General features: G+C 72.0%; 187 protein-coding genes, 2 tRNA genes, 1 pseudogene and 1 CRISPR repeat array (2 of these 191 only partly in view). Of the genes and pseudogenes, 108 read left to right on the top strand and 82 right to left on the bottom strand.

Annotated features, from left to right (window positions below):
* Positions 1-273: the 3' portion of an anti-sigma factor gene (locus FYW99_RS05905; RefSeq protein ID WP_150250951.1), read on the top strand. It extends 285 nt beyond the left edge of the window; 273 of the gene's 558 nt are visible here — the last part of the coding sequence; the start codon falls outside the window, past its left edge; its stop codon occupies positions 271-273.
* 385 nt (positions 274-658) lie between these two features.
* Here the strand turns inward: FYW99_RS05905 and FYW99_RS05910 are convergent, their stop codons facing one another.
* The gene (locus tag FYW99_RS05910; RefSeq protein WP_223838775.1) at positions 659-1,081 is read right to left on the bottom strand and encodes a hypothetical protein; all 423 of its coding nucleotides are present in this window, start codon (positions 1,079-1,081) and stop codon (positions 659-661) included.
* A 349-nt stretch (positions 1,082-1,430) separates the two neighbouring features.
* Here FYW99_RS05910 and FYW99_RS05915 point away from each other — a divergent pair, with 349 nt between their 5' ends.
* Entirely contained in the window at positions 1,431-2,423 is a 993-nt protein-coding gene (locus tag FYW99_RS05915) for an ACT domain-containing protein (RefSeq protein WP_150250952.1), read from the top strand.
* A 222-nt stretch (positions 2,424-2,645) separates the two neighbouring features.
* Positions 2,646-3,383, top strand: coding sequence for a L,D-transpeptidase family protein (locus tag FYW99_RS05920; protein WP_150250953.1), 738 nt, complete (start codon positions 2,646-2,648; stop codon positions 3,381-3,383).
* Positions 3,384-3,423: 40 nt separating this feature from the next.
* Here FYW99_RS05920 and FYW99_RS05925 read toward each other — a convergent pair whose 3' ends face one another.
* Positions 3,424-4,968, bottom strand: a complete 1,545-nt coding sequence (locus tag FYW99_RS05925) for a stealth family protein (protein WP_150250954.1) — start codon at positions 4,966-4,968, stop codon at positions 3,424-3,426.
* A 412-nt stretch (positions 4,969-5,380) separates the two neighbouring features.
* On the opposite strand from FYW99_RS05925, the gene FYW99_RS05930 reads away from it, so the two are divergent.
* The 3 genes from FYW99_RS05930 to FYW99_RS05940 all read left to right on the top strand — a co-directional run bounded on the left by FYW99_RS05930 (position 5,381) and on the right by FYW99_RS05940 (position 9,049).
* The gene (locus FYW99_RS05930; RefSeq protein WP_150250955.1) at positions 5,381-6,139 is read left to right on the top strand and encodes a protein phosphatase 2C domain-containing protein; all 759 of its coding nucleotides are present in this window, start codon (positions 5,381-5,383) and stop codon (positions 6,137-6,139) included.
* Between the two features lie 426 nt (positions 6,140-6,565).
* Complete coding sequence (locus tag FYW99_RS05935) at positions 6,566-6,979, top strand: hypothetical protein (protein WP_150250956.1); 414 nt, start codon at positions 6,566-6,568, stop codon at positions 6,977-6,979.
* 366 nt (positions 6,980-7,345) lie between these two features.
* Positions 7,346-9,049, top strand: a complete 1,704-nt coding sequence (locus tag FYW99_RS05940; protein ID WP_150250957.1) for a choice-of-anchor I family protein — start codon at positions 7,346-7,348, stop codon at positions 9,047-9,049.
* Positions 9,050-9,096: 47 nt separating this feature from the next.
* Here the strand turns inward: FYW99_RS05940 and FYW99_RS05945 are convergent, their stop codons facing one another.
* The gene (locus tag FYW99_RS05945) at positions 9,097-9,810 is read right to left on the bottom strand and encodes a DUF2306 domain-containing protein (protein ID WP_150250958.1); all 714 of its coding nucleotides are present in this window, start codon (positions 9,808-9,810) and stop codon (positions 9,097-9,099) included.
* A 318-nt stretch (positions 9,811-10,128) separates the two neighbouring features.
* Between FYW99_RS05945 and FYW99_RS05950 the strand changes: the two genes are divergently transcribed.
* Positions 10,129-10,695 carry a dihydrofolate reductase family protein gene (locus tag FYW99_RS05950; RefSeq protein WP_150250959.1) on the top strand — a complete coding sequence of 189 codons (567 nt, stop codon included), beginning with the start codon at positions 10,129-10,131 and terminating at the stop codon, positions 10,693-10,695.
* 40 nt (positions 10,696-10,735) lie between these two features.
* Here FYW99_RS05950 and FYW99_RS05955 read toward each other — a convergent pair whose 3' ends face one another.
* Positions 10,736-11,992: an FAD-binding protein gene (locus tag FYW99_RS05955; protein WP_150250960.1), complete on the bottom strand. Its 1,257-nt coding sequence runs from the start codon at positions 11,990-11,992 to the stop codon at positions 10,736-10,738.
* 697 nt (positions 11,993-12,689) lie between these two features.
* Between FYW99_RS05955 and FYW99_RS05960 the strand changes: the two genes are divergently transcribed.
* The 4 genes from FYW99_RS05960 (at position 12,690) to FYW99_RS32200 (ending at position 14,982) form a co-directional block, all read left to right on the top strand.
* Entirely contained in the window at positions 12,690-13,214 is a 525-nt protein-coding gene (locus FYW99_RS05960; protein ID WP_223838776.1) for a hypothetical protein, read from the top strand.
* Between the two features lie 238 nt (positions 13,215-13,452).
* Positions 13,453-14,025 carry a DUF4232 domain-containing protein gene (locus FYW99_RS05965; protein WP_150250961.1) on the top strand — a complete coding sequence of 191 codons (573 nt, stop codon included), beginning with the start codon at positions 13,453-13,455 and terminating at the stop codon, positions 14,023-14,025.
* Positions 14,026-14,370: 345 nt separating this feature from the next.
* Positions 14,371-14,643, top strand: a complete 273-nt coding sequence (locus FYW99_RS32195) for a carboxylesterase family protein (RefSeq protein WP_150250962.1) — start codon at positions 14,371-14,373, stop codon at positions 14,641-14,643.
* 63 nt (positions 14,644-14,706) lie between these two features.
* A complete protein-coding gene (locus FYW99_RS32200) occupies positions 14,707-14,982 on the top strand; it encodes a hypothetical protein (protein ID WP_223838777.1) in 276 nt (91 codons plus the stop codon).
* Between the two features lie 169 nt (positions 14,983-15,151).
* On the opposite strand, the gene FYW99_RS05980 is transcribed toward FYW99_RS32200, so the two are convergent.
* The 5 genes from FYW99_RS05980 to FYW99_RS06000 all read right to left on the bottom strand — a co-directional run bounded on the left by FYW99_RS05980 (position 15,152) and on the right by FYW99_RS06000 (position 20,559).
* Positions 15,152-15,227, bottom strand: a tRNA-Arg gene (locus FYW99_RS05980).
* Positions 15,228-15,432: 205 nt separating this feature from the next.
* Positions 15,433-16,368 carry a glycoside hydrolase family 16 protein gene (locus FYW99_RS05985; RefSeq protein ID WP_223838778.1) on the bottom strand — a complete coding sequence of 312 codons (936 nt, stop codon included), beginning with the start codon at positions 16,366-16,368 and terminating at the stop codon, positions 15,433-15,435.
* A 91-nt stretch (positions 16,369-16,459) separates the two neighbouring features.
* The gene (locus tag FYW99_RS05990; RefSeq protein ID WP_150250965.1) at positions 16,460-17,641 is read right to left on the bottom strand and encodes a glycoside hydrolase family 64 protein; all 1,182 of its coding nucleotides are present in this window, start codon (positions 17,639-17,641) and stop codon (positions 16,460-16,462) included.
* Between the two features lie 362 nt (positions 17,642-18,003).
* Positions 18,004-19,149: a hypothetical protein gene (locus FYW99_RS05995; protein ID WP_150250966.1), complete on the bottom strand. Its 1,146-nt coding sequence runs from the start codon at positions 19,147-19,149 to the stop codon at positions 18,004-18,006.
* Between the two features lie 153 nt (positions 19,150-19,302).
* A complete protein-coding gene (locus FYW99_RS06000) occupies positions 19,303-20,559 on the bottom strand; it encodes an aspartate aminotransferase family protein (protein WP_150250967.1) in 1,257 nt (418 codons plus the stop codon).
* A gap of 146 nt (positions 20,560-20,705) precedes the next feature.
* Here FYW99_RS06000 and FYW99_RS06005 point away from each other — a divergent pair, with 146 nt between their 5' ends.
* Both FYW99_RS06005 and FYW99_RS31685 read left to right on the top strand, forming a co-directional pair.
* Positions 20,706-22,169: an NAD-dependent succinate-semialdehyde dehydrogenase gene (locus FYW99_RS06005; RefSeq protein ID WP_150250968.1), complete on the top strand. Its 1,464-nt coding sequence runs from the start codon at positions 20,706-20,708 to the stop codon at positions 22,167-22,169.
* Positions 22,170-22,233: 64 nt separating this feature from the next.
* Entirely contained in the window at positions 22,234-22,410 is a 177-nt protein-coding gene (locus FYW99_RS31685; protein ID WP_190394566.1) for an antitoxin VbhA family protein, read from the top strand.
* Between the two features lie 136 nt (positions 22,411-22,546).
* Here FYW99_RS31685 and FYW99_RS06010 read toward each other — a convergent pair whose 3' ends face one another.
* The 4 genes from FYW99_RS06010 to FYW99_RS06025 form a co-directional block, all read right to left on the bottom strand.
* The gene (locus tag FYW99_RS06010) at positions 22,547-23,230 is read right to left on the bottom strand and encodes a GntR family transcriptional regulator (RefSeq protein WP_150250969.1); all 684 of its coding nucleotides are present in this window, start codon (positions 23,228-23,230) and stop codon (positions 22,547-22,549) included.
* A gap of 49 nt (positions 23,231-23,279) precedes the next feature.
* Positions 23,280-24,032 carry a maleate cis-trans isomerase family protein gene (locus FYW99_RS06015; protein WP_150250970.1) on the bottom strand — a complete coding sequence of 251 codons (753 nt, stop codon included), beginning with the start codon at positions 24,030-24,032 and terminating at the stop codon, positions 23,280-23,282.
* 30 nt (positions 24,033-24,062) lie between these two features.
* Complete coding sequence (locus FYW99_RS06020) at positions 24,063-24,863, bottom strand: maleate cis-trans isomerase family protein (RefSeq protein WP_150250971.1); 801 nt, start codon at positions 24,861-24,863, stop codon at positions 24,063-24,065.
* A 116-nt stretch (positions 24,864-24,979) separates the two neighbouring features.
* Entirely contained in the window at positions 24,980-25,462 is a 483-nt protein-coding gene (locus FYW99_RS06025) for a DUF3830 family protein (protein WP_150250972.1), read from the bottom strand.
* Positions 25,463-25,764: 302 nt separating this feature from the next.
* Between FYW99_RS06025 and FYW99_RS06030 the strand changes: the two genes are divergently transcribed.
* The 3 genes from FYW99_RS06030 to FYW99_RS06040 all read left to right on the top strand — a co-directional run bounded on the left by FYW99_RS06030 (position 25,765) and on the right by FYW99_RS06040 (position 29,208).
* Positions 25,765-26,784 carry a D-2-hydroxyacid dehydrogenase gene (locus FYW99_RS06030; protein ID WP_150250973.1) on the top strand — a complete coding sequence of 340 codons (1,020 nt, stop codon included), beginning with the start codon at positions 25,765-25,767 and terminating at the stop codon, positions 26,782-26,784.
* Between the two features lie 29 nt (positions 26,785-26,813).
* On the top strand, positions 26,814-28,328 hold the full coding sequence (locus FYW99_RS06035; protein WP_150250974.1) for an amidase: 1,515 nt from the start codon (positions 26,814-26,816) through the stop codon (positions 28,326-28,328).
* Between the two features lie 208 nt (positions 28,329-28,536).
* On the top strand, positions 28,537-29,208 hold the full coding sequence (locus FYW99_RS06040) for a response regulator (RefSeq protein WP_013155741.1): 672 nt from the start codon (positions 28,537-28,539) through the stop codon (positions 29,206-29,208).
* A 279-nt stretch (positions 29,209-29,487) separates the two neighbouring features.
* Here FYW99_RS06040 and FYW99_RS06045 read toward each other — a convergent pair whose 3' ends face one another.
* Positions 29,488-31,233, bottom strand: a complete 1,746-nt coding sequence (locus FYW99_RS06045) for a sensor histidine kinase (protein ID WP_150250975.1) — start codon at positions 31,231-31,233, stop codon at positions 29,488-29,490.
* A 317-nt stretch (positions 31,234-31,550) separates the two neighbouring features.
* Here FYW99_RS06045 and FYW99_RS06050 point away from each other — a divergent pair, with 317 nt between their 5' ends.
* Both FYW99_RS06050 and FYW99_RS06055 read left to right on the top strand, forming a co-directional pair.
* Complete coding sequence (locus FYW99_RS06050) at positions 31,551-32,576, top strand: hypothetical protein (protein WP_150250976.1); 1,026 nt, start codon at positions 31,551-31,553, stop codon at positions 32,574-32,576.
* Between the two features lie 352 nt (positions 32,577-32,928).
* Entirely contained in the window at positions 32,929-34,236 is a 1,308-nt protein-coding gene (locus tag FYW99_RS06055) for a hypothetical protein (RefSeq protein WP_150250977.1), read from the top strand.
* A 369-nt stretch (positions 34,237-34,605) separates the two neighbouring features.
* On the opposite strand, the gene FYW99_RS06060 is transcribed toward FYW99_RS06055, so the two are convergent.
* The 3 genes from FYW99_RS06060 to FYW99_RS06070 form a co-directional block, all read right to left on the bottom strand.
* Positions 34,606-36,348 (bottom strand): LCP family protein, encoded by a 1,743-nt coding sequence (locus FYW99_RS06060; protein WP_150250978.1) that lies wholly within the window; start codon positions 36,346-36,348, stop codon positions 34,606-34,608.
* Between the two features lie 461 nt (positions 36,349-36,809).
* Positions 36,810-37,478 (bottom strand): hypothetical protein, encoded by a 669-nt coding sequence (locus tag FYW99_RS06065; protein WP_150250979.1) that lies wholly within the window; start codon positions 37,476-37,478, stop codon positions 36,810-36,812.
* 409 nt (positions 37,479-37,887) lie between these two features.
* Complete coding sequence (locus tag FYW99_RS06070) at positions 37,888-39,075, bottom strand: ROK family protein (protein ID WP_150250980.1); 1,188 nt, start codon at positions 39,073-39,075, stop codon at positions 37,888-37,890.
* Positions 39,076-39,285: 210 nt separating this feature from the next.
* Between FYW99_RS06070 and zwf the strand changes: the two genes are divergently transcribed.
* The 8 genes from zwf to FYW99_RS06110 all read left to right on the top strand — a co-directional run bounded on the left by zwf (position 39,286) and on the right by FYW99_RS06110 (position 52,990).
* Positions 39,286-40,764, top strand: a complete 1,479-nt coding sequence (gene zwf / locus FYW99_RS06075; RefSeq protein WP_150250981.1) for a glucose-6-phosphate dehydrogenase — start codon at positions 39,286-39,288, stop codon at positions 40,762-40,764.
* A complete protein-coding gene (gene edd / locus FYW99_RS06080) occupies positions 40,761-42,611 on the top strand; it encodes a phosphogluconate dehydratase (RefSeq protein WP_150250982.1) in 1,851 nt (616 codons plus the stop codon). Before zwf ends, edd begins: the two co-directional genes overlap by 4 nt.
* Before the next feature lie 132 nt (positions 42,612-42,743).
* The gene (gene eda / locus FYW99_RS06085) at positions 42,744-43,376 is read left to right on the top strand and encodes a bifunctional 4-hydroxy-2-oxoglutarate aldolase/2-dehydro-3-deoxy-phosphogluconate aldolase (RefSeq protein ID WP_017562791.1); all 633 of its coding nucleotides are present in this window, start codon (positions 42,744-42,746) and stop codon (positions 43,374-43,376) included.
* A gap of 453 nt (positions 43,377-43,829) precedes the next feature.
* A complete protein-coding gene (locus tag FYW99_RS06090) occupies positions 43,830-44,009 on the top strand; it encodes a hypothetical protein (RefSeq protein ID WP_061082140.1) in 180 nt (59 codons plus the stop codon).
* A 221-nt stretch (positions 44,010-44,230) separates the two neighbouring features.
* Positions 44,231-45,208, top strand: coding sequence for an LLM class flavin-dependent oxidoreductase (locus tag FYW99_RS06095; protein ID WP_223838780.1), 978 nt, complete (start codon positions 44,231-44,233; stop codon positions 45,206-45,208).
* On the top strand, positions 45,205-48,180 hold the full coding sequence (locus FYW99_RS06100) for a lantibiotic dehydratase (RefSeq protein ID WP_150250983.1): 2,976 nt from the start codon (positions 45,205-45,207) through the stop codon (positions 48,178-48,180). The genes FYW99_RS06095 and FYW99_RS06100 overlap by 4 nt, the downstream gene beginning before the upstream one ends.
* Positions 48,177-49,334, top strand: coding sequence for a lanthionine synthetase C family protein (locus FYW99_RS06105; RefSeq protein WP_150250984.1), 1,158 nt, complete (start codon positions 48,177-48,179; stop codon positions 49,332-49,334). Before FYW99_RS06100 ends, FYW99_RS06105 begins: the two co-directional genes overlap by 4 nt.
* On the top strand, positions 49,334-52,990 hold the full coding sequence (locus FYW99_RS06110) for an ABC transporter ATP-binding protein (protein WP_150250985.1): 3,657 nt from the start codon (positions 49,334-49,336) through the stop codon (positions 52,988-52,990). Before FYW99_RS06105 ends, FYW99_RS06110 begins: the two co-directional genes overlap by 1 nt.
* Before the next feature lie 145 nt (positions 52,991-53,135).
* Here the strand turns inward: FYW99_RS06110 and FYW99_RS06115 are convergent, their stop codons facing one another.
* Positions 53,136-53,861: a class I SAM-dependent methyltransferase gene (locus tag FYW99_RS06115; protein ID WP_150250986.1), complete on the bottom strand. Its 726-nt coding sequence runs from the start codon at positions 53,859-53,861 to the stop codon at positions 53,136-53,138.
* A gap of 95 nt (positions 53,862-53,956) precedes the next feature.
* On the bottom strand, positions 53,957-55,132 hold the full coding sequence (locus tag FYW99_RS06120) for a hypothetical protein (RefSeq protein ID WP_223838781.1): 1,176 nt from the start codon (positions 55,130-55,132) through the stop codon (positions 53,957-53,959).
* A gap of 465 nt (positions 55,133-55,597) precedes the next feature.
* Between FYW99_RS06120 and FYW99_RS06125 the strand changes: the two genes are divergently transcribed.
* From FYW99_RS06125 to FYW99_RS06135, 3 genes are all read left to right on the top strand, one after another.
* The gene (locus tag FYW99_RS06125; RefSeq protein ID WP_150250987.1) at positions 55,598-56,539 is read left to right on the top strand and encodes a DUF6895 family protein; all 942 of its coding nucleotides are present in this window, start codon (positions 55,598-55,600) and stop codon (positions 56,537-56,539) included.
* Between the two features lie 31 nt (positions 56,540-56,570).
* Positions 56,571-57,794 carry a cytochrome P450 gene (locus FYW99_RS06130; protein ID WP_150250988.1) on the top strand — a complete coding sequence of 408 codons (1,224 nt, stop codon included), beginning with the start codon at positions 56,571-56,573 and terminating at the stop codon, positions 57,792-57,794.
* Positions 57,795-58,189: 395 nt separating this feature from the next.
* Entirely contained in the window at positions 58,190-58,846 is a 657-nt protein-coding gene (locus tag FYW99_RS06135; protein ID WP_394350333.1) for a LuxR C-terminal-related transcriptional regulator, read from the top strand.
* Positions 58,847-58,942: 96 nt separating this feature from the next.
* On the opposite strand, the gene FYW99_RS06140 is transcribed toward FYW99_RS06135, so the two are convergent.
* The 3 genes from FYW99_RS06140 to FYW99_RS06150 all read right to left on the bottom strand — a co-directional run bounded on the left by FYW99_RS06140 (position 58,943) and on the right by FYW99_RS06150 (position 61,623).
* Complete coding sequence (locus tag FYW99_RS06140) at positions 58,943-59,722, bottom strand: TetR/AcrR family transcriptional regulator (RefSeq protein ID WP_150250989.1); 780 nt, start codon at positions 59,720-59,722, stop codon at positions 58,943-58,945.
* Positions 59,723-59,910: 188 nt separating this feature from the next.
* A complete protein-coding gene (locus FYW99_RS06145; protein WP_150250990.1) occupies positions 59,911-60,735 on the bottom strand; it encodes an SDR family oxidoreductase in 825 nt (274 codons plus the stop codon).
* Between the two features lie 270 nt (positions 60,736-61,005).
* Positions 61,006-61,623: a TetR/AcrR family transcriptional regulator gene (locus FYW99_RS06150; RefSeq protein ID WP_150250991.1), complete on the bottom strand. Its 618-nt coding sequence runs from the start codon at positions 61,621-61,623 to the stop codon at positions 61,006-61,008.
* Between the two features lie 156 nt (positions 61,624-61,779).
* Between FYW99_RS06150 and FYW99_RS06155 the strand changes: the two genes are divergently transcribed.
* Complete coding sequence (locus FYW99_RS06155) at positions 61,780-63,390, top strand: ABC-F family ATP-binding cassette domain-containing protein (protein WP_150250992.1); 1,611 nt, start codon at positions 61,780-61,782, stop codon at positions 63,388-63,390.
* A 111-nt stretch (positions 63,391-63,501) separates the two neighbouring features.
* Here FYW99_RS06155 and FYW99_RS06160 read toward each other — a convergent pair whose 3' ends face one another.
* A complete protein-coding gene (locus FYW99_RS06160; protein WP_150250993.1) occupies positions 63,502-64,065 on the bottom strand; it encodes a DNA-3-methyladenine glycosylase I in 564 nt (187 codons plus the stop codon).
* Here FYW99_RS06160 and FYW99_RS31690 point away from each other — a divergent pair.
* Positions 64,064-64,201 carry a hypothetical protein gene (locus FYW99_RS31690; protein ID WP_190394567.1) on the top strand — a complete coding sequence of 46 codons (138 nt, stop codon included), beginning with the start codon at positions 64,064-64,066 and terminating at the stop codon, positions 64,199-64,201. The genes FYW99_RS06160 and FYW99_RS31690 overlap by 2 nt on opposite strands.
* Before the next feature lies 1 nt (position 64,202).
* The gene (locus FYW99_RS06165; protein WP_150250994.1) at positions 64,203-64,742 is read left to right on the top strand and encodes an HD domain-containing protein; all 540 of its coding nucleotides are present in this window, start codon (positions 64,203-64,205) and stop codon (positions 64,740-64,742) included.
* A gap of 26 nt (positions 64,743-64,768) precedes the next feature.
* Here the strand turns inward: FYW99_RS06165 and FYW99_RS06170 are convergent, their stop codons facing one another.
* Both FYW99_RS06170 and FYW99_RS06175 read right to left on the bottom strand, forming a co-directional pair.
* On the bottom strand, positions 64,769-66,490 hold the full coding sequence (locus FYW99_RS06170; RefSeq protein WP_223838783.1) for an ABC transporter ATP-binding protein: 1,722 nt from the start codon (positions 66,488-66,490) through the stop codon (positions 64,769-64,771).
* Positions 66,491-66,801: 311 nt separating this feature from the next.
* Positions 66,802-68,562 (bottom strand): ABC transporter ATP-binding protein, encoded by a 1,761-nt coding sequence (locus tag FYW99_RS06175; RefSeq protein WP_190394568.1) that lies wholly within the window; start codon positions 68,560-68,562, stop codon positions 66,802-66,804.
* A gap of 323 nt (positions 68,563-68,885) precedes the next feature.
* On the opposite strand from FYW99_RS06175, the gene FYW99_RS06180 reads away from it, so the two are divergent.
* Entirely contained in the window at positions 68,886-70,940 is a 2,055-nt protein-coding gene (locus tag FYW99_RS06180) for a hypothetical protein (protein WP_223838785.1), read from the top strand.
* Positions 70,941-70,968: 28 nt separating this feature from the next.
* Positions 70,969-72,510, top strand: coding sequence for a type 1 periplasmic-binding domain-containing protein (locus tag FYW99_RS06185; RefSeq protein WP_190394569.1), 1,542 nt, complete (start codon positions 70,969-70,971; stop codon positions 72,508-72,510).
* A gap of 215 nt (positions 72,511-72,725) precedes the next feature.
* Positions 72,726-73,121: a CRISPR direct-repeat array (repeat unit 29 nt; unit sequence GTGCTCCCCGCGCACGCGGGGATGGTCCC).
* Positions 73,122-73,192: 71 nt separating this feature from the next.
* Here the strand turns inward: FYW99_RS06185 and FYW99_RS06190 are convergent.
* Positions 73,193-73,384, bottom strand: coding sequence for a DUF397 domain-containing protein (locus FYW99_RS06190; RefSeq protein WP_150250995.1), 192 nt, complete (start codon positions 73,382-73,384; stop codon positions 73,193-73,195).
* A 6-nt stretch (positions 73,385-73,390) separates the two neighbouring features.
* Complete coding sequence (locus FYW99_RS06195; RefSeq protein ID WP_150250996.1) at positions 73,391-74,227, bottom strand: helix-turn-helix domain-containing protein; 837 nt, start codon at positions 74,225-74,227, stop codon at positions 73,391-73,393.
* 182 nt (positions 74,228-74,409) lie between these two features.
* On the opposite strand from FYW99_RS06195, the gene FYW99_RS32205 reads away from it, so the two are divergent.
* The 6 genes from FYW99_RS32205 (at position 74,410) to FYW99_RS06230 (ending at position 78,055) form a co-directional block, all read left to right on the top strand.
* Positions 74,410-74,835 carry a hypothetical protein gene (locus FYW99_RS32205; RefSeq protein WP_223838787.1) on the top strand — a complete coding sequence of 142 codons (426 nt, stop codon included), beginning with the start codon at positions 74,410-74,412 and terminating at the stop codon, positions 74,833-74,835.
* A gap of 163 nt (positions 74,836-74,998) precedes the next feature.
* Positions 74,999-75,250: a hypothetical protein gene (locus tag FYW99_RS06205; protein WP_150250997.1), complete on the top strand. Its 252-nt coding sequence runs from the start codon at positions 74,999-75,001 to the stop codon at positions 75,248-75,250.
* A complete protein-coding gene (locus FYW99_RS06210) occupies positions 75,247-75,543 on the top strand; it encodes a hypothetical protein (protein ID WP_150250998.1) in 297 nt (98 codons plus the stop codon). Before FYW99_RS06205 ends, FYW99_RS06210 begins: the two co-directional genes overlap by 4 nt.
* A 215-nt stretch (positions 75,544-75,758) precedes the next feature.
* Positions 75,759-75,965: a BldC family transcriptional regulator gene (locus FYW99_RS06220; protein WP_150251200.1), complete on the top strand. Its 207-nt coding sequence runs from the start codon at positions 75,759-75,761 to the stop codon at positions 75,963-75,965.
* 147 nt (positions 75,966-76,112) lie between these two features.
* Positions 76,113-77,219, top strand: coding sequence for an ATP-binding cassette domain-containing protein (locus tag FYW99_RS06225; RefSeq protein ID WP_150250999.1), 1,107 nt, complete (start codon positions 76,113-76,115; stop codon positions 77,217-77,219).
* The gene (locus tag FYW99_RS06230; protein ID WP_150251000.1) at positions 77,216-78,055 is read left to right on the top strand and encodes an ABC transporter permease; all 840 of its coding nucleotides are present in this window, start codon (positions 77,216-77,218) and stop codon (positions 78,053-78,055) included. The genes FYW99_RS06225 and FYW99_RS06230 overlap by 4 nt, the downstream gene beginning before the upstream one ends.
* 4 nt (positions 78,056-78,059) lie before the next feature.
* On the opposite strand, the gene FYW99_RS06235 is transcribed toward FYW99_RS06230, so the two are convergent.
* The 4 genes from FYW99_RS06235 to FYW99_RS06250 all read right to left on the bottom strand — a co-directional run bounded on the left by FYW99_RS06235 (position 78,060) and on the right by FYW99_RS06250 (position 82,329).
* Positions 78,060-78,665 carry a hypothetical protein gene (locus FYW99_RS06235; RefSeq protein ID WP_150251001.1) on the bottom strand — a complete coding sequence of 202 codons (606 nt, stop codon included), beginning with the start codon at positions 78,663-78,665 and terminating at the stop codon, positions 78,060-78,062.
* Positions 78,662-79,339 (bottom strand): hypothetical protein, encoded by a 678-nt coding sequence (locus FYW99_RS06240; RefSeq protein ID WP_150251002.1) that lies wholly within the window; start codon positions 79,337-79,339, stop codon positions 78,662-78,664. Before FYW99_RS06240 ends, FYW99_RS06235 begins: the two co-directional genes overlap by 4 nt.
* Before the next feature lie 133 nt (positions 79,340-79,472).
* Positions 79,473-81,641, bottom strand: a complete 2,169-nt coding sequence (locus FYW99_RS06245) for an ATP-binding protein (RefSeq protein WP_150251003.1) — start codon at positions 81,639-81,641, stop codon at positions 79,473-79,475.
* Positions 81,625-82,329 carry a response regulator transcription factor gene (locus tag FYW99_RS06250; RefSeq protein ID WP_061083291.1) on the bottom strand — a complete coding sequence of 235 codons (705 nt, stop codon included), beginning with the start codon at positions 82,327-82,329 and terminating at the stop codon, positions 81,625-81,627. Before FYW99_RS06250 ends, FYW99_RS06245 begins: the two co-directional genes overlap by 17 nt.
* A gap of 220 nt (positions 82,330-82,549) precedes the next feature.
* On the opposite strand from FYW99_RS06250, the gene FYW99_RS06255 reads away from it, so the two are divergent.
* Positions 82,550-83,299, top strand: coding sequence for a L,D-transpeptidase (locus FYW99_RS06255; protein WP_223838789.1), 750 nt, complete (start codon positions 82,550-82,552; stop codon positions 83,297-83,299).
* Positions 83,300-83,366: 67 nt separating this feature from the next.
* Positions 83,367-83,795: a hypothetical protein gene (locus FYW99_RS32210; RefSeq protein WP_223838791.1), complete on the top strand. Its 429-nt coding sequence runs from the start codon at positions 83,367-83,369 to the stop codon at positions 83,793-83,795.
* A 135-nt stretch (positions 83,796-83,930) separates the two neighbouring features.
* Here the strand turns inward: FYW99_RS32210 and FYW99_RS06265 are convergent, their stop codons facing one another.
* Positions 83,931-85,520: an FAD-binding oxidoreductase gene (locus FYW99_RS06265; RefSeq protein WP_150251004.1), complete on the bottom strand. Its 1,590-nt coding sequence runs from the start codon at positions 85,518-85,520 to the stop codon at positions 83,931-83,933.
* A gap of 356 nt (positions 85,521-85,876) precedes the next feature.
* Here FYW99_RS06265 and FYW99_RS06270 point away from each other — a divergent pair, with 356 nt between their 5' ends.
* Positions 85,877-87,133, top strand: a complete 1,257-nt coding sequence (locus tag FYW99_RS06270; RefSeq protein WP_150251005.1) for an FAD-dependent oxidoreductase — start codon at positions 85,877-85,879, stop codon at positions 87,131-87,133.
* A 75-nt stretch (positions 87,134-87,208) separates the two neighbouring features.
* Here the strand turns inward: FYW99_RS06270 and FYW99_RS06275 are convergent, their stop codons facing one another.
* From FYW99_RS06275 to FYW99_RS06285, 3 genes are all read right to left on the bottom strand, one after another.
* The gene (locus tag FYW99_RS06275) at positions 87,209-87,682 is read right to left on the bottom strand and encodes a hypothetical protein (protein ID WP_150251006.1); all 474 of its coding nucleotides are present in this window, start codon (positions 87,680-87,682) and stop codon (positions 87,209-87,211) included.
* Positions 87,679-90,057 (bottom strand): molybdopterin oxidoreductase family protein, encoded by a 2,379-nt coding sequence (locus tag FYW99_RS06280; protein ID WP_223838793.1) that lies wholly within the window; start codon positions 90,055-90,057, stop codon positions 87,679-87,681. Before FYW99_RS06280 ends, FYW99_RS06275 begins: the two co-directional genes overlap by 4 nt.
* 272 nt (positions 90,058-90,329) lie before the next feature.
* A complete protein-coding gene (locus tag FYW99_RS06285) occupies positions 90,330-91,034 on the bottom strand; it encodes an IclR family transcriptional regulator (RefSeq protein ID WP_150251008.1) in 705 nt (234 codons plus the stop codon).
* Between the two features lie 120 nt (positions 91,035-91,154).
* Here FYW99_RS06285 and FYW99_RS06290 point away from each other — a divergent pair, with 120 nt between their 5' ends.
* The 5 genes from FYW99_RS06290 to FYW99_RS06310 all read left to right on the top strand — a co-directional run bounded on the left by FYW99_RS06290 (position 91,155) and on the right by FYW99_RS06310 (position 96,472).
* A complete protein-coding gene (locus tag FYW99_RS06290) occupies positions 91,155-91,568 on the top strand; it encodes a nuclear transport factor 2 family protein (RefSeq protein ID WP_150251009.1) in 414 nt (137 codons plus the stop codon).
* A gap of 127 nt (positions 91,569-91,695) precedes the next feature.
* Positions 91,696-92,529, top strand: a complete 834-nt coding sequence (locus FYW99_RS06295; protein WP_150251010.1) for an SDR family NAD(P)-dependent oxidoreductase — start codon at positions 91,696-91,698, stop codon at positions 92,527-92,529.
* A complete protein-coding gene (locus FYW99_RS06300; RefSeq protein ID WP_150251011.1) occupies positions 92,522-93,979 on the top strand; it encodes an FAD-dependent oxidoreductase in 1,458 nt (485 codons plus the stop codon). Before FYW99_RS06295 ends, FYW99_RS06300 begins: the two co-directional genes overlap by 8 nt.
* Before the next feature lie 332 nt (positions 93,980-94,311).
* Positions 94,312-95,634, top strand: coding sequence for an MFS transporter (locus tag FYW99_RS06305; protein WP_150251012.1), 1,323 nt, complete (start codon positions 94,312-94,314; stop codon positions 95,632-95,634).
* Between the two features lie 13 nt (positions 95,635-95,647).
* On the top strand, positions 95,648-96,472 hold the full coding sequence (locus FYW99_RS06310; RefSeq protein ID WP_150251013.1) for an SDR family NAD(P)-dependent oxidoreductase: 825 nt from the start codon (positions 95,648-95,650) through the stop codon (positions 96,470-96,472).
* Positions 96,473-96,723: 251 nt separating this feature from the next.
* Here the strand turns inward: FYW99_RS06310 and FYW99_RS06315 are convergent, their stop codons facing one another.
* Entirely contained in the window at positions 96,724-97,662 is a 939-nt protein-coding gene (locus tag FYW99_RS06315) for an alpha/beta fold hydrolase (RefSeq protein WP_150251014.1), read from the bottom strand.
* A gap of 358 nt (positions 97,663-98,020) precedes the next feature.
* On the opposite strand from FYW99_RS06315, the gene FYW99_RS06320 reads away from it, so the two are divergent.
* Positions 98,021-99,184, top strand: coding sequence for a sensor histidine kinase (locus tag FYW99_RS06320; protein ID WP_150251015.1), 1,164 nt, complete (start codon positions 98,021-98,023; stop codon positions 99,182-99,184).
* Positions 99,181-99,840 carry a response regulator gene (locus FYW99_RS06325; protein WP_150251016.1) on the top strand — a complete coding sequence of 220 codons (660 nt, stop codon included), beginning with the start codon at positions 99,181-99,183 and terminating at the stop codon, positions 99,838-99,840. Before FYW99_RS06320 ends, FYW99_RS06325 begins: the two co-directional genes overlap by 4 nt.
* A gap of 138 nt (positions 99,841-99,978) precedes the next feature.
* Here the strand turns inward: FYW99_RS06325 and FYW99_RS06330 are convergent, their stop codons facing one another.
* Positions 99,979-101,670 (bottom strand): SLC13 family permease, encoded by a 1,692-nt coding sequence (locus FYW99_RS06330; RefSeq protein WP_150251017.1) that lies wholly within the window; start codon positions 101,668-101,670, stop codon positions 99,979-99,981.
* Positions 101,671-101,949: 279 nt separating this feature from the next.
* Entirely contained in the window at positions 101,950-103,116 is a 1,167-nt protein-coding gene (locus FYW99_RS06335; protein WP_150251018.1) for an enolase C-terminal domain-like protein, read from the bottom strand.
* A 115-nt stretch (positions 103,117-103,231) separates the two neighbouring features.
* Here FYW99_RS06335 and FYW99_RS06340 point away from each other — a divergent pair, with 115 nt between their 5' ends.
* A complete protein-coding gene (locus FYW99_RS06340) occupies positions 103,232-103,933 on the top strand; it encodes a GntR family transcriptional regulator (protein ID WP_150251019.1) in 702 nt (233 codons plus the stop codon).
* A gap of 270 nt (positions 103,934-104,203) precedes the next feature.
* On the opposite strand, the gene FYW99_RS06345 is transcribed toward FYW99_RS06340, so the two are convergent.
* The 3 genes from FYW99_RS06345 to FYW99_RS06355 all read right to left on the bottom strand — a co-directional run bounded on the left by FYW99_RS06345 (position 104,204) and on the right by FYW99_RS06355 (position 105,917).
* A tRNA-Ser gene (locus FYW99_RS06345) sits at positions 104,204-104,292 on the bottom strand.
* Positions 104,293-104,381: 89 nt separating this feature from the next.
* Entirely contained in the window at positions 104,382-105,044 is a 663-nt protein-coding gene (locus FYW99_RS06350; protein ID WP_317846980.1) for a dTDP-4-dehydrorhamnose 3,5-epimerase family protein, read from the bottom strand.
* Positions 105,045-105,062: 18 nt separating this feature from the next.
* A complete protein-coding gene (locus FYW99_RS06355; protein WP_150251020.1) occupies positions 105,063-105,917 on the bottom strand; it encodes an ABC transporter permease in 855 nt (284 codons plus the stop codon).
* Between the two features lie 350 nt (positions 105,918-106,267).
* Here FYW99_RS06355 and FYW99_RS06360 point away from each other — a divergent pair, with 350 nt between their 5' ends.
* Positions 106,268-107,257 carry an ATP-binding cassette domain-containing protein gene (locus tag FYW99_RS06360; protein WP_223838795.1) on the top strand — a complete coding sequence of 330 codons (990 nt, stop codon included), beginning with the start codon at positions 106,268-106,270 and terminating at the stop codon, positions 107,255-107,257.
* 8 nt (positions 107,258-107,265) lie between these two features.
* Here the strand turns inward: FYW99_RS06360 and FYW99_RS32215 are convergent, their stop codons facing one another.
* From FYW99_RS32215 to FYW99_RS06370, 3 genes and pseudogenes are all read right to left on the bottom strand, one after another.
* Positions 107,266-108,792 carry a protein kinase/lanthionine synthetase C family protein gene (locus FYW99_RS32215; protein ID WP_263364046.1) on the bottom strand — a complete coding sequence of 509 codons (1,527 nt, stop codon included), beginning with the start codon at positions 108,790-108,792 and terminating at the stop codon, positions 107,266-107,268.
* A gap of 391 nt (positions 108,793-109,183) precedes the next feature.
* Positions 109,184-109,777: pseudogene (locus FYW99_RS33180) on the bottom strand (class III lanthionine synthetase LanKC N-terminal domain-containing protein); the annotation flags it as partial.
* Positions 109,778-109,791: 14 nt separating this feature from the next.
* On the bottom strand, positions 109,792-110,391 hold the full coding sequence (locus tag FYW99_RS06370) for a GNAT family N-acetyltransferase (RefSeq protein WP_150251021.1): 600 nt from the start codon (positions 110,389-110,391) through the stop codon (positions 109,792-109,794).
* 194 nt (positions 110,392-110,585) lie between these two features.
* On the opposite strand from FYW99_RS06370, the gene FYW99_RS06375 reads away from it, so the two are divergent.
* The 5 genes from FYW99_RS06375 (at position 110,586) to FYW99_RS06395 (ending at position 113,402) form a co-directional block, all read left to right on the top strand.
* Positions 110,586-110,687 carry a SapB/AmfS family lantipeptide gene (locus FYW99_RS06375; RefSeq protein WP_150251022.1) on the top strand — a complete coding sequence of 34 codons (102 nt, stop codon included), beginning with the start codon at positions 110,586-110,588 and terminating at the stop codon, positions 110,685-110,687.
* A 169-nt stretch (positions 110,688-110,856) separates the two neighbouring features.
* Complete coding sequence (locus FYW99_RS06380) at positions 110,857-110,958, top strand: SapB/AmfS family lantipeptide (protein ID WP_150251023.1); 102 nt, start codon at positions 110,857-110,859, stop codon at positions 110,956-110,958.
* Positions 110,959-111,127: 169 nt separating this feature from the next.
* Entirely contained in the window at positions 111,128-111,229 is a 102-nt protein-coding gene (locus FYW99_RS06385; protein WP_150251024.1) for a SapB/AmfS family lantipeptide, read from the top strand.
* A 371-nt stretch (positions 111,230-111,600) separates the two neighbouring features.
* The gene (locus tag FYW99_RS06390) at positions 111,601-112,143 is read left to right on the top strand and encodes an N-acetyltransferase (protein WP_223838797.1); all 543 of its coding nucleotides are present in this window, start codon (positions 111,601-111,603) and stop codon (positions 112,141-112,143) included.
* The gene (locus tag FYW99_RS06395) at positions 112,140-113,402 is read left to right on the top strand and encodes an activator-dependent family glycosyltransferase (RefSeq protein WP_150251026.1); all 1,263 of its coding nucleotides are present in this window, start codon (positions 112,140-112,142) and stop codon (positions 113,400-113,402) included. Before FYW99_RS06390 ends, FYW99_RS06395 begins: the two co-directional genes overlap by 4 nt.
* A 7-nt stretch (positions 113,403-113,409) precedes the next feature.
* Here the strand turns inward: FYW99_RS06395 and FYW99_RS06400 are convergent, their stop codons facing one another.
* A complete protein-coding gene (locus FYW99_RS06400; RefSeq protein ID WP_223838799.1) occupies positions 113,410-114,513 on the bottom strand; it encodes a nucleotide disphospho-sugar-binding domain-containing protein in 1,104 nt (367 codons plus the stop codon).
* 332 nt (positions 114,514-114,845) lie between these two features.
* Here FYW99_RS06400 and FYW99_RS06405 point away from each other — a divergent pair, with 332 nt between their 5' ends.
* The 4 genes from FYW99_RS06405 to FYW99_RS06420 all read left to right on the top strand — a co-directional run bounded on the left by FYW99_RS06405 (position 114,846) and on the right by FYW99_RS06420 (position 119,478).
* Entirely contained in the window at positions 114,846-115,769 is a 924-nt protein-coding gene (locus tag FYW99_RS06405; RefSeq protein ID WP_150251028.1) for a sugar nucleotidyltransferase, read from the top strand.
* Entirely contained in the window at positions 115,766-116,758 is a 993-nt protein-coding gene (gene rfbB / locus FYW99_RS06410) for a dTDP-glucose 4,6-dehydratase (protein WP_150251029.1), read from the top strand. The genes FYW99_RS06405 and rfbB overlap by 4 nt, the downstream gene beginning before the upstream one ends.
* Before the next feature lie 111 nt (positions 116,759-116,869).
* A complete protein-coding gene (locus FYW99_RS06415; protein WP_190394570.1) occupies positions 116,870-117,979 on the top strand; it encodes a class I adenylate-forming enzyme family protein in 1,110 nt (369 codons plus the stop codon).
* Positions 117,976-119,478 (top strand): aromatic amino acid ammonia-lyase, encoded by a 1,503-nt coding sequence (locus FYW99_RS06420; RefSeq protein ID WP_150251030.1) that lies wholly within the window; start codon positions 117,976-117,978, stop codon positions 119,476-119,478. Before FYW99_RS06415 ends, FYW99_RS06420 begins: the two co-directional genes overlap by 4 nt.
* Before the next feature lie 16 nt (positions 119,479-119,494).
* Here the strand turns inward: FYW99_RS06420 and FYW99_RS06425 are convergent, their stop codons facing one another.
* Entirely contained in the window at positions 119,495-120,748 is a 1,254-nt protein-coding gene (locus FYW99_RS06425) for an activator-dependent family glycosyltransferase (protein ID WP_150251031.1), read from the bottom strand.
* 291 nt (positions 120,749-121,039) lie between these two features.
* On the opposite strand from FYW99_RS06425, the gene FYW99_RS06430 reads away from it, so the two are divergent.
* Positions 121,040-122,026: an NAD-dependent epimerase/dehydratase family protein gene (locus FYW99_RS06430; protein ID WP_223838801.1), complete on the top strand. Its 987-nt coding sequence runs from the start codon at positions 121,040-121,042 to the stop codon at positions 122,024-122,026.
* A gap of 54 nt (positions 122,027-122,080) precedes the next feature.
* Positions 122,081-123,307 carry a class I SAM-dependent methyltransferase gene (locus tag FYW99_RS06435; protein WP_150251033.1) on the top strand — a complete coding sequence of 409 codons (1,227 nt, stop codon included), beginning with the start codon at positions 122,081-122,083 and terminating at the stop codon, positions 123,305-123,307.
* A gap of 22 nt (positions 123,308-123,329) precedes the next feature.
* Here the strand turns inward: FYW99_RS06435 and FYW99_RS06440 are convergent, their stop codons facing one another.
* Entirely contained in the window at positions 123,330-124,583 is a 1,254-nt protein-coding gene (locus FYW99_RS06440; RefSeq protein WP_150251034.1) for an activator-dependent family glycosyltransferase, read from the bottom strand.
* 407 nt (positions 124,584-124,990) lie between these two features.
* Here FYW99_RS06440 and FYW99_RS06445 point away from each other — a divergent pair, with 407 nt between their 5' ends.
* The 3 genes from FYW99_RS06445 to FYW99_RS06455 all read left to right on the top strand — a co-directional run bounded on the left by FYW99_RS06445 (position 124,991) and on the right by FYW99_RS06455 (position 128,156).
* On the top strand, positions 124,991-125,548 hold the full coding sequence (locus FYW99_RS06445) for an LmbU family transcriptional regulator (protein ID WP_223838803.1): 558 nt from the start codon (positions 124,991-124,993) through the stop codon (positions 125,546-125,548).
* A 119-nt stretch (positions 125,549-125,667) separates the two neighbouring features.
* Positions 125,668-126,780 carry a DegT/DnrJ/EryC1/StrS family aminotransferase gene (locus tag FYW99_RS06450; protein ID WP_150251035.1) on the top strand — a complete coding sequence of 371 codons (1,113 nt, stop codon included), beginning with the start codon at positions 125,668-125,670 and terminating at the stop codon, positions 126,778-126,780.
* A complete protein-coding gene (locus FYW99_RS06455; protein WP_150251036.1) occupies positions 126,780-128,156 on the top strand; it encodes an NDP-hexose 2,3-dehydratase family protein in 1,377 nt (458 codons plus the stop codon). Before FYW99_RS06450 ends, FYW99_RS06455 begins: the two co-directional genes overlap by 1 nt.
* Before the next feature lie 49 nt (positions 128,157-128,205).
* Here the strand turns inward: FYW99_RS06455 and FYW99_RS06460 are convergent, their stop codons facing one another.
* The 5 genes from FYW99_RS06460 to FYW99_RS06480 all read right to left on the bottom strand — a co-directional run bounded on the left by FYW99_RS06460 (position 128,206) and on the right by FYW99_RS06480 (position 133,623).
* Entirely contained in the window at positions 128,206-128,475 is a 270-nt protein-coding gene (locus tag FYW99_RS06460; protein ID WP_150251037.1) for a hypothetical protein, read from the bottom strand.
* Positions 128,476-128,683: 208 nt separating this feature from the next.
* Complete coding sequence (locus tag FYW99_RS06465; protein WP_150251038.1) at positions 128,684-129,838, bottom strand: ABC transporter permease; 1,155 nt, start codon at positions 129,836-129,838, stop codon at positions 128,684-128,686.
* Complete coding sequence (locus FYW99_RS06470; protein ID WP_150251039.1) at positions 129,835-131,019, bottom strand: ABC transporter permease; 1,185 nt, start codon at positions 131,017-131,019, stop codon at positions 129,835-129,837. The genes FYW99_RS06465 and FYW99_RS06470 overlap by 4 nt, the downstream gene beginning before the upstream one ends.
* Positions 131,020-131,021: 2 nt before the next feature.
* Positions 131,022-131,957 (bottom strand): ABC transporter ATP-binding protein, encoded by a 936-nt coding sequence (locus FYW99_RS06475; protein ID WP_150251040.1) that lies wholly within the window; start codon positions 131,955-131,957, stop codon positions 131,022-131,024.
* A gap of 406 nt (positions 131,958-132,363) precedes the next feature.
* Entirely contained in the window at positions 132,364-133,623 is a 1,260-nt protein-coding gene (locus FYW99_RS06480) for a nucleotide disphospho-sugar-binding domain-containing protein (protein ID WP_150251041.1), read from the bottom strand.
* A gap of 173 nt (positions 133,624-133,796) precedes the next feature.
* On the opposite strand from FYW99_RS06480, the gene FYW99_RS06485 reads away from it, so the two are divergent.
* Positions 133,797-135,038 (top strand): activator-dependent family glycosyltransferase, encoded by a 1,242-nt coding sequence (locus FYW99_RS06485; RefSeq protein WP_150251042.1) that lies wholly within the window; start codon positions 133,797-133,799, stop codon positions 135,036-135,038.
* Between the two features lie 10 nt (positions 135,039-135,048).
* Here FYW99_RS06485 and FYW99_RS06490 read toward each other — a convergent pair whose 3' ends face one another.
* The gene (locus FYW99_RS06490) at positions 135,049-136,119 is read right to left on the bottom strand and encodes a Gfo/Idh/MocA family protein (RefSeq protein ID WP_150251043.1); all 1,071 of its coding nucleotides are present in this window, start codon (positions 136,117-136,119) and stop codon (positions 135,049-135,051) included.
* Positions 136,120-136,222: 103 nt separating this feature from the next.
* Between FYW99_RS06490 and rfbH the strand changes: the two genes are divergently transcribed.
* The gene (gene rfbH / locus FYW99_RS06495) at positions 136,223-137,533 is read left to right on the top strand and encodes a lipopolysaccharide biosynthesis protein RfbH (RefSeq protein WP_150251044.1); all 1,311 of its coding nucleotides are present in this window, start codon (positions 136,223-136,225) and stop codon (positions 137,531-137,533) included.
* 18 nt (positions 137,534-137,551) lie between these two features.
* Here the strand turns inward: rfbH and FYW99_RS06500 are convergent, their stop codons facing one another.
* Entirely contained in the window at positions 137,552-138,790 is a 1,239-nt protein-coding gene (locus tag FYW99_RS06500) for a class I SAM-dependent methyltransferase (RefSeq protein ID WP_150251045.1), read from the bottom strand.
* Positions 138,791-139,108: 318 nt separating this feature from the next.
* Between FYW99_RS06500 and FYW99_RS06505 the strand changes: the two genes are divergently transcribed.
* Positions 139,109-140,029: a putative sugar O-methyltransferase gene (locus FYW99_RS06505; protein ID WP_150251046.1), complete on the top strand. Its 921-nt coding sequence runs from the start codon at positions 139,109-139,111 to the stop codon at positions 140,027-140,029.
* 5 nt (positions 140,030-140,034) lie between these two features.
* Complete coding sequence (locus FYW99_RS06510; protein WP_223838805.1) at positions 140,035-141,039, top strand: NAD-dependent epimerase/dehydratase family protein; 1,005 nt, start codon at positions 140,035-140,037, stop codon at positions 141,037-141,039.
* Positions 141,040-141,120: 81 nt separating this feature from the next.
* Here the strand turns inward: FYW99_RS06510 and FYW99_RS06515 are convergent, their stop codons facing one another.
* Entirely contained in the window at positions 141,121-141,648 is a 528-nt protein-coding gene (locus FYW99_RS06515; protein ID WP_150251047.1) for a SigE family RNA polymerase sigma factor, read from the bottom strand.
* 527 nt (positions 141,649-142,175) lie between these two features.
* On the opposite strand from FYW99_RS06515, the gene FYW99_RS06520 reads away from it, so the two are divergent.
* Together FYW99_RS06520 and FYW99_RS06525 are read left to right on the top strand one after the other, a co-directional pair.
* Entirely contained in the window at positions 142,176-143,147 is a 972-nt protein-coding gene (locus FYW99_RS06520; protein WP_150251048.1) for a hypothetical protein, read from the top strand.
* Between the two features lie 3 nt (positions 143,148-143,150).
* Positions 143,151-144,290, top strand: a complete 1,140-nt coding sequence (locus tag FYW99_RS06525) for a MauE/DoxX family redox-associated membrane protein (protein WP_150251049.1) — start codon at positions 143,151-143,153, stop codon at positions 144,288-144,290.
* Positions 144,291-144,386: 96 nt separating this feature from the next.
* Here FYW99_RS06525 and FYW99_RS06530 read toward each other — a convergent pair whose 3' ends face one another.
* Complete coding sequence (locus tag FYW99_RS06530) at positions 144,387-145,067, bottom strand: hypothetical protein (RefSeq protein WP_150251207.1); 681 nt, start codon at positions 145,065-145,067, stop codon at positions 144,387-144,389.
* A gap of 210 nt (positions 145,068-145,277) precedes the next feature.
* On the opposite strand from FYW99_RS06530, the gene hisC reads away from it, so the two are divergent.
* Positions 145,278-146,360 (top strand): histidinol-phosphate transaminase, encoded by a 1,083-nt coding sequence (gene hisC / locus FYW99_RS06535; RefSeq protein WP_150251050.1) that lies wholly within the window; start codon positions 145,278-145,280, stop codon positions 146,358-146,360.
* A gap of 94 nt (positions 146,361-146,454) precedes the next feature.
* On the top strand, positions 146,455-147,402 hold the full coding sequence (locus FYW99_RS06540) for a DNA-binding protein (protein WP_150251051.1): 948 nt from the start codon (positions 146,455-146,457) through the stop codon (positions 147,400-147,402).
* Between the two features lie 111 nt (positions 147,403-147,513).
* Here FYW99_RS06540 and FYW99_RS06545 read toward each other — a convergent pair whose 3' ends face one another.
* The 8 genes from FYW99_RS06545 to fbaA form a co-directional block, all read right to left on the bottom strand.
* A complete protein-coding gene (locus FYW99_RS06545) occupies positions 147,514-148,107 on the bottom strand; it encodes a hypothetical protein (protein WP_150251052.1) in 594 nt (197 codons plus the stop codon).
* 537 nt (positions 148,108-148,644) lie between these two features.
* Positions 148,645-149,910 carry a hypothetical protein gene (locus FYW99_RS06550; RefSeq protein WP_013155632.1) on the bottom strand — a complete coding sequence of 422 codons (1,266 nt, stop codon included), beginning with the start codon at positions 149,908-149,910 and terminating at the stop codon, positions 148,645-148,647.
* 251 nt (positions 149,911-150,161) lie between these two features.
* A complete protein-coding gene (murA, locus tag FYW99_RS06555) occupies positions 150,162-151,457 on the bottom strand; it encodes a UDP-N-acetylglucosamine 1-carboxyvinyltransferase (protein ID WP_150251208.1) in 1,296 nt (431 codons plus the stop codon).
* 375 nt (positions 151,458-151,832) lie between these two features.
* Positions 151,833-152,738 carry a phosphoribosylaminoimidazolesuccinocarboxamide synthase gene (locus tag FYW99_RS06560; protein ID WP_150251053.1) on the bottom strand — a complete coding sequence of 302 codons (906 nt, stop codon included), beginning with the start codon at positions 152,736-152,738 and terminating at the stop codon, positions 151,833-151,835.
* Between the two features lie 176 nt (positions 152,739-152,914).
* Entirely contained in the window at positions 152,915-154,165 is a 1,251-nt protein-coding gene (gene purD, locus FYW99_RS06565; protein WP_150251054.1) for a phosphoribosylamine--glycine ligase, read from the bottom strand.
* A 40-nt stretch (positions 154,166-154,205) separates the two neighbouring features.
* Complete coding sequence (locus FYW99_RS06570) at positions 154,206-155,489, bottom strand: adenylosuccinate synthase (RefSeq protein ID WP_150251055.1); 1,284 nt, start codon at positions 155,487-155,489, stop codon at positions 154,206-154,208.
* Between the two features lie 248 nt (positions 155,490-155,737).
* Positions 155,738-156,154: a DUF3151 domain-containing protein gene (locus tag FYW99_RS06575; RefSeq protein WP_150251056.1), complete on the bottom strand. Its 417-nt coding sequence runs from the start codon at positions 156,152-156,154 to the stop codon at positions 155,738-155,740.
* A 138-nt stretch (positions 156,155-156,292) separates the two neighbouring features.
* Positions 156,293-157,315: a class II fructose-bisphosphate aldolase gene (gene fbaA, locus FYW99_RS06580; RefSeq protein ID WP_150251057.1), complete on the bottom strand. Its 1,023-nt coding sequence runs from the start codon at positions 157,313-157,315 to the stop codon at positions 156,293-156,295.
* Positions 157,316-157,720: 405 nt separating this feature from the next.
* Here fbaA and FYW99_RS06585 point away from each other — a divergent pair, with 405 nt between their 5' ends.
* Positions 157,721-158,107 carry a RodZ domain-containing protein gene (locus FYW99_RS06585; protein ID WP_150251058.1) on the top strand — a complete coding sequence of 129 codons (387 nt, stop codon included), beginning with the start codon at positions 157,721-157,723 and terminating at the stop codon, positions 158,105-158,107.
* Between the two features lie 80 nt (positions 158,108-158,187).
* Here FYW99_RS06585 and pyrE read toward each other — a convergent pair whose 3' ends face one another.
* Positions 158,188-158,721 (bottom strand): orotate phosphoribosyltransferase, encoded by a 534-nt coding sequence (gene pyrE, locus FYW99_RS06590; protein ID WP_150251059.1) that lies wholly within the window; start codon positions 158,719-158,721, stop codon positions 158,188-158,190.
* Between the two features lie 67 nt (positions 158,722-158,788).
* Between pyrE and cutA the strand changes: the two genes are divergently transcribed.
* From cutA to FYW99_RS06605, 3 genes are all read left to right on the top strand, one after another.
* Positions 158,789-159,130, top strand: a complete 342-nt coding sequence (gene cutA / locus FYW99_RS06595; RefSeq protein ID WP_150251060.1) for a divalent-cation tolerance protein CutA — start codon at positions 158,789-158,791, stop codon at positions 159,128-159,130.
* Positions 159,127-159,720: a hypothetical protein gene (locus FYW99_RS06600; RefSeq protein ID WP_150251061.1), complete on the top strand. Its 594-nt coding sequence runs from the start codon at positions 159,127-159,129 to the stop codon at positions 159,718-159,720. Before cutA ends, FYW99_RS06600 begins: the two co-directional genes overlap by 4 nt.
* A gap of 69 nt (positions 159,721-159,789) precedes the next feature.
* A complete protein-coding gene (locus FYW99_RS06605; protein ID WP_150251062.1) occupies positions 159,790-160,449 on the top strand; it encodes a GNAT family N-acetyltransferase in 660 nt (219 codons plus the stop codon).
* Positions 160,450-160,477: 28 nt separating this feature from the next.
* Here FYW99_RS06605 and FYW99_RS06610 read toward each other — a convergent pair whose 3' ends face one another.
* The 8 genes from FYW99_RS06610 to FYW99_RS06645 form a co-directional block, all read right to left on the bottom strand.
* A complete protein-coding gene (locus FYW99_RS06610) occupies positions 160,478-161,086 on the bottom strand; it encodes a hypothetical protein (RefSeq protein WP_150251063.1) in 609 nt (202 codons plus the stop codon).
* Positions 161,087-161,152: 66 nt separating this feature from the next.
* Positions 161,153-161,605 (bottom strand): hypothetical protein, encoded by a 453-nt coding sequence (locus FYW99_RS06615; RefSeq protein WP_150251064.1) that lies wholly within the window; start codon positions 161,603-161,605, stop codon positions 161,153-161,155.
* Between the two features lie 15 nt (positions 161,606-161,620).
* On the bottom strand, positions 161,621-164,497 hold the full coding sequence (locus FYW99_RS06620; RefSeq protein ID WP_150251065.1) for a DNA/RNA non-specific endonuclease: 2,877 nt from the start codon (positions 164,495-164,497) through the stop codon (positions 161,621-161,623).
* Between the two features lie 296 nt (positions 164,498-164,793).
* The gene (locus tag FYW99_RS06625; RefSeq protein WP_150251066.1) at positions 164,794-165,165 is read right to left on the bottom strand and encodes a DUF6507 family protein; all 372 of its coding nucleotides are present in this window, start codon (positions 165,163-165,165) and stop codon (positions 164,794-164,796) included.
* 105 nt (positions 165,166-165,270) lie between these two features.
* Positions 165,271-166,116, bottom strand: coding sequence for an RDD family protein (locus FYW99_RS06630; protein WP_150251067.1), 846 nt, complete (start codon positions 166,114-166,116; stop codon positions 165,271-165,273).
* 38 nt (positions 166,117-166,154) lie between these two features.
* Positions 166,155-170,153, bottom strand: coding sequence for a type VII secretion protein EccCa (gene eccCa, locus FYW99_RS06635; protein ID WP_150251068.1), 3,999 nt, complete (start codon positions 170,151-170,153; stop codon positions 166,155-166,157).
* A 151-nt stretch (positions 170,154-170,304) separates the two neighbouring features.
* Entirely contained in the window at positions 170,305-171,729 is a 1,425-nt protein-coding gene (locus FYW99_RS06640; RefSeq protein ID WP_150251069.1) for a DUF6177 family protein, read from the bottom strand.
* A 267-nt stretch (positions 171,730-171,996) separates the two neighbouring features.
* Positions 171,997-172,506, bottom strand: a complete 510-nt coding sequence (locus FYW99_RS06645; RefSeq protein WP_150251070.1) for a hypothetical protein — start codon at positions 172,504-172,506, stop codon at positions 171,997-171,999.
* A 633-nt stretch (positions 172,507-173,139) separates the two neighbouring features.
* Between FYW99_RS06645 and FYW99_RS06650 the strand changes: the two genes are divergently transcribed.
* From FYW99_RS06650 to FYW99_RS06675, 6 genes are all read left to right on the top strand, one after another.
* Positions 173,140-173,469: a hypothetical protein gene (locus FYW99_RS06650; RefSeq protein ID WP_017562516.1), complete on the top strand. Its 330-nt coding sequence runs from the start codon at positions 173,140-173,142 to the stop codon at positions 173,467-173,469.
* Between the two features lie 27 nt (positions 173,470-173,496).
* Positions 173,497-173,793, top strand: coding sequence for a pore-forming ESAT-6 family protein (locus FYW99_RS06655; protein WP_150251071.1), 297 nt, complete (start codon positions 173,497-173,499; stop codon positions 173,791-173,793).
* A gap of 47 nt (positions 173,794-173,840) precedes the next feature.
* The gene (locus tag FYW99_RS06660; RefSeq protein ID WP_150251072.1) at positions 173,841-174,818 is read left to right on the top strand and encodes a TNT domain-containing protein; all 978 of its coding nucleotides are present in this window, start codon (positions 173,841-173,843) and stop codon (positions 174,816-174,818) included.
* Between the two features lie 124 nt (positions 174,819-174,942).
* On the top strand, positions 174,943-176,268 hold the full coding sequence (gene eccD / locus FYW99_RS06665) for a type VII secretion integral membrane protein EccD (RefSeq protein ID WP_190394572.1): 1,326 nt from the start codon (positions 174,943-174,945) through the stop codon (positions 176,266-176,268).
* A gap of 11 nt (positions 176,269-176,279) precedes the next feature.
* Positions 176,280-177,200, top strand: coding sequence for an ATPase (locus FYW99_RS06670; RefSeq protein WP_150251073.1), 921 nt, complete (start codon positions 176,280-176,282; stop codon positions 177,198-177,200).
* Positions 177,201-178,696: 1,496 nt separating this feature from the next.
* Positions 178,697-179,608, top strand: coding sequence for a hypothetical protein (locus tag FYW99_RS06675; RefSeq protein WP_150251074.1), 912 nt, complete (start codon positions 178,697-178,699; stop codon positions 179,606-179,608).
* 262 nt (positions 179,609-179,870) lie between these two features.
* On the opposite strand, the gene FYW99_RS06680 is transcribed toward FYW99_RS06675, so the two are convergent.
* The gene (locus FYW99_RS06680; protein ID WP_150251075.1) at positions 179,871-180,614 is read right to left on the bottom strand and encodes a hypothetical protein; all 744 of its coding nucleotides are present in this window, start codon (positions 180,612-180,614) and stop codon (positions 179,871-179,873) included.
* Positions 180,615-180,813: 199 nt separating this feature from the next.
* Between FYW99_RS06680 and FYW99_RS06685 the strand changes: the two genes are divergently transcribed.
* The 5 genes from FYW99_RS06685 to FYW99_RS06705 all read left to right on the top strand — a co-directional run bounded on the left by FYW99_RS06685 (position 180,814) and on the right by FYW99_RS06705 (position 190,870).
* Entirely contained in the window at positions 180,814-183,774 is a 2,961-nt protein-coding gene (locus tag FYW99_RS06685) for a sigma-70 family RNA polymerase sigma factor (protein WP_150251076.1), read from the top strand.
* 197 nt (positions 183,775-183,971) lie between these two features.
* A complete protein-coding gene (locus FYW99_RS06690) occupies positions 183,972-185,708 on the top strand; it encodes an NYN domain-containing protein (RefSeq protein ID WP_150251210.1) in 1,737 nt (578 codons plus the stop codon).
* A gap of 29 nt (positions 185,709-185,737) precedes the next feature.
* Complete coding sequence (locus tag FYW99_RS06695) at positions 185,738-186,310, top strand: hypothetical protein (RefSeq protein WP_150251077.1); 573 nt, start codon at positions 185,738-185,740, stop codon at positions 186,308-186,310.
* Positions 186,311-187,049: 739 nt separating this feature from the next.
* Positions 187,050-189,626, top strand: coding sequence for a ribonucleoside-diphosphate reductase subunit alpha (locus tag FYW99_RS06700; RefSeq protein ID WP_150251078.1), 2,577 nt, complete (start codon positions 187,050-187,052; stop codon positions 189,624-189,626).
* Positions 189,627-189,787: 161 nt separating this feature from the next.
* On the top strand, positions 189,788-190,870 hold the full coding sequence (locus FYW99_RS06705) for a ribonucleotide-diphosphate reductase subunit beta (protein ID WP_082768472.1): 1,083 nt from the start codon (positions 189,788-189,790) through the stop codon (positions 190,868-190,870).
* A 200-nt stretch (positions 190,871-191,070) separates the two neighbouring features.
* Here the strand turns inward: FYW99_RS06705 and FYW99_RS06710 are convergent, their stop codons facing one another.
* On the bottom strand, positions 191,071-191,391 hold the full coding sequence (locus FYW99_RS06710; protein ID WP_150251211.1) for a CU044_2847 family protein: 321 nt from the start codon (positions 191,389-191,391) through the stop codon (positions 191,071-191,073).
* A gap of 146 nt (positions 191,392-191,537) precedes the next feature.
* Between FYW99_RS06710 and FYW99_RS06715 the strand changes: the two genes are divergently transcribed.
* Positions 191,538-191,753: a DUF397 domain-containing protein gene (locus FYW99_RS06715; RefSeq protein ID WP_150251079.1), complete on the top strand. Its 216-nt coding sequence runs from the start codon at positions 191,538-191,540 to the stop codon at positions 191,751-191,753.
* 51 nt (positions 191,754-191,804) lie between these two features.
* Here FYW99_RS06715 and fxsT read toward each other — a convergent pair whose 3' ends face one another.
* Positions 191,805-195,590: an FxSxx-COOH system tetratricopeptide repeat protein gene (gene fxsT / locus FYW99_RS06720; protein ID WP_150251080.1), complete on the bottom strand. Its 3,786-nt coding sequence runs from the start codon at positions 195,588-195,590 to the stop codon at positions 191,805-191,807.
* A 218-nt stretch (positions 195,591-195,808) separates the two neighbouring features.
* Positions 195,809-197,677 carry a trypsin-like peptidase domain-containing protein gene (locus tag FYW99_RS06725; RefSeq protein ID WP_223838806.1) on the bottom strand — a complete coding sequence of 623 codons (1,869 nt, stop codon included), beginning with the start codon at positions 197,675-197,677 and terminating at the stop codon, positions 195,809-195,811.
* A 444-nt stretch (positions 197,678-198,121) separates the two neighbouring features.
* Here FYW99_RS06725 and putP point away from each other — a divergent pair, with 444 nt between their 5' ends.
* The 5 genes from putP (at position 198,122) to FYW99_RS06750 (ending at position 204,353) form a co-directional block, all read left to right on the top strand.
* Positions 198,122-199,690: a sodium/proline symporter PutP gene (gene putP, locus FYW99_RS06730; RefSeq protein WP_150251213.1), complete on the top strand. Its 1,569-nt coding sequence runs from the start codon at positions 198,122-198,124 to the stop codon at positions 199,688-199,690.
* A gap of 124 nt (positions 199,691-199,814) precedes the next feature.
* Positions 199,815-200,399, top strand: a complete 585-nt coding sequence (locus FYW99_RS06735) for a putative glycolipid-binding domain-containing protein (protein ID WP_150251081.1) — start codon at positions 199,815-199,817, stop codon at positions 200,397-200,399.
* Between the two features lie 130 nt (positions 200,400-200,529).
* The gene (nadE, locus tag FYW99_RS06740) at positions 200,530-201,360 is read left to right on the top strand and encodes an ammonia-dependent NAD(+) synthetase (RefSeq protein WP_150251082.1); all 831 of its coding nucleotides are present in this window, start codon (positions 200,530-200,532) and stop codon (positions 201,358-201,360) included.
* A gap of 660 nt (positions 201,361-202,020) precedes the next feature.
* Complete coding sequence (locus FYW99_RS06745; protein WP_150251083.1) at positions 202,021-203,349, top strand: acyltransferase family protein; 1,329 nt, start codon at positions 202,021-202,023, stop codon at positions 203,347-203,349.
* A 143-nt stretch (positions 203,350-203,492) separates the two neighbouring features.
* Positions 203,493-204,353 (top strand): alpha/beta fold hydrolase, encoded by an 861-nt coding sequence (locus FYW99_RS06750; protein ID WP_150251084.1) that lies wholly within the window; start codon positions 203,493-203,495, stop codon positions 204,351-204,353.
* A gap of 122 nt (positions 204,354-204,475) precedes the next feature.
* Here the strand turns inward: FYW99_RS06750 and FYW99_RS06755 are convergent, their stop codons facing one another.
* Entirely contained in the window at positions 204,476-205,348 is an 873-nt protein-coding gene (locus FYW99_RS06755; protein WP_223838807.1) for an SDR family oxidoreductase, read from the bottom strand.
* A 275-nt stretch (positions 205,349-205,623) separates the two neighbouring features.
* On the opposite strand from FYW99_RS06755, the gene FYW99_RS06760 reads away from it, so the two are divergent.
* Together FYW99_RS06760 and FYW99_RS06765 are read left to right on the top strand one after the other, a co-directional pair.
* The gene (locus FYW99_RS06760; RefSeq protein ID WP_150251085.1) at positions 205,624-206,907 is read left to right on the top strand and encodes an AGE family epimerase/isomerase; all 1,284 of its coding nucleotides are present in this window, start codon (positions 205,624-205,626) and stop codon (positions 206,905-206,907) included.
* Positions 206,904-207,950 carry a carbohydrate kinase family protein gene (locus FYW99_RS06765; protein ID WP_150251086.1) on the top strand — a complete coding sequence of 349 codons (1,047 nt, stop codon included), beginning with the start codon at positions 206,904-206,906 and terminating at the stop codon, positions 207,948-207,950. Before FYW99_RS06760 ends, FYW99_RS06765 begins: the two co-directional genes overlap by 4 nt.
* Positions 207,951-208,184: 234 nt before the next feature.
* On the opposite strand, the gene FYW99_RS06770 is transcribed toward FYW99_RS06765, so the two are convergent.
* Positions 208,185-209,357 (bottom strand): carboxylate-amine ligase, encoded by a 1,173-nt coding sequence (locus tag FYW99_RS06770; RefSeq protein ID WP_150251087.1) that lies wholly within the window; start codon positions 209,355-209,357, stop codon positions 208,185-208,187.
* A 385-nt stretch (positions 209,358-209,742) separates the two neighbouring features.
* Between FYW99_RS06770 and FYW99_RS06775 the strand changes: the two genes are divergently transcribed.
* From FYW99_RS06775 to FYW99_RS06805, 7 genes are all read left to right on the top strand, one after another.
* On the top strand, positions 209,743-212,604 hold the full coding sequence (locus FYW99_RS06775) for a helix-turn-helix transcriptional regulator (protein WP_150251216.1): 2,862 nt from the start codon (positions 209,743-209,745) through the stop codon (positions 212,602-212,604).
* 85 nt (positions 212,605-212,689) lie between these two features.
* Complete coding sequence (locus FYW99_RS06780) at positions 212,690-213,580, top strand: ABC transporter ATP-binding protein (protein ID WP_223838810.1); 891 nt, start codon at positions 212,690-212,692, stop codon at positions 213,578-213,580.
* Positions 213,577-214,296, top strand: coding sequence for an ABC transporter ATP-binding protein (locus FYW99_RS06785; protein ID WP_150251088.1), 720 nt, complete (start codon positions 213,577-213,579; stop codon positions 214,294-214,296). The genes FYW99_RS06780 and FYW99_RS06785 overlap by 4 nt, the downstream gene beginning before the upstream one ends.
* 12 nt (positions 214,297-214,308) lie before the next feature.
* Positions 214,309-215,160: a branched-chain amino acid ABC transporter permease gene (locus FYW99_RS06790; protein ID WP_017562488.1), complete on the top strand. Its 852-nt coding sequence runs from the start codon at positions 214,309-214,311 to the stop codon at positions 215,158-215,160.
* A gap of 2 nt (positions 215,161-215,162) precedes the next feature.
* Complete coding sequence (locus FYW99_RS06795; RefSeq protein WP_150251089.1) at positions 215,163-216,257, top strand: branched-chain amino acid ABC transporter permease; 1,095 nt, start codon at positions 215,163-215,165, stop codon at positions 216,255-216,257.
* Positions 216,258-216,379: 122 nt separating this feature from the next.
* Positions 216,380-217,705 (top strand): ABC transporter substrate-binding protein, encoded by a 1,326-nt coding sequence (locus tag FYW99_RS06800; RefSeq protein WP_150251090.1) that lies wholly within the window; start codon positions 216,380-216,382, stop codon positions 217,703-217,705.
* A gap of 703 nt (positions 217,706-218,408) precedes the next feature.
* On the top strand, positions 218,409-219,701 hold the full coding sequence (locus FYW99_RS06805; protein WP_150251217.1) for an HNH endonuclease signature motif containing protein: 1,293 nt from the start codon (positions 218,409-218,411) through the stop codon (positions 219,699-219,701).
* A gap of 723 nt (positions 219,702-220,424) precedes the next feature.
* On the opposite strand, the gene FYW99_RS06810 is transcribed toward FYW99_RS06805, so the two are convergent.
* On the bottom strand, positions 220,425-221,360 hold the full coding sequence (locus tag FYW99_RS06810) for an alpha/beta hydrolase family protein (protein WP_150251091.1): 936 nt from the start codon (positions 221,358-221,360) through the stop codon (positions 220,425-220,427).
* 477 nt (positions 221,361-221,837) lie between these two features.
* Here FYW99_RS06810 and FYW99_RS06815 point away from each other — a divergent pair, with 477 nt between their 5' ends.
* Positions 221,838-222,251: a ChaB family protein gene (locus FYW99_RS06815; protein WP_150251092.1), complete on the top strand. Its 414-nt coding sequence runs from the start codon at positions 221,838-221,840 to the stop codon at positions 222,249-222,251.
* 307 nt (positions 222,252-222,558) lie between these two features.
* Here FYW99_RS06815 and FYW99_RS06820 read toward each other — a convergent pair whose 3' ends face one another.
* On the bottom strand, positions 222,559-223,413 hold the full coding sequence (locus FYW99_RS06820; protein ID WP_150251093.1) for an SDR family oxidoreductase: 855 nt from the start codon (positions 223,411-223,413) through the stop codon (positions 222,559-222,561).
* 284 nt (positions 223,414-223,697) lie between these two features.
* Here FYW99_RS06820 and FYW99_RS06825 point away from each other — a divergent pair, with 284 nt between their 5' ends.
* Entirely contained in the window at positions 223,698-225,806 is a 2,109-nt protein-coding gene (locus FYW99_RS06825; RefSeq protein ID WP_150251094.1) for a catalase, read from the top strand.
* 65 nt (positions 225,807-225,871) lie between these two features.
* A complete protein-coding gene (locus FYW99_RS06830; protein ID WP_150251095.1) occupies positions 225,872-226,837 on the top strand; it encodes a TIGR03557 family F420-dependent LLM class oxidoreductase in 966 nt (321 codons plus the stop codon).
* Between the two features lie 165 nt (positions 226,838-227,002).
* On the opposite strand, the gene FYW99_RS06835 is transcribed toward FYW99_RS06830, so the two are convergent.
* Complete coding sequence (locus FYW99_RS06835; RefSeq protein WP_150251096.1) at positions 227,003-228,346, bottom strand: cytochrome P450 family protein; 1,344 nt, start codon at positions 228,344-228,346, stop codon at positions 227,003-227,005.
* A gap of 389 nt (positions 228,347-228,735) precedes the next feature.
* On the opposite strand from FYW99_RS06835, the gene FYW99_RS06840 reads away from it, so the two are divergent.
* Positions 228,736-229,411: the 5' portion of an SWIM zinc finger family protein gene (locus FYW99_RS06840; RefSeq protein ID WP_150251218.1), read on the top strand. The gene runs 572 nt beyond the window's last position; 676 of the gene's 1,248 nt are visible here — the first part of the coding sequence; its start codon is at positions 228,736-228,738; its stop codon lies off the right edge, out of view.

A 229,411-nucleotide genomic window follows, 5' to 3' on the forward strand; every position in this document is an offset into this window, starting at 1 on the left:
ACCGAGGTCAGGGAGTCGGCCGTGGCGGCCATGCTCCGGACCTCCGTCGAGTCCGTCCCGGGGGTCGTGGTCGGCCGCTGCCGCGTCGAGCAGACCCGCGAGGGCCTCTCCGTCCGGGCCACGGCGCGGGTCGCCGTCGGCTTCCCCATCCCGGACGCCGCCGACGCCGCCCGGCGCGCCATGCGCTCCCTGGCCGAACAGCGGCTGGGCCTGCCCGTCGCCCGCCTGGACATCGATGTCGTCGACCTGGACGACCCGGCCCGGGGCAGGTGAGGGCGGAGCCGTCGGCGCCTCCGTCCACCGGCCCTCGTCCACCGGCCCTGTCCGGCCGTGCGCGCGGACGTCAGTGTGGCCGTTCGGCCGGCCGATCGGCTGATCCGGACGGGCCGCCGCCCTGCCAGCCTGGAGTTCCCGGAACACCGGGAACCCGGCTCAGGGAAGAGAAGAGACGATGGACGCCACCGCCGGGCCGCGGCCCGAGCCCGCGCGCCGGTACCCGCCCTGTGCGCCGGAACCCTGACTGCGGAGCCCGGAACCCGGAGCCGGGCCCGCGCTCTGGCGCCCGGGGCAGCCCGCTCGCGCACGGTCCGGCCCGCTGGTGCCCGTTGCGTGCGGCCGACGCCCGGGTCAGCAGTGACCGCCGCGCCTACTCCTCCGCCTACCTGCGGGGGACGGGCACACCGTCGGCGGGGCGGACGCCGTCGTCGCACAGCGCCAGCCAGTCGCCGCGCGCGGGAACGAGCGTGAGCACGACCATGGTCAGCCCCAGGGACGTGAGCAGCGCGGACGCGAGCATCATCTCGGGGGTCGCCCAGAGCTGGTCGTGGCCGTGGGTGTCGAACCAGAGCGGCGTCCGGTGGTGCAGGGGACTGCCCGCCAGGGTGGTGGTGATCTCGATGGTCGCCAGGAGGGCCGCCAGGGAGGCGACGGCCCCGGTGACCAGGAGGGGCAGCGGGTGCCGGGCGCGCAGTGTGCGCACCGGTACCCCGAAGCCGTCCTGTGTTCGCGGGTGCGGATCGCGGGCCTCGTTCTGCGGTCCGGTCCTGGTCACGTCGCGCTTCATGTGTTCCGTGTGCTCCATGCGTCGTGTGGACGGGAGGCGTCCACCGGGAGGATGTCGTCATGGGAAGGACACACCGGTGTCGTTCCACCTCACGGTAGAAGCGCTGTGCGGCACGGCTCATTCCGTGTGCGCGAAGCCGGACGGTCCGACGTCTCTGCTGGTCGGGTGGGCTCCCTGAGAGCGCCGCGACCACGGGAACGCCGATACGGCAGCCGTTTCCGGGCACGGCCGGGAGCCGTCCGCCTCCGGGCGCTCCCGCCTCGGAGGCGCACGCGCCCCTCCGGAGTGGCCGGAGTCACTCTCCGTCGTTACCGGCCCTTCACGCGGGTGCGAACGGGCGCAACGTCGACCTGGGACTCTCGGTCCCATGGACGTTTCCGAAGGACAGCACGGAACCGACGACCACCGCCACGGCTTCTTCGGCCGCGAGGCACTCGACCTGGGCACCCTGCTCCTCGCCGCCGGCGCGGCGCACCTGGTGGTGCTCTCCCTCGGACACAGCGACGCGGGTGTCCGCGTCCTGATCACCGTGGGGCTGCTGCTGCTCGCGGTCTCCGCGGTCCACCGGTGGCGCCGCCACAAGGCCGCGTCCGCTCCCCGGCCGCCCCGGGACTCCGGAGCGGTGGACGCGGTCGGGAGCGCCTGGCCGCCCACGGGTACCGGTCCGTTCGGGGACGGCGGGCCGGCCGGTGGCGAGGGACCTTTCCGGAACGCACCCTCGGACGGGCGATCCGCCGGGGGCGGGCCCGCGGCGTCGGACGGCTCCCGGGCGGGGAGGGAAGCGGTGCGCACCCCGTCCGACGACCTGCTGTGGAGCGTCCGCGTGACGGTCGCCGACGTGCCCGGCGGCCTGGCCGCGCTCACCGCGCGGTTCGCCGCCCTCGGGATCGACATCCGGCTCATGCAGGTGCATCCGGCGGGGGCGGACGCCGTGGACGAGTTCTTCGTCAGCGCTCCCGCGCACGTGGGCGAGGGCGACCTGTACACCGCCGTGCGGGAGTCGGGCGGACGCGACGCCGCCGTGCGCCGGGCCGACGTCCACGAGCTCAGCGACACCACCAGCCGCACGCTCGCCCTGGTCAGCGCCCTGGTCAGCGGGGCGGCCACGCTGGAGCGCTCGCTGCTGTCCCTGGCCTCGGCCCGGGCCGTGGAGCACACCGCCGAACCGTCCGCCGGGACGGCCCGTGAGGACCTGTCCGGTACGGTCATGACCCTCCCCGCGCCCGACGGCGGTGTCCTGACCGTCCGACGGGAGGACGTCCCCTTCACCGCCGTGGAGTTCGCCCGGTGCCGGGCCCTGGCCCACGTCGCCTCGTCCCTGCACACGCGTTCGCACAGTCCGGGCTCCGGGCGGCGCTGAACCCGGTCGCGCGCCCCTGGCTCCCGTGCGCCGAGCGGCCCGTACCCGGGCGGCCACCGTCAGGGCGTCCCCGCGCGCCCGCCGGCCGCGGCACCTCGCCGCCGCGGCGGCCCGAGGAGCCGCCAGCGCGTTCCCGCACGTCCGCCCGCACACGGAGGCGAGAGTTGTCCACAGGTCCTACGGAGCGGGGAGAACCGCGTGCGGGGTGGGTAAGGAGGACGTATGGCAACCCCCCGATTCCTTCCGACACCGCACCCGAAACACACCCTCCTCCTGGCCGTGGCCGCGGCGTTCGCCCTGCTCCTGGGCACCGCCGTGACGGCTCCGGCCGCGCACGCCGCCCCGACCTCGGTCAGCGCCGGACCGGAGCTGCGCCAGGGCAGCTCCGGGGCCGGTGTGACCGCCGTCCAGGAACGCCTCGCCGAACTGGGCTACTGGATCGACGGCGTGGACGGCCAGTTCGGCTTCCACACCGAGCAGGCCGTCGTGGCGCTCCAGAAGGCCGCCGGGATCGCCCGCGACGGCGTCGTGGGCCCCGACACCCGCGCCGCCCTCGCCGAGGGCGTGCTCCCCGAGGCCCAGAGCACCTCCGGCGACCTGCTGGAGATCGACCTGGACCGGCAGTTGCTGCTGGTGGTCTCCGGCGGCGAGGTGGAGCGCGTCCTCAACACCTCCACCGGATCCGGTCAGCCCTACGAGTCCTCGGACGGCACCGAGCGGATCGCCACCACCCCGACGGGCACCTACACCGTCTTCCGCGAGGTCGACGCCTGGGACCCCGGGCCCTACGGGGCGCTGTACAGACCGAAGTACTTCAACGGCGGCATCGCCGTGCACGGGTACCCGGTCGTCCCGTCCCAGCCCGCCTCCCACGGGTGTGCCCGGGTGAGCCTGGCCGCGATGGACTGGCTCTGGGAGAGCGGCAGCATCGACGTGCACACCACCGTCCTGGTGCGCTGACCCGGAGGGGCGGCCCGGCCGCGACCGGGCCGCCCCGCCCTCACCGCTCGAAACTGCTCCTGAAGGGAAAGTAGTCGCCGAGGAACCCGTCGACGTGCCTCTCGGCGGCCTCGTCCGGTTCCGTCGTGTCGTTCACGCAGAAGGTGTCGAAGTTGCGCTGGGCCAGTAGGGCCTCGGTCCGGTACCGCACCGCGTCCAGGTCGGCCAGGTTGAGGTAGGTGTAGCGCAGACCCCCCATCACCGCCCTGCCCGTGAACAGCGCGTAGTAGTTGTGCAGGGACGACGGCACGGAGTGGTCGTCCGGGTGCCGGAACCGCGACGCCGCCGTCCGCGCGAACACCTCGGGGAACCTTCCCTCCAACTCCTGGACCACCGACCGGCGCTGCGGGATGGGCGTGTGCTTGAACTTGGACACGGGCACCTTGCCGAAGTGCTTCTCCAACAGCGCGCCGTTGCGCTTGGCGGCGGCGTCCACGGGCTGGTCCTCCTCGCTGACCTCGCCCAGGCCGAAGCGGTAGGGGGAGGGGTTCAGCTTCACGAGCCCGTTGGGGTGGAAGAAGAGGGAGGGGGACACGGGCCGACCGAAGAACACGTCGTCGTTGAGGTACAGGTAGTGCTCGGCCAGGCCCTCGATGTGGTGCAGCTGCGACTCGATGGCGTGCGAGTTGAACACCGGAAGGACCGACGGGTCACCGAAGACCTCCGCGTGGTCCACCACCCGTACCCGTGGATGGTCGGTGTTCAGCCACGGCGGCGTCTGGCCGTCGGTGACGACGTAGACGTTGCGTACGAAGGGGGCGAACATCTCCAGCGATCGCAGGGAGTAGAGGAGTTCGTCCCGGCTGGTGTAGCGGGAGTCGGAGGCGGAGTGCGGGTTGGCCGGGGCGTTCTGTCCGAGGTGGGCGTCGCGCTTGGCGCGCCAGGCCTCGTCGGCCCCGTTGACCCAGGTGTAGACGGCGTCGACGGGAAAGGTGATGTCGGTGGCGAGTTCCCAGGTGAAGGCGTCCAGAGTGGGATGGGTCCGGTCGCCGACCCTGACCTCGGCGGTCTGCCGGGCCCTTCCGGGGATCACCTCGCTCACCGGGTTGGGCTGCGGCGCGATGAGTGACTCCCGCAGGACGTGCTCGGGCGCCACGACCCGGAGCTGGCCGAGCCTCTCCTCGTGGTCGGGAGAGGCCAGGAACCGCTCGCCCTCCTGCCAGAACTCCACGGTGAGGCCGTGGGCGGGTCCGGCGACCGCGGGACCCCGGTCGCCGACGACGTGCTCTCCGAGCCGGACCACCGGAGCACGGCGGAGCCTGCGCAACCGGAGCGGGGACAGGGGCCGGTACCCGCCCGGGGTCCTCACGTACGAGCCGTGGAGGCTGTAGCGGGAGGCGAGCACCGAGAGGACCTCGGACCTGTCCTCCTCGGACACGGCGACCGAACGGTGGTACATGCCGTTGGACAGGGAGAGGAAGTAGTCGATCCCCCGCTCACGCAGGAGGTCGGTGAAGCGGTTCGTCTGTCGGTCGACGAAGTCCTCGATGTCGAAGGGGCCGGACCAGCGCCGTGCGAGGACGGGTTCGCGCTGGTAGGTCGACACGGTGAGTTCCGGGTCCCTCCTCCGGTGCCTCCATGAGACGGGAAGGAAGAGGACCTTCCTGACCGGAACCGGAACCATTCTCCTGAGTATTCTCCTGGCTCTCCGGAAGTAGTAGGGAACATTCCACATGGGGGTCCATCCCGTTGGCGTCTTCTGGTTCTTGTTCTGGTCCTTGCGTGTGCGGGTCCCCGCTTTCGTCGCGGGGCGTGCTTCTTCTGCTCGCGCCCTTGCCGGAGCAGGTGCGCGCGATGTCGCTGCTCTCCGGAAACGTACCGAATCGTTCATCTACCCGAAAACTGTGCTTTCCATGGGTGTAAATTTCAGGGGTAGGTAGCGTGCGGTCATCGCGCCTCCGGGGCGGGAGCGCGGTGCCCACGACAAGACGTGCCGTCCGTGAACGGGAGATCCGGGAATGCCCTTCCGCGTCGCCACGGAGCCGGGCGACCCCGGCCGACCCAACGAGGACTTCGCCGCGGCGACCGCGACCAGCGCGGTCCTCCTGGACGGGGCGAGCGCGCCACGGGACGTGGAGACGGGCTGCTCCCACGGGGTGGCCTGGTACACCCGGCGGCTCGGCGCGCTGCTGCTGGCCGGGGCCGACGCGGGGCTCCCCCTGCGCGAGGCCCTGGCCGAGGCGATCGCCGCGGCCTCCGCCCTGCACGCGGACACCTGCGACCTGGGCAACCAGGAGAGCCCGTCCGCCACGGTCGTGGCGGTGCGGGCGGACTCCGACGCACTGGAGTACCTGGTGCTGTCCGACTCCGTGCTGCTGGTGGAGGGCGAGGCCGGAGTGCACGTGCTCACCGACACCCGTCTGGACGACCTCAGGGGCGATCTGGCCCGCCGGGGGAGCCCCTGGGACGCGATCCGCGCGTACCGCAACGTTCCCGAGGGCTTCTGGACGGCGGGCGCCCACCCCCGGGCGGCCGAGGAGGCGCTGACCGGAACCCTGCCCCTCGGGCGCTTCACCGCCATGACCGACGGGGCGAGCCGGGTGGTCGACCTCTTTGGCGACCTGGATTGGGACCAGGCGTTCGCCCTGGTTTCGGACAGAGGGCCGCGTGCCCTGCTGGACCGGGTGCGCGTGCTGGAGGCCGCCGACCCCGACCGGCTTCGTCATCCGCGAGGCAAGGGGAGCGACGACGCCACCGTGCTGGTGTGGACACCGTGACCCTGATTACGGTCAACCTTAAATTGCATATTCGGACAAAACAATCTTGCGGGCCCGGGTCCCTCCCCCTGACGCCCCAGGTGGTCGCGTTTTGGGCACTGCCGTGAGGGAGGACGTTTTGTCCGGTGTTCCAGATGACCTTTGTTGCCCTTTGCGGTAAAAGCGCACAACAGTGGAAGCGGCGGCGGGGGCGTCACACACGGGGGAGACCAACGCCTCTCCGAACCCGTGTCGCCAGGCGCTTTCGCGTTCCGTGTTCATCCGGTAGGTTTCTCCGTAACCGAACAGCCGGAGTTCTCCCCACAACAGCTGGTATCCGGCCTTCGTCGTTCTCTCCGCCCCCCGCGCTCACGTGTACGCCGAACAGGCGCGGCGCGTACGGGAGTACCCCATGACGTCGATTTCGACCGGTGAAAAGGAGAAGGTGTGACCACCACGGGCGTCCTCGAACCCACCGGACCGAACCGGTCCCTCGGTCGCACCAGCTGGCTCGACCGCGTCCTCACGACCCCCAGCTCCGCCGTCGAGCGCCACCCGACCGTCCGCGCCCTGGACGGCTACGAGCATCGGCCCAACCCCCTGGACGCCGGGACCCCCGCGGAGTTCCTGCTGGTCATGCGCCGCTACCTCGTCTGGGCGGGCGACTGGTCCTACCTGGAGCTGGAGTACCTGTGCGGGGCAGCGGTGCGGGCGACCACCTTCCGCGACGTCCTGGAGGGGACCCAGCTGCCCAGGTACGTGTTCCTGATGGCCTTCGTGACCGCCTGCGCCGGTGAGGACGCCGGTGAGCGCCAGCGCTGGACGACCGCCTGGCACAGGCTCCGGTCGGCCGGTTACTGAGGTCCCCCTCCGGCCCCCTTCCCGGATTCGCCTCGTATGCCCGTCGCATCCGGTTCCGCCACGGCCGAATAACCGTCGAACCGGCGGCGCGCCCTTTTCCCGCGCCGTTCGGACACGTGTCGGCAGCGGCCCTTTCGCGAGTCCTGCCGGTTCTCCGGCTCTCCGGTGTGCCGGTGCGCCGGATTTCCCGTTCCGCGCGCGCAATTCCCCCGGCGCGAATAGCATGAAGCACGCCCAGCGGCCGAGACGGCCGCCATCCGCATTCACCCCCGCGTCACCGGGCGTTCTGCTGATCCACGTCCGCCCCTGGTTGGCTTCGGCGCGGGCGTGACCGCGCCCATCCCCCGAAACCACCAGGAAGCACACATGCGCAAGACCACGGCGGCCGCGGTGTCCCTCGCCGTCGCCCTCACCGGTACGGCCGCCCCCGCCCACGCGGAGCGGCAGGAGCCCGGCGGGGGCGGGCGCGACGGCGTCGAACTGTCCGCCCTCGGCAGCTACCACACCGGCTCCTTCGACGAGGCGGCGGCGGAGATCGTCGCCCACGACCCGCGCACCCAGCGCCTGTACGTGGTCAACGCCCTGGCCGCCACCGTGGAGGTGCTCGACGTCTCCGACCCCGCGGCCCCCGCCAAGCTGTTCGACCTGCGTACGCCCGGGGTCGAGGCGGCCGACGGCTCGGTGGTGCCGGAGGGCGCGGTCGCCAACTCCGTGGCGGTCCACGGCGGCACCGTGGCCGTGGCGGTGGAGGCCCCCGACCGCACCGAGAACGGCTGGGTGGTCTTCTACGACACCGACGGCACCGCGCTCAACGCGGTCAGGGTCGGTGCCCTGCCGGACATGGCCACCTTCACGCCCGAGGGCCGGCTGCTGCTGGTGGCCAACGAGGGGGAGCCCGGCGACGACTACTCGGCCGACCCCGAGGGCTCGGTGAGCGTCATCCGCGTGAACCGCAGGCCCGCCGCCGTCACCCAGGACGACGTCCGCACCGCCGACTTCCGGGCCTGGGACGGGGAGCGGGAGCTGCCCTCGGGGGTGCGGGTGTTCGGGCCGGACCTGTCCACCGGCGAACCGGGCACCCCGGGTCGGGTGGCCCGCAACCTGGAACCGGAGTACATCTCCGCGGACACCGCGTACAGCGCCCAGGTGGTGCTCCAGGAGGCCAACGCCGTCGCGCTGCTGGACCTGCGCACCGCCGAGTTCACCGACATCGTGCCCCTCGGCCTCAAGGACCACATGGAGCCCGGCAACGAGCTGGACGTGTCGAACCGGGACGACGGGATCCGCCTCGCCAACTGGCCGGTGTACGGCATGTACCAGCCCGACGGGTTCGACACCTACCGCTGGCGCGGCCAGACCCTGATGGTCACCGCGAACGAGGGCGACACCCGCGACTGGGACGGCTACTCCGAGGAGACCCGTCTCGGCGACCTGGCCGAGGACACCCCGCTGTGTGAGGACTCCCCGCGCCTCCGGGAGTTCCTGGCCGACAACGACCTGGGCGTCGACAGCACCGAGGAGCTGCTCGACGAGGCCAACATGGGCAGGCTGACGGTCACCGCCGCCGAGGGCCTGCGCGAGGACGGCAGCTGCTACGAGGACGTGTACGCGTTCGGCGGGCGCTCGTTCTCGATCTTCACCACCGGGGGCGAGCTGCTCTTCGACTCCGGGTCGGACTTCGAGCGGATCACCGCCGAGGCCGCGCCGGAGTTCTTCAACTCCAACCACGCGGAGAACGCCTTCGACAACCGCAGCGACGACAAGGGCCCCGAGCCCGAGGGGGTCGTGCTCGGCGAGGTGGCGGGCCGCACCTACGCGTTCGTGGGCCTGGAACGGGTGGGCGGAGTGATGGTCTACGACGTCACCGACCCCCGGGAGGCCTCCTTCGTGCAGTACCTCAACAACCGCGACTTCACCGCAGAGCCCGGTACCCGCGAGGCGGGTGACCTCGGCGCGGAGGGCCTGGCCTTCATCAGCGCCTCGGACTCGCCGATCCGGGGCGTCCCGCTGCTGGCCGTGGCCAACGAGGTGTCCGGCTCGACCACCCTGTACCGGGTCGACCCGGCCTGACCGCGCTCCGCCGCCGGGCCGCCCCATCCGCGACCCGGCGGCGGCCGTCACGCGGTCCGGTGGGAGGCGGAGCCCCGGCGGGACCGCCGCAGGCACCACTCGGCGACGAGGAGGTTGGGCACCCAGCACAGCCACGCGATGCCCTGGTAGACCTCGCGGAAGACCGCCTCCTCGTCACCGCCGTGCGCCGGGCCGAGCAGCGGTGTGAGGGCGGGCACCAGCACCGGCACCAGCACGCGCAGCATCACCCCGGCCATCGTCAGTGCGAACAGGCGCAGCATCCACTCCCGGTGGTCGGCGTGGCGGCCCTGCCGGATCGCGCGGTACCCGGCCACGCCGATGGAGAACCACAGCACGGCCAGCAGTGAGAACCCCGCCTGAGCGGCGAAGCCGTAGGTGCTCATCACGCCCACGACCAACCCGGAGAGCGCGCCGGGGAACACCCCGGCGAACAGGTGGATCCGGCCGATCACACGGTGGGTCCCGCCGCGCCGCAGGGCGGGGAACAGCTGGAGGGGAGCCGTGGTGAGCGCGATGACCGAAGCCGCAACGTGGACCAGCAGGAACGGGTAGTGGGGCGGCCAGTCCGGCCGCAGGTCCACCTGGGAAGCGGCGGGGTCCAGGCCCACGTAGGCGGAGGCGGCGAACACGGCGACCAGCGCGCACAGCGTCGTCACGGCGGTGAGTACGGCGGTGCGGCGCCTGCGCCGGGGAGCGGGGCGGGAGGCCGGGGGCGCGAGGGCGCCGGGGGGAGGGGGCATCGTTCTTCCTTCGGTGGGAAGGGACGTGGCTTCCCCTCAAGGCTGGCCGTCGACGGGGGCGCGCGGTATCGGGTTCATCCCGGAAGATCGGTGGACCCGAGGGCGTCCGCGGGGACCGGGCCCCGGAGCCCCCTAGGGAACGCCGCCACCGACTGTTCTCCCGCCCCCGCCCCCGGGTGTCTTCAGGGTGGGACCGCCGAGACGGGCGCCCCCGCCGGCGGCGGGGAGCCGCCGGAAAAAAGATTCGGCCGCCGTGTCGAACACGGCCCGTCCCGTTCGATGTGAGGGTGAGAGCACACCACGAGAGAGGCAACAGCGATGCGCACCCTGATCGTCACCGCGTTCGTGTCCGTCGACGGCGTCATGGAGGCCCCGGGCGGGGAGCCCGGTTACCGCAACTCCGGCTGGACCTTCAAGGACGTCGCGATGGACGAGGCGGCCTACGAGATCAAGGAGCGCGAACAGCGGGAGGCCACCGCCCTGCTTCTCGGCCGCCGCAGCTACGAGGCCTTCGCCCCGGTCTGGCCGACGATGGTGGAGGAGTTCGCCGGGTACAACGCCATGCCCCGGTACGTCGTCTCCACCACGCTCGCCGAGCAGGACCCGCGCTGGCCGGCCACCGTCCTGCGTTCGCTCGACGACGTGGCCGAGCTCAAGAAGACCGAGGGCGGGCCCATCTCCGTGCAGGGCAGCGCCACCCTGGGCCGGGCCCTGGCCGACGCCGGGCTGGTCGACCGCTACCACCTGCTGGTCTTCCCCCTGCTGCTCGGCGCGGGCAAGCGCCTGTTCAGCGACACGGACAAGGACGCCACGAAGCTGCGCCTGGTCGAGCACGAGGCGTACTCGAACGGCGTCCAGAAGCAGGTGTTCGACGTCGTCGGCTGAGCCCTCGGGGTGCGCCGCCGGGCCGGGCCCCGGCCCGGCCTCACCCGCGGGGGAAGAGTCCGTCGGTGAAGGCGTTGCGGAACTTCCCGGCCGGGTCGAGCGCGCGTGTGAGGCTCGCGAAGTCCGCCGCGCGCTCGTACCCGGCGGTGATGTCGGCCGGGGACATCCCGGTGAGCTTGCCCCAGTGGGGGCGGGCGCCCAGCGGCAGGAGGCGCTCCTCCACGGCTGCCAGGACCGGCGCCACGGCCCGCGGGTCCGGGAGCCAGGTGAAGTGGAAGGTGACGCAGTCCCGTCCGTGGGCGGGGCTCAGCCACAGGTCGTCCCCGCGGACCGTGCGCACCTCCGCGACGTACAGCGTCGGGGCCAGCAGGTGCCCGATCCCGCGCAGGGCCGCGAACGCGGCGCCCGCGGCCTCCCGGGGCACGTAGAACTCGGACTGCAACTCCCTGCCCGCGCTCGGCTCCAGCTCGGGACGGAAGTGCGGGAGCCGTTCGTACCAGGGGCCGACGACCCCCATCTGCTCGGTGCTGGGCTCGGGAGGCATCCCCGGGACGGGGTGCACCGGCCCCGGCGCGGGCCGACCGCCGTTCCAGGCGCCCTCGGGGCGGTCGGTGCGGTGCTTGAGCCACACGGCGGCCTCACCGCACCAGTCGGTGAACACGCTGACGCTGTAGGCCGCGCCGAACACGTCGTCGACGCGGTCGGCCACCTCGTCCAGGGCCACCCCGACACGGACCCGCTGGGTCATCGTGAACGCCGGTTCGACCTCCAGGGTGAGCCGGGTGGTGACGCCCAGCGCACCCAGAGCGACCACCGCGCCGGGGAAGACCTCCGGGTCCGCGTCGCGGCTCAGCCAGGTCAGGTCGCCGTCGGGGCCCATGAGCTGTACCGCGCGCACGGCGGCGGACAGGCAGCGCTGGCCGTCCCCGGACCCGTGGGTGCCGGTCGCGCAGGAGCCCGCGACCGAGATGTGCGGCAGCGACGCCAGGTTCGCCAGCGCGAACCCCCGCTCGTGCAGCGCGGTGACCAGTTCGGCGTAGCGCATGCCGGCGGTGACGGTGACGGTCCGGGCCCCGGCGTCGATCTCGGCCTCCGAGGGCAGCCCGTCCAGACGCACCAGGTCGGCGTCGGAGTCGGCGACGAGGTTGAAGGAGTGGCCGCTGCCCAGGGCGCGGATCCGCTCGCTGCCGCGGACGACGCGGCGCAGCTCGTCCAGCGTCCGGGGTCGGTGGACCCGCGGACTGCCGAAGGTCACGTTGCCTGCCCAGTTGGTGGTCTGCGCGTGCGGTGCTGACATGGGGCGCTCCGTGGGTGGGACGAGCGGCGTGGGGCCCCGGCTTCCCGGGTGCCGCCACGGCAGGCGGCTTCCCGGAGGATAGCCGGGCGGCCCTCCGCGAGGTTCGCCCGGGGAGGACGCTTGTGTCCGGTTGACCGCACGGGGGGACCCGTACGCGTTCGGACACCTGGCACGACGTTCCAAACGCCGTAAGGTTCACTCTTTTCCTTTGACGATTGTTGGAAGAAATGGATGCCGCCTGAGGCTGAATGGCTCGGCTGGTTACGGTTTTGTTGTTGTGCTACGCCTCTTCGGGTGCCGGTGCGGCATGAGGATCATTTCTCGACGGCGGAGTGCCACACCTGCCTCCGTCGGGCCCGAACCGCGGCCCCGGACGAAGGCCTCCCCTCCCCACTGGTCGAGGGCTCAGCGCGTCCGCAATCCCCCGTGGCCGGTCCGGGAGACACGGGCCGGATCGATCCGAACGAGGATTCCCTTGACATTCTTTTCCCCCGTTTCCGCACGTCGTGTATTGCAGGGCGGCGTCGCCTTCGCCGCGTTCGGCGCGCTCAGCGTCGCGGCGGCTGTTCCCGCCCACGCCGAGAACGGAGAGATCGGCTTCGCACGGGCGAGTGTTGCCGGTGAAGGCAGGATCATCGGGTTCTACCCGCGAGGCGGAGACGTCGGGGGCTAGGGCGGTCCGCTGTATGACGGAGAGGTGTTCTCCGACTCCCCCAACAGGGTCCGGGTGGACGTGGAGGAGGACGACCTCTACTCAGAGGTGATCTTCAGGGAGCTCCGTACCGAGATCGCTGAGGCCGATATCGAGGCTATGAGGGCAGCGGTCGAGAACGGTGAGTCCCAGGCGGGCCTGGAGAACAGCGAGCCCGGTGCCCCGGAGGATCCCGGTGAGGACGAGGCGCCCGGCGGCGAGGAGCCCGGTGGGGGCGGGGGACCCGGTGACGAGGACGGAGGGTCCGGCGGTGGGGACGGGACCGGTGGGGAGGGCGACGACGGCACCGGGGGCGGGAGCGGCCGGGACGGTGACTCCGGCGACGTCGATGACACGGATGACGCGGACGACCGCGACTCCTCCGAGACGGGGGCCGGAAACGGCTCCGGCGGTCCTCTGGCGCAGACCGGCAGCCCGGTCGCGGGCCTGATCGCCGCCGGTGCCACCGTCTACGTGGCTCGCCGCAGGAAGAACGCCTCCGCGTCCGCCGAGGAGGCGAGCGAGGGCTGACCGAGGACGGTTGTCCGGTCCTGACACGGCGCCCGGGGGCCCGACCCCCGGGCGCCGCTCCGTATGGGGCCTCCCGGTGCCGCCCGTCCCGCCCGTCGGCACCGCATTGGTAAACGTCGTTTAAATCGGCTTCGGGAGAGAACGACACAGAGGAGGTCGGCGTCGCCGCATCAGTGGTCGCGTAGTGGCCGATGTCGGCAGACGGAACACGCAACACGGGATGAGGGGGAAGCTCGCCATGACGAGCGCATTGCGCATTGGTTCGGTCCGAGTCGCGGCCCTGGGAGCGGTGTCGTTGCCCGCGCTCCTGATCGCGTCCGCGCCCGCGGTCGCCGAGAACGCCGACTCCGGTGCGGGCGCCATGAGCGTCCGCGACTGCACGGCGGCGGACTTCGAGGTGACCGAGACGGCGCGCGAGGGTGCGGCCGGTAGCGTCCACATCGAGTTCGAGCTGGTCAAGCAGGAGCCGCTCACCCCCCAGGACGACGTGGCGTGCACCATGTACCCCTCCGTCGAGAACATGTACTGGGGCGACTCCGAGGGCAACCGCGTCGGGGCGGACGCGGAGGTCGAGGGCCAGGACGGCGACGTCTTCGCGCTGTACCCGGGCGACGCGGCCACGGTGACCGTGTCCCGCCCCAACCCGGAGGTCTACGACCCCGAGGAGTGTGGTCCCACCGAGGTGGCCGGGGCCCACCTGTTCCTCCAGAACGACGAGGGCGCCGCCTACGTGCCCACGGGCGGGAACGACCGCGTCTGCGCCAACCCGGACATGGGCGCGTCGACGGTCTCCGAGATCACCCCGGCCTGACCCGGCCCGGCGCGGCTCGGTCCTCCGGGGCCGGGCCGCGCCGGTTTCTCTCCCCGCCGCCCCGCCCCTGTCCCCGAACGAGGACGGCTTCCCCGTGCCCTCGAACGAGGGCGGAGAAGACGGGGCGCCGGAGGAGCCCACCCTCACCGGGTGGCCGAACCCCGATGCCCCGGCCAGTTCCGGAGTGCTGTTGAGGAGCGCTTCGGTTCGGTCGGCGCGTCGGTCCGCCATGCCGCGGAGCAGGTCGTGCCCGCCCCCGACTGACCAGATGACGGCGGCCCCGCCCGGGGCCGCTCCAGACCCTGCCGCGCCGCTCGCTGGCGTGTGATGAGAGACAGTCCTCCGATGGACGCCTTCGAGACGAAGAACGGTTCGGTCCGGGGTTGTCGAACCTCCGCCGAAGTCGTCGTCCTCGGCATCTCCTACGCCGCCCCGCCTTGCGGCGCCAACCGGTTCCGGAAACCCCTCCCGGCACCGGCGCGGACCGGAGCGCGGGACTGCACGGCCACCCCCGTGCGGTCGCCCGACGGGGAGGACGTCCTCACCGTCAACGTGTGGACCCCGGTCCCCGAGGGCGGCCGTCCGCCCGTCCTGGTCTGGACCCACGGCGGCGCCTGAAACTTCGGGTCCCCGGCCCAGCCCGACTTCGACGGCACCGCGCTGGCCCGCGCCGGTCTGGTCGTGGTCACCCTCAACTACCGGCTCGGCTCCGAGGGCTTCGGCCGTGTCCCCGCCTACGTCGTCGGGCTCTGGCGCGGAACTGACACAGCTGTGTGCAACCATGTCCGCCGGGTCGTGGCCCCGGTCCTCTCCGGTGCCGACGAGGCCGCCCGCCACGACGTGACGCTGGCGGCGGCCGCACTCGTGGAGGCCGAGGGCCGGGCGGTGCGCGGGGCGGCGGTGGACCACCTCACCGCCTACACCGTGCAGCGGGCCCAGGACTGGCAACCCTTCTGACGGTGCCTCTCAGACCCCCGCGTGCCCTGACGTCTCTTCGAGACCACGGGGCCCAGGGCACGCGGGCCCCAGACCAGCACTCAGTCGCTCCTCGACCCCCAGGCAGCACAAAAGAAACCGCCGGGCCTGTGTGGTGTGCAGGTCCGGCGGTTTCTCCACTGTCTCAAGGTGGTGCACTCGGGAGGACTCGAACCCCCAACCTTCTGATCCGTAGTCAGATGCTCTATCCATTGAGCTACGAGTGCAGGTTGTTCAGTTGTGTGTCGCCCGGTCTCCCTGGCGACGTCTTTGACTCTATCACGCTGTCGGAGGGCCTCGAACCGTTTTGTGAGTGTGCGACCGGTCATGCCGGTCCCCGCCTCCTGGCCGGTCCAGAGCGGCGGGCGGCGGCCCCGGCATGACGCGGTCACGCCGGGGCCGCCGATCCGGAAGCGGGCCCGGACCACGGTGTCAGCAGGCCCCGCCGAGGACCACCCCGTCGACGCGGGAGACGCCCGCGTTGCGCTGCGCGCCCACGCGCCGGTTGACCTCCTCGGGCGCCACGGCCTCGCCCTGCTGGTGGTACACCCAGTCGACGTCCTGCACGTAGGTGCTCGGGCCGCCGGTGTGGCCGCTCATGTCGACGAACCACTGGTTGAAGTTGATCGACATCGGCGACGACGGGTAGTACTTCCCGCTGTGCTCGGCCACCAGGTGCGTGTCCACGTAGTAGCGGACCACGCCGCCCTCGACCTGGACCACCAGGTCGCGCCATCCGTCGAAGGAGCGGTTCACCACGTCGCTGGTGTTGTCCGCGACCCAGGGGTCGCGCTGGTAGGTGTGGTACGAGGTCAGGTACATGGCCTCCGCGGGGGCGCCCCAGCCCGAGTTGGGCAGGTACTCGAAGTCGAGCTCGCTGTAGGCGGGATCGTTGTCGTAGGCCAGCGGCGTGATCGTGTAGAAGGTCTGGAGCACGGTGTCGCCGTCCTGGCCGGAGACCGGGGCGTCGGCGAACCGGACCTTGGCGGCGTAGGTCCCCTCGTGGAACTTCTCCTCGCCGAAGGTCAGCTCGGCCTGGCTGGTGCCCGCAGGGGTGCCGTCCGTGGTCGAGGTCAGGCGCAGCAGGGAGTCGCCGTCCTCCTCGGCGAAGGACACGTTGTCGGCGTCCCAGGACGCGCCGGGCACGCCGGGGCCGCCGGGCCAGCTGCGGACGTTCCAGCCCTGGTCGCGCAGGGCCGGGTCGGTGTGGCCGCCGTAGTCGAAGTCGTCGAAGAACAGGCCGCACGCCGAGGACGTCTGGTCGGCGACCGTCTCCACCTCGACGGGGGAGTTCGTCGTGCAGGCGGTGAGGGGGAGTGCGACGGCGCAGGCCAGGGCGATGTGGCCGGGGCGGATGCGGGAGGACACGGGGAACACCTCGGATTCTGGGAGGAGTGGCGGGGGAGATCGGGCACCGGGCCGAGGAGCTCGGTTGGCGGAGGTCCCGGCCGGGGAGGTGCTAGAAAGCGGTCAGCGTCACGTCGAGGGACGCCGGCGCGTGGTCCTGGACGTAGGACGCGAAGTCCGACACGTCGTCGAAGGCGAAGCCGTAGGCCTTGCCGTCCACGGTGTTCTCGTGGAAGACCGCCGCGTAGCGGTTGGTGGTCTCGTGGTTGTAGAACGCCGCGGGGTCGGTGACCGGGTGCTCGGCGGTGTCCAGCAGCGTCGAGCGGTTGAACGCCGCGCCCAGGATCGCGGCCACCGGGCCGGTGATGCCGTCGTTGGGGGCCGCCAGGGCGCCGTCGCAGAAGAAGACGTCGCGGGTGGAGGGCTTGGGGATCGGGGCCACGCCGCCGTCGAAGACCAGGTTGCCCGAGCCGTCCACACGGCCGGTGAAGGTCCCGGCGTTGGTGGTGACGCGCAGGTCGGTGGTGCTGTAGCGCTCCCAGACCTGGTCGATGTAGGAGTCGTAGTAGTCGGCCGGGAACAGTCCGGCGTCCAGCCCGTGCCCGGGGGCGATGACGAGTCCTCCCTCGCTCAGCACGAGCGACGAGAAGACGGGGTCGGCGGAGAGCGCGGCGAAGACCGCGTCGCGGCCGCCCGGCTCGAACGTGCCGGTGGTCTGGTCCGCCTCGCCCTGGAGGCGGATGGCCAGCGGCACGCTGAACTGGTCCACCATGCTGGTGTTGCAGTACATGCCGGTCTCGTTGTGGGTGAACTCCACGGTGTCGTGGAGCACCCCGTGGCTGGGGTCGGACTCCACCCAGCCCGCCGGGTACTGGAGCGCGGGCCTGCCGTTGCCGTCGGTGACGACCTTGAACCGGAGCTTGCCGCCGAGGGCGAAGTACACCCGGCCGGACATGAACGGCAGGGTCAGCTCGCCGACCGAGTCCAGCGGGATCGAGTAGTCGGTGAACCCGTCGTCGGTGTTGTCGGACTCCGCGACCGGGTGCGCGACGCCGTCGGCGTCGACCCAGGTCTGCGTGCCCGTGGTCGGGTCGGTGCCCACGATGTAAGCGCGGATCCCGCTGTCGGGGAAGGTTCCGGTCTCGTTGGTGACCCTCACCGGAAGGGCGCCGGCCTGGCCGCCGCCCGAGGTGAGTTCACCGTTGTTCGCCTCACGGGAGCAACCTGTCGTGACGATCAGGGTGCTGACGGTGGCGAGCGATGCGCCGCCGAGGAACAGTCTTCGGTCGATCATGGGGGTCGCCTCACTGGAGGGGCTGGTAAGACGCGCCCAATCTGTCGACCGTCGAAGCGCCGCGTCAACCCGGGGTCACGATCCGCTTGGGACCTCCCCGTGTTCTTACTGGTAACAAAGTCGTCGGGTGGCCCATGTCACACATGAACCGAATCATTTTCGGCTCTGCGAGTGAACGTTTTCGGCGGATGGGCGTCCGCAGGAGTTCTCCCGGTGGTGGAAGTGTCGATGGGGGTTCGTGGGTTCCGGCTCTGTCATGAAAGATGACTAGCTTGTGAACTTTTCCTTTTCCGGGCGCGTGGCGGAAGGCGCCCGGCCGAGCCGCCGACGCGGCCCCGGTCCGCGCCTCCACGGCTCCCGGACTACGCCTTCGCGCCCTCGGCGGACTCGACCGGCTCGGCCACCCCGGCCTCCAGGGAGCGGCCCGCCTCCAGCATCCGGCCGATCAGCTCGTCCCTGGCCTCCCTGACGGCGCGCGCGTTCAGGGCCTCGCCGTGCAGCTGGTCGGCGTTGCCGCCGTCGGAGTCCACCTGGACGAGCAGCAGGTCGAGTTCGCGCTGGCGCTCCTCGACCCTCTGGACCTGCTCCCACTCGGTGTGCGCGGACAGGGCCTCCTCGACGGCGGCGCCGTAGTCCCGGATCGCGTCCACCCGCGCCGCCAGCTCCCAGTACACGGCCTCGTGCCGCTCGTGCTGCTGGTCCAGCACGGCGCGCACCCGGTCGGAGACGGCGTCGAGGGAGTCCGCCACGTACTCCTCCCTGATCCGCTCGTGCCGGTGCAGCAGCGAGGCGATCCGCCACTCCTCGGCGCGCAGGACCGACAGGGGCTGGGCCGCGTCGAAGGAGTCGCCCAGCCGCAGGTCCGCCTCCTCGACGGTCCCGATCGTCCTCTGCACGTCCAGCAGCAGACGGGCGCCGTGCCGACCGAGGTTCGCGGGCACCAGGTAGCGGTCCGCGTGCGCCGCCGCCAGCCGGTCGCCCCGGGGCCACCACCACCCCGCCCACAGGGCGGCGGCCGCGTACACCGCGCCCGGCACGAACCAGTAGAGGTTGAAGGCCCACTCGGGCCCCGCCAGGGCGAGGAACCAGCTGGTCAGGGTCGCGGGCACGAAGGCCAGGGAGAACGCCTGCCAGGACCGGCGCCGCGAGGTCCGGGACAGCCACCGCGGCAGCAGGGACCGGGGGCGCACGCGGGTGACGGCGAGCCCGGCGGCGCCCACGGCCGCGGCCTGCACCAGCAGACCCAGGAAGTACAGGATGACCGACCACACCAGGAGGGGGCCGCTGACGAGCGCCCAGAGGAGGCTCAGCGCGGCCACCGCGGTCCCGCCCGCCGCCATGCGCGTCCGGTTCGGGAACCGGGGCTGCTTGGCCCAGGCCCGCTTCGAGCGCAGGAAGGGCAGGTGCCTTCGGAGCCTTTCGGTGAGGCGGGGAGGCAGTGAGGGGTCCAGGACGGGGCGTGCGCCGTCACGCGTGCTGTCCGCGACCTTCCACCGGCTGTCCGACACTGGTTCGGCTCCTCTCGCGTGCGGTTGCGCCGCGCTCGGCCCCTTCCGTTTTCGGACACGCGTTTCGGACGCGCGGTTTCTCGGGAGGGTCCGCACCGCACGTTACCGCCCCGGCACGGAATCCGTACCGGGGCGGTGGTCACGAATCGCGCCTCAGCCCGCGACGGCCTCCTCCACGGCGGCGGCCCACAGCGACACCGCGCTGTCGACCTGGTCGCCGTCGACGATGAGCGGCGGGATCATCCGCACCACGTTCCCCTCGGGGGCGCAGGTGAGCAGCAGGAGTCCGTGCCTGGCCGCGGCCTGCTGGGCGCGCAGCGCGGTGGCGCCGTCCGGCGTCCCGTCGGCGGCGGTGAACTCGTTGCCGAGCATCAGTCCCCGGCCGCGCACGTCGCCGATGACCGGGTTGGCCTCCGCCACCTTCTCCAGGCCCAGGCGCAGCCGCTCGCCCATGCGCGCGGAGTTCTCCACCAGGCCCTCCTCCTGGATCACGTCCAGGGTGGCCAGGGCGGCGGCGCAGGACACCGCGTTGCCGCCGTAGGTCCCGCCCTGGGAGCCCGGCCAGGCCTTCTCCATGATCGCGGCGGGGGCGGCGATCGCCGACAGGGGGAAGCCGCTGGCCAGGCCCTTGGCGGTGATGACCACGTCCGGCCGGATGCCCGAGGGCTCGTGGCCCCAGAACGTGCCCGTGCGCCCGAATCCGGTCTGCACCTCGTCCGCGACCAGCAGGAACCCGTGCCGGTCGGCGCGCTCGCGCAGCCCCTGGAGGAAGGCCGCGGGCACCGGCACGTACCCGCCCTCGCCCAGCACCGGCTCGATGAACACGGCGGCCGTGTCCCTGGGCGAGGTCACCGTGGAGAAGAGGTAGTCCAGCTCGCGCAGCGCGTACGCGACCGCGTCGGCCTCGGACACGCCCAGCCGGTAGGCGTACGGGAACGGTGAGACCACCACGCCGGGCATCAGCGGGCCGATGCCCGCGCGGATCTTGACCCCGGACGTGGTCAGCGACGCGGCGCCCATGGTGCGTCCGTGGAAGGACCCCTGGAACACGATGGCGTTCTGCCGACCGGTCGCCTGCCGGGCCAGCCGCAGGGCGGCCTCGACGGCCTCGCTGCCCGAGTTCACGTAGAACAGCCGGTCGAGCCCTGCGGGCAGCACCTCGCCCAGCCGCTCGGTGAGCCGCAGCAGGGGTCGGTGCATCACGGTGGTGTACTGGCCGTGGACCAGGGTCCCGACCTGCTCCTGCGCGGCGGCCACGACGCGGGGGTGGCAGTGGCCGGTGCTGGTGACGCCGATGCCGGCGGTGAAGTCGAGATAGCGGCGGTCGTCCTCGTCGTAGATGTAGGCGCCCTCGCCTCGGGCGGCGACGACCGGTGTCGCCTGCTTGAGGATCGGGGAGAGCTCCGCCATGCGTGGCCTCGATTCCGTGTCGCGTGTTCCGTAGGATTGTTGACAATCGACGCTGCTATGGAAACATCCGTGCGGCGACGGTGTCCAGTGGACGCACGTTGGGCAGTTCTGACCACAGGCCGATTCTCGACCGGGGAGTAGCGAACATGTCGGATCAGGAAGCACGGGTCGTCGCGCAGGTGGACAAGAGGCTGTTCATCGGCGGGACGTGGCGCGACGCCGCCTCCGGGGGCTCCTTCGAGGTGGAGGACCCCTCCACGCGCGAGGTGCTCTGCGAGGTCGCGGACGCGGGGAAGGAGGACGCGCTCGACGCCCTGGACGCGGCGCACCGGGCACAGGCCGACTGGATGCGCACGGCGCCCAGGGACCGCGGCGAGATCCTGTACCGGGGCTACGAGCTGCTGATGGAGCGCCGCGAGGACCTGGCGGTCCTGATGACCCTGGAGATGGGTAAACCCCTCGCCGAGGCGAAGGGGGAGATCGCCTACGCCGCCGAGTTCCTGCGCTGGTTCTCCGAGGAGGCCGTGCGCATCGAGGGGAGGTTCTCCACCTCTCCCGACGGCAAGTCCCGCTTCCTGGTCATGCGCCAGGCGGTCGGCCCCTGCATGCTCATCACCCCCTGGAACTTCCCCATGGCGATGGGCACCCGCAAGATCGGCCCCGCCATCGCCGCGGGGTGCACCATGATCCTCAAGCCCGCCCACCAGACACCCCTGTCCGCCCTCGCCCTCGCGGGCATCCTCTCCGAGGCCGGACTCCCCGAGGGCGTCCTCAGCGTCATCCCCACCACGGACCCGGGCTCGGTCACCGAGCCCCTGCTCAGCGACGGGCGCATCCGCAAGGTCTCCTTCACCGGTTCCACCGCCGTGGGCCGCAAACTCCTCGAACAGAGCGCCGGGCAGGTCCTGCGCACCTCCATGGAGCTGGGCGGCAACGCGCCCTTCCTGGTCTTCGACGACGCCGACATGGACGCCGCCGTGGACGGCGCGATGCTCGCCAAGATGCGCAACATCGGCGAGGCCTGCACGGCCGCCAACCGCATCTACGCCCAGGCGGGCGTCGCCGAGGAGTTCGCCGAGCGCCTCAGCCGCCGCATGGGTGCGCTGCGCCTGGGCCGCGGCGTGGACGAGGGCGTCGACGTGGGCCCGCTCATCGACGACAAGGCCCGCGACAAGGTGCAGGGCCTGGTGGACGACGCCGTCGGCAAGGGCGCCCGCGTGCTGGTCGGCGGCGGCCCCGGCGACGGTCCGGGCCACTTCTACCAGCCCACCGTGCTCGCCGACGTGCCCTTCGAGGCCGAGCTGTCCACCACCGAGATCTTCGGTCCGGTGGCCCCGGTGCTGCCCTTCGAGACCGAGGACGAGGTGCTGCGGGCCGCCAACGACACCGAGTACGGCCTGGTCAGCTACGTCTACACCCGCGACCTCAACCGGGCGCTGCGGGTCAGCGAGAACCTGGAGACCGGCATGGTCGGCCTCAACCAGGGCGTGGTCTCCAACCCGGCGGCGCCCTTCGGCGGGGTCAAGCACTCCGGTCTGGGCCGCGAGGGCGGCCGGGTCGGCATCGACGAGTTCCTGGAGACCAAGTACGTCGGCATCGGCGGAATCTGACCGGATACCGGGTAATCCGGGGGTTCGGCTGTGACGCGGACGCGGCACCGCCTACGCTCGCTCCATGGACACTCGGATTCCCGACGACGGCGACACCGCCGCCGCTCTGGCCTCCGTCAGGGCGGCGGGCGGCGAACCGTCGCCGGAGGCACGGGCGGACCTGGAGCGGGTCGCACGCGGTGAGATGAGCTTCGAGGAGGCCAGGGAGCGCATCCTGGCCAGGTACCAGCTGCGGGAGTGAAGGGACGACACGGCGCGCCCCGTCTGCTGACAGTCCTCTTACCGGTGATCTTGCTACCAGTGCCACTGTCGGCGCCGACAGTGGCACTGGTAGCAAGATCACGCGGGGACGGGCGCGTCCGGGTTCCGCGAGCGTTCTAGGCCTCGGGGGCGGACTCTCCGCCCTCGCCGTTGATGCGCTCCACGGTGTCCACCATGTGCGCCTCGATCAGGAGCAGCAGCTCCTGCTCCGCCCCGTCCACGATCGCGTCCAGGATGCGGCGGTGCTCGTCCAGGAGCTCCTCCGGCTCCGGGTACACGTCCTGCATCACCGTGAGGCACATCCGGGTCTCCACCAGCAGCGTCTGCGCCATGCGCTCAAGGCGGCTGTTGCCCGCGCAGCTGACGAGGGTCTGGTGGAAGGCCTGGTCGGCGTCGCTCATGGCGTTGCGGTCGCGGCCCGCCGCCGCGGCGGCGAGCCGCTCCACGGCCGGGGTGAGTCGGGCGACCGCCTCGCCCCGGTTGCCGCGCATGATGAGTTCGCACGCGGTCCGCTCGACGGCGAGCCGGGCCACGTAGACGTCGCGCACGTCCGCCGGGGAGAGCTCGCGCACGAACAGGCCCCTGTGCCGTTCGCTGCGCAGCAGCCCCTCCTGCACCAGGCGCTGCATCGCCTCGCGCAGGGGGCCGCGGCTCACCCCGAGCTGACCGGCCAGCTCGGACTCGCCGAGCTGGTCCCCCGGCGCGAGTGAGCCGTACATGATCGCGGACCGCAGCTGGTCGGCGATCAGCTCGGCGGTGGACCGGCGGGGCACGGGTCTGAGCTGGCCTGGGGCGGGCATGGCCGCCCTCCTCTCGGATCGGGGACGGGACGCGGGCGCGTCGTCGAGGTTAACGGGGCGCCAGGACGCTGTTGACCGCGGCCGAACCCGAACGGAACAGCGTGCCCGGTCCGGAGCCCCGTCCCGCGGTCGCCCCCGCCAGGCGCAGGCCCTCCCACACGCTCACCTGGTTGGCGGTGAGCACGGTCTTGCCCAGCAGCGCCTCCAGGGGGTCGATGAGGTGGGCGCTGTGCAGGGCGGTGTCCGGCACCAGGACGGCCTCGGCGCGCTGGTGGTCGTTGGAGATGACGAAGTCCAGGACGTCGTCCGGGTCCAGGTCGCCGACCTCGGCGGCGGTGGCGATGCCGTGGCTGGCCAGCGACAGCACGGTCACCCCCGCCTCGGTGAGGAACTCCACGAACCGCTGGGCGACGTCGTCGGGGTAGGTGGCGGCGATCGCCACCCGTGAGACGCGCAGCTGGCCCAGCGCGTGCACGAAGGCGAACGAGGTGCTCGACGACGGCGCCCCCGCGTGCTGGCGCACCCCCTCGACCTGCCTGCGGGCGCCCTCCCAGCCGAACACGAAGCTGCCGCTGGTGCAGGCCCACACCGCGGCCTCCACCTCCATCATGGCCAGTTCCTGGGCGCCCTTGGCGAGCACGTCCTCGCCGCCGACGTCGAGCAGGGCGTCCACCCGGTGGGCGTCCTCGCGCATGAGCGTGTGCACCACGGGGAGCTCGACGCCCCCTCCGAGCAGCCCCTCGAAGGCCTTGTAGTCGTCCTCGGCACTGAATCCGGGGTAGAGGAATCCGACGCGGGTCATGTGGGTCTCCTTTGCGTCACGTCCCGCGCATCACGCGGCACTCGGTGCGGCGACGTCGATCAGGCTCTGTCCGTGGGCCACGGCCTGGCGGCCCGCGGCCCTCATCACGGCCCACATGGTCACCTGGTTGGCCGCGATCACCGGTTTGCCCAGCTCGCGTTCCAGGGGCGCGATGATGTCGTAGGTGAGCACGTTGGTGCAGCTGATGAACACGGCCTGGGCGTCGGGGTGGTCCACCGAGTGCACCGCCTCGGACACCTCGGCGTAGGTCACCCGCCAGATGTGGCTGAGCAGGCCCAGCCCCACGCTGGAGGTCACGGCGACGCGGTGCTCGGCGAGGTAGGCCAGGAGCCGGTCGGTCACGCTGTCCACGTAGGGCGTGACGACGGCGATCCGGTCGGCGCCGAGCGCGTCCAGGGCCTGGACCAGCGCCCCGGACGTGGTGACGGCGGCGGGCGCCCCGGCGTCCACCATGGCCTGGTGCAGGCGCCGCTCACCCCGGGCGCCGTGCACGAAGCTGCCCGAGGCGCACGCGTACCCGATGGCCAGGGGCTCGGGGGCGAGCAGCGCGCGGACCGCCGGGTCCACGTGCTCCTCCCGGCACAGGGCGGCGGCCTGGTCGACCGTCACCGGTACGTGTACGTACGGCAACCGCGTGACGTGCAGCGAGACGTCGTCGGGCGTCCAGCGCCAGAGTTCGCGGTCGAGCGCGAAGTCGTAGGGCGCGATGACGCCGACTCCCGCCTGCCACGGCGTCCGCGTGCTCGCGGCCAGTTCGACGACCTGCCGCTGCGCGTCGGTGCCGTTCGTGGGCTCTCCGTCGGTCCGCATCGGTCACTCACCTCCCGGATGTGTGTTGTCGTTGCCGTCCCCGCGGGGACGCGGTCGCTCCGCGTCCGGGGCCCGAGGGCCGACCGTGGACGCGGACGCTGGGGCCTGCGAGCCGGTCAGCGCTCCAGGCGCTCGTACACCAGGCGCTCGCCGACGCTGCCCGAGCGCCAGACGTCGTCGCAGGCCTCGGCCATGGCGGGCAGGTTCTCGACGACGGTGGCGAACACGTTGCCGGGGACCCAGCCGACGTCGCCGTTGAGGAGCAGGTTGTTGCGCCCGTAGAAGAGGGCGAGGTCGATGACGCCGGGCAGGTGGCCGATCCCCTTGTCCTCCTTGAAGGCGCGGTCGAGCATGCCCCCGTCGAAGGAGAAGTAGACGACGTCGCCGGGGATCGGGGTGACGGTGGGGTTCTCCTGGCCGGGCTCGGCCTCGGCGAACCGCGGCACCATCGTGTAGACCTCGTTGCGCGCGTACTTGGCGTGCTGGACCGCGTCGCCCTGCGGCAGGGCGTTCCAGACCGCCTCACAGGTGCGGGGCGCGTCCTTGTCCAGGAGTTCGGCGACGCAGGAGACCCCGCGCCTGGGCAGGGTGATGGTCATGTACCGGGGCAATGGGTAGTCCCTTCGACGTCGGGTGGCGGGACCTGCGGGAACATCCCCGGCGCCGGGGCTGTTGATTGTTGACAATCCTAGGGTCCACAACCCGGATGCGGCAATAACCCCGATGCGAGTGGGTATCCCGGGCAGGTCAGAGGTGGTGTGAGAGGTGCTGGTTTCAGGGGAAACAGTCGATTTGTGGATTGTTGACAATCCTATGTCGGCTCCCTAGCGTTTCCCGTGCAGGGCGATCCGTCCCCGACGACCTCTCTGAACCACCGTCGCCAACCGGAGAGTGCACGCCCGTGAACAGCCTCACCCCGCCCGACCGCCCGAGACTCCTCGTCCTCCACGGCGACGAACTCCCGCCCGGCCGCGAGCGGATGGACGACCATCCCCGGCTCGGGGAGGTCGTCTACGCCACCGCCGACGAACTCCCCGCCAGGCTGCCCGGGACGCACGCGCTCCTGGTGTGGGACCTGTTCACCGAGGCGCTGGCCTCCGCCTGGCCCGGGACCGGCTCCCCTGCCTGGGTGCACGCCGCCACCGCCGGGGTGGACAACCTCATGTTCCCCGGCCTGGTGGAGAGCCCCGCCGTGGTCACCAACTCGCGCGGGGTCTTCGACGAGCCCATCGCCGAGTACGTGCTCGGCCAGGTCGTCGCCTTCGCCAAGGGCTTCCAGCAGACCTGGGAGCACCAGCGCGAGCGCCGCTGGGAGCACCGGGAGACCGAGCGCGTGTCCGGCAGGCGGGTCCTCGTGGTCGGGACCGGGCCGATCGGCCGCCACATCGCCCGCAAGCTGACGGCCGTGGGCATGCGCGTGCGCGCCTCCGGCAGCCGCGCGCGCGGCGGCGACCCCGACTTCGGCACCGTGGTCGAGTCCACCCTGGCCGAACGCGGCGCCGACGGCGCCCCGACCCTGGCCGGCGAACTCCCCGAGGCGGACTACGTGGTGATCGCCGCCCCGCTCACCGACGCCACCCGGGGGCTGGTCGACCGCCGCTTCCTGGGACTGATGAAACCCACCGCGCGGCTGGTCAACGTGGCGCGCGGACCCATCGTGGTCGAGGCCGACCTGGCCGCGGCCCTGGAGCACCGCCTCATCGCGGGCGCCGCACTGGACGTGTTCGAGGACGAGCCCCTCAAGGCGGTCTCCCCGCTGTGGGGGCTGCCCGGGGCGGTGGTCTCACCGCACATGTCCGGCGACGTCGTCGGCTGGCGCGGTGACCTCATGGACCTGTTCCTCGACAACCTCGCCCGTTACCTGGACGGGCGGGAACTGCTCAACGTGGTCGACAAGAGCCGCGGCTACGTGCCCGGCTGACCCCTGATGGCGTGACACGGGAGGCTGAAGTGACGATCCGTTCCGACCGGGCCGGGACCGAGGACGCGAGCGCGGACGTCGGCACGGCCGAGGACGCCCCGGGGGCGACCGCGGTTCCGCAGGCGCGCTCCGGCGGGCCCTCCGTACCGGCCGACCTGTCCGCCGAGCGGCTGCTCGCGGCCTACGCCGCCGGGGAGCTGTCCCCGGTGGAGGCCGTCGACTCCGTCCTGGAGCGCATCGAGCGGGACAACCCGGCGCTCAACGCGTTCTGCCTGGTGCGCCCGGAGGAGGCCCGCGAGGCCGCCCGCGCCTCCGCCGAGCGGTGGCGGCGCGGCGAGCCCTCCGGGGCCCTGGACGGGGTGCCGGTCTCGGTCAAGGACGTCCACCTCACCCGGGGGTGGCCCACCCTCAAGGGGTCGGTCACCAGCTCCCAGGAGGGGCCGTGGGAGGAGGACTCGCCGTCGGTGGCCCGACTGCGGGAGAGCGGCGCGGTGTTCGTCGGCAAGACGACCACGCCCGAGCTGGCGTGGAAGGGCGTCACCGACGGCCCGCTCACCGGCGTCACCCGCAACCCGTGGGACCTGTCCACCACGCCGGGCGGCTCCAGCGGCGGATCCGCGGCGGCCGTCGCGGCCGGGATGGCCCCGCTGTCCACCGGCACCGACGGGGGCGGCTCGATCCGCATCCCGGCCAGCTTCACCGGTGTCTGCGGGATCAAGCCCACGTGGGGCCTGGTGCCGCACTACCCGGCCAGCCCCTTCGGGTCGCTCGCGCACACCGGGCCGCTGGCCCGCACGGTGGGTGACATGGCGCTGATGCTGGAGGTCATGGCCCAGCCCGACGCGCGCGACTGGGCCGCGCTGGCGTCGCCCGCGCCCGGCCTCGGCGACGTGCGCCTGCGCACCGACGCCGAACGCCTGGTGCGGGGCATGCGGATCGCCTACAGCCCCACCCTGGGCGGTCTGGACGTGGACCCGGAGGTGGCCGCGGCGGTCGCCGACGCGGTGGCCGTGTTCGAGGCCCTGGGCGCCCGGGTGGAGGAGGCCGACCCCGGACTGCCCGACTCCCGGGAGGAGTTCCACGTGCTGTGGTACTCCGGTGCGGCCAAGGCCACGGACCGGCTCACGGACCGCCAGCGGGACCTGCTCGACCCCGGCCTGCGGGAGATCGTGGAGGAGGGGCTGACCTACTCGGCGCAGGACTACCTGACCGCGATGGCGCTGCGGATGGAGATGGGCGCCCGGATGGGCGGCTTCCACAGCGCCTACGACCTGCTGCTCACCCCGTCGATGCCGATCGCGGCCTTCGAGGCGGGGCTGGAGTCGCCGCCGCGGCTGGCGGGGGAGCGCTGGACCTCGTGGGCGGGGTTCAGCTACCCGTTCAACATGACCCAGCAGCCCGCGGCGAGCGTGCCGTGCGGGTTCACCGCGGCGGGGCTGCCGGTGGGCCTCCAGGTGGTCGGGCCCAGGCACGCCGACGCCCGCGTGCTGGCGGCCTGCCGCGCGTTCGAGCTCGCCCGGCCCTGGGCGGACCGGAGGCCGTGAATTCTGATGTGTTTCGTGGCTTGTGGGAGCCGCACGCACACCCGCTGCTATCAGGCGCTTTGTTCCACGGATGAGGAGAATTGTCCGTTTGTAGGACCTTCGTCCGAGGAGTTCGGTGCCTAAGGGCCCGCGCGCGGGCCTTCGCACGTATTACCGTCTTCATCGGAGCGGTGTCTGATCGCGGTGACGCAGGGATGAGGATGGGCCGATGCCGGGTGGTGGAGCCGAGGGCGTTCGCAAGCGGATCAGGGTGTTCCTGGTGGACGACCACGAGGTGGTCCGCCGGGGCGTGGCCGCCCTGCTGGAGACCGAGGACGACATGACCGTCGTCGGCGAGGCCGGGACGGCCGAACAGGCGTTGTCGCGGATCCCCGTGGTGCTGCCCGACGTCGCGGTCCTGGACGTGCGGCTGCCGGGCGGGTCGGGCGTGCAGGTGTGCCGGGAGATCCGCTCGGACCACCCCGAGATCGCCTGCCTGATGCTGACCTCGTTCGCCGACGAGGACGCCCTGTACGACGCCGTCATGGCCGGAGCGGCCGGGTACGTGCTCAAGCAGATCCACGGCGCCGACCTGGTCGGGGCGGTGCGCACGGTGGCCTCGGGCGGCTCGCTGCTGGACTCGGGCAGCACCGGCGCGATGCTGGAGCGGCTGCGCGGAGCCCAGGCCGAGCCGGACCCGCTGGCCGAGCTGACCCCGCAGGAGCGGCAGATCCTCGACCTCATCGGCGAGGGGATGACCAACCGGCAGATCGGCGAGCGCCTGTACCTGGCGGAGAAGACCGTCAAGAACTACGTGTCCGCACTGCTGTCCAAGCTGGACCTCAAGCGCCGCACGCAGGCCGCCGTGCTCGTCGCCGAACTGCGCGGCCGCCGCTACTGACCCCGGCTGCCCGGTCCGCCTCAGCGGACGGGCAGCCGGGTCGGCCACGGGGGTCCCGCCAGCCCTGACGGCTCCAGCAGTCCCACGGGCCCCAGCGGCTCCGGTCGCGTCGTCTGTCACCCCTGTCGCGGTGGGTCCTGTCGGTTCCGCGCGGCTCCGATCAGCCCCGCGAGCCCCAGCGGACGCGTGCGGGACCCGCGACTGTCCAGAGGACTCCGGAACCGCACGGAGGCTTCTCCGGGCTCCGGAGAGGTCTCCGGAACCGCGTTCCCAGTCCTCTCAGAAGCTGTCCGGAGGCGGTACGGCGTCGTCGCGCAGGGGCACCCGCCACACCAGCACCGTGCCCCCGTCCTCGCTCCCGCGCGCGGTGAAACCGCCGCCCAGCGCCTGGGCCCGCTGCTCCAGGTTGCGCAGACCGCTGCGCCGCCCCTGCTCGGGCAGGCCCACGCCGTTGTCGGTCACCGTCAGGGCCAGGGTGGTCGGACGCCCGGTGACCGCGGTCTCCTCCACCGCCACCGACACGTGCACCTCCGTCGCGCGCGCGTGCCGCGCCACGTTGGTCAGCCCCTCGCCGAGCACCGCGAGCAGCTGCTCGCCGATGTCGTCGGGCACGGACGCGTCGATCGGCCCGTCCAGGCTCACCCCGGGATGGCACCCCAGGCTGTGCGCGGTGTTCTCGGCCAGCTCCAGGATGCGCCCGCGCAGTGACGTGTCCCTGCGGCTCGGCGGGTTCTGGAGCGCGAAGATCGTCGAGCGGATCTCACGGATGGTGCCGTCGAGCTCGTCGATGGTCCGCTGCACCCGCTCCTCGGCCTCGGGCGAGGTGATCAGCCGCATCGTGCTCATCAGCGTCATCGCCGAGGCGAACAGGCGCTGGATCACCACGTCGTGCAGGTCCTTGGCGATCCGGTCGCGTTCCTCCAGCACCGCCAGGCGCTCGGTGTCGCGCCGCGCCTCGGCCAGTTCGAGGGCCACCGCGGCCTGCACCGAGAACCCGTGCAGCATGCGGCGTACCGCCGCGGTGAACGGGGCACGGTCGGACAGCTTGCCCAGGAGCAGCACCCCGCGCGTGTTCCCCGGGGTGCCCAGGGGCACCACCAGGCCCGAATCGTAGCCGCGGTGGGCGAGCATGGGGCAGTTCGCCCGGCTCAGGTCGGGGACGCTCAGGGCCTCTCCCGACTCGTACACCCACCCGCACGCGGAGTCGTGGATCTCCACCGGCGTCCCCAGGATCTCCTGGGCGATGGGCCCGTCCGCGATCTCCGCGAACAGGTGTCCCCGGGCGCGGGAGTCGGGGAGCATGATCACGGCCGTGTCCGCGCCGCCGATCTCCCGGGCCTGCGCGGCCATGTGGGCGAGCACCTCGGAGGTGTCGGCGCCCGACAGCAGGCGGGTGGTGACCTCGGTGGACGCGGCCAGCCACCGCTCGCGCAGCCGCGCCTCCTCGTACAGGCGCGCGTTCTCGATGGCCACGCCGGCGGCGGTGGCCAGCGCGGTCACCACCGCCTCGTCGTCCTCGTCGAACTCCGCGCCCCTGGCCTTCTCGGTGAGGTAGAGGTTGCCGAAGACCTCGTCGCGCACCTGGATGGGGACGCCGAGGAAACTGCCCATGTGCGGATGGCCCTCGGGGAAGCCCTCGAAGTCGGGGTGCTCGCGCAGGTCGGCCAGGCGCAGCGACGCGCGCTCGTTCAGGGGCACGCCCAGGACGCCCTTGCCGTGGGGGAACCTGCTGATGCGTCGGGCCTGCTCCTCGCTCATGCCCACGGGGATGAACTCGCTGAAGCCCCCGTCCTCGTCCATCACGCCCAGGCCCGCGTACCGGGCGCCGGTCAGCTGCGCCGCCGCCTCGGTCAGTCTGCGCAGCACGGTCGCCAGGTCGAGGTCGCCGCCGATGGCCAGGACGGCCTGGAGCAGCGACTGCACCCGGCCGTGCGCGGACATGCGCGAGTCCAGTGAGTGCACCTCGTTCAGCAGTTCGTCCACGCTGTCGGGGGACAGGGAGGAGCTCTGGGGGATCTCAGTCATGTGTCTGTCAACCTCCGCAGAGCCGGTCGGCGTTGTGGCAATGCGCGTTTCCCTCGGGCGTAATAGTTGAATTGTCGTTGGTTTTTCCCCGGTTTGCCACATCTTGCTGTTCAGGGGCCGGTTCCGGATGGGCGGGAATTCCTGTGGATTCGGGGTTCCGGTCGTCTAATTCATGCTAACGTCGCGATCAGCGGACGCGAGGAGGCCCTTGTGACCTCCCGTCCCACGGCTGGAACGCGCCGCCCAGTGCGGAGCCACCGGCCCCGAACGCCCCCCGCGTGTCGGTCCGCGCCCCACGGTGGAGAGAGGAACCCCCGGTGTCTGGAGTCCACGGTCTCACGAGCGCCCCCGGCGCCCGTTTCGCCGTGCTCCTCGCGCCGATGCGGCGGGCGCTGCTGCTCGCAGCCCTCGTCTCCGGATTCCTGGTCACCGTGTGGCTGACGGCCTCCGACCCCGTGCGGGCGCAGGAGGAGGGGGAGACCGCTCCCCTGACCCACCAGACCGCGTCCGTCGCCGGAGCCGTGCATGCTCCCGCGGCGCAGGCGGTCGCCAACCGGCCGGAGGCGACGAGGGCCGCTCACGGTCACGACGGATCGGGCCAGGACGGTTCGGTTCCGAACGGCTCGGGCCGGAACGGTTCCGGGCAGGCCGACGCCGCGCGGACGGACACGGGCCGCCCCGACTCCGGGGACCGCCCGGACGCCGCGCCCGCGGACGCCGGGACCTCCGTCCCGATGGCCGCCAGGATCAACGACCCGCTGGTCGGCGCCGTGTCCGCGGTCGGGGAGAACACCACGCGGATGGTCTTCGACGGATCCGCCGGGGTCTCCCGCGGCAACGTGCCCGAGGCCCCCGAGGTGGCCCGCCAGATCCGCGACACCGTGCACGGGGTGACCGAGCCCGTCGAGGAGTACCTCGACGAGGACGACGCCTCCGACGCGGAGCCGCGGGCAGAGGACCCGTCCCGGGCCCCGGCCGACACGGACGGGCGGACCGGAGCCGAGAGCGGTGCCGCGGTGCCGTCCGCCCCGGCCGACACCGTCACGCACTTCGTCCCGACCGCCGCTGAGGTCAGCGCGGGCGCCGTTCAGCGCCACGCCGACCCGGACGCGGAGAACTCCCCCGCGCGGCTGGTCTCCGACCCCGTCGCCACGCCCTCCGGGCTGAACGGATCCAGTTCGGGTTCCGCCCAGGGCGCCCCCGGCGGCGTCCCCGCCGTCGCGGGCTACCTGACCACCACCGGCGCCCCGGCGTCGGCACCCGGCCAGCTCCAGGCCGCCCGGCACGTCCTGCTCGCGGTTCCCGCCGAGTCCGCGGACGAGCCGACCTTCTCGCCCGACTAGGGGCCTTCCTCCCTCCGGTCGCCCAGCGACCCTTCCTGGCACGCCCCTTCCCAGACCCGGAACGCCCGCGGACGATCACGTTCGGTGAGGAACCGGACTCCTCTGGGGATTGACGTGAGCCGCGCACCCCGACGGCGAGGTTCACGTCAGTCAGTGGCCAGCCAGATCCACGACTGATGACCGGTAGAGCCGCACCGCTCCCTCCAGGCGCGGCGGGCTCTCCCACCGGAAAGCCCGGACCCGAACGGCACCCTCCTCCCGGCCAGGGGAGCGGAGCCGTCGGACGGCGGGAAGCGCACCCGAACGCCGTCCACGCGAGAGCCAGAGACCACACTCCGGAAGGACACACGACATGTTCAACACCGCCCGCACCTCTGCCAAGACCCTGCTGGTGGCCGCCAGCACCGCGGGTTTCGTCGCCCTCGGCGCCGGGATCGCCGGGGCTGACGCCCTCGGCGGCGCCACGGACGGGCTCGCGCTGAACGACCTGGGCAGCCAGGTCCCGGCACCGCTCACGGAGGGCGTCTCCACGCCCCTGGGCGAGCTGGTCAAGGTCGAGCCCGGCCAGATCTCCGCCCAGCCCGACGTGCGGCGCCAGTCCGCCCCGGAGCAGCCCCTCGGCCCGGTCGCCGGGAACGCCGTCTCCACCGACACCCCGATCCGGACGGGGGAGGAGAACGCCACCAACGTCGGACCGCTGGACCTGAACACCGTCAGCGAGACGCTGCCCCTGTCGGGTACCGCGAGCCCGGTGTCGGGCGACCCGCTGTCCGGTCTGCTGGGCGGTTCGGGCATCCTGGGCGGTCTGCTCGGCGGCACGGGTGGCGGCGCGGGCGGTGGCACGCTGCCGCTGAGCCACGCCTCCACGGAGCCGCTGGCCTCGGCCCCGGTGTCGGGTGACCCGCTGTCCACCCTGCTCGGCGGGACCAACCTGCTCGAAGGCGTGGGCCTGGACACCGGCGGCAGCACGCTGCCGTTGTCGCACGCCTCCGCGGAGCCGCTGGCCTCGGGGCCGGTGTCGGGTGACCCGCTGTCCGGTCTGCTGGGCGGTTCGGGCATCCTGGGTGGCCTGCTCGGCGGCACGGGTGGCGGCGCGGGCGGTGGCACCCTGCCGCTGTCGCACCCGGAGTCGTCCCTGTCCCTCCAGGACACCAGGGAGACGGTCGGCACCGGCATCAACCAGCTGGGCTCGTCGGTCGAGCGGGGCACGCACGAGGTCGGCGGCGACCTGAACGGCCTCGACGCCACCCTGCCCGCGTCCGGGGACACCCTGCCCCTGGCCGCCGCGGACACCCCCACCGGCCCCATCAACGGCCAGAACACCGACCTGACCGGCGGCACCGCCGACCTGGTCTCCGACCTGGTGCTGTCCGACGACGTGACGCTGCCCATGTCCGCGAGCGCCTCCTCGCTGCCCGAGACCGTCTCCGACGCCTCGGCCGACCTGCTGCCCGTGCCCGAGGGCACCCTGCCCATGGCCGCCGCTCCCGAGGTCTCGGACGTCACCGATCTCGCCGTCGACGCCGTCCGCACGACGCAGCTCGACCCCTCCGGTGACTTCGTGGGCAACGACCTGGTGGGCGTGGACGGTATGCCCGACCTGGGCCAGCCCGCGGTGGACACCAGCCAGCTGAACCTGCTGCCCGACAGCATCGCCTGACCTCCCTGGAACGTGCGCCCGCCGGTCGTGGCGGACGCACGAGCCTCGGGCGGTGAGCGGGACCACCTCCGCTGAGGGGCGCCGAACGGAACTGTGGGGGTTCCAGGCGCGTACCGGCGGGGGGAGGAGTCTCCGCCGCCCGAGGCCCGACCGCGGTTCCGGACCGGGGGGACCGGAACCGCGGTTCCTCGTGCCCGGAGTGCCCGGGAACACGGAAGGGGCCCCGGGGCCGGTACGGAGAGGTCGTACCGGCCCCGGGGCCCCTCGGTGTTCCGGAAGGCACGAGAAGATCCCAGAAAGCCACAGAGGGCCCAGGAAGCCCCGGAAACCCCAGAAGGCTTCAGGGGTCTCGGGGGCTTCCTCGGGGCCCTACTCCATCTCGTCCCCGGTGCCGTAGCCCAGGCCGTCGGAGCACGGGTTGGAGGTGGCGTCGCGTCCCACGCCCGGACGGGCCGGGTCGTCCTCCGGGGAGGCGTCCGCGACGTCCTCGTCCACCGGCGAGGGCGAGGCGCCGGGCGGGTCCTGGGGAGCGGCGGCCTCGTCGGCCATCGTGAGGGGCAGGGGCCGGTCCTCGCGCACTGCGGTGAACAGCTCCTCGGCCTGGTCCTCGTACCACAGGACCCGGTTGGGGTTGGAGGGCGCCTGGTACCAGGGCACGGTGTGGAACTCGATGTCGGTCAGCTCCACGTCCGCCAGGGTCACGGCGATCGACAGCATCCGGTCGAACGTGAGGGCGCTGTCGGTGGCGCTGTGCTCGGCCACCGCGCGCAGGACGGCGTTGAGCCTGCCCGGGTCGGTGATCACGTCGTTGCTGGTCACCTGCTCGGCCAGAGCCGCGAGGAACATCTGCTGGCGGTCGATGCGGCCGATGTCGCCGCCGTCGCCGATCTCGTAGCGGGCCCGGACGAACGACAGGGCCTCGTCGCCGTCGAGGGTCTGCTGGCCCGCGTCGAGGTCGAGCTTGGAGCGGCTGTCCTCCATCGGCTCGGGGATGCACATGTCCACGCCGCCGATGGCGTCCACCACGTCCCGGAAGCTCATGAAGCTGAGGTGCACGAAGTGGTCGATGCGGACGTCGCTGAGCGACTCGATGGTGCGGACCACGCAGGGCGGGCCGCCGTGGTACATCGCGGCGTTGATCATGCCGAAGTAGCCGGACGTGCCCTCGGTGTCGCCGTAGGGGTCGCACTCGGGCAGGGCCACCAGGGAGTCGCGGGGGAAGCTGATCACCGACACCCGGTTCTCAGGCGAGATGTGCGCCAGCATGACCGAGTCCGAACGCTCGCCCTCGAACTCGGTCGAGTAGGCGGTGCTGCCCTCCTCGTAGCCGTCGGTGCCCATGAAGAGGATGTTGACGGAGTCGTTGATCCTCTCGGGCCGGTCCTCCTCCTTGAGCAGCTCGTCGATGTCGTACTGGACCATGTCCGAGCGCAGCGAGCGGTAGTAGCCGTAGGCGGTGCCGACCCCGGCGGCCAGGACGAGGACCAGGCTCGCGGCGACCCACACCAGGATCCTGCCGGTCCGGCGCCGCTTCGTGCGGACGGGAGGATCGGCGGCGGCCGCGGTGTCCGCGCCCGGGGCGGCTCCGGCGGTCCCGGCGGCCTCGACAGTCCCCGTGGACGCGGCGGTGGAATCGGCTCCGGCGGTCTCTTCGGGCTCCGCGGTCCCGGCGGTCTCTGCTGAGGCATGGGCCCCAGCGGCCTTCTCGCCCCCAGCGGCCTCCTCGACCTCGGAGGCCCCTTGGGCGCTGGTGAGCTTTTGAGCGTCACCAGCCTCGGCGGCCTCGTCGGCACCGCCAGGCTCTTCGGCCTCCTGGGTGTCACCGGTGTCGGAGGTCACACCGGTTTCGGCGGCCTCTTCGACCTTTCCGGTCTCCTCCGCCTCCTCAGCCCTTCCGGCCCCCTCCGTCTCTTCGGTCTCCTCAGTTTCGTCGGTCTCGTCCGGCTCGTGTGCCCGGTCGGTCCCGTCAGCACCGGTTCCGGGCGTGGCGGTGTCCCCGCCGGCCGCGTCGTCGCCGGTGTTCGCGGACCCGGAGCGGGGCGTTGGGTCGGCCTCGGTGTCGTCTGGTGTGTGGTCCTTGCCGGAGGCAGAGGGCTTCTCGTCAGCGGGCATCGTGCAATCTCGGTGAGTTCGGACGGCGGGACGTGCCAACGGTCGGACGCCGGGCCGGAGGGACACGCGTCCGCGTTCGGGGGAGGGCGGGGAGCGCGCGGAACGTCAGCGGCGGGCGGTCACCGGGTCCGGGGCCTCCTGGGGATTCGGGGACGGCCCACGGGGCACAGGCAGCACCGGGAAGCGGGTGCGGCCAACGGCACGGAAAACGCGTGCGTGGCTGAGATCCTAGGTCAAGTTCTTCCCGTCCGCGCGCGCGGGTTGTCTCTGGGCGGGAGGCCCGACCGCAATTGCGCCGCACGATTCCTCAGCCCCCGTGGTCGTCTCCTGGAGTCCGTCCGCCCGGCTTTCCCCGGCGTGTCCGCTTGAAACGCCTCTGTCCGGCCCCGAAGGGGGCGGACGCGGACCGCCCGCGCCCCCGGACGGGGACAGCGGGCGGTCGGCGGGGCTGCGGGTTCAGGTCAGTCGTCCCAGAAGGCGCTCTCCTTGGCGGGCTCCTCCGTGGACGCGGAGGAGGAGCGCCCGCCCTTCGCCGCGGGCTTGGCGGGGGTCTTGGCCGCGCTCTTGGCGGGCTTGCGGGCCGGGGCCGCGGGCTTGGCGCCGGTGTGCCGGGGGCGCGGGGTGACCGCGCTCTTGGCGATGGGCTCGGCGGGGCGCGGCGTCTCGCCGGAGTGGATGCTCAGCGCCTCCTCCTCCACGGACAGCATCTTGCGGACCGGGGCGGGCACCTCGGGCAGCTTCTCGGAACGCAGGTGCGCGCCGAGCACCTCCAGGGCGTGGTCGCACAGCAGCTGGCGGGACCGCTCGGACCTGACCCCGCTGAGCTCCTCGACCTCCGGCAGGGACCGTTCGCGCAGCAGGCGGATGACGTCGCGCAGCCGGTCCCGCGTCTTGCGGTCGGTCATGGACATGACGGTCAGCTCCGCCTCTGCGAGGAAGCTCTCGCCGCCGTCGACCGAGTCGCGTTCGGCGATGAAGGCGCTGGTGAGGGTGCGCGCGGAGGCGCGGGAGGAGATGCGGATTCCGTCGCGCCTGACCAGGCGGGCCTGGACGGCGGTGACGACGACGCTGGTGACCAGGCTGATTCCGGCACCCAACAGGATCAGTACGAGGGGGTTCTCTAGGAGCACGGCGGGGACCTTTCCGGGCGGGGGTCCGCACGGGCGCGGCCACGGGGGTGACGGAGGTGTGCGGGGCGGGGGCGGTGCTCGGTGACTATTCGACACACCGAGTGCGGTTGTCAAGTGCGGGTGCGGGGCACGTGCGCGCCGACGAACGCGTCGTCGCAGGTGGGTCGGGTGAGCGCGGGGCACGGCTCGGTCGGGGGCGGAGCGGTCGTCGGAAGGGGCCGAAGTCCCTCCCGTGCGAGGATGCCCGGTCAGACGAAGAGGTAACTTCCCCGCCCGCGGTCTGTGGACGGGGAAGGGGTGACCGACCCCGCTCCCTCCGTCGGCAGGTCAGAACCCTTGCGCCACACCAGCGACTTTTCCGTCCAGCCCACAGGTCGGCGTCGGGCCTTCCGGGCCCGCAGCGAACCCCTCAGCCCGCCAGGAGCTTGTTCACCGCTTCCGGCGACAGGATCTCCTCGGTCACCATGGCCGCGCAGCCGCGCACGCCCGCGTCGTCCCACAGGGAGCTGGCCACGACGCGCAGCTGCCGGGTGGCCAGGGCGGTGCACTGCTGGAACACCACCTCGCGCACGCCGGCCACCAGGTGGTCGTAGGCCTCGGCCAGGTCGCCGCCCAGCACGATCACCTCGGGGTTGAGCAGGTTCACCGCCCCAGCGAGCGCCTCACCCAGTTTCCGCCCGGCCTCCCGGACCAGGGTGACAGCCACCGGGTCGCCCCCCGAGGCCAGCGCCACCAGGTCCTTGAGCGTCTGCGCCTCGCGCCCCTGCTCGGCGGCGCTCTCCAGCAGCCGCCGACCCCCGGCGACCGCCTCCAGGCAGTCGGTGTTGCCGCAGCGGCACGGGAGCCCCCCCGCGCCGCGCACCGGGATGTGCCCGATCTCCCCGGCGGCGCCCAGCGAACCGCGCAGCAGCCGTCCGCCGGACAGCAGGCCCGCGCCGATCCCGGTGGAGGCCTTCACGAACACCATGTCGTCGGGGTGCCCGTGCCCGCCCGCGATGTGCTCGCCGAGCGCCATCACGTTCACGTCGTTGTCGACCAACACCGGTACCGGGAAGCGCTCGGCGACCAGCGGGGCCAGCGCCACGCCCGCCCACTTGCCGAGGAAGGGGCGGTCGTCGGCGCGGCCCGCGTGGAACTCGACGGTGCCGGGCAGGCCGATGCCCACGCCGCGCACGTCACCGGGGTCGCGGCCGAGCGCGGCGATCTGTTCCGACCAGGTGTCCAGCAGCCAGGGCAGGGTGGCGTCGGGGCCCTGCTCCATCGCGGGCGAGCCCGGTGTCCGCACGAGGACCTCGCCGTCGAGGTCGCACACGGCGGCCTGGCTGCGGACCATGCCCAGGGCGCTGGTGAGGATGAGGCCGCTGGCGGCGTTGAACTCCAGCAGGGTGGGCGGCCGCCCACCGCTGGAGACAGCGCCCGAGCCCTCGGTGACGAGCCCGCCGCCGATCAGTTCGGTGACCCGCAGGGCGACGGAGGGACGGGACAGGCCCGTGACCCGGCCGATCTCGGACCGGCTGGTCGCGGTTCCGGAGCGGATGAGGTCCAGGATGTGGCCGCTGGTGGCAGCAGAGGACAGGCGTCCGGGGGTTCTGGCCATAGCTCATTCAACCACGAGGTTACGACTGCAAGGCTGGGAGGTTATGTAAATAATTGTTCTCAAGTGTGCTTGGTTTTTTACCATAGTCGGGCTTAGGCTCAAAGAGCCGGACGACCCGCGCGTCCGCGCCGTCTCCCCGCACCCCCCGCCTGCGCCACACTCCGCCCCCCGCTCCCCATCCCCTTCCCTCTCCGCTGGAGCAGACCGAAGATGCCGCAGCAGCCCGCGTCCCGTGCCACCGACCTGGTGGTCTTCGGGGGTACCGGCGACCTGTCCATGCGCAAACTCCTCCCCTCCCTGTACCTGCTGGACCGCGACGGCCACCTGGACGGGGGGACCCGCGTCGTCGCCGTCTCGCGCGACGGCCTCACCGACGCCGACCTCAGGGACAAGGCCGCCTCCGCGGTCCGCGGCCACCACGCCGTCCAGGTCGCCGAGCCCGACGTGCTCCACCGGTTCCTGGAACGCCTCTCCCACGTCACCGTGGACGTCGGCGGCGACCCCTCGGGCTGGGACGCCCTCACCGCCGCCCTCGCCCCCGACCGCGACCGCGTCTTCTACCTCGCCGTCCCGCCGATGATCTCCGGCGCGATCTGCCGCGGCCTGAGCGGCGCCGGGCTCGTCACCCCCGACTCCCGCGTGGTCATGGAGAAGCCCCTGGGCCGCGACCTGGTCTCCTCCCGCGCCGTCAACGACGCGGTGGGGTCGGTCTTCGACGAGTCGCGGATCTACCGCATCGACCACTACCTGGGCAAGGAGACGGTGCAGAACCTGCTGGTGCTGCGGTTCGCCAACGTCTTCCTCGAACCCCTCTGGAACTCCCGCTGGATCGACCACGTCCAGATCACCGCCGCCGAGACCGTCGGCGTCGGCGGGCGCCGGGGCTACTACGACACCTCCGGCGCCATGCGCGACATGGTCCAGAACCACCTGCTCCAGCTGCTGTGCCTGACCGCCATGGAGCCCCCGTCCAGCTACGACCGCGACTCCGTCCGCGACGAGAAGCTCAAGGTCCTCCAGTCGCTGCGCCCCCTCACCGGGGACCGCGTCGCCGAGGACACCGTGCGCGGCCAGTACGGGCGCGGCTCCGTCCAGGGATCGGAGGTACTCGGCTACCTCGACGAGCCCGGCGGGCCCGCCCTCAGCGACACCGAGACCTTCGTGGCCCTGCGCGCCGAGGTCGCCAACTGGCGCTGGGCGGGGGTGCCCTTCTACCTGCGCACCGGCAAGCGCATGTCGCACGACCGCTCGGAGATCGTCATCCGTTTCCGCGAGGTGCCGCACACGATCTTCCCGGGCACCAACCTCCCCGGAGCGGGCAGCCTCGTCATCCGGCTCCAGCCGGACGAGGGCATACACCTGACCATGCTGGCCAAGACGCCCGGCGCCGGAGCGCTGCGGCTGCGGCCCGCCCCCCTGGAGCTCAGCTTCGCCGACACCTTCGCCACCCGCTCGCCCGAGGCCTACGAGCGGTTGCTGACGGACGTCCTGGCCGGTGACTCCACCCTCTTCATGCGCCGCGACGAGGTCGAGGCCGCCTGGCGCTGGGTGGACCCCGTCATCGAGGCCTGGAACGGCCTGAGCACCACCCCCGAGACCTATCCAGCCGGAAGCGCCGGCCCCGCGGGCGCGCACCGGCTCATCGGCCGAACAGGCCGTACGTGGTACGAAGAGGAGCGACCCCGATGACCGCGCACACGAACGACGACGCCGACACCACAGGGCACGGACCCGCCGTCCACCCCGTCGTCGCAGACGTCACCCGGCGCCTCGCCGAGCGCAGCGCCGACACCCGGTCCGCCTACCTGGCGCGGATCGACGAGGCGGCGGCCGAGGGCCCCGCCCGCTCCGCCCTGGGCTGCGCCAACCTCGCCCACGGGTTCGCGGCCTGCGGCGTCTCGGACAAGCTCAAGCTGTCCGGCGACGTCACGCCCAACCTGGCGATCGTCTCCGCCTACAACGACATGCTCTCCGCGCACCAGCCGCTGGAGTCCTACCCGGCCGTGATCAAGGCCGCCGTGGCCGAGGCGGGCGGCGTCGCCCAGTTCGCCGGGGGCGTGCCCGCCATGTGCGACGGCATCACGCAGGGCCGCGCGGGCATGGAGCTGTCCCTGTTCAGCCGGGACGTCATCGCGATGGCCACCGCCGTGGCCCTCTCCCACGACATGTTCGACGGCGCGCTGATGCTCGGCGTGTGCGACAAGATCGTGCCGGGCCTGCTGATCGGCGCCCTGTCCTTCGGCCACCTGCCGGTGGCCTTCGTGCCCGCCGGGCCCATGCCCTCGGGCCTGCCCAACAAGGACAAGGCCCGCGTGCGCCAGCGCTTCGCCGAGGGCCAGGTGGGCCGCCGCGAGCTGCTCCAGGCCGAGTCCGCCGCCTACCACTCGCCCGGCACCTGCACCTTCTACGGCACCGCCAACTCCAACCAGATGCTCATGGAGGTCATGGGCCTGCACCTGGCCGGGGCCAGCTTCGAGCAGCCGGGCACCCCGCTGCGCGAGGCCCTGACCGCCGAGGCCGGGCGCAGCGTGCTCGCCCGCACCGCCCTGGGCGACTCCTACAACCCCGTCGGCCGCCAGATCGACGAGCGGGCCCTCGTCAACGCCGTGGTCGCCCTGCTGGCCACCGGCGGCTCCAGCAACCACACCCTGCACCTGGTGGCCATCGCCCGCGCCGCCGGTATCGAACTGACCTGGGACGACTTCGCCGACCTGTCCGAGGTGGTGCCGCTGCTCACCCGCATGTACCCCAACGGCGCCGCCGACGTGAACCAGTTCCACGAGGCGGGCGGCATGGCCCACCTGATCGGCTCCCTGCTGGACGCCGGGCTGCTCCACGAGGACGTGCGCACCCTGATGGGCGAGGGCCTGGGCCGCTACCGCCAGGTCCCGAACCTGGACGGGGGCGAGCTGACCTGGGTCGACGGTCCCAAGGAGAGCGGCGACACCTCCGTCCTGCGCGGCGCGGACGACCCCTTCGCCCCCGACGGCGGCCTGCGCATGCTCTCGGGCAACCTGGGCCGCGCCGTCATCAAGGTCTCCGCGGTCGCGCCGGAGCGGCACGTGGTGGAGGCCCCCGCCCGCGTCTTCGGCGACCAGGCCGAGCTCCAACAGGCGTTCGCCGCCGGGGAGCTGACCGGCGACTTCGTCGCGGTGGTCCGCTTCCAGGGGCCGCGCGCCAACGGCATGCCCGAGCTGCACAAGCTCACGCCGCCGCTGGCGGTGCTCCAGGACCGGGGCCAGAAGGTGGCGCTGGTGACCGACGGCCGCATGTCCGGCGCCTCGGGCAAGGTGCCCGCCGCCATCCACGTGTCCCCCGAGGCCGAGGCGGGCGGCGCGCTGGCCTACGTCCGCGACGGCGACACCATCCGCCTCGACGCCACCACGGGCACACTGGAGGTGCTGGCCGACCTGACCGGCCGCGAGCCCGCCCGTCCCAGCGCGGACTCCGCCACCGGCACCGGCCGCGAGCTCTTCGCCGCCCTGCGCGGCGCGGTCGGCCCCGCAGAGAAGGGCGCCGGGGTCTTCGGATCCTGACCCGTTGACCCGCTGACCCGGGCGCGCCGGGGGACCGGCCCCGGGGCGTGTGCGGCGGACATCCGCCCCACGCGCCCCCGCGGCCGCGGCGCGCCCACCCAGACCTTCGACCGACCCTGGAGAGAACACGACATGACGACGAACCCCCGTTCGGGCGCCGACATCCTCGACCTGGCCCCGGTGATGCCGGTGGTGGTCGTCTCGGAGGCCGAGTCCGCCGTGCCGCTGGCCCGCGCGCTGGTGGCGGGCGGCCTGCCGGGCATCGAGGTGACCCTGCGGACCCCGGCCGCGCTGGAGGCCATCGCGCGGATCGCCGCCGAGGTGCCCGAGGCCGTGGTCGGCGCGGGCACCGTGGTCACCCCCGACCAGGCGGCCGCGGCCGCCAGGGCGGGAGCGCGCTTCCTGGTCAGTCCGGGGTGCACCGACGGGCTGGCGTCGGCCATGGCCGACACGGGCCTGCCCTTCCTGCCCGGCGTGGGCACCGTCTCCGAGGCCCTGGCGCTGCTGGAGCGGGGGGTGTCGGAGATGAAGTTCTTCCCGGCCGAGGCCTCGGGCGGCGCGGCGTTCCTGAAGTCGCTGGCCGGCCCCCTGCCCCAGGTGAGGTTCTGCCCGACCGGCGGCATCACCGTCGCGTCGGCCCCCGCCTACCTCGCCCTGCCGAACGTGGGCTGTGTGGGCGGCAGCTGGCTGACCCCGGCCGACCTGGTGGCGGCGGGCGAATGGGAGCGGATCACCGGGCTGGCCCGGGAGGCCGCGGCTTTCTAGGGCTTTTCTCCCCTGCCCCGGCCGCCGTCTCGGCGGCCGGGGTTCTTCCTTTTCCGGGGTGTTTTCCCGTATTTCTGCTGTTATTCGGGGCTTCCGACTCGGGTCGAGGCGTCTCCTCCCCGGGGCGGAGGCACGGAGCGGACCGGCCCTGGTCACGGGTGACCGCGCCGCGGTCACCTTGTCGTGCGGGACAGGAGGAAACGCAGGTGGAAGCGGGCCCGTTTCCCGGATCGCGGGTATTCTCCGCCCTCCTTCGGACGGGCTCCTCCTTTGTGCGACCCCCACCCCCCGGGTGCGGGGACCCTCCTCATGGGAGGGCGCGGATCGGTCCATAAGGAGGAGGGGAAAATGGTCCGCGTGAATGAAGACCTCGGCGCGGTCGGAGCCTAATGTGTATTTCACAACAGGCGTTACCGACAAAACGGTCGCCGTGTTTCGAGAAAGGCATTCCCCATGGCCGTTTCCGCCAGCAACCGCCCCGAGATCAACCTCGACGTCGACGCCGAGACCTTCGAGACCCCGGGCTCGGGCCAGTCCGTGGAGAACAGCGGCGCCGAGGTCCCCGGCCCGATCACCTTCGGCACCACCTGCTGGGGCACCCCCTGCCCGAGCGCCAACACCATCTCCTGCTAGGGGATCGGACCCGTAGTCCCCACAGAGGCCGTGGGCGGCACCCGGCCGCCCGTAACGGTGGAACCCCGTCCCTGATCCACCGCGGCCCGGCACGACCAGACCCGGGGCGGCGGTCGCTCGGCGGCCGCCGCCCCGCGGCGCACCCGCGGGTGTTTTCCGTACCCTTCCCCTTCCGCGAGCGCGGTGTCGCGGGCGCGGACCCGGCCGAGGAGGCAGCCCCCATGCACGACGACACAGCGCAGGACCGCGAGGAGACGCCGCTGGACGCCGCGCCACCGCTGGGCCTGCTGGAGTACCTCGACCTGACCGAGGGCCGTCCCGTCCGGGACAAACGCGACACCGCCTTCGCCTCGGCCCTGCTCGCCGAGCGGTTGGGCTACAGCCGCGTCTGGCTGCCCGAGCACCACGCCTCCGGCGTGCCCAGCACCAACCCGCTGCTGCTGGCCGCCGTCCTGGGCAGCCACACCCGGCGCGTGCGCGTGGGCACCGCCGTCACGCTGTCCAGGATCCGCGACCCCCACCTGACCGCCGAGGACGTCGCCGCCGCCGCGCACTTTTGCCCCGACCGCCTCGACGTCGGGTTCGGCCGCGGCGACGTGAGCGGGGGAGCGGCCGACGACCTCGCCCACCTTCGAGAACGCGGTGAGGACGTCGGCGCCGTCATCGACACGACCGTCGCCCTCCTGCGCGGGAGCGCGGAGTGGGTCGACCCGGTGGACACCGGGTTCCAGCTCTGGTCGCACGGCGCCGGGAACCGCTCCGCCGAGATCGCGGCCAGGACCGGCACCCACTACTGCCACGCCCTGTTCTTCAACACCGACGTGGACGCCTGCGTCAGCACGCTCAGGGCCTACCGCGCGGCGCACCCCGGCGGGCGCACGGCCGTGGCACTGGCCCTGGTCGCCAACGACGACGCCGCCACGGCGCGCGCCGACAGCCTGCGCCAGGGCGTGCGGGTCAACTGCGCGGGTACGGCCGACCAGTGCGCCGACGCCGTGCACCGCGTCCTGGCCATCACCGGTGCCGACGAGGCGGTCGTCACCGAGCTGTCCAGCGACCCCGAGGACCACCTGCGCGCCGTGGAGGAGGTCTTCGCCGCCGTGCGCCGCCGCGCCGCCTCCCCCGTCGAAGCCACGGCCTCCCCCGGTGGCGCCGTCCCCGCCGGGACCGCCGCCGCCACGGTGAGCGGTGCCCGGTGAGCGGCACAGACTTCGGGCTGGTCCGCGTTCCGCTGCTCAGCGTCGAGGAGTCCGCCCGCATGGTCGCCGCGGGCGACGTCCACGACCCCGTCGCCGCCATGGCCGTCGACCTGGCCGCCGACCCCCACCTGCGCGCCGCGTCCGCGTCCGAGGAGCGCGCCCGCGCCACCCTGCTGCGCTACCTCGCGCGCATGGGCGGTCGGGCCACCCCCTACGGGCTGTTCGCCGGAACCGCGCCCCTGTCCGTCGGGGACCGCCGCGACCTGGAGGTCGACCGGCGCGACCGGCACCGCGTACGGGTGCGCGTGGACGTGCGCGCCCTGGAGGAGACGGTCGCCGACGCCCTCGCCGCCGCCGACCCCGACCACGTCCCCCTGCGGCTCAACCCCCTGGCCAGCGTCGGACCCTCCGCCGTGCGCTTCGCCGCTCCGGGCGACGCCACCGCGGCGGTGGTGAGCGTCCGGCGCACCGAGGCCATCGACACCGCCGTGGAGGTCCTCGGCGGCGCCGAGATGAGCGCCGCCGACCTCGCCGACGCGCTCGCCGAGCGGCTGCCCGGAGTGGAACCCGACCGCCTGCGCGCCTTCGTGCGCGGACTGCGCGACAGGGGCCTGCTCCAGCCCTCCGACGGACTGATCGCCCCCGGAGCCGAGCCCGCCGACCGGGCCGTGCACCTCCTGGACGCCGTCGGCGACCGCGACCGGGCCGCCGCCGTGCGCGTCCTGCTGTCCGACGCCGCCGGGGAGCGCCCCTTCGAACCGGGGCTGCGCGACCGGCTCGACACCGCCTGGGACCGCGCCGCCGACCACGCGCCCGCCCTGGCCCCGACCAGGTACGCCGAACGCTTCGACCTGCACCCCGAACTCGCCATGCGCGCCGCGCACCTGGACCGGCGCACCGTCGCCGACCTGCGCGCCGCCGTGCGCCGCCTCGCCGCCCTCGCCTCCCCCGGCGGCGGACCCGGCTTCGACATGGCGGCCTTCCGCGCCGCCTTCGCCCAGCGCTTCGAGGACGCCGAGGTGCCGCTGCTGAGCGCGCTGGACCTGGAGTCGGGCGTGCTCCGGCCCGCCCAGCGCGGCGCCTCCGCGCTCGCGGCCAAGGCGGGCCTGCGCACCGGTTCCCGCCCCGACGAACCCACCGCCAACCCCCAGCTGCTCGACCTGCTCGGGCGCTGGACCGCCGACGGCGGCCACCTCGACGGCGGCTCCGTGGACATCGCCCACCTGCCCGAGGCCGACACCGACGGCTCCCGCGCGCTGCTGGCCGTCCTGCTCGGCGACGCCGACCCCGCCTCCCACGACGGACCGCACAGCATGCTCGTCGGCGGGGTGGGCCGCGCACCCCACGCCCTGGCGGCCCGGTTCGGCCTCCACCGCCCCGCCGTCGCCGACCGCGTCCGGGAGCAGGTCGACCGCGCCCGCGAGCGGTACCGCACAACGGACCCGGAGGGGGACCCGCTGGAGGACCCCCTCCACGCCGAACTCGTCTACCACCCGGGCGGACGCATCGGCAACGTCCTGGTGCGCCCCCGCGTGCTGGACGAGACCATCGCCCTGACCGGCGCCCACGCGGGCACCCTGCACCTGGACCGCCTGCTCCTGCGGCTGCGCCCGGACGGCTTCCGGCTGCGCGACGCCCGCACCGGCCGCCCCGTCCTCGTGGAGCTCAACACCGCCCACAACGTCGACTTCCACGGCCTGGACCCGGTCTACGCGGTGCTGGGCCACCTGGCCACCTCCGGGGGAGCGGGCTGGTCGTGGGGGCCGCTGGCCCGTCTGCCCCACCTGCCGCGCGTCACCTGCGGCCGGGTCGTGGTCACCCCCGAGCGCTGGCTGCTGCGCCCCGGGGACGTCGCCGCGGTCCTGTCCGCGCCCTCCCCGGCCGCCGAACTGCGCGACCGCCTGCCCGGCCTGGGCGGGCGCACCTGGGTGGGCACCGGCGAGTACGACCACGTGCTCCCCGTGGACCTGCGCGAGGACGCCTCGGTGCGCGCCGCCCTGGCGCGCGCCGGTGGCCGCGACACCGCCTTCGTGGAGATGCCCCAGGCCGAGGCGCCCGCAGTGCGCGGCCCCGGCGGGGGCCACGTCGCCGAGGTGGTCGTGCCCACCGGACCCGTCCTGCGCGAGCCGCCCGGCCCCGGCGCGGGGACGGCCGCCCTGGACCGCGGCCACGGCCGGGCCTGGGTGTACGCCCGCCTGTACTGCGGGCACGCCGCCGCCGACCAGGTGGTGTCGCGCGCCCACCGGCTGGCCTCGGACCTGCGCGCCGCGGGCGAGGCCGACCAGTGGTTCTTCCTCCGCTACCAGGACGGGGACGGCTACCACGTGCGGGTGCGCGTCCGCCCGGCCGAACCCGCCGCGCGGCCCGGCGTGCTGACCGCCGTGGACGCCCTCGGAGCCCGGCTGGCCGCCGGGGGCCTGGTCAGCAGGGTCGTCCTGGACGAGTACGTGCCCGAGGTGGCGCGCTACGGCGGCACCGAGGGCCTGCGGGCGGCCGAGGGGCTGTTCACCGCCTCCAGCGACCGCGTCGCCGCCGCGCTGCCGGACCTGGCCGACGAGTCCGACCGCCTCTACCAGGCGGTCGCCGACGTCACCCACTGGTGCACCGAGCTGTTCGACGCCTTCGACGAACGCGAGGAGTTCCTGCGCGCTTGCCAGGGCGGCCTGGACGTGGCCCCCACCCGCGAGGGCAACCGCCTCGGCAAGTTCGTCCGCGCGCACGAGGCCGCCCTGCGCGCCCACCTGGAGGGGGCCCGCCCCGACGAGGACGTGGCCAAGGCCCTGGGCGCGCTGGCCGCCGCGCTGGCTCCCGGAACCGGAACCCGCGGCCGGTGGTCGGTGTTCGGGTCGGCGCTGCACCTGCACCTGAACCGGACCTTCGCCTTCGACGCGGTGCGCATGGAGTACCTGGCGCACGAACTCGCCCGGCGCCACCTGCGCCGCCTGTACGCACTGGAGGGCAGGAAGCGATGAACGACGCTGACACGCTGGACCTGGCGCGGCGGTTCCTGGCCGACATGGACGACCAGGTGCGCGAGGCCCCCACCTTCCCGCTGCTGCTGGACCAGGCCGTGGCCCGGATGGAGTTCGCCCGCGCCCTCGGCGAGGACCACGGCGCGGAGGACGCCTTCCACGAGGCGATGGGCCTGCTGCGCTCCGGCGGCGGCACCGGCCCCTGGCTCTACCGGGGCGCCGCCCAGGCCGGGTGGACCGCGCTCCGGCTCGCCCGGGCGCGCGGCACCGAACCGTCCGGGCTCGGCGCCGTGGACGACGCCGTCCTGCGGTGGATCGCCGACTACCCCGCCGAGGGCGAGGTCGACCTGCCCATGGGCGTGCTGGGCCTGGGCGCGTACGCCCTGGCCCACCCCGACGCCGGGTTCCGCGACAAGGCCACCTCCGGCGTCCTGGACGTGGTCGAGGACCGCGTCGAACGCGACGGCGACGGCCTCTTCCTGCGCCTGGGCGACTCCCCGGCGCGCCGCGCCGACCAGTCCGCGCGCTGCCGGGTGCTCGGCGCCGCCCACGGCACCGCGGGCCTGGTGTCCTACCTCGCCTCGGCCTCCGGGACGGCCGCCGCCCCGCGCGCACGCCCGCTGCTCGACGGCTCCGTGCGCTGGCTGCGGGCCCAGCGCGGCGACTTCTCCCACGCCGTCTTCCCGCACCGCGTCGAGACGCGCTACACGCCCGCCCGCGCCACCTGGTGCTCGGGGGACCCGGGCATCGCCCTGGCCCTGACCGCGGCCGCCGGGGTCACCGGCGACCCGCGCGACGCCGCCCTGGCCCGCGCCACCGCCCTGGCGGTCGCCACCCGGCCCGAGCGGGACTGCGGGATCACGGACGGGTGCGTCTGCCACGGCGCCGCCGGACTGGTCTGGTTCGGCCGACGCGCCCACGACGACCACGGCCTGCCCGAGGGGCTGGAGTGCGTCCGGCGCTGGACCGGCTGGCTCGCCGAGCGGCGCGGCGAGGGACCGCTGACCTACTTCAACCCCGCCGGGATGATCCGCGACGCCTCCTTCCTCGAAGGGGACGCGGGCGTGGCCCTGGCACTGCTGTACGCGGCCACCGGGACGCGGCCCGCGTGGGAGCAGCTCGTCCTGGCGCGCCCCGTCACACCGGAGGTCTGATGCCCGGCTCCCCGCCGACCGAAGCGCCCGCCGCCCGGGGCCGCCACTGGGTCCTGCGACTGCTGTCCGCCTGCCGCCGCCACCCGGCGCTGGCCGCGGGGGTGGCCGCGGCGGCCGTCCTGGGGACCGGGCTGGCCGCGCTGGCGCCGCTGGCCGCCCAGATCGCCGTGGACGACGCCGTCCAGGGGCGCACGGACCGGATCGGCGTGCTCGCCCTCACCCTGCTGGGGGCCGCCGCGCTCCAGTTCGCCGGGGCGTTCGCCCGCCAGTTCCTGTCCGGCAAACTCGCCCTGGGCGTCCAGCACGACCTGCGAACAGCCGTGTTCGACTCGGTCCAGCGGCTCGACGGCGGCAAACAGGACACCCTGCGCACCGGCCAGGTCATGTCGCGCGCCAACATCGACCTGCAACTGGTCCAGGGACTGCTGGCCACCGCGCCGCAGGCCCTGGGCGGCCTCGTGCTCATCGTGTTCGCCTTCTCCGCGATGCTGTGGCTCTCCCCCGTGCTCACCGTCGTGGCCGCGGCCGTCGTGGTCTCCTTCGTCGTGGTGACGGCGCGCGTCAGCGGGCGCATGCCGCCCGCGACCATGGCCGTGCAGCGTCGCGCCGCCGAGATCGCCCAACACGTCGAGGAGACCGTGACCGGCGTCCGCGTCGTCAAGGCCTTCGGACAGGAGGAACGCGAGACCAGGCGCCTGGCCGACCTCGCCGCCCGCCTGTTCGGCGAGCGCATGCGCGTGGCCCGCATGCAGGCGGCCCCCAGCGCCACCCTCGGCGTGCTGCCCTACCTCGGCCAGGCCGCCGTGCTGGTGGTGGGCGCGTGGCTGGTCGCGCGCGGGGAGGTGTCCCTGGGCGCCCTCGTCGCCTTCTCCGGGTACATGGTCACCCTCACCGCGCCGTCGGCGTCCCTGTCCAACCTGGTCATGAGCGCCCAGCTGGTGCGACCCGCGGCCCTGCGCGTGTTCGACCTCGCCGACTCCCGCCCCGACGTCACCGACGCGCCCGACGCCGCCGACGTGCCCGAGGGGCCGGTCGGCGTGGAGCTGGACGGCGTGCGGTTCGGCTACACCCGCGACTCCACCGTGCTCGACGGGCTGTCCCTGCGGGTGCGCCCCGGCGAGACCCTGGCGCTGGTCGGCCCCTCCGGTTCGGGCAAGTCCACGGTCTCGCTGCTGCTGCCGCGCTTCTACGACACCACCGGCGGCGCCGTGCGGATCGGTCCTCCCGGCGGCGCGGTGGACGTGCGCTCGCTGCGCCTGCGCTCGCTGCGCTCCACGGTCGGCGTGGCCTTCGAGGAGCCGTTCCTGTTCTCCGGCTCGGTCGCCGACAACATCGCGTACGGGCGCCCGCACGCCACCCGCGAGCAGGTCCGCGCGGCGGCCCGCGCCGCCGGGGCCGACGGCTTCGTCCGCGCGCTCCCCGACGGCTACGACACCCCGGTGGGCGAGCGCGGCCTGACCCTGTCCGGCGGCCAGCGCCAGCGCGTGGCCCTGGCCCGCACGCTCCTGGGGGACCCCCGCGTCCTGGTGCTGGACGACGCCACCTCGGCCGTGGACGCCGCCACCGAGGCCGCCATGGTCACCACGCTCGCCGACGTCACCGCCGACCGCACCGTCCTGCTCGTGGCCCACCACAGGTCCACCCTCGCCCTCGCCGACCGCGTCGCCGTGCTCGACGGCGGCCGGGTGGTGGACGTGGGCACCGAGGCGGAACTCGCCCGGCGCTGCCCGCTCTTCGTGGAACTGTGCGCCGGGGACGGGGGCGACGTCGAGGAACCGGCCGCGGTCTCCGACGCCGGCGGTTCCTCCCTGTGGCCCGAGCCGGTGCCGGAGGCGACCGACCCCGACGAGGCCGCGCTGCCCGCCGCCGACGACCGCCCCGCCGAGCGCCTGGACCGCGCGCCGCCGGAGGAATCCGGAGCGCGCTTCGGCGTCCGCCGGGTGCTGGCGCCCGTCCGGGCCCTGCTGGCGCTCGCCGTCCTGCTGGTCCTGGCCGACGCCCTGGCCACCACCGCCCTGCCCGTCGTGCTGCGCTGGGGCCTGGACCACGGAGTCGCACCCGGCGACGCGGGCGTGGTCGCGGCCGTGGGCGCGGCGGCCCTGGCGCTGGTGGCGGTCAACTGGTGGGTCCTGGCCCTCCAGCCCCGCGTGGTCACCCGGACCGGGGAGAGCGCCCTGTACGCCCTGCGCCTGCGCGTCTTCCGGCACCTGCACCGGCTCGGCGTGGACTTCCACGAGCGCGAGCGCGGCGGCGGAACCATGACCCGCATGACCACCGACGTCACCGCGCTGTCCACGTTCGTGGAGAGCGGGCTGACCATCGTCGTGGTCAACGGCGCCACCGTGCTGGGGATGGTCGTGGCGATGCTGGTGCTGGACCCGGGGCTGGCCCTGGTCGCCCTGGCGGTCCTGCCGGTGCTGCTCGCCGCGACCCTGTACTTCCGCCGGTGCGTGTCGCTGGCCTACCACCTGTCCCGGGAACGGATCGGGGAGGTCAACGCCGACCTCCAGGAACAGGTGGCGGGGGCCCGCGAGTCCCAGGCGGCCGGGGCCGAGGACGGCGCGAGCGAGCGCTTCGCCGCCCTGTCGGACCGCTACCGCAGGACCCGGCTGACCGCCCAGCGCCACATCGCGCTGTACTTCCCGTTCGTCACCCTGCTCGGGGACGTGTCCACCGCCGCCGTCCTCGGAGCGGGCGCCTACCGGGTGGCGGAGGGGACCCTGTCGGTCGGCGTCCTGACCGCGTTCCTGCTGTACCTGGGGATGTTCTACGCCCCCTTCCAACAGCTGTCGGTGGTCTTCGACAGCTACCAGCAGGCGCGCGTGGGCGTGGACCGCATCGGCGGCCTGCTGAACACGCCGCCCGCCGCCGCGGCCTCCCGGCGCGCGGTCCCCGAACCGGTCCGGCGGGGCGGCGGCCGGGTGCGCCTGGAGGGGGTCGGCTTCACCTACCCCGGCGCGGGCGGGCCCGCCCTGGCCGACGTCACCCTGTCCGCCGACCCGGGCGAGACCGTGGCGCTGGTCGGCGAGACCGGCGCCGGGAAGTCCACCGTGGTCAGGCTCATCGCCCGCTTCCACGACCCCGACCGGGGCGCGGTCCTGGTGGACGGGACGGACGTGCGCGACCTCGACCCGGCCGAGCACCGGCGCAGGCTCGGCGTGGTCCCGCAGGAACCCCACCTGTTCACCGGGACCGTCGCCGACAACGTGCGCTACGGACGTCCCGGAGCCAGCGACCGCGAGGTGGAGGAGGCCGTGCGCGCGGTCGGCGCCCTCGACGCCGTGGCCGCCCTGCCCCGGGGGATGCGCCATCCGGTCGGCGAGCGCGGGCGGGGCCTGTCCACCGGGCAGCGCCAGCTCGTCGCGCTGGCGCGGGCGCAGCTGGTGGCCCCCGACGTCCTGCTGCTGGACGAGCCCTCCGCGGGCCTGGACCCGGGCACCGAGCGCGCCGTGCTGACGGCGATGGACCGCCTGTCCCGGGGGAGGACGACCTTCGTGGTCACCCACAGCCTGGTGACGGCCGCCCGCGCGGACCGGATCGCGGTGCTCGACGGCGGACGGGTGGTGGAGACGGGCACGCACGGGGAGCTGTCGGCCTCGGGGGGCGCCTACGCCCGCCTGTGGCGGATCAGCGGGGCGGGGCCGGTGCCGGTCTGAGACCGGGCGGTCCCGACCGGCGCGGGCGTTTCGCCACCCCGGGGCGCCGTGCGCGCGGTCCGGCGTCGGGCCCGGCGCGGGCGTCCCGCCGCTCCGTGGTGTCACCGGTGGGCGCGGCCGCGCGGCCCCGACCGGCGCGGGCGCCTCAGCTCCCGGTCCGAGCGTCCCGGTGCTCCGGCATCCGGAAGTAGATCATCGGGTTGTCGGTGCTGGTGCGCACCGGCTCGCCCAGCCCCAGGTCCTCCCGCAGCTCCAGGAGGGCGGTGTGGGGCGCGGGTGCCTTCTTGCGGGAGGGGGTGAAGAAGTCCGTGCCGTTCTCGCGCAGCCACGCCAGCACCGCGGCGCCCTCGGTGAAGGGCAGGGCCCGCTTGCCGTGGAAGACGTCGTGGACGCTGACCGGCGTCCCCGGGGCCACGCGTGGGAACAGCGCCTCCAGGTACCACCTGGCGAACCGGCCGTTGTGCGCGGCGTCCACGAACAGGTACCCGATGCCCTCGGGGACCTGGGACATGTTCTCGCGGACGTCGCCCTTGTGGAACTCCCACCGGCCCAGGGACAGCTCGGAGGGCACGTTCGCCACCACGTTGTCCACGATGTCGAAGGAGTGCAGCGTCCCCCCGCCGTTGTCGCGCAGCGCCGACAGGATCCACGTGGTGGACCAGCCGTGGAAGGTCCCCAGCTCCATCACCGTGTCCGGCCGCGTCTCGCGCAGCAGCAGGTAGGTGATCTCCGCCTCCAGGTCGTCCAGCTGCGGCGTCATCCGACCGCGCGTGCGCCGGAGGAACTCGCGCTGCGCGTCCCGGACCTTCGCCAGGGGGTCCCGGTACCTGCGGTACAGGTCCCCGATCAGCGCCAGGTCGATGTCTCCCATACCGTCCTCACTCCAGTGTCGCTCGATGGTCGCTCTGTGTGAACGCGGGCTCCAACTTACCGTTCCTGAACAGTGATCAGAAGTGACCGCGGGGGTCACGCTGGCACTGCACCCATCCCGAACGGTTCTGGATGGGCTGGGTCGCCGCGTTCCTGCCGCGTGTGGCGCCGACGGATCTCGTCCGTGGTCCGGGGCTCGCGGGGGCGGTTTCCCTCATGCCCGTGACTGCCTGGTGCGGCCTGGGCGGTCCGATGCCCCGCACCATCACCCTGGTGGTGTGGGGGCGGTGCCGTCCGTCGCCGGACCGGGTGGCCTTGGGCGCGCCTGCCGACCGCGATGCTGGCCGCATCGTGCCGGGAGACCTTCCTACGTTTGGTGGTGAGGGGTTTTTGCCAGTGCTGGGCACCCCACCGGGAGGTGTACGCGGGGTCCACGGCGATGACCGCCACCCCCAGGGTGTGGGCCATCGAGGTCAGCCGGGCCCGGAGCCATGTGGTGGGGAAACCACTGATCAACTGCCGGAGGCGTTTCCGTCGTCCGTGTTTCTCCCGAGACTTCTCGCTGGCGAAGTCCAGGTCCTCGACCGCGATGGCCTTCACGCCGCTTGCGGTGGCCCAGCGCAGCAGCCGGGACAGGGCGTGGCGCACTTGCGCATCCCGATGCTGGGAGTTCCCGGACAGGTCGAAGGCGAACCGGCGCGGGTTCCCGACCGGGTTGCCGTGGGTGTCGAGCCGCCAGGCGGCAAGGTGGCCGGCGTTGGCGTCCACCCCGACCACCCCGCGGGCCAGCGCCGTCTCCCACGGCACCTGTGGGACAGGAGTGGGCGTCCAGGACGCGGTCACATACCAGCGTCCCTGGCCAGGGCCTCGGCCGGTATCCAGGTGGATGCGGTAGGCCACCGCCCTGTCGGCCTCGACCCGGTCGGCCCACTCGGTGCCCCGGTGGGCGAAGGCCATCCGGTAGGAGAGCACGTACCGACCGTGCGCGGCGTTGGCCAGGTGCGCCAGTGGGGCGGGCAGCCTGATCGAGACCTGACCGTCGGGGGTGATACGGATCGTCTCGTTGCCGTACCGTTTGCCGGACTCACCATCAGCTTGGAGGAAGGAGCGTGCGGCCTCCCACCGGGCCCGCCACGCGGTCTCGCTCAGCTGTGCCCGGTCCAGGTGGTGGCGGGTGTTGAGCAACCGCTTGCCGCCACGCACCACATGGACCCGACCCGCCTCCCAGTCAGCCACCGCCGCCGCGTGCCGGTACCTGCCATCTCTTCCCACCTCCCGATCCTGCCGGTTTCGTCGCTGTGTTCGAGATGACCGTAGCCAGAACCGGGGGCGCCTGTCCGGAGAATCAGCGAACTTCTCGGGCGGGTTTTCTCCGACGGTTCATTCACAGGGCTAGGGGCACACAGCTACACACCGCTTTCCGACAGCAGCACAGGATCACTCCTGTGCCCTCGTGTGCGTTTGAGTGGCTTCCCGATCCAACAGCTAACAACCCCACCCGGGGCCTCACACCGCTTCGCGACGCCCTTCCCAGCGCGATTCCCGGACATTCTCGCGCATCCTCCTCCTCAAGGAGGAGGCTCCACCGCCGGGACCGCCCGGGCCGGTCCGCAGGAGGGGCGCGTATTTCCTCCTCCGGGCCGAAGCGCCGTGAGGAGGGCCGACCTAGGGTCGGGAGCGTCGGCAGGGAAGAGGAAGCCGCCGGGGCCCGCCCGGCACACGACGGGGGGAGGACCGATGGCCGCCACCGGCGGGACGGGCACGACGGCCCGGACGGACGGGAGCACCGCCTCCGGCGTCCTGGACGCGGCCCTCGCCTGGCTCACCGACCACGCGGAGTGGTTCGGACCGCGCTGGGACGACCACTTCCCGCCGCGCGACTTCGCCGGGGCCACCGTCATGGAACTGCTCATGCTCTGCCGCCTCCTGCGCAGGTCGGAACAGGTCCCGTCCGGAGCCGCCGGGCTGGAGCGCGCCGCCGCGGAGCTGGCCCGGGACGCGGTCGCCGCGACCGGTCCCGGCGGGGACGCCGAGAACCCGCCCTACCGGCTGTGGACGGCGGCCCTGCTCGCCGACCTGGGCCATCCGGCCGACGGGCCCCTCGCCGACGCGCGCGCCCGGGCCGAGCGGCGCCCCCCGAGGCCCCCCGGCGCGGGGACCTCGCCGGTCCTCGCCCTGGAACTGCGCCACGTCCTCGACCTGGCCGGGCTCGCCGCCCCCGCGGACCTGCCCGGCACCGCGCCGCTCTACGACGCCTGCGTGGCCGAGCACGCGGGCGGCACCGGCGAGTACGACGCCTACGGGGTCACCCACGCCGTCCTGTACGCCACCGACTTCGGTGCCCGGCCGCTGCCGGGGGACACCGCGCGCATGGGGCGCGTGCTCGACGGCCTGCTGCGCGCCTACCTGGACGAGGGCCACCTGGACCTGGCCGCCGAACTGCTCCTGTGCGCGCGCATCGTCGGCGGGGGGCCTCCCGCGCTGGAACGGCTGGCCTGGGACCGGCTGGCCGCGGCCCAGCGGCCCGACGGCTCCCTGCCCGGGCCGCCCTTCGACGCCGCGGTCCTGGCCGGGCGCACGGGGGAGCGGGCCACCGCCTACGTCTTCCGCACCTGCTACCACACCACCCTGGTCACCGCGATGGCCGCCGCCCACGCCGGGGCGTCCGCGCGTCCGTGAGCGCGAGCCCCGCGACGAGAGGAGCACGTCCATGGCCGACGCCCCGACACCGTCGGCGTGCCCCGTGAGCCTGCCCACCGCACGTGAGCACGCCCTGGACCCGCCGCCCCGTTTCGCCGAACTGCGGGAGAGGTCGCCGATCACCCGGCTGGCCCTGCCCGACGGGACGGAGGGATGGCTCGTGACCGACTACGAGCTGGCCTGCGACGTCCTGGTGGACCCGCGGTTCAGCGCGCGCCAGGACATCCGGGTCCCGCCGCGGGGGCAGGCTCCGGCGCCTCCCGCGGCGCCCGGCTTCTTCGTGCGGATGGACGCGCCCGAGCACACCCGTTACCGCAGGCGCCTGGCCGGGCAGTTCACCCGGCGGCGCATGCTCCTGCTGGAGTCGCGCGTCGGGGAGATCGCCGAGGAGCACGTGGAGCGCATGCTCTCGGAGGGCGCGCCCGCCGACCTGGTGGCCGACTACGCCCTGCCCCTGCCGTCGCTGGTCATCTGCGAGCTGCTCGGCGTGCCCTACGGGGAGCGCGGGCGGTTCCAGCGCGACACGGCGGTCGCCTTCGACGTGGGCCAGCCCCGGGAACGGGTCTCGGCGGCGCTCGCCGACCTCAACGCCTTCCTGGCCGACCTGGTGCGCCGCAAGCGCCGCGAACCTGGGGAGGACCTGCTCAGCGGGTTGCTGGACGCCCCGGACCTGACGGACGAGGAGGTCGCCGCGATGGCCTTCCTGCTGCTGGTCGCCGGGCACGAGACGACGGCGAGCATGCTCGCCCTGGGCGCGTTCGCGCTGCTCACCCACCCCGGACCGTGGCGCGGGGCGCTCACCGACCCCGACCCGCGGCGGATGACGCGGCTGGTGGACGAGCTGCTGCGCTACCTGACGATCATGCAGTTCGGGGCGATGCGGGTGGCCCGCGAGGACCTGGAGGTGCGCGGGGAGCGCGTCCGCGCAGGGGAGGCGGTCGTGGTCTCCCTGTCCGCCGCCAACCGCGACCCGCGGGCCTTCCCCGGGCCCGACGTGCTCGACCCGGGGCGGGAGCGCCCCATGCACCTGGCCTTCGGCCTGGGCGCGCACCACTGCCTGGGCCACCAGTTGGCCCGGACGGAGCTGCGGCTGGGGTACGGCACGCTGTTCCGGCGGATACCGGACCTGCGCCTGGCCGTCCCGCCGCACAGCGTTCGTATGCGCGACACCTCCGCGGTCTACGGAGTGCACTCCCTTCCCGTCACCTGGGGGCGCGAAGGGACCGGCCTTTAGGGACGGGGTCCCCAAAAGAGGGAAATCCCCTGGCCGATACCCAGGGCGATCTCTTATGGAAAAGGGAATGGTTCCGGAGTGAAGCCGCCGGGTGCGGTGCGACCTGCTCGGACGCGATTGTCGGCGGGGCAGGGAAATGAAGCTTCGTCCGGGATGCTCAAACCTCTACGTTTCGCGAACACGAGCAGTGACCGTTTTTTTCGGATTTATTCCTCGGTGGCCACATGCGGCCACGGGCGAAGGGTTTGTCCGTAGGGGATCGGGGATTTAAGGACGGCTGGCTTCTTTCCACAGGACAACCCCGGGCCTCCCTCCCCCACGCCCCGGAGGTTTCGCACGAAAAGGGGACAGGTCCACTGATTACCCGCGTACTGATTATCGGTGACCAAGACGTAGTGAGGCTGGGACTGTGCACGGCCTTCGAAGCGACGGATGACATCAAGGTGGTCGGAACGACCGGCGACCTGCGAGGGGCGGTGGTCAGGGCGCGACAGCTCCGTCCCGACGTGGCCGTCGTCGACATGGTGGCGCTCGGGGAGAGGGGGAACGAGGTGGTCCGCGAGCTCGCCGAGCTGGAGGACCCCCGCGTCCGCGTCCTCGCCCTGGCGGTGCCCAACGAGAGGGACAACCTCGTCAACTGCCTGCGGGCCGGCGCCTGCGGCTACATCCTCACCGGCAGCGACATGTCCGTCATCACCGACGCCGTGCGCTCGCTGAGGGAGGGGCACACCGTGCTCGACCCGGCCGTGGTCGGCACGGTCGTGGAGGAGTTCGTCCGCTACGAGGCTGCGGTGTGCGTCGGGACGGGCGACGACCCGGACTCGTGCTGGAAGGAGCAGTTCACCGACCGGGAGAAGGACGTGGTCGGGCTGGTCGCCACCGGCGCCAGCAACGCCGAGATCGCCGGAGTCCTCGGCCTGTCCGAGACGACCATCAAGTCACACGTGTCCAGCGTCCTGGCCAAACGGGGGCTGCGCAACCGCGTCCAGCTGGTGGTCTGGGCCTTCCGGAGCGGGCTCGTCCCCGTCCGGAGCAGGGACGCGGTGCTCTAGACGCGACCGGCGCCCGTCGCCGGAGCGTCGGCCGACGAGAAGCGCGGTGCCGGTGGAGGGCCACCGCGTGATCCCCCTGCCCCGGGGCTCCGGCCCTCAGGACTCCTCGACGCCCCGGTCGGAGCGGGAGTCCACCAGGACCCGGACGCCGTCCAGGACGCGTTCGAGGCCGAACGCGAACTCGTGGTCGGACGAGTAGACCGTCCTGTGCTCCCTGCCCACCGTGCTGCCCACCCGGGAGGCGAGCGGGTAGTCGCTGTCCCGTGTGAACGCCGCGAGCAGCGGTCCGTGTGTGCTCCACCACTGGCCGTCCGTCATCCCCGTGGCCTGTTCGGTCTCGCTGACCGCCGCGGCCTGGCTGGCGGCGCCCTCCGCGTAGCTGTTGACCAGGCTGACCGTGGAGTCCATCTCGACGTCGGACAGGCCCAGGCCGTCCACGGCGGACAGCTCGTACTCGTACTTGGCGATGAGGTGGGGGCCCAGCAGGCGGCCCCGCGGGGTCTGGAGCATCCACGGGTGGCGCAGGAGCAGCCGCCAGTTCGCGTACGCGACCGCGCTCAGCCGCTCGCGCCAGTGCCCGGGACGCTCGCCGTCCGCGTACATGTCGGCGTAGGCGGCGTCGAGCATGAGGTCGACCAGCTCGCCCTTGCCGGGAACGTAGGTGTACAGGGACATGGTCCCCACGCCCAGGCGTTCGGCGACCTTGCGCATGGACAGCGCGGCGAGCCCGTCGGTGTCGGCCATCTCCGAGGCCACGGCCACGATCCGGTCCACGCTCAGGTCCGGTTTGTTCCGGCGGCTGACGGGCTCCTGGGTCCGCCACAGCAGCGCGAGGCTGCGTGCGGGGTCGCCGCTCTTGGTGTACTGCGTGGGCATCGGCCGTCCTGCTCTCGGTCCGGTGTCCGGCCAGTCTAGGGCGTGTTCCACGGGCACACGCCCCGCTGTACCGCGTCGTCGGGGCATCGGGAGACCGGGAGGCGGAGAGGCCGGGACGCGGGGACGTCGGGAGACCGGGACGCGTCCGGCCGGAGGGAGCGCCCCGGCAGGACGCCTCGGTCCGCGGGTCAGGTCCGCGGGCGGAAGGCGTCCGCGTTCTCCCCGACCCACCCGGCGAAGGTGCGCGCGGGCCTGCCGGTGACCCTCTCGACGGTGTCCTGGACCCGGGTGCCGACCTCGGGCGGGTCGGTGACCAGCTGGAGACCGAAGCCCACGTACTCCTCGTCGTGGCCCAGGGCGCGCAGCCGCTCGGCCTCCTCCTCCAGGGTGAGGCGGACCAGTCCGACCTCACGGCCGATCCCGCGCGAGAGCGCGGCCACCCGCTCCGCCGGGGTCAGCGCCTCGGGACCGGTGAGGGGGTAGGTGCGGCCGCCGTGGCCGTCCTCGGTGAGGGCGGTGACCGCGACGGAGGCGATGTCGGCCTCGTGGACCAGGGCGCTGGGCGCGGTGCGCGCCTCGCGGACCACGCCCTCCGCACGCACGGAGTCGGCCCAGTCCAGGGTGTTGGCCATGAACTCGACCGGGTGGAGCAGGGTCCAGACCAGGCCGCTCGCGGCCAGGGCCTCCTCCACCGGGCCCGGGTAGAAGTCGCACAGCACCGACACCCTGCGCACGCCCGCCTTCTCAGCGAGCTCGACCAGGCGCGGCGCCGAGGTGAGGGGGCTGTGGTCGTCCCCGCCGAACGTGATCAGGTGCAGCCCCGTGACCCCTTCGAGGTGCGGGGCGAGGCCGTCCGGGTCGGTGAGGTCGCCGCCGACGACCCGCGCGCCCTCGGGCAGGCGGGCCCGTTCGGGAAAGCGGGTCAGCGCGCGTACGGGGTGCCCGGCGCCGAGCAGCTGTCCGACGACGTGGCGGCCGACGTTGCCGGTGGCTCCGGCGACGAGGAAGGTCATGGCTCTCCATCTGTCCACTGGGGGATCCTGGTTTCCGTAAGGCGTACAGTACGGTGTACGGAAACGGCGCGCAAGGGCGGGTGAGGTGCCAGGGGGAGCGCGGGACCACGGGCGGCGGCGTGCTCTCCTCCCTGTCCGGCCCGGGTGCGGAGCCTGCCCCGGGCGGCTCCGCGTCCGGACCGGGTTCAGGGTGTACGGGCGGAGGCGTCCCGGGCGGCGGCGCGCTTTCCCGCGTTCGGGCCGGGGCGCGGGGCCTGGGCGGCGCCGTGTTCAGGGCGCGCGGACGAAGGCGCCCCGGGCGGCGGCCTCGGCGGCGATCCGTGCGGCCAGCTCCAGGTCGGCGGGCGTGACGGGCTCGCGGCTGACGAAGAGGCGGTAGTAGACCGGCGCGACCGCCGAGCGCACCACCTCCTCGGCGTCGGTGCCCTCGGGGGCCTCGCCCCGGGCGATGGCCTCCGTCACCAGGACGGCGGCGCGCGCGTGGCGGTCGGCCATGAACACGCGCAGCGCCCCGGCCACGCGTGAGGAGGCGAAGGCGGCCGCGACGGAGGCCGCGGACACCGCGCCCTCGGAGGCCTCGGTGAAGCCGTGCAGCACGGTCGCGTTGAGGGCCCGCAGGTCGGTGCGCAGGGAGCCGGTGCGCTCGGGTTCCCAGTCGCGGGTGGTGGACCACTCCAGAGCCGCGGACAGGAGCCCGTCCACCCCTCCCCAGCGGCGGTAGACGGTGGCCTTGTGCACTCCGGAGCGGGTGGCGACGCGTTCGGCGGTGAGTCCGGCGTAGCCGTGTTCGCCCAGCTCGTCGAGGGTGGCCTGGAGTACGGCGGCGGTGTTGCGTGCGGTGCGGCCGCCGGGTCTGGCGCCGCCAGGGGCTCCTGTGTCAGAGGTCATAACGCAACTCTAGTTGCATTTGTTGTCCTCCCTGTGCCATACTCGCTTAACGCGACAGCAGTCGCATCAAAAGCTCTCGAAGGAGGAGATCACGATGGGCCGATTCCACCGCACCCCGGGTCCCCGGCAGTTCTCCACCACCATCGAGAGGTCCACATGTCTTCTGCCTTCTCCGTCGTCTGCACGGGGCTGTCCTTCGCCTGGCCCGACGGCACCCCCGTCCTGACCGGCCTGGACGCCGCCTTCGGCACCGGGCGGACCGGACTGGTCGGCCGCAACGGCAGCGGCAAGTCCACCCTGCTCCGCCTCGTCGCGGGGCGGCTGGTCCCGGCGTCGGGCACGGTGTCGGTGGACGGCGACGTCGGCTACCTGGACCAGGGGCTCACCCTGGACACCGGCCGCACCGTCGCCGAGCTGCTGGGCGTCGACCGGACCCGCGCCGCGCTGCACGCCATCGAGGCGGGCGAGGCCACCGAGGCGAACTTCGCCGCCGTCGGCGAGGACTGGGACGTGGAGGAGCGCGCCCTGGCCCAGCTCGAACGGTTCGGCGTCGCCCTGGCGGGGGAGACCCCGCTGGACCGCCCCGTCGGCACCCTCTCCGGAGGGGAGGCCGTGCTGGTCGCGCTCGCGGGGCTGGCCCTGCGCCGCCCCGCCGTCACCCTGCTGGACGAGCCCACCAACAACCTGGACCGCCACGCCCGGGAGCGGCTCCACGACGCGGTCGCGTCCTGGCACGGGGTGCTCGTCGTGGTCAGCCACGACCGCGAGCTCCTGGAGCGGGTCGACCAGATCGCCGAACTCCGTGACGGGCGGGTGCGCGTGTGGGGCGGCAACTACTCCGCCTACGCCGAACAGCTCGCCGCGGAGCAGGACGCGGCCCGGCGCATGGTGCGCGTGGCCGAGGCCGACGTGCGCCGCGAGAAGCGCCAGCTCGCCGACGCCCAGGTCAAGCTGGCCAGGCGGGTGCGCTACGGCAAGAAGATGTACGACACCAAGCGCGAGCCCCGCGTGGTCATGAAGCAGCGCAAGCGCGACGCCCAGGTGGCGGCGGGCAAGCACCGCATCATGCAGGAGGCCAAACTGGTCGGGGCCAGGGAGGAGCTGGACCGGGCGGAGGTCGCCGTCCGCGACGACGACGCCATCCGCATCGCCCTGCCCGGCACCGAGGTCCCGGCCGGGCACGGCGTCCTGGAGCTGGGCACTCCGGACGGCGGGCGGCTGTACCTGCGCGGGCCCGAGCGGGTGGCGCTGGTCGGGCCCAACGGGTCCGGCAAGACCACCCTGCTGCGGGCGGTGGTCGGTCGGGGGCGTCACCCGCAGGCCGAGGTGGTGCACGCCGCCGACCGGATCGGCTACCTGCCGCAGCGGTTGGACGTGCTGGACGACGGCCTGAGCGTGCTCGACAACGTGCGCGCGGCGGCGCCCTCCGCCACGCCGCACCGGGTGCGGGCCGGTCTGGCCCGCTTCCTCATCCGCGGGGACCGGGTGGACCAGAGGGCGGGCGACCTCTCCGGGGGCGAGCGGTTCCGGGTGGCGCTGGCCCGGCTGCTGCTGGCGGACGAGCCGCCCCGGCTGCTGGTGCTGGACGAGCCCACCAACAGCCTCGACCTCGACAGCCAGCGGCAGTTGGCCGAGGCCCTCGCGGACTACCGGGGCGCCCTGCTGGTGGCCAGCCACGACCACGCGTTCCTGCGCGAGGTCGGGGTGGGCCGCTGGTGGCGGACCGAGCGCGGGCGCGCCCCGGTGGAGGCGTCCGGGGCCGACTGACCCGGGGCGGCGGCGGGGCTTCGGTGCCCCGCCGCCGCGTCGCCGGTGTCCTGCCGCCGAGCCGCCGCCGAGCCGCCGCCGAGCCGCGTCCTGAGCGTCCGGTGGCGGCGGTCAGGCGGGTTTGGCCGGGCAGGCGACCAGGTGGTCGTCGACCACGCCCACGGCCTGGAGGTAGGAGTAGACGATGGTGGTGCCCACGAAGGTGAAGCCGCGCTTCTTCAGGTCCTTGCTGACCCGGTCCGACAACGGGGTGCTCACCGGGACCTCGGAGGGTTCGGTGAAGCGGTTGACCACGGGCGTTCCGTCCACCCAGCCCCACAGGTAGGCCGCGAAGGTGCCGTGCTCCTCGCGCACCTCCCGGAAGGCCCGGGCGTTGCGGGGGAGCGAGGCCACCTTGAGCCGGTTGCGGATGATCCCGGCGTCCCGGAGGAGCCGGTCGGTGTCCTCCTGGCCGTACTCCGCGATCCGGTCCCGGTCGAAGCCCTCCAGGGCCCGCCGGTAGTTCTCCCGCTTGTTGAGCACGGTGGACCAGGACAGCCCGGCCTGCGCGCCCTCCAGGACGAGCATCTCGAACAGGTGGGCGTCGTCGCGGGAGGGCCTGCCCCACTCCTGGTCGTGGTAGGCCCGCATCAGCTCGGAGGACCCCCGTGCCCAGGCACAGCGCTGGTCGGACATGGCAGCTCCTCGGAGGTCGACGGCGGAGGTCGCCTCCATGGTGCCGCAGGTCGGCGACAGTCCGGACGCGTCCGCCTTGTGCTCCTTCCGGCTGGTGTTCGCCCGCGCCCGCGTCGGAGGGGGCATCATCGACTGACATGGACATCCCGATCCCGGACGAGGCGTCCCGGCTGTTGGCCGGTACCGGCGCGCCGCCCCGCCTGCGCGCGCACGGCGCGCTGGTCCACGGCGTGGCCGTGCAACTGCTCGCGTGGCTGGCCGAACACCACCCCGGTCTGCCGGTCGACGCCGACGCGGTCCGCTTCGGCGCGGCCGTGCACGACATCGGCAGGACCGAGCACCCCGAGGAGCTGCGCGGGCCCGGCCGCCGACACGAGGCCGCGGGGGAGCGGCTGCTCCTGGCCCGGGGCGTGCCCGCCCGGCTCGCCCGGTTCTGGGCCACCCACGGCGACTGGTCCGCCGAGGGTCGCGGCCTGGAGGACCTGCTGGTCAGCCTCGCCGACAAGGTGTGGAAGGGCGCCCGCGCCGAGGAACTGGAGCTGTTGGTGACCCGCCGCGTCGCCGAGGCCGCGGGGCGGCCCGCCTGGGAGGTCTTCGCCGCCCCGGACGACGCGCTCCAGGCCCTGGCCGACGGCGCGGACGCCCGTCTGGCCGAGCAGGCGCGCCACCCCGTCTGACCGAGCAGGACGCCGTGTCCGAGCTTTCAGGCGGTGCCGTGCCAGGACCTCCACAGGGCCGCGTAGGCGCCTCCCGCGCCCACGAGTTCGTCGTGGGCGCCCAGTTCGGTGATCCGGCCGCCCTCCACCACCGCCACCCGGTCGGCGTCGTGCGCGGTGTGCAGCCGGTGGGCGATCGCGATCACCGTCCTGCCCTCCAGCACGGCCGCGAGGGACCGCTCCGCGGCCCGGGCGGTGGTGGGGTCCAGCAGCGAGGTGGCCTCGTCGAGCACCACCGTGTGCGGGTCGACCAGCACCACCCGGGCCAGGGCCAGCTGCTGCGCTCCGGCGGCGTCCAGCGCCGTGCCGCCCGCGCCCAGCGGGGTGTCCAGTCCCTCCGGCAGCTCCCGCAGCCAGTCCGCGTCCACCGCCTCCAGCGCGGACAGCAGAACGGTGTCGTCGGCCTCCTCGGAGGCCAGGGCCAGGTTCTCGCGCAGCGTCCCCGCGAACACGTGGTGCTCCTGGTTGACCAGGACGATGCGGCGGCGCAGCTCCTCCGGCGCCAGGTCGGCCACGGGCACACCGCCCACCAGCACGCTCCCCGCATCCGGTGCGTCCACTCCGGCCAGGAGCCGACCCAGCGTGGTCTTGCCCGCTCCCGAGGGACCCACGACCGCCAGCCGCTCGCCGGGCCGCACCGTCAGGTCGATCCCGCGCAGGACGTCCGTACCCGCCACGTAGGCGTAACGGGCGCCGCGAACCTCGATCCGGTCGTCGACGGGTGTCGGGGCCGTGCCGACCGGAGCCGCCACCCGCCCCACGCCGCGCACCCGCGCGAACGACGCCCCGCCCCGTTGCAACTGCTCCACCCAGTACATGATCCCGCTGGCGGGCTCCTCCATCTGCCGCATGTAGAGGCAGCAGGCCACCACCACCCCCAGGCTCACCCCTCCCTCCAGGTGGAGCAGTCCGCCGCCGAGCAGTACCACCACGGCGGGCAGGGAGAAAGCGACGTCGGCGACGGGAAACAGAACCGACCGCAGGCGCAGGGTGCGCCGCCGCGCCCCGTACAGCTCCAGGGTGTCGCGGTCGGTGCGCGCCACCCGCTCCCGGCGCAGCCCCAGCGCCTCCACGGTGCGCCCGCCCTCGGCGGTGGCGGTCACCCCCGCCAGCGCGGTCGAGGCGGCCGCCCCCTCGGCCAGGTAGGCGGCGCGCGACCGGCGCAGGTACCAGCGCAGCGCCCACCAGAGCGGGGGCACGACCACCAGGACCAGCACGCCCAGAGCCGGACTGAGCCAGAACACCGCGGCCAGCAGGAAGAGGACCTGCAACAGGGCGGGGAACACGTCGGGGACGGCACCGCGCAGGGTCGTCGCGACCACCCCCATGTCGCCGGACGCCCGGTTGGTGAGGTCCCCTGTGCCCGACCGCTCCACCACGCGGGTGGGCAGGGCCAGGGCCCGGTCCACGAACTCCTCGCGCAGCCGCGCCAGTGCCCGCTCCCCGAAGCGGAACGCGCCCAGCCGCGCGTACCGGGTCAGCACCAGCTGTGCCAGCGCGCAGGCCAGGACGGCGGCGGCCAGCCCGTCGACCGCCGCGACGGTGGCCCGACCGGCCTCCAGGAGGTCGATGATCCGTCCCAGCAGGTAGGGTCCGGCCAGCCCGGCCGCACTGGCCAGGCAGGTCAGCGCGAGCGTCGCGATCAGCCCCGCGCGGTCGGCTGACACCAGTCGCCAGGCGTCCCGGCGCGCCTGGGCGGGCTCCGCCACCGGCAGCCGCTCCCCCTCCCCGGTGTGCGTCCCTCCCCCGCCGCCGACACCCCCGACGGTCCTCCTGCCTGCCTCGGTTCCGGTGCTTCCGCCGGTCCCCGTCGCCTCTCCGGTGTCGGGGCTCCCGCCGGTCCCCGGGTTTGCTTGGGCCCCCGCGCTCCTGCCGGTCCCCGTGCTCCCGCTGGTCTGTGCACCTGTCCCGTGGACCGTCCTCCCGCAGGGCCCTGTGCTCCCGCCGGTCCCCGTCCTTTCCCCGGGGCTTGTGCTCTCCTCGGCTCCCTCGGGCCCCGTGCTCTCCCCTGTCCCCGTGCTCACGACCGGCCCTCCTCGTCCGCTCCGCGCAGGACCAGCGCCCGGTAGTCCGGCCGCGTGGCGACCAACTCCCCGTGCGTGCCCACCGCCACCGCCCGCCCCCCGTCCAGCAGCACCACCCGGTCCGCCCGCGCCAGCAGCAGCGGAGAGGTGCCCGCGACCACGGTGGTGCGTCCCCGGCGGGCCTCGTGCAGCCGGGCCGCGATCAGCGCCTCGGTGTGCGCATCCACCGCGGATGTGGGCTCGACCAGCAGCAGCACCTCCGGTCGGGCCAGGATCGCGCGCGCCAGCCGCACCCGCTGGCGCTGCCCGCCGGACAGGTTGCGGCCCTGCTCCTCCACCGCCGAGTCCAGCCCGTCGGGCAGGGACGAGACCACGTCCAGCGCCCCGGCCGTCCGCAGCGCCTCCATGACCTCCGCGTCGGTCCGGTCGCCGTGCACCGCGACCACCTCGCGCAGCGGACCGGCGAACAGGTACGACTCGTTGTCGCCGACCAGGACGCGGTCGCGCACCCGTTCCACGTCCATGTCGCGCAGCGGCACCCCGCCCCAGCGGGCGTCGGAGTCGGTGTAGCGGCCCAGGCGCTCCACGACCAGCGCCGCGTCCCCGGGCCGGAAGGACACCAGGGCGGTCATCGACCCTGGCGGCACCCGCGTTCCGCTCTCGGGGTCCACCAGCTCGGCGGGCCCCTCCGGGGGAGCCGCGCCGCCGCCCTCCGACAGCGCGGGCCCGGACCGCAGCAGCCGCACCACCCGCTCCAGCGACACGTGGCCGTGGGTGAGGTCGCTGGCCGCCTCCACCAGGAAGAACACCGGCATGATGAGGACGGCGACGTAGCCGTACACGGCGACCACCTCCCCCACGGTGATCTCCCCGGCCACCGCGAGTCGGGCGGCGATCCAGGTGACGGCCGCCAGGAAGACCACCGGCAGGCAGGAGCTGACCGCCTCGAACCAGCTGCTGGTCGCGCCGAGCCGGTACCCCTGGCGCAGCAGCGAGGCCGAGCGCTCCCGGTACCGGGCGGCGAACCGGTCCCTGCCGCCGATGCCGGACAGCACGCGCAGCCCGGCCACGATGTCGCCCGCCAGGGTGGTCAGGAGCCCCTCCCGTTCCCGGTAGCCGCTCTGTCCGCCGCGCAGGCCGCGCAGCAGCGGTCCCACGGTCAGGGCGAGCAACGGCACGCCGACCAGCACGACCGCCGCCAGCAGGGGTGACACGGTCAGGAGCAGGACGGCGACCGAGGCGTAGGCGATCACCGAGCCGACCCCCGGCCCGGTCATGGTGAGTGTCTGCGCGATCCGGCCCACGTCCAGCACCTGGACGGTGGACAGCTCCCCGGAGGAGAGCCGCCGGGGCAGCGCCGCGCCCAGCCGGGCCGCGTGTCTGGCCACCACGCGCATGGTCCGCAGCGAGGCGTCCATGCGCACGAGCGTCATGGTCCGGTGCCGCATGATCGACACGGCCGCGTTGAAGGCACCCGTGCCCGCCAGGGCACCCGCCCACAGCAGCAGTGCGCTCCGGTCCCCGGCCCGCAGTCCGTCGTCGACGGCGCGGGAGAGGAGGTAGGGCATCACCATGAGGCCGATCATCCAGACGGTTCCCCAGAAGGCCCCGGCCACGACCCTCCACGGTTGGGAGGCGATGAGCCACCACAGGTAGCGCCAGGGCCCGCGGGCGTCCGGCGTTCCGGGATCGGGCACGCGCGGGCCGGTGGCGGCGGCAGGCGTGCGGGGAGCGGGCGCCGCCTCGGTACCGGTCACGGGGCCTCCGTTCGGATCGTCGGATCAGCGGTTCTCGTTCTTTCCCCTTCATGGAAACAGGGCCGCCGCCGCTCCGGAAGACGCCTCCTCCTTCTGTGGACAACTTCGGAGTGTGCCCTGTTCAAGCGCCCTCAGAAGTCCCATCAGCAACATCAGCAACACCAATATCAAATTTCACAAAAGAGAGCAGAGGGCTCATATGTGGAGGATTCTCATAACGCGTACGTCACAAAAAACCGATAAAGCCATAAATCAGAACAGGGCGCGCATCATATGTCGGTGGTATGCCGGAACGAGCGCGGACAAAGGGAGGCCATCGGGTCGTGTCGAGTGGCGGGCAGGTGCCGGACGGTCATGAGACGCCGGTCGGGCAGGAGGCGCAGGCCGTCTGCTACAAGGAACTCGTGGATCCCGGCTGGTCGGGGCCGCCGGGCCGCAGGCGCCCCATCCTGCTCGTCCACGGCCCCCGGGGGTACGGCAAGTCCCACTTCGCCCTGCACAAGGCCCGTGAACTGGAGAGGCTCGGCGTCCCCTACGCCCACCTCGACCTCGCCGACGTCAGGTACCACTCCAGCGTCCCCGACGCCTTCGCCGCGATCTCCTCCCACCAGGAGAAGGGCCTCGCCCGCGCCCTGCGCTACTACGGGCGCCTCCAGTTCCCCCGGCTCTGGATCAGCCTGATCACCGTCCGCCTGGAGATCGACCCCGACGGGGCGCCGGGCGACGAGGGCGACATCAGGAGCCGCAACGACCGGGCGCACGCGGAGATCACCGCCCTGGTGGACCAGGTGTGGCCCAGCGGCATGGGGCGGCTGAGCAGGTTCCTGAGCGAGGCGGGCGACCTCATCCCGCCCGCCGAACTGGTCGGCGTCGACTCGCTGCCCGTCGACCTGGCCCGGTGGGCCGCCGCCGTGTCGGGCGTGGGCGCCCGCGTCCTGGACCGGGTCTTCGAGTGGATGCGGGCCCAGGGCCAGGGCGGACAGGCCCGGGAGCAGGTGGCCGACTCCCTGTACCACCTGTGGCTCCAGGCGCGCGAGCCCGACGCGGTGGACGCCGTGTCCCGCGTCTCCAACCGGGAGAAGGTGGGCCGCTTCCTGAGCGAGGCCCTGTTCACCGACCTCCAGCACGCGGCCAGGCGCGTGGGCTACCAGCCCACCCCGGTCCTGCTGCTGGACAACGCCGACCAGGGCGTGGGGCCCGTGCTCCTGAGGTCCCTGGCCGAGGTCCCGGCGCCCTTCGCCCGGAGCGGGTTCTTCGGCGGCGTCGGCTTCCCGGAGCCGCTCACCGTGGTCGCCACCACGTCCGAGACGGTCGACGGCGTGCCCCTCGAACGGTTCTACGAGGACACCCGGCAGTACATGCGCTTCTCGGCCCTGGCCCCGCTGGACCGGCGCGCCGTCGGCGAGCTGTTCTCGCGCGCACGCTCCCGGGCCAAGGGCAGCGGCCACGTCTCGAACGAGATCGTCGACCTCCTCGCGGACTTCACCGGGGGGCACCCCGGGACCACCGCCCAGCTCGCCGACGCCTGGGTCGCGGTCCGCGGCACCAGCCTGCACGCCGCGCTCGCCCACCGCCCCGTCGACCCGGTCACCAGGCTGGAGTCCGCCGTGACCGTGGAGGAGGGCATGCTCACCACGGCCCTCGGCGTCGAACCGGACCGCCTCGACCAGCGCCTGCGGGAGGCGCTGGTCACCTGCTCCGCCGCCAGGGACCCCGACGCGGGGCTGTGGCTGAACCGGTCGGGCGAGCTCACCGAACGCGTCGAGGAGGAGCGCCTCCTCGACCACCCGCTGTGGGACCGCACGGCCCCGGAGACGACCACCGTGCTGCGCCGCCTCCTGTCCCGCAGCCTGGCCCGGCGCCCGAGCGGGGCCGCGGGGAACTGGGACGCCGTCCACCGCAGGCTCGCCGACCACTACGAGAGCGGGGAGTCCGACAACCGGCGCTCAGCCGAGTGCGCGATCTACCACCGCCTCTGCGCGGGACAGCTCACCCGTGTGGCCTGGCACCTCCAGGGCTGGCTCAAGGCCCCCGACATCGGCGGCGAGGAGTGGGTCCGACTGCTGCGGGGCGTCACCGCGGCGCCCCTGCGGGTCCGCCCGTCGTTCCCGCTCCTGGACGCGTGGACGCACACCTGGCAGCGGCACGCGGCCCCGGAGGGGGCGGAGGGCGCGGAGGAGACCGAGACCGTCCTCAAGCTCGTCGCGGCCCGCCAGATCCTCAACGACCCCGACCTCTTCCGCTCCGGGGCGCTGCACTCGGTCTGCCACATGGCGCTGAACGACCTCGCCGGGCGGGCTCCGAAGGGAGCGGCGCACATCTTCGACGAGGCGGCGTGGCACCTGCGGCTGGTCGCCAAGTTCGGCGCCAAGGCATGAGCGACCGCCCACCACCGAAGGGACGACCATGACCGGCCCCCATGACGCACACCTGTCGCCGCGCCCGCCCGGCGGGCCGGATTCCCTCGTCCGCAGGTGGCTGCGGCGGTGGTGGAAGCTGGTCGTCCCGGCGCTGGCGCTCCTGCTGCTGGTCCCGGCCGTCCTCTACTGGGACGTGTTCACATGCGGCGGGCCCGGAAGCGGCGTGCGCCTGTCCGAGGGACAGTGCGTGGGCGTCACCGACGGGTCGTACGTCTACCACGAGGAGTACGCCGAGGTGCAGGCCGCCATCGCCGCGGAGAACGCCCGGGTGGCGGAGGAAGCCGACGGGCACGTCGTCCGGATCGCCCTCCTGGGCATGCTCACCTTCGGCGACGTCAGTCCCATGGACCCCGTCCGCATGGTCAGGTCCCTGGAGGGCGCCCACACCGCCCAGATGCGGGCCAACCACACCCCCCACTTCGGTGACCAGAGCCCGGCGATCCAGCTCCACCTCGCCAACATGGGCGGGCAGCAGGAGAGCTGGGAGCCGGTGGTGGACGAACTCGTCGCCATGGCCGGAGACGAGGAGAACCCCCTCGTCGCGGTCATCGGCATGGGGGTGAGCGTCAGCTCCACCCGGGACGTGGCCGCCCGCCTCGACGTGCACGGCATCCCCATGGTCTCCGCCGCGGTCACCGCCGACGGCCTGGCCCACCCCGAGACGCCGGGCCTGATGCGCGCCGCGCCCAGCAACACCGAGTACGTGCGGGCGCTGCGCGCCTACCTCGACGACCTGGAGGAGACGCCCCGGGCGAGCCTGGTCTACGACGCCAACGAGCCCGACCTGTTCGTCTCCTCCCTGCGCGAGGCCTACGAGAACCAGCTCGGCGTCTACATCACCGGGCACCCCCAGGAGTACACCGGAACGACCGTCGGCGACCCTCCCCGTGCGGGCCTGTTCCACACGGTGACCCTCAACGTGTGCGCCTCGGACACCGACACGGTGCTCTTCGCGGGGCGGGCTCCGGACCTCAAGGAGTTCCTCGCCTCCCTGGCCAGCCGGGCCTGTTCCGACCAGCCCTTCCGGGTGCTGTTCTCCGTGACCGGCCTGACCGCCATGGACGACGAGGAGGTGATGGGGTACCTGCGCGACGGGGACATCACGCTGGTCTACGCCTCGGCCGTCGACCCGCGCTGGAGCGCGGGACAGGCCCCCGAGAACGCGCCGCCGCACTACGCGTCCTTCGTGAACGCCTTCCACGAGTACATAGGGGACGAGGACCCCGACGCCCTCAACAACGGGTACGCCCTGGTCAACCACGACGCGTTCGCCGTGGCGGCCAGTGCCGTGCGGATGACCAACGGGATGGACCTGGACGGCGGCCCGCCCACCGCGGAGGAGGTGGCGTCCCAGCTGATGCTGCTCAACAGCGCCCACGAGGTCCGGGCGGGCGGCGGGGTCCTCGGCTACAGCGACGAGTACGGCGGGGAGGCGGTCGGCCGGTACGTGCCCGTGGTCGAGCTGCCCCTGGAGGGGGAGGAGCCCAGGCCCCGCCCGCACATCATCGGTGGTGCCGGAGGGGTGTGACTCCCCGTTCTTGGGTGGCTGCCGCTCTCGGCGGGGCCGGGTACGCGCGGACACGAGGGCGGCCCGCCGAGCGCGTGCCTGTTCGACAACGTGGACGCATGGGCCTGTGTGGAATCATCTGTTGGATCGGACTTGGCTTTGTGGGTGAAATGTCTGTTTCTCGGGAAGTTGGAAATTCGGCTGCTTGCCACTGTTAAGTTCCCAGGTCGCTGACTGTGCTCCCCGCGCACGCGGGGATGGTCCCGGCGCAATCGTCGCCGTGCTGACCCTGACCGTGTGCTCCCCGCGCACGCGGGGATGGTCCCGCCCCTCCGAGTCCGCCCCGACCGACGCGGCCGTGCTCCCCGCGCACGCGGGGATGGTCCCAGCGTCAACCATCTGTGAACACCGGTCCCGGAGTGCTCCCCGCGCACGCGGGGATGGTCCCAACTGCAAGTAGTCCACGATGACCAGGTCGATGTGCTCCCCGCGCACGCGGGGATGGTCCCGCCAGATCGGCGCTGTCGGAGCGCACCCGGAAGGTGCTCCCCGCGCACGCGGGGATGGTCCCCGGCTGTACTTCCACACGCCGACGCGCTTCGCGTGCTCCCCGCGCACGCGGGGATGGTCTGATCAGTAGACTTCCCATGGGAACTGAGAAGGGGCCGCCAGCGGAGATCGCTGGCGGCCCCTTTTATGCGTGTTACCGGGAACGGACGCTGGTGAGGAACGCCGCCCACTCGGCTGAGGGTGCCTCCAGGTGACCGAGGTGGCGGTTCTGTGTGTCGCGGACGGCGGCACCTGTGCCGGTGTCCGCGACCTCGACGCAGTTGCCTGAGGTGGGCTGGCTGTAGCTCGACTTGCGGAAGTTGAGCGGGGTGGGAACTGAGGTCATGGTCTTCTACTCGATCATCTGTCGAAGGTGGTCGATCGTCTCGCCGGGGCGGAGGGCGGCCAGACGCAGGTGGTTCATCAGGTTTCTGTAGCGGGCGATCTCTTCGGGCTCCTCCAAGTAGATCCCATCGGTGTCCGTTTCCAAATAGACCACCGTGGGATCGACCGATTCGGGAAACTCCAGGATGACGAAGGGGCCTCCGCTCCCCGCGTTGAGCTGGGTCGCGCGCGTCACCTGGAGGGTGACATTCGGGCGCTCGGCCATCTCCAGCAGGTGCCGGACCTGCTCCTGGCGCACCAACGGGTGCTGCTCCAGCCTCAGAAGTGCGGTCTCGTCAAAGATGGCCCACAGTTCCGGTGCGTCCTCGTCGTCCAGGATGCGCTGTCGGGTCATCCGCGCGTCGATGGCGCGTCGGATGTCCTCTGGCTGGGCCAGTGCGGCTTGGGCGATGACTTCTATGTAACCCGGTATCTGGAGCAGGCCGGGCAGGACTACGGGCTCCCACGTGGAGATCGCGTTGGCCTCGGTCTCGAAGCCCACGTATCTCGCGGCCAGGACGTCTCGGTACCGGTTCCACCAGCCGCGTTCGAGGGACTGGCGGCACAGGTCGAGGATCTCCTCGTACTCGCGGCCGGGCGGCAGTCCGCAGGCGTTGAGGATGGCTCGGATTTCCGGGAGCTTCGGGCGCTGCTTGAGGCCGGACTCGATGTTGGAGTACGTCGACTTGGACAGCTCGGCGGCCTTCGCGACTTCCTCACTGGTCATGCGCGCGGCTTGGCGGATGCGTCGCAGCTCAGCGGACAGGCGACGTCGTCTGATGGTTGGCGAGTACCTGGTGGCCATGATGCCCCTGATCGTAGATCGTCGGCGGTCAGAGAGGGACATTTTAGGAATCCTGTAACTGGATATCGGGCGTAAGTGAACAACTAGGAATCCCGCTCTTGAAAACTTGGAATCCTAGATGCACTATGAGCCTACTCAGTTCCCGCCGGACCTCCCATCCGGCAGCCGAGAGGAGCCGCCTCGTGCGATACCTGATCCAGTGCTTCGTCATGCTGTGGCGGGCGATAGCCCCGCCCGCCCAGGGCCGCCACGCGCGGTCCGTGCCGCCTCCCGCTCGAACCCAAGCCCCGCGCCGCCGTCCGCCCGTGCGACGCCGCTGGGAGTGGCAGGACCCGCAGCCCGTCCCTCCGGAGCCCGTCGAACCCCCCGTGGAACGCGACCTGATCCCGCCCTACTACCGGGCTTGGGAGCGCACGCGAGCAGACAAGCGACCCGCCCCCGACCACCTCGGCGGCGACCTCCTGCACGTCATCACCCCGGCCGCGCCGCCCCCGACCCCGCGCCCGCGTCCGTCCGACGGACTCACCGACCTCGCAGCCGTGGTCCGCCAGTGGCACACCGCCCAGACCGTCCAGGCCGCCCGAACCTTCGAGGGGGTGAGGGCGTGAACTCCCTCGCCTTCCGGCCGCGCCGCCACCGCAGTCACCGCCGTCACCGCAGCCGCCGCGCCCGCCCCTTGCCGACCGCGCTGCCCACGGCACGGGTCAGCGTCGCCACGGGTGTCCTCCCGATCGTGCGCGCCGCGCACCAGGCACTCCGGGAGGCGAAGCGATGATGTCCGCGACCACCGCCGTCCCCGTCACGGATCTCACGTGCGACGACGTCCGCCTGTGCCGCGAGGCCAACGGCTCGGGCTCCCTCGCCTCCCTGGCCGTGGCCGCCTGCCACGTCGACCTCTCCCCGGGCTGGAGCACGCACGGTCGCGCCGCGCGAATCGCCGCCCTGGAGAAGCTCGCCCGCCTGGCCTCCCAGGCCGCGCACGAACTGCGCGAGGCCGACCAGCGGCAGGGGCGGAAGCCATGACCGCCGTACCCGAACCGCGCCGCGAAGCCAGGACCGTGTTCGAGGTACGCGAGGTCGAGAGCAGTGCGGCCCTGCACGCCTGGGCGTGCGCCCACGGGGTAAGGGTCCGCTACCTGGGCTCGACCTGGCAGCACGAGGAGGTCTACGGAGCCCGACAGGGCACGCAGGTCCGCGTGTGCCGCACCCCCTGGGAACACCACCGCCTCCACCCGGTCGTGTGGAGGTCACCGCTGGAGGCGCTGCCACCGGAGAAGCTGCCGTCCATCCCCCGGCAGCGCACACCCACTCCCTGAACCGGTCGCGGGCCCCGGGGGCCCCCCCCCCCCCCCCCCCGCCCCCCCCCCCCGCCCCCCCCACCCCCCCCCCCCCCCCCCAAGGCCCCCGGGGGGCGGGGGGGGCCCCCCCCCCCCCCCCCCCCCGCGGCCCCACCCTCCGCCTTCCGCCCCGCCTCCACCCCCGACGAAGGACAACCGTGCCCCGCACACCCCACACAGCCCGCAAGACCCGCATACCCCACGCACCCCACGCCGACCTGCCCGTCTCCCTGCTCACCGTGGCCGAGGTGGGCGACCTGTTCAGGGTCAATCCCAGGACCGTGAACCGGTGGGTCGCACAGGGGCGCATCCCCGTGGTGCGCACCCCCGGCGGCCACCTCCGCTTCGACCCGGCCGAGGTCCGCCGACTGCTCCGGGTCGGTCGGGAGCCCATGGCCTGAACCCCGGTGCAGAGGGGAGGCGGCACCCCGTTCCAGAAAGAAAAAAAGATTCTGTACGCCGTACGGAATTATCTCGATCCCCTCTGGCGTTCCCTTCTCCGTGGGTCGTACTGTACGGCGTACGACAAGCGTGGAGAGGGGAACGCTGTGAACACGACCGGAGGCGCGATCACCGTGCGCGGTCTGGGCAAGCGCTACGGAACCGGCTGGGCGCTGCGCGGGTTCGACCTGGACGTGCCCGCGGGCAGCGTGTGCGGGCTGCTCGGACCCAACGGCGCTGGTAAGACCACCGCCGTACGCGTCCTGGCCACGCTGCTGCGCGCGGACGAGGGCACCGCGCGCGTCGCCGGGTACGACGTGGCCTCCCAGGGGGACGCGGTGCGCCGGAGCATCGGACTGGTGGGCCAGAACGCCGCCGTGGACGAGGTGCTCAGCGGACGGCAGAACCTGGAGATGTTCGGCCGCCTGTACCACCTGGGCGCCCGGCGCGCCGCCGCGCGGGCCGACGAGCTGCTGGAGCGCTTCCGCCTGGCCGACACCGGGCGCAAGCCGGTCAGCGCCTACTCCGGCGGCATGCGCCGACGCCTGGACCTGGCCGCGAGCATGATCCTGTCCCCGCCCGTGCTGTTCCTGGACGAGCCCACCGTCGGGCTCGACCCCAGGGGGCGCAACGAGGTGTGGAACGCCGTCCGCGCCCTGGTGGAGGGCGACACCACGGTGCTGCTCACCACCCAGTACCTGGAGGAGGCCGACCAGCTCGCCGACCGGATCTCGGTGGTGGACTCCGGCCGCGTCGTCGCCGAGGGCACACCGGAGGAGCTCAAGTCCCGCCTGGGCGGCGACCGGCTCGACGTGGTGCTCCACGACGCCGCCGCGCTGGACCGGGCCGCCGCCCTCATCGGCCGGGTGGCCGGGGAGCGGCCCGAGGTCGAGGCCGACGCGCGTCGGATCGGCGTCGGCGTCCGCAGTCGGGTCGCGGCCCTCACCGAGGTGGTGAGGGCGCTGGAGGAGGAGGGGATCGAGGTGGAGGACGTCGCGCTGCGCCGCCCGACCCTGGACGAGGTGTTCCTGCACCTGACCGGCGGCCATGAGGACCGTGGCGACCGCGATGACCATGGCGACCGCCGTGGCCGTGAGGGCGTCGGTGAAGCCGGTGACGGCAGTGACGTTCATGGGGAACGCGGTGACCGCGAGGACCACGGCGAGCGCGGAGAGCACGAAGACAGCGACGACCGAGTGGGGGAGAACCGATGAACGAAACCAACGACACCGCTGTCCGGGCCGCGGGGCCCGCGCCCGCCGACCGGCTGCGCTGGGCCCTGGCGGACGGGTGGACCATCGCCCGGCGCGACGTCATCCACTGGCTGCGCCAGCCCGGCCAGCTCGTCGCGGGACTGCTGTTCCCCGTGGTCATGGTGCTGATGTTCGGCTTCCTGTTCGGCGGGGCGATGACCGTGCCCGGCGGCGGGGACTACCGGGAGTTCCTGATGCCCGGCATGTTCGCCATGGCGATGGTCTTCGGGGTGGGCGAGACGGTCACCGCCGTGTCCCAGGACGCCGCGCGCGGGGTCACCGACCGGTTCCGCTCCATGCCCATGGCGCCCTCGGCCGTCGTGGTGGGCCGGTGCGCGGCGGACATGCTCAGGTCGGCGATCACCCTGGTCCTGCTGGTCCTGTGCGGCCTGCTGGTGGGGTGGCAGTGGAACGGCGGCATCGGTGAGGCCGCCGCCGGGATCGGGCTGCTCCTGCTGCTGCGCTTCTCCCTGGTGTGGGTGGGCGTCTACGTGGGCCTGGCCGTGCGGGGCGAGGGAGCCGTCACGGCGGTGCACATGCTGGAGTTCCCGTTGGGCTTCCTGTCCAACGCCTTCGTGGCGACGGCGTCCATGCCGGTGTGGCTGGGCGCGGTCGCGGACTGGAATCCGCTGTCGTCCACGGTCGCCGCCACCCGGGAGCTGTTCGACAACCCGGGGTGGGGCGGTGAGAGCTGGATCGCGCAGAACGCGGTGCTCATGGCCGTGGTCTGGCCGCTGGTGCTCACGGCGGTCTTCTTCCCGCTGTGCGTGCGGCGGTTCCGGGCGCTCGGCCGCTGAGGGCTCAGGCGTCCGGGCGCGGGCCCGGGTCCTCCTCCAACGCGGTGAGGAAGGCCCGGGCCCGTCTGCGTTGGCGTGCGGTGATCGGCATCGCCACGAACAGCATGAGGGGGAACACCACGATGCCCATGACGTTGCCCCAGAACCCGGGTCCGGTGGCGTACGCCACTGCCCACAGGTTCAGTGCGAGGCCCAGACCGAAGATGGCGGACATGGTCTTCGGCCAGTACTGCTGCCGCAGAACCGCCTCGGCCTGGTGGCGGGCGATCTGGTTGACCAGAGGATCGGTGCCGGGGACACCGCTGCGGACCAGTCGCGCGGCCTCGCGCATCCCGGCCCGGTCGGTGCCCGGAGGCAGGGGGGTCGAAGGAAGCGATCTGACGATGACCATGGCCACGAACGTGCCGAAGAGGGCTCCCGCAACCGCACCGATCGGAAGGGCCCACATCGCGTCATCCCCGGGGGCCCGAAGGAGGAAGGCGAAGAAGAGCCCCATGCACGCACCGAAGAGGAGGCCGACGACGAGGCCGGCGCGGATCGCATAACCGCGCGGGTCCCGGTGAGCATAGGCACGGATACGGACGAACAGGGGAGGGCGCCGCTGGTTCATCGGCTCGTCCTTCCGTACGCGGTTTCGTGGAGTGCGCGGAACCCGCGTGCCCTCTCCAATCGCCGGAACTGGAGGGGCGCCAAAAACATGATCGCTCCGAAGAAGGCGAAGCCGTTGGCCTGGATTGCCATCTGGTTCAGGTCGCCTTCCCGGGCTCCCCACGCGAAACCGGCGGCATTCATCGCGAGCATCAGGACGCCGCAGGCGACGGGGACCAGCCGCAAGGCGGGGGAGGACAGGAGCCCCGCGTTCAAGGTGAGGGCGTCCGCCCATGCCCGGGCCACCTGGTCGGTCCAGGGATCGTTGCTGAGTACACCGTCGTTCACCAGCGCCCTCGCGGTCCGTGCCTGTTCGGGTGTGGTCCACGGAGGAAGCCGCCTCGGCGGCGCCGGTACGCGGCTGAACAGGAGGGGGAGCAACAGGGAGAGGGGAAGGACAGCCAAGGCCACGGCCGAGACCGCGGCCGACAGGACCGCCGCGAACTCCCCCCACTTCCGGAACGTCCCGGAGATGTCGGAGAACAACATCGCTCCGACGTTGAGGAACTGGGATCCCAAGAACACGCCGAAGAGAACCGCGCAGGTCGTCACTCGGCGGTCGTACGACCGGGCGTAGCCCTCCCCGACGTTCGGGACACGGACGTTCGGGACACGGACGTTCGGGGGTTGGCGCACGCATCCTCCGCGGGCCCGGGGCAGGGGGAAGCGCGGTCGGGCCGGTGCCGCGCCTTTCCGAATCCTAGACGAGACAGGGCATTCCGGGCGCGGCGTGACCGTCTCCGGCCGCAACTGCGGACCCGTCAACCTCTCAGTCCTCCGTCAGCCATTTCGATCCCTCCGGCCACTCCGGCCCCTCCAACGACCCCGGGCCCGCCAGCGGTAGCCGCACCGTGAACGTGGTCCCCTCGCCGACGACGCTCTCCACCGACACCGACCCGCCGTGCAGATCCACCAGGTTGCGCACGATGGCCAGCCCCAGCCCGCTGCCGCCGGTGCGCCGGTTGCGCGACTTGTCCGCCCGCCAGAACCGGTCGAACACGTGCGGCAGGTCCTCCGCCGAGATGCCCACACCGGTGTCGGCCACCTCGATGACCGCCTCCCCGCCCGATCGGCGCGCCCGCACGGTGACGGCCCCGGGCGCCGGGGTGTGCCGCAGCGCGTTGCCCAGCAGGTTCCCGACCACCTGGACCAGCCGGGTCCGGTCGGCGACGACCACCACGTCCCCGGCCTCCGCCGCCAGCCGCAGTCCGGACCCTGCGGCCTTCAGCCGCTGACTGTCCACCACCTGCTCCACGAGCGCCCCGGCGTCCACCGGCTCCGGGGACAGCCGCAGCCTGCCCGCGTCCGCCAGCGCCAGGTCCTGGAGGTCGTCGACGATGTCCTGGAGCAGCAGCGTCTCGCCGACCAGCATCCCCATCCGCTCCCGGTCCAGGTCGGCGACCCCGTCCTGGGCCGCCTCCAGCCAGCCGCGCAGGTTGCTCAGCGGCGTCCGCAGTTCGTGCGAGACGTCGCTGACCATCGCCCGGCGCTGCTTCTCCAACCGCTCCAGGTGCTCGGCCATCTCGTTGAACGCGTCCGCCAGCTGCCCGATCTCCCCGGAGTCGCGCACCTCCACGCGCGAGCGCCCGCGTCCCTCGCGCATCCGCCGTACCGCGTCGGTGAGCGCGCGCACCGGGCGGACGAGCCGCGTGGACACCGCCACGCTCACCACCACCGTCAGCACCAGCACCAGCAGCACCACACCGAACACCCGAACCAGGCCCTCGCCGGTCAGCGGCACGACGCCCGACGCCTCCGCCTCGGGGTCGTCGGTGAACAGCAGCGCCGCCGGGGCCACGTAGGGGTCCAGCTGCTCGCGCCGGGCGGAGTCCAGGCACGCGGAGGTGCGCGCGTCGAACCGCGGCGGCTCGGGAGGCGCCCCGGACCCCGAAACGCCCGACTCCTCGAGAACCGCACTCGGGAGCTGCTCCTCCTCGGGTACCTCGGGCCACCACGGCTCCTCCTCGGGTGCCGGATCGTCCTGCACGGGAGGCGCGTCCGAGCCCCCGGTCGCGCCCTGGTCCTCCGCGGACGGTTCCACGGGCACGGGGTTCGCGCCGCTGTCGGGATCGTTCGGCTCCTCCCCGGGGGGCACCCAGGACCCGGACTCGTCCTCGGGCACCCCGGGTTCGCGCGGAGCGCGGGCCTCGTCCGCGAAGCCCCCGGGGTCCGACACGGAGCCGAAGGGCAACGCCACGGGAACCCCGAGGGCCCCGTCCATCCGGTACTCCGCCGCTACCTCCGCCTCCTCGGGGGCCTCCACGCCCAGACAGGTTCTGAACAGCCCGTTCAGCTCGTCCAGCGCCTTCCGCTCCCCGTCGGTCGGCTCCTCCAGCGATTCCAGTCCGCATTCCAGCCACGCGTACCGGTCCGCCTGGACCCCGGTGACGGTGGGGCGTCCGCTCGGCCCGTCCTCCACCTCCACCGCCAGCCCGTACAGGTCGCGCAGGCAGGCGGCGGTGTTCTCCGCGACCTCGGCCAGCCGGAGCTGTTCCTGCTCCGACAGCGCGAACGGCCCCACGGCACGGGGATCGATGCGCCCGTTGACGTCGGAGGCGAGGGTGACGTCCACCGCCAGCGGGTCGACCACCGAGGTCGTCCGCGGCGGAAGCGGCCGGGCCTCCTCGGCCGAGTCCGCGATCAGCCCGCGGTTCTCGGTGGTCAGGACGATCCGCCGCCCCGTCTCCTCGGACAGGCGCCCCACCGTCTCGCCCACGCCGTCCCACCCGGGGTGGTCGGCGGCGTAGGCGACGAGCGTGTCGTGGATGCGGGTGTCCACGGCCAGGGTCTCCCCCTGCTGCACGGTGAGCGACTCCGACGTCCTCTGCACCGCCAGCCACGCCGTCGCGAAGATCGAGCAGACCGCCACCAGCACCGAACTCGCCAGCAGGCGGGCCAGCAGGCTGTGCCGCAGCGCGCCCCTACGCCGAGCGGTCATCGCTCTTCCCCACGAGCTTGTAGCCGACGCCGTAGACGGTGACCAGCCGCACCGGCCTGCGCGGGTTCGGCTCCAGCTTCCGGCGCAGGTTCTTCACGTGCACGTCGATGGTGCGCTCGGTGATGAACCGGCTCATGCCGTGGATGTGCTCCAGCAACTGGGCGCGCGTCAGGACCCGGCCCGGCTGGGCGGCGAGCGCGGCGAGCAGCTGGAACTCGGCGGGCGTGCACGTGACCGGGGCCCCGTCCACCCGCACCGCGTGGCGCGACGGGTCCACCGCGACCGGGCCCGCGCGCAGCACCCGGTCCGCGTCGTCGGGGTCCCTGCGCGACCGGCGCAGCAGCGTGCGCACCCGCGCCATCAGCTCACGCGGGCTGTAGGGCTTGGTGACGTAGTCGTCCGCGCCCAGGTCGAGCCCGGTCAGCAGGTCCTCCTCGGTGGAGCGGGCGGTGAGCATCAGCACCGCCACGTCGGACTCCGCGCGCAGGGCCCGGCACGCGTCGAGGCCGCTCATGACCGGCATCATCACGTCCAGGACGACCAGGTCGGGGCGGTCCCGGTGGTGCGCCGCGACCGCCGCGCGCCCGTCGTGCACGACGCGGACGAAGTGCCCCTCGTGCTCCAGGTAGCGCCGGATCAGGTCGGCCTGGTTGACGTCGTCCTCGGCGACCAGCACATGCGCGCACACGGTGACCTCCGATCGGCTTCCGGCCCGGTCGGGCTCGGTGCGGCTCGATCGTACGCGTGCGCGCGAGGGCGCCGGAGCGGGCCTTCGGAGCCGCCGCAGGTCACCACACGGGACACACACGACGGGCACACGGGTTCTTCACATTCGTCGGCCAGTGTTCGTTGTCGTCCGGAGCGTGAGCACACCGGACGCCTCCCCAAGCGAAGCCGGATGGAATCCCATGCGCCCAACGATGCCCGTGAGCCCCACCCGGGTTCTGACGTCCCTCGCGGTCGCCGCTGCCCTGGCAGCGCTCACGGCCTGCTCGTCCGCCCCGGCCGACGAACCGGCGTCGGAGGAAGCGCCCGTCGACACCGCTGACAACGGCGTCGAGGGCGTGGAGATCGCCACGGTCCTCGGCGACGGGGTCGCCGTCCACGCCGAGCCCGGCGGCGAGGAGGTGCTGCACACCCTCGCGAGTCCGAACGACTTCGGGGTGGAGCGGGCGTTCCTCGTCGAGCGCAACGAGGGCGAGTGGCTCCAGGTGCTGCTGCCGGTCCGACCGAACGGCAGCACGGGCTGGGTCAGGAGCGAGGAGGTGTCGCTGACCACCACGGAGTACCGCGTGGAGGTCGACACCGGCGACTTCGCGTTCACCGTCTTCGACGGGGAAGAGGAGGTGCGTACCGGGGTGATCGGCACGGGGGAGGGCGAGACCCCCACCCCCGAGGGCCGCTACTACTTCACCGAGCTGCTCCAGCCGCCGGACCCGGAGGGGCCCTACGGGGTCTACGCCTTCGGTCTGAGCGGGTTCTCCGAGACGTTGGAGACGTTCGCGGGCGGGCCCGGCCAGCTCGCCGTGCACGGCACCAACGACGAGGACGCCCTGGGCCGCCAGGTCAGCCACGGGTGCGTCCGGGTCTCCAACGAGGACATCACCTGGATGGCCGAGAACCTGCCGATCGGCACCCCGGTCGAGATCTCCGCGTGAGCCGACCGGCTCCGGACCGCCGCGCGGGACGGTATCCCGCGCACACGAACCACACACGAGGACTGCCATGCGTCTGAAGAACTACCTGATCGTCGCCGGTTTCGCGGCCGCCGCCCTGTTCGGCGGATCTCCCGCCTGGGCCGACGACGCGGTCGCCCCCTCCGGGTCCCCCGCCTCGGTCGACTGCCCGGCGGACCCCTCCCAGGATCCCGCGCCGCCCGCCGAGATGCCGGGTGCGGAGGCGCCTATCGAGGACGAGGAGCCGCCCGTCAGGAAGCCGGTTGTGGAGACGCTCGTCGAGATGCCGGGTGCGGAGGCGCCTATCGAGGACGAGGAGCCGCCCGTCAGGAAGCCGGTTGTGGAGACGCTCGTCGAGAAGCCGGGTGCGGAGGCGCCTGTCGAGGAGCCGGGCGTGGAGGTCGAGCTGTGCGAGGACCCGGGCCAGTCGGAGCCCGCTCCCGTTGCCGTGCCCGCGTACCCGACCTACATCGGCTGACCAGCTGATCCATGACCGGTGTCACCCCGTGGCGAGCACGGGGTGACACCGCGGGGAGGGGCCCGCCGCACATGCGGCGGGCCCCTTCCGCGTGCCCGGAGCGCGCCGGAGCGGGCGGCCGTCCGCCGGTCCGGTTCAGGAGGACTCGGGGCCCTGCCCGGCGTCGCCCGCCGACGCGGGGAGTTCGACCGACTGCCGGTGCCGGAACACGTTGAGCGGGTCCCACCGCTTCTTCACCCGCTGCAACCGGGGGTAGGAGTCCTTGTAGTAGAGCTTGGACCAGCGGTCCTTCGAGGTGTTCCAGGCCGGGTCGTCGAGGTCGACGTCGGGATAGTTGACGTAGCACCCGTCGGTGGCGTCGCCGACCACGGGGACACCGCCGGTGGACGCGAACGTCTTGCGGTAGATGTCGCGGATCCACGCGATGTGCCGGGCCACGTCGGAGTCCGGCTCGGTGCGCTTCCAGTAGACCTGGTACTGGAGCTTGAGCACGGAGTCGCGCTGGGGAACGGCGGTGTCCTCCAGCGGCTGGTTGATGGCGCCGCCGTAGGAGTCGACCTGGATCAGGGCCTCCTTGTTGACGTAGTCCGTGTAGTGCTCCTTGCCCAGGTAGGCCCACATGGCCTCGATCTGCGCCGGGCTGAAGGGCCTGCGCAGGTAGGCCGACTTGTACTTGCCGCACCGGTTCTCACCGGAGCCGTTGAGCACCTGCGTGGCCGTCAGCCAGGGCAGCCTCCGGGGCGCCAGCATGCCCTGGACCGGCGGATGCTCCCCCATGGGCGCCGCCATCTGCCCGGAACGCGGCGCGATGCCCCCGTCCACGGCCTCCAGGAACTCCTCCATGGCCCGTCCGCCCTCGGGGTCGTCGGCGTCGACCTGGGCGACGAGGCCGATCTCCCCGTTGCTGACGTGGTTGAGCTTGAGCATCGCGAACAGCCTCCCGGACGCCTCGTCCGGGTCCTGGTGGTCGCGGAAGTACGCGCCGTACGCCGTGACCAGGTTGGCGAAGTCCTCCTTGGTGAAGTCCGACCACTGCCACGAGCGTCCGGTGAGGAGCACGTTCGACGGGGGTTCGGGCAGGTCACGGAACCAGAACCGGGTGACGATCCCGAAGTTCCCGCCGCCGCCCCCGGTGTGCGCCCACAGCAGCTCGCGGCGGTCGGGGTCGGGGTCGTCCCGCGTGGCCACCACGAGCTCGACCGAGCGGTCGGGCCGCACCACCGCCACCTCCACCGCGTACAGGTAGTCCACGGTGAGCCCGCACTGACGGGAGAGCAGGCCGTAACCTCCGCCGGTGATGTGGCCGCCCATCCCCACCGAGTAGCAGGAGCCGCCCGGCAGGGCCCTGCCGCTGAGCGGGTACAGGTGGCTGTAGGCGTGCCAGTTGGTGGCGCCCGCCTCCACGCAGTACGCCTCCAGCACGGGGTCGCGGTAGACCCCGCACATGGGGCTGATGTCCAGGATCACGCGGACGTCGTCGCCGCAGACGAAGTCCTCGTAGCAGTGGCCACCGGAGCGCACGGTGATCCGTGTGCGGTCCGGCTGGGCCGCGGTCTGGTTGACCGCCTCGGACAGGGCGCGGGCGGCGCCCTCGGGTGAGCCCACCAGCCGGACGTAGTCGGGCCGGGCGATCCAGCGCTGGTTGAACCCCCGGTTGAGCGCGGGGTAGCGCTTGTCGGAGGGGGCGATGGTGGTCAGGGGAGGAATGTCGTGGCCGTGGGACATGGAAGCCGCCTGAGCTGCGAGGACAACGAGACGCCATGGGGTTACCCAGCGTGTCCGGCTGCGAAAAGTAGCCGACCGCCCTCGGGAGTTACGGACGGTGATGGTGGACCGTAAGGTAGGAGGCCTCGTCGCCGAAACGGCTTTTCGCGCACACACGCGCTCCCGGACAGGGACGGAGCCGGAAGCGGGAACTCCTCTGAGACACCCGAACCCCTGCGAACCCTCCGGCCCCCGTACTCCCTCCGACTCCCCGGCGGGACCCCTCGGGCGACCGGAACGGAGCCCTGGTCGGCGCCGCCCGCGGCTCGCCGGTCCGCGTCCGGGGCGGACGCGGGCGGCTGGCCTACTCTGGCGCCATGACTGATCTGCCGCAGCGCTGCGACGCCGTGGTCGTGGGGGCGGGCATGGCCGGGCTGGTCGCCGCCGCCGACCTCGCCGCCGCCGGGCTCGACGTGACCGTCGTGGAGGCCGGGGAGTCCGTGGGGGGACGCGTCCGCAGCGACGTGCGGGACGGCTACGTGCTCGACCGCGGCTTCCAGATCCTCAACACCGCCTACCCGGCCGTCCGCCGCCGCCTGGACCTGGACGCCCTGCGCCTGCGGTCCTTCCCCAAGGGGATGGCCGTGCGCACCGACCGGGGGCTGCTGCGGCTGCACCCCTCGCCCTCCGGGGCCCTGTCGTCGCTGTCCCTGCTGTCCGGATCGCTCGTACGCCCCTCCGACCTCTTCCGCCTGCTGCGCGCCGTGACCGCGGACGCCCTGGAACCGGCCGACCGGATCAAGGCCAGGCCCGAGACCGACACCCTCACCGCGCTGCGCCGCCTCGGCCTGGGCAAACGGGCCGTGAACACCCTGGTGCGCCCCTTCCTGACCGGCGTCTTCCTCGACGAGTCCCTGAGCACGTCCAGCAGGGTCAACGACCTGGTCTGGCGCAGCTTCGCGCGGGGGCGGCTGACCGTTCCGGAGGCGGGGATCCAGGCCGTCTCCGACCAGCTCGCGGCGCGCGCCGGGAGCGCGCGGTTCCTGCTGGGGACGGCCGCGCACGAGGTGGCGCCGGGATGGGTGCGCACCGAGGCGGGAACCGTGCGGGCCCGCGCCGTCGTGGTCGCGGTCGGCCCGGGTGCGGTGCCCAAACTCCTGCCCTCGCTGCCCGCGCCGGTGCTCAACCCCGCCACCACCTACTACCACTCCCGTCCCGCCGGACCGGAGGACGACCCGCTCCTGCACGTGGACGGGCGCTCCCGGCGCATCGGGACCAGGCTGACCAGTGTCATGGTGCTGACGGCCACCGCCCCGTCCTACGCACCTCCCGGCCGGGCGCTGATCGCCTCGTCCACGGTGGGCCCCCACCAGCCCCCGGAGGCGGAGGTGCGCGCCGAGGCCGCCGGGATCCTGGGCGCGCACGACGGGGACTGGGAGCACCTGGAGACGGTGCACGTGCCCGACGCCCTGCCCGCGGCACCGCCGCCCCTGGGCGACCTGCGCCGTCCGGTCCGCCTGGAGGAGGGCCTCCACGTCGCGGGCGACCACCGCGACACGCCCTCGCTCCAGGGGGCCCTGGTCAGCGGGGAGCGCGCCGCCGCCGCGGTCCTGGCCGACCTCGCCGGGCGGTGAGCCCGCCGCGGCCGCCCGTACGACGTCGTGCGGGCGGCCGCGTCAGCCTCGCGCGGAACGGATCCGCGCGGTCCCTCAGGTGGCCAGGATCTGCGGTGAGACCGTCTTGAGCATCGCGTCGGCCCAGCTCATCTGCCGTAGCGACTGCGGGTGGCACCGCTTGGTGAGCGCCAGCAGCCCGGCGTCCGCGGTCACCTGCGCGCCCTGTCCGAGCAGGTCCCAGTCCAGCGACACGCCCGCCGCCATGCGGTACAGCCGACGCAGGTCCGCCAGGAGCAGCAGGTCGGGGTCGGAGTCGTCGCCCGGCAGTTCGCCCGCCTCCTCGGTGGGCGGGTCCGGGTTCTCCAGCTCCGGATCCCCGAGGTCCAGGCCGTAGCGGGCACCGGCCTCGGCGATCTCCCGCACGTGCTCGCGCGACCAGCGGACCAGGTCCCTGGCCACGTGGTGGATCTCCTGCTCCTTCTCGTGCCGGTCGGCGATCCTGAGCAGCTCCCCGGCCAGGGCGCTCTCGGCGTCGTACAGTTCGCGCAGGGCCACAGTGATCCTCATCGTCCACCTCCGGTGACGTGTTCCTCGGAGGCGGCGTCGGGGCCGCCCACGGTCTCGGGCACCCCGGTGCCGACCGGCCGGGACGCGGTCGTCGTCGGCGCGGGCGCGGGTGAGCCGTCTCCAGGTCCCAGGGGCCGCAGCCGGGCCGCCGCGGTCTTGAACAGGGGCTGCTTGGACACCGGGTCCCAGTCGGTGACGGTCGTCTCGTTGGCCGCCCGGTCGCGGTCGAGGGAGCCCCCGTCGGCATGCCGGTCCCAGTAGCCGTAGTGGAACGGGACGAACAGCACCCCGGGGCGGATGTCGTTGATCCGCGCCCGTGCCCGGATCACCCCGCGGGGCGAGGTCACCTCGACGGGATCGCCCTCGGAGACCCCGGCCTCCCGGGCGTCGGAGGGTGAGACCTCCACCCAGACCTCGGGGGCCGCCCGTTGCAGCTGGGGCGAGCGCCCGGTCTTGGTGCGCGTGTGGAAGTGGTAGAGCGTGCGGCCGGTGATGAGCGCGAAGGGGTACTCCCCGCCCGGCTCCTCGTGCGGCGGCAGGTACTCGGCGGCCTTGATGATCGCCCGGCCCTCGGGGTTCATCGCCTTGTACTCGGTCGGCTCCAGCGGCGCCCCGGTGACCAGGTCGCGGCCGTAGCTCTCGCACTGGTCGGGCGCCGCCCAGAACCGGCCGTCGGCGTAGAGGCGCTCGGTGCCGTCCGGGTTCTGGTCGTTGCAGGGCCACTGCACGCCGCTGCCGCCGCGCAGTTTGCCGTAGGTGAGGCCGGTGTAGTCGCACGGCCGTCCGGCGGTGGCGCCCTTCCACGCCTCGAAGGCCGACTCGGGGTCGTGCCACTGCGGGAACGGCGCGCCGTCCTTGTCGCGGAAGTCCATCCGCCGGGCGTAGTCCAAAAAGATGTCCAGGTCAGGCCGGGCCTCGCCGGGTGGCTCGACGGCCTTGTCGGACAGGTGGACGGTGCGGTCGGTGTTGGTGAACGTGCCCGTCTTCTCGCCCCAGGTCGCGGCGGGCAGCACCACGTCGGCGAGTTCGGCCGTCTCGGTCAGGAAGATGTCCTGCACCACCAGGAACAGCCCCTCCCGCGCGAGCACCGAGCGGATCCGCGCCAGCTCGGGCAGCGACACCGCCGGGTTGGTGGCGCTGACCCACAGGAACCGGATCGACCCCTTCTCGGCGTACCGCATGATCTGCATCGCGTGGGTGGGCGGCGCGTAGTGCGGGATCTGCATCGGGTCGAGGTTCCACACCGCGGCGAGGTCGTTGATGTGGTCGTCGTTGCTCCAGTTGCGAAAGCCCGTGAGGTCGCCGTCGGCGCCGCACTCGCGGGTGTTCTCCGCCGTGGGCTGCCCGTTCATCTGGAGGACGCCCGCGCCCGGCCTGCCGAGCATGCCGCGGATCAGGTGGATGTTGTTGACCTGCACGGACGCGGCTGTCGCCTGGTGCGACTGGTAGAAGCCCTGGAGCACGGTCGACATCAGCCGCTCGGCACCGCCCAGGAGCACGGCGGCCTCGCGGATCCGCTCCGCGGGGACACCGCAGATCCCGGCGGCGCGCTCGGGCGGGTACGCCTCGACCTCCGCGACCAGGGAGTCGTAGCCGACCGTGTGGGCCTCGACGTAGTCGTGGTCGACCATGTCCCGCCGGATGATCTCGTGCAGGATGCCGTTCATCAGCGCGACGTTGGTCCCCGGCAGCGGCGCCAGGTGCAGCGCGGCCTCCCGCGCCACCGGGGTCGGCCGGGGGTCCACGCACAGGATCCGGGGCGGGTTGGGCCCGGCCAGCCGGTCGAGCACGCGCGTCCACAGCACGGTCTGCGTCTCGGCCATGTTGTGGCCGTAGAGGGCGATGACGTCGGCGTGGTCGATGTCGGTGTAGGAGCCGGGCTGTCCGTCGCAGCCGAACGACTCCTTGAGCGCGGCGGCCGCGGTGGCCGTGCACAGCCGGGTGTTGCCGTCCATGTGGTTGGTGCCGATGGCGCCGTGCCCGATGGCGGCGAGCGTGTAGTACTCCTCCAGGAAGAGCTGCCCGCTGGTGTAGAAGCCGATCGCGCTGGGACCCTGCTCGTCGAGCAGTTCCCTGCTGCGCCGCACGACCAGGTCCATCGCGGTGTCCCAGTCGGTCTCGACCAATTCGCCGTCCCGGCGCACCAGGGGCCGGGTGAGCCGGTCGGGCGAGTGGTTGGCCTGCCACCCGTAGAGGTCCTTGGGCCCCAGGCGCCCGTGGTTGACCCGGTCGCCCTCCCGGCCCCGCACCCCCACGATCCGGTCGTCCTTGACCGCGATGTCGAGCCCGTCGCCGTTGGAGTGCAGGATCGTCGCGGACTGCACCCAGCGGTCCACCTGGTCGGGGCCCACCCCCTCGGCCAGGTGGCTGTCCACTCTGGCCGGCCATTCCTGGCCGGGCCCGTACGGGGTACGCGACCCCCATGGTTCGGCGACCCTGTCCCTGGACGGCACCGACACCACCCCTTCCCGTGTGGCCGAAACGCGTGGACGCCGCTACCCGTGGGGGAAACGTGTAAACGGCGCGGGGACCGGTCCCGACACGGCCCACCCCGAGCGGACCCGGACGCGGGGCGGGAACCCACGCCCGAGCGGATCCGGGCGGCGGCTGTCAGCGGGGTGCCCGTGCCGGTCCCGCCCGGCCCGGCTCAGGGCAGATGCACCATCCCGGCGATCCGGCGGGCCGCCTCCCGCACGGCGGCGCCGAAGGGGGCGGGGTCGTCCAGCTCCAGGACCGAGATGCCGACGCTGGCCACCGGCTCGGAACGCGTCCCGACCACCGCCGCCGACACCCCGGTCACCGCGTTGGTCACCTCGGCGTGGGAGACGGCGTAGCCCCGCCCGCGGGCCAGGGCGACCTCCTCGCGCTCCCCGGGCCGGGGCGGCATGGCCGCGAGCAGCGCCAGACCGGCCGACCCCTTGTCGATGGGGTCGACCCGCCCGGTCCGGAAGGCGATGTGGGCCGTGGCCCTGCGCGGTTCCACCACCATCAGAGCGCGCGCCTCGTCCTCACCCTCGGGAACGACGAGGTGCGCGGTGGCCCCCTGCGACTCGGCCAGCTCGGCCAGGACCGGACCGGCGACCTGGCGCAGGTCCGCCTCCACCGACTCGGCCAGTGCGACCAGTCCCGGCCCCAGGGTGATGCGTTTGAAGGGACCGCGTTTGCACAGCCGGTGCTCCTCCAGCGTGCGCACCAGCCGGTGGGCGACCGTGCGGTGCACCCCCACCCCCTCGGCGATCTCGGTGAGCGACAGTCCGTGCGGACTGCGGCTGAGCAGCTCCAACACCTCGATCCCGTTGTGCAGGGTCTTGGACGTCCTGGTGTTGGGCCTGTCGGCCGGTGTCTCGGGCATCTGGCTCCTCTCGCATCGCGAAGATACACCTCCCGCCTCTTGACGCAGGTGACGTGTGACACATACGTTAATCCTTAATTGCACACCTAGTGCGATTATCGCACACATGGAGGGGGAGGCATGGACGGTTCGCTGGTCACCGGCATCCACCAGCTCTACGCGCGCCAGTCCCACCTGATCGACGGCGGCCACGCCGACGCCTGGGCCCGGACCTTCGCCCCCGACGGCGAGTTCCACTCACCGACCTATCCCGCGCCGGTCGTGGGGCGCGACCGCCTGCGCGCCTTCGCCGAGGACTTCGCGCACGCGGCCCGGGAGGCGGGCGAGGTGCGCCGCCACGTGGTCACCAACCTCTTCGTGGAGTCCGCGGACACCACACAGGCGCAGGTCAGCGCCTATCTTCAGGTCATCGGTACCCGTGTGAGGGGCGACACCAGAATCCTGAGGCTCACCACCGTCAGCGACCGGCTGGTCCGCGACGGGGAGGACTGGCGCATCGCGCGCCGGGACGTCCGGCGCGACGACACCGCCTGAACCCGGGCCGCGTCCTCCGACCCCGGCCCACCGACCGACACGTTCCCACCGGCCAGCCCCGGCCCCACCCGACCGAACCCGGACCCACCGCCCCGTTCCCTCCACACCCACGGAAAGGCCGCACACCATGACCCAGCACGAGGGCACCGGTCCCGCCCGCGTCGTCCACCGCGTGATGGAGGCCGTCCACCCCGAGATGGCCGGTCGCACCGCGGTCGTCACCGGGGCCGCGCGCGGCATGGGCCGCAGCTTCGCCGCCGCCCTGGCCACCCGCGGCGTCAACGTCGTCGCGGCCGACATCAACGACGTCGACATGAAGCGGACCGCCGACGAGATCAACCGCGAACTGGCCGACGGCGCCCTGAGCGAGCGGCCCGGCCGGGTCGCGCCCCGCCGCGTCGACGTGGTCGTGCCCGAGCAGCACGACGACCTCGCCCGCGCCGCCGCCGACGAGTTCGGCTCCCTCGACTACTGGGTCAACAACGCCGGGGTCTTCCCCCACGCACCCGTCGGCGAGATCACCGCCGAGCAGATGTCCACCGTCCTCGACGTCAACGTCCAGGGAGTCCTGCACGGCGCCCAGGCCGCCGCCCGCCACATGCTGCCCGGCGGCGTGATCGTCAACATGTCCTCGGTGTCGGCGGTGCGCGTGCGCCGGGGCCGCGCCGCCTACTGCGCCTCCAAGGCCGCCGTCGCCCACCTGACCGAGTCCCTCGCCGTCGAGCTGGGCGACAGGGGGCTGCGCGTCAACTCCATCGCCCCCGGCTTCATCGACACCGAGATGACGCGCTGGCTCCAGGACGACCCCGAGGCCCTGGCCGCCGCCCTGGACAACGTGCCCCTGCACCGGGTCGGCTCCCCCGAGGAGGTCGTCGGCGTCCTGCTCTTCCTGCTCTCCGACAGCAGCCGCTACGTGACCGGGCACAGCATCGCCGTCGACGGGGGATCCCGCCATGTCTGAGCACCTTGAGCGCGCCGATCACCACGACGACGAGGAGAGCGCCGACGTCGTCGTGATCGGCGGGGGAGGGGCCGGGCTCGCCGCGGCCGTCACCGCCGCCGAGGAGGGTGCGCGCGTCCTGCTGTTCGAGTCCGAGTCCGAGCTGGGCGGCTCCACCCAGCTCTCCGCGGGGCTCTTCACCGCCGCCGCGACCAGCGTCCAGCGCGGCGCGGGCGTGGAGGACAGCGCCGAGCGCTTCTACCAGCACTACATGGACCTCAACCAGTGGATGCTCGAACCCGGGCTGGTCCGCACCTTCTGCGAGAACGCCGGACCCACCCTGGAGTGGCTCATCGGACTGGGCGCCGGGTTCCCGGCGCGGACCTCCACCAACGCGCACATGCCCGGCCTGACCCGGGCCGGGGTCGAGGACGTCTGGCGCGCCCACGTCCCCGCCGACCAGGGACTCGGTCTGGTCCAGGTGCTCGCCGCGGCCTGCCGCCGCCTCGGGGTCGAGACCGTGCTCAACACCCGGGTGCGGCACCTGCTGTTCGAGGACGGCCGGGTGCGCGGCGTCGTCGCCGACGGGGTCGCCGTCCGAGCCAACGCCGTGGTGGTCGCCACCGGTGGCCTGGCCCGGGACCCCGAACTGCTCAAGGAGTACTACCCGGACGCCCTGGAGGCGGGCGAGCACGCGTTCGTCGTGGCCGCGCCCGGCAGCCGGGGCGACCACCTGCGCTTCGCCGAGCAGGTGGAGGCCTCCGTCACCGGCGCGGGCTGGGGGCTGCGGATGCCCACCGCCTACTTCCAGCGCCACCACCACTGGCAGTCGGGGTTCCCCCCGCTCTCGCGCGTGTACGTCAACGGGGCCGGGCGCCGCTTCATGGACGAGGACGCCTCCTACGCCGTCTCCACCGGCATCATCGACGCCCAGGGCGGCTCCGCGTGGTGCGTGTTCGACGACCGGGCCCGGGCCTCGCTGCCCGCCGGGTACGCGGACTGGACGCCCGAACGCGTCACCGAGGAGGCCGACGCGGGCCGCACCCTGCGTGCCGACACCCTGGAGGGACTGGCCGCCCTCATGGGGGTGCCCGAGGCGGCGCTGCTCACCACGGTGCGGACCTGGAACTCCCAACTGCCGAACGGCGAGGATCCGGACTTCCTGCGCCACCTGACCCTGCGCGCGAAGGGGGCGGAGGCCGACCCCGAGCCCCTGGACACCGCCCCCTACCACGCGGTCCGCGTGCTCCCGGCCGAGATCGTCTGCACGCACGCCGGTCTGGAGATCGACTCCTCCGCCGCCGTGCGCGACCGCACCGGCACCGCGGTCCCCGGGCTCTTCGCCGCGGGCGAGGCGGGCGCCGGGGTCCTCGGTCCCCGCTACGTCGGCGGCGGCAACGCGGTCGCCAACGCCCTCACCATGGGCCGCGTCGCCGGGCGGGGAGCGGCGGCGCGGGGACAGGGCCTGTAGGGCCTGTCCGGCGGACACACTCCGTCCACACCCCCGCCGCGCGACGGGGGGCGTCACCGGACACGCCCCGGGGCGTGCACCGCGGGCAGACGCCCTGACGCGTACCCGCCCCGCACCTTCCACCCGCCCCGCACCTTCCACCGCCCCGCACCTTCCACCGCCCCGCACCTTCCGCCCCACCGCACCGGACGCCTCACGCGGTCCACCTCGGCACACGGCTCCCACTGCGTTCCCGCCAGTGGACAGCACGCGCCCCGGCCCCCCGCCATCCCCCACAACCACGGGATCGGGCGGCGCACACACCGATCCGACCCTCTCCCCAGGGAGGCAGCATGCCACTCCACCAGCAGTCGGCGTCCGGGCCCGCACCGGCACCGGAGGCGGGCTTCCAGTCGCGGATGAAGGTCATCCGCGCGGCGGTCATCGGCACCGTCGTCGAGTACTACGACTTCGGCATCTACGGCTACATGGCCACGTTCGTGGCGATGCTCTTCTTCGTCTCCGAGGACCCGACGGCGGCCCTGATGGGCACGTTCGCCGCCTTCGCCGTCGCGTTCTTCATGCGCGTGCCCGGCGGGATCCTCTTCGGCCACATCGGGGACCGCTACGGGCGCAAGCGGGCCCTGTCGTGGACCATCCTGCTGATGGTCCTGGCCACCGCCGCCATCGGCGTGCTGCCCAACTACTACACGCTCGGCGTCTGGGCGACCACCCTGCTGGTCCTGTGCCGCTGCGTCCAGGGCTTCGCCGCGGGCGGCGAACTCGGCGGGGCCAACGCCTTCGTGGCCGAGTCCGCCCCGGCCCGCTGGCGGGCCACGCAGACCTCCCTGGTCAACTCGGGCACCTACTTCGGCTCGCTGTTCGCCTCGCTGGTGGCGCTCGCCTTCACCATGGTCTTCACCGAGCAGCAGATGCTGGACTGGGCGTGGCGCCTGCCGTTCCTGCTCAGCCTGCCCATCGGCGTCATCGGCCTCTACATCCGCAGCCACCTGGACGACACCCCGCAGTTCAAGCAGCTGGCGGACCAGGGCGAGACCGAGCGCATGCCGATCCGGACCCTGCTGGTCACCAACTGGCGGTCCGTGCTGAAGATCATCGGCCTGGGCGCGGTGATCACCGGCGGCTACTACATCGTCTCGGTGTACGCGGCCACCTACCTCCAGACCACGGCCGGGCACTCCGCGCAGCTGGCCTTCGCCTCGACCTCGGTCGCCATGGTCATCGGCGCCGCCACGCTGCCGCTCTCGGGCTACCTGGCCGACACCATCGGCCGCAAGAAGGTCATCCTCATCGGCAGCGTCGGGGCCGTGCTCCTGGGCTTCCCGATGTTCATGATGATGTCCGCCGGTCCGGCCTGGGCCGCGATCGTGGGCCAGTCGGCCCTGTTCGTGTGCGTCTCGGTCGTCAACGGCGCCTCGTTCGTCACCTACGCCGAGATGCTGGGCGCCTCCACCCGCTACAGCGGGATCGCGCTCGGCAACAACGTCACCAACACGCTCCTGGGCGGCACCGCGCCCTTCATCGCGACCTGGCTGATCAGCGCCACCGGCCAGCCGCTGGCGCCCGCGGGCTACTTCGTCCTCACCGCCGTGGTGACGCTGGTGGCCGTCCTGTTCGTCACCGAGACGCGCGGCACCGAACTGCCGATCGACTGAGAGGAGGAGCGGCATGCGGGCAACGGACTCACCGACCGGCGGAGCCGGACACGGACTGGCCGGGCGCGTCGTCCTGGTGACGGGCGCCGCGGGCGGCATGGGCAGGGCGGAGGCCCTGGCACTGGGGCGCGAGGGCGCCCGGGTCTGGGTGGCGGACCTGGACGGGGAGCGGGGCGAGCGCACGGCCCGGGAGGTCGGTGAACTGGGCGCGACGGCGCGGTTCGTCCGCCTGGACGCCGCCGACCCGGACGACTGGGCGCGTCTGCGCGACCGGATCGCGGACGAGGACGGCGGACGCCTCGACGGCCTGGTCAACAACGCCGGGGTCAGCCACCGTTTCGGGATCGCCGACACCACGGACGAGGACTGGCGCCGCGTACTCGACGTCAACCTGTCCAGCGTGTTCTACGGAATGCGGTCCATGGCCCCGCTGCTGCGCGCGTCGGGGTCGGCGTCGGTGGTCAACGTGTCCTCCATCGCCGGGATGACCGGCTACTTCTCCGCCTCCTACGGCGCGAGCAAGTGGGGCGTGCGCGGCCTGAGCAAGGTGGGCGCGCTGGAGTTCGCGCCCTGGGGCGTGCGGGTGAACTCCCTGCACCCCGGACTGGTGGACACCCCGCTGCTGCGCTCGGGGGCCGACGACTTCGTCGAGGAGAGCCTGCGCTCGGTGCCCGCGGGCCGGGTGGCCGAACCCGGTGAGGTCGCCGACGTGGTGCTGTTCCTGCTGTCGGAGGCGTCCCGGTACGTGACGGGGACCGAACTGGTCGTCGACGGCGGTCTGACCTCCGGCGGCCTCTACCACCGGATCACCTCGGGCCTGCGTGAGGGGCCCGTCTGAGGATCCGGACACGGCTCCGGGGAGGCGCCCACCGTCCAGGTGCGCCTCCCCGGTCCTCCGGGCGTGCACTACGCCCGACGGGCCCGGAGCACCGCCGCGGCCCGGGCGGCCGGCACCGCCTGCGCTACGCCGACGGGACCCCGCGGCCGAGGACGCGGTCGTTCCGGGCGCGGGGGAGGGGGGAGGACCGGTGATCCGCGTACTGCTGGCCGACGCCGAGTTCCCGCCGACGCCGCACCCCCGCCGGTGCCTCAGGCGGCGGCCTGGTCGGTGACGCGCCGGACGGCCTCGACAGCGAGTTCGGGCTGGTCGACGTGGATGTGGTGACCGCTCTCCTCGGCGGTGCTGAGCCGGCTGTCGCCGGAGACCTGGAGCCACCGCTCCTGTCCCTCGGACCACACGCGCTCCAGGTCGGCGCCGTACTCGGGGATCTCGCCGAGGTACTGGACCCCGTGCTGGATGACCTCGGTCGGGATGTCCCCGGCGGAGCGGACCTCCGCGTCGCTGTCGATGACGATGCTCTCGGGGTTCTCGCCCTGGAAAACCGCGAGGTTCTGCGCGCGCACCTCGGCGCCCGGGCCGGTGGCCGACTCGGGGATCACCTCGGTGATGTCGTCGAGCATCGTCGGGGAGGTGGCGTCCAGCAGCACCAGACCCCTGACCCGGTCCTGGTGGTCGGGGGCGTAGCGGGCGGCGATCAGCCCGCCCAGCGAGTGGCCGACCAGGACGACCGGGCCGTCACCGGCGACGTCGTCCAGGACGGCGGTCAGGGTCCGCCCGACGTCGGCGATGCTCTGGGTACCGGGCGGCTGGTCGCTCCCGCCCTCGCCGAACCGGTCGTAGGAGCAGACCCGGTCCCCCTCGCTCAGGGTCTGCTGGAGGTCGGCCATGGTGTCCAGGCCGTCGCCCATCCCGGCCATGAGGACGACGACCGGCCGTTCGTCGGCCGGGGCGCCGGAGCAGGAGACGTTCAGGGAACCTCCCTTGACGTCGAGCGTCTTGGTCCCGGTGAACAGCTCCCCGTCGGTCATCACGTCCTCCGCGGCCGACTCCAGGTCGGACTCCACCTCCTCCAGGCCGGCACCCACGTCCTCCAGGCCGGACCGCACGTCGGAGCACCCGACGAGGCCCGTTCCGGCCACGGCCAGGCACAGTGCGGTCAGGGCGGTCGTCCGGATGGTGCGCGGCATCGGGGTCTCCAGCGAGGGGTTCGGGGACGGGGTTCAGCGAGTGGTGCCGCGGAGCCGGGGGAGAGAGGGCGTCGGTCCCGCTCCCGTGAACCGGGACTCCGCGACTGGGAAGAACCTACGGACGCGGCGGTGCCCGGGTCGTCACCGCACGGTGGACACCTGCGTGTAGCTCGCTCGGGGGACGACCCCGCGCCGCCCCGGTCCGTAGCGTTTCCCCCAGTCGCGGCGCCCCGGCCGCGCCGCTCCGACGAAGGAACCCCATGAGACCTCCCCGGCAGTTCCCGGCCGTCGCCGCGGCCGTGCCCCTCCCCGTCCGCAGGCGCGTCGAGCGACCCGCCGCCACCACTACACTTCCCCAGTGACCAGTCTCCGGCGGCTCCCCCACCTGTGGCAGCGACTCGACGTCACCCTCCGGGACCTGCCCCTGGGACTGCTGCTCCTGGTCGCCTCGCTCATCCCGTCACTGCACGGACAGGGAACCGAGTTCGGCGGCGTGGCGGACCGACCCCTCGACTCCCTGGGCCTGGTCGCGGCCGCTCTCCAGAGCCTGCCCCTGGCCGGGCGGAGGCGGTGGCCGGCCCTGGCCCTGGCCCTGGTGGCGAGCGGCTTCGCCCTCGACCAGCTGTGCGGTTACCACCTGTTCGCGGGCACCGCGCTGCCCATCGCGATGGTGAGCGCCGGCGCCCACCTCCACCGCTACCGGCGCACCACCATGCTGGTGGGCTCGGCGGCCTACGTGGTGCTGGCGGTCGCGGTGGACCGGGTCGGGGCGGGCGAGACCCCGGCCGGTTACGTGACGTTCTACGCGGCGCTGGCCCTGGCCTGGGGGATCGGCGCGTGGTTGCGCTCCACCCGCATCGCCGAGGCCGAACGCCGCCGCCTCGTGGCCGAGGCCACCCGCACCGCCGAACGCACCCGCATCGCCCGCGAACTCCACGACGTCGTGACCCACCACGTGACCGCGATGGTCGTGCAGGCCGAGGCGGCGCGCTACCTGACCTCCGCGCCCGAGCGGCTCGACCAGACCCTCACCGCGGTCACCGACACCGGCAGGCGGGCCATCACCGACCTGCGCCACCTGCTCGACCTGCTCAACCCCGACCACTCCACCCCCGCTCCCGCCTCCGACGAGGGGCTGCTCGCCGTGGTGGAGCAGACGCGCAGGGCCGGGCAGCCGGTGGAGTTCAGCGAGGAGGGCACCCCGGCCGCCTCGCGCGGCAGCGCCGACCTCGTGGCGCACCGCGTCGTGCAGGAGGCCCTGACCAACGCCCTCAAGTACGCGCACGGCAGTCCCACCACCGTGCGGGTGCGCCACCGTCCCGAGGAGATCACCGTGAACGTCAGCACCGACCACGCCGGGCCTCCGGGCGTCTCCCCCGGGGGGAGCGGGCGGGGCCTGGTCGGCCTGCGCGAACGCGTCGAGGTCCTGGGCGGCGACTTCACCGCGGGCCCGCACGAGGGCGGGGGCTTCACCGTGCACGCGCGCATCCCCGCACGGGCCCCGGTGGGCGACCGGGCATGAGCACGCCGATCCGGGTCCTGGTCTGCGACGACCAGGTGCTGATCCGCACCGGCCTGGTCACCATCATCGACGCCCAGCCCGACATGGAGGTCGTCGGCGAGTGCGGGGACGGCAAGGCCGCGGTCGAACTCGCCGAACAGCTGGGCCCCGACGTCGTGGTGATGGACGTGCGCATGCCCGTGCTCGACGGCATCGAGGCCACCCAGCGCCTGGCCGGTGCCGGGGTGGCCCGCCCCGTCAAGGTCCTCGTGGTCACGACGTTCAACCTCGACGAGTACGTCTACGAGGCGCTGCGCGCGGGCGCCAGCGGGTTCCTGCTCAAGGACGCGCCCCCGGCCCAGCTGCTGCACGGCATCCGCACCGTGGCCACCGGCGCGGCGCTGCTGGACCCCGAGGTCACACGCCAGCTGGTGGGCAGGTACGCCGCCCGGATCCGGCCCTCCCACACCTCCGTGGTCGACGCTCGGCTGACCCCCCGCGAGCTGGAGGTCCTGCGCCTGATCGCCAACGGCATGTCCAACGGCGAGATCGCCGCGAGCCTGTTCATCAGCCAGGAGACCGTGAAGACGTTCGTCTCGCGCATCCTGACCAAGCTCGACCTGCGCGACCGCGTCCAGGCCGTGGTCTACGCCTACCGGCAGGGGCTGGTGACCTGACCCCGCACGGGGACGGGCGCACCACGGGACCGCGGCCGGGTCCCGGGTCCCTCGGCAGGGGCCCGGGGCCCCTCCCGCGTCCGCGACGCGAGGGGCCCCGGGCCGCCGGAGGTCCCGGCTCCGTCCGTGCCGGTCCGGTCACCGGAATCCGGCGGGAAGGGTCATGAGGTCGACTCCCCACAGCAACGGCAGCACGTAGAGCGCCCCCGCGACGACGAGGGCGAGGGCGGTGATGTTCAGCCAGAACCCGGTTCTGACCATCTCCATGATCCTCACCCTGCCGGTACCGAACATGATCGCGTTCGGAGGGGTGCCCACCGGAAGCATGAACGCGCAGTTCGCGGCCATCGCGCAGGGGACCATCAACGCGTACGGGTGAATGTCGAGGGAGACCGCGAAGGCCGCCATGACCGGGAGGATCATCGTCGACGTCGCGGCGTTCGAGGTGATCTCCGTCAGGAACAGCACGAGCGCGGTGGCGAGGACGATGGTCAGGACGACGTTGACCCCGTCGAGCACGCGCAACTGATCGCCGATCCACGCGGAGAGGCCGGTCTCGACGAACCCCGCGGCGATGGCCAGTCCGCCGCCGAACAGCAGGAGGATCCCCCAGGGGACCTTCTTCGAGTCCTCCCACCGGAGGATTCTCCTCTCCCCGCCGTTGCGGGCGGGCAGGGTGAACAGGACCACCGTCGCGACGACCGCGATCACACCGTCGCTGATACCCGGGAGAAGGTCCTCCCAGAGGAACGACCGGGTCACCCACATGAACGCCGTTCCGAGGAACACGCCGAGTACGACCTTCTCCTCGGTGGACATCCCGCCGAGGGACCTCCTCTCCTCCCGGATGATCTCCCTGCCGCCGGGAAGCTGCTTGAACCGGACCCTGAACGTGACGCCCGTCAGGTAGAACCACGCGAGGGCGAGGAGGACGGCGGCGGTCGGGACCCCGAACAGCATCCACCCGCCGAACGAGATGTCCTCACCGAAGAGCTCCCCGACGGTCGCCGAGAGAACGGCGAGCGGCGGCGTCCCGATCAGCGTCCCGAGGCCGCCGATGGTGGCCGCGTACCCGATGCCGAAGACGATGGACTTCTCGAACTTCGGCAGGTCGGCGGCGAACTCCCCGCCCCGCAGCGAGCGGGCGGCCTGGTACACGACCGCCAGGCCGACGGGGATCATCATCATCGTGGCGGCCGTGTTGGAGACCCACATCGACAGGAAGCCCGTCGCGACCATGAAACCGAGGACGATGCGGCGCGGACTCGTGCCGATCGCCGCGACGATCGAGAGGGCGATGCGTTGGTGGAGGTTCCATTTCTCCATCGCGATCGCGAGCGAGAACCCCCCGAGGAACAGGAAGATGATGTCGTTGCCGTACGCCGCGACCACGGCGTCGCCCTCCAGCGCGCCGGTCAGCGGCAGGAGCACGACCGGGAGCAGGGACGTGACCGGGATGGGGATCGCCTCGGTGATCCACCAGGTCGCGACCCAGAGAGTGGTGGCGAGGACCGCCTGCCCCGCCGGTGAGAGCCCCTCGGGTTCGAAGAACACGAGCGTCGCCACGAACAGCAGCGGACCGAGCAGCAGCCCGGTGACGCGTGCGGGCGTGTACCCGGGTCCGGGGTCGGGGGCGCCGGACCCTTCGGCCGGTTCCGGGTTCTCCAGGCCCTCACGGGCGGCGGCGGGGCCGCTGTCGCCGTCCCGGTCGGACGCCACCAGTGCCGCTCGTGGCGGTCTCCTGCGTTTCGAGAAGGCCAGAAGGTCCTTGATCTCTCGGTGTGACGCCCACAGGTCTCCCCACAGGGGCTGCAGGTAGGGGGTTGCCATTGTGTACCTTCTCTGGTCTTCTGCTCGGCTCGACCCGGCTCGGCTCGCCGAAGGAGGTCGGTTCGGGTGGAACGCGGATCGGCACCGGCCATGGGGGGAAGAACGTGCCGCGGGTACTCCGCACGGGGGACGGGGGTCCGTCGGTGGTCGTGGAACCGACTCCGCCGGCGGCGCTCGTCGTCGAACGGTCGTCCACGCTGCTTCGGAGCGGTCGTGTGCGAAGTCGGGGACGGCGGCTCCCGTGTCGCGACCGGCACGGGAGCCACCGGTCTCGGCCGGTCAGGCGTGCAGGCCCCGGAGGAGGTCGTGGAACTTCGCCTTGCCCTCGAGGCCGATGCCCGGAAGGTCACCCGGCGCCACGCGACCGCGGGTGATCACCGCGTCGTCGGTGAAGCCGCCCGTGGGCTGGAACTCTCCGGGGTAGGACTCGTTGCCGCCGAGCTTGAGAGCCGCGGCGATGTGCAGTGAGAACTGGTGCCCGCCGTGCGGAACGCACCGGCGGGAGGACCAGCCGTGCTGGGCGAGCATGTCCAGGACCCGGCGGTACTCCGTCAGCCCGTAGCTCAGTGCCGGGTCCACCTGGATGAAGTCGCGGTCCGGGCGCATCCCGCCGTAGCGGATCAGGTTCCGGGCGTCCTGCAACGAGAACAGGTTCTCGCCGGTCGCGATGGGACTGCGGTAGTTCTCCGACAGCGTCGCGTTCAGGCCGTAGTCCAGCGGGTCGCCGACCTCCTCGTACCAGAAGAGGCCGTACTGGTCGATGGCCTGGCCGTACTCCAGCGCGGTCCGCAGGTCGAACTTGCCGTTGACGTCCACCATCAGCCGGGACCCGTCGCCGTCCAGGACGTCGATGACCGCCTCGATACGCCGGAGGTCCTCGGCCAGGTCGGCGCCGCCGATCTTCATCTTGACGATCTCGTACCCCGCGTCGAGGAAGCCGCGCATCTCGTCCTGGAGGTCTTCCAGAGTCTTGCCGGGCGCGTAGTAGCCGCCGGCCGCGTAGACGAAGACGTCCTCGTCCGGGTCGCCGTCGCCGTAGTGGTCGGAGATCCACCGGTACAGCGGGACCCCCGCCGCCTTGGCGGCGAGGTCGTGCAGCGCCATGTCCACCACGCCGACGGCGACAGAGCGTTCACCGTGTCCGCCGGGCTTCTCGTTGCGCATCATGACGTCCCACGCCCTGGCGGGTGAGAGTTCGCCGTTCCCGTCCAGCAGTTCCTCCGCCGCGGCCTCGCGCAGCCGCGGCAGCATCCGCTCGTTCAGGATGGCCGTGGCGTTGTACCGGCCGTTGGAGTTGAAGCCGTAACCCACCAGGGGCCTGCCGTCGACCACCACGTCGCTGACCAGTGCCAGGACCGTGCAGTCCATCCTGCTGAAGTCGATGTAGGCGTTACGCATCGACGAGCTGATCGGGATGGTGCCGACGTGGGCGGAAACGATTCGCATGGGTCTCTTCCTGCTGAGCTTGGTCTTATAAGACCCTTATAAGTTATGCGGAGCCTATACTGGCTGAGACGGGGGTCACAAGACCGTGAGCGAGAACCGGGTGAGAGAGGTCACGATGACCAGCGCGAACGTCTTCTCCAGCAAGGGCGGGCTGGCCTACACCGAGCTGCGCCGCCGCATCACCTCCGGTGAGCTCGCCCCAGGATCACGCCTGCCGCAGTACGAGCTGGCGGAGGAGATGGGCATGAGCATCACGCCCCTGCGCGAGGCGATCAGGCGGCTGGCCAGCGAGGACTGGGTCACGATGGACACCCACCGGGACGTCCGCGTGGCACCCATGAGCGCCTCCGAGGCGCGCGAACTGCTGGAGGCCCGTTTCTCGCTGGAGCCCTCCGCCACCGAGCTCGCCGCGCTGCGCCGGACGGAACGGGAGATCGCCACGATGAGGGCGGCGGCCGACGCGCTCCTGCCGGTCACCCGCACCTGGGGCGAGGAGGCCATCGCGGCGCACCGGGCCTTCCACCGGGCGATCTACGCCGCCTCCCACAACAACGTGATGATCAGGCTCCTGGACGACCTGTGGGACAAGGCCGACCGGTACCGGCGGATCGGCCTGGAGCTGCCCGCGGGCGCCGAGCCGCGCACCATCGACCTGAACCAGCACCACGAGATCCTGGAGCTCGTCATCACCGGTGACGGTGCCGCCGCGGCCGGACTGGTGCGCTCCCACATCCTCAACAGCCTCGGAGCCGCGGTCACGGACACCCTCGAAGGCAGGGAACGCGCCTACCACCCCATCGCCGGGCGTTCGACCTGACACCGCCCGAGGCGTCAGCCGCACGACCACGGAACGGGGCGCTCCGCGTCCCGCCGACAGGCGCGGTGGGAACCCGGGTCACCGCCAGGGGCGGGTCCGCCTCCGCCGTCCTCGCGGTTCGGCGGCCGGGGACGGGCTGTGGGCGGGCTGTGGGCGGTCGGGGCGGCGGGCGCGTGTGACCGGAACGGACCCCGTGCCAACCATCCCCTGGGCATGAAAAAACCTGGGGCTCCTCTCACTCGTGAGTGAGAGGAGCCCCAGGTCAGAGCGCGGAGGATCGGGGATTTGAACCCCGGAAGGGATTGCTCCCTAACCGCATTAGCAGTGCGGCGCCATAGACCTGACTAGGCGAATCCTCCCGGCTGGGAACAGCCTACAGACACCACGGACGGTTGCGCAAAACGAATGCCAGCCGCCGTCCGGGAGGCCCGGTCACGGCCCGTCGCAGCTACTGCCACAGCGCCTGCTGGATCTCCCGGCACCTGTCGTAGGACGGGAGCACACCCTGCCCCTGGGCCTCCGCCAGTGTCGGCGCCGCCCAGTCCCGGGCGGACATGACCGGTGCCTGCTCCTCCGGGATCGGCAGCGCCAGTTGCGGGTCCAGGCAGGAGACCGCCAGCTCGTTCTCCGCCACGTACGACGCGGAGAGCAGGTAGGACATCACCGTGTCGTCCTCCAGCGCGACGAACGCATGGCCCACCCCCACGGGGAAGTAGACCGCGCGCAGGTCCTCCGGGTCCAGGAGGACCGCGTCCCAGCGGCCGAAGGTCGGTGAACCGACCCTGGTGTCCACCACGATGTCCAGGGCCCGCCCGCGGGGGCAGCAGACGTACTTGGCCGCTCCAGGAGGGGTCGCGGTGAAGTGGATCCCACGCACGACGCCGCGCCTGGACCTGCTGTGGCTGATCTGCGCCACGGGGAACAGCGGCCCGCCCACCACCTGGGTGAACACGCTCTCCTGGAACTGGGACGCGAAGATCCCGCGCTCGTCCGGGAACACTCTCGGCGTGAACTCGAAGGCCCCGTCGACGGCCAGGGCGCGGACACTCATCGTGTCGGTCTGCACCGGGCCCGGGAGGGACTCTCGCGTGCTCCGTCGGTTCTCGGGCATGCTCTCCTCACCTCTCACTCAGTCGGTCTTGTTGAACCGTGCCACCGTGAGGGCGATGATGAGCGCGCAGGCCCCCGCGACCAGGCCCACCTCGGCCCCCCAGTGGACCCGCCAACCGAACCACTCAATCCCGCTGTTGTAGAGCGCCTCGGTCTCCGGGGCGGCGTCCAGGTATCTGAAGATCGTCTGCCGTATCGGGTCGACGGTGTAGGTGATCGGGTTGGCGAGTGCGATCGAGGCGAGCCAGGTCGGCAGGTTGCCGATGGGGAACATGGCCCCGGAGAGCAGCACCAGCGGGGAGATCACGAGTTGGGTCAGGCCCATGAAGGCCTCGTTCTCCTTGACGGAGATGGCGAGGAGGACGCCGATGGAGGAGGCCGTCAGGGCCACGAGGAAGATGAGTCCGAAGAGGCTGAACATGAGCCCGGGTGCGTAGGGGATTCCGACCAGCCCGGCCATCGCCAGGACGATGCACGCCTGGATGGTGGCCTGGATCGCTCCGGCCAGTACCTTGCCGAGGATGAGGGCCGAACGGCGTGCCGGGGCCACGAGCATCCCCCGCAGGAAGCCCGTCTCGCGCTCGGTCACGATCTTGGCCGCCGAGACCAGCGCGACGCTGATGGTGGTCATGACCAGGACGCCGGGGAAGATCACCGTGCTCAAGGGGAGGTCGTCGCTCCCACGCGGAATGAGGGAACCGAAGCCGACCCCGATGACGAACAGCCACAGGAGCGCCTGCAGGAACATCGAGACGGCACGGCTGATGTCGTGGACGAAGCGAAGAAGGTCCCTCTTGACCACCACTCCGACGGTCCGGAGATCATGGGCGAATCCGAAGGGCGAGGTCCTGAGGGGCTTGGTTTGTGCGTTCATTGGCCTTCCTCTGGAGAGAGGGATGCGCCAGCCGTGACTTCGTGCCGGCGGCGGCGGGCTTCGGCCGCTCGATTTTGTCGGCCGCCGTTCGATCAGGACGACACCGTACCGGACCCGACCCGCTTTCCCCGCCGTGCATTTCGTGCTTGTGCTCGCGTTCCCAGTCGCGTATGTTCCTGAGCGCTATCAGCGGGATCGCCTGCGGGTCTCATGAGCGGTGATTCCCGGTCCCGGTCCCCCCTCGCGAAATCACGCCCGGGACACGGCGGCGTCCAGGGCGTTCGACACCGTCCCGTATATCGTCGCAGCCGTTGGAATTCAGCCGGAACGCATTTCATTTTGGAGGACGGGTGAACGGTGCTGCAGAGGAAAGAGGCGCGGGCGATCCCATGATCATGGTCCGCGATCTGGAGAAGAGATACGGGAAGGTCCACGCGGTACGCGGGATCGATCTCGACGTGGAACAGGGGGAGCTCTTCGGCCTGCTCGGTCCCAATGGCGCGGGCAAGTCGACGCTCATCGGGATGCTTGCGACCATCGTCACCTCCACGGCCGGGGTCGGCGCGATCGCCGGGTACGACATTCTCTGGGAGCGACCCCAGGTGCGCAGGAACATCGGCCTGGTCTTCCAGGAGGAGACCCTCGACCGCTATCTGACCGCCTGGCACAACCTCAGGTTCCACGCCGAGATCTACGGTGTGCCGCGCGACCAGGTGGACGAGCGCGTCACCGCGGCGCTGCACGACGTAGGACTGTGGGACGAGCGGCTCCGCATGGCCGGAACGTTCTCCGGGGGGATGCGCCGCCGCCTGGAGATCGCGCGGGGCATCCTGCACAGCCCCCGCCTGCTCTTCCTCGACGAGCCCACCGCCGGTCTGGACCCGCGCTCGCGGGAGCAGATCTGGCAGCGCGTCCACCGGCTCAACAAGGAGGAGGGGGTCACGGTGTTCATGACCACCCACTACCTCGAGGAGGCCGAGCACTGCGACCGGATCGCCATCGTCGACCAGGGCAGGATCGTGGCGATCGGCAGCCCGGCGGAGCTCAAGGCCGGCATCGGCCGCGACCGCGTGGAGGTGACGGCCGAGGACGCCGCCTCTTTGGCGGAGAGCGTGCGGACTGAGTTCGGCATCGACGCGTCCGTCGAGGGGCGAACGGTGCGCTTCTCCGTGGAGGAGGGCCGCAGTTTCCTGCCGGACCTCTTCTCCCGGATCACCGTCCCCATCACCTCGGTCCAGGTCAGCTCCCCCTCACTGGACGACGTCTTCCTCGAACGCACGGGCAGGGTGCTCGACCAGGAGCCGGGCTCCGGGGCCGAACATGACTCCCTGCCCGCGTAGCCGGGGTGTCAGTCCTCGCTGAAGAACGGGAGGAACGGCGTCCCGCCCCCGCGAGCGGAGGACAAGGCCAGCAGGACGCCGGCGCTCCCCGAAGCCAGCTCCATGCTGAGGCGCGGCATCCTGCCGCCGTGGAAGGCGGTATGGCCCTGGAAGGGGAGCGCGTACCACTCCAGCTCGCGGACCCGCTTCTCCAGTAGTTCGGACCGTCCCCCGACCCGGGCCAGCGTGGCGATCTGCCCCGCCTTGCCGTAGAAGAGGTCCGCCTGCACGTGGAACAGGGCGCGGCAGGACTCCAAGAGGAGCGGCAGATTCTCGGCGCACCGATCGTCGTGCCGGTACCTCAGGAGCTCGTCGGCGGCGAGCGCCACCCCCATCGCGCCCCCGTCGATGTTGGGCAGGCCCCTGCTCCCGGAGGAACGCACCAGGAGGGTCCCGTCGGGACTGGTTTCGCACTGGTCCAGGTCCAGGTGCAGGGCCCGTACGGCCGTGTCGAGCAGAGCCGTGTCCCCCGTGGCCCGATGGAGCCGGACCAGGGCCAGGGCGACTCCGCTCCAACCGCGCATCAGTCCCGCCCGGCTTCCCGCCGGACCGTGGTCCCCGGAGACGGCCACGGACCGGACCTCCGATTCCAGTCGCCGCGCCAACCCCAGGGCCCGGTCGAGCAGGCTTCGGTCGGACAGCCGTTCCGAGAAGTGCGCCAGATTGGCGCACACGCCCGCCACGCCGGAGTAGAGCGAGATACCTCCCACCGGTTCGTCGGAGTGCCGTTCCAGCAGGTCGGTCGCAGCCTGGGCGTGGCCGAGGTGGTCGAGGGCGTAGGCAGCCCCGGAGACACCGTCATAGAAGCCGATCCGCGGTGACTTCAGGTCCCGCACGGCCTCCAGCAGCCACTCCTCGTACTCCGGCCGACGCTCCAGTCCCGCGGTGTCGAGTGCCCACAGAACGCCCGCGGCCCCGTGCGCCATGCCGTACCCACCGCTCACGAACTGCTGGACGTCGCCGGGGAACAGGCGGTCCGTCCGGTCGGGAGTGGCCGAGGCGAGGATGCCGAGGCCGATCTCCCCGGAGTCCAGCCGGGCGCTCTGCCCGGACGTGACGCTCTCACCCGCGAGCAGGTCGCGTTCGACGGCGTTGGCCCAGTCCGAGGGGACCGGAAAGTACTCGCGCATCACCCGCACCAGCTCGGGGATCTTTCCCTGGTCGAGCGCAGAGATCCGGGCGAAGGGGAGAAGGGTGTTCAGCTTGGTGGCCGCCAGCCCGTAGCGGTCCACCGCCTCTCCCGTGAGGCCGCGCCTGGCGAACCCGGGGGCGTTGATCGGGGCTCGGTGGCCCTCCCGGGTGCGGTCGAAGGCCACCTCGAAGTCGATGAGGGTGACGTTGTCGTCGTCGTCCACCATGACGTTGTTCGTGTGCAGGTCGGCGAAGACCAGGCCGCGCCCGTGGATCTCGGCGAGGACGCGCTCTAGCTTCTCGAAGACCACCAGGACGCGCTCCGTGAACGCCGCGAGCTCCTCCGGAGAGGCGTCGGTCCGCACCCCGGGGTGGTGCAGGGCGCACCACGCGTTGAGCGGTCGTCCCGGGACGAGCTCCTCGACGAGGAAGAAGTGCCCCCCGAGTACGAAGCTGTCGATGAGCCGGGGGACCCCCCTGCACGCCTTCGAGGGTACGGAGGTTGGCCTCCTCCTGCCGCAGGCGCGCGACCGCGTCGTGGAAGTCGAAGTCGACTCCCGCGTTCGGCCGGCCTTCCTTCAGGACGACCTGGGACCCGTCCCTCTCACTGCGTGCGCGGTAGATACCCCCGGCGTTGGAGAAGTGCAGCGCCTCCTCCACGGCGTACGGCTGCCTCTCCTCGCCCTCGCCCGCTCCCGAGCGGGCCTCCAGGTGCGGGGCGAGGAAGTCCGGGAGCGCGACCCAGGAGGGAGGGGTGAAGACCGGCGCCCGGCGGTCGGGGACCAGGACTCCGTCGGGTCGGCGCAGGGCCGGCACCTTCTCTCCATCGGCGTTGAGGCAGGTCATCAGGCGAAAGGCCCCGTACCTGACGTAGAGCGGTCCCTGTTCCCACCGGAGGTCGCTCAGGACGTAGGGGCCGGGACGGCCGCCGACCCGCTCGGAGAGCCCGAGGAGGGTTTTGTGCAGCTCGGCCTCGTCCCGCGGGTAGACGGTGATCAGCTTCCCGCTGGACCCCCTGGCCGCGTACTTGGTGTTCACGATCAGCGCGATGTTCTTGTTCAGCAGGTACTTGAACGGCAGGCCGTTCGCGACGCAGTAGTCCCACACGTCCGCGCAGGTCCGGTCCGCCTCGTCCAGGGTGGTGGAGACGTGGATCTTCCAGCCCTGCTCGGGGAGGTTCGGGTCCTCGGGGAAGACCACGTTCCACAGGCCCTCCACACGCGTGCGCCAGCCGGGCGGCGGCTCCCTGTCGGTGACGGTGAACCGTGCCGGGGAGCACAACGACCGGGGGGAGTCATCGGTGATGCGGGCCGGTGTCTCGTAGAAGGTCCGGTCCGCGAGGGTGTACATCTCGATGAGTTCGATCACTGGGCACCTCGTGTCGCGGTGGGGGAGGTCTGGGGGCGCTCGGGGCGCTTTCCGCTGACGATCCGGTCGAGGATGGGCCTGCCGTGCGCGGTCCAACTGTCCCTGGTGACGGAGTAGTAGTGCAGGTCCCAGGCGCGGCCCTGGAAGTACATCTGCTCGCTGAGCAGGGCCTCGCGCGGCGACGTCGCCAGTGCCGAGTTGAACGACTTCAGGCTCGCCTCGGTCGTCATCGCGTAGACCTTCCGCAGGTACTCCCATTTGGCGAACGAGTAGTTGACCAGCATCATCATCGCCTCCGCACCCACTCCGACGGGAAGCCTCTCGGAATCAGTGAAGATACCGAGTTTCACGTGTCCGGCTGGATCGTGTTCCCGGATCGAACCGAAGCCGACGATCTCTCCGGTCTTTTTGAGTTCTATCTCAATCATCTCGACCAGCGCGCTCTCCACCACCTTCCTGTAGCCCTCGGTGTAATCGTCCAGTGACGGCAGGCTTTCCAGGCCCAGTTTCATCAGTAGGTTGTAGAGTTCCGGGACGCTTTCTTCCTTCATGGCTCTGAAGGTGATACGGGGCGTCTCAAGGTGGAGGGTCAGCATGGGCCGAACCTTATCCACGGGAGTTGTCCGGGGGCTGCCTGCGGAAGTATCCCTGTCTCGCTGGCGGGACAGGGGCCGAGGTAAGGTCGTGGCGTCGTCGCAGCGTATGATCCCGGTCCTTGTGTCCACACACGGAGTCGTTCTAGATTTCGTCGCGCCCGTGTCGGATTTCTATCTCCGGAAGGAGTTCTGCGATGGCTCTCTCTGATGTTCTGTCCCTGCAGGGGATGGACAGCGTGGTCGACGAGTCGGTCATGCTCTGCAGTGGCGCCAGCGTCACCTGCGACTGCGGGTAGTCCTCAGTGCGCCCGACGGCGGACGTCCTCCGTCCGGGGCGCGGGTGGCCGTTCCGTGAACGGAGCGGCCACCTCTTGCTTTCCTCAGCGGTTCTTGTGCTCTTCTACGGAGTTGTTCTAGATTTCGTCGCGCCCGTGTCGGATTTCTATCTCCGGAAGGAGTTCTGTGATGGTTCTCTCTGATGTTCTGTCCCTGCAGGGGATGGACAGCGTGGTCGACGAGTCGGTCATGCTCTGCAGTGGTTCCAGCGTCACCTGCGACTGCGGGTAGTCCTCAGTGCGCCCGACGGCGGACGTCCTCCGTCCGGGGCGCGGGTGGCCGTTCCGTGAACGGAGCGGCCACCTCTTGCTTTCCTCAGCGGTTCTTGTGTTCTTCCACGGGCCTGTTCTAGGTTCCTTTCTGCCGGTATCGGTTCCTATGTTCGGAAAGGAGTTATGCGATGGTTCTCTCTGACGTTCTGTCCCTGCAGGGGATGGACAGCGTGGTCGACGAGTCGGTCATGCTCTGCAGTGGCCTGAGCGCCACCTGCGACTGCGGGTAGTCCTCAGTGCGCCCGACGGCGGACGTCCTCCGTCCGGGGCACGGGTGGCCACCTCGTCAACGGGGTGGCTACCTCACGCACTCCTCGGCGGTTCGCGTCCGTGCCGGGTCGGTCCCCAGGGCCTCGGAAAGGAGTTCTGTGATGGCTCTCTCCGATGTTCTGTCCCCGCATGGGAGGGACAGCGTGGTCGGCGGGTCGGTCATGCTCTGCGGCGCGGTCACTCATACGTGCGGCTGCGACCAGCGAAAGCGCTCCGATGACGGATGTCGCGATGTGCGGGCGACTGCTTCTCGGAAAGGGCGTGCGGTGCCGTTCCCCACCCCTGATCAACGGACCATGGAGAGCTCTTGTCCAGGATTATCTTTCCCCACGTGTCGACCCCCCTGGTCGAACTGGTTCCGACGCGGGTGCGTTTCGGGGACGCGGTCCTCGACGAACTCGCCGAACGGGGACTGACCGGACTTCCGAGCAGGGACGTGTTCACGTCCCTGTGGCCCAAGGAGTACGAGCGGGTGGCGGCCCAGTTCCTCATCAGGCTCGGAGAAGGGGGCGGGGTGGTCGGATACGCCTCCCTCCACTCCCTGGGCCTCAACTCACGCCACGTCGACTGCTCCGTCGCGGCCGACCCGTCGAGGACCGGCGACGCTGTACTCGCCCACGCCTACGCGCTCGCGATCAACTACGCGTTCGCCATGTGGAGCGTGCGCAAGATCAACTTCTGGACCGTCGAGAGGTCCCTGCCCGCGCTCTGCACCGTCTCCTCGAACGTCGTCAGAGAGGGACTGCTCACCGAGTACGTGCTCGACGAGGGCCGACTGCGGGACGTGAGCGTCTTCGCGGTGTTCCGCGATGGCTGGGACCACGAGGGCGCGGGGTTCGTCGAGGAGACCGCGGGGGAGAGGGCTGCCGGATGAGGGTCCTCGTCGCCACGGAGGCCGAGCGCAGCCATTTCCTGAACCTCGTGCCGCTGGGATGGGCCCTGCGCGCCGCGGGCCACGATGTGCTGGTGGCCAGCCAGCCCGCGCTCGGGCCGGTCGTGCGCGCCACCGGCATGCCCTACGCGAGCGTGGGCCGCGACCACCAGCTCAGGAGGGTGCTGCGCCACAAGCTCAGTCTGCTCCAGGGCAGGCCGGCCGAGCACTTCGGCTTCGACATGTCCGAGGACGACGATGACATTCTGACCTGGGACTACCTTCGCGAGGGTTACGACAAGGCCCTGACGTGGTGGTGGCGGATGGTCAACGAGCCCATGGCCGACGACGTGGCACGGCTGTGCCGTGAGTGGCGCCCCGATCTCGTCATCTGGGAGCCCATCACCTTCTCGGCGGCGATCGCCGCCGAGGCCTGCGGGGTCCGCCATGTCCGCTACCTGTGGGGAGCCGACCTGTTCGCGCGGACGAGGGAGCGGTTCCTGGCCCGACGCGCCGAGCAACCGGAGGACGAGCGCGAGGACCCCCTGGCCGCCTGGCTCACCCGGATGGCGGCGCGGCAGGGGGTGGAGTTCTCCGAGACCCTGATGACCGGCCACGCCACGATCGAGCAGGTCCCTCACCCGCTGCGCGTGTCCACTCCCGAGCACATCCGCTACCTGCCGGTGCGCTACGTCCCCTACAACGGTCGCGCGGTCGTCCCCGACTGGCTGCGCACACCGCCCGACCGCCCCCGCATCGGCCTGTGCCTGGGCAGCAGCACCACGGAGTGGTACGGAGGCCACGAGATCGACCTGTCCGAGGTCCTGGAGGGGTTGGCGGACCTGGACGCGGAGGTCGTCGCCACGCTTCCGGCCACCGAGCGCGAACGCCTGGGCACCGTCCCGCCCAACGCCCGCCTGGTCGACTACACCCCGCTGCACGCCCTGGCCCCCACCTGCGCGGCGATGATCACCCACGGGGGACCGGGTTCCACGCTGACGGCCCTGTCCCACGGGGTCCCCCAGTTGCTCACACCGGGCACGAACATGTTCGACACCGCCCTGATCGCCCGGCTCGTGGAGAGGGCGGGGGCGGGCCGGCTCCTGCCCCCCGACCAGGTCACCGCCCAGAGCGTGGCGCGCGAGATCCGCCCCCTCCTGGAGGACACCCGCCACGCCGCCGCCGCGGGCGAGATGCGCGACCGGATCGCCGCCATGCCCGCCCCCGCCGACCTCGTCCGCACCCTCACCGCACTCGACTGAGACCGGGTCAGGACGCGCGCGACGTCCCGGCGAGCTCCTCCAGCACGGACACGAGCTCGCTGGGTGCGGGCGTCGCCGCCATTTCCTTGCCCAGGGCCGTGACGGCTGTTGCGTCGGTACCGGAGAGCACGCGCGACACCGCGTCCGGCAGAGCACCGCCGACCGCCTCGGCCGGGGTGAGCGAGACCGCGCACCCCCGCTCCGCCAGGGGCCGCATGAGCGGAGCCGCGTCGGGGAAGGCCGGATTGAGCACCGCCACCTGGGGCAGGGCGTGGACCGCCGCCGCGCAGACGGCGTCGAAGCCGCCGCCGTGGACCAGCAAGGAGGCCGAGTCCAGGAGCAGGTGTGTGGCCGACGCGTCGGCCACCCGCACGTGCTCGGGGAGCGGCGGCAGCTCCTCCTCCCGGCCGGCGGGGAACAGCACGACGACCTCGGTGTCCGTTCCCGCAGTCACCGCCGCGAGGACCTTCGCTCCCTCGGGGCCCCTGTCCAAGGACGACCAGTCCACCAGGACCCTCGTACCCGCCGCCTCGCCGCGGGCCCAGGAGGGGAGTGAGGCGGCGCCCCGGTAGGGCACGGGCCGCACGGACAACCGGCGCCCCTCCGACTCCCGTTCCCGGGGGCGAAGGTCCTCCGGAAGCTGGTGGACCGAGAACCGGCCGAGCAGGAGGGAGTCCGAGGGGGAGACGCCGAACCGCGGGGCCGTCTCCTCCAGCCATGCCCGCGGCGTGCCCGGTGCGGCGCTCCCGGCGGACGCGCGGCCGTGGACGAGGGGGTCCGAACCGGCCAGGAATCTGCCGTGCGCGGCTCCGACCGCCTCCGCGGCGATCGCACCGGCCAGGGTCGCGGCTTCCCACAGGACGAGGTCGGGTTCCCATTCACGGAAGAAGGCGACCATGTCCGCCACCAGGGGCTCGTTGACGGCGCTCCACCACGTGGCACGATCCGGCCCCGGCGGGCCCGCCTCGACCTCCTCGGCGGCCCGGCCGGCTCCCTCCCCCAGAGGCATCACGGTCAGGCCGGTGTCGGCCGCTGCCTCGGTCATGGACGGTCCGGTGCTGATCCGCACCTCGTGTCCGGCCGCCCGCAGTGCCCAGGCCGTCGGCACCATGCTGAAGAAATGGGCTCTGTCCGGGTATGTAGCGACGACGATTCGCACCGTGTCCCCTCACTTCCAGGATTGTCGCCGGGTCCGTGCTCGGAGGAGCACAAGGCGACGCCGTTCCTTGACAAGCCGGATGCGCTGCCTGTTCATTTTCGTCGCATCGCGGCCTCTTCGCCCCCGATGAACCCAGGTGGTGGATCTGCTGTGGTGGTTCCTTCGGAAGATTTCACTGAGCCTAGCATCAGGCGTCCGATATGTACTTTCACCAAAGGCTCATAGTATGCCCCTGGTGTGCTTGCCCAGCAATATCGATGTTCGACCCTCGTTGGGAGTCCCCCTTGAAAGGTATTGTTCTGGCCGGCGGTACGGGTAGCCGCCTCCTCCCGTCCACCCGTGGCGTGTCGAAGCATCTCTTTCCGGTGTACGACAAGCCGATGTTCTACTACCCGGTCTCCGTTCTCATGCAGGCGGGGATCAGGGAGATACTCATCATCTCCACGCCCGATGCCCTTCCCTTGATCCGGCGGGCGCTGGGTGACGGGAACCAGTTGGGGGTCGAGTTCTCCTACGCGGCCCAGGCGGAGCCGAGGGGGATCGCGGAGGCCTTTCTCATCGGGCGCTCCCACATCGAGGGAGAGCGTAGCGCGCTGGTCCTCGGAGACAACATCTTCCATGGGGCAAGCATGTTTCCCCTGCTGGCGGCGGCAGTCTCTGCTTCGGCGGGCTGCACCCTCTTCGGCTGCGAGGTCACTGAGCCCCAGCGCTACGCGGTCGCGGGCTTCGACGGCGACGGCCGCCTGGAGTCACTGGTCGAGAAGCCGGCCGAACCCGTCTCCGACTACGCCGTCGCCGGCCTCTATTTCTATGACGAACGAGTGCTGGAAATCGCCGAGCGGATCGTCCCCTCTGCTCGCGGAGAGTTGGAGGTGACGGATGTCAACCGGGCCTACATGGAACTCGGAGAGGCCGAGGTGATGACCATGGGGAGCGAAATAAAGTGGCTTGACCTCGGTACGGAGGAATCCTTGTTGGAAGGAGCCGACTACGTGTCCTCGGTGCTGCGGGAAACCGGTTCCCGGGTGGCCTGTCTCGAAGAGGTCGCATTGCGTATGGGACACATCGGAAGCGAGGAGTGCCACCGCCTGGGAGAGGCGATGGGAGCCTCCCCCTACGGGGAGTACGTCATGTCCGTGGCCCGTGAGTGGGCTTCCGGAGGAAAAGCCGCGCTGGACGACCTCGTATGGCAGGGTGCGGCCGTATGAGAATACTGGTCACCGGAGGAGCCGGATTCATCGGTTCCAATTTCGTCAGACGCGTGCTCTCGGACGTCTATCCCTTCTTCGAGGGGGCCGAGGTCGTGGTCCTCGACAAGCTGACCTACGCGGGAACCCTGGGCAGCCTCGCCTCGGTCGAGGACGACTCCCGGCTGTGCTTCGTTCAGGGCGACGTGTGCGACGAGCAACTCGTGGGCGGCCTGATGGACGGGGTGTCCACGGTCGTCCACTGTGCGGCCGAGACCCACGTGGACCGGTCGATCACCGACTCGGGGGGCTTCGTCCGGACCAACGTCCTCGGGACCCACACACTTCTCGAACGGGCGATGGCCGCGGGGGTGGAGCGGTTCGTCCTCGTGTCGACCGACGAGGTCTACGGAACCCTCGACTCGGGGGCGTGGACCGAGACCGATCCGCTGGAGCCGAACTCTCCCTACTCGGCCTCCAAGAGCGGGGCGGACCTGCTGGCCCGCTCCTTCCACCGGACCTACGGCATGCGGGTGTGCGTCACACGCTGTGCCAACAACTACGGTCCGTTCCAGTTCCCCGAGAAGATGATCCCCCTGTTCGTGACCAACCTCCTGGACGGACTGCCGGTCCCGCTCTACGGCGACGGCGGCAACGTGCGGGAATGGGTGCACGTGGACGACCACTGCGACGCCCTGGCGCTGGCGGCCGAGCACGGTGCGGCCGGAGAGGTCTACAACATCGGCGGGACGGTCGAGCGCACGAACATCGAGGTGACCGAGGCGATCCTCGGCCACCTCGGCCACGACGGCTCCATGATCCGCTTCGTCGAGGACCGCAAGGGCCACGACCGCAGGTACTCGGTCGACGACTCCAAAGCCGTGCGCGAACTCGGCTACGCGCCCGCGGTCCCCTTCGGTGAGGGCCTGAAGAGCACCATCGCCTGGTACGCGGAGAACCGCTGGTGGTGGGACCCGCTCAGGAAGCGCGCGGCCGGGGCGGCCCCGTGAGGCGTCCCCGCGGGACCGGTTCTCCCTGTCCCGCCAGCGGGACAGGGAGAACCGGTCCCGCGCAGGAGCACGGCGCCGCGCGGGCGCCGGAGAACACAGGAAGAGGACACGGTGCCTGACCGACTTTCCCCCGCCGAGCTCTTCGCTCTGCTGCCCTCCTCCCCCGAGGTCATGGACCGCCCCTGGACGGTGGACTGGGCGGCGCTGACCGGTTCTCCGGCGGACCTCCTCCGGGAACTGGTGCCGGAACGGACGGAGTTCTCCACGTCGGGGAGCACCGGCGGCCCCCGCACCTGGTCCCGCGGTCGGGACCAGCTCCTGTCCGAGGCCGGGATGCTCGCGGACTTGGTCGCGGAGTCCGGACCCGAGGCGGTCGTGGCCTTCGCTCCCCCCAAGCACGTCTACGGGATGCTCGCCAGCGTCCTCATGCCCGCTCTGCTGGGGGTGCCCGTCTGGTACGTCCCGCGGTTCGCCCCGCTTCCGCCCGCGGGCCCGCGCAGATGGGCCGTGGTGTCCATCCCCTGGACCTTCCCCATCCTGGGCAGCCGCGGCGCCTGGCTCGACGGGGCGGAACGCCTCGCCTTCCTGCACAGCACGTCGGTGCTTCCGCGGAGCGCGGACGAGCTCATGGGACGGCTCGGCGGGAGGGCGACGCTGACGGAGGTCTTCGGTTCCACCGAGACGGGCGGTGTGGCCCACCGGGTGTGGCACCCCGTGAACCGGCCCTGGACCCTCTTCCCGGACGTCGAGTTCGGCGAGGGTGCCGGTGCCCCGGGCGAGGAGTCCCGGCTCGTCGTCCGCAGCCCCCGGCTGGCCGCTCCGGAAGGGGGGACCGCCGCGCGGGAGCACCGGATGGACGACCATGTGGTGCGCCTCGGGGACCGGTCCTTCGGTTTCTCCGGACGCAGGACCCGTCTGGTCAACGTCAACGGCCGCCGCTTGGACCTGGAATCCATGGAGGACCGCCTCCGCGGGATCGTCTCGTGCGCGGATCTGGCATGCGTGCCCGTCACCGATCCCATGACCGGTGAACACTTCGAACTTCTGATCGTCCCCGGTGCGGAGGGGCCGCCGAGCGAGCGGACCCTGGCCGGGGCGGTGCGCGCCGTCGAGTGTCGGCCGCGAGCCGTGCGGGTGGTGGAGCGGATCGACCGCTCGGAGACAGGCAAGTTGAGGCGTGTGCAGTCGGCGCACGTCAGTTCCGAAGGAGCCGATGCATGAGTTCGAACCCGAGCGGACTCGACGAGGTTCTCCGGCTCACGGATCCGGAGACCCGGATCGGGTGGACCGAGGACGACCTGGCGCGGATGCGGGAGAGCGCCACGACGATGGCCAAGCACCTCGCCGGGGGCGAGGAGGTCTACGGGGTGACACGGGGCTTCGGCCCACTCGTGGCCTTCCCCGCGGCGGAGTCCGCCGGGGCCCAGGGCGAAGGCCTCATCTCCCATCTGGGCAGCGCGCAGGGAGAACCCCTGTCCGCCGAGGTCAGCCGACTCGTCGTGGCCCTGCGCATCATCAGCATGCGCCGCGGCCACTCAGCGGTCGACGTCGACTTCTGGAAGGGGCTGGTCGACTTGTGGAACCGGGGGTTCACCCCGGTGATCCCCTGCGAGGGGACGGTGAGCGCCAGCGGCGACCTCCAGCCCTTGGCGAGCGCCGCGCTCTCCCTCGCGGGCCGGGGCGAGGCCTGGGTCCGAGAGGGGGGAAGCGGTTTCCGCCGGGTCGCCTCGACGGAGGCCCTGGCCCTGCTCGGCGCCGAGCCCGTGAGGTGGACGGCACGGGAGGCCCTGGCGTTCGTCAACGGCAGCGGGGTGGGCCTCGCGCTCACCCTGCACAACCTCAAGCGGATCGCGGACGCGGTCCGGGCGGTCGCCCTGCTCACCTCCCGGATGGCCGAACTCCTGGGCGCGAACCCCCAGGCCTACAGCGAGGGGATCGCCAAGGCGCGCGGACAGGTCGGCCAGGCAGTGGTCGCGGGCTGGATCCGGGAGGGCCTGACCCCCGGCGCGGTGCGCGATCCCTCCCGCCCCCTCCAGGAGCCCTACAGCCTGCGGTGCGCCCCGCAGGTCCTCGGCGCGGTGGCGGACCAGCTCTCGGCGGCCGAACTCATCCTCCTCCGCGAGGCGGGCGGCACCACCGACAACCCCGTCAGCGTCGCCGGCGAGATCCTGCACGGGGGCAACTTCCACGCGATGCCGGTGGGTCTGGCCTCCGACCAGTTGGGACTGTGCCTTCAGCAGGTGGCCTTCCTCGCCGACCGCCAGCTCTCCCTGCTGTGCGCGTCGGAGACCAACGGCGGCCTGCCCCCCATGCTGACTCCCATCCCCGGAGCCGGCAGCGGGCTGGCCGGGGTCCAGATCAGCGCGACCTCTTTCGTCTCACGGATCCGGCAGCTCGTCACGCCTTCGAGTCTCACCGCTCTCCCCTGCAACAACGGGAACCAGGACCACGTTCCGGTCGCCCTGAACGGGGCCAATTCCGTTGCCCAGGCGGTCGAGCTGGCGTGGCTCGTGGTCGGATCGCTGGGCGTGGGACTCGCCCAGCTCGCCGCGATTCTGGGGCGGCGGGAGGAGAGCGGGATCTGGTCGCGCGTCGCCGAACTCTCCCCACCGCTGGACAGGGACCGGCCCCTGGCCGCGGAGGTCCGTGCGGTGCGGGACGTGCTCGCGGCGGAGGCGGCGGCTCGCGCGGGGGCGTGGCGGCTGCCGGACCTGTCCTGACGGCCGGCCCGCCAGCTCAGTCGAGTGCGGTGAGGGTGCGGACGAGGTCGGCGGGGGCGGGCATGGCGGCGATCCGGTCGCGCATCTCGCCCGCGGCGGCGGCGTGGCGGGTGTCCTCCAGGAGGAAGCGGACCTCGCGCGCCACGCTCTGGGCGGTGACCTGGTCGGGGGGCAGGAGTCGGCCCGCCCCCGTCCCCTCCACGAGCCGGGCGGTCCGGACCTGGTCGAACATGGTCGTACTGGGTGTGAAGAGTTGGGGGATCCCGTGGGACAGGGCCGTCAGCGTGGTGCCCGGTCCCCCCTGGGTGATCATCGCCGCGCAGGTGGGAGCGAGCGCGTGGACGGGGGTGTAGTCCACCAGCCGGGTGTTCGGCGGGACGGTGCCCAGGCGTTCGCGTTCGGCGTCGGGGAGGGTGGCGACGACCTCCGCGTCCAGGTCCGCCAACCCCTCCAGGACGTCGGAGAGCTCGATCTCACGGCCTCCGTACCAGTCGTTCACGCTGGTGCCGAGGCTGAGTCCGATGCGGGGGCGGTCGGGTGGTGTGCGCAGCCAGTCGGGGAGGGCGGCGCGGCCGTTGTAGGGGACGTAGCGCACCGGCAGGTAGCGGATGCGCTCGGGAGTGGGCAGGCGCAGGTCGGAGGGGATCTGTTCGACGGTGGCGTGCCCGGTCACCAGGGTCTCCGAGTAGCCGACCCCGTTGCGCCCGGCGATTCGGGTGAGCCAGGAGGTCAGGGGGTCAGTCCGCGTCTCCTCCGGCTGCTCGGCCCACAGGGACAGGAACCGCTCCCTCGTGCGGCCGAAGTCGTCGACGCCCCACAGGTAACGCACGTGCCGGGCGCCGCAGGCCTCGGCGGCGATGGCCCCGGAGAAGGTGGTGGGCTCCCAGACGACGAGGTCGGGGCGCCAGGTCCGGCAGAGGTCGACCAGGTCGTCGGCCATGGGCTCGTTGACCATCCGCCACCACCACGTGACGGTCTTCTCCAGCCCGTCCAGGAGGTAGTCCCAGGTGATGATCTCGTCGCGGTCCTCCGTCATGGTGAACCTGCCGAGTTCGCCGGGAGCCGCGCGGTGCCTGGAACGCATCACCCTCCTGAGCTGGTGGTCGCGGCCCACGCTCGCGTAGGGCATGCCGGTGGCGCGCACGACCGGCCCGAGCGCGGGCTGGCTGGCCACCAGCACATCGTGGCCCGCGGCGCGCAGGGCCCATCCCAGCGGCACGAGGTTCAGGAAATGGCTCCGTTCCGCCACTGACGCGATGAGTACCCTCACTGGTCGGCATCTCCCTTGGTGGTCGGGCTGGTTTTTATCGTCATCTTATAAACGCGATCGTAGGGCTTTCCTGGGGTCCGATATCATCCACACATTGTCCCTCGGGGGGCGGTGCCGGAGAATTCTCCATGCGTGTATCCTGCCACCTGTTCCAGTTCTCAGGTCAATATGTGAATGGGGGGCGTGTATGAATTCTCCGTCGACTGGCCGTGGGCGCGGCGGCCCTCGCGCGCGGGACACCGCCCGTCCGTGGGGACCCGGGGCCGCCGTTCCCGGGACCGGGCGGTAGGCGTGGCACGTGTCGTGGTGACAGGGGGGACGGGCTTCATCGGCAGCCACCTCGTCGACGCGCTCGTCGCCCGCGGGGACAGGGTCGTCGTGCTGGGTCCCCGGGGAGCCCCGGAGTTTCCCTCGCCCCTGTGGGAGAAGGCGGAGTACGTGCGGGGCGACGTGACCTCCCGCGCCGACCTCGAACGCGCCATCACCCCGGACGTGGACGTGGTCTACCACCTCGCTGCCCTTGTGGGCGTCGACAAGTACCTCGCCTCGCCTCTGGACGTCATCGACGTCAACTTCGTCGGGACCCGAAACGTCGTCGAACGGTCTCTGGACGTGGGGGCCGGGGTCGTCTACGCCAGCACGAGCGAGGTGTTCGGGAAGAACCCGAAAGCGCCGTGGGACGAGGACGCCGACCGTGTCCTGGGCTCCACGGCGGCCGATCAGTGGGTCTATTCGTCGAGCAAGGCGCTCGCCGAGCACCTGGTCCTGGGATATGTGCGGGAGAGGGGCCTGCGTGCCTCCGTCGTCCGCTATTTCAATTTGTACGGTCCACGGCAGAGGCCGGCGTTCCTGATCAGCAGGAGTATCCATCGGGCGCTGCGCGGAGAACCGCCGGTGGTCTATGGCCTAGGCGACCAGAGGAGGAGTTTCGCCTTCGTCGAGGACGCGGTCGAGGCCACAGTCCTCGTCGGTTCGAGCCCGCAGGCGGTCGGTGAGTGCTTCAACGTGGGCGACACCGAGGAGGTCTCGATCCGCGCGACGGTCGAACTGGTCGTCGAACTCACGGGAACGGTCGACGGGGTCTGCTCGGTGGACGCGGGACGCCGGTCGGGGGCCTCGCACCAGGGTCTGGACAGGCACGTGCCCGACACGGGCAGGATCCGGTCGCTGCTGGGCTGGAAGAGTTCGGTCGGCCTCCGTGACGGGCTCGCCCGGACCGTCCGCTGGGCGAGGGAGAACCCGCGGTGGCTCGACCGGCCGGAGGGCGCCTCCCGTTGACGACGCATCCGGTCCCACCCGTCCGGTTGGGACCCCAACACTGGGGAGCACAGGTTGGCTGAGACGAGTACGTGCCGCATCTGCGAGGGAACCGTCAGGAGGTTCGTCGATTTCGGGGAGCAGCCGCTGTCCGACGCCTTTCGCGACCCCTCGGACGACAGCGAGGAGTTCTTCTACGGACTCGCCGTCGGGCACTGTTCCGGCTGCGACATGGTCCAGCTCATGGAGGCGGTCCCCCGCGAGCGGATGTTCCACGAGGGGTACCCCTACTACTCGTCGGGCTCGACCGTGATGCGGTCCCACTTCCAGGCCACGGCGGACCGGCTCGTCAACGAGTACGCGGCGGGGGAGGACCCCTTCGTCGTCGAACTGGGCTGCAACGACGGGGTCATGCTGGAGTCCGTGGCCCGGGCGGGGGTCCGGCACCTGGGCGTGGAGCCCTCCGGCTCCGTGGCCGAGGTCGCCCGGAACAAGGGGGTCAGGGTCCGTGAGTCCTTCTTCGAGAAGACCACCGCCCTGGAGATCCTGGACGAGGACGGTCCCGCCGATGTGGTCTACGCCGCCAACACCTTCTGCCACATCCCCTACGTCGACTCGGTCCTGGCCGGCCTCGGCGAGTTGCTGGAACCGGAGGGCGTCTTCGTCTTCGAGGACCCCTACTTCGGGGACGTGAGTGAGAAGGCCTCCTTCGACCAGTTCTACGACGAGCACTTCTTCCTCTTCACCGCTACTTCCGTGGCGGCCATGGCCCGAAGGTCCGGGTTCGCGCTCGTGGACGTGGAACGGCTGCCGACGCACGGAGGCGAACTCCGGTACACCCTCGCGAGGGAGGGGCGCCGGGCGCCCACGCCCCGGGTGGCGGAGCTCCTCCAGGAGGAGGCCCGCCGCGGGTTGACCTCCCCGGCCGCGCTGCGCGTGTTCGCCGACCGGGTGCGCTCCAACGGCGATCGCCTGGCGGGCGTGCTGCGCTCGCTGAGGGACCAGGGCAGGCGGGTCGTCGGTTACGGGGCCACGGCCAAGAGCGCGACCGTCCTCAACTACTGCGGGATCGGCCCGGACCTGCTGGAGTACGTCTGCGACACCACGCCCGCCAAGCAGGGCAGGCTCACGCCGGGATCGCACGTGCCCGTGGTCGGGCACGACCGCTTCACCGGGCGCTACCCCGACTACGCGCTCCTGCTGGCCTGGAACCACGCGGACGAGATCATGGCCAAGGAGACCGGGTTCCGTGCGGCCGGGGGGCGCTGGATCCATTACGTCCCCGAGGTCCGGGTCGTCTGATCCTGGCGGCGGGGCACCGCCCTCAGGCGTCGACCAGTTTCAGTGCGAGGTCGGCGGGAGAGGGCATCCGCGCGATCTCGTTCCGCAGACGCGCCCCCGCCTCCGCGTAGCGCGCTTCCGTCAGGAGGCTCCCGACCGCGTCGCGCACGGACTCGGGGGTGGCGCTCTCGGGGCTCAGGGTGAGCCCTCCGCCGGACTCCTCCAGAGCCGACGCGACCAGGACCTCGTCGTACATCTGGTGGGGAATGGTGACCTGTGGGACGCCGTGGGCGAGGCCGCTGAGGACGGTTCCGGTGCCTCCGTGGGTGATCATGGCGGCGCAGGTGGGGGCGAGTGCGTGCAGGGGGACGTAGTCGACGAGGCGGGTGTTGGGGGGGACGGTGCCCAGGCGTTCGCGCTCGGTGGCCGGAAGCGTGGCGACGACCTCCGCGTCCAGGTCCGCCAGCCCTTCGAGGACCGCGCCCACGTCCACCGTGTAGCCGCCCATGCGCTGCGTGGCCGTCGTGCCGAGGCTGAGCCCGATGCGGGGGCGGTCGGGCGGTGTGCGCAGCCAGTTGGGGACGACCGCGCGGCCGTTGTAGGGAACGTAGCGCGTGCGCAGGCGGCTGGTCCGGGTGGACAGGGGCACGTCGAGTGAGGGGGGCAGGTAGTCGATGCTGGCGTGTCCCGTCACCAGGGCCTCGGAGAAGTCGACACCCTGGCGCGCGGCCCGGTGCTCCAGCCAGGAGCGGAGGGGGTCGTCCCACCCCTCCTCCGACCGCTCGTCCAGCCTCTCCAGGAACAGGTGGCGTAGGGCGGCGAACAGGTCCAGGCTCCACAGGTGGCGTACGTGCCGGGCGCCGCAGGCCTCGGCGGCGATCGCGCCGGAGTAGGTGATGGGCTCCCAGACGACGAGGTCGGGGCGCCACGCGCGGCAGAGGTCGACCAGGTCATTGGTCATGGGGTCGTTGACCAGCCGCCACCACCAGGGAATGTAGGAATCCCGGTAAGCCGAATGCAGTGCCTCCAGCCCGGGGCCGGGTTCCCGCGCCACCTCCGCCATGTCGAACCCGAATTCCCCGCCGCCCGGCGTGCGGTTGCCCAGGGCGATGATCTGCGCGAGCAGGTGGTCCTTTCCGACCTGCGCGAACGGCAGCCCCGTGGCCCGCACCACGGGGCCCAGCTCGGGCTGGCTGGCGACCAGCACCTCATGGCCTGCGGACCGGAACGCCCAGGCCAGGGGCACCGCCCCGATGAAGTGCGTTCTCTCCGAAATCGTTGCGAACAAGATGCGCATGGGAAACCCGTTCTTCTCTGCTGGTGATTGCGCCAGGTGAGAGCCGTGTCCTCGGTGGAGGCAGGTTAATTCGAAATGAAGGGCGCCTGGTGGATGAAGACGATGAACCCCCCCGTAGCTGAGAGTGAATTAACAAGCGCTTTTAGTTATATCGACTAATAGTCTTGTCTGGTCGGAGGGCATCTCGTACTCTTCCTCCGTGCGGCCCCGTCGGCCACATGAAATAAAAGTTTCCAGGTTCACCTGTTAAAGGGGGGAGTGGGATTGTTGATTTCTGGGGACGCAAGTTTATTAAACCGATGGGATGAATGTGTAGGGGTCGTGGGGAAGGTGAGGGTCAAGCCTTGAGTGAGAAGCCAGTGGCGCGGCGAACAACGTCCCATGGAAGCGGAGGGGAATCTGGTCGGGTGCCTGTCGAGAAGAGTTCCACCAAGCGGACGAGCCTTCAGCTCCCGGAGGGGCTGATCATCGCTGAGTGGGAGAAGTGGGGGAACCACATATTCGTCATATCCGACGCCTCCGGATGGTGGCTCGGTGATTGGCTGATCTACGGACAGAGAAACTATCCCAACAGGTACAAGAGCGCAATCGAGAAGACCTCGCTGGACTACCAGACGCTGCGCAACTACGCGTGGGTCGCCCGGAAATTCGTTCCCGGTCGCCGGCGTGAGAAGCTCAGTTTCCAACACCACGCGGAAGTATGCAGTCTTCCGGAGAGTGAACAGGAGCAATGGCTGGCCCGAGCCGAGGCGGGCCGCTGGTCCCGCAATGAACTGCGTCGCCGGATCAAGATGCGGATCAAAGAGGAGAGCACGATCCCAGAGACCACGTATGTGCAGGTGGCGATCAATCCGGAGCGAAAGAAGCAGTGGCAGGAGGCCGCCGAGAACTCCGGCATGAGCCTTCCGCAATGGGCTTCGGAGGCTCTTGACAGGGCTGCGCAGAAGACGGTCGAACTGGCTTAGCGCCTGGGTCGTTTGCTCGCGAATCCTGGCAGCTTATGGTATCTATCGTAGATGTTTTCTACAGCAACGTCAATTGTGCCTTCCTTGAAGGATGAGAAGGCTTGGGGCTGAGGGTGCGTATGGCCACACATGTTTGGGGTTACCTTGAGGAGTACGCCCGGGAACGGGAAGACATCCTCGATGCGGTCGATACCGTCTTCAAGTCCGGAAGCCTGATCTGGGGGCCCTCGCTCGCTGGATTCGAAAAGGAGTTCGCCGGTTACCACGGCCTTTCTCACTGTATCGGCGTCGACAACGGTACCAACGCCATCGTGCTCGCTCTGAGGGCCCTCGGGATCGGCGAGGGGGACGAGGTCATCACGGTCTCCAACACCGCGGCTCCCACAGTTCTGGCGATCACGGCCGTCGGTGCCACACCCGTTTTCGTCGATATCGACCCGGCCACCTATCTCATGCGTGTGGACCAGGTGGAGGCCGCCGTCACGGACGCGACCCGTTGCGTCCTTCCGGTGCACCTCTACGGGCAGTGCGTCGACATGGACCCGCTCCAGGAGATCGCGGACCGGCACGGTCTCGTGGTTCTGGAGGACTGCGCCCAAGCCCACGGAGCGACCCACAAGGGCAGGATCGCGGGAACGATGGGGCGCGCGGCCGCCTTCTCGTTCTACCCCACCAAGATCCTCGGCGCCTACGGCCACGGCGGCGCCGCGATCACCGACGATCCCCGGATCGACGAGGACCTGCGCCGCCTCCGCTACTACGGCATGGACCCCGAGCGTTACTACGTGGTCACCCCACATGGCCAGAACGCTCGGCTCGATGAGGTGCAGGCGGAGATCCTCCGGCGCAAGCTGACCAGGATCGACGCCTACATCTCCGGTCGGCGGGCCATCGCCCGGCGCTACCAGGACGCTTTGGCCGACACCGGCCTGGTCCTCCCCGCGGTCGCGCCCGGGAACGAGCACGCGTACTACCTCTACGTGGTCCGCCACCCGGAACGCGATCGGATCATCGAGGCGATGAGGGCCCACGATGTGGAGCTCAACATCAGCTATCCGTGGCCGGTTCACACCATGACCGGTTTCCGGCACCTCGGTCACAGGTCCGGGTCCTTGCCCGTGACCGAGGAGCTGGCACACCAGATCTTCTCCCTGCCCATGTACCCCTCGCTCCCGGAAACCGAGCAAGGACGGATTATCGACGCGCTCCGCACGGTCCTGGCGGGGCTGTGATGGAGATCCCGCTGGGACGCAGGATCGCCCTGTCGGCGTCGGAGGACGCGTCCGCGTCGTCCTCCGACGCCGAACAGGAGGAGTGGTGGAGCACCCGCCCCAGACACGCACTGCTCTCCGTTGAGAGGACCGGGTTCGACGCCACCGACCAGTGGTACTTCAGAGAGGACACGGGCGACCTCGCCCACCGCAGCGGCGGGTTCTTCAGCGTGCGCGGGCTGGAAGCCTCCGGCTCCGGCCGCACGGTCCGCCAGCCCGTCATCCACCAGCCCGAGATCGGAATCCTCGGGATCCTGGTGAAGGAGATCGCCGGTGTCCCGCACTTCCTCATGCAGGCGAAGTTCGAGCCCGGCAACGTCAACCTCCGCCAGCTCTCCCCGACCGTCCAGGCCACCAGGAGCAACTACACGGCGGTCCACGGCGGCCGGAGCACGCCCTACGTGGAGTACTTCCGGACGCCGCGTCCGGGGAGGGTCCTGTCCGACGTGCTCCAGTCCGAACAGGGGGAGTGGTTCTGGCGCAAGCACAACCGCAACATCGTGGTCGAGGTGCCCGCGGACACCGAAGTCTCCGAGCGCGAGGACCACAGGTGGTTCACGCTCGCGCAGATCCACCGCATGCTGCGCCGCGACAACGTCGTCAACATGGACACCCGGACGGTCCTGTCCGCCCTTCCCGTGGAGCGCCCCGGCGCGCACGAGGGAGCCGACCCCCTCACCAGGGCCCTGTACCGCTCCTACGGGGACGCGTCGCTGCATTCCACGACCGAGGTCCTGAGCTGGTTCACGGAGGCCAAGGCGGTCAACGAGGCGGAGTCGCGGCTGGTCCCCCTGAGAGGGCTGGCCGGCTGGGAGCGCACGGACGGCGAGATAAGGCCCGTGGGGGACGACGCGGGCTTCCACATCATCATGGTCTCGGTCCGGGCGCGGATCCGCGAGGTCGGATCCTGGGTCCAGCCCCTGCTCGCCCCCGCCGGGCCCGGGTTCGCGGCGTTCCTGACGAAGGACATCGACGGGGTCCTCCACGTCCTGGTCCGGGCGAGGGCCGAACCCGGCACCCGGGACGGTGTCGAGATGGGGCCCACGGTGCAGGACTCACCGTCCGCCGAGGCGCTCGGACGGACCGAGCCCTACGCCCACGCGGCGCGGGCGCGGGGGCGCGTGCTCTTCGACACGCTCCTGTCGGAGGAGGGAGGGCGCTTCCACCACGCCCAGACCCGCTACCGAATCGTCGAGGCGCCGCCCGAGCTGTCGACGGACGTCCCACAGGACTTCTGCTGGGTGACCGCCGCGCAGCTCATGGGGTTCGTTCGACACGGCCACTACCTCAACATCGAGGCCAGGACGCTGCTCCTGTGCCTGCACACCCTCGGCTGAGGGAGTGTGGGGAGGCCGGGAACCCGGGCGGCGGGATCCCGGCCTCCCGTCACACCGTCTGCTGGGAACGGATCCGTTCCGCCAGGAATCCCGCCATCTCCTCGAAGGTCTTCCCCGTGAACTCCGACAACTCCTCGAGCAGGGACGCGTTGTAGACCTCTTCCAGCATCAGGATGATCTGCACGATCGAAAAGGAGTCCATGTCATCCATCGAGGGGTCGGGGATTTCCGCCTGAGGATCACTTGACGCGAAGATGAGGACGGCCTTTGCCTGTGCCATGAGTTCCGACAGGACGTCGCCCTGACTGATTTCGGTCATTGCCGATATTCCTTTCCTCTGTGCACTTTCCTGCTGCTCTCGGGGATTTTCGCACAATAGCGAACAACGAAGCGGATTCAGAGGATCCGTGGGGCCGCGGACCGTGGAGCCGGCTGGTTCTGTCCCGCTGGCGGGACAGAACCAGGGGGCCGCGCGTCCTTGCCGGGCCGCGCCGGGTCACGGTGGACGCGCGGCGGTCCCGGACGGGTCAGCGGGTGAGGATGACACGGAACCGCCACGTGCCCAGGGCCAGCAGCACCGCGGCGTAGGCCAGGAGGACGCCCAACTGGGGGAGGACCTCGACCAGGCCCGCCTGTTCGCGGACCAGTTCGCTGAAGGCGGTGTAGCCCCAGGCGTGGGGGGTCAGGAAGGACACGGTCAGTTCCGATCCGCTGCCGAAGGCCTCCAGGGGGACCATCGTCCCTCCCAACGCGCCGGCTCCCAGGCTGACGCCCACCGCGACGGCGATGGCCCCTCCCTCGGAGCGCACCGTGCTGCCCAGGAGCAGTGCGGCACCGCTGCTGACGAGGCAGAAGGCGGCGACCACCAGCGAGGTGACCCACAGGTTCCCCCAGTCGACGCCGAACACCAGCGCCGAGCCGAGGAGGATGAGCAGTGCCTGCGTGAGGGAGATGAGGAACCGGCCGAGGACCTCGCCGAGGACGAGGCCGGACGCCGACGTCGGTGTGGCGTACAGGCGTCGCAGAATCCCGGAGTTCCTGGCCTGGACGATGGTCAACGAAGTCGTCAGGGCCGTGATGAACGTGTACAGCAGCAGCATCGGCGGGGCGGCGAGGCTGTGGGAGGACAGGCCTTCGGGGAAGGGCGCCTGGCCCAGCGTGGTCGTCTCCACCACGACCCCCGGGACATCGGCGCTCGCGGTGGTCTCCACCAGGTCGAGGAAGTCGTCGTCCCCAGCGGAGTCGGCCACCTGGGCCGCGCTCAGCACGGAGGACTCGCGGGCGACCAGGGACCGGGTCCAGGTCGCCACGTCGGCCCCCGCCTGGCTGTCGTCCCTGGTGAGCAGGCGGATTTCGACGGAGTCCCCCTCCGCGATCCGGGAGTCGTAGTCGTCGGGGATGACCAGGGCCGCCTGGGCGGCGCCGTCCTCCACGAGGGACAGGGCTTCGTCCTCCCCGACGTCGGCGACCTCGAGCCGGTCGTCCTCGGCGAGGGCGTCGGCCAGCCGCTCGCTCAGCTCCCCTCCGGACTGGTCCGCGACCGCCAGCAGGGGGCGGTCGCCGCCGTGCATCAGACCCACGGCGAAGACCATGAGGAACGGCAGGAGCACGACGAAGAAGATGTTCGCCCGGTCACTGAAGACGCGGCGCAGATTGATGGCACCCATCACCAGGATCTTCATGAGTTCACGATCCGTCCCATGCGAAACATCGCGACCGACAAGCCGGCCACACCGATGGACAGGAGCACCCCGCAGGCCAGGACGACCGTTGCGAGGTCGTCGGAGGTGAGTCCGACCAGCCCTTCCAGGAACCACCGGTGCGGGGTCAGGTAGCCGAGGAAGGCGAAGGCGTTGAGCTGGGAGATCGGGACGAGGGCTCCGCCGAGCACGCCCATGAGCATGGCCAGGACCGAGACGCGGTTCGCGGCCTGGTCGCCCTCCCGGGCGAAGCCGGCCACGGCGGCGGTCAGCCCGATGGCGGCGGTGACGCCCGTGACGATGAGTACGGCCGCGCCGGCGGGGTGGCCCCAGTCGGCGCCGAAGACGGTGGAGGTGACCAGGGCCAGGACCGCCATACTGGTCAGACCGACGATCAGACCGCCCGCCAGCTTGCCCAGGATGATCGCCTGACGCGGCACGGGTGCCGCCTGGAGGCGTGCCAGCGTGCCTTGCGACCGTTCCTCGAAGATGCTCGTCACGCTGAGCATCGCGGCGAAGAAGACGAAGAAGTAGGCCATGGACGCCGAGTAGTAACTGGAGGTGTCCAGCTCACGGTTGGGCACTCCGTCCTCCTCGGCGATCCGGAGCGGGGGCGGCGCCGCCGCGGCCTCCGCCATCAGGGCCTCTGCCTCCTCCTGGGAGGGCTCCTCCTCGAAGCTCGCGGCCACCGTCAGACGCAGGCGCATGTGCTCGGTCGAGTAGGCGTTCGCGATCTCGCGGGCGATGTGCGTCTCCATGGTGAAGTTCGCGTTGCCGACGACGGTCAGGACCGTCTCCCGACCCGACTCCAGGGCCTCGGTGAAGTCGGAGGGGATGAGGAACGCGGCCCGCGCGTCCCGGTCCTCGATCATCGTCCGGGCCTCATCCTCGGAGTCGGCCTCCGCGATCCGCAGGACCCCCTCGTCCTCCAGGGGGGCCAGGACTTCGTCGACGAACCGGGAGCCCATCTCCCCCTCGTCCGTGTCGGCGACGGCGTAGACGGACGGGTCCCGCTCGGCGGAACCGCCGCCGAGCACCAGGTTGAAGAAGAAGGCGGTTCCGAGGGGGAGAAGCAGTCCGAAGGTCAGCAGGCCGCCGTTGCGTACGTACCGGCGCATGTCCTTGACGACGATCGTCCAGACCGCCGAGAGGGTCGTCGTCATCGCTACTCCCTCAGGGCCTTGCCGGTCAGCCCCAGGAACACGCTCTCCAGGTCGGGTTCCTGGATTCGTATCGAGCGGATGTCGGCGCCGTTCTCGGTGAGGACCCTCATGACGGTGGGGAGGCAGTCGCGGGCGTCTCTCGCCAGCAGCCGCAGACGGTCGCCCTCGACGGTGACCTCCTGAACGGCCTCGATCGCGACGAGCGCGTCGGTGAAGTCCCCGTCCCCGGGCCCGAGATCGACCAGGACGGTGTCGTTCTCACCGACCTGTGCGACGAGTTCCCGCTGGGTTCCCTCGGCCTGGATCCTGCCTCCTTCGAGGATGCCGATGCGGTCGCACAACTGCTCCGCCTCCTCCATGTAGTGGGTCGTGTAGAGGACCGACATCCCGCTCCGGGCCAGTGCGTGGACGCTCTCCAGGATGGAGTGGCGGCTCTGGGGGTCCACTCCGACCGTCGGTTCGTCGAGGACGAGCAGGCGGGGGCGGTTCAACAGGCCGACACCGATGTTCAGACGCCGTGTCATTCCGCCCGAGTACTTGGAGACGGTTTCCCGCGCGCGGTCCGTGAGTCCGACGGTCTCCAGGACCTCGTCCGCCCGCTTCCTGGCCTCAGTGCGCGAAAGGCCGTACATACGTCCGAAGAAGCGGAGGTTGTCCCTGGCGCTCAGTTCTTGGTAAACGGCGACTTCCTGCGGGACGTAGCCGATGAGGGACTTGCTCCTTTGGTTGGTCGGACCGTGTTCGATGCCGTTGATATGAATATCGCCGGCATCCCTCGTGGAGATTCCGGCGATCATCTTGATCGTCGTCGATTTGCCGGCGCCGTTGGGTCCCAGGAGGCCGTACGTCTCGCCTTCGGCCACGGAGAAGCTGATGTCGTCGACGGCCAGGTGGTCTCCGTACCTCTTGGTGATACCTCTTGCTTCAAGAATTGGCATCGCGTTCCTCTTGGTCTTCTGCGGCTCTGTCTGCCGTTCGCTGGGCGATAGGAGAGGGGGAATGGACCTACTTCCAGCGGCGGTCTGCCCTATGCCGGACAGTGAACCATAGGCAGGGCCCCGGAGTTCTCGCGTTTTTCCGGGGAGCGCACGAATGCCGGACCTGGACGGGGCGCGGGGGTATGGCCGGGTTCTGACATGCGAAAACGGGCACGGGCCCGAAGAATCACAGAGTTGTCGAGCCGCCACTATCCGTAAGGCCTTGTGCCCGTCGTGTCGTCCTCCCGTACTCCGTGCTTCTCCACGGCATCACCCGAGACCAGCCTGTACGGATCCGCAACGCGAGAGCCCCGGACCCGGAGGGGAGTGAATCGGACGGGAGCGGGTTCTTCGCCTTGCGCGGGATTCACCAGTCGTCGTCGGCGAGCCGTCCGGCGAGTTCCGCGGGAGAGGGCATGTCCGCGACCTGCTGGCCCAGGGCGCGCGCCGCGTACGTGAAGCGGGCGTCCCCGAGGAGGGTCCGCATGGTCCGTGCCATGACCCCGCTCGTGACGGTTTCGGGATCGAGCGCGATCGCCGCACCCCGCTGGGCGACGGTACGGGCCACGAGCGCCTCGTCGTAGGTCGGCCGAGGGGAGATGACCTGTGGGACGCCGTGGGCGAGGCCGCTGAGGACGGTTCCGGTGCCTCCGTGGGTGATCATGGCGGCGCAGGTGGGGGCGAGTGCGTGCAGGGGGACGTAGTCGACGAGGCGGGTGTTGGGGGGGACGGTGCCCAGGCGTTCGCGTTCGGCGTCGGGGAGGGTGGCGACGACCTCCGCGTCCAGGTCCGCCAGCCCTTCGAGGACCGCGCGCGTGTCCATCCCGAACCGGCCCAGCCACTCCGCGGTGCTGCTGCCCAGGCACAGGCCGATGCGGGGGCGGTCGGGCGGTGTGCGCAGCCAGTCGGGGACGACCGCGCGACCGTTGTAGGGGACGTAGCGCACCGGCAGGTAGTGGATGTGCTCTGGTGTGGGCAGGCGCAGGTCGGAGGGGATCTGTTCGACGGTGGCGTGCCCGGTCACCAGGGCCTCGGAGAACTCCACCCCGTGGCGGGCCGCCGTCCGCGAGAGCCAGGCGGCCAGGGGGTCCTCACGCTCGTCCTCCGGCTGCTCGGCCCACCGGGACAGGAAGGTCTCGCGTACGACACCGAAGAGGTCGCTGCCCCACGGGTAGCGGATGTGCCGGGCGCCGCAGGCCTCGGCAGCGACCGCTCCCGAGTGGGTCACCGCCTCCCAGACGACGAGGTCGGGGCGCCAGGCCAGGCAGAGGTCGACCAGGTCGTCGGTCATCGGGTCGTTGACCATCCGCCACCACCACGTCACGACCTGCCGGTAGGAGTCCCTCACCTCGTCCCAGGGCCTGCCGCCGAAGCCCTCCTCGAAGTCCGCGAACAGGGGCACGCCACCGCGCACGGCGTCGAAGGAGGAGACCGCCTTGAGGTGCCGCCAGAACGCGTGGTCGCGGCCCACACTCGCGTACGGCAGACCGGACGCGCGCGCCAGCGGCCCCAGCGCGGGCTGGCTGGCCACGAGCACGTCGTGGCCGGCCGCGCGCAGCGCCCAGCCCAGGGGGACCAGGTTCAGGAAGTTCGTCCTCTCGGCCAGGGACACCAGCACGACTCGCACGTGCGGCTCTCCTCTCGTACGCGTGGCGGTGGGCGCATGGGGCGGCGGGGAACGCGCACCGCTCCGGGCGACGCCATGTGTACCAGTTCGCGCTCGGGGCTCCGCTGGAGTCGTTGGACGGGTAGCGCGGTCTCTTCTACTCTTCCCCCTGTGAGCGAGGAGGAGCCCCACGTATGCGTGTCCTGGTCGCGGTCGCCGCGGAGAAACCCCACTTCCTCGGCATGGTTCCCCTGGGCTGGGCCCTGCGCGCCGCGGGTCACGAGGTGCTCGTGGCCAGCCAGCCCGAACTCGAACCGGTCGTGCGCGCCACCGGCCTGCCGTACGCGGGCGTCGGCCGCGACCACGCCCTCTGGCGGACGATGAAAGCCTTCGACCTGCACGGTGCCATGGGTGAGGCGCCGCTGTTCGGTCGTGTCCGCGAGCCCGCCGAGCGGGTTCCGTGGGAGTACCTCGTCGACGGCTACCGCAGGGTCGTCCCCTGGTGGTGGCGACTGGTCAACGACCCCATGGCCGACGACCTGGTCGACCTCTGCCGGGCCTGGCGCCCCGACCTCGTCGTCTGGGGAGCGGTGACCTACGCCGGGGCGGTCGCCGCCGAGGCCTGCGGCGCCCGGCACATCCGCTACCTCTGGGGTGCCGACCTGTTCGCGCGGACCAGGGAGCGCTTCCTGTCCCGGCGGGCCGAACAGCCGGAGGACGAGCGCGAGGACCCCCTGGCCGCCTGGCTCACCCGGATCGCCGCCCGGCACGGGGTGGAGTTCTCCGAGACCCTGGTGAACGGCCACGCCACGATCGAGCAGATCCCCCCGGCCCTGCGCCTGCCCGCGCGGCTGCGCTACATGCCGGTGCGCTACGTCCCCTACAACGGCCGCGCGGCCGTCCCCGACTGGCTGCGCACGCCACCGGCCCGTCCCCGTGTGTGCGTCACGCTCGGGACCACCCTGATGGCCCAGGACCGGGGGGACGCCCTCTTCCGGGACGTCCTGGAGGGCTTGGCGGACCTGGACGCGGACGTCGTGGCGACCCTGCCCCCCGCCGAACGCGAACGCCTGGGCACGGTCCCGCCCAACGCCCGCCTCGTCGACCACACCTCGCTCCACCTGCTCGCCGCCACCTGCGACGCCATGGTGGACCACGGCGGCTGGGGCACGGTGCTCACGGCGATGGACGCGGGGGTCCCCCAGGTCATCGTCCCCCACTGGTTCGACAACCCGATGCTCGCGGGCATGGTGGCCGAGGAGGGTGCGGCCATCTCGCTCGACCACGGGTCCCTGACCCCCGAGAGCACTCGCGCGGCCCTGGACGCCCTGCTCTCGGACACGTCCTACAGGGACGGGGCCGTCCGGCTGAGCGAGGCCATGCACGCGATGCCCTCGCCCGACCGCCTGGCGGGCGAGCTCGCCGACCTGCTGTGAGGGCCGGCCGTCACGCTCCGGAAGGGGCGGCCGCCGCTCGGACCCGGTCGACGAGGCGGGCCTGGGCGAGGATCGGGTCCGTGGCGACGGGAACACGCCCGTTGACCCCGTCGGCGAAGGCCTCCAACAGGTTCAGGAACTGGTGATCCGGTTCCAGGCCGATCCGGCGCGCGCCCGAACCGGTCTCCAGGTCGACGAGCGGAGCGAGGGTCCGTGGCGGGGTGAAGGCCCTGTCAACGGTGATCGAGCCCTTCTCACCCCACAGGGTGTAGGTGTTGCGGTAGCCCGTGCCCAGTCCGAAGCCCAGGTGGACGGTCACGCCTCCGGGGGCCTCGACCAACACCCCTCCGCCGAGATCGACACCCCGGCCGAACCTCAAGGAGGCCCCGACCACGTGCAGGTCGTCCCCGAACAGCGCGCGAGTGATGCCGAGCGGGTACACACCCACGTCGAAAAGGGCGCCTCCGCCCAGTTCCGATTGGTAGCGGATGTCGTCGTCGGCGCGTTCGGGGACGCCGAATTCGCACATCAGGGAGCGCACGGCGCCGATCGCGCCCTCTTCCACCAGCCGCGCCACCGCGCGGTGCTGGGAGTGGTGGCGGAACGCGAAGTCCTCCATCAGGGTGAGTCCGAGCCGGCGGGCCTCCCCCACGAGGAATTCCGCGGACGACGCGTTCGTGGTGAGGGGTTTCTCAGACAATACGTGCAGGTCCCGATGCAACGCGTTTTCCACCCAGTCATGGCGGATTCCCACGGGAAGCGGAATGTACACGGCGTCGATATCGTCCCGGTCCAACAGCGCCTTGTATCCGGTGACGGGCTCGCAGTCGAATCGTTCGGCGAAACGGCGGGCCTTGTCCGGGTCACGGCTGGCGATCGCGGTGACGGTGACCGAGGGCGTCGCAGCCGCCGCGGGAAGAACCCGCCTCCAGGCGATATCGGCGCATCCCACCACGCCCAAGCGTACCGGCTTTTCCTCAGCACCTTCCCGAGTCGAAAGCACAGATCCCTCCTTCGGAGTCGGCGTGGTCCGTCGGACAACGGCGTCAGTATGGCGCACGCCTGTTTCCGGCGAGGCCATGCTGTCATAGCGCCAAGGACGGGACCGCGTTTCATCCCTTATTGTGTCGGACGCGCAGCAGGCGACGACGAGGACCGCCGAGTACCGAGCAGGGGAGAACAGCATGGAGACGAATGCGGAGGCGGCTGTCGTCCTGGAAGCCGTACGTGCCTACGACAGGTCGCTACGGCAGGGGAGGGAGGGGGAGTTCGTACCGGGGGTGACCGAGATCTGGCCGTCGGGAGCGGTACTCGACGAGGACGACCGTGTCGCCCTGGTGGAAGCGGCCCTGGACATGCGCATCGTCGCGGGGCGCAGCTCGCGCAGGTTCGAGACGCTCCTCGCGCGCAGGCTGGGCGCGCGCAAGGCACACCTTACCAACTCCGGTTCCTCCGCCAACCTGCTGGCGCTGTCCTCCCTCACCTCCCACCTGCTGGAGGACCAGCGGCTCGTCCCGGGCGATGAGGTCATCACCGTCGCGGCCGGGTTCCCCACGACGGTCAACCCCATCCTTCAGAACAGCCTCGTCCCGGTGTTCGTCGACATCGACGTCGGGACGTACAACACCACGGTGGACCGGATCGAGGAGGCCATCGGCCCCCGGACGCGCGCGATCATGATCGCCCACGCCCTGGGCAACCCCTTTCCGGTGAAGGAGGTCGCCGAACTGGCCGAGGAGCGGGGGCTGTTCCTCGTCGAGGACAACTGTGACGCGGTGGGATCGCTCTACAAGGGGGTTCCCACGGGGTCCTTCGGCGACCTGTCGACGGCCAGCTTCTACCCGGCCCACCACATCGCCATGGGCGAGGGCGGCTGCGTCCTGACGTCCAACCTCATGCTCGCCCGGATCGTGGAGTCGATGCGAGACTGGGGCCGTGACTGCTGGTGTGAGCCGGGGGAGAGCGACACCTGCCGCAAGCGGTTCCAGTACCAGTTGGGGACCCTGCCGAAGGGCTACGACCACAAGTACACGTTCTCGCACGTGGGCTACAACCTGAAGGCGAACGATCTCCACGCCGCGCTGGGGCTGAGCCAGCTCTCCCGGCTGGACGGGTTCGGGCAGGCACGGCGGCACAACTGGGGGAGGATGCGAGAAGGACTCGACGGCGTTCCCGGCATCATCCTCCCCGAGGCCGTGCCGGGAAGCGATCCGAGCTGGTTCGGCTTCGTCATGACCGTCGAGCCCGACGCCCCCTACTCCCGGGCCGAGCTCGTGCACTTCCTGGAGTCGCGCAGGATCGGCACCCGCCTGCTGTTCTCCGGCAACCTGACCCGCCACCCGGCCTACCTCGACCGGCCGCACCGGGTGGCGGGGGACCTCACCAACAGCGACATCGTCACGGAGAACACGTTCTGGACCGGTGTGTACCCGGGGCTCACCGACGAGATGATCGACTACGTCGTCTCCTCCATCCGCGAGTTCGTCGGCGGATGAGGCCGGTCACCCGGTCCCTCAGGGCCGGGCGCCCGTGACACGGACCTCGGGAACGTAGGTGATCCAGCGCCCGCCGTTCTCGGTGAAGGAGCGTTCCTTGGCCATGACCTCCTCCGCGTGGTTCCAGGCGAAGAGCAGGGCGTAGTCCGGGTACGGAACGAAGGCGTCGGGGGAGCGGATCGGGATCAGCGTGCCAGGGGCGAGGCGGCCCTGCTTCGCCGGGGTCGAGTCGCAGATGAAGGGCAGGAGCTCGGGGCCGATCCCGCAGTAGTTGAGGACCGTGGCGCTCTTGGCCGTCGCGGCGTAGCCGACGACGCCGGCCCCCTGCTCCCTCAGTTCGCTCAGGAGCCCGACGAGTCCGCGGCGGATCGCCTCCACCCGTTCGCCGAAGCGGGTGAAGGTGGCGGGGTCGTCCAGACCGAGTTCACGTTCCCGGTCCAGCAGCGCGGTGACCGAGGGGGAGGCGATCCGGGTCCCCGCGCGGGCGATGGTGTAGCGCATGGAGCCGCCGTGCACGTCGAGGTGCTCGGCGTCGACGAGCTCGAAACCGAACCGCGCGGCCAGGGCCTGGACCGACCGCACGGAGAACAGGTAGAAGTGCTCGTCGTAGATCTGGTCGAAGGACGTGTTGGCCACAATGTCGGACAGGTAGCGGTCCTCGCAGACGAAGACCCCGTCCCGCTTGAGGAGGACGTCCAGTCCGCGCAGGACGTCCCCGAGGCCGGAGATGTGGCTGACCGTGTTCGCCGAGTAGACGACGTCGGCCTCCCCGTGCTCCGCCCGGACCGCCTTCGCGGTCTCCTCGTGGAAGAAGTCCACCAGCACTCGGACCCCGGCCGTCGCGGCGTCGCAGGAGGGGTCCACCCCCAGATGGCGTACACCGGCGTCGGCGACGGTCCGCAGCAGTGTGCCGTCGTTGGAGCCGATCTCCACGATGAGCGGGTCGGCGGTGCGCGCGAGTCCGCGCACGAGCCGTTCGGCGGTGGAGTGGAAGTGCGCCTCCATGTGCCGGGAGGTGGCGGTGCGGAAGGGGTAGGCCTTCCCGAACATGCTGGTCGGTGGGATCTCCTCCAGTTGCTGGACCATGGTGCAGGACGCGCACACACCCACGGCCAGCCGGAAGCGGAGCCCCGAGTCGTCGGCGGCGTCGCTCGGATAGTCGCTGGAGACCGGTTGCTGTCCCAGGTCCAGGCACTCGATGACCTCGCCCGCGCAGATCCGGCACGAGTGGTCGAAGTTGGGGCTCGTCGTATCCATGGTCCGGTCTCTCCTTTTGTCCCGGGCGCCGATGAGCCGTCCCGGGCACTCGGGACCGTGGGCCGGTGCTCTCGTACGCGGCGGATTCTCCCCCGGCCCGCGCGACGGAGTCCTCCTGAGCACGAGCGGGACGACGATACCGTAGGCGCGAATGGCGCCTCCTTTGTGATATACGCGTGCAAAGCAGACGATTCGCTATGGGCCTGCCCCACAGTGACGGACCAGGCGGAGATTCGGGCGCCCCACCCACACCGGACCTGGTCTCATCGATACGTTCGCCCCAGAGCGAAGAGCGGCCCCCACCGACCCGGAGAGAAAATGGACGAAAAGTACGGCAGCAGTGCCCTCTGGGAGCACTACAACGCAACGAAGCTCACCGAGGACTCCGATCTGTCCGATTTCAAGTCGAGCGAGATCAATTTCAAACTCGCGCTCTGGGATCCGGGAACGAATGGGGTCAGGTACCTGAAGACCCTCATCCACACCCTGTGCTCGGGGCTGAGCCCGGAGAACTGGGAGAGGCTCAGGAGGATCTCCGGGCGCGGGGTCGGCTCCCCCATCACCGTCTCCTACGACGGCGAGGACGTGTGCCTGGACTACCTCATGGCGGTGCGCGAACTGGAGTTCATCGCCGGCCACACCCCCCTCGACGGGGCGACCGTCGTGGAGATCGGCGCGGGCTACGGGCGCACATGCCACGCCATCCTCTCCAACCACGACGTCGCCGCCTACCACGTGGTGGACCTGGCCCCGTCGCTGCGTCTGTGCCGTACGTACCTGGCCGCCGTCCTGGACGAGGCGACGCTGGCCCGCATCCACTTCCACGGGGTGGAGGAGGCCGAGACCCTCTTCCGGGAGACCCCTTTCGACCTCTGCCTGAACATCGACTCGTTCGCGGAGATGCACGAGGACACCGTGCGCGCCTACCTCGCCCTCGTGGACGCCGGGTGCGCCCGCTTCTACGTCAACAACCCGGTCGGGAAGTACCTGGACCCCTCCCTCGACGGGCACTCCCAGGGCCAGGAACTCGTGTCCCTCGCCCTGAGCACGGGTGTGCTGAGGGACATCGTCGACATCCACGACAACCGGGCGGTCGCCGCGCGGGGGCCGGTGTTCGTCGACGCCTACCGGCCGGGCGAGGGATGGATCTGCGTGGCGGACGACAGGAACAGCCTCTGGCCCTACTACTGGCAGGCGTTGTACCGCAACGACGCCCGTGACGTCCGTCCCGGCCGGTGACGGGGGTGCGTGAGGAAGGCGGGACCTCACGCCCCCTGGTCGCCGTCCTCGGCGCCTCGGGGATGATCGGTTCCGCGGTGACCTCGGCGCTCTCCCAGCGGGAGGCCGTCGTCCGCGCCGTGGCACGCCGTGTCCCGGACCCGCCGCCCGGCCGCCACGCGGACGTGCGCACGCACCGGGCCGACCTCACCCGCCCCGGGGCCGTCGGGCGCGCCGTGGAGGGCGCGGACGCGGTGATCCACCTGATCCTCGACCGCGGCGATTGGCGCGGGGCCGGTGACGGGGAGGCGGGGCGGTGCGTCGACGTGGACGTGGTGCGTGAACTGATCGAGGCCCTGCGCGGACGCCCGGGCGCGGGGCCGCCGCCGGCGGTCCTCTTCGCGGGGTCGACCACCCAGCGGGGGAGCACCCTGGGGTCCGGGCACGTGGAGCCGGAGGGGCCGGTGAGCGCCTACGACCGCCGCAAGGACGAGGCCGAGGCCCTCCTGCGCGAGGCGACCTCCGAGGGGGTCGTGCGCGCCGTCCCCCTGCGGCTGCCCACGGTCTTCGGCCCCTCCCCGGGGGGAGACCGTGGCGTCGTCGCCGCCATGGTCCGGCGCGCGCTCGCCAACGAACCCCTCACACTGTGGCACGACGGCGCGGTGCGGCGGGAGTTCCTGTACGTCGACGACGTGGCTGACGCCTTCCTCCTCGCGCTCGACCACGCCGACTCCCTCGCCGGGCGGCCCTGGTGTCTGGGGAGCGACCGGAGCGAACGGCTCGGCGACGTGCTGGGAACGGTGGCCGCGCTCGTGGCCGAGCACACCGGCGGGGATCCGGTGTCCGTCGTCCGGGTGCCGGCCCCCGGGCACGCCCAGGCGTCCGACTTCACCGACATGGTCGTCGACTCGTCCGCGTTCCGCTCGGTGACCGGTTGGAGGCCGCGCACCCCCCTGGACAGGGCCCTGCGCCGTACCGTCGCGGCGATCGCGGAACGGGGGGCCCCGCCCCCGGCCGGGGCGTCCGTGTGAGGCCGCAGGTCCCCGGGCCCCCGACACCGGCCGCACGGCCGGTCGGTCCGGGCTGAGGGACCGTCCCGCCGTGCGCGCGGGTCAGTGGGTGGTCCGCTCGATGATGAGGTCGGCGTCCAGGCGCAGCTTGTCCACTGCGCGGGACAGCGTGCTCTTCACCGTGCCGAGCGTCACTCCCATCCGTTCGGCGATCTGCGCCTCGGTGAGGTCGTCGTAGTAGCGCAGCACCACCGTGGTCCGCTGCCGGTCGGGCAGGCGGTCGATGGCGCGCTCCACCACGTCGGCCAGGTCGCTGCGCCAGGTGGGGTCGTCCACGCGCTGCTCGGGGATCTCGTCGGTCGGGTAGACGTCCAGCCGGTTGCGCCGCCACTCGGAGATCTGCGTGTTCACCATGGCCCTGCGCACGTACCCGTCGCGCGCCTTCGGGTTGGCGATCCGGTCCCAGGCGAGGAAGGTCTTGACCAGGGCCGCCTGGAGCAGGTCCTCGGCGTCGGCGTGGCTGCTCGTCAGCGACCGGGCCATCCGGAGCAGGGCCGGTCCGCGCTCGGCCACGTAGTGGCTGAACTCGTCGTACCGGGGCGTCCGGGTCGTCCCTGTCACGCCGACCACCGACCTTCACGGGCGCTGCGCGGGCTTTCGTCGTGTTTCTCCCCTCCAACTCTCACACAGCCAACGCAAACATCCAGGCATGTGTGTCCCACGCGCCGTCAAACGGCCCACCGGAGAACCGCAGGGGTACGTCCTCCTCCCGTGCCTGGTCTCCGGACCCGGCGAGTCGCGGCGCCGACGGTCGGGAAGCCCGTGGTGCGGGCCGGTGCCGCCCGCCGGGCTCCGCGGCGGAGGCCGGTTCCGCCGGTCGGGGGAAGTGGAGGCCACCGCACGGGAACCCCTGTGTTTTGGGGGGTCTTGTGGGTGTTTATGAATCTTTCTAGATTTATGGGTTCTATGCGTAGCTTTGTAACGACAGGCTGTGGTGGGGCGATCCCGAGTCGCCCGACGGGCGAAGCCCGGTGTGCGCGGAACCCTTCTCTGGTTCCATGGGGTGCCCCACGCGTCGCTTGGGGCCGCGGCGCCGGGACATGTCTGGACAACGGGGACGAAGCGACGAGTCGTGCTGGTGAGGGGGCTCAGTCGAGATGTCAGTGACCACCGAGATCGGACGGAACCGCGGAAGGTTCACAGCCGCGGTGCTCGGCGCCGCGAGCGCACCCGAACCCACGCCGATCGGGCACCGCGTCGCACGCGGCGTGGTCGTCAGCGCCAACGCGCGCATCCTCTGCCTGGCCGTGCCGGGAGGCGAGGAGCACTTCATGTACGACAGCTCCACCGTGTTCTGGCGGGGCGGGGAGGTCGGCCCGGGCGAACTCCGAGCCGGTGACGACGCCGTGGTGCTGCGCGTACCCGGCGGCCACCCCATCGCCGCACGCGTGTGGGCCCAGACCGCCCGCGCCACCGGCGTCATCGTCAGCCGTGACGGCGACACCCTGGAGATCGACCCCGGTCACGGGCGTCCGCGCCAGACCGTCGTCCTTCCCTACCGCACCTCGGGCCGGATCTCCGTCCGCCACCCGCGGCTGGAACCCGGCTACGTCTTCGACGCCGTCGGCGTCTGGTGGGAGGGGGCCGTGCGGGCCGTGCGCCCCGCCACGACCCAGCCGCCCCACCCGCTCGGAGCCACACCGCACCGGCCGCCCCCGCGTCGGCGCGCCACCACGCTGAGCGGCGTCGCCACCTGGTACGACCCGGCGTGGGGCCGCTCCTCCCACGTGGACCCGCGCGCCCACGTCGACGGGATCGCCTACCCGGCGCTCGACCCCGTCGGCCACGACGGGCCCTGCGACCGGCGCACCTCCTGCGTTCCGCTGCCGCTGCTGTCCACCGGGGCGACCCTGAGCCTGCGCAACGACCGCACACACGAGGCCGCGGCGCTTCCCGTGGTCGACTGCGCCGCGGCCGACAGCTGGCTGTGCGACCTGTGCTCCTCCTGCGGCGGCCAGAGCGCGGGACGGCTGGCCTCCCTGACCATGACCGGCTTCGTCGCCCTCGGCGGGCGGCTGGAGGACGGCTGCTTCAACGCGACCGTCACCGTCCACGACGGGGAGGGATGACCGATGCTCCCGGAGATCGTCGATGCGGCCCGCGAGGTGCAGCTACCGCTCCTGGCGGTGCTGCTCCTGGTCGGAGCCGTCGCCAAGACCACCAGGCGGGCGGCCGCCACGGGCCTGGCCGTCCTCGTGCCGGAGCGGCTGCGCCGCGCGTCCACGGTCGGCACCGGCCTGCTGGAGGCCGCGCTGGCGCTCGGCCTGCTCGGGCTGACCGGCCTGCTGGGCGAGGCGGTGCGGGCGCTGACCGCGGTCGTGTTCGCCGTCTCCGTCGTGGCCCTGGTGGTGATCCGCAGGCGCGACCCCGAGGCGGGCTGCGGCTGCTTCGGCGGGCTGAGCCAGGCACCGATCGGATGGCGGACGCTGGCGCGCGCCGGGCTGCTGTCGGCCGCCGCCCTGGCCACGCTCGGCCTGGAACCCGCGGGCTGGGAGGTGGTCGCCTCGCCGACCCCGCTGCACGCCGGGGTCCTGGGCGCCGAACTGCTGCTCCTGGCCCTGGTCAGCCCCGAACTGCGCACCGCGGCCGCGCGCACCCTGCGCGAGGAGCCCTGCGCGCTGCGCGAGGTCCCGCTGCGCCGCACCGTGCGGACCCTGCACCGCAGTAACGTGTGGCGCGTCAACGAACCGGTGATGCTCGGGTCCGAGCCCGAGGACGTGTGGCGCCAGGGCTGCTGGAGGTTCCTGCGCTACGACGGCTTGCGGCAGGGCCGCCGTGTCGACGTGGTGTACGCGGTCAGGACCGGGGGCAGGCGCGGCACCGCCGTGCGCGCGGCCCTGGTCGACCGCGAGAGCGGAGCGGTGGTCGCCTCCTTCGGCGCGGTCACCCGTATCGGGCTGACCGGCCCGCCGCGCAGGCTCCTCCACCCGAGGGAGGCGGCCAGGCGGGACGCGTGGCGGCACGACGAGGCCAGGGCCGAGCTCAGCCTGCGGACCGCCCGGGAACGCTCCGCCGTGTGGGACCCCGTCGAGAGCGGGCCGGACGGGAGCGGCGGGGGCGAACGTGTCCGGGACGAGCGTGTTCCGGGGCAGCGTGACCCGGCCGAGGGTGAGTCGGTCGGCTGGGACACGGCCGGACAGGGCGCCGCCGGGCAGGACGGGGACACCGACAGGACAGAGCGGGGCGGGCGCGAACCGACCCCGGCCGGATGAGGGCATCGCGACGGGCCCCGGCTTCCCCGGGGTCCGTCTCCGGTGCCGCCGCGCACCCGGGCCGGACCTGACCCCGGAGTCGGTGCCGGTTCGGGGTCAGCGGTCGGCCTCCTGCCCGAGCATCTGCCGCTGCCTCTCCACCGCGGCCTCGCTGAACTCCACGAGCATCGTCTCGTAGTCCTCCAGTTCGCCGTCTCCGAGGACGGACGTGCTGCCGACGAGGTCGCCGTTGCGGTACATGAGGCTGACCATGCGGTTCCTGTCGTCCCCGGACTCCACCTCGACGGCGAAGGCCCGCGACTCGTCCCCGATCCGCGGCACGTCCTCCAGGTCTCCCACGCTGTACTCGGACGTGGTTCCGTCCTCGTGGGTGGCGGTGTACTCGTCGCAGCTCTGCGGCGGCGTGGCGGACAGCGCCTCCGCGGCCGTGGCCTCGTCCAGCCGCACCAGCATGTGCGTGACCGCGCCCTCGGGCCACTCGTAGGCCGCCACGGAGGCGGGGGAGTCCCGCACCCCGTCCAGACCGGCCCACTGGTTGGCGGCGTCCATGCACTCGGGCTTGTCGAGTTCGGCGGCGGCCCGCACCTGCTCGCTGTAGCGCACTGTGGCAAGCTCGGAGTAGGTGCCGCGCTCGCTGCTCTCGGCCGCGAACGTGGCGTCGCGGACGTGCAGGGGCTGCGCCTCGTGCAGTGCCTCCGCGGCCTCGGCGCCGGGGTCGGCGGGCTGTTCGGCGGCACCGCCGCACGCGCTCAGCAGGACCGCGACGGGCACGGCCACAGGGAGGGCCAATGACCGGATGAATCCTCGCCTCTCTCGCGGCTGGGGGAGTTGACCAGCGACGATCCGTGCCGAGTTCGGGGCGCAGGGACGCAAGTGCATGGTGATATCTCCTCTTTTGTGCGATATTTCCGCTGGGAGCGGTGACCGGCCCGGACGTGATGTCGCTGAGAGTGTCTCGGGGTTAGCACAAAGTATTGAGGAAGGACAATGGTGTCGGAGTCGAAATCGCCATATCTGCGGTCGGTGCTGGAGAGCATCCCGCCCTACAAGCCGGGCCGGAAGGTCGTCGGTCCCGACGGGCGCTCGGTCAAGCTGTCCTCCAACGAGAGCCCCTACGGGCCGCTCCCGTCGGTGCGTGAGGCCATCTCCCTGGCCGCGGCCGAGCTCAACCGCTACCCGGACCCGGGCGCCGCCGAGCTCACCTCCGTGCTCGCCCGGCACATCGACGTCCCCGAGGAGCACCTCGCCCTCGGCGCCGGATCGGTGGGCCTGCTCCAGCAGCTGCTCGAAGCCGTCGGCGAGCCCGGCGCCGAGGTCGTCTACGCCTGGCGCTCCTTCGAGGCCTACCCGCTGCTCGCCGAACTGGCGGGGGTCACCTCGGTGCGGGTCCCGCTCAGGGACGAGACGCACGACCTCGACGCGATCGCCGACGCGGTCACCGAGAACACCCGCATGGTGCTCGTGTGCAACCCCAACAACCCCACCGGCACCACCGTGCGCGAGGAGGAGCTGGTCGCCTTCCTGGACCGGGTCCCCGAGAGCGTTCTGGTGGTCCTGGACGAGGCCTACCGCGAGTACGTGCGCGACCCGCGGGTACCCGACGGCGTCTCCCTGTACCGCGACCGGCCCAACGTCGCCGTGCTGCGCACCTTCTCCAAGGCCTACGGGCTCGCCGCCGTGCGCCTGGGCTTCCTCGTGGGGCACCCCCCGGTGACCGCCGCGGTCCGCAAGACCCTCGTCCCGTTCGCGGTGAACCACCTCGCCCAGGCCGCCGGGATCGCCTCCCTGGCCGCCGAGGAGGAGCTGCTGGAGCGCGTGGCGGCCACCGTCGAGGAGCGCGGCCGGGTGCGCGACGCGCTCGTCGCCTCGGGGTGGACGGTCCCGCCGACCGAGGCCAACTTCGTGTGGCTGCGGGTGGACGAGGACACGCTCGACTTCGCCGAGGCGTGCGCGAGGGAGGGCGTCTCCGTGCGCCCGTTCGCCGGAGAGGGCGCCCGGGTGAGCCTGGGCACCCCCGAGGAGAACGACGCGTTCCTGTCCGTGGCCACCTCCTACGGCAAGCGCCGTTAGCCGAGCCGTGCCGGTTCCCCGCGCGGCCGACAGGGCGGTGCGGGGCCGGTTGGTGACCCCTGTGGGTTCTGACGCGGTCGGGTTCCCAGAGGCGGTGCAACTCCGGGCTTCGCCGGAACAGGCAGCCGAGGCGATCCGCGCGGTCAGCGCACGCGTCATCGCCCTGGACACCCGGTACGGCGCCCGCGACACCGTGGACGCCGCGGTGCGCGCCGCCGCCCGGGCCCGCAAGGCGGTCCGCACGCGTTTCCCCGACTCGGCGGACGTGCTCGCCGCGACCGCCGAGCTCCACCAGGTCGCCGGCTGGGTGACCTTCGACGCCGAGCGCCAGCGCCTGTCCCGGCGGATGACCCTGGCTGCGCTGGACGCCGCGCACGGGGCGGGCGACCGCTCCATGGAGTACTTCGCACTCAGCCAGCTGGCGATGCAGGACGTCCACCTGCGGCGGCCGGACGAGGCCCGGCGGGTGTGCGAGGCGGCACTGGCGGCGGGGTTGTCGGGGAGCGTGCGCACCCTGTTCACCCTGAGGCTGGCGTGTGCCGCGGCCCAGGAAGGCGATCGGGTCCGGGCCCGGAGGCTGATCGGGGAGACCCTCAGCCGGTACCTGGAGGGACCGCGCCGTGGCGATCCGGCGTGGACGTGGTGGCTGACCGAGGCGGAGATCGCCTGGCACCGGGCCAGGGCCAGCGCCGACGCCGGGGAGTGGGGCGCGGCCGCCGAGTCCTTCGCCCGGGCGGTGGAGCTGGTTCGGGCGGACGTGCGGGCCGCGGGGACGGAGGGGGCGGGAAGCCGGTTCCTGTTCCACGCCATGGTGAGCCTGCTGTGGGCGCTGGCCCGCGCCCGGTCCTGGGAGGAGGCGGAGGCCGTCCTGGTGCGCGAAGTGCTGCCCCGCCTGGGGGACGTGGCGTCGGTGCGCTGTGAGCGGTTGCTCGCCGGGGCCCTCCAGCGGCTCGACACGGCACGGGGCCGTCCCTCCCTGCGGGACACCGCGCGGTGGTGCGCGGAGAGGCCCGGAGCGGGTGTTCCGCCAACCCCGGTGTAGGCCCTCACGGACCTCACCGCCGCGTGGCCGAAGGTTGTCCACAGGCTGTGGACGAAACCACGCGCCTGCCCGGCCGGTGAGCCCCGGGCGACAGGCGGCGGAGCCCGCGGCTCACCAGCCGGTGGCGGCCACGACCCGGGCGGCGACCTCCTCGACGGTGCGGCCGTCCGTCGCCACGCGCACGGTTCCCGCGGGCGCCTCGGCGTCCAGGTGCACGGCCGCCCTCAGGCTGCGTTCGACGTGGGGGAGCAGCTGCGAGCCGGTCTCGCGCACCGCCAGGCGTGCGCGCACGGTGGCCTCGCCCGCGGTGAGCAGGATCCTCGTGACCCCGATGTCCCCGCCGCCCATGGCGCGGCGGAGCATGTCCTCCTCCAGGACGCTGACGGTGTTCGTGTAGACCAGGCGGCGGTGGCCGAGCGCCGCGTAGTTGGCCCAGACCGCCGCGACGTTGCGTTCGGTGATCCCGCCTCGGTGGGGGTCGCCGGGCGGGGCCGGGTGCACCTGGTCCATGTAGTCGCCCTCCAGGACGCAGTGCGCGAGTCCGCGCCGCTGGAGGATGACGGAGACCTCCCATCCGACCGTGGTCTTGCCGGTTCCCGAGCCGCCGCCGATGAGGAGGAGGCGTTTGCGTCTGCTTCCGGTATCGCTGCTGCCGTTGCCGCTCAGGCTGCCCGGAGCGCTGTCGCTGCCGTCGTGGTCGCTCATGCGCGCAAGCCTGTCAGGCGGGAGGGTGCGGGTCACCGGAATTATCCACAGCCTGTGGACGGTGGCTGGTGGGGACAGGCGGGGCGGGGCTAGCCTCGATTCGGGGGCGCCGCGGTCCGCCGTGGCCGCCGTTCGGCACCCCCGTGTTCCAGGATCCCAGCGCGCCCGTCCCGTGGACAACCGGTGTCCACAGCCTGTGGACAACCGCGGACCGCCTCCCGGCCGGACTTCACCCCGTACCCGTCGCCCCGTACCCGCCGTCCCGCACCCGCCGCCCCGTGCGTGCGCACGGGCCGGAGTCGTTCGGGCGGATGCGGGGGGCTGTACTCCCCGCCGCCCCGCGCACGCTCACGCGCCGCTCACGGCGTCCGTGCGGGCGGTGCCACCCGCGCCTGCCGCCCCGCGCACGCTCACGCGCCGCTCACACGACCCCACAGCCGCGCACGCGGACGGGGGCGCCCCCTGGGTCGGGAGCGCCCCCGTCCGACGCGTTCGCGCGTCTCACAGGCGCTCGTGCGGCTCGGCACCGGCCGTCGGCTACTTACCCGCGGCGTCCTTGTCGAGCTTCTCCACGATCAGCCGGTACAGCTGGCGGGGACGGCCCGGCTGGAGGGTCCGGTTGGGCGGCAGCGGCCACGCCAGCCCCTCCTCCACCAGGGTCCGCAGCAGCCGGCGCGCGGTCCGGGAGGTGACACCGAGCATCCGCCCGGCGTTCTCCGCGTCGACGACCAGCGGCCCGTCCTCCTCGGCGATCTTCTCCGAGAGCCGGATCAGCGTCTCGCGTCCCTTGGTGCGCAGCGGTTCGGAGGACTGCCGTGCGGGCGCGCGCTGGGCGGGCACCAGGGAACGGCCCTCGCGGTCCACCGCGAAGCTCTGCCGCGACGCCTGGGCGCGGTTCAGCGCGGCCCGGGCGTGGGCCTCGGCGTCCTGCGTGGTCCGCCCCATGCCGATCCCGACCTCGATCGCGATCCCCAGCTCCGCCTTGATCCGCTCCACGAACGGCGGCTGCCGGAACCCCTCGGTCGCGGTCACGAGCGAGCCCCGGGTCGCCGTCACCATGAACGAGTGGTCGTCCAACCGGTGCGCCGTGGCGTTGATCCGGTGGGCCTCCTGGAGCAGCAGCCGGTGCAGGGACAGCCGCAGTTCCTCCCGCCAGTACCGGGGGGTCGAACGCCGCGTCGAGTCCCGCAGGGTGGGCACGTCCACCACCACGACGCCCAGCTGGGCCTCCTCCAGGCGGTGGTGCGCCCCCAGCAGACCCGCGGTCTGCAGGGCGCTGCGCACACCCGCGTTGGTGGGCCGCAGCCGGACCACCGGCACACCGATGGCCTCCAGGCGCTCGGCGACCCCGCGCACACAGGTGATGGCCATCTTGGTGGCCTTGCGGCGCCACAGACCCTCGTGGAAGGACGTGAGCTGTGCGGTGTTGGTGAGCTCCTCGTGCACGTGGATCCCGTCCACGGGCAGGTCGACCTCGGAGTAGGCCTCCACCACGTCGGCGCGGCTGAGCACGTCCAGACTGGCTCTGGTCGGGTCGTAGCGCTCGTCCAGGGTCGCTCGGAGCAGGGCCTCGTGCAGGCTCGCCCCGCCGAGAGGCACGAAGGTGGCGGGCATTGTCAGCACACCGGCCTTGCGCGCGAACTCGTAGGGGACAGGGCTGGCGAACAGGTACGCGTCGATCGCCGAACCCAGCCTGACGACCTTGTCCGTCGCCTCTTGCTCATCTCGGTACGCGGCGGCGATGAGTCTGGCGTTGAGGGGCCCTGTGGACCCCGGACCCATGAGCATGACCCGTTCGACCACCTCATGGGGTCCTATGACGCCGATCGTCAAATCGCCAGTACGCTGGGCACTCACCTCGGGTTGCTCCCCGCTACCATTCCACGCTCTTCACTATGTGCGCCCACTGGTTTCCCGACCCGATCTCTGTCACGGCATGATTGCCGAGATCGTACCCATTGTGCGGGGCCAAAGAAGATCGTTTTCCATATCAACGCCGAAAGCCCGGGTGGGAGGCGGGCTCCCACCCCGGCTTGAACTGCGCTTTCGGCTCCCTACGAGACGACGACGCGCTCCACGTCAGCGCCTAGCGCAGCGAGCCGGGTCGCGAACTGAGCGTGACCGCGGTCCACCAGATAGCCGGGCGCCACGATTGTCTCACCTTCGGCGACCAGTCCGGCGAGGACCAGGGCCGCACCGGTGCGCAGGTCGTGGGCGATGACCTCGGTGCCACGCAGGTTGGTGGTGCCGTGCACGATCGCACGGGTGCCCTCGACCTCGATCTTGGCACCCATCTTGGTGAGCTCGTCGGCCAGGGCGAACCGGCCGTCGTAGATGGCCTCGTGGATGTAGCTCTCGCCCTCGGCCAGGGTGGCCAGGGCCATCAGCGGGGACTGGAGGTCGGTGGCGAAGCCCGGGAACGGCGAGGTCACGGCGTTGATCGGCCGCAGCGGCACCGACGGGTCCCGGTGGACGTGCAGGACGGCGCCCTCCTGGGAGAAGCCCACGCCCATCTGCTCCAGCTTCCAGCGGGCCACACCCAGGTGGTCCAGCTGGGCGCCCACGAGGCTGACGTCACCGCCGGTGGCGGCGACGGTCATCGCGAACACGCCCGCGTCGATGCGGTCGGACATGATGGTGTGCTCGACCGCGGTGAGTTCCTTGACACCCTCGACGGTGATGAGGCCCGTGCCGCCGCCGCTGATCTTCGCGCCCATGGCGCTCAGGAAGTCGATGACGTCGATGACCTCGGGCTCCAGCGCCGCGTGCTCGATCACGGTGGTGCCAGGAGCCAGGACCGCGGCCATGAGCAGGTTCTCGGTGCCCGTGTGGGACGGGGTGTCCAGGTACAGGCGGCCGCCGCGGAGGTTGCTGGCCTCGACGTTGATGTGGTTGCGCTCGGGGTCCTCGGTGACCTCGGCGCCCAGGCGCGCGAATCCCCGGTAGTGGAAGTCCAGGTTGCGGCTGCCCAGGTTGCATCCGCCGACGCCCTCGATACGGGCGCGGCCGGTGCGGTGCATCAGCGCCGGAACGAAGAGCACGGAGCCGCGGAAACGGGCCGCGATCTCGGCGGGCAGGACGGCCCGCTCGGGGTCGTTGAGGTTGGACGCGTCGATGACGACGGTGCGCTCGGCCTCGTGGAACTCGACCTTGGCACCCACGTGCTCGGCGAGCTCCAGAGCTCGGTAGACGTCCTCAATGACCGGAACATTCCGCAGCACCGTACGGCCCCTGGCCGCGAGGAGGGCGGCCCCGATCATCGGCAGGACGGCGTTCTTCGCGCCTTGGATGAACGCCGTTCCACTGAGGGGGCGTCCGCCGCGGACGCGGTAACGAACCTCCTGGCCCATGCTCATGTGCTCCTTTGTGAGGCAGATGTGGAAAAAAGGTCACCCTCGTCGGGCTTCGCCTGTGTGCGTATGAGACGCGGGTTTCCCCTGGAACGTTGCGACATCATGCGTGTGACCTGCGCGGCCAGTGAACCGGTGTTCGCGAGAACTCTATAGCACCCGCCCGCATGTACCGGTCCAGGACGTGGTATACCCGCAGATCGGGGGATGGAGTCCCGCCAAACGGCCAAAGAGGTATTCGGCCCACGGGAAAGACCAGGGATGCCGTGCGTATGGTTGTCCGCCCGTTCCGATGACCCGCACAACGTCACCACCATACGTGCTTCCGGGCACGAAACGGCGGTCGCGTGCGTCGAATCACCCCCGCGTGGTGCCTCACAGGACGGGTTTCGCCCCGGTCAGGCGCTCATAGATCTCCACGTAACGGTCAAGAGTGCGCTGTACCACGTCTTCGGGCAGTTCCGGCGGCGGCGTCTCCGAGGCGCGGTCCCAACCGGACTCCGGCGAGCGCAGCCAGTCACGCAGGACCTGCTTGTCGAAGGAGGTCTGCGGCCCGCCCGGCGCCCACGTGTCGACGGGCCAGTAGCGGGAGGAGTCCGGGGTGAACACCTCGTCGGCCAGCACCAGGTTCCCCGACGCGTCGCGCCCGTACTCGAACTTGGTGTCGGCGAGGATGATGCCGCGCTCGCGCGCGATCTCCCGTCCGCGTCCGTACACGCGCAGGGTGAGGTCGCGCAGCTCGGCGGCCAGCCCGGCCCCGTGCGCGGCGGCGACGGCCTCGAAGGAGACGTTCTCGTCGTGGTCGCCCACCTCGGCCTTGGTCGCCGGGGTGAAGACCGGCTCGGGCAGTTCGGAGCCGTCGACCAGCCCGGGGGGGAGCGCGATCCCGCACACGGTGCCGTCCACCCGGTACTCCTCCAGGCCGGAACCGGTCAGGTAGCCGCGAGCCACGCACTCCACCGGCACCATGTCCAGCCTGCGGCACACCAGGGTCCTCCCCGCCCAGTCGGCGGGGGCTCCCTCCGGCAGCTCCTCGGACACGACGTGGTTGGGCACCAGGCCGTCCAGCCTCTCGAACCACCACAGGGACAGCTGGGTGAGCAGCCGCCCCTTGCCGGGGATCTCGGTGGGCAGCACCCAGTCGTAGGCCGACACGCGGTCGCTGGCGACCATCACCAGAGACCCGTCGGCCGCGGAGTACAGATCGCGCACCTTGCCGGTGTGCAGGTGGGTGAGCCCCTCCACCCGGACGGGCTCGGGCCTGACGACGAAACCGCTCATGGCTTTCCCTCTCCTACGCACCGGCCGCCGAGCGGCGTCGGGCGGGTTGTCCACAGGTTCGGGAAGGGACTGTGGAACGTGCCCCGGTCCGTGATGGACTTGGAAAGGGGGCCTCGAACCCCCTCCCCATCGGGGTGCCCTGGGCACGCCCGCCCTCAGGCATGCCCGCACCCCTGCTACAGCTCGGCCGCGGCGCGCTCGGCGATGTCGGTGCGGTGGAACGAGCCGCGCAGCTCGATGCGCGACACGGCCTCGTAGGCCCGCTCGCGCGCCTGGCGCAGGTCGATCCCGGTACCGACGACGTTGAGCACCCGGCCGCCGCTGGACCTGACGCCGTTCGTGCCCTCCCAGTCGGTGCCCGCGTGCAGCACGTACGCGCCCTCCAGGGCGTTCGCCTGGTCCAGGCCGCCGATGACGTCGCCCTTGACGGGGTCGCCCGGGTAGCTCTCGGCGGCGACCACCACGGTGACCGCGGCGCCCGACTTCCACTGGAGGGAGCCGATGCCACCCAGGCCGCCGGTGTCGGTGGCCTGGAGGACGGCGCCGATCGGGGTGGCCAGCCGGTCCAGGACCACCTGGGTCTCCGGGTCGCCGAACCGGGCGTTGAACTCCACCACGCGAGGTCCCCGCGAGGTGAGCGCCAGCCCCACGTACAGCAGGCCCTGGTAGCGCTTGCCGCGCCGGTTCATCTCCACCAGGGTCGGCCGCACGACCGACCCCATCACCTCGTCCACCAGGCCCGCCGGGGCCCACGGCAGCGGCGCGTACGCGCCCATGCCGCCCGTGTTGGGGCCCTGGTCGCCGTCGTAGGCGCGCTTGAAGTCCTGCGCGGGCAGCAGCGGCAGTGCGTGCAGCCCGTCGCTCAGCACGAAGAGGGACACCTCGGGGCCGTCGAGGAACTCCTCGATGACCACGCGGCCGCACTCCCGGGCGTGCCGCTCGGCGAGGGCGCGGTCCTCGGTCACCACGACGCCCTTGCCCGCGGCCAGGCCGTCGTTCTTGACCACGTACGGCGTGCCGAACTCGTCGAGGGCCTCGGACACCTGGCTGGCGGTCCTGCACACCCGCGCCTTGGCGGTGGGCACCCCGGCGGCCTCCATGACCTCCTTGGCGAAGGCCTTGGACCCCTCCAGGCGGGCGGCCTCCTGGTCGGGGCCGAACACCGGGATGCCCCGGTCGCGCAGGGCGTCCGCGACACCGGAGACCAACGGGGCCTCCGGACCGATGACGACCAGCTCGGCGCGGATGCGCGCGGCCAGCTCGGTGACGGCCAGGCCGTCGGTCACGTTGAGGACGTGGTTCTCGGCCAGCTCCGAGATGCCGGGGTTGCCCGGGGCGCTGTGGATGCTGGTGACACCCGGGTCCAGGGACAGGGCGCGGACCAGAGCGTGCTCGCGGCCTCCGCCGCCGAGAACGAGGGCTTTCACTACTGGGGGCCTCTTCGTGTTGAAGGCGGACAGACGGGGGTCAGACCAGGGAACGCAGTTGGAGCGTCTCGTCGCGGCCGGGTCCGACACCGATGGCGGAGATCGGGGCCCCCGCCATCTCCTCAAGGGTACGCACGTAGGCCTGCGCGTTCTTGGGAAGTTCGTCGAACGCCCGGGCGCCGGTGATGTCCTCGGACCAGCCGTCGAGGTACTCGTAGACGGGCTTCGCGTGGTGGAAGTCGGTCTGGGTCATCGGGATCTCGTCGTGGCGGACGCCGTCGACCTCGTAGGCCACGCACACGGGGATGCGCTCCAGGCCGGTGAGCACGTCGAGCTTGGTGAGGAAGAAGTCGGTGACGCCGTTGATCCGCGTGGCGTAGCGCGCGATGGGCGCGTCGAACCAGCCGCAGCGGCGGTTGCGGCCGGTGGTGACGCCGTACTCGCCGCCCTGGGTGCGCAGCCACTCGCCCTGCTCGTCGAGCAGCTCGGTGGGGAAGGGGCCCGAGCCCACGCGGGTGGTGTAGGCCTTGAGGATGCCCACGACCTTGGTGATGCGGGTGGGGCCGATGCCGGACCCGGCCGCCGCGCCGCCCGAGGTGGGGGAGGAGGAGGTCACGAACGGGTAGGTGCCGTGGTCGATGTCCAGCAGGGTGCCCTGCGAGCCCTCCAGGTACACCGTCTTGCCCTCGTCGAGCGCCTTGTTGAGGATCAGGGAGGTGTCGGCGACGTAGGGGCGCAGCTGCTCGGCGTAGCCCAGGTACTCCTCGATGATCGGCTCGGCCTCCAGGCCGCGCCGGTTGTACACCTTGGTGAGCAGTTGGTTCTTGTCGTGCAGGGCCAGTTCGATCTTCTTGCGCAGGATCTTGGGGTCGAACATGTCCTGGACGCGCACGCCCTGGCGGGAGACCTTGTCGGCATAGGTCGGGCCGATGCCGCGCCCGGTGGTGCCGATCTTGCCCTTGCCGAGGAAGCGCTCGCTGACCTTGTCCAGTGCCCGGTGGTAGGGCATGATCAGGTGCGCGTTCGCCGAGATGAGCAGGCGGGACGTGTTCACGCCGCGCTCCTGGAGGCCGTGCAGCTCCTCCAGCAGGACGCCCGGGTCGATGACGACGCCGTTGGCGATGACGGGTACCACGTTCGGGGACAGGATGCCCGAGGGCAGCAGGTGCAGGGCGTACTTCTGGTCGCCGATGACCACGGTGTGCCCGGCGTTGTTCCCGCCCTGGTAGCGCACCACGTAGTCCACGCGGTCGCCGACAAGGTCGGTCGCCTTGCCCTTACCCTCGTCGCCCCACTGGGCACCCACGAGCGTGATCGCCGGCATTGGTCTCTACCTCTTCGCTCGACACCTGACCCGGGGCTTTCCGGCCCCGAACACGGAAAACCCCTGGCGCAAGGCTGCGACAGGGGCCGTTGCGTATTGAGGGTACACGACCAGGGCATCCGGGTTAAGTGGGGCACTGGGGCATGTGAGGCACACGGGCCCCGCCAGCCCCAAGGGCTCCCATGCTCGGACGGGCCGTCCGGATGCCGCGCGGGCTCCGGACGGCCGTCGACCGGCGCGCGGGCGTGTCAGCCGTTGAGCGCCTTGTCGGCCTCGGCGCTGGACTCGCGCAGGAAGGTGGCGCAGCGCTCGGCCTCGTCGTTGTCGCCGATCTCCGCCGAAGCCCTGCCCAGGGCGTGCAGCGCGCGCAGGAAGCCCTGGTTGGGCTCGTGCTCCCAGGGGATCGGACCGTGGCCCTTCCACCCCGAGCGGCGCAGCTGGTCCAGGCCGCGGTGGTAGCCGGTCCGGGCATAGGCGTAGGCGGCCACCGGCTGGCCGTCGGCCAGGGCCAGCTCGGCCAGCCGTGCCCACGCGGCCGAGTACTCCGGGAAGCGCCCGGCGACCGGAGTGGGGTCGTCGGCGGAGGCGAGGGCCTCGCGGGCCTCGGGGTTGTCGGCCAGGCGCGTCTCGGGCGGCTCGTTGAGCAGGTTCTGGTGCAGGTTCATAGCCCCCATCCTGCCACCGGGCGGCGGGGCCGCCGGAGCGGGAGGCCGAACCGGCGCGGTGCCCGGGAAAGCGCGGTGCCCGGGGGCCGAGGCCGCCGGGCACCGTTCGCGGACCACCGAACCGGTGGCGGGCCGCGACTACTTCATCCTGTTGCCGGCGGACTTCAGGTGCTGGGCGGCCTCCACCACGCGGGCGGCCATGCCGGCCTCGGCCGCCTTGCCGTAGGCGCGCGGGTCGTAGGCCTTCTTGCTGCCGATCTCACCGTCGATCTTCAGCACGCCGTCGTAGTTCTTCATGATGTGGTCGACCACGGGGCGGGTGTAGGCGTACTGCGTGTCGGTGTCGACGTTCATCTTCACCACGCCGTACTCGATGGCCTCGTGGATCTCCTCCATGGTGGAGCCCGAGCCGCCGTGGAAGACGAAGTCGAACGCCTTGGCCCGGCCGTACTTCTCGGCGATGGCGTCCTGGGCGTTCTTGAGCACCTCCGGGCGCAGCTTGACGAAGCCCGGCTTGTAGGAGCCGTGCACGTTGCCGAAGGTCAGGGCCGTCATGTAGTAGCCCTTCTCGCCCAGGCCCAGCACCTCGGCGGTGCGCAGGGCGTCGTTCGGCGTGGTGTAGAGCTTCTCGTTGATCTCGCCGACGATGCCGTCCTCCTCACCGCCGACGACGCCCACCTCGATCTCCAGGATCGTCCGGGCGGCCTTGGAGGCGGCCAGCAGCTCCTCGGCGATCTGGAGGTTCTCCTCCAGTTCGACCGCCGAGCCGTCCCACATGTGCGACTGGAACAGCGGCTCCTGGCCCCTGGCCACGCGCTCCTTGGAGATCTCCAGCAGCGGGCGGACGAAGCCGTCGAGCTTGTTCTTGGGGCAGTGGTCGGTGTGGAGGGCGATGTTCACCGAGTACTTCTCGGCCACGACGCGGGCGAACTCGGCGAAGGCCACCGAGCCGGTGATCATGTCCTTGACCGTGGCGCCGGACAGGAACTCCGCGCCACCGGTGGAAATCTGGACGATGCCGTCGCTTTCGGCCTCGGCGAAGCCGCGCAGGGCGGCGTGCAGGGTCTGGCTGGAGGACACGTTGATGGCCGGGTAGGCGAAGCCCTCGGACTTCGCGCGGCTGAGCATCTCGGTGTAGACCTCGGGGCTGGCGATGGGCATGCTTGACTCTCCCTGGATTCGGCCTGGAGCGAGCGGCCGCCGGTATCACGCCGACGGCACCCCACGTGCGTTGCCCCGGTGGAGCCGGACGTCGGGGGCGGCGGCCCTCGGGCCGTGCGTCCGGGTGTGTCCACCAGGTGTCACCCAAGTATCCCGAATACCCGGAGCCCTTGAAAAGGTCTAGACCAAATTGCCCGGGGTTGTCGGCGTAGGCGCAGATGGCGGGGCCGGGGAACGGGCTCCGCGCGTCCGGGACGACGGAGAGTGACCCGTTCCTCCCCGTTGTGGCGGGATTGTGGGAGGTGGGGGGCTTCCAGGCGACTGCTGTCGCTTTTTGCCGTGATACGCGCTACATTCAACGCCGTGGGAAGGCATAGGAATGATCCTCGTGGCGTTGGCCAGGTGATGGCCATCGTTGGAGCCGTCGTGCTCCTGGTGTCGCTCCTGGCCCTGGGCGGTTTCTTCCTGTACCGCTCCCTCCCCGGCACCAGCGTGAGCGCCAACGCCTCGGAGACGGCCGGCGACAGCGCGGAGCCGAGCAACATGGGCGTCCTGTACATCCGCGTCGTCGGCGAGTCCAGCGACGTCTTCGTCCGCATCCCCGGCGGCGACGTGCTGATGGACCAGAACATGAGCCAGGGCCAGTCGGTCAACTACGCGACCGCCACCGAGGGCCTGGAGGTCACCATCGGCGACCCCGCCGCCGTCGAGGTCTTCGTCGACGGCGACGAGCGCGACATCTCCGACCGCGAACCCGAGTTCAGCTTCACGATCGACCCACAGGACGGCTGAGGCCGCCCGGGGGGTGCACGCCCCCCGACGGCGCCTGCCCGACGCGTGCGACCGCTGAACGCCCCTGCGGTGCCCGCGTGCTAGACGTCCAGGTCGGAGACCCCGTACACCGCCCGGTACTCCAGACCCTCCGCGGTGACCCGCTCGCGCGCGCCCCGGTCCAGGATCAGCGCGACCGCCACCACCTCGGCGCCCGCCTCGCGCAGCGCCTCCACGGCCGTCAGCACCGAACCGCCCGTGGTGGAGGTGTCCTCCAGGGCGAGCACGCGCCGCCCGCGCACGTCGGCTCCCTCGATCCGCTTCTGGAGGCCGTGCGCCTTGCCCGCCTTGCGCACCACGAAGGCGTCCAGCGTGCGCCCGCGCGCGTGCGCGGCGTGCAGCATGGCGGTGGCCACCGGGTCCGCGCCCAGCGTCAGGCCGCCGACCGCGTCGAACTCCAGGTCCGCGACGTTGTCCAACATGACCGAGCCGACCAGCGGCGCGGCCTCCCCGTCCAGGGTGACCCGGCGCAGGTCGACGTAGTAGTCGGCCTCCATACCCGAGGACAGGGTCACCTTCCCGCGCACGACCGCCTTATCGTTGATCTGACGCAGGAGTTCATCACGTTCGCTCATGATCAGTGAGCCTAGAACACCGGACGGGACGCGGGCGCACCGCGGCGCCCCGGTGGGAGGGACGGCCATGCCGCAGTCCGGGGACACGGTCCGGGTGGAGACCACCGTCGACAGCAGGGACGGCGCCGAACGGCTGGCACGGTCGGTGGTCGAGCACCGGCTGGCGGCCTGTGCGCAGGTGAGCGGACCCGTCACCAGCTTCTACCGCTGGGAGGGCCGGATCCAGGCCGACGAGGAGTGGACGGTGGTGGTCAAGACCGCCGCCGACCGGCTGGACGAGCTCACCGCGCACATCGGCGACGTCCACCCCTACGACGTTCCCGAGGTCGTCGCCGTGCCCGTCACCGGCGGCAACCCCGCCTACCTGGAGTGGGTGCGCGACGAGACCCGGGGAGGCACCTCCGCGTGATCGCCGTCCTGCTCCCCCCGACCCTCGGCGAACCCACGCGGCTGCCCGGCCTGGCCGACCGGCTGGCCGAGTACGGCCTCACCGCCGTCCGGCCCGAGGTGGGCGGCGACGAGCACCCGCCGCACGCCGCCCGTTACGTCGCTCGCGCCAGTCTGGAGGTCAACCGCCTGGTCGCGCCCGACGCGCCGACCGCGCTCGTCGCCGAGGGCGGTGCCGGACCGCTGCTGGGCGCCGTGGGCGCGGCCCAGCGGGCGGCGCACCGGCCGGTGTTCGGCTACGTGCTGGTGGACGCGTTCCTGCCCCAGCCGGGCAGCCCCACCCGCGCGGACGTCGCGAGGTCGCAGAGCCCCGAGGGCGCGGACCAGGCCGCGGCGGTGCTTCCCGGAGAGCCCCCCGGCTACCGGACCGAGCCGCTGCCGATGGTCTCCGACTGGCCGGACGCCCCGTGCGGCTACCTGCTCACCGACCCGGACCTGCACCATGCCGCGCGCCTGGCGGAGCTGCGCGGCTGGAGCGTGCGCGAGGCGGCCCCCCGGGAGGCGTCCGCGGCCCTGGCCGCGCTGCTGGTGGAGCTGCGCGGCGGCTCCTGAGCACGCGGCCGGTGGCGCCGTGCCGGAAAACCGGGTGACACCGCAGGAGGGGCTCCGGAGAATCGGCGCATGATCACCGACCACTTCCCGCCCCTGGACCTGCGGTTGACCACACCCCGTCTCGAACTGCGGATCCCGTCCCTCGACGACCTCGGCCAGCTGGCCGAGGTCGCGGTCGGGGGCATCCACGACCCGGACACGATGCCCTTCGTCGAACCGTGGACCGACCAGCCGCCGGACGAGCTCGCCCTCGGCGTGGTGCAGCACAACCTGGGGGTCCTCGCCTCGTGGAAGCCGCGGGACTGGGGCCTCAACCTCGTCGTGGTCCACGAGGGCGCCGTGGTGGGCGTCCAGGACATGAGGGGGCGCGACTTCGCGGTCACGCGCCAGGTGGGCACCGGATCGTGGCTGGGAAAGGTCCACCAGGGCAGGGGGACCGGCACAGAGATGCGCGCCGCCGTGCTGCACCTGGCCTTCGAGGGGTTGGGCGCCGTGGCCGCGGTGTCGTCGGTCTTCGAGGGCAACACCGCCTCGGAGAGGGTCTCCGAACGCCTGGGGTACCGCAGGAACGGGTTCGACCTGGTCGAGGTCAGGGGGAAGCGGGTGGTGGAGAACCACTACCGGCTGACCAGGAGGGACTGGGCGGCGCACCGCACCGTCCCGGTCACCGTGACGGGCCTGGAGCCGTGCCTGCCGTTCTTCGGGCTGGACGGGTTCGGAACGGAGTAGGCGGGGCGCGGGGGCGCCGTCCCCGCGTCTACGGCGAGGGCGTCGGCGCGGTGTCGGCGGTGTCGGCGGTGTCGGCGGAGGCCGAGCCGGACCTGCCCCCGGACACGAGGGGGATCAGCAGGCCGACCAGGAGCCCGGTCAGCATGCCCAGCCCCGTGACCACACCGCTGACGAGGGGCACCCAGTCGGGGTGCCCGGTGAGGGCCATCGCCAGTCCCGCGACTCCGAGCGCCGACATGTAGACGGCGACGGCCAGGAGCGAGCTGGTCCGCCAGTGCCGGGACAGCGGGAGGAAGTGCAGCCCGACGGCGAGGGCGATCCAGGCGACGTTGGCCTGCACGGGCGCGTCCAGGACGCGCAGCACCTGGATGCCGCCGAGGATCAGGACCAGCTCCAGCAGCACGACCACGCCGTAGAAGGCGTCGAACCGCATCCGGGGTCCCTCGGGATCCGGTTCGGAGGAGGGACCGGACCCGCGGCCCGTGACCACGGACAGCGCGATCACCCCGGCGAACGCCGCGACCGCGAACACCCGCAGCACGAGGGCGACGGTGGGACCGAGCGGCGGTCCGGAGTTGGCCAGGACGAAGGCAAGACCGAAACCCGCGCCGATGAGGGGTCCCACGAATCGCGTCATTGCGTGAAGGTACCAGGGCGGGCGTCGGTTCCATCGCGGTCGGGGCGTCACAGAGGGGCGAAGCCCTCAGCCCTGTTCGGCCTTGCGGAGTTCCTCTTGGAGCCATCCCGGAACGTGCTCAGGGCTCCGGGGAAACAGTTCCAGGTCGTCAGCGTAGTCACCGGGAGCTGGCGGGAAGAGGAAAACTGGCCGATCGTCATAGTTGAAATCTATATTATAACTTCCAGAGTGGAGGATCTTGTATGTCATTGAAAACCAGGTCCCCCTGCCGCTCTGGTACATTCCGTAGCGAAGATTTCGTATGGACCTCATAACCCGAGGTGGCGGGTTCTTCCTCTCTGTTTCTCCATTTTGGTAGGTTACTTTTGAGATGCCGAAGGAGGTTCCGGACAGGGATGAGTGCTCGTATGATATCTGGTGCCAGGCTCCGTTGATCGACCTTGTGATATCCATCCCAATTTCCTGGATGATGGATTCCTGTTCTTGGGGTCCTATGCTCTTTTTTGGAGGAAAGGTCATCTTCTTCTCTCTCGATTATTTCAGTCTGGGTGAGTTTTCGTACTGGATGCTTCCCTGGTCTACGCCGTTGAGTGACCATGCCACGTTCACGAAGGCAGGAGGGGGGTTGATTTCCCTGTCGGGGCGTTTGGGGTTTTTGTCTCCGTGGTCATCTCCGCTGTAGTTGACGGGGCTCATGTCGTCATCGTACTCGATGTCGAATTTTACATATATTTTTGCGTCCTCCGGGGAGGCCTCTATTGTTCTTTGCCAATGTTGAACCTGAGTCTCCCATCCTGGAGCTGCGTTGGCGATTCCTAGAAGTCGTTTCCAATCCCGATCGATCAGGTACTTCCAAGTCAACTCCAGCCTGCGGAAGTTGTCTGCGATGGTGGGCTTCGCGGTTCTGACTTGGTTGATCGCCTCTTGGAGGGGGATGACGTTGATGCGTTCTCCGGCTCCTCCGTACTCTCCTCCTCCGATGATGTGGGATCCGTTGTACCTGACGTCCTCGAAACCGTTGAAGTCCTCAAGGATGGAATCCCGGTCGGGGTGGTTGGCGAAGGCTGCTTCGGGGTCCTTGTTCGCTTGCCTGTAGTAGTCCTGGCCGTCGTATCCGATCAGTGTCTGTTGGTCGTTCCTTCCATGGCGCCCCCTGGTGAGTTCGCCTTCGACGGATACGGTTCGTCCGAGGTGGTCTGTTTTGTAAGTGTACTGTTCTATCCTATAAGTCGCGTTCGGTCGTGGATCCACCAATTCTGGGTTGCCGGGTCCTGCGGGTCCGGATTTGGTCACAACGTATCTTATGTCCCCGTTCTCGTCGGTGAATATTGTTGTGGCAGGCACTCTTGTGCTTCCAGTGATCTCGTACTTTGTGTTCGGTGTGAGTCTGTCCTCGAGTCCTTCTGCGAACCTCTTCTCTCCGTTGTGGAAAAGTTCGTGGTCCGATTCGATTCTCTCTGTTCGGTGCACTTCGGGCGGTGCGTCCGGTGCTCTTCTGGTGCTTTTGTCGTCTCCTGGGCCGTGGGGGCCCTCCGATGGCGACGCCGGTGAGTCACCACGGCCGCTTCCGGAGAGGCTTAGGTTGCCGCTGGATGCAGTGGTTGCTCCTGTGTGGTCACCACCCGAACCCGCGCCGGGGGCGTCCACGTGGGCGTGGCCGGAGCCGCCGGCGGGGGTGTCGACGGGGCCACCGCCACCACCGTTCCCACCGCCTCCGGTTCCGGCCATGGCCATCTCGGGCTCGCGGACGGCGCTCGTGGTCCAGGGGGCGTCGGGGTCCACGGCGTCGACCCGCTCGGGCAGGTCCAGGCTGATGTCCTCCAGGATCTCGCGGAGCTCGGGGTCGTTGCGGACCATCTCGGCGCGGACGAGCGCCTCGTACTCCTCCCTGGTGGTGGGCTCGGGTGCCCCGCTTTCGGCGCCCTCACGCACAGGGGCGTCGTCGCTCTCGGACACGTTGGCGCGCTCGGGTACCTCGGCCCCGTTCGCCTCCGACGTGCTGTCGCCCTCCGGAGAGGCTGTGCCGGGCGGTACCGAACTCTCCTGCGGTGTCACAGGAGTCCCAGCCGGATCGGGTGAGTGTGCTGGAGGCCCGGTGGGCGAGCCGTTCTGATGCTCGGCGAGCCTGTCCAGGGTGGAGTCGAGGGACTCCAGCGCGTCGGACTCCCGGCTCCGGTCGGCCGTGTCGCCGATGCCCTCCGGGGAGGGCACGCCCTCCGGGGCGCGGCCGCCGAACTCGGGTGTGCCGTCCGTCGGGTTCGCGTCGACGCCGCCCGCGTCGGGGCCTCCGCCGCCAGTCGAGTTCAGTTCCCTGAGCGCCTTGAGCGCTCCTCCGCCCGCTCCCGCGTCGAGGGCGATCTGGGTGATCGCGTAACCGGGGCGCTCCTCCCACTCGTCCAGGCGCAGCACGCCCTCGACGACCTCGGTCCAGTAGGGTCCCGCGTTGTCCCACCACTCTCCGGTGGAGGACGGCATGGTCCATCCGTCGAGTTCCCAGGCGAAGGACCCGCGGACCAGCTCTCGCTCGGCCTCGATCCGGGGCGGTGCCTCACCCGTGTAGAACCCGCTCAGGTACATCAGGCCCATGAACGTGTCCTGGCCGTAGTTCTGCGCGTTGGCCGTGCCCTGTGGGTTGGTCCACGGATTGGCCGCCAGCGGCCCGAAGATGATGGGCACACCCCACTGACCCTCGTAGTGCAGGCCGGTCGCGCCGGCCAGGTCGACGGCCGCTCCGGTGGTCCAGTCCCCGAAGCTGTGCGTCACGTCGACGTACCAGTGGTGGTCGGTGCCCTGCGGACTGCCCCAGTCGGTCGGCATGTCCACCGGGGGCTCGGAGAGGCCGTAGCCGATCTCGTCGCCGCTGGGCGGATTGGAGCCGTCGGCGTTCATAGGCACGAAGACAGGACCGCCGAAGAGCGCGGTGATGGCGTTGGCGCAGTCCCGTTCCGCCTCCATGTAGTCGGTCTGGATGCGGGTGACCTCGTTGAGCAGTTCGTTGTGCTCGGCGACCTTCGGGTTCTCACCGCCGAGCGGCCCGCCCTCGTCCCAGTCGTCGTCGCCCTCGATGCTGGCGAGGAAGACGTGGGCCCGCGTCTTGAGGGCGACCATCTCGCTGCGCAGCTCACGGGCGCGTTCGGCGAAGGAGTTCAGGGCACCGGAGACCGTGGACAGGTCGCTCTCCACGCTCTCGCCGTCGTCCGGGACCGGGTCCAGGACGGAGAAGAGGGTCTCGGCCTCGGGTGCCTGGTAGAGGCCCTGGAGTCCGGACCAGGAGGACCTGATGTCGTGGGCCCGCCCGGCGATGGACTCGCCGTCCTCCTTGAGGGAGTCGGCCGCGCTCTCCAGCATGACCAGGTTCGTCAGGGAGATCGGGAGGGGAATCGCGTCCGGATCGATCAGACCATCGCTCAACGTGCCACCACCGCTTGTTCCGGGACTCTGGGGGGAGGGGTCCTTGGGCAGACGGGTGGCCCTGTCGGGGGACACCGCGGAGTGATCTCCGCACTACTGGACCGGAATGTCCCTCTTGTTCTAGCGGGGCGCAGGCGGGCCGTCCACACGCGGCCCGGACTCCCGAAGCCCTGTGGCCACCGGGCTTCGGAGGGTGTTGTCGCTGGTCCTCGCCCGGAAGAACACACACGCCCCCGGGCGGAGCGGGGTCCGCGACGGGCCGTGCCACGCTGGCCGGTTGTGGCCAGGAGGAGACCTCAGTAGTGGAAGACCGTGCCGCCGCCCGTCGCCCGCGGGGGGTCCTCCACGGCTCCGGCGTTGCCCTGGGCCTCGGCGGCCATCTCCGTGTTGCCCTCGACGTAGTACAGGGTGGCGCTCCCGGCTCCGTTGACGGCGCTGGCGCTCAGCTCCGTCATGCCCTGGAGCGTTCCGAAGCAGTGCTCGGCGAAGGCGCCGAGCGCGATGCCGATGGGATCGCTGTCGGACGAGGTGGCGGCCTGTTCGAGGTGGAGACCGAGCAGCCGCATGTCACAGGTCAGCCCGCTCGTGCCCTCCTCGTCACCGATGTGCTCTCCGACGGCGGCCAGTACACCGCTGACCTCGGACACCTGGATGTTCCACGCGGACACGTCGGTTGCTCCTTCCGGAGGTTGGGGGGTTCAGCCGCTGTACTCGTCGCGGGGGCGGGCCCTCGCCCATGGTGACGCGGACGGACGCGGGTCCGGCCGGTACCGCTAGCGGCGGACCTGGACGACCACCGTGCCCGCCGCCTTGTCGTGGAGGCACTGGCGGAGCCTCTTGTCGCGCAGGGGCCACAGGACGTTGGTGAGCGACCAGGGAAGGAGCAGGTTGACCGGGTTCACGCCCGGCGCGTAGAGCAGCGCCCGCACGAACGCGCGACCGGCCTTGACCCTTCCGCTGCCATCGGAGCGCACCACCCACAGGCCCAGCAGGATCTTGCCGACCGACCGCCCCCACAGACGGACCTGAAACCACTCCACGACGATGGCCAACAGGAAGAAGTTGAAGAAGGCGGTCACCATGAAGGCGATCTCACCGGCGCCGCCGTCCATGTCGCCGCCACCGATGATCAGGCTGACGACCGCTCCCAGCATCATCATCGCGTACCAGAGACAACCGACGAAGAACGTGTCGAGGAGCCGCGCCACGAAACGCACGCCCATCTCGGCGCGGCCGACCTCGGGGTTGTGCGGACTCCACTGCCCCGGGTCGGTGATCACCTGCGGGAGCCAGTTCTGCGGATGCGGGTAGTACCCCTGCTGTCCGTGGGCGTGGGGGTACTGGTGGGGAAGGCCATGGGAGGGCGCGGGGTAGGCGGGGACCGCAGGGGGTGGGAACCCCGGCTGTGCCCCGGGCTGGAATCCCGGCTGGCCACCGTAGTGGCCCTCCGGAGGCATCCCCGGCTGCGTCCCGGGCTGGCCGCCCGGCCGGGCGGCCGGGTCCTGCCAGCCGACCGGTGCGTAGGGGGTCGGGGGCACGGACCGGCCGTCGTTCCCGGGGTACTGCCGCGGGGGCTCGTTCTCCGCCGGTGCGCCGGAGGGCTGGTACGGGGGCTGCATGGCTCTCCTGCCGTGTGTCGTCGGGCCTGTGCGGGGCGTCAGACCTGTGTGTCGTGGGGGTCGCGCAGCGCGGTCTGCACCAGCCGCGACGAACCGCCGCGGGTCACCCACTTGCCGCGCCCGGGGGGCTGGCTGGCCGCGTAGACCCGGGGCAGGATCTGGCCCTCGCTCCGGTCGCCGGACATCACCAGGGCGCTCGTGCCGATCTCGCGCATGGCCTGCACCAGCGGGTCGTACATCCCGCGCCCCGCACCGGCCACCCGGCGCGCCACCACGAAGTGCAGGCCGATGTCGCGGCCGTTGGGCACGAACGGGACGAACGGCGCCAGCGGTTTCTGGCCCGCCGTGGTGAGCACGTCGTAGTCGTCGGCGAGCACCACGATGCGAGGGCCCTTGAACGAGCCCGGCTCCAGGGAGTCCACGTCCCCGTCCTCGGGCAGGCGGCCCTCGACCTCCTTGGCCACGCCGCCCGCCAGCCCCGCGCACACGCGGGGGTTGCTCGCGTACCCGCCCATGTACTCCTCGGGCACCACGTCCCGCAGGGTCCGGCGCGGGTCCATCACCGCGAACACGACCTCGTCCGAGGAGTAGCGCGCCACGAGGCCCTCGGCGACCAGCCGTAGCAGGTTGGTCTTGCCGCACTCGCCGTCACCCATGACGAGCAGGTTCTGGTCCCGCTCGAACAGGTCGAGCAGCACCGGCTCCAGGGCGCGTTCGTCCACGCCGACCGGTACCGCCCTGGGCTCGGACTCCGCCGTGGGAAGGGTACGGGCGGACAGCCGGTGCGGCAGGATCCGCACCCGGGGCGCACGCGCGCCCCGCCAGGAGCGGTCCACCGCGCGCACGGCCTTCTCCACGACCTCGCCGAGGTTGTCGTTGTCGGCCACCCCGTCGAACCGGGGCAGCGCCACCTGGCCGAACAGCTCGGCGTCGGTCAGCACCCGGCCGGGGGTCTTGGCGCTGATCGTCTCCGAGAGCTTGCGGTCGATGGTGGAGTCCGACGCGTCGTTGAGGTGCAGCTCCACCTTCTGCCCGAAGTTGGACTGGGCGGCGATGCGCACGTCGTTCCAGCGCAGCATCCCGGCCACCACGTGGACGCCGAACCCGCCGCCGCGCTGGAGCAGTTCGGTCACGATCGGGTCGATGTCCTCGAAGTCCTTGCGCAGCGCGCCGAAGCCGTCCACGACGAACACCACGTCGGCGCTGGCCAGCTCGGGCACCTCGCCGCGGGCGTGCATACGGCGCAGCTGGGCGACCGAGTCGATCCCGCGCTCGCGGAACACCGTCTGGCGGTGTTCGAGCATGCCCTGGATCTCCTCCACCGTGCGGCGCACCCGCTCGGCGTCGGTGCGCACCGCCACGCCGCCCACGTGCGGCAGCGCCGCCAGGGACTGCATGCCGCCGCCCATGAGGTCCAGACAGTACACGGCCGCCTGGGCGGGGGTGTGCGTGAGCGCCAGCGAGAGCACCAGCGTGCGCAGCAGGGTGGTCTTGCCGCTCTGCGGGCCGCCGATGATCGCGGCGTGGCCGCCGGACGCGGTCAGGTCGAGCTTCCACACGCCCTGCCACTGCTTGGTGGCGTCGTCCAGCAGGCCGAGCGGCACGCGCATCGCCTCGTGCTCGCCGGGCAGCCGCAGCCCGCGGTCGCTCTCCTCCGGCTCGCCCGCCACCGCGTCCAGCGTGGTCGCGGAGGGCAGGGGCGGCAGCCAGATCTCCCGGGTCTGCTCGCCGTGCCTGCCGAACTGGCCGACCATCACGTCCAGCAGGGTCGGGCCCACCGTGCGGGAGGGCATGGGCACGTCCTCGCCGGAGGACCCGGAGGCCGCGGCCTCCGCCGGCTCCGCGTCGGCGTTGTAGGCGGTGTAGCGGCGCACCGAGGGGGCGCCCTCGGTGGGCTCCTCCTCGGCCACCGGGCCGCGGTAGGCGCCGGACACGTACCCCGCCTTGAAGCGCTGGTAGACGCTGGTGTCCACCTTCAGGTAGCCGAACCCGGGCAGGGACGGCAGGTGGAAGGCGTCGGGGGTGTTGAGGACCGTGCGGCTCTCCTCCTCGGAGAAGGTGCGCAGACCCAGCCGGTAGGACAGGTAGGTGTCCAGGCCGCGCAGCTTGCCGCCCTCGATGCGCTGGCTGGACAGCAGCAGGTGCACGCCGATGCTGCGCCCGATGCGGCCGATGGACAGGAACAGCTCGATGAAGTCGGGACGGGCGGTGAGCAGCTCGCCGAACTCGTCGATGATCACCAGCAGGTGCGGCAGCGGCGGCAGGCTCGGGTCGTGCTCGCGCTTGTAGGTGTAGTCACCGATGTTGGACACGTTCCCGGCGTCGCGCAGCACCTGCTGGCGGCGCTGCACCTCGCCGGACAGGCTCGCGTACACGCGCTCGATCAGCGCGGCGTCGTCCTCCAGGTTGGTGATCACCCCGGCCACGTGCGGCATGTCCTCGAACGGGGCGAACGTGGCGCCGCCCTTGTAGTCGACCAGGACCATGCTCACCCGCTCGGGCGGGTGCGAGGCGGCCAGCGCCAGCACGAGGGTGCGCAGCATCTCGCTCTTGCCCGAACCGGTGGCGCCCACGCACAGGCCGTGCGGTCCCATGCCCAGCTGCGCGGACTCCTTGAGGTCCAGCACGACGGGCTGGCCCATGTCGTCCACGCCGATGGGCACCCGCAGGAACGCCCGCTCGCTGCGCGGCGCCCACAGGCGCTGCACGTCCATGGAACCGGGGTCCTGGACGCCCATCATCGCGGGGAAGTCGACGCTGCCGCCCTCCTGGGCCGTCTCCTCGATCGACTCCGGGGACAGGCGCAGCGGGGCCAGCATGCGGGCCAGGCCGGTGAGGGTGGCGTCGGAGACGTCGTCCACGGTGCCGGTGGTGACCACGGGGTCGGTGCCGCGCAGCTCCTCGACGCGGACCTGGTCGCCGGCGACCGTGACGCGCACGTTCACGTCGCCGGGCTCGTCGATCTGGCGGGACACCAGGTGCAGCACGGTGACGCCCAGGTCGACGGGGTCCACGGCGTGGTCGGGCCGCACCAGCTCGGCGGCCACGTCGCCGTGGGTGTCGTGGATGACCAGGAGCCTTCGCAGCATCCGGTACGCCTCGCGCTTGCCCATGCCCCGGCGGACCTCGGAGGCGAAGTCGGTGCGCGAGCGCAGCTCGTCCGCGAGCAGGCCGCCCAGCTTGGCCGGGTCGGGGGCGATCAGGCGGACGGCGGCGCCGCCCTCGCGGCGCTGCGGGTCCAGGGCCTGGGGCAGCCACGGCAGCCAGGACCAGTCCTCGGCCCTGTCCGCGGGGTAGGACACCGCGAACCCGGCGTCCTCGGGGGCGTGGAAGGCGCCGAACTGGGCGGCGAGGGCGCGCACCACGCGCATCACGTCCTCGCGCTCGCCGATCACGCTGACGTTCCCGGCCATGTCCAGGGGCAGGGTCAGCGGCATCTCGGGGACCGAGGCGAACCGCCGGATGGCGGCCTGCGCCTCGGAGAGCATGAACGGGTCGGTGGGCATGAGGGCGGTGCCCTGTTCGGCGAGGCGGAGGGGGCGGCCCTCGGTCAGGCCGGTGCCCACCCGCACCCGCAGGAAGTCGCGGTGCCTGCGGCGGCGCTCCCAGAGCCGGGTGGGGTCGCGGATGACGTCGTACAGGGCCTCGGGCGGCGGGTCGAGCAGCCGGGCGTGGGCGCGGGTGCCCTGCTCCCAGGCGGTGAGCTCCTCGCGCAGTTCCTCCAGGTACTGGAGGTACAGCTCACGCTGGTTGCGGCGCTGCCGGGCGACCTGGCCGCGCCGGGAGAAGAGCATGACCACGGCGGCGAGGAGGGCCACCACGAGGAGGACGCCGCCCAGCGCGATGAAGGCCGGGTTGCGCATGACCATCATGATGGTCATCGACGCCAGCATGCCGACCATCGGCAGGATGGTCATCAGCGGGTTGCCCTGGGCGTTGCCGTCGGGGAGGGTCGGCGGGGCCTCCACCTCGTGCGGTTCCTGGGCCGGAGTGGGATGCACGGTTCGTGTCGGCCGGTGCACGACGCGAAGGCTCATCGGCTTTCCTCTCGGCGCAGGGGTGGGAGGACGAGGGCGCGGGGGCTGCGCGGGGGTGCGGAAAAACCCTATCGAAGACAGTGCCAAAGGGGCTTTTCGCGTACGTACGGACCCGCCGCCGCCCGGCCGCGCGCCCGGCGGCGGCCGGAGGTCAGTCCGCGCGGGCGCCGTCGGGGTGCAGGTGGTCCATGAGCTCGCGGAAGCGCTGCCAGCCGTCCGGCTCGGTGCCGTCCCCGACCCGGTACCAGACCGAGGGGGTGAGCGGCGGGCCGAACGGCACCCCGCGCACCGGAGCGGACAGCGCCCGGTCGGTGCCGATCGAGGAGATCCCCTCCACTCCGACGGCCAGGCCGACCGGGAGGGGAAGGCCGCACCAGCGCGGTTCGTGGGTCAGGTCCGGCCGCCCGGCCGCGTGCTGCACCGTCATGGTCCGCAGGACGTCGCGTTCGGTGAGCGTGCGGACCACCGACGCCAGCGCGTCCAGGTCGTGCTCCTCGCCCGCGGGCCGGGCCACCGCGAACGAGACGCTCTCCCGCACCCCGTGCGCGGTGCGCATCACCCGCTGGGTGCCGCTGAAGGGGAGCACGCCCTCCTCGCGCACGCCCTCGGGCGGGCCGGTGAACACGAACCAGGTCTGCCCGGGCGCGCGTTCGCGGCACAGGCGGGTCAGCGCAGCCCGGTTCCACTCCTGGGGGAGGGGTTCGCTGGTGCCCCAGAGCGCGGGGGCGCGGCCGCCCAGACGCTCGGCGAGCAGTTCGGCGGCCTCACCCAGGACCAGGCCGTTGTCGGCGGGGTGCTCCGCCTTCAGCTCCACGAGCAGATGGGAGCCGGTCTCCTCCGCCCGGGCCCGGAACGCCTCGTGCGGTCCGTCCTCGGCGCGGGCGCTCCGGTCCAGGACGAAGGCCTCCTGTTCGTCCCAGACCAGGGGCACCCCGGAGAACCCGTCGTAGTAGGCGCCGTCGGGGGCCTGAACCACCCAGCGGGCGGTGGGGTTGGCCAGCACCGAGCGCAGGGCGTGGGTGACGCGGCTGGTGGAGGGGGTGACGACCTGGAGCCGCAGTCCCTCGCGCCCGTGGGCGGCGACGGTGTCCACGAGCCAGGGGGACATGGGGACCAGGGGGCGGTCCTGCACCACGACCACGGCCCTGTCGGTGCGGGCGGTGACGGCGGGGTGGTCGGTGGAGCCGTCCAGGAAGGCGTCGCCGCGGGAGAGCCGCGGCTCGGGCTCCCACACGACGCCGCCGAGCCGGTCCGCGAGGTCGCGGACGAAGCGACCGACGGCCCCGGCGGTGTCGGTGTCCGCGAGTTCGGCGCCGCGGGCCTCCACCCAGTAGGGCTGGGCGGGCAGGTCGTCGACGATGCCGTCGGCCAGGAGCCGTTCGGCCTCGGCGGACAGGGCCAGGCGCTGGGCCGCCTGCATGGCGGCGACCAGGCGGCCCCCGGCGTCGAGCAGTTCGACCACGGCTCCGTCGGCCGCGAACCGCACCCGAAGGTCCGGTCCGGCGGCGACCAGGGCCCTGGTCAGGGCGCGCCGGTCGGGAGGGCCAGCCAGGAGGGCGACCGCGTCGTGGCTCAAGGGATCTCCTCGTTTACCTGTGTGTGTGGGAGGCCGCGGGCGGGGACCGGGACCGCGGCGCTTCCCAGGCGCCGTAGGCGTCGTGGGGGCGAGACCGCGCGTGTCCGGGGACGGCGCGCGATCCCGGCGGACCGGCCAGGGACGGTGTACCAGTGTGCGGATGACGGAGAGCGGGCGTGGCGCCGGGGGCCGCGCGGCGCCGGAGGCCGGGGGAGGAAGCGGGCAGGGGCGGCGCCGTGCGCCGGAGGAGCGCGGTCCGCCCGCGGGTCACGCGTCGAGCAGGTCGAGCTCCTCGTCGGTCTCGGGCGCCTTCGGGGTGTCGCCGAGGTGCTGGAGCAGGGTTCCGCGGTGGATACCGGCCTCGTCCACGTCGATCGTCCCCGTGGCCGAGAGGGAGAAGCCGCCGCCGCGCTCGTACATGCGGATCAGCGGTGCGAAGGGGTCGCTGAGCCGAGGGGGCAGAGGCGCTCCCGCGTCCCGGACCGCCGCCAGGTGCAGCGCCCAGGCGCAGGTCCTGCCCACGGTGGGGAACTGCTGGACGACGTGCGGGTCCTCCAGCACGCCCTTCACGGTCTCCTCGTCCGCGCGCACCCCGGGGGCGGCGACCGCCGCGATGTCGTAGAAGGGCCATCCCCTGGTGCCGAGCACGCGGGTCCACACGGCCGAACGGCGCAGGTACTCCCGCATGAGGGCCGCACGCGACCGGGTGCGACCGGCGTCGGCGTTCCAGTCGATCGCACGGATCCTCGCGGCGAGCTCGCCGACCGCTGTGCTCATGGGCGTCCCTTCGCTTCCGGTGCGGGCGTGCGGGTGCGCGTCCGTCCGCCGGTGTCCTCTCCTCGACGGGACGCCGCGACCACGGTTTCGGATCGCGGTGCCCCGGTGGCCGTCCCCGGCGGGGGTCCGGCCGGTCCCCGCCGGTCAGGCCGCCTGGCGGCGGCCGCCCGTGGGAGCGGGCCCGGTGCCGCGCCCCGGCCCGCGCGGACACCAGAGTCTGACGCCCGTTCCCCGCTGATGGTTTCACCGGGTCCGCGGAGCGGGAAGCCCCCGTTTCCCCGAGGGCGCCCGGCGGGGCGCGCCCGCGTCCGGGTTGGCCGGATACGGCCACGCGCCGACGATGGGAGGGGTGCGGCCGTATCCGGGGCGCCCGCCTCGGAGAACCCGGTGCGGGAGCGGGCCGGGCCGGTCCGCAGGAGGCGTTCGGGCCGTTCACCGGCCGTCGTCCACAGGCGGGGATCGTCCCTGTTCCTCCGTCAGAGGCCGCTTGTATGATGCAGATCCTCCCCTATGGGGGGATCCAGTCCTTGCCCGGTCGCGGATCGTCTTCCGAACCACGGGCACCCAGCGTGCGTCATCCCCCACGGGAGGCGAACAGCCTCGCGAGGACCCCCGAGGAAAGCAGGTGAAAAGTTGTCACGTTGGCAGATCGGCGACAGCACCCTGACCACCCTGTCCCAGAGCACCGGTACCACCGGTGACGAGCTGAGCAGCCTCATCCAGCAACTCGTCCAGGCCGCCGAGCCCCTGTCCGGCAAGTTCGACGGCGCGGGCAAGGCCGCGTTCGACTCCTTCAAGCTGAGGGCCGACGCCATCACCGCGGACCTGCGCGCGGGACTCGGCTCCATCCAGGAGGGCCAGACCGGTATGAACACCGCGTTCGTCACCGGTGACCAGACCATGGCCGACGACGCGAACCAGAGCATGGGCTCGGCCAACTTCGACGCCGCCAAGTTCCGCTGATCCCCTGACCCCCCGTAAGGAGCATCAATGAGCAACAACGCCTACGATCTCGGTGCCTCCCAGGAGACCCAGGGCAACATCCAGTCGATCACGAACCGCCTCGAGACCCTCATCGGCGAGCACGACACCGACGTCAGCCAGGCCATGGCCGACTTCGAGGCCACCGGCGTGTCCGAGGAGTACAGCGCCAAGGAGCTCAAGTGGCACAACGCCGGTAACGAGGTCCGCGAGATCATCCGGCTCGTGCGCGAGACGCTGTCCACCAACGACTCCACCGCGCAGGAGACCCTGAGCCGCGCCAACAGCGCGGTCATGAACATCTGACCGGACCCGCGGGACGGATCGCACACGAGAGGCAGTGAGGAGCACGGTTGGCACGCGACTACGACAGTCAGCTGCTGGAGTCCGTCGCCGTGCGCCGACAGCGCCTGCGTGAGGCGGTGCTCTTCGGCGGCCAGCGCACCCGGCGCCGCCTGGACGAGAACTTCGGCAAGGTGGCGATCAGCGCCTGCCTCGCCGCCGTCATCTGCGGCGGCACCGTCGGCTGGTCCTTCGTCAGCAACCAGCTCAGCACCCAGCGGGTGGAGCAGGAGCAGCAGGCGTCCGGACCGGCCAACAACGCCGTTCCGCCCATCCCGGGAGACTGGGTCGGCGCGCAGGTCACGTTCGACGACCTGCGTGAGGAGCTGGACGCCGCCGGGGTCCCCGGGAGCCTGTACGTGCTCCCGGGCGCACCCCGTCCCGAGCCCGGGACCCTCGACAGCTACTACCTGCTCAGCCAGGACGCGGAGGGCTACCTGTCCGCCGCGGTCATGGACTTCGACCAGGGACGCCCCGGCCCCGAGTTCACCACCGAGGACGAGGCGGCCCGCTGGCTCTACCAGGAGCTGGCCACCACCGAGCCCGAGCCGACCGTCCTCACCCAGGCGGAGGAGCAGCGGACCTCCGAGGCCACGGCGGAGCTGGTCACCACGGTGCGCGAGAGTCTGCAGGAGCGAAGCGGCGGCTCCTACCTGCACGGACTCGCGGTCGGCGACGTCGTGGACGCCTTCGGTCAGGAGAGCGGCCGCTACCTGTTCCCCGACGGGATCCCCTTCGGGGAACGCGGCCTGCCCGACCACGCCCGGACCGGCCCCGACGGCGAGGACCTCTACCACCGCTACCGGGTCATCCACCCCTTCCAGGTGAGCGCGACCAGCGCCCCCGCGAACGGGGAGAACCCCGGCGGCGGCGTCCGCTTCACACTCGACACGGCCGGGTTCACCGAGGTGCCCCCCGTGCCGACGATCCGCTGGCTCATCGGCAACGGCTACCTGGAGCGCATCGCCGTCAGCGACGTGCCCGGCTAGGGACGCCGTTGGAGGCCCCCACGCCGTCCGGCTGGAGAACACGACCCAATTCCGGGGCCCGGACCCCGGATCCGAGAGCGGTGGCCGGAGCCACCGGCAACGCAGGAGCGAGGATGGGAAGGCAATGACCGCTTGGAGCCGCGTGACCCTCGTCGGCGAGGAGCGCAGGGTCGACGCCGTCCTGCCCGCGAGCGAACCCGTGGGCGCGCTCATGCCCGAGGTGCTCGACCTCCTCGGCGACCAGGTGGAGAACCCCGCCAAACTGCGGCACCTGGTGACCGCCTCCGGGATCGTCCTGGAGGGCGACACCACGCTCGCGGAACGGCAGGTCACCGACGGCGCGGTGCTGCGGCTGGTCCGGGCGGAGGAGCCGGTGCCCGCCCCGGTGGTGCACGAGGTCCCCGAAGCGGTCTCGATGGCCCTGGACGACCACCAGGGGCGCTGGAACCCGGTGGCGGCCCGCTGGACCGCCACCGTCTCGCTGGTCTCCCTCGCGGTGGGCGCGGCCTGGATCGTGCAGGGGTACTTCTCCGGGAACGGCGGCCTCGTCGGGCTGGCCGCGGTCGCCGCCGTGCTGGTGACGGCCGGTGCGTCGATCGGACCGACCTGGCGGGAGCCCCTGGGGACGGCGCTGGCGATCAGCGGCGCCGCGGTCGGCGGACTGGCCCTGTGGCTGGCCTGCGACCAGCTCGGCTGGCCCGAGTGGGCCCGCTGGGGCGGCGGCGCCGTCCTGGTCTCGGGCCTGGTCCTGCTGCTCGGGCTCACCTCCGGCCTGGGCCGGGGCGGCCTGACCGGCGGCGGAGTCGGGCTCGCCCTGGCGGCCGTGTGGTCGGTGGGTGCGGCGCTGGGCCTGCCCACCTACCAGGTCGCCGTCATCATGGCGGTGGCCTGCGTGGTGCTGCTGAGCCTGCTGCTCCGCCTGGCGCTGATGTTCTCCGGACTGGCGGTCCTGGACGACCGGCGCAGCTCCGGGGACGCGGTGACCCGGAGCGACGTGCTCACCTCGGTGGCGGGCGCCCACCGGAGTCTGGTGATCGCCACGATCGCGGTGGCGGTGGCCGCGGCCACGGCGGGGATCGGCCTGGCCACCCACTTCGACTGGTGGACGGCGGGGCTGTCGGTGGTGCTCGCCCTGGTCGTGGCCAGCCGCGCCCGGCTGTTCCCGCTGGTCGCGCAGAAGTCGGTGCTCATCGCCGCGAGCCTCGTGGTGCTGGTGGCCTTCCTCCTCGCCTGGGCCGAGGCCGGGCCCTGGGGGGTGTGGCCCGCGCTGGGGATCACGGTCGCGGTGGCGGCCGTCCCCGCGGTGGTGCTGTCGATCGAGCAGCCCGAGCACGTGCGGGCGCGGCTGCGCGGTGTCACCAGCAGGTTCGAGGCGGTCGCCGTCGTCGTGCTGGTGCCCCTGGCGATCGGCGCGTTCGGCACCTTCCAGCGCCTCCTCACGACCTTCTGAGCGGGGGGACGATGAACGCCTCACAGACGCAGACCCCGACCGGGGCCTCCCCGGCCGCCTCCGGGACACGGCCGGTGCCTGGCGACCGCTGGGTGCGCCGCGTCGGCCGGGCCGCGCTGCGCCCGTTCCGGGCGGCGGACGAGGTGGCCGACATCATCGAGCTGGGGAGGCGGTTGCAGCGCCCCACCTCGACCGGGCGCCGGATCGTCGTGGACGACCTGGGATCGGGCGCCGACGCGTCGGTGGTGACAGCCCTGGTCGCCCGCTCGCTGGCGCACTTCCGCCACGACCGGGTGTTGACGGTGGACGCCACCGGCCGGGCACCGTCGCTGGCCGAACGGCTGGGCCTGGACGAGCCCGGCGACCTGGACGGGGTGGACGCCACCGGTTTCGAGTCGGTGTGCGCCAGTCTCGGCGAGGTCAACGAGCACCTGTGGACGGTACGGGCCGCTCCGGACGGGGCCGGGGCCTACATGTCCGGGCTGCTGCCGATCTCGCGGTTCTTCGGAGTGACCCTCGTCGCCGGGGAGTCGGGCGGTGCGTTCGTGGCGGCCGTCGGTGAGGCCGCCCACGCACGCGTGCGCGTGGTCCGCGCGACCCGGGAGGCCGCGCTCCGGGTCGGGCGCGAACTGGACCTGCTGGTCGCGGACGGCAGACAGGACGAGGTGCGGCGGACCGTGGTGGTCGTCTTCGACGAGCGGCGGCGCGAGGACCCGGGGTTCGACGTGGCCCGCACGACCGGGATCATCGCCGAGAGCGGCGCGGGCGTCATCGTCCTGCCGCACGACCGGCACCTGGCGCAGGGCACGGTCGTACGCCCCAGGTTCATCGGTGAGGCCACCCACCGGATCGTCCAGCTGGTGGCCGCCGAGGCCCTGGACCGTTCGGTGGACGCCGCCGGGCCGGGCCGGGCCCGCGAAGGAGGGGAGTAGCCATGGAGCAGCGACCCGACCCGGAACGGGAGGCCCCTTCCGGGGAGCAGGAGGCCCGGGAGGAGCGCGAGGGGCAGGGGAACCCGGTCGCGCCGCCGGACGCCGGCAACCCGACCGGCTGGCAGCCGGGGGCTCCCGCGCACGGGGGGCATGCTCAGGGAGGCCAGCACCAGGCGCCGTGGGGCGAACCGGGACGGTACGCCGGGCCGGTGCACGGCCAGCCCGCTCCGTCCGGCGGCCACGACGCCCGGCAACGGGGGAGCAACGCGGCACCGAGCGGCCCCCACCCCGCGGCGGGTCAGGGTTTCCCGGGCGGGGGCGCCGCCCCGAGCGGGCCGCAGGGGCCCGCCACCGGTCAGGACGCCGCGCGGTGGACGGGCCCGGGGCGGGGCACGCCGTCCGGCGGCCAGCAGCCCTCCCCGCACACGCCGTACCCGGGCCGGGGAACGGCGCACCCGTACGGCCAGCAGGGGGGCGACAACGCGGCGCCGAGCGGACCACGGGCCTCCTCGGGCGGGCAGCGGCCCTATGGTCCGCACGTGGCTCCCAGCGGGCCACAACCCGCCTCCGGCCAGGGCTTTCCGAGTGGTCCTCAGTATGCGTACGGCCAGCAGGGCGGGCCCGGCGGCCCTCACTCCGCGGCAGGTCAGGGTTTTCCGGGCGGGGGTGCCAGCGGTCCGCAGCCAGCTCCGTCCGGCGGCTGGTTCTCCGACGTCCCCGGACACGGTCAGGGCACTCCGCCCGGAGGCGTGCCGGGCCATCCGCACCAGGGAGCGCTTCCTCCGACGCCCTACGCCGTCGAGGCGCCGAGGCCGCACGAGCCCACCGGTCCCAACCAGGCGCCCTGGGCGGGCCACTCGGGGCCGCAACGTCCCCCCGCACCACCCGGCGGAACGGCGACGCCGCGCACCTTCGCGCAGGACTCGGTAGCCGAGGCCTTCCTGTCGGGGACGCCCATGCCCGCCCCGCCGGCCCAGCAGCCTCCGGCGCCCCCCGAACAGCCCCAGCAGCCTCAGCGACCCCAGCAGTACGGGCCTGCGCAGAGTCCGCCGGAACAGCGGACATCGTGGCAGCAGCCACCACAGCCACCACAGCCACCACAGCCACCGCGGCGACCGGAGCAGCCGGCGCCATGGCAGCCGCAGCCGGACCCGGTCGTGCCTGTGGACCGGAACGCGTCGGCGGCGCCTCCCGCAGTGCCTCCCGCCGCGCCACCGGCGCCTCCCGCGAAGCCGTCGCCCGCTCCGCGGCCGGAGCCGGCGCGCGACCAGGGACCGCCCGGCAGGCGGGAGCAGCCGGGCGGGCAGGAACCGCAGGCCGGGCAGGAAGCGCCGCGGAACCCGGGTACGCCTTCCGTGTCCCAGCCCCGGGAGGAGCTCCCGCCCGCCCGCGCCTGGTTCGGTTCGACCCCTCCCTCCGGGGCGTCGCGTCCGCCGGTGCGCCCCGGCGCGACCCGGGAGCCCCGGCGGGTCGGTCCGCCGCGCCCGGCGGATCCCGTGACCGTCAACCCCGGAGGCGAGGAGGAACCACCGGACCCGGACGCGGAGGAGACGGACGTCTTCCTGGTCATGGGCGCCGACCGGCGTGCCCGCAAGACGCGGGAGGAGGACCAGGAGACCCCGCAGAGCTCAGAGGCCCCGGACACCTCTGACGCCCCGGAGAGCCCAACGGCCCTGGACGCGCTGGAGCCTTCGCGGGAACACGGTTCCCCTCTGTACCCGGGTGCTTCCCTGCCCGCACCCGAGACGGAGGCGGCGGAACCCGGCGGCCAGGAGGAGGAGACCGATGCCTCCCCGAAGGACTCCGACCCCGTGCGTCCCGACACGTCCGTGCCGGACTCCGGGACGGGAGAGGCCCTCCCCGGGGACTCCGGTCCCGCTGGCCCCTCCCAACCCGTCGGCGCGCCCCCCGAGACGGGCACCGCCGTCAGAGGTCCCGCGCCGCAGGAGACCGGTCCCGCGGAGGCCGCAGGGCGTTCCGGTCCGGGAGCCGGACAGGCGTCCGCTTCTCCCGGAGCCCAGGGGCCGGAGCAGGGCGTTCCGTACCCCGCGTACGGCGACCGGCCGCTGGCCTCCACCGGGTTCCCGGACATCCCGGCCGCGCCCTACGCGGGCGGGGGCCAGCCGGAACCGGACCGGGGAGTGCCGCGTGCCGAGGGTCGCCTGGACCTTCCGACCCCGTACGCTCCGACCTCGGACCTCCCGGGCCCGGAGGCCCCGGCGCAGGGCCCCTCGGCACAGGACCCCGCAGTGCGGGGGATCGAGTCCTGGATCGACGCCGTGGACGACCGGCGCACCCCGGTCCAGGGTGGATACGAGCAGAGGATCGCCGAGGTGAGGAGCGTCCCGGCCTCCTCCTGGCGCCGAGCGGTCTTCGCGGTGACCGGGGGACGCCTCAACCTGGGATGAACCCGTGGTCGGGTGACGGCATGGGGAGGCGCGCCCGCCTCCCCATGCGGACGCGCCTCCGGGGACGCCGTACGGCACCCCCCATCCGCCGGTCCGGTTCCCGGGCCGCCCTTCCCGGGGCCAGAAAACCCGGAAACCCGGTCCGGCGGGCGCCGACCGTCCGGGTTCGTCCCCTCGGCGAAACACCGGTCCGGTCGGCTCGGCCGTCCCGCGCCGGGCCGCTCAGGCCGGGGCCTCGCGGCGCGGGGACGGCGTCCTCAGGTCATCGCCTCTCCTCCAGCCCCCCGATCAGGGACATCGCCTCCCCGTGGCTGGCGGGCAGGGGTACCGTCCACACGGCCGCTCCGTGCTCCCAGCAGGTTCCCCGGCGCAGCGCGTCCAGTTCGCGGTCCAGGTCCCCGGACTCGGCGGCCACCACCGCGATCCGCCCCCGAGCCAGCAGGCACACCGACTCCCCGCGCGTGAAGAACCTGCGCAGTTCGTAGCCGAGCACGATCAGCCGCGCGGTGCGCCGCCACGGGTCGATCCCCGGGTCCAGCGCCACGACCACGAGCCGGTGCCCCGAGGCGGGCGGCGCCCCGTCGCCGGTGTGCCGGTACAGCTCGCCGAGCCGGGTCCTCAGGTACTCCGCGGTGGCCAGGCCGGTCAGCGGGTCCTGGCAGGTCTCCCACCCGCGTCCCGCGTCCGCCCACCCCTCGGCCAGCGCCCGGACCAGGACGGGCGGCGGGTTCCGCCACCCCGCCACCGACGTGAACGCCGCCAGGTCGTCCAGGCTCTGCCCGATCCCCACCCCAGAGCGCGCCCTCGCACCGCCCAGGAGGCCGCAGGGTCCGGCCAGGTCGTCCCCCGAGGCGAAGGCCTCACACACCGCGTCCACGGCGGGCGTCCACCAGCTCTCGGGCGGATCCCACCCCGCCTCCCGGCTCCGTCGGCCCCACGGCGCGCGCAGCTCCCGGGGACGGGCCGCACGGTCCCGCGTTCCGGCCCCCACCTCGGCATCTCCCATGGCGCTGCTCCCGTCCGTCGGTCCTCCCTGGAGGCGGGCCCGCGTCCGCTCGGGGCGTTCCGTCCTCCCTCACCCCTGATTACGGAGATCGGTGGCGGCTGTGACGCGAATGCGGGATATTTTTCGAGCACGTGTCCTCCAGCGTCGGACCGGGATTCCGTCCCGGACCGCGGCGCGCACTCCCCAGAAAGGACGCCGGGTGAACGACGTCCCCGACGATCACACAGAGACTCTGGTCGGTGACGGTGAGTTGCTTCAGTGGGTGCGGGGCGGCGACGCCGGCGCCTACGCCACCCTCTACGAACGCCACGTGGCGGCGGCGCGGGGGCTGTCCCGGCAGCTGCTGCGCGGCGAGGCGGAGGTGGAGGACGCCGTCGCCGAGGCGTTCACCCGCGTGCTCAGCGTCATCCGGCGCGGCGGGGGGCCGCAGGACTCCTTCCGCCCCTACCTGCTCACCGCCGTCCGCAACGCCGCCTACGACCGGGGACGCGGGGAGAGGCGCCAGGTCGTCACCGACGACATGGAGAGCCTCGACCCCGGCCAGCCCTTCGTCGACCCCGCGCTGGAGGGGCTGGAGCGCTCCCTCATCGCCCGGGCCTTCCTCTCGCTCCCCGAGCGCTGGCAGTCGGTTCTCTGGCACACCGAGATCGAGGGGGCCAAACCGGCCGAGGTCGCGGACGTGCTCGGGATGAAGCCGAACGGCGTCGCCGCCCTCGCCTACCGGGCGAGGGAGGGCCTGCGGCAGGCCTACCTCCAGATGCACCTGGCGGGCGGGAACGCCGCCGAGGCCTGCCGCCCGACCCTCGGCCTGCTCGGCGCCCACGTCAGGGAGGGACTGTCCCGGCGCGACACCGCCAAGGTCGACCGGCACATGGACGGCTGCGCGGACTGCCGTGAGGTCTACGCCGAGCTGACGGACGTCAACGTCGGACTGCGCGGTGTCGTCCTGCCGCTGGTGGCGGGCGCGGGGGCGGCGGGCTACCTCTCCGCCGGGACCGCCGGGAGCGCCTGGTGGGGAAGGATGTCGCGCCGCCAGCAGCAGGCGGCGGCCGGAAGCACGGCGGCGGCCGGTGTGGCGGTCGCGGTCGCCCTGGCACTGACCAGCGCACCGGAACCGCTTCCCGGCGAGCGGCCGCCCCCGGTGGCGGCCCCGTGGGAGCAGCCCCAGGCGCCACCCGCTCCGGACGCGCCCCAACCCGCCCCGGACACGCCGCAGCCAGCTCCCCCCGCGAACGACCGGCCGCGCCCGGACGCGGACGAGCGGCCCGAGCCCGCCGAACCGGTCACGGCGGTACCGCCCGCCGACGTACCGGAGGAGGAGGTGGCGCCGCAGGAGCCCGGGCCGCGGTTCGCCGTGGGGATCGACCCGGTCGGCTCCCTGCTCCCGGGCAGCGACGGGATCATGGTCATGGACGTCCGCAACATCGGCGGCGGTGCGGCCGAGGGGGTCGTCGCCCTGCTCACCCTGCCCCCGGGCGTGGAGATGGTCTCCTCCGGCGGCGCGGGCAACGCCGTTCCCATGGCGGTGGGGCACGGTGACTGGAGCTGTTCCGCGGGCAGCGGGGGCGGCCGCTGCGCGCATCCGGGAATGGCGGCGGGGGAGGACGGCACCCAGTTCATCGACGTGCGCGTGGCCCCGGACGCCGAGGTCGGCGTTCCGGCGGCGGTGTCGGTGTCCTCCGCGGGCGCGACCGCCGAGGCGACGGGGGAGCGGGGTGTGAGCGCGGAGGGCGTCACGGCCCGCTACGCCACCGCGGGCCGGGTACGCGCGGAGAGCGTCGGCAACGCGCTGATGACCTGCGTCGAACCGGAGCGGAGGGACCACTGGCCGTGGTCGTGGTGGGACTGGCCGTACGTTCCGGACGTCCCCGACCCGCGACCGCCAGGCTCCGAGACCGCGCCGCGCACGGAGTCCTCTCCCGCTCCGGAGGTCCCCGCGTCCCCGAGCCCGGAGCCGCCGGACTCCGAAGCGACCACGGAGGAGGGGGCGGAGGAGGATGTGGTTCCTGGTCAGCAAGAGGGTGAAGGGGCTCCTGACGGGACGGCGGATGCGCCGGACAACAATGTGCCCACGGAAACGGTGCGCGACCCGTCATCGGGAGGCGTCGCGGGCCACGGCGGTCCCGTCCCGGTGACGGCGGCCCACGGCGCTCCCGGCCAGGGCTCCGGGCTCCACGACGCCTCCGCGTTCGGGAGTGTCCTCGAATTCCATGGAATGCCCGAAAAATCCGGAGTGTCCGAGGCGTACGGTGACCCCGGGCCCCACCAGGTTCCCGAACCTCACGGCACCCCCGAACCCCGCAGTTCCCCTGAACCCCGCAGTGCTCCCGAGGCACAGGACCAGTCGCAGGACGGCCCCTGCGCCCAGGCCAGGCTGCGCCGGGGGCCGCGCCTGGACAACGACCACTGGACGATGGCCCCGCTGGACGCCGACGACGACCCCTCCACCGCCTCCTCCAGCTCCGCGACCTGGGAACTCCCCGAGGGCGGCAGGGTGCGCTGGGCGGGGCTCTACCTCTCCGGGACCGGAACCCCCGACGCCCCCTCCGTCCGGGTCCGGGGCCCGGGGATGACGGACTACCGCACCGTCGAGGCCACGGACAGCCGTGTCGCCGAGCTGCCCGGTTACCCCGCCTACCAGGCGTTCGCCGAGGTCACCGACCTGGTGCGAGCCCAGGGCGGCGGCCAGTGGTGGGTCGGCGACGCCCCCGCGCGAGAGGGCCGCGGCCACTACGCGGGCTGGAGCCTCGTGGTCGTGCTGGAGGATCCACAGGTGGGCGCCCGCAACCAGGTGATGGTCCTCGACGACACCCGGGTCTCCTTCCACGGCGGCGGGGACGACCCCTTCGCGGTGTCGGGCCTGCTGCCCGCCGCCGTACCCGCCCGGATCGACGTGGTGGCCTGGGAGGGCGACCCCGACCTGGGCGGGGACCGGGTGACCGTGGACGGGACGGCGGTGGCGCCGGTCGGCGGCCACGGGCGGGCGGACAACGCCTTCACCGGCTCGGCCCGCGGCGCGGTGGGTGACCCGCTCGCGTTCGGCACCGACGTGGTCCGATTCGACTCAGTACTTGGCCGAGAAACGGACATCCGAATCTTGACGGAACAGGACGCCGTGATGGTGGGGGCCGTGGTGCTGACGGCTCCCATGCGCAGTTGAGGCACGGGCGTCCACCCGCCCCGTCCGGGCCTGTCCGGACGCTTCGGAGCCTCTGACCGCACCGGAAAACCGCCCGTGTGTAGCAGGTCCATAACTCTGCGTATTCACAGTGGACACGCAAAACCAGACAGACTTGGCTAGGCTGTGGCCCGGTCATGGACATGGCCCAGAGACAACAGGGAAGGGGGTCGGTGCCAGTGGACCGCTGCGCGTTGTTCGTTGACGCGGGGTACCTTCTCGCGGACGGCGCGATGGCAGTGCACGGAACCCGCAACCGGGACTCCGTCTCCTGGGACTACACCGGTCTCGTCCAGTTCCTCAACGAGGTCGCGCGGGACCGCACCGGTCTGCCGCTCCTGCGCTGCTACTGGTACGAGGCCGTCGCCGACGACCGGCGGACCCAGGAGCAGGACGGCATCGCCGACATCCCCGGTATCAAGTTCCGCGGCGCGCGGATAAGGCCCGGCCGTCGCGAGGGTGTGGAGAGCTACGTCCAGCGCGACCTCACCACGCTGGCCCGTACCGGCGTCCTGTGCGACGCCGTCCTGGTCAGCGGGGACGAGGACATGGCGTCGGTCGTCGCGGACGTACAGGACATGGGTGTGCGCGTCACCGTCGTGCACGTCTCCGTCGAGGGCAACTGGACCATCTCCCGGGCCCTGCGCCGCGAGTGCGACGACCTCATCGAGATCGGCGCGGGCCATCTGCGCCCGCACGTCAACCTGCTCTCCAGCGGCGGCTCCGCCCAGGAGACCGCGGCCAAGACCACCACGCCGTTCGCCAACGGCCGCTCCCGCTCGGCGCCCGAGACCCCGAGACAGCCCGTCGCGACGGCGCAGCCCGGCGGCAACCGGGTGGAGTCGGCCTCCTCCTCCGCCGTGGGCCTGGAGGCGATGTTCGCCGGAACCGGCGGACAGCCCACCCCCCAGGGCAGCGCCATGGACCAGCTGCGCGCCATGCGCAGGTCCCTCGCCCAGCAGCGCGGCGGCGGCGACCACCTGGCCGGGCAGGGCACGGACCACCAGCAGTCCGGTGCGATCGACGCCAACGGCTTCCCCTCCGGCGGCCAGATCCCGCCGAACGTGGGCGGCAACGGGGCCTATCCGGGCGCCTCGATGACCGGGGGGCACCCGGCGCAGGGCGGCCAGGGGGGCTACCCCGTCACCGGGGGGCACCAGTCCCTGCGCGGGGACGACCACACGGGCTACGGGCTTCCGGCGAGACAGGCGCCGCCTCCACAGCAGCACATGACGGGGCCGCAGCAGTCCTTCGCCGGCGGGACCGGGCCACAGCAGTCCTTCGCCGGCGGAACCGGACCGCAGCGCTCGTTCTCCCAGGACGGGCAGTCCCTGCAACCGGGCCAACACGGTCAGCCGGGCCAACACGGCCAGCCGGGGCACGGGCAACCGGGACACGGCCAGCCGGGGCACGCGCCACCGCAGAGGAGCGCACCGCCCCAGGACCCCAGGTTCGGCCCGGGGGACAATCCCGGCTTCGGGGGTGCGAACGACGCAAACCCTACCTATGGGACCAGTACGGAAACTGACACCGCCCAACGCGGTGCGGCGGCCCCCTCCTACGGGGGACCGCGGCCTACTGGTCCCGAACACGACAGCCGGTTCGGCACCGGCGACTACCGGGAACCGCGTCCCAGTCCTGGATATCCCCAGCAGACGCGCCCCGCCACGCATACCGTTGACGAAGCGGTGCATGTTGCGCACAAAGAAGGGAACGACTTCGCGGAGTCGATCGCCCGCGAGGCACCCGCCCTGTGGGTCGAGGCCGTCCTCGCCCGCAGGCCCCGGATGCCCTCCGACCTGGAGGCGCGTCTGCTCCAGGGTTCCTCGCTGCCGATCGACCACCTGTTGCGTGACGAGGTCCGGGACGGACTGCGCCAGGGGTTCTGGCAGGCACTGGAGCGTGCCAGGCCCTGAGAGCCTTGCGCGGGGAGTGCGAGTAGGGGATGGGGGCGATGCGGTTGACCCACGTGACGACGGCAGAACTCGACCGTTTGGAATTCCACGCCGTCCGGTCCGGTGAGCACGGACGGGTCGCCGCCCAACTCATGGACCTGGCCAACCGGGTCGACGCCGGAAGTGAGATCTCCCGCGCGGAGCTGTTCGTGCGCGCGGGGGAGCAGTGGGAGATCGCACAGGAGTTCGAGCGCGCCTGCTCGGCCTACCAGCGGGCGATCGACGACGGCGGGCCCACGGTGATCGACGCGCGCGCCCTCAGCGCCGGGGCACTGCTGCAACTGAACGAGGTCGGGCAGGCCTACACCCACCTCAGACGCCTGGAGGACGAGGAGCCCCCGGGGCTCCAGACCTACATCCACGTCGCCGAGGCGCTGTACGCGCACGACGACCTGGAGGGCGCCGAACGGTGGTCCACTGTCGGCGCGCACCGCTTCCTCGGCCTGGACGCCTCGCCCTACGTCCACGACCTGTTCTTGGAGCTGCTGCGGATCCGGTTCCGCGTCCGCGTCGACCTGGGCCTGGACGAGGACGCCCTGGACCGGCGGCTCGACGCCGGGTGAGGCCAGCGCCGACCGGGGCGAGTGAGGTTTCCGACGTTTCCCCGCCGGAGGCCGCGACACGCCCGGGCCGCCCCGGCCGAAGCGCTTTTCCGGAGCGCCCGGCGGTCGTGGCCGCACGACCGGGTACGCCAGGTTCCGCGAAGCCGTCCGGCCGCCGTGCGCGGGCGTTGCGTGCCGACTGGGGCGGCGGCGCGGGGCGGTCCGGGTACGGGCGGCCCCGGCGACGACCTAGGCTGTGTCGGGTCGCCTCAGGGCCGCCCCGGCGGGGCGCTCAGCCCCCGCGCCGACGGGCCTCCGAGAGCCCCTCATACCACGCCTCCGGGGTGTGTTCGACAATCGTCGAAGAACCTGAGAAATCGATGACACGCCATCATCTTGCGGTGTTCCAACGCACCATCCCCTAGATGTAGTATCTCTCCCGCTGGTGGTTCACCCCCCGGGGTGAGGCAGAGGGGACCCGGCGCGAGTCGGGCCGTCCCCGCAGCGGTGAGTGGAAGAAGAGGCCGTCACAGGCACTGGGAACCCCCGTGGACCCCCGGTGTCATGGTCCCCGCGCACCCGCCACCGGTGATGCACACCTGAGTGTGTGCCGACGACGGGGCTTCGAGAACGAGCCGCCGCGGCCCGCCGGCCAGACGACCGCGCGCACCCAGTGCGCCGGTCCGCCGGAAGCGCCGCGCGACCCTCGCTTCTCGTCCCCTCCCCGCCGGGACTCTTCTATCGAGGTTGGAGCCGCTGTATGACCCTTGACGTCGAGGCCGTGCCCGCATCCGTTCGGTCCAGCAAGGACGGCAACCCCCCCGCCGCCGTCGACCGGATCGAGCACGTCGTAGCCGAGGCCTGTGCGAGGCTCACCGGTGTTTCGGCGGAGAAGGTCCTCACCGAGGCCCGTCGCGGCTTCTACCCCGGCATCTCCGACGCCGAGGTGGAACTCGCCCTGGTCATGGCCGCCCGCAGCTTCGTGGAGGTCGACCCGGACTACTCCTACGTGGCCGCCCGCCTGCTGCTGGACAAGCTGCGCCGCGAGGCCCTCACCTTCATCAGCGGCGCCCCCGACGCCGCCGGCCAGTCCGAGATGGGCGAGCGCTACGCCGCCTACCTGGCCGCCTACGTCGGCCGCGGCATCGACCTCGGCCAGCTCGACCCGGCGCTGGCCAAGTTCGACCTGGCCCGCCTGGGCGCCGCGCTGCGCCCCGAGCGCGACGAGCAGTTCACCTTCCTGGGCATCCAGACCCTCTACGACCGCTACTTCCTGCACAGCGACGAGGTGCGCTACGAGCTGCCGCAGGCGTTCTTCATGCGGGTGGCCATGGGGCTGGCCCTCAACGAGGACGACCGCGAGGCCCGCGCCATCGAGTTCTACGAGCTGCTGTCCTCGTTCGACTTCATGGCCTCCACGCCCACCCTGTTCAACTCGGGCACCGTGCGGGCGCAGCTGTCCTCCTGCTTCCTCACCACCGTGGGCGACGACCTCCAGGCCATCTTCCACGGCATCAGCAACAACGCGATGCTGTCCAAGTACTCCGGCGGCCTCGGCAACGACTGGACCCCGGTGCGCGGCCTGGGCTCGCACATCCGCGGCACCAACGGCAAGAGCCAGGGCGTCGTGCCGTTCCTGAAGATCGCCAACGACACCGCCGTCGCGGTCAACCAGGGCGGCAAGCGCAAGGGCGCGGTGTGCGCCTACCTGGAGACCTGGCACATCGACATCGAGGAGTTCCTCGACCTCCGCAAGAACACCGGTGACGAGCGCCGCCGCACCCACGACATGAACACCGCGAACTGGGTTCCGGACCTGTTCATGCAGCGCGTGGAGCAGGGCGGCACCTGGACCCTGTTCTCGCCCGACGAGGTCCCCGACCTGCACGACAAGTACGGCGCCGCGTTCGCCGAGGCCTACACCCACTACGAGGCCGAGGCCGTGGCGGGCCGGATCAAGGTCTCCAAGACCCTCCCGGCCGTCGACCTGTGGCGGCGCATGCTGACCATGCTGTTCGAGACCGGGCACCCGTGGATCACCTTCAAGGACCCGTCCAACCTGCGCTCGCCGCAGCAGCACGTCGGCGTGGTGCACTCCTCCAACCTGTGCACCGAGATCACGCTGAACACCAGCGCCGACGAGGTCGCGGTCTGCAACCTGGGCTCGGTCAACCTGGCCCAGCACACGGGCCCGGACGGCCTGGACGCCGAGCGCCTGCGCCGCACCGTCCGCACCGCCGTGCGCATGCTCGACAACGTCATCGACGTGAACTTCTACACGATCCCCGAGGCGCGCCGCGCGAACATGCGCCACCGCCCCGTGGGCCTGGGCCTCATGGGCTTCCAGGACGCCCTGTTCAAGCTGCGCACGCCGTTCGCCTCCGAGGGCGCGGTGACCTTCGCCGACGAGAGCATGGAGCTGATCAGCTACTACGCCATCGAGGCCTCCATGGAGCTGGCCGGTGAGCGCGGCTCCTACGAGAGCTTCGAGGGCTCGCTGTGGAGCCGGGGCGTGCTGCCGATCGACTCGCTGCGCCTGCTGGCCGAGTCGCGCGACGGCGACCTGGACATGGACCGGGGCGAGACCCTGGACTGGGACTCGCTGCGCGAGCGCGTCAAGGCCACGGGCATGCGCAACTCCAACGTCATGGCCATCGCCCCGACCGCGACCATCGCCAACATCACCGGCGTGAGCCAGTCGATCGAGCCGGTCTACCGCAACCTGTACGTCAAGTCGAACATGTCCGGCGACTTCACCGTGGTCAACCCCTACCTGGTGCGCGACCTCAAGGCCCGCGGCCTGTGGGACGACGACATGGTCTCCGCGCTGAAGATGCACGATGGCAGCCTCGGTGCCATCGAGCGCGTCCCGGCCGACCTCAAGGCCCTCTACGCCACCGCGTTCGAGGTCGACCCCGAGTGGCTGGTGGACGCCGGTTCGCGCCGCCAGAAGTGGATCGACCAGGCCCAGTCGCTGAACCTGTACATGGCGGCCCCCAGCGGCAGGAAGCTGGACTCGCTGTACCGCCGCGCGTGGCGCTCCGGTCTCAAGACCACCTACTACCTGCGTTCGCAGAGCGCCACCCACGTGGAGAAGAGCACGCTCAAGGGCACCGACGGCCGCCTCAACGCGGTCGCCGCGACCCCCGCCGCCCCGGCGGCCCCGGCTCCTGTCGCGACGCCCGCGCCGAGCCCCGCCCCGGCGCCGAGCCCGAGCCCGAGCCCGTCCCCGAACCCGGGGCCCGCCACCGGCGGCGCGGCCGACGAGGACGAGTTCGAGATCATCGACGGCCAGGCCTGCTCGATCGACGACCCCGAGTGCGAGGCCTGCCAGTAGCACCGCCGTCCCGGCGGCCGCGCACCCCGTGCGACGGCCGGAGGGCGGGGGCGGCGTCGCGCCGCCCCCGCCCTCCGGCGGGCCCCGGGCCGCGGAGGCGTCCGGCCCTCCACCCAGCCACGACCCTTCCGGTACGTCCGGAGAACGGAAGAAACCCCAGCATGACCGCAGTTTCCGAGAACAGCGCGAGCGCCACCAGCGGCCTCGGTGAGATCGAGCGCGACGCCGAGCGCGTCAACGTCGACGACAAGGCGATGATCAACGCCCGCGCCGACGTCAACCAGCTGCTCCCGCTCAAGTACACGTGGGCGTGGGAGAAGTACCTCGCGGGCTGCAACAACCACTGGATGCCCACCGAGGTCGCCATGCAGGCCGACATCGCGCTGTGGAAGTCCAGGGACGGGCTGACCGAGGACGAGCGCCTCATGCTCAAGCGCAACCTCGGCTTCTTCGCCACCGCCGAGTCGCTGGTGGCCAACAACATCGTGCTGGCCGTGTACCGGCAGCTCACCAACCCCGAGTGCCGCCAGTACCTGCTGCGCCAGGCCTTCGAGGAGGCGGTGCACACCCACACCTTCCAGTACATCTGCGAGAGCCTCGGCCTGGACGAGGGCGAACTCTTCAACATGTACCGCGAGGTCCCCTCGATCACCGCCAAGGACGCCTGGGCGCTCAAGTACACGCAGAACCTGGAGGACCCCGAGTTCCGCACGGGCACCCCGGAGGCCGACCAGGCCTTCCTGCGCGACCTCGTGGCCTTCTACGTGATCTTCGAGGGCATGTGGTTCTACACCGGCTTCGCGCAGATCCTGTCGCTGGGCCGCCGCAACAAGATGGTCGGCATCGCCGAGCAGTACCAGTACATCCTGCGCGACGAGTCGATCCACCTGAACTTCGGCATCGACGTGATCAACCAGATCAAGATCGAGAACCCGCACCTGTGGAGCGAGGAGTTCCAGGCCGAGGTCCGGCAGATGCTCACCGAGGCCTGTGAGCTGGAGGTGGCCTACGGCCGCGAGACCATGCCGCGCGGCGTGCTCGGCCTCAACTCGGAACTGTGCGAGAAGTACATGCACTTCATCACGGACCGCCGCGCCGAGCAGATCGGCCTGGCGCCCATCTTCGGCGAGACGGAGAACCCGTTCCCGTGGATGAGCGAGATGATGGACCTCCAGAAGGAGAAGAACTTCTTCGAGACCCGCGTCATCGAGTACCAGACCGGCGGCGGCCTGGACTGGGACTAGATGTTGCTGGTGTGAACCAGGGGGTTTCCTCCGTGGTGATCTTGTACTTGTAGCGAGGTTGGGCGTTCGAGGCGCGCTGTAAGTACAAGATCACGCTGGTCCGTGCCGGAGCGGTGCCCCTTTTCGGTCACCGCGCCGGTTCCCCTCCCCTCGGCGGTGGCCCGGTCGTGGCGCGCGACCCGGGCCACCGCCGTGTGCGCTCAGCCCTTGCCCGACCAGGTCATCCTGACGTTGAAGGTGGCCTCAGCGCTCCCCTTGACGACCACGGCCCCGGCCTCGGCGGTCACGCTCACCCCGAACTCCACCTCGGTCTCCGAGGGGGCGAGCGAGGCGGAGGTCAGTTCCCGCAACTGCTCGGACACCGCCTCGGCGACCTTGCGGATCCGGAGCAGGACGTCGTCGAGACGTTTGTCGCCGGTGGCCTCTTCTGACCTCCTGGAGACGTTGGAGGCACCTTCCCTGCGGGCGGGCACGGATTCGATGCTGACCACGGTGCCGTCGTCGGTGACGAAGTCGATCACTTTGTTCACTTTGACCTCACGCGTTCCTTGGGGGAGGGGAAAGCTATTCCTGTGGGAGAGCTCGGAAAGTAAAATACTGGCAAGTGTCCGCAAAAGGCGAGATTCCGCTGCCGTCCGCGCGGAGGAAACGGTGGGACGAACCAGTTATGACCGGGCGAAACGACGCGCGTGCCCACTGGTGCGACGGACGCGACGGCACCGGATGGCGTAAGTCGTCAAGGTCCGCAGGGCATGAGAACTGCTGCGAGGCCTCTCTGACAGAACCGGGCCGGGTGCTCTTCCGCGATTCACGCCATCCGGGCGGGTGTGTGCTGGTGTTCGGCCGTCAGGAGTGGTTGTCCCTGCTCTCGTCCCTCTCCTGACACCGCTTCCTACGATTCGGAGCGTTCCCGGACGTTCTCCGGATCCGCGCCTCAGCCCCCGACCGGGATGATGTCGGTGTCCAGCCGGACGAAGTCCGCCATCGTGGTCACGAAGTGGTGGTCCGGGCCGAAACGGGCGGCGTACAGGTCCCGCAGGGCTCCCCACTCCTCCCGGACGTCCTCTCCCAGAGCCCGGCGGCTGATGAGCAGGTTGCGCCGGGCGGTGGTCAGGAAGAGGTGGTGCTCGCCCAGGCTCTCCAGGCACAGCTCCACGCTGGCCGTGTCCTGGGTGCGGGCCTCCTTGAGCCGTCCCAGCGAGAACAGGTCGTTGCCCAGGTTGACCTCGACCGCGGCCAGGGTGATCAGCGCGTCCGGGAAGATGCCGCGGATCTCCTCCGACGCCGCGCGGTCGAGGTCGTAGGCACGTTCGTACTCGCCCGCGGCCCGGAACACGATCGCCGCGTTGGCCCGGGACGCCCACGGGAAGAGGTGGCGGCTGGAGAACTCCTCGTCCATGTGCTCCAGGAGGTCCTCGGCCAGGTCCTTGGCCTCCTCCACCCGGCCGGTGAGGGCCAGGTTCACCATGTGGATGCTGTTGATGTGCAGCATCGGCCGGGTGTGCGGCCCGTGGCGCTGGGCGTTGGCGTCGCGCACCTGCCCGGACAGCTCCAGGGCCAGGTCGTGGTCGCCGAGCCTGCGGTGGACCACGGAGAGGAAGACGGGGATGTCCGCGGTGTGGACACTGGCGTCCGCCTCGGCGGCGTCGAAGCGCCGTTGGCAGTCCTCCAGCGTCTCCCGGGCCTCCTGGAGGTGCCCGAGGGCCATGAGACTCAGACCGATGGACAGCCGGGTGCGCAGGGTGGGGATGCCGTTCGTCCCGAACACGTACTTGCGCTGTTCGAGAGTGCGGCGGTCCAGGTCGAGCGCGTCCTGGAACCGGCCCAGGCGGCGCAGGCAGACCGCGATGTCATGCGCGAGGCTCAGGGTGCTCTCGTCGTCCTCGGTGAACCGGGCGATCCTGACCCGGTGGATGTCCTCGAACATGGTCAGGGCCTCGCCGTAGTGGCCGAGGTTGCTCAGGGCGGTGGCCCGTGCGCGGTAGGCGTCCAGGGCCTCCTCGCTCTCCGCGCCCTCCAGTTCCGTCTGCTCCGCGTACATCCGCTCGGCCTCGGAGAGGGCGATCTCGTTGTCGCCCTGGGCGCGGAGGAGCCGGGCACGGAGCAGCTGCACCTGGAACCGCTGCGCGGTGTCGTCGTACCAGGACTCGATGGCGCGGTCCGCCAGGTTCAGGGCCTCGTTGTCGTTGCCCGTCTCCACCAGGTACATGATCACGTTGTAGACCAGTCCGCGGACCTGGAGGTCGTGGCTGCGCCAGGCCTCCGACGCGGTCACGTGGGTGAAGAGCAGCTGGTACTCGGGCCAGTTCTGCGGGAGTTCGGGGCCCAGCGGGTCGCTCTGCGCCAGGAGGCGGTGGGCCAGGTCCCGGTAACGTACGCGTTCCTCGTCGCCGAGCGTGTTCTGCACGACCGTCTGGAAGGTGACGTGCATCTGGAAGGTGTGCTTGGTCCGGTCGAACTCGGCGAGACTGTGCCTGCTCACGTAGCGCAGCACCCTGGACAGGGCCATCTCGTTGCCCAGGATCTGCGCCAGCTCGGGATTGGCGCTCAGGCCCCGTGCCCGGTGGAAGAGGGTGCGCGCCAGCGGGCGGGGACCGAAGAACGCGCACAGCTGGACGAACTCGCGGACCATCCGCTTGAGCGCGCGGTCCCCGCCGCTGCCGCGCCGCAGGTCGTCGAGCTGCATGTTCCAGGCGGCGGCCAGCGGCAGGGGGTACAGGTCCTCCGACTCCACGTGCGTGACGAAGTCGTCGAACTTGTCCTGGATCAGCTGGAGGAAGTCCTCGACGCTCATCAGGGAATCGCGCAGGTAGGAGCCCACCTGGGCCAGCGCCAGGGGGAGGTGCTCCAGGCGCTCGGCGATCCGGAGGGCGTCCCCGTCGTCCTCCAGGCCCTGGGGGCAGACCTTGCGGAGCAGGGCGACGCTCTCCTCCGGAGTCAGGCTGGGCACGACCGAGCCCTCGCTGCGCCCGCTGGGGATCCAGCTCTGGTCGCGTGAGGTGATGATGATGTCGCCGGGACCGTTGGTGGGGATCTCCCCCGCACCCAGTTGGTCCAGGTCGGAGACGTCGTCGAGGACGAGGAGCCAGCGTCCCACCTCGGGGTCGCTCTCCAGCACGTCCCGCACGTGCTGGGCGGTCCTCTCCAGGTTGCCGCCGTCCTCGGCCACACCCAGGTGCCGGGCCAGGTGCATGTAGGACTGCTGGATGTCGGCGGGGCTGTTGGCGGTGATCCACCAGATCAGGTCGTAGTCGTCCCGGTACCGGTGCGCGTACTCGATGGCGATCTGGGTCTTGCCGATGCCGCCTCCGCCCGACAGCAGGTAGATCCCGCCCGCGGACTCCTCCAGCAGGCCGTGGACGCGTTCGAGGATCTTCTCGCGCCCGGTGAAGTTGAGGTTGTGCGGAGGCACGCCGCGGAGCTTGGCCAGGGACCTGGTCCGGGGCTGACGACTCCGGGGGCGCAGGGCGGTGGGCTCCGAGGGGGTGGACTCCGTCTCGGAGGCGTGGGTGTCGGTCACGGTCGGACTCGGTTCCTCTCGGGGTGCGGCGGTCGTGCGGCGTGCGGTGGCGGAGGGAGCGGGGGCGGCGTCGGGGACCGCGGGACCGGAGTCCCCCTCCAGCGCGGCGCGCAGGTGCTCGGCGAAGCGCCGGTACTCTCCGGGCATCTCGGACAGCGCGGGGAGCACGGCCCTGGCCAGGTCCTCCTCCCCGTCGAGCGAGGGAACGAGGGGCGCTCCGGTCTCGATCCGGGCCAGCCACTGGTAGATCCGGGCGGAGTCCTTGAACTCGATGCCGAGCGAGTAGTACACCGACCGCATGACGCTGAGGTCGCCGAACCTGCCGAGCAGGTCCCTGCGGACCCCGGGCAGGAACTCCAGGGCGGTGGCGGCCGGGTCGTGCAGGTCGCCGGTGGGCAGTGTCGGGTCCATCAGCTCGCCGCCGAAGACCTCGGCGATCTCGGTGACGGCGAGGCGCCCGTCGCGGGGCGCGTGGGGGATGTTGCGCTGGATCAGCTCCGCGACGGCGAGGTTGACGGGCGCCTGGGTGAGGCGTACCGCGAGTTCGCGGGCACCGCGCGAGGCGCGGGACAGGAAGCGCGACACCGGGTCGGCCTCCCAGGGGGTGGTGCTGGGCGGCCGTGCGCCGTCGGGCGGGAGGACGCACACGTCGGCCTCCCACACCCGGATCCCGCCGTCGAGAACCGAGACCCATTCCGCCAGGGCATCCGGCCCGCACTCCAGGACCGGCAGTACCGCCGCGTCAGCGGGGAGAACGGGATCGGAACTCTCGTCCGGGGCGCGTGCGAGGGTCCACGAGGCGGGGGCGGCGGGGGACGGGGCCGTCATACGCATCGGCTGCGGTGTGAGCGGCCCCCCGGACCACACGGAGCGGTCGAGGAGGTGCAGGACGGCGGTGGGGATCCGCGAGGCGAGCGCGGCGACCCAGGAACGCAGCTTCGGCTGGCGCCAACCCCGGTCCTGGGTGTCGGTGACGAGGACGGCCGCCTCGGCGCCGTGGACCCTCGGCGCGTGGGCGGCGTGGCCTGGGTGGAAGCGGACGACCGACGCTCCCGCCCGCTCGGCCGCCTCGGCCAGTTCCGCGACACTGCGCTGGTGCAGGTCCATCAGGGACGAGGAGTCGACGAGGACGGCCAGACGGGACGGCCCGTCCGTCAGGTTGCCGAGTGCGTTGCGATACCTGTGCGACAGATCATCCATCTTTGTCCTAATATGGACCTAAAATCCGAATCGGTGGGCGTGTCCCCGTTGTCTCCCTGGGAATACCTCTCTGGTTCTCCTATCCAATCAGAGAGATTCTAGCCAGGAAAGACGGCGGCTTCTCCGCGGGGACGGGAGCCGTTACGGTCCGGACGCGAATACGACCGGTGTGTGGCGACCGTACCCGGCGTGCCGTGCCCCTCCATCATCCCCCAGGCTCAGGGGCTCTCAGTGTCGCCGGGGCCGCCGAGAGCGTTCCAGAGGAGTGTGTCCTCAAAGGAGTCATGGATGATCGCAATTTTTCTACTGTCCGAATTTTCCCGCGCCCTGTCGCGCAGATAACGGGGGAGCCCGGATATCCGCACCCGGGCGTCGGGTTCCTGGTCGAGTAGTTCCTGGAGAAGGGGAAGGATCGCGCTCTTGGGGCCCCTGATGATGGTGGGGACCCCCTGGTACAGGGCCGCGTCGTAGACGTGCCGTAGGTCCGGGCTCTCGTCGTCCACGACGAGCACCGTCAGGTCCAGGTCGGAGAGGACGTTGGCCACCTCGTTCGCCTCCTGCCTCCACGAGGTGAGGACGTTGCGGTCCTCCACCAGGGGCCGGGCCCGCTGCCGCATGGTGCGTGTGCGCCACCGCTCCGAGGCGCCCAGGTAGTGCGGTTCCGTCACGCGCTCGCGCACGTGGTAGACGATCTCGTACATCGTGCAGAGCAGGGGCGGGAACGCCACGAGGTCGCGGTGCGGGCTGGCCTGTCCCAGGCTCAGGTGCAGCAGCTCCCTCGGCAGCCGGACGCTCAGCCGCAGTGAGTCCTCGTCCGGTGTGATCAACATCTGCATGGTGGCCTCGCCCATGAGGTCGGCGATCTCGTCGCAGACCTCCGCTTCGCCGACCAGCCTCGTGCTCTGTGGCAGCCTGACCCTCTCGTCCCGGTGGTCGATGCTGTGCAGGAGCCGGTAGCCGCCGGTCACCGGCTCCAGTTCGAAGGTCACCACCGTTCCGGGAGGCCGCACGGAACGGTGGGTGTGGGGCGCCGCGGGAGCGTCCGGTTCCCGGCTCCTGAGCAGCCGCCGGTCCCGGTCGCGGGTCAGGACCTCCTCCCAGTCGCGCCCCATCGGGGAGGCCTCCCGCCTGATCCAGGACCACACCGCGGGCGGGAGCGGTCTCTGGTGCCGGATCTCCTGGTGGACGTGGTGCACCCAGGCGACCCGGGGCGGTGGCTCGCCCAGGGGCGGAACCAGGTCCCACAGGGCGGTGAGGACCCGCCACGCGGTCGCGCCCGTGCCGTGCCGTCTGGCCCTGCGCGTCTCGCTCGGGCGCAGCAGGTCCTCCGGCGGGAGCACCTCCAGGGAGACCGAGTCCAGCAGGTCGTGCAGACTGTCGTAGGCCTCCCTGCCGCACAGGGACTCGTCGGCCAGGCGCTGCACGGAGACGACGTCGCCCCCGTCGCGCTCGCCGACGAGCTCCTCGACCGGGAGGATGAACGCGATGCCCGAGGGCCGGTCGGGGTCGTTCCACACGTAGTGGTGGGTCTTCTGCATGATCCCCACCAGCTCGCCGGTCCCGGTGCGCACGGCACAGCCGCTGAAACCGCCGGTGATCCGAACCGGCTGCGAGGTGGGAGTCTCGACCTGGTGGGTGAGTCCGGTGGGCCCGCCGGGCCCCTGGCAGACCAGCGGAGCCTGGAGGGAGCGCATGCCCTCCGGGTAGCCCGCCGTGTACAGGGGCTGCTGCGGGTCCAGGCTCGCGCACTCCCTCAGCACGGGGAAGGACGTGTCGGGACCCGCGTCCCGCAGCCGCAGCACGGCCAGGTCGCGGCTGTCGGGGCCCGCCGACCACAGCTGGGTGTCGACGGTGGCCTCCCACTCCCGGTCGTCGAAGGACTTGAGGCGCACGGTGGCGAGCGCGCCCGGATGCTCCTCCTTGTCCCCGTGGAGGCCGAGCGCGGCGTTGACGACGTGCGCGCACGTGACCAGCAGGCCGGGGGACAGGAGCACGGCACCGCCCACGGTGTCGTGCTGGTCGAGCACACGCATCTGCCATGAGGGCTCGTTGGGTTGCAGACCACGCGGGGTATGGGGGGCGGCCACGTTCGGGAGACCTCTCTCGATGTCAACTTTTCTCGGAACAATTCCCCCTCGGACAGCGGTGAATCAAGAGGCACTGGAGTGGAGAGAACAGAGTTCCACAAGTGCTCTCTGTGGCGGAAGAGAGTTACAAGGACGAGCGTGGAAACCGGTACGCACGGGTTCCGGCGCCCCGATGGAGCGTGATGCGCATCACAGTCGCTCTCGGGGGGCGGGGCGGGCGGCCCGCGTATGTCCGATCCGACAAACACTGGCGCCCCGGTATGGCCTGGCGGACAATAGTGCCTGGTCGAGAACTCGACGAGATCTCAAAGCGGTGTTGTTCCACGCGCGGACGTTGTGACTTGCCGAACAAAGGGCAATGATCTCCCGCAATGTCCATAAACAGCGCGTAAGGCTCTCGTCCGCGCGCTCAAGGGAAGGGAGGGCAGGGTCTTGGACGAGTCCATGCTCTGGTCCGTCGCGACCTTCGGCGTGTACCTCGCCGCCATGGTGGCCATCGGGCTGTGGGCCTACAAGCGCACCGTCTCGCAGTCGGACTTCGTGCTCGGAGGCAGACAGCTCAACAGCTGGGTGGCGGGCCTGAGCGCCAACGCCAGCGACTTCAGCGGGTGGCTGCTGCTCGGTCTGCCCGGTGCCATCTACGTCTCCGGTCTGGGGGAGGCCTGGATCGCCGTCGGCCTGGCCTGCGGTTTCGCCGGTAGCTGGATCCTCCTCGCGCCCCGCCTGCGGGTGTACACCGAGCGCGTGACCGACGCACGTTCGGGGGGCGACTCCGACTCCCTGACCCTCTCCTCCTTCCTGGAGAACCGCTTCAACGACCCCACCCGGCTGCTGCGCGGGGTCTCGGCGGTGCTCATCATCGTCTTCTACTTCTTCTACGTCGCCTCCGGGCTCGTCGCCATGTCCGCCCTGTTCGACCAGGTCTTCGGCCTGAGCCCGGGGCCCGCCATCGCCATCGGCGTGGGCATCGTGGTGCTCTACACCGTGCTCGGCGGCTTCCTCGCCGTATCACTGACCGACGTGGTCCAGGCCGCGATGATGTGGATCGCCCTGCTGGTCGTGCCCGTCATGGCGGTCACCGCGCTCGGCGGCTTCGCCGGGCTGACCGAGGGCGTGTCCGACAAGAGCGACGGGCTGCTGTCGGCCGTCGGAGGCACCGCCCTGGACGCCGAACTCGGCCAGTGGGTGAGCACCGACACCCTCGGCTGGGTCGTCATCGTCTCCGGCCTGGCCTGGGGCTTCGGCTACTTCGGACAGCCGCACATCCTGTCCCGCTACATGGGCATCCGCTCGGTCCGGGACATCCCCAAGGCCGCCACCATCAGCGTGGCCTGGGCGGTCACCGCCATGATCCTGGCCGTGCTGGTCGGCTTCATCGGCATCGCCTACTTCGACACCCCGCTGGAGAACTCCGAGCAGGTCTTCCCGCTCCTGATCGAGGCCCTGACCCACCCGCTGGTCGCAGGGCTGCTGCTCGCCGCCATCCTCGCGGCCGTCATGAGCACCGCCGACTCCCAGCTGCTGGTCGCCGCGTCCGCACTCACCGAGGACGGCTACCGGGCCTTCGTGGACCGCGACGCCGACCCGAAGAGGCTGCTGTGGGTCAGCCGCGTCACCGTGGTCGCCGTCGCCCTGGGCGCCGCCGCCATCGCCCTGTGGGGCGACCAGTCGGTGATGGACCTGGTCGGCTACGCCTGGGCCGGGTTCGGAGCGGGCTTCGGCCCGATCCTGGTGCTCTCCGTGTTCTGGAAGCGCATGAGCTGGTCCGGCGCGCTCGCGGGCATGATCGCGGGCGGCACCACCGCGATCGTGTGGGACATCCTCGACGCGAACTTCTTCGGCACCGGCCTGTACGCCATGGTCCCGGCCGTGATCCTCAGCGTCGCCGCCATCTTCGTCTTCAACGGCCTGGCCAGGGTCACCCCGCAGATGGAGAGCGACTTCGACCGGGTCGAGGCCGAGATCCGCGGGACCGGCTCCGGCTCCGCCCCGGGAGAGTCCGCCCGGGCCTGACCGGCCGCCACACCGGCGACGGCCGGGACGGCGACCGCCCCGGCCCCTCGGCCCGTACCGCGCCCGCGGTGCGGGCCGAGGGCCGCTCTGGCGCACCCGTATCCCGGAACGGTAGAACGGTGACATGTCGTCACTGACGGAACACCCGGCCGCGTGGACCCGGACCGACGTCCCCGAGGGGCTCGGGCTGGGCACGCTCCTCCCCGAGCCCGACGGCCACCGCCTGGAGGCCGGGGAGACCGTCGTCGTGGGCGAGGAGCGGTTCTTCACCCGCTTCAGCGTCCGCACGGACCTGGCGTGGACGACCCGGCGGGTGCGCGCCGAGGTCCTCTCCTCCCAGGGTCTGGAGTCGGTCACGCTCGACGCCCACGGAGGCCACTGGACCGGGCCCGACGGCGTCCCCCTCCCCGGGCTGGTGGGCTGCCTGGACGTGGACGTCGCCGCCACCCCGCTCACCAACACCCTGCCCATCCGCCGTCTCGGCCTGCGCCCGGGCGAGTACCGCGACATCGCGGTGGTCTGGATCGACATCCCCTCCCTGCGGGTGCGCCGGGTCAGGCAGCGCTACACCCGCCACCCCGCCGAGGAGGGCCTGGAGCGTTACACCTACCGCGACCCCCTGCACGGCGAGTACCGGCTGTCGGTGGACGGCGACGGCGTGGTCGTCGACTACGAGCGCTTCGCCCGCCGCCTGCGCACGGACTCCTGAGACCGCCCCGGGCCCCCGGAACCGCGCACCCTCCCGTCCCTTCCGGTCCCGGCCGCTCCCCGGACTCGTCCCCGAACGCGGGACAGGCGATAATCGGCGGGCACACGCACCACATCCACGGGGGACCGCAGTGACCGACACCGAGCTGAGCCAGGCCCGTCGCGAGATCGTCCGCGACCTCGCAGTGCCCGAGCACTTCGACGTGCACGTCGAGATCGAACGCCGTGTGGCCTTCCTCGCCGAGCGGCTGATCAGCACCGGCTCCACCGCGCTGGTCCTGGGCATCAGCGGCGGCGTGGACTCGCTCACCGCCGGACGCCTGTGCCGCCTGGCGGTGGACCGGGCCCGCGAGAACGGCCACGAGTGCGAGTACGTCGCCATGCGCCTGCCCTACGGCGAGCAGAAGGACGAGGAGGACGCGGCCCGCTCCGTCGCGTTCACGGCCCCCGAGCGCTGCCTCACCGTGGACGTCAGGCCCGCCAGCGACGCCATGGCCGACTCCCTGGCGGCCTCCGGGATGTCCTACGCCAGCGATGCCTCGGCGGACTTCGTCCTCGGCAACGTCAAGGCGCGGCAGCGGATGATCGCCCAGTACGCGGTCGCGGGCGGCCTGCGCGGACTGGTGGTCGGCACCGACCACGCGGCCGAGGCGGTCACCGGGTTCTTCACCAAGTACGGCGACGGCGGGGCGGACCTCGTGCCGCTGACCGGGCTGACCAAGCGCCGGGTGCGCGCGGTCGCCGCCGAGCTGGGCGCTCCGGAGGACCTGGTGCGCAAGGTGCCCACCGCCGACCTGGAGACGCTCGCCCCGCAGAAGCCGGACGAGGAGGCGCTCGGTCTGACCTACGAGCAGATCGACGACTTCCTGGAGGGTCTGCCGGTACCCGAGCACGTGGAGACCGCGCTGGTCGACCGGTACCGCGTCACCGCCCACAAGCGCGCGCTGCCCACCGCGCCCTGACCCTGAGCCCTGACACCGCGACAGGAAATGTCGCCTGTGTGACGCGAGGGGCTCTGACCTGCGATGATCTTGTACTCGTAGCCGATGTCGGCGCTCGAACCTCGCTATGAGTACACGATCACGGCGTATGCGGCTGGGCCGACGGACCTTTCCGGTCACGGCACCAGAGCAACGTGGTTCGGGGCCGCCGTTTCCTCTCGCGCCCGGGTCCCCCGCGCCGGTGTCGCGCGGCCCGACCGCCCCGGACAGCTGTTCCGTCTCCGCACACGGACCTTCTCCGAGGGTTCCGTGCACGCTGGCTCGCGGGGTACCGTGTGCGGGAACTCTCCCGGGTTTTCCGGAGCACCGCTCGGCGCGTCCGCGCCCTCCGGCCGGGGGAAGACGGTCCCCGACCCGCCGTGCCCCGACGCGCGGTGGTGCAGGCACCACCTTCCACGGTCGGGCGAACCGCCCCTCGGAGAGGGGCGTCAGATCCATCGCGGCCACCACCCGACCGGACCTACTCTCGTTACCACGCGTCGCCGACAGTAGAGCTGACGCGGCCACGCCACCGGGCGCGTTCGAGAACGCGTCGCCACCCCCTGATCCCGGCCACACGGCCCCCGCGCACCACCGCGCCCGGGGACGCACACGCGTACGGGGTAGACCAAGGAGCGACCGATGACCGTGACCGTCGAGAACGAAGGCGGAGGCGCGTCGTCGGCGTACACCTCCGGCACCGCCCTCCTACCGTCTCCGCGGACACCGCGCCCCGGGGCGGGCCGGGACAGGTTCCTGGACGTCATCCGGCTGTTCGTGATGGCTCTGGTGGTCATGCAGCACTGGTGGCTGCCGGTCCTGGTCCACGAGCCGGGCTCCTTCGAGGCGGGCAGCGTCCTGTCCACCGAGGGCGGCTTCGTGCTGACGTGGGTCGTCCAGGTCATGCCGCTGATCTTCTTCGTCGGGGGCGCGGCCAACCTCATCAGCTGGCGCTCGGCCTCGGGCCGGGGCATGTCCGCCTCGGACTGGTTCGCGCGCAGACTGCGCAGACTCGCCTGGCCGGTGGTGCCGCTGGCGGCCCTGTGGATCGTCGCCTCCCACCTGCTGGTCCTGGGCGGCGCACCGGCCCAGGCTGTCCTGGTGGGGGCCGAGGCCGCGGGCATGGTGCTGTGGTTCCTCGCCGTGTACGTGCTGGTGGTCGTGTCGACCCCGCTGCTGGTCCGGGCCCAGGAGCTCTTCGGCTGGTGGGTCCCGATCGCCCTGCTGGCAGCCGCCGCGGCCGTGGACCTGACCCGCTTCTCGACCGGCGCTGACTGGGTCGGCTACCTCAACGTGGCCTTCGTGTGGCTGGGCGTGCACCAGCTGGGGTTCCGCTACGCGACGGGGACGATCCGCCTCCGCTACGCCGCGGGGATGGTGGCGGGCGGCGCGGCCGTCGCGCTGGCCCTGGCGCTGTTCGGTCCCTACTCACTCAACATGACGGGCGTGTTCGCCACGGAGTCCTCCAACGTGTCCCCGCCCACCCTGGTGCTCGCCGCCATGGGCGCGCTGCAGATCGGCGTCGCGGTGCTGCTGCGCGAGCGGATCAGCGCCTGGTCGGAGCGCCCCGGCCCGGCGCGTCTGCTGGACCGGATCTGCCCGCAGCTGATGACGGTCTACCTGTGGCACATGCTGCCGCTCAGCGTGGTGGCGGGCGTGCTGGTGTTCGGCCTGGGGATCGACACCCCCGAGCCGCTGACGGGCATGTGGGTGCTGTGGGGCGTGCTGGGGCTGGTGGTCCTGGTGCCGCTGATCGTGCCGCTGGCGCACTGGGCGGTGCGGTTCGAGAACCCGCCGAAGGCGCTGAGCGGCTCCCCGGGCATGGTCCGCGTCCTGGCCGCCGCGGCGCTGGTCGGCGGCGGGATGCTGCTGCTGACGGTGTCCGGCCTGGGGCTCGGCGCGGGTCCGGTGCTCGGACTGCTCGCGGTGCTGGCGGGCGTGGTGCTGACGCGGGCTCCCCGGAGGAGCTGACCGTTCCGCGCCCGGTTCGGAGGAGCCCCGGTCCGGGGCCCGGCGCGGGGGCGCCCCTTTTCCGGGCGCCCGGCCAACCGCTCTCCCGGCCGCCTCGCGAGCCGGGGGCGCGACAGGTCCGCGTATCGGGTAGACCGAAGGATATGGACCCGACACGTATCGCCTTCGAAGAACGGGGGAGCGGCCGCCCCCTGGTCCTCCTCCACGGACTCGGGGACCGCCGCCAGAGCTGGACCGCCGTGATGCGGCGGCTCTCGGCGGACTACCGCGTCATCTGCGTGGACCTGCCGGGGTTCGGCGCCTCGCCGGGGCCCGGCCCCGACGAGCCCTACGACGTTCTCACCCTGACCGACGACATCCAGGCGTTCTGTCGCCTGCACGGGCTGGAGCGCCCGCACCTGGCGGGCAACTCGCTCGGCGGGTCGATCGCCCTCGAACTGGGGGTCCGGGGCCTGGCCGCGTCGGTCACGGTGTTCTCCCCGGCGGGGTTCTCCGACAGGTTCGCCCGGTGCGCGATACGCGCGATCGGCGCGCTCTCCCGCCTCGCCACGCACGTCCCGATGCCGGTCAAGGAACGCCTGGCCAACACCGCCCCGGCCAGGACGGCCGCGCGGATCGCGCTGCGCGGCGACCCCTCGTCGCCCGCGGCCAAGGCGACCCGGTTCAGCGTCCGGGGCCTCCAGCACGGCGCGCCCTACATCCGGCTCGTGCCGCACATCGCCGAGTACGTCTTCACGGCGCGGCCGATCGAGTGCCCGGTCACCATCGCCTGGGGCGACCGCGACCGGACGTTGCTGCCCTCCAGCGCCGCGCACGCCCACCACCGGGTGCCCAACGCGCGCATGGTCTCGCTGATCGGCAGCGGGCACATCCCCATGGCCGACGACCCGGTCACGGCCGCCGAGCACGTCCGGTGGACCTGCCGCGCCGCCGACCTGGGGAGCGCCAAGGCCGCCGCGCGCAACGCGGCCGGGCGGGTGACCAGACCCGGTTCCCAGGACTGAGTCCGGCACCTTTGCCGCGATCTTGCCCTTGGCGGCCACGTCGGCGCTCCACAGTGCCACCAGGGGCGAGATCAGCGCAGGTCAGGTCCCTCGTGTCCTCCCGGCGGCGCGTGGGCGGCCCGTCAGCAGCCGAAGCCTCCGTCGGCGCTGACCACCTGGCCGGTCACCCACGAGGCCTCGTCGGTGGTCAGCCAGGCCAGCAGCCTGGCCGGGTCGTCCGGCAGGCCCACGCGACCAGCCGGGAAGCCGGGCAGGATGCGGTGCATGAGGTCCTCGTCGATGTAGCCGGTCTGCACCGGTCCGGGGTCGACGGCGTTCACGGTGATGCCGCGCGGGCCCAGCTCGGCGGCGATGGTCGGGGTGATCTGGGCCAGGACGGCCTTGGCCGACGCGTACGCCACCTCGCCGGGCAACGCCCCGCGGATCTGCCCGGAGGTCATGAACAGCACCCGGCCGCCGGGGCGCCCGTCGTGCCGCGCCGCGAAGGCCTGGGCGAGCAGGAGGGGCGCGCGGGCGTCGACCGCCCAGTGCCCGTCGAGCATCTCCAGGGTCACCTCGGCCAGCGTCGCGTCGCCGCCGTTGCGCGCGTGGTTGGCCACCAGGACGTCCAGGTGCCCGAACTCGGCGACGGCCGCCTCCACCACCCGCCGGGGCGCGTCGGGGTCGGCCATGTCCGCGCCGACGTCGGCCACGCGGGCCCCGGGGTCGCCGAGCACCGCGCGCACGCCGTCGAGCACGGCGGCGAGGTCGTCGCTGCCCCAGGGCAGCTCCGCGTCGTGCGGCTGGTGGTGGTGGACCATCACCGAGGCGCCGTACGCGGCGAGGCGGCGGGCCACGGCGTAGCCGATGCCGCCGCGCCTGCTCGCCCCGGTGACCAGGGCGGTCCTGCCGCGCAGGGGCAGGGGGTCGCGGGACAGGGCGTCCCGGTCGGAGCGTTCCGGGGAGTGGGAGGAGGGGGAGCGTTCGGGAGAGGAGGAACGGGAGGAGTGGGTCATGACGGGCCTGCCTTCTGCCGTGGACGGACGGGGGACCGGCCGCGCCCGTGTCCGGCGGCCCTCGGGCGCCGCGGCGCCGCGGCGCCAGGGGAACTCTGGCAGAGGGGGTGTGTCCGCGCACCCGGTTTTCGGCGCCCTCCCCGAAGCTGTGTGTCCGGAATGTTCTGTCACGGGAGTGATGGTGTGTTCTGTTGACCGGGCTCCCCGGTCTACCGCGGTGTCGAGTTCGCGGGATACCGTGGACCCGCTCACCGACGCCTTGAGGAGGCAGTGGATTGACACCATCGACACGACCGGCCCCGGGTCTCCCCGAGCGGCTGCGCGAGGAGGAGCGGCGGCTGTACGGCTTCGCCGCGGGATCCGCCGTGTCCGACGGCTTCGGCTGGCTCGACGCGGACGGGCGCGTGGAGCGTGACCGGCCCGCCGCCGCCTGGATCACCGCGCGGATGACGCACGTGTTCTCCCTGGCCCACCTGCGGGGGGAGGCCGACGCCGGGCGGCTGGCCGACCACGGTGTGGCGGCCCTGGCGTCCGGCCCCCTGCGCGACGCCCGGGAGGGCGGGTGGTTCGACCGGGTACCGGACGACGCCGGGGTGGACTCTTCCCGGGAGCGCTCCCATGAACGTCCGCGCAAGTCCGCCTACGAGCACGCGTTCGTGGTCCTGGCCGCCTCCAGCGCCACACTCGCCGGTCGTCCGGGGGCGCGTGAACTGCTCGACGAGGCGCTGCGTGTCGTCGAGGAGCGCTTCTGGGAGGAATCCGCAGGAGCCCTGCGCGAGAGCTGGGACAGCGGGTGGACCGCCACCGAGGACTACCGGGGCGCCAACAGCAACATGCACGCCGTCGAGGCCTTCCTCGCCGCGGCCGACGCCACCGGCGACGTCCTGTGGGCCCGCCGCGCGCTCTCCGTCGCCGAGCGCCTGATCCACGGCGTGGCCGCCGAGCACGACTGGCGTCTTCCCGAGCACTTCACCTCCGACTGGAAGCCCGTCCCGGACTACAACCGGGACCAGCCCGACCACCCCTTCCGGCCCTTCGGGAGCACCACCGGCCACCTGCTCGAATGGGCGCGCCTGCTGGTCCACCTGGAGGTCGCGCTCAGCCGTGCGGGCGACCCCGTCCCCGCGTGGCTGCGCACCGACGCCGAGGCACTGTTCGACCACGCCGTCCGGCGCGGCTGGGCCGTCGACGGCGCCGACGGGTTCGTCTACACCCTCGACTGGGAGGACCGGCCGGTCGTGCGCGAGCGCATGCACTGGGTGGTGGCCGAGGCCGCCATGGCCGCCTGGGCGCTGGCGGAGCACACCGGCGGGGCCTCCTACACCGACCTGTACGAACGCTGGTGGGCCTACGCCGACCGGTACCACGTGGACCGCGAGCGCGGCAGCTGGCACCACGAGCTGGATCCGGACAACCGCCCGGCCGCGAGCGTGTGGCCGGGCAAGCCGGACGTCTACCACGCCTACCAGGCGGCACTCCTGCCCCAGGTCGGGCTGTCGGCCTCCATCGCGGCCGCCCTTCTGCCCGGCACCGACCAGAACCCCGGAGGAAACGCGTGACCACCCAGAACCCAGGGGACGCGCAGGGCGCCCCGGCCGGAGGGGCCGCGGGGTCCGGCTCCTCCCCCCGGCTCGTCGTGGTGGGCGAGAACGTCATGGACCTGCTGCCCACGTCCCACGGCGCCGACGTGCTCAAGGCGGCGCCCGGCGGCGGTCCGGCCAACACGGCGGTCGCGGCGGCCCGGCTGGGCACGCCCACCCGGCTGCTCGCGCGGATCGGGGCGGACGGCTTCGGCGAGCTGATCCGCGAGCGCCTGCTCGGGGAGGGGCTGGACCCGGCGGGGCTGCTCCCGGCGCAGGAGCCGACGGCGCTGGCCCTGGCCACGCTCGGCCAGGACGGGTCGGCCCGCTACGACTTCCGCATGGACGACGCCGCCGACTGGCGCTGGCGCGCGGGGGAGCTGCCCGAGGAGCTGGAACCGGGGGTCCGCGCGCTGCACGCCGCGTCGATAGCGCTGTTCCGCGAGCCCGGCGCCACCCTGATCGAGGCGATGCTGCGCCGCGAGCACGGACGCGGGCGGGTGACGCTCACGCTGGACCCCAACATCCGCCACGACGTCATCGGCGACCCCGTGACCGCGCGGGCGCTGGCCCTGCGGCACGCCGCGCAGGCGCACCTGGTGAAGGCGAGCGACGAGGACCTGGCGTTCCTGTACCCGGACCTGTCCCCGGCCCGGGCGGCCCAGGCCGTCGCCGCGCTGGGCCCGGCGCTGGTGGTGGTGACCATGGGCGCCGACGGGGCGCTCGCGGTCTCCCGCGGCGAGGAGGTGGCGGTGGCCGCGCCGAGGACCGAGGTGGCCGACACCGTGGGCGCGGGCGACTCCTTCATGGGAGCCCTGCTGAACTGGCTGGACCGCCACGACCGGCTGGGGGAGGACCCGCGGGCCCGCCTTGCCGGGCTGGACAAGGCGGATCTGGAGGACCTGCTGGGGTTCGCGGTCTCCGTCGCCGCGGTCACGGTGACCCGGGAGGGGGCGAACCCGCCCACCATGGCCGAGGTGGCGGGCGGGGACGGACGGCCGGAGGAGCTGGCCCAGCGGTAGCTCCTGGGGGCGGTGACCCCGTGGGGCCTTCTCCGGTTCCCTTCGGGCTCTCCCGGGCGTTTCCGGCCGCCCCCGGCTGCCTTCCGCTGCCTTCGGGCGCGGCAGACGGAGCCGGGGGCCGGAGGAGGGCAGCACGACGCGGGCGGGCCCGGGGGACCCCCGTATCCAGGAAACCCCGGATCCGGGGCGGGCGGTAGCCCCTGTGGACAACCGCGCCGGGACGGCCCGCGCGCCTCAGCCGAGGCCCTCCCTCGTCTGGACCACGAGGTGGTCCACCACGTCGGTGAGGCTGCCCCGCCGGGCGTACGCGGCGCGCTGGCGGGCCGCCCCGCTTCCGGCCGCGCGCACCCGGTCGAGCAGCGAGGAGGCCAGGTCAGCGTCGCCGTTGGCGAGCAGCCCCGGCAGCGCGGCGTGCAGCAGCCGGTCGGCGGCCGCGTGCCCGGGCAGGGCCTCGCCGGTCATCGGGTCGGGCACCACACCCTCCAGCCCGTCCCGGGCGGCCCGCCACACGGAGGCCCGCAGCGCCTGGTCGGGGATGCCCGGAGCGGGGACCCCGTAGCGCACGTCGGTGAGCGCGCGGCTGGCCAGGCCGCGGACGAGCAGGGCCAGCAGCAGCGCCTCCTCGGCGGTGGCGGCCACGTCGCTCACGCGGATCTCCAGCGTGGGCAGGTGGTCCGAGAGGCGGACGTCCCAGTAGACCATCCGCCGGTCCAGGATCGCCCCGGTGTCGGAGAGCGCCCGTACCGCCTGCTCGTGCTCGGCCAGGGAGCGCAGCAGCGGGGGAGGACCGGCCGAGGGCAGCCGGTTCCAGGCGACCGTGCGCCAGCTGGAGTACCCGGTGTCGCGTCCGGAGTGGAAGGGCGAGTTCGCCGACAGCGCCACCAGGAACGGCAGCCACCGGCGCAGGTGGTTGCCCACGGCCACGGCGGTCTCCCGGTCCGGGATGCCCACGTGCACGTGGCAGCCGCACACCACGTGCGACTCGCGCAGCGCGCCGAAGTGCGCGGCGATGTCGGCGTAGCGGCTCCCCTCGCTGGTCCGCGCCGAGGCCGGGTCGCCCAGGACGGCGGTGCCCGAGGCGACCACGGCGAGCCCGGCGGCGCCGGCGGCGCGGTCCAGCTCCCCGCGGGCCGCGCGCAGGAAGCGCAGGGCGTCGCCCGCGTCGTCGCACACGGGACTGTTGGCCTCCACCTGCGCCCGGCTGAACTCGCCGCACAGGTGATCGCTCAGGACGCGGGTGTTGGCGAGCACCTCGGGCGCTCGCGACAGGATGAGGCGGGTGCCGGGGTCGACGACGAAGAACTCCTCCTCGACGCCGAAGGTCGGGGGCACCGTGCGGTTCCCGGTGCGGGTGCCGGCGGACACCGGCCACCGCCTGTCGTGTGCTGCCGTGGAGCGGTTCTCCATGGGCGTCGGTCCCTCCCTGCCGTAGGGCGCTCCCTCACGGGGGCGTCCCGGACTGGATATCCCCGTCAGGGGTGGCCGCGACAGTGTCCTGAAGAAGATAAAAAGCTATCCATGTGATCTTTTGTCCCGTTTGCCGGTATCGCGGGTGTGTCGTTGTGCGCACGTTACGGCTTGATAACCGTGCTCCCGGCCCGTGGAGGAGCCGGGGTGGCGGCGCACCCCCTTCCCGGGGGTGAGCCCCGTCACTCCCCCGGCGGTGGAAACCCAGGTGGGCACCGCGATACCCCGCCCGCACACCCGTCCCGTCTCCCCCGCGGGTGCCCCTACCCAGCCCCGTCCCGCCGGGTGCGTGCGACTCCGGGTGAGTATCGGTGAAACGACCAGTGTGGACATCCGCACCTGCCGCGACGGGGGCCCGCTGTGCGAATGTGTGCACGTGGCTGGCAGGAACACACAACCCCCCGTCGCCCGCCTCCGAGGTCGTGACACGGAGCAGCGGGCCCTCGCCGACGCCCTGGAGGACGCGCGGTCCCGCCGGGGCGCCTCCCTGCTCCTCTCCGGCGGCCCCGGACGCGGCAAGACGGCGCTCCTGGAGCACCTGGGCGGTTCCGCAGGTGGTTTCACCGTGCTCCGCGCGGGTGGGATCGCCGATGAGGCGGACCTGCCGCTCGCCGGGCTCCAGCGCCTCCTCCGCCCCCTCACGGAGGCAACCGAGAGCCTCCCCGGGCCCTGGCGCGACCTCCTCCGCGAGGCCCTGGCCCGGGGAGCGGTCGCCGACGCCGACCGCCTCACCCTCTACACCGGCCTGGTCGAACTGCTCTCCCGCGCCGCCGCCGACCGCCCCCTCCTGCTGTGCGTGGACGACGCCGACCGGCTCGACGCGCCCTCGCTGGACGCCCTGGCCTTCGTCGCGCGCCGCCTCGCCGGAACCCCCGTCGTCGCCGTCCTCACCGCGCGCGAGGGCCACGGTAAGCCCGCCGGGGCCCGCGTGCCCGAGAGCGCCGCCGAACCCCCTCCCGACACCCTCGTCCCCGGCGTCGCCGAACTCCTGCTCGCGCCCCTGGAGGAGCGGGCGGTCCACGACATCCTCACCGACAGAGCCCCGGTCACCCCGGCCGCCGCCGTGCGCTCCGCCCTGGTCCGCGCCGCCCACGGCAACCCCGCCGCCGTCCTCGGCCTCCTGCAGGGACTGTCCCGGGCCCAGCTCCTGGGCGAGGAACCCCTCCCCGACCCGCCGCGCCTGCCCGGCCGCCTGCGCGCCGACTTCCTCGCCCCCTACCGCGGACTCCCCGAGCGGGCCCGCCACCTGATGCTGCTCGCCGCCCTCGGCGACGAGCCCCGCGTCCACCGGCTGTTGGAGGCCTGCGAGGAGTCCGGGGCGACCGTCACCGACCTCGAACCCGCCGAGGAGCGCGGCCTGGTGCGGGTGGAGGGCGACACCGTCGTCTTCGCCGACCCCCTGACGCGCGAGGCCATCGCCCAGGACGCCCCCGCCGGACGGCTGCGCGCCGCGCACCGGGCCCTGGCCCGCGCCTGCGACCCCGAACTGTCGCCCGCGGAGTTCGTCCGCCACACCGCCGCGGGCGCCGACGCCCCCGACATCGCCCTCGCCGACGCCGCGTCCGCCGCCGCCCGGCGCGTCAAGCGTGTCGAGGGCCGCCTCGCCGCCTCCCACGCCTACGAGCGCGCCGCCGACCTGTGCCCCGACCCCGACGAGCGCGCCTGCCGCCTGAACACGGCCTCCTACGAGGCCTACATGGCCGGGAGCTCGGCGCGCGCCACCCGGCTGCTCGCGCGGGCGAGGCCCCTGGCCGTGTCCGACCGGCGGCGGGTGACCGCCGACCTCATCGACGCCCAGATCGCCATGCGCGGTGAGAACGCCATGGACGTCGCCGAGCGCCTGCTCACCGTCGGCCGCGAGCTCATCCCCCACGACCGCTCCCTGGCCCTGCGCGCCCTCGTGCGCTCGGCCGACGCCGCCTCCCTGGCCGGGGACGCCGTCCGCCACGGCCGCGCCGCCGCGCTGGCCCTTCCCCTGGTCCGCCCGGACGACCCGGCGCCGATGCGCATGGTCGCGTCCTTCCTGGAGGGGTGCGCGGTCTCCTTCCGGGGCGACTACCCCGGCTCCACCCCGCTGCTACGCGAGGCCACCGGGCTGGCCGCGATCGCCAAGCCCTCCGAACTGGTCTGGGCGGGCATCAGCGGCCTGCGCCTGGGCGACGCCCCGTTCGTGCGCTCGGTGACCTCCCGCGCCGTCGAGGTCGGCCGCATGCGGGGCGAGCGGGCCACCATGCCCGCCGCGCTGGGCTTCCTGGTCTTCTCCGAGTTCTGGAGCGGGCGCTTCCCCTCGGCCGCGGGGACCGCCCTCACCGGCCTGCGGATCTCCCGCGAGACCGGCCAGACCGTGTGGGCCACCCAGCACCTGGCGTCCCTCGCGATGATCGCCGCGATCCAGGGCGACGTGGACACCTGCCGCATCCGGGCGCGCGCGGTCGCCGTCCAGGCGGGGGAGAACAGCCTCGGCCTGGCCGCCGCCCTGTCGGCGTGGGCGCTGGCCGTCCTGGAGCTGTCCCGGGGCAACGCCGCGGAGGCGTTCTTCCGGCTGCGCGCCCTGGTGCACGCCGCTCCCGGGCACGGCCACCCCACCATGCGGCTGCTCACCGCCCCGCACTTCGTGGAGGCGGCGACCCGCATGGGCGAGACCGAGTGGGCGCGCACCTCCCTGGCCGGGTACCGGCGCTGGGCCGAGTCGGTGGGCAGCCCGGGCACGCTGGCGCTGGCCGCCCGGGGCTCGGGCCTGCTGGCCGCGGGGGACGAGGCCTGCGACCACTTCGAGAACGCGCTGGCCCTGCACCGGGCCTGCGGCGACGACGACGTCGAGCACGCGCGCACCCAGCTGCTGTTCGGCGCCCACCTGCGCCGGTCCCGCCTGCCGGGCCGGGCCCGCGAGCACCTGTACAACGCGCTGGAGTCCTTCGAGCGCTTCGGCGCGCGGCTGTGGGTGCGCCAGACCCGCGCCGAGCTGCGCGCGATCGGGACCGCGGAACGCGGCCCCGACCCCGTCTCCACCAGCGAGCTGACCGCGCAACAGCAGCAGATCGCCCGGCTGGTCGCCGAAGGGGCCACCAACCGCGAGGTGGCGGCCCACATGTTCATCAGCCCGCGCACGGTCGAGCACCACCTGCGCGGCATCTTCCGCAAGCTCAACATCAGGTCCCGTGTGGACCTGGCCCGCCTGTTCAACTGACCCCGGGCCGACGGTCGAGGCGCCGCCGGACACCCCCCTCATACCAACTGGTCGGTACGCCTCCGGTCGAAGAGAAAGGCAGCCCATGACGACGACCGCAACGGAGCACCTCCTGAGCGCTGACGGGGTGACCGTGCGCTTCGGGGGCCTCACCGCGCTCGACGACGTCGGACTCCGGGTCGCGCCCGGATCCGTCGTCGGCCTCATCGGCCCCAACGGAGCGGGCAAGACCACCCTGTTCAACGTCCTGTCCGGCGTCCTGCGCCCCACCACGGGGACCATCACCTGGAAGGGCGCCCCTCCGCCCGGCCGCCGCCCCCACCACCTCGCCCGCGCGGGCATCGCCCGGACCTTCCAGGGCCTCAACCTCTTCCCGATGATGACGGTCCTGGACAACGTCGTCGCCGGGGCCGACCGCCTCGCCTCCGGAGGCCCGTTCTCACTGCTCACCGGGCTGGGGCGGCACCACCGCGACGAACGGGAGCTGCGCGGGCGCGCCCTGGCCGCCCTGGAGCGCTTCGGGGTGGCCGAGCACGCCCACCGGCTGCCCGCCACCCTGCCCTACGGCGTGCAGAAGCAGGTCGCCCTCGCCCGCGCCTGCGTCGGAGAACCCGAACTCCTCCTGCTCGACGAACCCGCCAGCGGACTGTCGGGGGCACAGATCGACGCCCTCGCCGACCAGATCCGCGGCTTCAGCCGGGACATGGCCGTCGTCCTCGTCGAACACCACATGGACCTGGTCATGCGGGTCTGCGACCACATCGTCGTGCTGAACTTCGGCCGGGTCATCTCCACCGGCACCCCCGCCGAGGTCCAGGCCGACCCCCTCGTCACCCAGGCCTACCTCGGCACCTCCGCGGACACCCCCGTCGAGGGCACGGATGCCGCTGTGCCCGCCCCCGCGGACACCCCCGACACGAACCGGGGCGGCGCACCCGCCGCCGGTCCCGGCGACGCGAACGGAGCCGCCCGATGACCGCCCCGCCCCTGCTGTCCGTCGAGGATCTCAGCGCCTCCTACGGAGCCGTCCGCGCCCTGGACCGCGTGTCCCTCACCGTCCCCGCCAAGGGCGTGTGCGCCGTCCTCGGCGCCAACGGCGCGGGCAAGACCACCCTGCTGCGCACCATCACCGGCCTCCACCCGGCCGCCTCAGGGCGCGTCCTGCTCGACGGCGAGGACATCACCCGCCTGCCCGCCGAGAAGGTCATCACCCGCGGCCTCGCCCACGTCCCCGAGGGCGGCGGCGTCATCGTCGAGCTCACCGTCGAGGAGAACCTGCGACTGGGCGGGCTGTGGCGGTCCGACCGCCGCCGCAATTCCGCCATGGACGAGGTCCTGGAGCTCTTCCCGCCCCTGGCCGAGCGGCGCGGCCGGTCCGCCAGCACCCTCTCCGGGGGCGAGCGCCAGATGCTCGCCATCGGCCGCGCCCTCATGGCCCGGCCCCGGGTGCTGCTGCTGGACGAGCCCTCGCTCGGCCTGGCGCCCCTGGTCACCAGGCAGATCTTCACCCTCCTGCGCGACCTGCGCGACCGCACCGGACTCACCGTCGTCCTGGTCGAGCAGAACGCGGCCGGGGCGCTGTCGGTCACCGAGACCGGGTTCGTCCTCAACCAGGGACGCGTCGCGGTCGGGGGCGCCTCCGCCGACCTGCTCTCCGACGACCGCACGCGCCACGCCTACCTGGGCTTTTAGAGGAGTCCCCGTATGACCCACTTCATCAACCTGACCCTCAACGGGCTGGCGTCCGGGGCGGCCTACGCGGCGCTGGCGCTGTCCCTGGTGATCATCTACCAGGCCACCCGCCTGGTGAACTTCGCCCAGCCCGCGCTCGCCCTGGTCGCGGTCTACACGGCCTACACCGTCACCCAGCTCACCGGCTCGTACTGGCTCGGCTTCGCCGCCGCGCTCACCGCGGGCCTGGCCGCGGGCGCACTGGTCGAGCGGTTCGTCATCCGGCCCATCGCCCGCGTCTCCCAGCTCAACGCCATCATCGTCACCCTCGGCCTCCTCCTGGTCGTCCAGGGGCTGGTCGGGATGGTCTGGGGCAACGAGCAGCACGGGTTCGGCTACGCGTTCAGCTACGTGGGCCGCTTCTCGCCCGCCAACGTGTTCGCCCTGGTGTCGGTCGGGGCCGTCGCGCTGCTGCTGTTCGCCCTGTACCGGTTCACCCCGCTGGGCCTGCGCATGCGCGCCGCCGCCTTCCACCCCGAGGCCGCCCGGCTCAGCGGCGTGCGGGTGGGCCTGATGCTCACCGCGGGATGGGCGATCGCCTCCTTCATCGGCGCCCTGGCGGGCATGCTCGCCGGGCCGCCGTTCATCTCCCCGAACGTGTTCGACGTCGTGTTCGTCTACGGCATCACCGCCGCCGTCATCGGCGGCCTGGACAACCCGTTCGGCGCCGTCCTCGGGGGGATGCTCATCGGCCTCGGTATGTCCTACGTGTCCGGCTACGCCGGGCCCGAGCTGGCCACCCTCGCCGCCCTCGTCATCGTCGTCGCGGTGCTGAGCGTGCGCCCCGACGGCATCCTGTCCCGCCCGGCCGCGCGAAAGGTGTAGCGATGCCCTCACCCACCCGGCAGCGCGCGGAGCGCGCCACCGACCCCGACTCCCCGAACCCGTCCGCCGCCTCCTCCGGCGGCCGGTGGCGCGGCCTGCCCGCGCCGCTGCGCCACCTGCTGCTGGCCGCCCTCGGCCTCGCCGCCGTCACCGTGCTGCTGCTGGCCACCGGCGACCTCACCGCGCTGCGCGTGGCCGCCGTCGGCTACACCATGCTGGCCGTCGCCGGACTGCAACTGCTCGTCGGCGGCAGCGGCCAGGTGTCCCTCGGCCACGGCGCGTTCATGATGATCGGCGCCTACACGATGGCGCTGCTCGTCCTGTACCAGCCCATGCTCCCCCTGGCGGCCAACCTGCTGCTCATCGTGGGGGTTTCCACCGTCGCCGGGATCGCGGTCGGCGCGGCCACGGCGCGCCTGCACGGCCCCTACCTGGCGGGGGCCACCCTCATCCTCGCCGTCGGCCTGCCCGGGCTGACGCACCGCTACCACGAGCTCCTCGGCGGCAGCAACGGCCTCAACATCCGCACGGCGGGCGCGCCGCCACTCCTCCAGGGCCTGGTCACCGACAGCGAGTGGAAGGCCCTGGTCGTGTGGACCGCCGTGGTGATCGGCCTGGCCGTGCTGGCCACCGTCTCCACCGGCCGCCTGGGCCGCCGCATGCGCGCCATCCGCGACGACGAGACCGCGGCCGCCATGGCCGGGATCCCGGTCGGCACGACGAAGGTGGTCGCTTTCGTCATCGCCTCGGCGGCGGGCGGCCTCGCGGGCGGTCTCCAGGCCTACGTGCTCGGCACCGCGACCCCCAGCACCTTCACTCTCGCGCTGTCGCTGACCCTGCTCGCGGCCCTCGTCCTGGGCGGCATCGGCAGCCTGTGGGGTGCGCTGTGGGCCGCGGTCGCCATCGTCTACCTGGAGGTCTGGGTCTCCGACCTGGCTGGATCCCTGAGCCTGAGCCGCGACGCGGAGAACAACCTCCCGATCGTGTTCTTCGGCGTGGTCCTCATCCTCGTCCTGCGCTTCTGGCCCCTGGGAATCCACGGCGCGCTCCAGCGCCTGCCCGCACGCCTCAGACCCGCCGGGTCCAGCCCCCGCTGAACGGTCCCGGACGCCTCCCATCCGTCCCCTCCACGGCCGCCTCCGGCGCAGTCCCGCCCACTTCGCCGTCATGGATCCCGGCCGATTCCCAACCCCCCAACCCCCCAACGAAGGAGAACACCATGCGAAACCGCAGCGGAACCCGGGCCGCCCTGGCGGCCTCCCTGGCCCTGACGATGCTGGCGACGGCCTGCACCGGCGCCGGTGAGGTCACCGAGGGCGCCGAGGCCGACCTGAACGTCTCCACCGGCGTCACCGACGACGCCGTCATCATCGGCTCCCACCAGCCCCTGACCGGCCCCGCGGCCCCCGGCTACCTCGCGGTCTCCCAGGGCGCCCGCGCCGTGTTCGAGTACGTCAACGCCCAGGGCGGCGTGAACGGGCGCGAGATCGACTACCGGGTCGAGGACGACGCCTACGACCCCGCGCAGACGATCGACGTGACCCGGCAGCTGGTCATCGAGGACGAGATCTTCGCGATGGTGGGCGGTCTGGGCACGCCCACGCACAGCGGCGTCCTCGACTACCTCAACGAGGAGGGCGTGCCCGACGTCTTCCCCTCCTCGGGCGCCCTGGCGTGGAACAACCCCGAGGAGCACCCGCTGACCTACGGCTGGCAGACCGACTACACGAAGGAGGCGAAGATCCAGGGCGAGTACATCGCGGAGAACTTCCCCGACCAGAACGTCGGCTACCTGTTCCAGAACGACGACGTCGGCGAGGACTCCCAGGCCGGACTCGACCAGTACCTCGGCGACGAGGTCGTGGCCCGGGAGCACTACGAGTCCGAGGTGCCCGACCTCAGCGCGCAGATCGCCGAGCTGGAGCGGACGGGGGCCGAGGTGGTGGTGTGCTCCTGCATCCCGACGTTCGTCGCGCTCGGCATGCTGGAGGCGGCCAGCATCGGCTACGAGCCCCAGTGGATGGTCTCCAGCATCGGCGGTGACACCACGACCCTCCAGGGACTGCTGGCGGAGTTCACGCAGGACACCGACGCGGCGGACGTCCCCGCCGACGCCTTCCTCGAAGGCATGCTCATCACGAGCTACATGCCGCGCGTGGAGGACGAGGACGACGAGTGGGCCCAGTTCTTCATCGAGGTGTACGAGGAGTACGGCGAGGGCGGCACGCTCACCAACACGCACGTCTTCGGCATGACCCAGGCCGTCATGTTCGCCCAGGTGCTCAGGTCGGCGGGCGAGGACCTCACCCGCCAGTCGCTCGTCGACGCCCTGGAGGCCCAGGAGTGGCAGGGGCCCAGCCCCGTCCCCTTCGCCTCCAGCGACGGTGACCACGGCGGCCACCAGGGCGTGTACGTCGTCCAGTACGAGTCGGGCGGCAGCATCGAGATGGTCCAGGAAACGCGTGTGACCGACCGCGAGGGCGGCCCCATCGAGGAGGTCGACTTCACGGCCCTCGGCCCGGACGAGCTGGCCTTCCACGACTGAGCTCGGTGACCGGTGGTTTCCCCAAGGCGGTGGTTTCCACAGGACGCCATCTTTCCCGCGGGCCGCCATGTCTTCCACGTTTTCCACAGGTGGTGGTTGGGGCTGGTCGTGGGTGGCGTGGTGATGGTTTCCTGGAAATAGGGGGGATCCCACCCCTGTCCGCTGCGGCATGCCCTCGAACAACCGAGAAGCATCTGACATCCCAACGGAAATAACAAATTAAGGGGTAGGGAGGGGCCGTCCTCAGGGCTCCTCCCTACGCCATTCCTGCCAGGGGTTGTTGGCGGCAACGAAAGCGCACCTGCTGCCGCGAAGTGGAACAGATTTCGAAAAGCGGTAGACGTTTGGTGGAGAGCGGGGGTCCCCGACGAACAGCGGCACCAACGGCGGGAGCCACTGACGGAGGGCGACCAACGCCCAGGGCGTGGAGGTGGTGGGGCTCTGCTGCGTCGGCACCAACGACAGGCGAACCCTCCGGCCTTGGGTAGCGCCCCGGGCTCCTGTGATCGAGGTGGGCGACGGTGGCACCAGCGGCGAGCGATCGTTTCGGCCGCGCATTTTTGGGTGCTTTTTGGTCCTCCCTAATTGTGGATTTCCAATCAGGGGTAGGTCTCCGAGAAGAAAGCCAGAAAGGCAGGAAATCTAGGGCTGTGAATACTGGAGCAATGGCGGATTCTGGCTTATAATAAGAGGTATGGAGATGATGCTTGCAGCGCCCGACGTGGCCCCCGGGGAATGCTCCCCGGTCGTGGCCGCGCTGGCCGGTGCGCGCGAGATCATCGACCAGGCATGGAGCGGGGAAGTGCCGCCCGGAGCGGACGAGAGCGCGGCTGAGGAAGTCGCCGCCCTGTGGGCGCAGCTGGACCAGCTCCGCTACCAGGCCCTGGTGCGGATGGCGGGTTTGTACGCGCGGGGTGAGGTGGGCCGCTACAGCGGTTACTCCACGTTGGACAAGTGGCTGGTTCACCACGGCAAGATGCCTACCGGTCAGGCCAAGGATCTGGCCCGTTTGGCCCAGCACGTGCATGAGGAGACGCTGCCCGCCACCACTCAAGCGGTGGCTGAGGGCAGGGTGGTGTTGGGTGAGGCGGTGGCGATCGCCAAGGCCACCGACACAGCCGCCCAGACCCGCGACGCCCAGCATTTCCCCGATGAGCAGGAGTACCGGCAGGGGTTTGAGTCAGCTCTGGTGGCCGCGAAGGTCGAGCGGCCTGCGTTGTCGGTCAACCAGATCCAGGCGGTGGCCCGTCAGGTCGCCTACCGTATGGACCCGCACCGCCTGGACCGTGACCACGAGGCCGCTCACGCTGGGCGTGGCCTGAGCGTGCATGACACGTTTCAGGGCAGCTACCAGTTGCAGGCCTGGGGCGGGGTCGGGGACGCGTTGGTCGTGCGCGCGGCCATCGACACCTTCACCACCCCGCCTTCGGATGAGGACACCCGGTCTCGGTCCCAGCGTGAGCATGACGCGCTCATCGCGGCGTTGCGTTTTGCCACCACCCACACCGGATGCACCCAGGCTCCGGCTCCGTTGGCGCAGATCCGCATCCTGGTGCCGGTGCAGACTTACCTGGATGCCGAAGGCCAGGAGGTTCCTGCTCTGGACGAGCGCGGCCGGGTGGTTCCGGTCGGCTTGGTGCATGAGTTGGCGGGGGAGGCCGAGGTGGTGCGGATGCTCACCGCACCCCCCACCGGACAGGTGCTGGATGTGGGCCACAGCCGACGGTTGGCCTCAGCCCGACAGCGCACCGCGGCCTTCCACGGGCATGCCACGTGTGCGCACCCGGGCGGATGCGAGGTGCCGGTCTCGTTCTGCCAGGCCGACCACGTCACTTCGTTCTCCCGGGGCGGGCGCACGGTGGTGGCGAACCTGCAACCGTTGTGCGGGCCGCACAACCGGGCCAAGTACCAACGTGAACTGCGCACACACCAACACCGAGGACGAGGACGGGGCCATCCGTCCGGCGGGGACCCGGACCCGCCACCCCGGGCATGACCCCCGGCCGTGCCGAGCCCTGGCATGCCCGCGCCCGACACGCAGCCCGGGCCCAACGCCCACCGTCGTCGCTGCTACCGTCGCCCACCCCCACCACCGGGGGTCGGTAGCGCTGCCCGAGGCCGGAGGGTCCGCTCGCCTTTGGTGCCGACGCAGCAGAGGCCCACCGCCCCCGAACGCCCACCGTTGGTCGCCCTCCCACACCACCACGCGGCAGCTGGCGCCGTCACCTCCGGTCACCACCCACAGCCAGGGCGTTGAACGGCGTCCCCAGATACCCGCTGCCTTTGGTGCCAACGCAGCAGAGCTCCACCCCTCGCCTTCGGTAGGCGTTACTCGCGACCCGATTCCCATCGCGGCAGCTGCCGACGCAGCAAAGCTTCACCGTCTCCGAACCCCGGGCGTTGACCGCCCTCCGGTAACCGCTCCCGCCTTTGGTGCCGACGCCGTCACCGTCACCGTCACCGTCGCCACCCGTGGTTTGGGCGTTGACTTGTGCCCGCGGACGGTGTCCTCGTGATCCCCGTGATCCCCGTGATCCCCGTGGTCGTCCGGCCGGACAACCACCGGTGCCCGGACACACGGGGGCGGCGGCCCGGGGGAAGTGCTCCCCGGACCGCCGTAGTGTCGCTGCGCCGGACGCAGTGTCGCTGTTCCGGATGCTGTGTCGCTGTCCCGGACGCCGTGGGGCCGACGGAGCGGCCCCGCGGCACCGGTGCGGGATCAGGTGATGTGCGGGCAGGAGTCCCGGTAGTCCGAGAAGTCGGAGAAGAACCCGGTGTCGGGCGGCGGGCACAGGAACTGCTCGTAGCGCTCGTCCTCGTCGACGAAGCGCTTGAGCCAGGAGATGCTGTACCTGGCGATGACCGTGTTGGAGAGGTTGGGTGCGAAGTGGCTCGCCCCCTCCAGCTCCAGGTAGGCGCGCTCCAGGTCGCCGTCCAGGCTCTCGTAGAACGGGATGGAGTGCGAGTTCACCGACGCGACGCTGTCGTTCTCCGCGCCGATGATCATCGTGGGCACCTCGACGTCGTCCCAGTTCTTCTGGAGGTGCCAGGGGGTCAGCGGGATCGCCGCGCGCAGCTCCGGCCGGTCCTCGGCGGCCGCGAGCGTGCCGCCGCCGCCCATCGAGTGACCCATCACCGCCAGGCGGTCGCCGTCCACCCGGTTGGCCACGTCACTGTCGTCGACCAGGTAGTCCAGGGCGGCCTCGATCTGCCTGCCCCGGCTGTCGGGCTGGTCGTAGCGGGTGTTGGTGTCGATCGTGAACACCACGAAGCCCTGCGAGGCGAACCGGTGTCCCATCCACGCCATCGAGGACTGGCTCGCCGTGTAGCCGGGTGCGATGACCACGCCGCCGAACGTTCCCTCGCTGGTGTCGGTGGGGTAGTAGATCGTGCCGCCGCCGAAGCCGCTCACCAGGGAGGACACGCTCTCCTCGTCGGTGTCGAAGTAGCCCTCCGCGGCGGTGACACTCGACTCGGTCGGCGCGGGGCCGCGCTCGTACGGGTTGGCGGCCTGGGCCGGGGCGACGACGACGCCGGTCAGCCCGGCGGTGAGCGCCAGGGTCATACCCGCGCGGGCGGCGAACCGGACCACCCGGGAGCGGGGGCCGCTGCGTGCGCCGTCGGTCTCTTCGGGGGAAAGGGGGTGTGTTCGCACGGTTTTTCCTTTTTCTCGTACAGCGGGAATCCGCTCACCTCGCGGTGTTCGCGGACCAAGGGTTTCCCGTGGGGGGAAAGCCGACGTTACCGCACGGTAGCGACAGGGGCACGTACGGTGGTCGGCGGTGGCCGCCCCGCCTCTCGGTGGCGGAGGAGGGGGCCGGGGGTCGGCTCCCTTCGGCCGTGGGTTCACTATGGTGTCGTTTCGGTAAACGTGCATCCGTTGAATCACCAGTAGTGACGAATCCCAGCTCGCGAGGGGTAAGGGGGCGTGTGGTTCCCTGGTGGCACGGGTGTACCCGCGGTGTTGTGGGGTCCTGCGGTGCCCTGGTGCCCCGGGGTTCCGGGGTTCCGGCACCTTGGCATCCCGCACCGCGGCGCCCGTTGCCTCGCCGCGCTGGTGGGCCCCGGTGTTTCGGTGGTTCCTCGCCGGGCAGGCGGAACCGTGTAGGCGCACGACGAGGGAGTGAGGACCATGCCCGGTGCAAGCGAACTTCCGTCGACCCTCCAGCGGTCTCCGGAGAAGGCCCAGCGCACCTGGATCAAGGCGCACGACTCCGCTGTGGAGGAGTACGGGGAGGGCGAGCGCGCGCACCGCGTCGCCTTCGCGGCGGTCAAGCACGAGTTCGAGAAGCAGGGCGACCGCTGGGTGCCCAAGCAGCGCTCGGGCCCCTCGGACGAACAGGCGTCCAACCCCAAGGCCGCGCGCGGCCGGGGCAAGGACAAGAAGACCGCCGGGGGAGTGGACGCCAACGCCAGCAAGGAGCACCTCTACGAGCAGGCGAAGAAGCTCGGCGTCGAGGGGCGCTCGAACATGAACAAGGACCAGCTGGTGGAGGCGCTGCGCAAGGAGAACAACCGGCGCACCGCCAGGGCGCGCTCGTCCTGACACCACGCCAGCCGGACACGCCGTCGGCGTACCTCAGGCAGCCCCTCCCGAGCTCCGTCCGGGAGGGGCTTTTCCCTGTGCGGGATGTGCGCAGGTGTACGGGGGCGCGGGGGAAGGTGCGCGGGCCTGTCCCCCGGGCCTCCCGCGTGCGGGGGATGCGGGTGCTTCCGCCTCCCCGGGCCGCCGGTGTGGGAAGGACGCGCGGGCACGCCTCCGCTGCCGTGCGGGGGAAGGACGCGCGGGCACGCCTCCGCTGCCGTACGCGGGAGGGAGCGGGGGCGCGCGGTCCCCGTTCCCTCCCCCCGGCTCAGCTCGCCTGGATCTCCCCGCCGGTCGGGGCCAGGGTCTCGCCGGTGTAGTACGACGACAGTCGACCGCTGGCGAAGAAGACGTAGGAGGGCGCGATCTCGTCCGGATCCGCCGCACGGCCCATGGGCGACTGCTGGCCGAAGCCCTCCGCGCCCTTCTCCCCGAGCGTGGAGGGGATGAGCGGCGTCCACACCGGTCCGGGCGCCACGCAGTTGACCCGGATGCCCCGGTCCATGAGCGTCTGCGCCAGCGAGTTCGACAGGTTCATCACCGCGGCCTTGCTCGACGCGTAGTCGATCAGCGACTTGTTGCCGCGCAGACCGTTGACGGAACCGGTGATGATGATCGAACCGCCCTCGGGGATGTGCTCCAGTGCCTCGCGGACGGTCCAGAACACCCCCATCACGTTGACGTCGAACGTACGGCGCAGCTGCTCGGTGCTCAGGTCGGTGAAGTCGTCCACCGGCGCCTGGGTCGCGGCGTGCTCGACCAGGATGTCGATCCCGCCCAGCTCCTCGACCGCGCGGTTCACCAGGTGGGTGCAGAAGGACTCGTCGGCCAGGTCGCCGCGTACGCCCACCGCCTTGCGCCCCTGCTGCTGGACCAGCCCCACCGTGTGCTGGGCGTCGGCGTCCTCGCTGAGGTAGCCGAAGACGACGTCCGCCCCCTCCTTGGCGAAGGCCACGGCGACGGCGCGGCCGATCCCGGAGTCGGCCCCGGTGATCAGCGCCCGCTTCCCCTTCAGCAGGCCGCGACCCTCGTAGTCGCGCATCTCGTCCCTGGGCTGCGGGTCCATCGGCTCGGTCCGGCCGGGGTAGGGCTGGCTCTGCGCCGGAGGCGAAGTCTCGGACATGGTCGTCTCCCCCTGTCGTTTCGGTCTCGCGGGCGCCCCGGACCCTGTCCGGGGCGCCCCGCGCTGTACGCCCGGGCGTGCCCGGGCGGTCTTCCGCGTGCCCGCCCCTACCCCGTTCGCCCCCGCTGACTCGGCCCCGGCGCGGGCCGACCCCGCCCGGGCGGCGCAGCGGTGAACGCCGTTCCAAAAGGCGGTCAACGAGGTTTGCCCCGAACCGGCGTCGGTCAGGTGGAACCGGGGGGAGACCCCGGCACGTGGTACCCGCAGATCGACGGAGGCCTGCTGTGAGCACTGAGGGACGTGGTGGAAGCGACGGGCGCGATGGCAAGGACCGCCAGCTCGACGGGGTCAGGACCGACTCGGAGCAGCCCCTGACCACCGAGACCGGTGTCCGGGTGGGCGACACCGACAACTCGCTCCGGGCCGGGGCGCGCGGCCCCACACTGCTGGAGGACTTCCACGCCCGGGAGAAGATCACCCACTTCGACCACGAGCGGATCCCCGAACGTGTGGTGCACGCGCGCGGCGCGGGCGCCTACGGCCACTTCCGCCCCTACGAGGGGCTCTCCGAACTGACCGCGGCCCACTTCCTGAGCGGCCCCGACGTCACCACGCCGGTCTTCGTCCGCTTCTCCACGGTCGCCGGGTCGCGCGGGTCCGCCGACACGGTGCGCGACGTGCGCGGGTTCGCGGTGAAATTCTACACCGAGGAGGGCAACTACGACCTCGTCGGCAACAACATGCCGGTCTTCTTCATCCAGGACGGCGTCAAGTTCCCCGACTTCGTCCACGCGGTCAAGCCCGAGCCCCACAACGAGATCCCCCAGGCGCAGTCCGCGCACGACACCCTCTGGGACTTCGTGGGCCTCCAGCCCGAGACCACGCACATGATGATGTGGCTGATGTCGGACCGGGCGATCCCGCGCAGCTACCGGACGATGCAGGGCTTCGGCGTCCACACCTTCCGGTTCGTCAACGCCCGGGGCCGGGGGACCTTCGTCAAGTTCCACTGGAAGCCCCTGCTCGGCACGCACTCGCTGGTCTGGGACGAGGCGCAGCGCGTCCAGGGCAAGGACCCCGACTTCAACCGGCGCGACCTGTGGGAGGCCATCGAGCGCGGCCAGTACCCCGAGTGGGAGCTGGGCGTGCAGCTGGTGTCGGAGGAGGACGAGCACGCCTTCGACTTCGACCTGCTGGACGCCACCAAGATCATCCCCGAGGAGCAGGTTCCGGTCCGACCGATCGGAAGGCTGACCCTGAACCGGAACCCCGACAACTTCTTCGCGGAGACGGAACAGGTCGCCTTCCACACCGCCAACGTGGTCCCGGGCATCGACTTCACCAACGATCCGCTGCTCCAGGCACGCAACTTCTCCTACCTGGACACACAGCTGCTGCGCCTCGGCGGCTCCAACTTCCAGCAGATCCCGGTCAACCGGCCGCTGGCACCGGTGAGCAACAACCAGCGGGACGGCTTCGCCCAGCACCGCGTGCACCGGGGCGGGACCTCCTACCACCCCAACAGCCTGGGCGGCGGCTGCCCGGCCATGGCGCACGGGGAGGGCGTCTACCGCCACTACACGGAGAAGGTCGAGGGCGACAAGATCCGGGTCCGCAGCGAGAGCTTCGCCGACCACTACTCGCAGGCCACCCTCTTCTACAACAGCCTCGCCGACTGGGAGCGCGAGCACCTGGTGGAAGCCTTCCGCTTCGAGCTGGGCAAGTGCGAGGAACTGGAGGTGCGCCAGCGGGTGGTGACCAACCTCAACCACGTGGACCACGGGCTGTCCGTCCAGGTCGCGGAGGGGATCGGCGTCGAGCCGCCGGAGCGGGAGGCCACGCCGAACCACGGCCTCTCCTCGCCCGCCCTGAGCCAGCTCACCACCGAGTTCGGTTCCGTCGTCGGCCGCAAGGTGGCCGTCCTGGTCGCGGACGGGGTGGACGAGGCCGCCGTCGACGCGTTCCGGGAGCCCCTGATCGGGGCCGGGGCCGTGGTCGAGCTCCTCGCGGCCACCGACGGCGCGGTCCGCACCTCGCGGGGCGGCGTCGTCAACGTCGACCGCGCCTACTCGACCGTCTCCTCGGTGCTCTACGACGCGGTCGTGGTGACCGGCGGCCCCGACGCCGCCCGGACGCTGGCGGGCGACGGGCTCGCGCGGCACTTCGTCCTGGAGGCGTACAAGCACCACAAGCCGGTGGCCGCGGTCGGCGCGGGGACGGAGCTGCTCGCCCCGCCGCTGCCGGAGGAGGTGACCGGGCCCGTGGACGCGCTGCGGGTGGAGCTGGGCGTGGTCGCCTCGCCGGACGCGGGGGAGGAGGGCGTCGCCGCGTTCACGAGGCTGCTGGGGGAACACCGGTTCTGGGACCGGCCGACGGCGTCGGTGCCCGCCTGACGGTGCCGCACGGGCGGGAAGCGACTGACACGGAGCGAAGACGGAGTGAAGGGAGAACAGGCGCGATGAAGGTGGGCTACAAGCTCTTCGCCGAGGGGTTCGGGCCCCGCGAGATCGTGGAACAGGCGGTCCGCGCCGAACAGGCCGGGTTCGACTTCGTGGAGATCAGCGACCACTTCCACCCGTGGCTGTACAGCCACGGCCATTCCGGGTTCGTGTGGTCGATGCTCGCCGCCATCGCCGAACGCACCGACAGCGTCGAGCTGGCCACCGGCGTCACCTGCCCGATCCTGCGCGTGCACCCGGCGATCGTCGCGCAGGCGGCGGCCACCACGGCCCTCCTGTCCGAGGGGCGGTTCACGCTCGGGCTGGGGTCGGGGGAGCGCCTCAACGAGCACGTGGTGGGCCAGGGGTGGCCCAACGCGACCCGGCGCCACGAGATGCTGCGCGAGGCGATCCAGATCATCCGCCTGCTGTGGTCGGGCGGCTACCACTCCTACGACGGCAGGTACCTGACCCTGGAGGACGCCCGGGTCTTCGACCTGCCGGAGGAGGCGCCGCCGATCGTCGTGGCCGCGGGCGGCGAGGAGGCCGCCCTGCTGGCTGCCGAGATGGGCGACGGCATGTTCTGCACCGAGCCGAGCAAGGCGCTCAACCGGGTCTACGGGGACAACGGCGGCTCCGGCCCCCGCTACGCCGAGGTGCCGCTGGCGTGGGCGACCAACGAGGGCGACGCGCTGGAGTCGGCGCGCGAGCTGTTCCGCTTCGCCCTCACGGGGTGGAAGGTGCAGGCCGAACTGCCCAACCCGGTGAACTTCGAGGCGGCCACCGCGCTGATCGGCAGGGACGCGATGCGCGACGTCTTCGCGTACGGGCCGGACCCGGACCGGCACCTGGAGGTGGTGCGGGAGTTCGCCTCGGCGGGGTTCGACCACCTGTGCCTGATCAACGCCGGGCCCGATCCGGAGGGGTTCTTCGGCTTCTTCGAGCGGGAGCTGGCCGGGCCGATCCGCGCGATGGGGACCGGCTAGCGCCTGGCCACGAAGGTTCGCCGTGATCTTGTACTTATAGCGCGTCCCGACCGTCCAACCTCGCTATAAGTACAAGATCATCGCAGGTCGGAGCCCGCGGGTCCGCTCCCCGCCGCGGTGCTCCCGCCCGCGCCGCCGATCCTGGGAGTTGACGCTGCGACAGGGTCAACTCAGCCCGCGCCACCAGGCCAGCAGGCGGCTGAGGAGGTCGTCCTCGTGGCCCTCGTCGTCGTAGTCCCGGTCTCCCGCCCGTGTCCCGGACTCCGGTTGCCCGTCCCCTCCGGACCCGCTCCTCCCGGCGCCCTCCCGGGGGCCGACGGCGACGGGTTCGCCCGGGGTGAAGGCCACCGGGAGTTCGCGGAGCCCGCGCAGGAACGGCGACGGGACCCAGCGCAGGTCCTCCGGTTCCACGGCGAGCCGGAGTCCGCCCAGGCGCTCCTGGAGCGTGGTGACCGCGATCGTGGCGGTCATCCGGGCCAGTTCGCGGGCCGGACAGGCGTGCGGGCCGGCGCCGAACATCAGGTGGGCCCGGCTGCCCCCCGCCTGCTCGCACCGGACGGCCGGATCGCGGTGGGCGGCGTCGAAGCCGATCAGCAGGGCGTCGCCCGCGCGGATGTCGGCGCTGCCGATGCGCATGTCCTGGAGGGCGATCCTGGCGGGCAGGACCTGGAAGGGCGTGTCGGTCCACATCACGTGGTCGAGTAGTTCGTGGACGGTCATCTGCGCGTCCGTGTAGGCGGTGCGGACCACCTCGTCGGTGAACAGGGTGCGCATTGTGTTGCCGATGAGGTGTGTGGTGGTCTGGTGGCTCGAATTGTTGATGAGCGCGGCCTGGTGCGCGACCTCGTGGTCGCTCAGTCCCGCGGGGTGCTCCAGCATCCACGACACCAGGTCCTGGCCGGGGGACCGGCGCTTGCGGGCCACCAGCTCGGAGAAGTACTGGTGGATGCGGCCGACGGCGTCCTCGGCGCGTTCGGCGTTCTCACTGAAGACGATGGCCGTGAGGTCGCCGAGCATGTACCCGTAGCTGTCGGAGAGCCCGTACAGGCTGTTGACCACGAGCACGGGCAGGGGGCTGGCGTACTCCGCGATGAGGTCGGCCCTGCCGTCGGCGACGAAGGAGTCGACGAGCTCGTCGGCGATCCGCCGGATCGTGCGGGCGGTGGCGTTCATGTCCACCCGGGCCAGGCTGTCCGCGATGGCCGAGCGCAGCCGGGTGTGCTCGGTCCCGTCGGCGTACAGGGCGTTGGGACGCCAGGACAGCGCGGGCCGGGCACAGGCGAGGTCGACGCGCCCCTCGGCGACCTCGCGCCAGCGGCGGGTGTCGCGCGAGAAGAGGTGCTGGTTCTGTAACACGGCGAGGTTCTCGTGGTAGCCCAGCAACAGCCAGGCCCGGACGCCGTTCTCCAGTTCGACCGGGGCCACGGGTCCGTGGCGTTCGCGCAGCGCGGCCCAGAGGGCGTCGCGTCCGGTGTCGGGTGTGGTGCCGTACAGCCGGGTGGTCGTCATCGAACCGATGCCCTCTCTCTTGGGGGAGATGGTGTGCCGGTGCGGTGACGGAGGGGAGAAGCGGGATCACTCATTGTAGGAGGGGCGGAGTTCTTTTTTCAACACGGCGCAGAAAAGGCGCTCATGCATTAGTGACAAATGGTATTAAATGAGCTTTTTCTGAGGTGCACGCATGCCGGATCCCGGGGCTCAGCGCCGCGGGGGAGCCGCTCCGCGGCCGGAGTCTGCCACGGGGATGCGACAGTTTCGCGAGCGTTCGCAAGGAGGTTCGAAAAGGCCGCTTTTTGTCATAGGGAGTCCGTAGTGTTCTCTGTGTGAGCGATCGATGGAGTACCGACGACGTATGGGCTCTGGCTCCGGACGCCTCCTCCCGTAAGGCCGCCCTCAAGGTGGCCAAGGAGTCGTCCTGGCCCGAGCGCGGAGCGGTCGCCGCCCCCTCCGGCGGCACCTCCGCCGTCTGGGGCGAGTGCAAGGGCAGCGGTTCCAAGCCCTACCTGGCCGCCGTCCACCTGGACGGCGCGGGTGGGACCGCCTACAAGTGCAGCTGCCCCAGCCGCAAGATTCCCTGCAAGCACGTCCTGGGCCTGCTGGCCCTGTGGGCCCAGGACAGCGTGGCCGACCGGGAGGAGCGGCCCGAGTGGGTGGCCAAGTGGCTCTCCGGACGGGCCGCCCGCCAGGCGAAGGCGGACGGTCCGGCGGCGCCCGCCGACCCCAAGAGGGCGGCCGCGACCCTGCGTAAGAGGGAGGAGGCGGTCGGGGCCGGGGTCGACGAACTCGGCCTCTGGCTGCGCGACCAGGTCGACGCCGGGCTGGCGGAGGTGCCCAAGCACGGCTACGACCACTGGGACCGCATGGCCAAGCGCCTGGTGGACGCCAAGGCGGGCGGCGCGGCCTCCCTCGTCTCCCGGCTGCCCTCCGCGGCGCGCGGGGACAGCTGGCCTGAACGCATGCTCGAAAGGCTCAGCCTCCTCCACCTGCTGGTCAACGGCTACCGCGCGGGCGACGCCCTCGACGAGCGCGTCCGCGGTGCCGTCCGCTCCCGGGTGGGCATCACCGTCAAGGCCG

The sequence above is a fragment of the Nocardiopsis deserti genome (genome assembly GCF_008638355.1).
Lineage (GTDB): Bacteria > Actinomycetota > Actinomycetes > Streptosporangiales > Streptosporangiaceae > Nocardiopsis > Nocardiopsis alborubida.

What these genes read in the sequence shown, in the direction of transcription:
- FYW99_RS05910 (WP_223838775.1), bottom strand. Translation starts at nt 1,081, where the DNA reads ATGGAGCACACGGAACACATGAAGCGCGACGTGACCAGGACCGGACCG.
- FYW99_RS05915 (WP_150250952.1), top strand. Translation starts at nt 1,431, where the DNA reads ATGGACGTTTCCGAAGGACAGCACGGAACCGACGACCACCGCCACGGC.
- FYW99_RS05920 (WP_150250953.1), top strand. Translation starts at nt 2,646, where the DNA reads ATGGCAACCCCCCGATTCCTTCCGACACCGCACCCGAAACACACCCTC.
- FYW99_RS05930 (WP_150250955.1), top strand. Translation starts at nt 5,381, where the DNA reads ATGCCCTTCCGCGTCGCCACGGAGCCGGGCGACCCCGGCCGACCCAAC.
- FYW99_RS05940 (WP_150250957.1), top strand. Translation starts at nt 7,346, where the DNA reads ATGCGCAAGACCACGGCGGCCGCGGTGTCCCTCGCCGTCGCCCTCACC.
- FYW99_RS05945 (WP_150250958.1), bottom strand. Translation starts at nt 9,810, where the DNA reads ATGCCCCCTCCCCCCGGCGCCCTCGCGCCCCCGGCCTCCCGCCCCGCT.
- FYW99_RS05950 (WP_150250959.1), top strand. Translation starts at nt 10,129, where the DNA reads ATGCGCACCCTGATCGTCACCGCGTTCGTGTCCGTCGACGGCGTCATG.
- FYW99_RS05955 (WP_150250960.1), bottom strand. Translation starts at nt 11,992, where the DNA reads ATGTCAGCACCGCACGCGCAGACCACCAACTGGGCAGGCAACGTGACC.
- FYW99_RS05965 (WP_150250961.1), top strand. Translation starts at nt 13,453, where the DNA reads ATGACGAGCGCATTGCGCATTGGTTCGGTCCGAGTCGCGGCCCTGGGA.
- FYW99_RS32195 (WP_150250962.1), top strand. Translation starts at nt 14,371, where the DNA reads ATGGACGCCTTCGAGACGAAGAACGGTTCGGTCCGGGGTTGTCGAACC.
- FYW99_RS05990 (WP_150250965.1), bottom strand. Translation starts at nt 17,641, where the DNA reads ATGATCGACCGAAGACTGTTCCTCGGCGGCGCATCGCTCGCCACCGTC.
- FYW99_RS06000 (WP_150250967.1), bottom strand. Translation starts at nt 20,559, where the DNA reads ATGGCGGAGCTCTCCCCGATCCTCAAGCAGGCGACACCGGTCGTCGCC.
- FYW99_RS06005 (WP_150250968.1), top strand. Translation starts at nt 20,706, where the DNA reads ATGTCGGATCAGGAAGCACGGGTCGTCGCGCAGGTGGACAAGAGGCTG.
- FYW99_RS31685 (WP_190394566.1), top strand. Translation starts at nt 22,234, where the DNA reads ATGGACACTCGGATTCCCGACGACGGCGACACCGCCGCCGCTCTGGCC.
- FYW99_RS06010 (WP_150250969.1), bottom strand. Translation starts at nt 23,230, where the DNA reads ATGCCCGCCCCAGGCCAGCTCAGACCCGTGCCCCGCCGGTCCACCGCC.
- FYW99_RS06015 (WP_150250970.1), bottom strand. Translation starts at nt 24,032, where the DNA reads ATGACCCGCGTCGGATTCCTCTACCCCGGATTCAGTGCCGAGGACGAC.
- FYW99_RS06020 (WP_150250971.1), bottom strand. Translation starts at nt 24,863, where the DNA reads ATGCGGACCGACGGAGAGCCCACGAACGGCACCGACGCGCAGCGGCAG.
- FYW99_RS06025 (WP_150250972.1), bottom strand. Translation starts at nt 25,462, where the DNA reads ATGACCATCACCCTGCCCAGGCGCGGGGTCTCCTGCGTCGCCGAACTC.
- FYW99_RS06040 (WP_013155741.1), top strand. Translation starts at nt 28,537, where the DNA reads ATGCCGGGTGGTGGAGCCGAGGGCGTTCGCAAGCGGATCAGGGTGTTC.
- FYW99_RS06045 (WP_150250975.1), bottom strand. Translation starts at nt 31,233, where the DNA reads ATGACTGAGATCCCCCAGAGCTCCTCCCTGTCCCCCGACAGCGTGGAC.
- FYW99_RS06055 (WP_150250977.1), top strand. Translation starts at nt 32,929, where the DNA reads ATGTTCAACACCGCCCGCACCTCTGCCAAGACCCTGCTGGTGGCCGCC.
- FYW99_RS06060 (WP_150250978.1), bottom strand. Translation starts at nt 36,348, where the DNA reads ATGCCCGCTGACGAGAAGCCCTCTGCCTCCGGCAAGGACCACACACCA.
- FYW99_RS06070 (WP_150250980.1), bottom strand. Translation starts at nt 39,075, where the DNA reads ATGGCCAGAACCCCCGGACGCCTGTCCTCTGCTGCCACCAGCGGCCAC.
- zwf (WP_150250981.1), top strand. Translation starts at nt 39,286, where the DNA reads ATGCCGCAGCAGCCCGCGTCCCGTGCCACCGACCTGGTGGTCTTCGGG.
- edd (WP_150250982.1), top strand. Translation starts at nt 40,761, where the DNA reads ATGACCGCGCACACGAACGACGACGCCGACACCACAGGGCACGGACCC.
- eda (WP_017562791.1), top strand. Translation starts at nt 42,744, where the DNA reads ATGACGACGAACCCCCGTTCGGGCGCCGACATCCTCGACCTGGCCCCG.
- FYW99_RS06090 (WP_061082140.1), top strand. Translation starts at nt 43,830, where the DNA reads ATGGCCGTTTCCGCCAGCAACCGCCCCGAGATCAACCTCGACGTCGAC.
- FYW99_RS06095 (WP_223838780.1), top strand. Translation starts at nt 44,231, where the DNA reads ATGCACGACGACACAGCGCAGGACCGCGAGGAGACGCCGCTGGACGCC.
- FYW99_RS06105 (WP_150250984.1), top strand. Translation starts at nt 48,177, where the DNA reads ATGAACGACGCTGACACGCTGGACCTGGCGCGGCGGTTCCTGGCCGAC.
- FYW99_RS06110 (WP_150250985.1), top strand. Translation starts at nt 49,334, where the DNA reads ATGCCCGGCTCCCCGCCGACCGAAGCGCCCGCCGCCCGGGGCCGCCAC.
- FYW99_RS06115 (WP_150250986.1), bottom strand. Translation starts at nt 53,861, where the DNA reads ATGGGAGACATCGACCTGGCGCTGATCGGGGACCTGTACCGCAGGTAC.
- FYW99_RS06125 (WP_150250987.1), top strand. Translation starts at nt 55,598, where the DNA reads ATGGCCGCCACCGGCGGGACGGGCACGACGGCCCGGACGGACGGGAGC.
- FYW99_RS06130 (WP_150250988.1), top strand. Translation starts at nt 56,571, where the DNA reads ATGGCCGACGCCCCGACACCGTCGGCGTGCCCCGTGAGCCTGCCCACC.
- FYW99_RS06140 (WP_150250989.1), bottom strand. Translation starts at nt 59,722, where the DNA reads ATGCCCACGCAGTACACCAAGAGCGGCGACCCCGCACGCAGCCTCGCG.
- FYW99_RS06145 (WP_150250990.1), bottom strand. Translation starts at nt 60,735, where the DNA reads ATGACCTTCCTCGTCGCCGGAGCCACCGGCAACGTCGGCCGCCACGTC.
- FYW99_RS06150 (WP_150250991.1), bottom strand. Translation starts at nt 61,623, where the DNA reads ATGACCTCTGACACAGGAGCCCCTGGCGGCGCCAGACCCGGCGGCCGC.
- FYW99_RS06155 (WP_150250992.1), top strand. Translation starts at nt 61,780, where the DNA reads ATGTCTTCTGCCTTCTCCGTCGTCTGCACGGGGCTGTCCTTCGCCTGG.
- FYW99_RS31690 (WP_190394567.1), top strand. Translation starts at nt 64,064, where the DNA reads ATGGCAGCTCCTCGGAGGTCGACGGCGGAGGTCGCCTCCATGGTGCCG.
- FYW99_RS06160 (WP_150250993.1), bottom strand. Translation starts at nt 64,065, where the DNA reads ATGTCCGACCAGCGCTGTGCCTGGGCACGGGGGTCCTCCGAGCTGATG.
- FYW99_RS06165 (WP_150250994.1), top strand. Translation starts at nt 64,203, where the DNA reads ATGGACATCCCGATCCCGGACGAGGCGTCCCGGCTGTTGGCCGGTACC.
- FYW99_RS06185 (WP_190394569.1), top strand. Translation starts at nt 70,969, where the DNA reads ATGACCGGCCCCCATGACGCACACCTGTCGCCGCGCCCGCCCGGCGGG.
- FYW99_RS06190 (WP_150250995.1), bottom strand. Translation starts at nt 73,384, where the DNA reads ATGACCTCAGTTCCCACCCCGCTCAACTTCCGCAAGTCGAGCTACAGC.
- FYW99_RS06195 (WP_150250996.1), bottom strand. Translation starts at nt 74,227, where the DNA reads ATGGCCACCAGGTACTCGCCAACCATCAGACGACGTCGCCTGTCCGCT.
- FYW99_RS06205 (WP_150250997.1), top strand. Translation starts at nt 74,999, where the DNA reads ATGATGTCCGCGACCACCGCCGTCCCCGTCACGGATCTCACGTGCGAC.
- FYW99_RS06210 (WP_150250998.1), top strand. Translation starts at nt 75,247, where the DNA reads ATGACCGCCGTACCCGAACCGCGCCGCGAAGCCAGGACCGTGTTCGAG.
- FYW99_RS06230 (WP_150251000.1), top strand. Translation starts at nt 77,216, where the DNA reads ATGAACGAAACCAACGACACCGCTGTCCGGGCCGCGGGGCCCGCGCCC.
- FYW99_RS06235 (WP_150251001.1), bottom strand. Translation starts at nt 78,665, where the DNA reads ATGAACCAGCGGCGCCCTCCCCTGTTCGTCCGTATCCGTGCCTATGCT.
- FYW99_RS06245 (WP_150251003.1), bottom strand. Translation starts at nt 81,641, where the DNA reads ATGACCGCTCGGCGTAGGGGCGCGCTGCGGCACAGCCTGCTGGCCCGC.
- FYW99_RS06255 (WP_223838789.1), top strand. Translation starts at nt 82,550, where the DNA reads ATGCGCCCAACGATGCCCGTGAGCCCCACCCGGGTTCTGACGTCCCTC.
- FYW99_RS32210 (WP_223838791.1), top strand. Translation starts at nt 83,367, where the DNA reads ATGCGTCTGAAGAACTACCTGATCGTCGCCGGTTTCGCGGCCGCCGCC.
- FYW99_RS06265 (WP_150251004.1), bottom strand. Translation starts at nt 85,520, where the DNA reads ATGTCCCACGGCCACGACATTCCTCCCCTGACCACCATCGCCCCCTCC.
- FYW99_RS06270 (WP_150251005.1), top strand. Translation starts at nt 85,877, where the DNA reads ATGACTGATCTGCCGCAGCGCTGCGACGCCGTGGTCGTGGGGGCGGGC.
- FYW99_RS06275 (WP_150251006.1), bottom strand. Translation starts at nt 87,682, where the DNA reads ATGAGGATCACTGTGGCCCTGCGCGAACTGTACGACGCCGAGAGCGCC.
- FYW99_RS06285 (WP_150251008.1), bottom strand. Translation starts at nt 91,034, where the DNA reads ATGCCCGAGACACCGGCCGACAGGCCCAACACCAGGACGTCCAAGACC.
- FYW99_RS06290 (WP_150251009.1), top strand. Translation starts at nt 91,155, where the DNA reads ATGGACGGTTCGCTGGTCACCGGCATCCACCAGCTCTACGCGCGCCAG.
- FYW99_RS06295 (WP_150251010.1), top strand. Translation starts at nt 91,696, where the DNA reads ATGACCCAGCACGAGGGCACCGGTCCCGCCCGCGTCGTCCACCGCGTG.
- FYW99_RS06300 (WP_150251011.1), top strand. Translation starts at nt 92,522, where the DNA reads ATGTCTGAGCACCTTGAGCGCGCCGATCACCACGACGACGAGGAGAGC.
- FYW99_RS06305 (WP_150251012.1), top strand. Translation starts at nt 94,312, where the DNA reads ATGCCACTCCACCAGCAGTCGGCGTCCGGGCCCGCACCGGCACCGGAG.
- FYW99_RS06310 (WP_150251013.1), top strand. Translation starts at nt 95,648, where the DNA reads ATGCGGGCAACGGACTCACCGACCGGCGGAGCCGGACACGGACTGGCC.
- FYW99_RS06315 (WP_150251014.1), bottom strand. Translation starts at nt 97,662, where the DNA reads ATGCCGCGCACCATCCGGACGACCGCCCTGACCGCACTGTGCCTGGCC.
- FYW99_RS06325 (WP_150251016.1), top strand. Translation starts at nt 99,181, where the DNA reads ATGAGCACGCCGATCCGGGTCCTGGTCTGCGACGACCAGGTGCTGATC.
- FYW99_RS06330 (WP_150251017.1), bottom strand. Translation starts at nt 101,670, where the DNA reads ATGGCAACCCCCTACCTGCAGCCCCTGTGGGGAGACCTGTGGGCGTCA.
- FYW99_RS06335 (WP_150251018.1), bottom strand. Translation starts at nt 103,116, where the DNA reads ATGCGAATCGTTTCCGCCCACGTCGGCACCATCCCGATCAGCTCGTCG.
- FYW99_RS06340 (WP_150251019.1), top strand. Translation starts at nt 103,232, where the DNA reads ATGACCAGCGCGAACGTCTTCTCCAGCAAGGGCGGGCTGGCCTACACC.
- FYW99_RS06350 (WP_317846980.1), bottom strand. Translation starts at nt 105,044, where the DNA reads ATGCCCGAGAACCGACGGAGCACGCGAGAGTCCCTCCCGGGCCCGGTG.
- FYW99_RS06355 (WP_150251020.1), bottom strand. Translation starts at nt 105,917, where the DNA reads ATGAACGCACAAACCAAGCCCCTCAGGACCTCGCCCTTCGGATTCGCC.
- FYW99_RS06370 (WP_150251021.1), bottom strand. Translation starts at nt 110,391, where the DNA reads ATGCTGACCCTCCACCTTGAGACGCCCCGTATCACCTTCAGAGCCATG.
- FYW99_RS06375 (WP_150251022.1), top strand. Translation starts at nt 110,586, where the DNA reads ATGGCTCTCTCTGATGTTCTGTCCCTGCAGGGGATGGACAGCGTGGTC.
- FYW99_RS06380 (WP_150251023.1), top strand. Translation starts at nt 110,857, where the DNA reads ATGGTTCTCTCTGATGTTCTGTCCCTGCAGGGGATGGACAGCGTGGTC.
- FYW99_RS06385 (WP_150251024.1), top strand. Translation starts at nt 111,128, where the DNA reads ATGGTTCTCTCTGACGTTCTGTCCCTGCAGGGGATGGACAGCGTGGTC.
- FYW99_RS06395 (WP_150251026.1), top strand. Translation starts at nt 112,140, where the DNA reads ATGAGGGTCCTCGTCGCCACGGAGGCCGAGCGCAGCCATTTCCTGAAC.
- FYW99_RS06400 (WP_223838799.1), bottom strand. Translation starts at nt 114,513, where the DNA reads ATGGTGCCGACGGCCTGGGCACTGCGGGCGGCCGGACACGAGGTGCGG.
- rfbB (WP_150251029.1), top strand. Translation starts at nt 115,766, where the DNA reads ATGAGAATACTGGTCACCGGAGGAGCCGGATTCATCGGTTCCAATTTC.
- FYW99_RS06420 (WP_150251030.1), top strand. Translation starts at nt 117,976, where the DNA reads ATGAGTTCGAACCCGAGCGGACTCGACGAGGTTCTCCGGCTCACGGAT.
- FYW99_RS06440 (WP_150251034.1), bottom strand. Translation starts at nt 124,583, where the DNA reads ATGCGCATCTTGTTCGCAACGATTTCGGAGAGAACGCACTTCATCGGG.
- FYW99_RS06450 (WP_150251035.1), top strand. Translation starts at nt 125,668, where the DNA reads ATGGCCACACATGTTTGGGGTTACCTTGAGGAGTACGCCCGGGAACGG.
- FYW99_RS06455 (WP_150251036.1), top strand. Translation starts at nt 126,780, where the DNA reads ATGGAGATCCCGCTGGGACGCAGGATCGCCCTGTCGGCGTCGGAGGAC.
- FYW99_RS06460 (WP_150251037.1), bottom strand. Translation starts at nt 128,475, where the DNA reads ATGACCGAAATCAGTCAGGGCGACGTCCTGTCGGAACTCATGGCACAG.
- FYW99_RS06465 (WP_150251038.1), bottom strand. Translation starts at nt 129,838, where the DNA reads ATGAAGATCCTGGTGATGGGTGCCATCAATCTGCGCCGCGTCTTCAGT.
- FYW99_RS06470 (WP_150251039.1), bottom strand. Translation starts at nt 131,019, where the DNA reads ATGACGACGACCCTCTCGGCGGTCTGGACGATCGTCGTCAAGGACATG.
- FYW99_RS06475 (WP_150251040.1), bottom strand. Translation starts at nt 131,957, where the DNA reads ATGCCAATTCTTGAAGCAAGAGGTATCACCAAGAGGTACGGAGACCAC.
- FYW99_RS06485 (WP_150251042.1), top strand. Translation starts at nt 133,797, where the DNA reads ATGCGTGTCCTGGTCGCGGTCGCCGCGGAGAAACCCCACTTCCTCGGC.
- FYW99_RS06490 (WP_150251043.1), bottom strand. Translation starts at nt 136,119, where the DNA reads ATGGCCTCGCCGGAAACAGGCGTGCGCCATACTGACGCCGTTGTCCGA.
- rfbH (WP_150251044.1), top strand. Translation starts at nt 136,223, where the DNA reads ATGGAGACGAATGCGGAGGCGGCTGTCGTCCTGGAAGCCGTACGTGCC.
- FYW99_RS06500 (WP_150251045.1), bottom strand. Translation starts at nt 138,790, where the DNA reads ATGGATACGACGAGCCCCAACTTCGACCACTCGTGCCGGATCTGCGCG.
- FYW99_RS06505 (WP_150251046.1), top strand. Translation starts at nt 139,109, where the DNA reads ATGGACGAAAAGTACGGCAGCAGTGCCCTCTGGGAGCACTACAACGCA.
- FYW99_RS06520 (WP_150251048.1), top strand. Translation starts at nt 142,176, where the DNA reads ATGTCAGTGACCACCGAGATCGGACGGAACCGCGGAAGGTTCACAGCC.
- FYW99_RS06525 (WP_150251049.1), top strand. Translation starts at nt 143,151, where the DNA reads ATGCTCCCGGAGATCGTCGATGCGGCCCGCGAGGTGCAGCTACCGCTC.
- hisC (WP_150251050.1), top strand. Translation starts at nt 145,278, where the DNA reads ATGGTGTCGGAGTCGAAATCGCCATATCTGCGGTCGGTGCTGGAGAGC.
- FYW99_RS06545 (WP_150251052.1), bottom strand. Translation starts at nt 148,107, where the DNA reads ATGAGCGACCACGACGGCAGCGACAGCGCTCCGGGCAGCCTGAGCGGC.
- murA (WP_150251208.1), bottom strand. Translation starts at nt 151,457, where the DNA reads ATGGGCCAGGAGGTTCGTTACCGCGTCCGCGGCGGACGCCCCCTCAGT.
- FYW99_RS06560 (WP_150251053.1), bottom strand. Translation starts at nt 152,738, where the DNA reads ATGAGCGGTTTCGTCGTCAGGCCCGAGCCCGTCCGGGTGGAGGGGCTC.
- FYW99_RS06570 (WP_150251055.1), bottom strand. Translation starts at nt 155,489, where the DNA reads ATGCCGGCGATCACGCTCGTGGGTGCCCAGTGGGGCGACGAGGGTAAG.
- FYW99_RS06575 (WP_150251056.1), bottom strand. Translation starts at nt 156,154, where the DNA reads ATGAACCTGCACCAGAACCTGCTCAACGAGCCGCCCGAGACGCGCCTG.
- fbaA (WP_150251057.1), bottom strand. Translation starts at nt 157,315, where the DNA reads ATGCCCATCGCCAGCCCCGAGGTCTACACCGAGATGCTCAGCCGCGCG.
- FYW99_RS06585 (WP_150251058.1), top strand. Translation starts at nt 157,721, where the DNA reads ATGGCCATCGTTGGAGCCGTCGTGCTCCTGGTGTCGCTCCTGGCCCTG.
- pyrE (WP_150251059.1), bottom strand. Translation starts at nt 158,721, where the DNA reads ATGAGCGAACGTGATGAACTCCTGCGTCAGATCAACGATAAGGCGGTC.
- cutA (WP_150251060.1), top strand. Translation starts at nt 158,789, where the DNA reads ATGCCGCAGTCCGGGGACACGGTCCGGGTGGAGACCACCGTCGACAGC.
- FYW99_RS06605 (WP_150251062.1), top strand. Translation starts at nt 159,790, where the DNA reads ATGATCACCGACCACTTCCCGCCCCTGGACCTGCGGTTGACCACACCC.
- FYW99_RS06610 (WP_150251063.1), bottom strand. Translation starts at nt 161,086, where the DNA reads ATGACGCGATTCGTGGGACCCCTCATCGGCGCGGGTTTCGGTCTTGCC.
- FYW99_RS06615 (WP_150251064.1), bottom strand. Translation starts at nt 161,605, where the DNA reads ATGACCTTTCCTCCAAAAAAGAGCATAGGACCCCAAGAACAGGAATCC.
- FYW99_RS06630 (WP_150251067.1), bottom strand. Translation starts at nt 166,116, where the DNA reads ATGCAGCCCCCGTACCAGCCCTCCGGCGCACCGGCGGAGAACGAGCCC.
- eccCa (WP_150251068.1), bottom strand. Translation starts at nt 170,153, where the DNA reads ATGAGCCTTCGCGTCGTGCACCGGCCGACACGAACCGTGCATCCCACT.
- FYW99_RS06645 (WP_150251070.1), bottom strand. Translation starts at nt 172,506, where the DNA reads ATGAGCACAGCGGTCGGCGAGCTCGCCGCGAGGATCCGTGCGATCGAC.
- FYW99_RS06655 (WP_150251071.1), top strand. Translation starts at nt 173,497, where the DNA reads ATGAGCAACAACGCCTACGATCTCGGTGCCTCCCAGGAGACCCAGGGC.
- eccD (WP_190394572.1), top strand. Translation starts at nt 174,943, where the DNA reads ATGACCGCTTGGAGCCGCGTGACCCTCGTCGGCGAGGAGCGCAGGGTC.
- FYW99_RS06670 (WP_150251073.1), top strand. Translation starts at nt 176,280, where the DNA reads ATGAACGCCTCACAGACGCAGACCCCGACCGGGGCCTCCCCGGCCGCC.
- FYW99_RS06680 (WP_150251075.1), bottom strand. Translation starts at nt 180,614, where the DNA reads ATGGGAGATGCCGAGGTGGGGGCCGGAACGCGGGACCGTGCGGCCCGT.
- FYW99_RS06695 (WP_150251077.1), top strand. Translation starts at nt 185,738, where the DNA reads ATGGGGGCGATGCGGTTGACCCACGTGACGACGGCAGAACTCGACCGT.
- FYW99_RS06700 (WP_150251078.1), top strand. Translation starts at nt 187,050, where the DNA reads ATGACCCTTGACGTCGAGGCCGTGCCCGCATCCGTTCGGTCCAGCAAG.
- FYW99_RS06705 (WP_082768472.1), top strand. Translation starts at nt 189,788, where the DNA reads ATGACCGCAGTTTCCGAGAACAGCGCGAGCGCCACCAGCGGCCTCGGT.
- FYW99_RS06715 (WP_150251079.1), top strand. Translation starts at nt 191,538, where the DNA reads ATGACCGGGCGAAACGACGCGCGTGCCCACTGGTGCGACGGACGCGAC.
- fxsT (WP_150251080.1), bottom strand. Translation starts at nt 195,590, where the DNA reads ATGGATGATCTGTCGCACAGGTATCGCAACGCACTCGGCAACCTGACG.
- putP (WP_150251213.1), top strand. Translation starts at nt 198,122, where the DNA reads ATGCTCTGGTCCGTCGCGACCTTCGGCGTGTACCTCGCCGCCATGGTG.
- FYW99_RS06735 (WP_150251081.1), top strand. Translation starts at nt 199,815, where the DNA reads ATGTCGTCACTGACGGAACACCCGGCCGCGTGGACCCGGACCGACGTC.
- FYW99_RS06745 (WP_150251083.1), top strand. Translation starts at nt 202,021, where the DNA reads ATGACCGTGACCGTCGAGAACGAAGGCGGAGGCGCGTCGTCGGCGTAC.
- FYW99_RS06750 (WP_150251084.1), top strand. Translation starts at nt 203,493, where the DNA reads ATGGACCCGACACGTATCGCCTTCGAAGAACGGGGGAGCGGCCGCCCC.
- FYW99_RS06755 (WP_223838807.1), bottom strand. Translation starts at nt 205,348, where the DNA reads ATGACCCACTCCTCCCGTTCCTCCTCTCCCGAACGCTCCCCCTCCTCC.
- FYW99_RS06770 (WP_150251087.1), bottom strand. Translation starts at nt 209,357, where the DNA reads ATGGAGAACCGCTCCACGGCAGCACACGACAGGCGGTGGCCGGTGTCC.
- FYW99_RS06780 (WP_223838810.1), top strand. Translation starts at nt 212,690, where the DNA reads ATGACGACGACCGCAACGGAGCACCTCCTGAGCGCTGACGGGGTGACC.
- FYW99_RS06785 (WP_150251088.1), top strand. Translation starts at nt 213,577, where the DNA reads ATGACCGCCCCGCCCCTGCTGTCCGTCGAGGATCTCAGCGCCTCCTAC.
- FYW99_RS06790 (WP_017562488.1), top strand. Translation starts at nt 214,309, where the DNA reads ATGACCCACTTCATCAACCTGACCCTCAACGGGCTGGCGTCCGGGGCG.
- FYW99_RS06795 (WP_150251089.1), top strand. Translation starts at nt 215,163, where the DNA reads ATGCCCTCACCCACCCGGCAGCGCGCGGAGCGCGCCACCGACCCCGAC.
- FYW99_RS06800 (WP_150251090.1), top strand. Translation starts at nt 216,380, where the DNA reads ATGCGAAACCGCAGCGGAACCCGGGCCGCCCTGGCGGCCTCCCTGGCC.
- FYW99_RS06805 (WP_150251217.1), top strand. Translation starts at nt 218,409, where the DNA reads ATGCTTGCAGCGCCCGACGTGGCCCCCGGGGAATGCTCCCCGGTCGTG.
- FYW99_RS06815 (WP_150251092.1), top strand. Translation starts at nt 221,838, where the DNA reads ATGCCCGGTGCAAGCGAACTTCCGTCGACCCTCCAGCGGTCTCCGGAG.
- FYW99_RS06820 (WP_150251093.1), bottom strand. Translation starts at nt 223,413, where the DNA reads ATGTCCGAGACTTCGCCTCCGGCGCAGAGCCAGCCCTACCCCGGCCGG.
- FYW99_RS06830 (WP_150251095.1), top strand. Translation starts at nt 225,872, where the DNA reads ATGAAGGTGGGCTACAAGCTCTTCGCCGAGGGGTTCGGGCCCCGCGAG.
- FYW99_RS06835 (WP_150251096.1), bottom strand. Translation starts at nt 228,346, where the DNA reads ATGACGACCACCCGGCTGTACGGCACCACACCCGACACCGGACGCGAC.